General features: G+C 60.2%; 221 protein-coding genes, 1 tRNA gene and 2 pseudogenes (2 of these 224 running past the window's edge). 130 read left to right on the plus strand and 94 right to left on the minus strand.

Annotated elements, in window-relative coordinates; genetic code table 11:
* Window positions 1–932, plus strand: the 3' portion of a protein-coding gene (gene ychF, locus KQ933_RS13590; protein ID WP_216755369.1) for a redox-regulated ATPase YchF. 172 nt of this gene lie to the left of the window's left edge; 932 of the gene's 1,104 nt are visible here — the last part of the coding sequence; the start codon falls outside the window, past its left edge; its stop codon occupies window positions 930–932.
* A gap of 118 nt (window positions 933–1,050) precedes the next feature.
* Here the strand turns inward: ychF and KQ933_RS13595 are convergent, their stop codons facing one another.
* Window positions 1,051–2,121 carry a hypothetical protein gene (locus KQ933_RS13595; RefSeq protein ID WP_216755370.1) on the minus strand — a complete coding sequence of 357 codons (1,071 nt, stop codon included), beginning with the start codon at window positions 2,119–2,121 and terminating at the stop codon, window positions 1,051–1,053.
* Window positions 2,122–2,201: 80 nt separating this feature from the next.
* On the opposite strand from KQ933_RS13595, the gene KQ933_RS13600 reads away from it, so the two are divergent.
* Both KQ933_RS13600 and KQ933_RS13605 read left to right on the plus strand, forming a co-directional pair.
* On the plus strand, window positions 2,202–2,672 hold the full coding sequence (locus tag KQ933_RS13600; protein ID WP_216755371.1) for a MaoC family dehydratase: 471 nt from the start codon (window positions 2,202–2,204) through the stop codon (window positions 2,670–2,672).
* On the plus strand, window positions 2,669–3,136 hold the full coding sequence (locus tag KQ933_RS13605; RefSeq protein ID WP_216755372.1) for a MaoC family dehydratase: 468 nt from the start codon (window positions 2,669–2,671) through the stop codon (window positions 3,134–3,136). Before KQ933_RS13600 ends, KQ933_RS13605 begins: the two co-directional genes overlap by 4 nt.
* 9 nt (window positions 3,137–3,145) lie before the next feature.
* Here the strand turns inward: KQ933_RS13605 and KQ933_RS13610 are convergent, their stop codons facing one another.
* The 4 genes from KQ933_RS13610 to petA form a co-directional block, all read right to left on the minus strand.
* Complete coding sequence (locus KQ933_RS13610; protein WP_216755373.1) at window positions 3,146–3,688, minus strand: adenine phosphoribosyltransferase; 543 nt, start codon at window positions 3,686–3,688, stop codon at window positions 3,146–3,148.
* 115 nt (window positions 3,689–3,803) lie between these two features.
* On the minus strand, window positions 3,804–4,676 hold the full coding sequence (locus tag KQ933_RS13615; RefSeq protein WP_216755374.1) for a cytochrome c1: 873 nt from the start codon (window positions 4,674–4,676) through the stop codon (window positions 3,804–3,806).
* Window positions 4,677–4,701: 25 nt separating this feature from the next.
* Entirely contained in the window at window positions 4,702–5,970 is a 1,269-nt protein-coding gene (locus KQ933_RS13620) for a cytochrome b N-terminal domain-containing protein (protein WP_216755375.1), read from the minus strand.
* A gap of 14 nt (window positions 5,971–5,984) precedes the next feature.
* Window positions 5,985–6,560 carry a ubiquinol-cytochrome c reductase iron-sulfur subunit gene (petA, locus tag KQ933_RS13625; RefSeq protein ID WP_216755376.1) on the minus strand — a complete coding sequence of 192 codons (576 nt, stop codon included), beginning with the start codon at window positions 6,558–6,560 and terminating at the stop codon, window positions 5,985–5,987.
* 287 nt (window positions 6,561–6,847) lie between these two features.
* On the opposite strand from petA, the gene KQ933_RS13630 reads away from it, so the two are divergent.
* Window positions 6,848–7,777, plus strand: coding sequence for an endonuclease/exonuclease/phosphatase family protein (locus KQ933_RS13630; protein ID WP_216755377.1), 930 nt, complete (start codon window positions 6,848–6,850; stop codon window positions 7,775–7,777).
* On the opposite strand, the gene KQ933_RS13635 is transcribed toward KQ933_RS13630, so the two are convergent.
* Entirely contained in the window at window positions 7,748–9,646 is a 1,899-nt protein-coding gene (locus KQ933_RS13635) for an ABC transporter ATP-binding protein (protein ID WP_216758910.1), read from the minus strand. The two genes, KQ933_RS13630 and KQ933_RS13635, sit on opposite strands and share 30 nt — an antisense overlap.
* A gap of 160 nt (window positions 9,647–9,806) precedes the next feature.
* On the opposite strand from KQ933_RS13635, the gene KQ933_RS13640 reads away from it, so the two are divergent.
* On the plus strand, window positions 9,807–10,058 hold the full coding sequence (locus KQ933_RS13640) for a CopG family ribbon-helix-helix protein (protein WP_183731616.1): 252 nt from the start codon (window positions 9,807–9,809) through the stop codon (window positions 10,056–10,058).
* Window positions 10,059–10,127: 69 nt separating this feature from the next.
* Here the strand turns inward: KQ933_RS13640 and KQ933_RS13645 are convergent, their stop codons facing one another.
* Window positions 10,128–11,984, minus strand: coding sequence for an ABC transporter ATP-binding protein (locus KQ933_RS13645; RefSeq protein WP_216755378.1), 1,857 nt, complete (start codon window positions 11,982–11,984; stop codon window positions 10,128–10,130).
* A 384-nt stretch (window positions 11,985–12,368) separates the two neighbouring features.
* Between KQ933_RS13645 and KQ933_RS13650 the strand changes: the two genes are divergently transcribed.
* The gene (locus tag KQ933_RS13650; protein ID WP_216755379.1) at window positions 12,369–12,830 is read left to right on the plus strand and encodes a tRNA (cytidine(34)-2'-O)-methyltransferase; all 462 of its coding nucleotides are present in this window, start codon (window positions 12,369–12,371) and stop codon (window positions 12,828–12,830) included.
* A 190-nt stretch (window positions 12,831–13,020) separates the two neighbouring features.
* The gene (locus KQ933_RS13655; RefSeq protein WP_216755380.1) at window positions 13,021–14,667 is read left to right on the plus strand and encodes a Na/Pi cotransporter family protein; all 1,647 of its coding nucleotides are present in this window, start codon (window positions 13,021–13,023) and stop codon (window positions 14,665–14,667) included.
* Between the two features lie 2 nt (window positions 14,668–14,669).
* Here the strand turns inward: KQ933_RS13655 and KQ933_RS13660 are convergent, their stop codons facing one another.
* On the minus strand, window positions 14,670–14,930 hold the full coding sequence (locus KQ933_RS13660; RefSeq protein WP_216755381.1) for a hypothetical protein: 261 nt from the start codon (window positions 14,928–14,930) through the stop codon (window positions 14,670–14,672).
* Window positions 14,931–15,074: 144 nt separating this feature from the next.
* Between KQ933_RS13660 and hemF the strand changes: the two genes are divergently transcribed.
* The 3 genes from hemF (at window position 15,075) to KQ933_RS13675 (ending at window position 16,695) form a co-directional block, all read left to right on the plus strand.
* Window positions 15,075–15,986 carry an oxygen-dependent coproporphyrinogen oxidase gene (gene hemF, locus KQ933_RS13665; protein ID WP_216755382.1) on the plus strand — a complete coding sequence of 304 codons (912 nt, stop codon included), beginning with the start codon at window positions 15,075–15,077 and terminating at the stop codon, window positions 15,984–15,986.
* A 122-nt stretch (window positions 15,987–16,108) separates the two neighbouring features.
* Window positions 16,109–16,384 carry a hypothetical protein gene (locus KQ933_RS13670; protein WP_216755383.1) on the plus strand — a complete coding sequence of 92 codons (276 nt, stop codon included), beginning with the start codon at window positions 16,109–16,111 and terminating at the stop codon, window positions 16,382–16,384.
* Window positions 16,385–16,509: 125 nt separating this feature from the next.
* Window positions 16,510–16,695 (plus strand): DUF1059 domain-containing protein, encoded by a 186-nt coding sequence (locus KQ933_RS13675; protein ID WP_216755384.1) that lies wholly within the window; start codon window positions 16,510–16,512, stop codon window positions 16,693–16,695.
* A gap of 2 nt (window positions 16,696–16,697) precedes the next feature.
* Here the strand turns inward: KQ933_RS13675 and KQ933_RS13680 are convergent, their stop codons facing one another.
* From KQ933_RS13680 to KQ933_RS13690, 3 genes are read right to left on the minus strand one after another with little or no spacing between them, the layout of a single operon-like run.
* Entirely contained in the window at window positions 16,698–17,954 is a 1,257-nt protein-coding gene (locus KQ933_RS13680) for a CCA tRNA nucleotidyltransferase (RefSeq protein WP_216755385.1), read from the minus strand.
* Window positions 17,951–18,601, minus strand: a complete 651-nt coding sequence (locus KQ933_RS13685; RefSeq protein ID WP_216755386.1) for a CoA pyrophosphatase — start codon at window positions 18,599–18,601, stop codon at window positions 17,951–17,953. The genes KQ933_RS13680 and KQ933_RS13685 overlap by 4 nt, the downstream gene beginning before the upstream one ends.
* On the minus strand, window positions 18,598–19,233 hold the full coding sequence (locus KQ933_RS13690; protein WP_216755387.1) for a DUF1285 domain-containing protein: 636 nt from the start codon (window positions 19,231–19,233) through the stop codon (window positions 18,598–18,600). Before KQ933_RS13690 ends, KQ933_RS13685 begins: the two co-directional genes overlap by 4 nt.
* Before the next feature lie 159 nt (window positions 19,234–19,392).
* Here KQ933_RS13690 and KQ933_RS13695 point away from each other — a divergent pair, with 159 nt between their 5' ends.
* From KQ933_RS13695 to KQ933_RS13715, 5 genes are read left to right on the plus strand one after another with little or no spacing between them, the layout of a single operon-like run.
* Entirely contained in the window at window positions 19,393–20,403 is a 1,011-nt protein-coding gene (locus KQ933_RS13695; RefSeq protein WP_216755388.1) for a MoxR family ATPase, read from the plus strand.
* Window positions 20,404–20,416: 13 nt separating this feature from the next.
* A complete protein-coding gene (locus KQ933_RS13700; RefSeq protein ID WP_216755389.1) occupies window positions 20,417–21,337 on the plus strand; it encodes a DUF58 domain-containing protein in 921 nt (306 codons plus the stop codon).
* The gene (locus KQ933_RS13705) at window positions 21,334–24,147 is read left to right on the plus strand and encodes a DUF4159 domain-containing protein (protein ID WP_216755390.1); all 2,814 of its coding nucleotides are present in this window, start codon (window positions 21,334–21,336) and stop codon (window positions 24,145–24,147) included. The genes KQ933_RS13700 and KQ933_RS13705 overlap by 4 nt, the downstream gene beginning before the upstream one ends.
* A gap of 1 nt (window position 24,148) precedes the next feature.
* Window positions 24,149–26,221 carry a hypothetical protein gene (locus tag KQ933_RS13710; RefSeq protein ID WP_216755391.1) on the plus strand — a complete coding sequence of 691 codons (2,073 nt, stop codon included), beginning with the start codon at window positions 24,149–24,151 and terminating at the stop codon, window positions 26,219–26,221.
* A gap of 2 nt (window positions 26,222–26,223) precedes the next feature.
* Window positions 26,224–26,640, plus strand: coding sequence for an N-acetyltransferase (locus KQ933_RS13715; protein WP_216755392.1), 417 nt, complete (start codon window positions 26,224–26,226; stop codon window positions 26,638–26,640).
* Between the two features lie 101 nt (window positions 26,641–26,741).
* On the opposite strand, the pseudogene KQ933_RS13720 reads toward KQ933_RS13715, so the two are convergent.
* Window positions 26,742–27,312, minus strand: a pseudogene (locus KQ933_RS13720) (GNAT family N-acetyltransferase).
* A 211-nt stretch (window positions 27,313–27,523) separates the two neighbouring features.
* Here KQ933_RS13720 and KQ933_RS13725 point away from each other — a divergent pair.
* Complete coding sequence (locus tag KQ933_RS13725; RefSeq protein WP_216755394.1) at window positions 27,524–28,513, plus strand: glutathione S-transferase family protein; 990 nt, start codon at window positions 27,524–27,526, stop codon at window positions 28,511–28,513.
* 3 nt (window positions 28,514–28,516) lie between these two features.
* Here the strand turns inward: KQ933_RS13725 and KQ933_RS13730 are convergent, their stop codons facing one another.
* The gene (locus tag KQ933_RS13730; protein ID WP_216755395.1) at window positions 28,517–28,996 is read right to left on the minus strand and encodes an NUDIX domain-containing protein; all 480 of its coding nucleotides are present in this window, start codon (window positions 28,994–28,996) and stop codon (window positions 28,517–28,519) included.
* Window positions 28,997–29,064: 68 nt separating this feature from the next.
* Between KQ933_RS13730 and KQ933_RS13735 the strand changes: the two genes are divergently transcribed.
* The 4 genes from KQ933_RS13735 (at window position 29,065) to KQ933_RS13750 (ending at window position 32,266) form a co-directional block, all read left to right on the plus strand.
* On the plus strand, window positions 29,065–29,973 hold the full coding sequence (locus KQ933_RS13735) for a metallophosphoesterase (RefSeq protein WP_216755396.1): 909 nt from the start codon (window positions 29,065–29,067) through the stop codon (window positions 29,971–29,973).
* A gap of 159 nt (window positions 29,974–30,132) precedes the next feature.
* Window positions 30,133–30,693 carry a hypothetical protein gene (locus tag KQ933_RS13740; RefSeq protein WP_216755397.1) on the plus strand — a complete coding sequence of 187 codons (561 nt, stop codon included), beginning with the start codon at window positions 30,133–30,135 and terminating at the stop codon, window positions 30,691–30,693.
* 218 nt (window positions 30,694–30,911) lie between these two features.
* Window positions 30,912–31,424 carry an RNA polymerase sigma factor gene (locus tag KQ933_RS13745; protein WP_216755398.1) on the plus strand — a complete coding sequence of 171 codons (513 nt, stop codon included), beginning with the start codon at window positions 30,912–30,914 and terminating at the stop codon, window positions 31,422–31,424.
* 5 nt (window positions 31,425–31,429) lie between these two features.
* Window positions 31,430–32,266: an anti-sigma factor gene (locus KQ933_RS13750; protein ID WP_216755399.1), complete on the plus strand. Its 837-nt coding sequence runs from the start codon at window positions 31,430–31,432 to the stop codon at window positions 32,264–32,266.
* A gap of 99 nt (window positions 32,267–32,365) precedes the next feature.
* Here the strand turns inward: KQ933_RS13750 and leuA are convergent, their stop codons facing one another.
* From leuA to KQ933_RS13765, 3 genes are all read right to left on the minus strand, one after another.
* The gene (gene leuA / locus KQ933_RS13755; protein WP_253958239.1) at window positions 32,366–34,099 is read right to left on the minus strand and encodes a 2-isopropylmalate synthase; all 1,734 of its coding nucleotides are present in this window, start codon (window positions 34,097–34,099) and stop codon (window positions 32,366–32,368) included.
* A 326-nt stretch (window positions 34,100–34,425) separates the two neighbouring features.
* Entirely contained in the window at window positions 34,426–35,640 is a 1,215-nt protein-coding gene (locus KQ933_RS13760; RefSeq protein ID WP_216755400.1) for a benzoate/H(+) symporter BenE family transporter, read from the minus strand.
* Between the two features lie 160 nt (window positions 35,641–35,800).
* Entirely contained in the window at window positions 35,801–36,388 is a 588-nt protein-coding gene (locus KQ933_RS13765) for an ATP-dependent Clp protease proteolytic subunit (RefSeq protein WP_216755401.1), read from the minus strand.
* 157 nt (window positions 36,389–36,545) lie between these two features.
* Between KQ933_RS13765 and KQ933_RS13770 the strand changes: the two genes are divergently transcribed.
* Window positions 36,546–37,256, plus strand: coding sequence for a hypothetical protein (locus tag KQ933_RS13770; protein WP_216755402.1), 711 nt, complete (start codon window positions 36,546–36,548; stop codon window positions 37,254–37,256).
* Window positions 37,257–37,371: 115 nt separating this feature from the next.
* Window positions 37,372–38,124, plus strand: a complete 753-nt coding sequence (locus KQ933_RS13775; protein ID WP_216755403.1) for a DUF2076 domain-containing protein — start codon at window positions 37,372–37,374, stop codon at window positions 38,122–38,124.
* A 206-nt stretch (window positions 38,125–38,330) separates the two neighbouring features.
* On the opposite strand, the gene queF is transcribed toward KQ933_RS13775, so the two are convergent.
* Window positions 38,331–38,795, minus strand: a complete 465-nt coding sequence (gene queF, locus KQ933_RS13780; RefSeq protein WP_216755404.1) for a preQ(1) synthase — start codon at window positions 38,793–38,795, stop codon at window positions 38,331–38,333.
* Entirely contained in the window at window positions 38,795–39,709 is a 915-nt protein-coding gene (emfA, locus tag KQ933_RS13785; protein WP_216755405.1) for a CDF family cation efflux transporter EmfA, read from the minus strand. The genes queF and emfA overlap by 1 nt, the downstream gene beginning before the upstream one ends.
* Window positions 39,710–39,961: 252 nt before the next feature.
* Between emfA and KQ933_RS13790 the strand changes: the two genes are divergently transcribed.
* The 4 genes from KQ933_RS13790 to KQ933_RS13805 all read left to right on the plus strand — a co-directional run bounded on the left by KQ933_RS13790 (window position 39,962) and on the right by KQ933_RS13805 (window position 42,025).
* Complete coding sequence (locus tag KQ933_RS13790) at window positions 39,962–40,456, plus strand: MarR family winged helix-turn-helix transcriptional regulator (protein ID WP_216755406.1); 495 nt, start codon at window positions 39,962–39,964, stop codon at window positions 40,454–40,456.
* Window positions 40,453–41,133, plus strand: a complete 681-nt coding sequence (locus KQ933_RS13795) for a GNAT family N-acetyltransferase (RefSeq protein ID WP_216755407.1) — start codon at window positions 40,453–40,455, stop codon at window positions 41,131–41,133. Before KQ933_RS13790 ends, KQ933_RS13795 begins: the two co-directional genes overlap by 4 nt.
* A gap of 105 nt (window positions 41,134–41,238) precedes the next feature.
* Window positions 41,239–41,760 (plus strand): hypothetical protein, encoded by a 522-nt coding sequence (locus KQ933_RS13800; protein WP_216755408.1) that lies wholly within the window; start codon window positions 41,239–41,241, stop codon window positions 41,758–41,760.
* A gap of 100 nt (window positions 41,761–41,860) precedes the next feature.
* The gene (locus KQ933_RS13805; RefSeq protein WP_007824505.1) at window positions 41,861–42,025 is read left to right on the plus strand and encodes a DUF1328 domain-containing protein; all 165 of its coding nucleotides are present in this window, start codon (window positions 41,861–41,863) and stop codon (window positions 42,023–42,025) included.
* Between the two features lie 73 nt (window positions 42,026–42,098).
* Here the strand turns inward: KQ933_RS13805 and KQ933_RS13810 are convergent, their stop codons facing one another.
* Window positions 42,099–44,288, minus strand: a complete 2,190-nt coding sequence (locus tag KQ933_RS13810; protein WP_216755409.1) for an anthranilate synthase — start codon at window positions 44,286–44,288, stop codon at window positions 42,099–42,101.
* A gap of 269 nt (window positions 44,289–44,557) precedes the next feature.
* Complete coding sequence (locus tag KQ933_RS13815; protein ID WP_216755410.1) at window positions 44,558–46,786, minus strand: TonB-dependent hemoglobin/transferrin/lactoferrin family receptor; 2,229 nt, start codon at window positions 46,784–46,786, stop codon at window positions 44,558–44,560.
* Window positions 46,787–47,338: 552 nt separating this feature from the next.
* Between KQ933_RS13815 and KQ933_RS13820 the strand changes: the two genes are divergently transcribed.
* Window positions 47,339–47,986 (plus strand): extensin family protein, encoded by a 648-nt coding sequence (locus KQ933_RS13820; protein ID WP_253958240.1) that lies wholly within the window; start codon window positions 47,339–47,341, stop codon window positions 47,984–47,986.
* A gap of 85 nt (window positions 47,987–48,071) precedes the next feature.
* Here the strand turns inward: KQ933_RS13820 and KQ933_RS13825 are convergent, their stop codons facing one another.
* Window positions 48,072–49,751 (minus strand): formate--tetrahydrofolate ligase, encoded by a 1,680-nt coding sequence (locus KQ933_RS13825; RefSeq protein WP_216755412.1) that lies wholly within the window; start codon window positions 49,749–49,751, stop codon window positions 48,072–48,074.
* 156 nt (window positions 49,752–49,907) lie between these two features.
* On the opposite strand from KQ933_RS13825, the gene KQ933_RS13830 reads away from it, so the two are divergent.
* Window positions 49,908–50,435 (plus strand): TIGR00645 family protein, encoded by a 528-nt coding sequence (locus KQ933_RS13830; protein ID WP_216755413.1) that lies wholly within the window; start codon window positions 49,908–49,910, stop codon window positions 50,433–50,435.
* A 66-nt stretch (window positions 50,436–50,501) separates the two neighbouring features.
* Here the strand turns inward: KQ933_RS13830 and KQ933_RS13835 are convergent, their stop codons facing one another.
* Together KQ933_RS13835 and putA are read right to left on the minus strand one after the other, a co-directional pair.
* Window positions 50,502–52,172, minus strand: coding sequence for a hypothetical protein (locus KQ933_RS13835; RefSeq protein WP_216755414.1), 1,671 nt, complete (start codon window positions 52,170–52,172; stop codon window positions 50,502–50,504).
* Window positions 52,173–52,267: 95 nt separating this feature from the next.
* The gene (gene putA / locus KQ933_RS13840) at window positions 52,268–55,384 is read right to left on the minus strand and encodes a bifunctional proline dehydrogenase/L-glutamate gamma-semialdehyde dehydrogenase PutA (protein ID WP_216755415.1); all 3,117 of its coding nucleotides are present in this window, start codon (window positions 55,382–55,384) and stop codon (window positions 52,268–52,270) included.
* A 112-nt stretch (window positions 55,385–55,496) separates the two neighbouring features.
* Between putA and KQ933_RS13845 the strand changes: the two genes are divergently transcribed.
* The 3 genes from KQ933_RS13845 (at window position 55,497) to KQ933_RS13855 (ending at window position 57,337) form a co-directional block, all read left to right on the plus strand.
* A complete protein-coding gene (locus tag KQ933_RS13845; RefSeq protein ID WP_216755416.1) occupies window positions 55,497–55,958 on the plus strand; it encodes an Lrp/AsnC ligand binding domain-containing protein in 462 nt (153 codons plus the stop codon).
* A 145-nt stretch (window positions 55,959–56,103) separates the two neighbouring features.
* Complete coding sequence (locus KQ933_RS13850; RefSeq protein ID WP_216755417.1) at window positions 56,104–56,829, plus strand: LuxR family transcriptional regulator; 726 nt, start codon at window positions 56,104–56,106, stop codon at window positions 56,827–56,829.
* Between the two features lie 46 nt (window positions 56,830–56,875).
* Complete coding sequence (locus KQ933_RS13855; protein ID WP_216755418.1) at window positions 56,876–57,337, plus strand: PAS domain-containing protein; 462 nt, start codon at window positions 56,876–56,878, stop codon at window positions 57,335–57,337.
* Window positions 57,338–57,364: 27 nt separating this feature from the next.
* On the opposite strand, the gene KQ933_RS13860 is transcribed toward KQ933_RS13855, so the two are convergent.
* From KQ933_RS13860 to KQ933_RS13870, 3 genes are all read right to left on the minus strand, one after another.
* Window positions 57,365–58,486 (minus strand): DUF2333 family protein, encoded by a 1,122-nt coding sequence (locus tag KQ933_RS13860; RefSeq protein ID WP_216755419.1) that lies wholly within the window; start codon window positions 58,484–58,486, stop codon window positions 57,365–57,367.
* A 154-nt stretch (window positions 58,487–58,640) separates the two neighbouring features.
* Window positions 58,641–59,714, minus strand: a complete 1,074-nt coding sequence (locus tag KQ933_RS13865; protein WP_216755420.1) for a hypothetical protein — start codon at window positions 59,712–59,714, stop codon at window positions 58,641–58,643.
* A gap of 73 nt (window positions 59,715–59,787) precedes the next feature.
* Entirely contained in the window at window positions 59,788–60,390 is a 603-nt protein-coding gene (locus KQ933_RS13870; protein ID WP_216755421.1) for a thymidine kinase, read from the minus strand.
* A gap of 236 nt (window positions 60,391–60,626) precedes the next feature.
* On the opposite strand from KQ933_RS13870, the gene KQ933_RS13875 reads away from it, so the two are divergent.
* The 5 genes from KQ933_RS13875 to KQ933_RS13895 all read left to right on the plus strand — a co-directional run bounded on the left by KQ933_RS13875 (window position 60,627) and on the right by KQ933_RS13895 (window position 64,873).
* Entirely contained in the window at window positions 60,627–61,583 is a 957-nt protein-coding gene (locus tag KQ933_RS13875; RefSeq protein WP_216755422.1) for a choline ABC transporter substrate-binding protein, read from the plus strand.
* 78 nt (window positions 61,584–61,661) lie between these two features.
* The gene (gene choW / locus KQ933_RS13880) at window positions 61,662–62,507 is read left to right on the plus strand and encodes a choline ABC transporter permease subunit (protein ID WP_216755423.1); all 846 of its coding nucleotides are present in this window, start codon (window positions 61,662–61,664) and stop codon (window positions 62,505–62,507) included.
* Window positions 62,504–63,550 carry a choline ABC transporter ATP-binding protein gene (gene choV, locus KQ933_RS13885; RefSeq protein ID WP_216755424.1) on the plus strand — a complete coding sequence of 349 codons (1,047 nt, stop codon included), beginning with the start codon at window positions 62,504–62,506 and terminating at the stop codon, window positions 63,548–63,550. Before choW ends, choV begins: the two co-directional genes overlap by 4 nt.
* A gap of 140 nt (window positions 63,551–63,690) precedes the next feature.
* Window positions 63,691–64,440: a HugZ family protein gene (locus KQ933_RS13890; RefSeq protein WP_216755425.1), complete on the plus strand. Its 750-nt coding sequence runs from the start codon at window positions 63,691–63,693 to the stop codon at window positions 64,438–64,440.
* A gap of 115 nt (window positions 64,441–64,555) precedes the next feature.
* Complete coding sequence (locus KQ933_RS13895; RefSeq protein WP_216755426.1) at window positions 64,556–64,873, plus strand: helix-turn-helix transcriptional regulator; 318 nt, start codon at window positions 64,556–64,558, stop codon at window positions 64,871–64,873.
* Window positions 64,874–65,016: 143 nt separating this feature from the next.
* Here KQ933_RS13895 and KQ933_RS13900 read toward each other — a convergent pair whose 3' ends face one another.
* Window positions 65,017–66,990, minus strand: coding sequence for a PhoX family phosphatase (locus KQ933_RS13900; protein WP_216755427.1), 1,974 nt, complete (start codon window positions 66,988–66,990; stop codon window positions 65,017–65,019).
* 248 nt (window positions 66,991–67,238) lie between these two features.
* On the opposite strand from KQ933_RS13900, the gene KQ933_RS13905 reads away from it, so the two are divergent.
* Window positions 67,239–68,567 carry an aspartate aminotransferase family protein gene (locus KQ933_RS13905; protein WP_216755428.1) on the plus strand — a complete coding sequence of 443 codons (1,329 nt, stop codon included), beginning with the start codon at window positions 67,239–67,241 and terminating at the stop codon, window positions 68,565–68,567.
* 139 nt (window positions 68,568–68,706) lie between these two features.
* Complete coding sequence (locus KQ933_RS13910) at window positions 68,707–69,762, plus strand: alpha/beta fold hydrolase (RefSeq protein WP_216755429.1); 1,056 nt, start codon at window positions 68,707–68,709, stop codon at window positions 69,760–69,762.
* Window positions 69,763–69,868: 106 nt separating this feature from the next.
* On the opposite strand, the gene KQ933_RS13915 is transcribed toward KQ933_RS13910, so the two are convergent.
* Window positions 69,869–70,780, minus strand: a complete 912-nt coding sequence (locus KQ933_RS13915; protein WP_216755430.1) for an HD-GYP domain-containing protein — start codon at window positions 70,778–70,780, stop codon at window positions 69,869–69,871.
* Between the two features lie 625 nt (window positions 70,781–71,405).
* Here KQ933_RS13915 and KQ933_RS13920 point away from each other — a divergent pair.
* Together KQ933_RS13920 and ade are read left to right on the plus strand one after the other, a co-directional pair.
* Complete coding sequence (locus KQ933_RS13920; protein WP_216755431.1) at window positions 71,406–72,509, plus strand: branched-chain amino acid ABC transporter substrate-binding protein; 1,104 nt, start codon at window positions 71,406–71,408, stop codon at window positions 72,507–72,509.
* A 116-nt stretch (window positions 72,510–72,625) separates the two neighbouring features.
* Entirely contained in the window at window positions 72,626–74,323 is a 1,698-nt protein-coding gene (gene ade, locus KQ933_RS13925) for an adenine deaminase (RefSeq protein WP_216755432.1), read from the plus strand.
* Here ade and KQ933_RS13930 read toward each other — a convergent pair.
* A complete protein-coding gene (locus KQ933_RS13930; protein ID WP_216755433.1) occupies window positions 74,316–75,965 on the minus strand; it encodes an alpha-glucosidase family protein in 1,650 nt (549 codons plus the stop codon). The two genes, ade and KQ933_RS13930, sit on opposite strands and share 8 nt — an antisense overlap.
* 275 nt (window positions 75,966–76,240) lie before the next feature.
* Here KQ933_RS13930 and KQ933_RS13935 point away from each other — a divergent pair, with 275 nt between their 5' ends.
* The 6 genes from KQ933_RS13935 (at window position 76,241) to KQ933_RS13960 (ending at window position 82,718) form a co-directional block, all read left to right on the plus strand.
* Window positions 76,241–77,821: a peptide ABC transporter substrate-binding protein gene (locus tag KQ933_RS13935; RefSeq protein WP_216755434.1), complete on the plus strand. Its 1,581-nt coding sequence runs from the start codon at window positions 76,241–76,243 to the stop codon at window positions 77,819–77,821.
* A gap of 48 nt (window positions 77,822–77,869) precedes the next feature.
* Complete coding sequence (locus KQ933_RS13940; protein ID WP_216755435.1) at window positions 77,870–78,793, plus strand: ABC transporter permease subunit; 924 nt, start codon at window positions 77,870–77,872, stop codon at window positions 78,791–78,793.
* Entirely contained in the window at window positions 78,790–79,707 is a 918-nt protein-coding gene (locus KQ933_RS13945) for an ABC transporter permease (protein WP_216755436.1), read from the plus strand. Before KQ933_RS13940 ends, KQ933_RS13945 begins: the two co-directional genes overlap by 4 nt.
* A complete protein-coding gene (locus KQ933_RS13950; protein ID WP_216755437.1) occupies window positions 79,708–80,715 on the plus strand; it encodes an ABC transporter ATP-binding protein in 1,008 nt (335 codons plus the stop codon).
* A complete protein-coding gene (locus KQ933_RS13955) occupies window positions 80,708–81,694 on the plus strand; it encodes an ABC transporter ATP-binding protein (protein WP_216755438.1) in 987 nt (328 codons plus the stop codon). Before KQ933_RS13950 ends, KQ933_RS13955 begins: the two co-directional genes overlap by 8 nt.
* A gap of 112 nt (window positions 81,695–81,806) precedes the next feature.
* On the plus strand, window positions 81,807–82,718 hold the full coding sequence (locus tag KQ933_RS13960) for a sugar kinase (RefSeq protein WP_216755439.1): 912 nt from the start codon (window positions 81,807–81,809) through the stop codon (window positions 82,716–82,718).
* A gap of 89 nt (window positions 82,719–82,807) precedes the next feature.
* Here KQ933_RS13960 and gstI read toward each other — a convergent pair whose 3' ends face one another.
* Window positions 82,808–82,999 (minus strand): glutamine synthetase translation inhibitor GstI, encoded by a 192-nt coding sequence (gene gstI / locus KQ933_RS13965; protein ID WP_216755440.1) that lies wholly within the window; start codon window positions 82,997–82,999, stop codon window positions 82,808–82,810.
* A 427-nt stretch (window positions 83,000–83,426) separates the two neighbouring features.
* Between gstI and KQ933_RS13970 the strand changes: the two genes are divergently transcribed.
* On the plus strand, window positions 83,427–84,467 hold the full coding sequence (locus KQ933_RS13970; RefSeq protein ID WP_216755441.1) for a glutamine synthetase beta-grasp domain-containing protein: 1,041 nt from the start codon (window positions 83,427–83,429) through the stop codon (window positions 84,465–84,467).
* A gap of 244 nt (window positions 84,468–84,711) precedes the next feature.
* Window positions 84,712–85,893 carry a glycosyltransferase family 1 protein gene (locus tag KQ933_RS13975; RefSeq protein WP_216755442.1) on the plus strand — a complete coding sequence of 394 codons (1,182 nt, stop codon included), beginning with the start codon at window positions 84,712–84,714 and terminating at the stop codon, window positions 85,891–85,893.
* Between the two features lie 3 nt (window positions 85,894–85,896).
* Here KQ933_RS13975 and KQ933_RS13980 read toward each other — a convergent pair whose 3' ends face one another.
* Entirely contained in the window at window positions 85,897–86,910 is a 1,014-nt protein-coding gene (locus tag KQ933_RS13980; RefSeq protein ID WP_216755443.1) for an alpha/beta hydrolase, read from the minus strand.
* 163 nt (window positions 86,911–87,073) lie between these two features.
* Between KQ933_RS13980 and KQ933_RS13985 the strand changes: the two genes are divergently transcribed.
* Complete coding sequence (locus tag KQ933_RS13985) at window positions 87,074–87,511, plus strand: MarR family winged helix-turn-helix transcriptional regulator (protein WP_216755444.1); 438 nt, start codon at window positions 87,074–87,076, stop codon at window positions 87,509–87,511.
* A 60-nt stretch (window positions 87,512–87,571) separates the two neighbouring features.
* Here KQ933_RS13985 and der read toward each other — a convergent pair whose 3' ends face one another.
* The 3 genes from der to KQ933_RS14000 all read right to left on the minus strand — a co-directional run bounded on the left by der (window position 87,572) and on the right by KQ933_RS14000 (window position 90,394).
* Window positions 87,572–88,996: a ribosome biogenesis GTPase Der gene (der, locus tag KQ933_RS13990; RefSeq protein WP_216755445.1), complete on the minus strand. Its 1,425-nt coding sequence runs from the start codon at window positions 88,994–88,996 to the stop codon at window positions 87,572–87,574.
* 16 nt (window positions 88,997–89,012) lie between these two features.
* Entirely contained in the window at window positions 89,013–89,696 is a 684-nt protein-coding gene (locus KQ933_RS13995) for a tetratricopeptide repeat protein (RefSeq protein ID WP_216755446.1), read from the minus strand.
* A gap of 101 nt (window positions 89,697–89,797) precedes the next feature.
* Window positions 89,798–90,394: an NnrU family protein gene (locus KQ933_RS14000; protein WP_216755447.1), complete on the minus strand. Its 597-nt coding sequence runs from the start codon at window positions 90,392–90,394 to the stop codon at window positions 89,798–89,800.
* A 128-nt stretch (window positions 90,395–90,522) separates the two neighbouring features.
* Between KQ933_RS14000 and KQ933_RS14005 the strand changes: the two genes are divergently transcribed.
* Window positions 90,523–91,512, plus strand: coding sequence for a polysaccharide deacetylase (locus KQ933_RS14005; RefSeq protein WP_216758912.1), 990 nt, complete (start codon window positions 90,523–90,525; stop codon window positions 91,510–91,512).
* A gap of 120 nt (window positions 91,513–91,632) precedes the next feature.
* Window positions 91,633–92,163: a PAS domain-containing protein gene (locus KQ933_RS14010; protein ID WP_216755448.1), complete on the plus strand. Its 531-nt coding sequence runs from the start codon at window positions 91,633–91,635 to the stop codon at window positions 92,161–92,163.
* Window positions 92,164–92,222: 59 nt separating this feature from the next.
* Here the strand turns inward: KQ933_RS14010 and sbmA are convergent, their stop codons facing one another.
* On the minus strand, window positions 92,223–93,488 hold the full coding sequence (sbmA, locus tag KQ933_RS14015; RefSeq protein ID WP_216755449.1) for a peptide antibiotic transporter SbmA: 1,266 nt from the start codon (window positions 93,486–93,488) through the stop codon (window positions 92,223–92,225).
* 123 nt (window positions 93,489–93,611) lie between these two features.
* Complete coding sequence (locus KQ933_RS14020; protein ID WP_216755450.1) at window positions 93,612–94,793, minus strand: YbfB/YjiJ family MFS transporter; 1,182 nt, start codon at window positions 94,791–94,793, stop codon at window positions 93,612–93,614.
* 161 nt (window positions 94,794–94,954) lie between these two features.
* Between KQ933_RS14020 and KQ933_RS14025 the strand changes: the two genes are divergently transcribed.
* Complete coding sequence (locus KQ933_RS14025) at window positions 94,955–95,572, plus strand: PadR family transcriptional regulator (protein WP_216755451.1); 618 nt, start codon at window positions 94,955–94,957, stop codon at window positions 95,570–95,572.
* 39 nt (window positions 95,573–95,611) lie between these two features.
* Here the strand turns inward: KQ933_RS14025 and KQ933_RS14030 are convergent, their stop codons facing one another.
* Entirely contained in the window at window positions 95,612–96,208 is a 597-nt protein-coding gene (locus tag KQ933_RS14030) for a TetR/AcrR family transcriptional regulator (RefSeq protein WP_216755452.1), read from the minus strand.
* A gap of 192 nt (window positions 96,209–96,400) precedes the next feature.
* Here KQ933_RS14030 and KQ933_RS14035 point away from each other — a divergent pair, with 192 nt between their 5' ends.
* Window positions 96,401–96,799, plus strand: a complete 399-nt coding sequence (locus KQ933_RS14035; RefSeq protein ID WP_216755453.1) for a RidA family protein — start codon at window positions 96,401–96,403, stop codon at window positions 96,797–96,799.
* 40 nt (window positions 96,800–96,839) lie between these two features.
* Here KQ933_RS14035 and greA read toward each other — a convergent pair whose 3' ends face one another.
* The 5 genes from greA to KQ933_RS14060 form a co-directional block, all read right to left on the minus strand.
* Window positions 96,840–97,322: a transcription elongation factor GreA gene (gene greA, locus KQ933_RS14040; RefSeq protein ID WP_216755454.1), complete on the minus strand. Its 483-nt coding sequence runs from the start codon at window positions 97,320–97,322 to the stop codon at window positions 96,840–96,842.
* Window positions 97,323–97,353: 31 nt separating this feature from the next.
* Complete coding sequence (gene map / locus KQ933_RS14045; RefSeq protein ID WP_183731838.1) at window positions 97,354–98,103, minus strand: type I methionyl aminopeptidase; 750 nt, start codon at window positions 98,101–98,103, stop codon at window positions 97,354–97,356.
* A 40-nt stretch (window positions 98,104–98,143) separates the two neighbouring features.
* A complete protein-coding gene (locus tag KQ933_RS14050; RefSeq protein ID WP_216755455.1) occupies window positions 98,144–99,205 on the minus strand; it encodes an LLM class flavin-dependent oxidoreductase in 1,062 nt (353 codons plus the stop codon).
* Window positions 99,206–99,402: 197 nt separating this feature from the next.
* On the minus strand, window positions 99,403–100,665 hold the full coding sequence (locus KQ933_RS14055) for an RNA polymerase sigma factor (RefSeq protein WP_216755456.1): 1,263 nt from the start codon (window positions 100,663–100,665) through the stop codon (window positions 99,403–99,405).
* Window positions 100,662–101,036: a YciI family protein gene (locus KQ933_RS14060; protein ID WP_183731850.1), complete on the minus strand. Its 375-nt coding sequence runs from the start codon at window positions 101,034–101,036 to the stop codon at window positions 100,662–100,664. Before KQ933_RS14060 ends, KQ933_RS14055 begins: the two co-directional genes overlap by 4 nt.
* A gap of 204 nt (window positions 101,037–101,240) precedes the next feature.
* Between KQ933_RS14060 and KQ933_RS14065 the strand changes: the two genes are divergently transcribed.
* Entirely contained in the window at window positions 101,241–102,203 is a 963-nt protein-coding gene (locus KQ933_RS14065) for a hypothetical protein (RefSeq protein ID WP_216755457.1), read from the plus strand.
* Window positions 102,204–102,252: 49 nt separating this feature from the next.
* Here KQ933_RS14065 and KQ933_RS14070 read toward each other — a convergent pair whose 3' ends face one another.
* On the minus strand, window positions 102,253–102,894 hold the full coding sequence (locus tag KQ933_RS14070; RefSeq protein WP_216755458.1) for an HD domain-containing protein: 642 nt from the start codon (window positions 102,892–102,894) through the stop codon (window positions 102,253–102,255).
* A 117-nt stretch (window positions 102,895–103,011) separates the two neighbouring features.
* Here KQ933_RS14070 and KQ933_RS14075 point away from each other — a divergent pair, with 117 nt between their 5' ends.
* Window positions 103,012–103,983 (plus strand): GlxA family transcriptional regulator, encoded by a 972-nt coding sequence (locus KQ933_RS14075; protein WP_216755459.1) that lies wholly within the window; start codon window positions 103,012–103,014, stop codon window positions 103,981–103,983.
* Window positions 103,984–103,987: 4 nt separating this feature from the next.
* On the opposite strand, the gene glpK is transcribed toward KQ933_RS14075, so the two are convergent.
* Window positions 103,988–105,481 (minus strand): glycerol kinase GlpK, encoded by a 1,494-nt coding sequence (gene glpK / locus KQ933_RS14080; protein WP_216755460.1) that lies wholly within the window; start codon window positions 105,479–105,481, stop codon window positions 103,988–103,990.
* A gap of 178 nt (window positions 105,482–105,659) precedes the next feature.
* Between glpK and KQ933_RS14085 the strand changes: the two genes are divergently transcribed.
* The 4 genes from KQ933_RS14085 (at window position 105,660) to xdhC (ending at window position 111,183) form a co-directional block, all read left to right on the plus strand.
* Window positions 105,660–106,436 carry a 3-hydroxybutyrate dehydrogenase gene (locus KQ933_RS14085; protein WP_216755461.1) on the plus strand — a complete coding sequence of 259 codons (777 nt, stop codon included), beginning with the start codon at window positions 105,660–105,662 and terminating at the stop codon, window positions 106,434–106,436.
* A gap of 28 nt (window positions 106,437–106,464) precedes the next feature.
* Window positions 106,465–107,931 (plus strand): xanthine dehydrogenase small subunit, encoded by a 1,467-nt coding sequence (xdhA, locus tag KQ933_RS14090; RefSeq protein WP_216755462.1) that lies wholly within the window; start codon window positions 106,465–106,467, stop codon window positions 107,929–107,931.
* A gap of 61 nt (window positions 107,932–107,992) precedes the next feature.
* The gene (gene xdhB, locus KQ933_RS14095) at window positions 107,993–110,329 is read left to right on the plus strand and encodes a xanthine dehydrogenase molybdopterin binding subunit (RefSeq protein ID WP_216755463.1); all 2,337 of its coding nucleotides are present in this window, start codon (window positions 107,993–107,995) and stop codon (window positions 110,327–110,329) included.
* Between the two features lie 2 nt (window positions 110,330–110,331).
* Complete coding sequence (xdhC, locus tag KQ933_RS14100; RefSeq protein ID WP_216755464.1) at window positions 110,332–111,183, plus strand: xanthine dehydrogenase accessory protein XdhC; 852 nt, start codon at window positions 110,332–110,334, stop codon at window positions 111,181–111,183.
* On the opposite strand, the gene KQ933_RS14105 is transcribed toward xdhC, so the two are convergent.
* The gene (locus tag KQ933_RS14105) at window positions 111,159–111,356 is read right to left on the minus strand and encodes a hypothetical protein (RefSeq protein WP_216758913.1); all 198 of its coding nucleotides are present in this window, start codon (window positions 111,354–111,356) and stop codon (window positions 111,159–111,161) included. The genes xdhC and KQ933_RS14105 overlap by 25 nt on opposite strands.
* A 100-nt stretch (window positions 111,357–111,456) precedes the next feature.
* Here KQ933_RS14105 and KQ933_RS14110 point away from each other — a divergent pair, with 100 nt between their 5' ends.
* Entirely contained in the window at window positions 111,457–112,353 is an 897-nt protein-coding gene (locus KQ933_RS14110; protein ID WP_216755465.1) for a LysR substrate-binding domain-containing protein, read from the plus strand.
* 36 nt (window positions 112,354–112,389) lie between these two features.
* Here the strand turns inward: KQ933_RS14110 and KQ933_RS14115 are convergent, their stop codons facing one another.
* The gene (locus KQ933_RS14115; protein ID WP_216755466.1) at window positions 112,390–112,722 is read right to left on the minus strand and encodes a hypothetical protein; all 333 of its coding nucleotides are present in this window, start codon (window positions 112,720–112,722) and stop codon (window positions 112,390–112,392) included.
* Between the two features lie 251 nt (window positions 112,723–112,973).
* Between KQ933_RS14115 and KQ933_RS14120 the strand changes: the two genes are divergently transcribed.
* Together KQ933_RS14120 and KQ933_RS14125 are read left to right on the plus strand one after the other, a co-directional pair.
* Window positions 112,974–114,503, plus strand: a complete 1,530-nt coding sequence (locus KQ933_RS14120; RefSeq protein WP_216755467.1) for a winged helix-turn-helix domain-containing protein — start codon at window positions 112,974–112,976, stop codon at window positions 114,501–114,503.
* A gap of 114 nt (window positions 114,504–114,617) precedes the next feature.
* Window positions 114,618–114,839 carry a hypothetical protein gene (locus tag KQ933_RS14125; RefSeq protein WP_216755468.1) on the plus strand — a complete coding sequence of 74 codons (222 nt, stop codon included), beginning with the start codon at window positions 114,618–114,620 and terminating at the stop codon, window positions 114,837–114,839.
* A gap of 18 nt (window positions 114,840–114,857) precedes the next feature.
* Here KQ933_RS14125 and KQ933_RS14130 read toward each other — a convergent pair whose 3' ends face one another.
* Window positions 114,858–115,052 carry a hypothetical protein gene (locus KQ933_RS14130; protein WP_216755469.1) on the minus strand — a complete coding sequence of 65 codons (195 nt, stop codon included), beginning with the start codon at window positions 115,050–115,052 and terminating at the stop codon, window positions 114,858–114,860.
* Between the two features lie 166 nt (window positions 115,053–115,218).
* Between KQ933_RS14130 and KQ933_RS14135 the strand changes: the two genes are divergently transcribed.
* The 3 genes from KQ933_RS14135 to KQ933_RS14145 all read left to right on the plus strand — a co-directional run bounded on the left by KQ933_RS14135 (window position 115,219) and on the right by KQ933_RS14145 (window position 118,995).
* Window positions 115,219–116,457, plus strand: coding sequence for a urate hydroxylase PuuD (locus tag KQ933_RS14135; protein ID WP_216755470.1), 1,239 nt, complete (start codon window positions 115,219–115,221; stop codon window positions 116,455–116,457).
* The gene (gene guaD, locus KQ933_RS14140) at window positions 116,454–117,776 is read left to right on the plus strand and encodes a guanine deaminase (protein WP_216755471.1); all 1,323 of its coding nucleotides are present in this window, start codon (window positions 116,454–116,456) and stop codon (window positions 117,774–117,776) included. Before KQ933_RS14135 ends, guaD begins: the two co-directional genes overlap by 4 nt.
* A gap of 85 nt (window positions 117,777–117,861) precedes the next feature.
* Window positions 117,862–118,995 carry an alpha-hydroxy acid oxidase gene (locus KQ933_RS14145; protein ID WP_216755472.1) on the plus strand — a complete coding sequence of 378 codons (1,134 nt, stop codon included), beginning with the start codon at window positions 117,862–117,864 and terminating at the stop codon, window positions 118,993–118,995.
* Between the two features lie 2 nt (window positions 118,996–118,997).
* Here KQ933_RS14145 and KQ933_RS14150 read toward each other — a convergent pair whose 3' ends face one another.
* From KQ933_RS14150 to KQ933_RS14190, 9 genes are all read right to left on the minus strand, one after another.
* Window positions 118,998–119,747 (minus strand): metallophosphoesterase, encoded by a 750-nt coding sequence (locus KQ933_RS14150; protein WP_216755473.1) that lies wholly within the window; start codon window positions 119,745–119,747, stop codon window positions 118,998–119,000.
* Window position 119,748: 1 nt separating this feature from the next.
* Window positions 119,749–120,105, minus strand: a complete 357-nt coding sequence (uraH, locus tag KQ933_RS14155) for a hydroxyisourate hydrolase (RefSeq protein ID WP_216755474.1) — start codon at window positions 120,103–120,105, stop codon at window positions 119,749–119,751.
* On the minus strand, window positions 120,102–120,602 hold the full coding sequence (locus KQ933_RS14160) for an ureidoglycolate lyase (RefSeq protein ID WP_216755475.1): 501 nt from the start codon (window positions 120,600–120,602) through the stop codon (window positions 120,102–120,104). Before KQ933_RS14160 ends, uraH begins: the two co-directional genes overlap by 4 nt.
* A gap of 5 nt (window positions 120,603–120,607) precedes the next feature.
* Window positions 120,608–120,904, minus strand: coding sequence for a HepT-like ribonuclease domain-containing protein (locus KQ933_RS14165; protein WP_253958241.1), 297 nt, complete (start codon window positions 120,902–120,904; stop codon window positions 120,608–120,610).
* A 62-nt stretch (window positions 120,905–120,966) separates the two neighbouring features.
* Entirely contained in the window at window positions 120,967–121,260 is a 294-nt protein-coding gene (locus tag KQ933_RS14170) for a nucleotidyltransferase family protein (RefSeq protein ID WP_183731915.1), read from the minus strand.
* Between the two features lie 118 nt (window positions 121,261–121,378).
* A complete protein-coding gene (gene uraD, locus KQ933_RS14175) occupies window positions 121,379–121,876 on the minus strand; it encodes a 2-oxo-4-hydroxy-4-carboxy-5-ureidoimidazoline decarboxylase (protein WP_216755477.1) in 498 nt (165 codons plus the stop codon).
* Complete coding sequence (gene puuE, locus KQ933_RS14180) at window positions 121,876–122,799, minus strand: allantoinase PuuE (protein ID WP_216755478.1); 924 nt, start codon at window positions 122,797–122,799, stop codon at window positions 121,876–121,878. Before puuE ends, uraD begins: the two co-directional genes overlap by 1 nt.
* Window positions 122,800–122,897: 98 nt before the next feature.
* Window positions 122,898–123,605 (minus strand): DUF1045 domain-containing protein, encoded by a 708-nt coding sequence (locus KQ933_RS14185; protein WP_216755479.1) that lies wholly within the window; start codon window positions 123,603–123,605, stop codon window positions 122,898–122,900.
* 115 nt (window positions 123,606–123,720) lie between these two features.
* A complete protein-coding gene (locus KQ933_RS14190; protein WP_216755480.1) occupies window positions 123,721–124,899 on the minus strand; it encodes an FAD-binding oxidoreductase in 1,179 nt (392 codons plus the stop codon).
* Here KQ933_RS14190 and mnmD point away from each other — a divergent pair.
* Entirely contained in the window at window positions 124,898–125,617 is a 720-nt protein-coding gene (gene mnmD / locus KQ933_RS14195) for a tRNA (5-methylaminomethyl-2-thiouridine)(34)-methyltransferase MnmD (RefSeq protein ID WP_216755481.1), read from the plus strand. The two genes, KQ933_RS14190 and mnmD, sit on opposite strands and share 2 nt — an antisense overlap.
* A 99-nt stretch (window positions 125,618–125,716) precedes the next feature.
* Here the strand turns inward: mnmD and KQ933_RS14200 are convergent, their stop codons facing one another.
* The gene (locus KQ933_RS14200) at window positions 125,717–129,130 is read right to left on the minus strand and encodes a response regulator (protein ID WP_216755482.1); all 3,414 of its coding nucleotides are present in this window, start codon (window positions 129,128–129,130) and stop codon (window positions 125,717–125,719) included.
* Between the two features lie 323 nt (window positions 129,131–129,453).
* On the opposite strand from KQ933_RS14200, the gene KQ933_RS14205 reads away from it, so the two are divergent.
* The 9 genes from KQ933_RS14205 to KQ933_RS14245 all read left to right on the plus strand — a co-directional run bounded on the left by KQ933_RS14205 (window position 129,454) and on the right by KQ933_RS14245 (window position 139,739).
* Complete coding sequence (locus tag KQ933_RS14205; protein ID WP_216755483.1) at window positions 129,454–129,780, plus strand: hypothetical protein; 327 nt, start codon at window positions 129,454–129,456, stop codon at window positions 129,778–129,780.
* Window positions 129,781–129,853: 73 nt separating this feature from the next.
* Window positions 129,854–130,972 carry a DNA alkylation repair protein gene (locus KQ933_RS14210; RefSeq protein ID WP_216755484.1) on the plus strand — a complete coding sequence of 373 codons (1,119 nt, stop codon included), beginning with the start codon at window positions 129,854–129,856 and terminating at the stop codon, window positions 130,970–130,972.
* Window positions 130,973–131,087: 115 nt separating this feature from the next.
* A complete protein-coding gene (locus tag KQ933_RS14215; RefSeq protein WP_253958330.1) occupies window positions 131,088–132,914 on the plus strand; it encodes a DEAD/DEAH box helicase in 1,827 nt (608 codons plus the stop codon).
* A gap of 297 nt (window positions 132,915–133,211) precedes the next feature.
* Window positions 133,212–134,621, plus strand: a complete 1,410-nt coding sequence (locus KQ933_RS14220) for a circularly permuted type 2 ATP-grasp protein (protein WP_216755485.1) — start codon at window positions 133,212–133,214, stop codon at window positions 134,619–134,621.
* Complete coding sequence (locus KQ933_RS14225) at window positions 134,621–135,562, plus strand: alpha-E domain-containing protein (protein WP_216755486.1); 942 nt, start codon at window positions 134,621–134,623, stop codon at window positions 135,560–135,562. Before KQ933_RS14220 ends, KQ933_RS14225 begins: the two co-directional genes overlap by 1 nt.
* A gap of 12 nt (window positions 135,563–135,574) precedes the next feature.
* Entirely contained in the window at window positions 135,575–136,399 is an 825-nt protein-coding gene (locus tag KQ933_RS14230; RefSeq protein WP_216755487.1) for a transglutaminase family protein, read from the plus strand.
* A gap of 195 nt (window positions 136,400–136,594) precedes the next feature.
* Window positions 136,595–137,653 carry an HD domain-containing phosphohydrolase gene (locus KQ933_RS14235; RefSeq protein ID WP_216755488.1) on the plus strand — a complete coding sequence of 353 codons (1,059 nt, stop codon included), beginning with the start codon at window positions 136,595–136,597 and terminating at the stop codon, window positions 137,651–137,653.
* Between the two features lie 136 nt (window positions 137,654–137,789).
* Complete coding sequence (locus KQ933_RS14240; RefSeq protein ID WP_216755009.1) at window positions 137,790–138,977, plus strand: IS701 family transposase; 1,188 nt, start codon at window positions 137,790–137,792, stop codon at window positions 138,975–138,977.
* Between the two features lie 285 nt (window positions 138,978–139,262).
* Window positions 139,263–139,739, plus strand: coding sequence for a cupin domain-containing protein (locus KQ933_RS14245; RefSeq protein WP_216755489.1), 477 nt, complete (start codon window positions 139,263–139,265; stop codon window positions 139,737–139,739).
* Window positions 139,740–139,848: 109 nt separating this feature from the next.
* Here KQ933_RS14245 and araD read toward each other — a convergent pair whose 3' ends face one another.
* The 6 genes from araD to chvE all read right to left on the minus strand — a co-directional run bounded on the left by araD (window position 139,849) and on the right by chvE (window position 148,162).
* A complete protein-coding gene (araD, locus tag KQ933_RS14250; protein ID WP_216755490.1) occupies window positions 139,849–141,588 on the minus strand; it encodes an L-arabinonate dehydratase in 1,740 nt (579 codons plus the stop codon).
* Window positions 141,589–141,650: 62 nt separating this feature from the next.
* On the minus strand, window positions 141,651–143,084 hold the full coding sequence (locus KQ933_RS14255) for an aldehyde dehydrogenase family protein (RefSeq protein WP_216755491.1): 1,434 nt from the start codon (window positions 143,082–143,084) through the stop codon (window positions 141,651–141,653).
* Window positions 143,085–143,158: 74 nt separating this feature from the next.
* Window positions 143,159–144,154, minus strand: a complete 996-nt coding sequence (gene araD1 / locus KQ933_RS14260) for an AraD1 family protein (RefSeq protein WP_216755492.1) — start codon at window positions 144,152–144,154, stop codon at window positions 143,159–143,161.
* Window positions 144,155–144,260: 106 nt separating this feature from the next.
* Window positions 144,261–145,469 (minus strand): multiple monosaccharide ABC transporter permease, encoded by a 1,209-nt coding sequence (mmsB, locus tag KQ933_RS14265; RefSeq protein WP_216755493.1) that lies wholly within the window; start codon window positions 145,467–145,469, stop codon window positions 144,261–144,263.
* Window positions 145,466–147,004, minus strand: a complete 1,539-nt coding sequence (mmsA, locus tag KQ933_RS14270) for a multiple monosaccharide ABC transporter ATP-binding protein (protein ID WP_216755494.1) — start codon at window positions 147,002–147,004, stop codon at window positions 145,466–145,468. The genes mmsB and mmsA overlap by 4 nt, the downstream gene beginning before the upstream one ends.
* A 93-nt stretch (window positions 147,005–147,097) precedes the next feature.
* Window positions 147,098–148,162: a multiple monosaccharide ABC transporter substrate-binding protein gene (gene chvE / locus KQ933_RS14275; RefSeq protein ID WP_183731973.1), complete on the minus strand. Its 1,065-nt coding sequence runs from the start codon at window positions 148,160–148,162 to the stop codon at window positions 147,098–147,100.
* Between the two features lie 270 nt (window positions 148,163–148,432).
* On the opposite strand from chvE, the gene KQ933_RS14280 reads away from it, so the two are divergent.
* The 3 genes from KQ933_RS14280 (at window position 148,433) to KQ933_RS14290 (ending at window position 151,120) form a co-directional block, all read left to right on the plus strand.
* Window positions 148,433–149,452 (plus strand): LysR family transcriptional regulator, encoded by a 1,020-nt coding sequence (locus KQ933_RS14280; RefSeq protein WP_216755495.1) that lies wholly within the window; start codon window positions 148,433–148,435, stop codon window positions 149,450–149,452.
* 70 nt (window positions 149,453–149,522) lie between these two features.
* On the plus strand, window positions 149,523–149,972 hold the full coding sequence (locus KQ933_RS14285; RefSeq protein WP_216755496.1) for a hypothetical protein: 450 nt from the start codon (window positions 149,523–149,525) through the stop codon (window positions 149,970–149,972).
* Window positions 149,973–150,235: 263 nt separating this feature from the next.
* Window positions 150,236–151,120, plus strand: a complete 885-nt coding sequence (locus KQ933_RS14290) for a Hint domain-containing protein (protein ID WP_216755497.1) — start codon at window positions 150,236–150,238, stop codon at window positions 151,118–151,120.
* 120 nt (window positions 151,121–151,240) lie between these two features.
* On the opposite strand, the gene KQ933_RS14295 is transcribed toward KQ933_RS14290, so the two are convergent.
* Complete coding sequence (locus tag KQ933_RS14295) at window positions 151,241–151,516, minus strand: hypothetical protein (protein WP_216755498.1); 276 nt, start codon at window positions 151,514–151,516, stop codon at window positions 151,241–151,243.
* A 176-nt stretch (window positions 151,517–151,692) separates the two neighbouring features.
* Here KQ933_RS14295 and iolG point away from each other — a divergent pair, with 176 nt between their 5' ends.
* The gene (iolG, locus tag KQ933_RS14300; RefSeq protein WP_216755499.1) at window positions 151,693–152,685 is read left to right on the plus strand and encodes an inositol 2-dehydrogenase; all 993 of its coding nucleotides are present in this window, start codon (window positions 151,693–151,695) and stop codon (window positions 152,683–152,685) included.
* Window positions 152,686–152,781: 96 nt separating this feature from the next.
* On the opposite strand, the gene KQ933_RS14305 is transcribed toward iolG, so the two are convergent.
* Window positions 152,782–154,005 (minus strand): ROK family transcriptional regulator, encoded by a 1,224-nt coding sequence (locus tag KQ933_RS14305; protein ID WP_216755500.1) that lies wholly within the window; start codon window positions 154,003–154,005, stop codon window positions 152,782–152,784.
* Between the two features lie 227 nt (window positions 154,006–154,232).
* On the opposite strand from KQ933_RS14305, the gene xylF reads away from it, so the two are divergent.
* From xylF to KQ933_RS14330, 5 genes are all read left to right on the plus strand, one after another.
* Window positions 154,233–155,273, plus strand: coding sequence for a D-xylose ABC transporter substrate-binding protein (xylF, locus tag KQ933_RS14310; RefSeq protein WP_216755501.1), 1,041 nt, complete (start codon window positions 154,233–154,235; stop codon window positions 155,271–155,273).
* A 258-nt stretch (window positions 155,274–155,531) separates the two neighbouring features.
* Window positions 155,532–156,842, plus strand: coding sequence for a sugar ABC transporter permease (locus KQ933_RS14315; protein ID WP_216755502.1), 1,311 nt, complete (start codon window positions 155,532–155,534; stop codon window positions 156,840–156,842).
* Window positions 156,843–156,856: 14 nt separating this feature from the next.
* Window positions 156,857–157,639 (plus strand): ATP-binding cassette domain-containing protein, encoded by a 783-nt coding sequence (locus KQ933_RS14320; RefSeq protein ID WP_216755503.1) that lies wholly within the window; start codon window positions 156,857–156,859, stop codon window positions 157,637–157,639.
* Window positions 157,640–157,829: 190 nt separating this feature from the next.
* Window positions 157,830–157,906, plus strand: a tRNA-Arg gene (locus KQ933_RS14325).
* Between the two features lie 464 nt (window positions 157,907–158,370).
* The gene (locus KQ933_RS14330; protein ID WP_216755504.1) at window positions 158,371–158,859 is read left to right on the plus strand and encodes an Rrf2 family transcriptional regulator; all 489 of its coding nucleotides are present in this window, start codon (window positions 158,371–158,373) and stop codon (window positions 158,857–158,859) included.
* Here KQ933_RS14330 and KQ933_RS14335 read toward each other — a convergent pair.
* From KQ933_RS14335 to KQ933_RS14355, 5 genes are all read right to left on the minus strand, one after another.
* Window positions 158,842–159,870 (minus strand): mechanosensitive ion channel family protein, encoded by a 1,029-nt coding sequence (locus tag KQ933_RS14335; RefSeq protein WP_216755505.1) that lies wholly within the window; start codon window positions 159,868–159,870, stop codon window positions 158,842–158,844. The two genes, KQ933_RS14330 and KQ933_RS14335, sit on opposite strands and share 18 nt — an antisense overlap.
* A 75-nt stretch (window positions 159,871–159,945) precedes the next feature.
* The gene (locus KQ933_RS14340) at window positions 159,946–160,362 is read right to left on the minus strand and encodes a cupin domain-containing protein (RefSeq protein ID WP_216755506.1); all 417 of its coding nucleotides are present in this window, start codon (window positions 160,360–160,362) and stop codon (window positions 159,946–159,948) included.
* Between the two features lie 63 nt (window positions 160,363–160,425).
* Entirely contained in the window at window positions 160,426–161,178 is a 753-nt protein-coding gene (locus KQ933_RS14345; protein WP_216755507.1) for an SDR family oxidoreductase, read from the minus strand.
* Between the two features lie 161 nt (window positions 161,179–161,339).
* Window positions 161,340–162,284, minus strand: coding sequence for an MBL fold metallo-hydrolase (locus KQ933_RS14350; protein ID WP_216755508.1), 945 nt, complete (start codon window positions 162,282–162,284; stop codon window positions 161,340–161,342).
* Window positions 162,285–162,340: 56 nt separating this feature from the next.
* A complete protein-coding gene (locus KQ933_RS14355; RefSeq protein WP_183728060.1) occupies window positions 162,341–162,820 on the minus strand; it encodes a carboxymuconolactone decarboxylase family protein in 480 nt (159 codons plus the stop codon).
* A gap of 114 nt (window positions 162,821–162,934) precedes the next feature.
* Here KQ933_RS14355 and KQ933_RS14360 point away from each other — a divergent pair, with 114 nt between their 5' ends.
* Both KQ933_RS14360 and KQ933_RS14365 read left to right on the plus strand, forming a co-directional pair.
* Window positions 162,935–163,876 carry a LysR family transcriptional regulator gene (locus tag KQ933_RS14360; protein ID WP_216755509.1) on the plus strand — a complete coding sequence of 314 codons (942 nt, stop codon included), beginning with the start codon at window positions 162,935–162,937 and terminating at the stop codon, window positions 163,874–163,876.
* Between the two features lie 732 nt (window positions 163,877–164,608).
* The gene (locus KQ933_RS14365; RefSeq protein WP_216755510.1) at window positions 164,609–164,872 is read left to right on the plus strand and encodes a DUF982 domain-containing protein; all 264 of its coding nucleotides are present in this window, start codon (window positions 164,609–164,611) and stop codon (window positions 164,870–164,872) included.
* A gap of 978 nt (window positions 164,873–165,850) precedes the next feature.
* Here the strand turns inward: KQ933_RS14365 and KQ933_RS14370 are convergent.
* Complete coding sequence (locus KQ933_RS14370) at window positions 165,851–166,780, minus strand: LysR family transcriptional regulator (protein ID WP_216755511.1); 930 nt, start codon at window positions 166,778–166,780, stop codon at window positions 165,851–165,853.
* Between the two features lie 118 nt (window positions 166,781–166,898).
* On the opposite strand from KQ933_RS14370, the gene KQ933_RS14375 reads away from it, so the two are divergent.
* Entirely contained in the window at window positions 166,899–167,435 is a 537-nt protein-coding gene (locus tag KQ933_RS14375) for a hypothetical protein (RefSeq protein ID WP_216755512.1), read from the plus strand.
* Between the two features lie 84 nt (window positions 167,436–167,519).
* On the opposite strand, the gene KQ933_RS14380 is transcribed toward KQ933_RS14375, so the two are convergent.
* The gene (locus tag KQ933_RS14380; RefSeq protein WP_216755513.1) at window positions 167,520–168,842 is read right to left on the minus strand and encodes a virulence-associated E family protein; all 1,323 of its coding nucleotides are present in this window, start codon (window positions 168,840–168,842) and stop codon (window positions 167,520–167,522) included.
* Window positions 168,843–169,004: 162 nt separating this feature from the next.
* Window positions 169,005–170,189, minus strand: a pseudogene (locus KQ933_RS14385) (succinylglutamate desuccinylase/aspartoacylase family protein).
* Between the two features lie 328 nt (window positions 170,190–170,517).
* Between KQ933_RS14385 and KQ933_RS14390 the strand changes: the two are divergent.
* A complete protein-coding gene (locus KQ933_RS14390) occupies window positions 170,518–170,670 on the plus strand; it encodes a hypothetical protein (protein ID WP_216755514.1) in 153 nt (50 codons plus the stop codon).
* Between the two features lie 78 nt (window positions 170,671–170,748).
* On the plus strand, window positions 170,749–171,432 hold the full coding sequence (locus KQ933_RS14395) for a hypothetical protein (RefSeq protein ID WP_216755515.1): 684 nt from the start codon (window positions 170,749–170,751) through the stop codon (window positions 171,430–171,432).
* A gap of 104 nt (window positions 171,433–171,536) precedes the next feature.
* Here the strand turns inward: KQ933_RS14395 and KQ933_RS14400 are convergent, their stop codons facing one another.
* Window positions 171,537–171,785: a hypothetical protein gene (locus KQ933_RS14400; RefSeq protein ID WP_216758915.1), complete on the minus strand. Its 249-nt coding sequence runs from the start codon at window positions 171,783–171,785 to the stop codon at window positions 171,537–171,539.
* A 53-nt stretch (window positions 171,786–171,838) separates the two neighbouring features.
* A complete protein-coding gene (locus KQ933_RS14405; RefSeq protein WP_216755516.1) occupies window positions 171,839–172,312 on the minus strand; it encodes an Hsp20 family protein in 474 nt (157 codons plus the stop codon).
* A gap of 241 nt (window positions 172,313–172,553) precedes the next feature.
* Between KQ933_RS14405 and KQ933_RS14410 the strand changes: the two genes are divergently transcribed.
* Together KQ933_RS14410 and KQ933_RS14415 are read left to right on the plus strand one after the other, a co-directional pair.
* Window positions 172,554–172,892: a hypothetical protein gene (locus KQ933_RS14410; protein ID WP_216755517.1), complete on the plus strand. Its 339-nt coding sequence runs from the start codon at window positions 172,554–172,556 to the stop codon at window positions 172,890–172,892.
* Window positions 172,893–172,902: 10 nt separating this feature from the next.
* Window positions 172,903–173,199, plus strand: a complete 297-nt coding sequence (locus KQ933_RS14415) for a hypothetical protein (protein WP_216755518.1) — start codon at window positions 172,903–172,905, stop codon at window positions 173,197–173,199.
* Window positions 173,200–173,361: 162 nt separating this feature from the next.
* On the opposite strand, the gene KQ933_RS14420 is transcribed toward KQ933_RS14415, so the two are convergent.
* A complete protein-coding gene (locus KQ933_RS14420) occupies window positions 173,362–174,117 on the minus strand; it encodes an SDR family NAD(P)-dependent oxidoreductase (protein ID WP_216755519.1) in 756 nt (251 codons plus the stop codon).
* Between the two features lie 225 nt (window positions 174,118–174,342).
* On the opposite strand from KQ933_RS14420, the gene KQ933_RS14425 reads away from it, so the two are divergent.
* The 6 genes from KQ933_RS14425 to KQ933_RS14445 all read left to right on the plus strand — a co-directional run bounded on the left by KQ933_RS14425 (window position 174,343) and on the right by KQ933_RS14445 (window position 178,355).
* A complete protein-coding gene (locus tag KQ933_RS14425; RefSeq protein ID WP_216755520.1) occupies window positions 174,343–174,936 on the plus strand; it encodes a L,D-transpeptidase in 594 nt (197 codons plus the stop codon).
* A gap of 167 nt (window positions 174,937–175,103) precedes the next feature.
* Window positions 175,104–175,226, plus strand: coding sequence for an ABC transporter (locus KQ933_RS33445; protein ID WP_113298940.1), 123 nt, complete (start codon window positions 175,104–175,106; stop codon window positions 175,224–175,226).
* Window positions 175,227–175,382: 156 nt separating this feature from the next.
* On the plus strand, window positions 175,383–175,964 hold the full coding sequence (locus tag KQ933_RS14430; protein WP_216755521.1) for a hypothetical protein: 582 nt from the start codon (window positions 175,383–175,385) through the stop codon (window positions 175,962–175,964).
* Between the two features lie 72 nt (window positions 175,965–176,036).
* Window positions 176,037–176,624 carry a protein-S-isoprenylcysteine O-methyltransferase gene (locus KQ933_RS14435; RefSeq protein ID WP_216755522.1) on the plus strand — a complete coding sequence of 196 codons (588 nt, stop codon included), beginning with the start codon at window positions 176,037–176,039 and terminating at the stop codon, window positions 176,622–176,624.
* 58 nt (window positions 176,625–176,682) lie between these two features.
* On the plus strand, window positions 176,683–177,468 hold the full coding sequence (locus KQ933_RS14440; RefSeq protein ID WP_216755523.1) for a hypothetical protein: 786 nt from the start codon (window positions 176,683–176,685) through the stop codon (window positions 177,466–177,468).
* Window positions 177,468–178,355: an SDR family oxidoreductase gene (locus KQ933_RS14445; protein ID WP_216755524.1), complete on the plus strand. Its 888-nt coding sequence runs from the start codon at window positions 177,468–177,470 to the stop codon at window positions 178,353–178,355. Before KQ933_RS14440 ends, KQ933_RS14445 begins: the two co-directional genes overlap by 1 nt.
* Window positions 178,356–178,418: 63 nt before the next feature.
* Here KQ933_RS14445 and KQ933_RS14450 read toward each other — a convergent pair whose 3' ends face one another.
* Window positions 178,419–178,700 (minus strand): hypothetical protein, encoded by a 282-nt coding sequence (locus tag KQ933_RS14450; RefSeq protein ID WP_216755525.1) that lies wholly within the window; start codon window positions 178,698–178,700, stop codon window positions 178,419–178,421.
* A 177-nt stretch (window positions 178,701–178,877) separates the two neighbouring features.
* Here KQ933_RS14450 and KQ933_RS14455 point away from each other — a divergent pair, with 177 nt between their 5' ends.
* From KQ933_RS14455 to KQ933_RS14480, 6 genes are all read left to right on the plus strand, one after another.
* Window positions 178,878–179,567, plus strand: a complete 690-nt coding sequence (locus tag KQ933_RS14455) for a CerR family C-terminal domain-containing protein (protein WP_216755526.1) — start codon at window positions 178,878–178,880, stop codon at window positions 179,565–179,567.
* A complete protein-coding gene (hlyD, locus tag KQ933_RS14460) occupies window positions 179,564–180,571 on the plus strand; it encodes a secretion protein HlyD (protein WP_216755527.1) in 1,008 nt (335 codons plus the stop codon). The genes KQ933_RS14455 and hlyD overlap by 4 nt, the downstream gene beginning before the upstream one ends.
* Complete coding sequence (locus KQ933_RS14465; RefSeq protein ID WP_216755528.1) at window positions 180,568–182,307, plus strand: ATP-binding cassette domain-containing protein; 1,740 nt, start codon at window positions 180,568–180,570, stop codon at window positions 182,305–182,307. Before hlyD ends, KQ933_RS14465 begins: the two co-directional genes overlap by 4 nt.
* Window positions 182,304–183,428: an ABC transporter permease gene (locus tag KQ933_RS14470; RefSeq protein WP_216755529.1), complete on the plus strand. Its 1,125-nt coding sequence runs from the start codon at window positions 182,304–182,306 to the stop codon at window positions 183,426–183,428. Before KQ933_RS14465 ends, KQ933_RS14470 begins: the two co-directional genes overlap by 4 nt.
* 1 nt (window position 183,429) lies before the next feature.
* Entirely contained in the window at window positions 183,430–184,542 is a 1,113-nt protein-coding gene (locus tag KQ933_RS14475) for an ABC transporter permease (protein ID WP_216755530.1), read from the plus strand.
* Window positions 184,543–184,752: 210 nt separating this feature from the next.
* A complete protein-coding gene (locus tag KQ933_RS14480) occupies window positions 184,753–185,148 on the plus strand; it encodes a DUF1236 domain-containing protein (RefSeq protein ID WP_216755531.1) in 396 nt (131 codons plus the stop codon).
* 192 nt (window positions 185,149–185,340) lie between these two features.
* Here the strand turns inward: KQ933_RS14480 and KQ933_RS14485 are convergent, their stop codons facing one another.
* From KQ933_RS14485 to KQ933_RS14505, 5 genes are all read right to left on the minus strand, one after another.
* Entirely contained in the window at window positions 185,341–186,174 is an 834-nt protein-coding gene (locus KQ933_RS14485; RefSeq protein WP_216755532.1) for an aspartyl/asparaginyl beta-hydroxylase domain-containing protein, read from the minus strand.
* A gap of 310 nt (window positions 186,175–186,484) precedes the next feature.
* Window positions 186,485–187,528: a Gfo/Idh/MocA family protein gene (locus tag KQ933_RS14490; RefSeq protein WP_216755533.1), complete on the minus strand. Its 1,044-nt coding sequence runs from the start codon at window positions 187,526–187,528 to the stop codon at window positions 186,485–186,487.
* A gap of 9 nt (window positions 187,529–187,537) precedes the next feature.
* Window positions 187,538–188,323: a ThuA domain-containing protein gene (locus KQ933_RS14495; RefSeq protein ID WP_216755534.1), complete on the minus strand. Its 786-nt coding sequence runs from the start codon at window positions 188,321–188,323 to the stop codon at window positions 187,538–187,540.
* 183 nt (window positions 188,324–188,506) lie between these two features.
* A complete protein-coding gene (locus KQ933_RS14500; protein ID WP_216755535.1) occupies window positions 188,507–188,848 on the minus strand; it encodes a multidrug efflux SMR transporter in 342 nt (113 codons plus the stop codon).
* Between the two features lie 19 nt (window positions 188,849–188,867).
* On the minus strand, window positions 188,868–189,431 hold the full coding sequence (locus KQ933_RS14505) for a TetR/AcrR family transcriptional regulator (protein WP_216755536.1): 564 nt from the start codon (window positions 189,429–189,431) through the stop codon (window positions 188,868–188,870).
* A gap of 246 nt (window positions 189,432–189,677) precedes the next feature.
* On the opposite strand from KQ933_RS14505, the gene KQ933_RS14510 reads away from it, so the two are divergent.
* Window positions 189,678–190,067 carry a group II truncated hemoglobin gene (locus KQ933_RS14510; RefSeq protein ID WP_216755537.1) on the plus strand — a complete coding sequence of 130 codons (390 nt, stop codon included), beginning with the start codon at window positions 189,678–189,680 and terminating at the stop codon, window positions 190,065–190,067.
* Between the two features lie 2 nt (window positions 190,068–190,069).
* On the plus strand, window positions 190,070–190,441 hold the full coding sequence (locus KQ933_RS14515; RefSeq protein WP_216755538.1) for a DUF423 domain-containing protein: 372 nt from the start codon (window positions 190,070–190,072) through the stop codon (window positions 190,439–190,441).
* Between the two features lie 63 nt (window positions 190,442–190,504).
* On the opposite strand, the gene KQ933_RS14520 is transcribed toward KQ933_RS14515, so the two are convergent.
* From KQ933_RS14520 to KQ933_RS14540, 5 genes are all read right to left on the minus strand, one after another.
* Window positions 190,505–190,819 (minus strand): antibiotic biosynthesis monooxygenase, encoded by a 315-nt coding sequence (locus KQ933_RS14520; RefSeq protein WP_216755539.1) that lies wholly within the window; start codon window positions 190,817–190,819, stop codon window positions 190,505–190,507.
* Between the two features lie 10 nt (window positions 190,820–190,829).
* Window positions 190,830–191,102 (minus strand): hypothetical protein, encoded by a 273-nt coding sequence (locus KQ933_RS14525; RefSeq protein ID WP_216755540.1) that lies wholly within the window; start codon window positions 191,100–191,102, stop codon window positions 190,830–190,832.
* A gap of 13 nt (window positions 191,103–191,115) precedes the next feature.
* Window positions 191,116–191,523, minus strand: coding sequence for a DUF2325 domain-containing protein (locus tag KQ933_RS14530; protein ID WP_216755541.1), 408 nt, complete (start codon window positions 191,521–191,523; stop codon window positions 191,116–191,118).
* Window positions 191,524–191,630: 107 nt separating this feature from the next.
* Window positions 191,631–193,001 carry a cell envelope integrity protein TolA gene (locus tag KQ933_RS14535; protein WP_216755542.1) on the minus strand — a complete coding sequence of 457 codons (1,371 nt, stop codon included), beginning with the start codon at window positions 192,999–193,001 and terminating at the stop codon, window positions 191,631–191,633.
* A 55-nt stretch (window positions 193,002–193,056) separates the two neighbouring features.
* Window positions 193,057–193,485: a hypothetical protein gene (locus KQ933_RS14540; RefSeq protein ID WP_216755543.1), complete on the minus strand. Its 429-nt coding sequence runs from the start codon at window positions 193,483–193,485 to the stop codon at window positions 193,057–193,059.
* Between the two features lie 180 nt (window positions 193,486–193,665).
* Between KQ933_RS14540 and hemP the strand changes: the two genes are divergently transcribed.
* The 7 genes from hemP to KQ933_RS14575 all read left to right on the plus strand — a co-directional run bounded on the left by hemP (window position 193,666) and on the right by KQ933_RS14575 (window position 198,767).
* The gene (hemP, locus tag KQ933_RS14545) at window positions 193,666–193,851 is read left to right on the plus strand and encodes a hemin uptake protein HemP (protein WP_216755544.1); all 186 of its coding nucleotides are present in this window, start codon (window positions 193,666–193,668) and stop codon (window positions 193,849–193,851) included.
* Between the two features lie 20 nt (window positions 193,852–193,871).
* Window positions 193,872–194,921, plus strand: a complete 1,050-nt coding sequence (locus KQ933_RS14550; RefSeq protein ID WP_216755545.1) for a hemin-degrading factor — start codon at window positions 193,872–193,874, stop codon at window positions 194,919–194,921.
* Window positions 194,922–194,932: 11 nt separating this feature from the next.
* A complete protein-coding gene (locus KQ933_RS14555; protein ID WP_216755546.1) occupies window positions 194,933–195,859 on the plus strand; it encodes a hemin ABC transporter substrate-binding protein in 927 nt (308 codons plus the stop codon).
* Window positions 195,860–195,861: 2 nt separating this feature from the next.
* Entirely contained in the window at window positions 195,862–196,971 is a 1,110-nt protein-coding gene (locus KQ933_RS14560) for an iron ABC transporter permease (protein ID WP_216755547.1), read from the plus strand.
* A 10-nt stretch (window positions 196,972–196,981) separates the two neighbouring features.
* Window positions 196,982–197,776 carry a heme ABC transporter ATP-binding protein gene (locus KQ933_RS14565; RefSeq protein WP_216755548.1) on the plus strand — a complete coding sequence of 265 codons (795 nt, stop codon included), beginning with the start codon at window positions 196,982–196,984 and terminating at the stop codon, window positions 197,774–197,776.
* A gap of 134 nt (window positions 197,777–197,910) precedes the next feature.
* Window positions 197,911–198,255, plus strand: coding sequence for a YqjD family protein (locus KQ933_RS14570; RefSeq protein ID WP_216755549.1), 345 nt, complete (start codon window positions 197,911–197,913; stop codon window positions 198,253–198,255).
* A gap of 110 nt (window positions 198,256–198,365) precedes the next feature.
* On the plus strand, window positions 198,366–198,767 hold the full coding sequence (locus KQ933_RS14575) for a hypothetical protein (protein ID WP_216755550.1): 402 nt from the start codon (window positions 198,366–198,368) through the stop codon (window positions 198,765–198,767).
* Window positions 198,768–198,877: 110 nt separating this feature from the next.
* Here the strand turns inward: KQ933_RS14575 and KQ933_RS14580 are convergent, their stop codons facing one another.
* Together KQ933_RS14580 and KQ933_RS14585 are read right to left on the minus strand one after the other, a co-directional pair.
* Entirely contained in the window at window positions 198,878–199,432 is a 555-nt protein-coding gene (locus KQ933_RS14580; RefSeq protein WP_216755551.1) for an RNA polymerase sigma factor, read from the minus strand.
* A 10-nt stretch (window positions 199,433–199,442) separates the two neighbouring features.
* Window positions 199,443–199,649 (minus strand): NepR family anti-sigma factor, encoded by a 207-nt coding sequence (locus KQ933_RS14585; protein WP_216755552.1) that lies wholly within the window; start codon window positions 199,647–199,649, stop codon window positions 199,443–199,445.
* Between the two features lie 275 nt (window positions 199,650–199,924).
* Here KQ933_RS14585 and KQ933_RS14590 point away from each other — a divergent pair, with 275 nt between their 5' ends.
* The 5 genes from KQ933_RS14590 (at window position 199,925) to KQ933_RS14610 (ending at window position 205,699) form a co-directional block, all read left to right on the plus strand.
* Window positions 199,925–200,719, plus strand: coding sequence for a response regulator (locus KQ933_RS14590; protein WP_183732144.1), 795 nt, complete (start codon window positions 199,925–199,927; stop codon window positions 200,717–200,719).
* A 194-nt stretch (window positions 200,720–200,913) separates the two neighbouring features.
* Entirely contained in the window at window positions 200,914–201,909 is a 996-nt protein-coding gene (locus KQ933_RS14595; RefSeq protein WP_216758916.1) for a sensor histidine kinase, read from the plus strand.
* Between the two features lie 471 nt (window positions 201,910–202,380).
* On the plus strand, window positions 202,381–203,742 hold the full coding sequence (locus KQ933_RS14600; protein WP_216755553.1) for an NAD(P)-dependent oxidoreductase: 1,362 nt from the start codon (window positions 202,381–202,383) through the stop codon (window positions 203,740–203,742).
* Window positions 203,743–203,757: 15 nt separating this feature from the next.
* Entirely contained in the window at window positions 203,758–205,071 is a 1,314-nt protein-coding gene (gene preA / locus KQ933_RS14605; protein ID WP_216755554.1) for an NAD-dependent dihydropyrimidine dehydrogenase subunit PreA, read from the plus strand.
* A gap of 97 nt (window positions 205,072–205,168) precedes the next feature.
* Window positions 205,169–205,699 carry a hypothetical protein gene (locus KQ933_RS14610; protein WP_216755555.1) on the plus strand — a complete coding sequence of 177 codons (531 nt, stop codon included), beginning with the start codon at window positions 205,169–205,171 and terminating at the stop codon, window positions 205,697–205,699.
* A gap of 64 nt (window positions 205,700–205,763) precedes the next feature.
* Here KQ933_RS14610 and prfH read toward each other — a convergent pair whose 3' ends face one another.
* From prfH to ftrA, 3 genes are all read right to left on the minus strand, one after another.
* On the minus strand, window positions 205,764–206,378 hold the full coding sequence (prfH, locus tag KQ933_RS14615) for a peptide chain release factor H (RefSeq protein WP_216755556.1): 615 nt from the start codon (window positions 206,376–206,378) through the stop codon (window positions 205,764–205,766).
* A complete protein-coding gene (locus KQ933_RS14620) occupies window positions 206,375–207,589 on the minus strand; it encodes an RNA ligase RtcB family protein (protein ID WP_253958242.1) in 1,215 nt (404 codons plus the stop codon). Before KQ933_RS14620 ends, prfH begins: the two co-directional genes overlap by 4 nt.
* Before the next feature lie 198 nt (window positions 207,590–207,787).
* Window positions 207,788–208,789 carry a transcriptional regulator FtrA gene (gene ftrA / locus KQ933_RS14625; RefSeq protein ID WP_216755557.1) on the minus strand — a complete coding sequence of 334 codons (1,002 nt, stop codon included), beginning with the start codon at window positions 208,787–208,789 and terminating at the stop codon, window positions 207,788–207,790.
* Window positions 208,790–208,859: 70 nt separating this feature from the next.
* Between ftrA and KQ933_RS14630 the strand changes: the two genes are divergently transcribed.
* The 3 genes from KQ933_RS14630 (at window position 208,860) to KQ933_RS14640 (ending at window position 212,595) form a co-directional block, all read left to right on the plus strand.
* Window positions 208,860–209,270 (plus strand): rhodanese-like domain-containing protein, encoded by a 411-nt coding sequence (locus KQ933_RS14630; RefSeq protein ID WP_216755558.1) that lies wholly within the window; start codon window positions 208,860–208,862, stop codon window positions 209,268–209,270.
* 221 nt (window positions 209,271–209,491) lie between these two features.
* Window positions 209,492–210,025: a biliverdin-producing heme oxygenase gene (locus tag KQ933_RS14635; protein WP_216755559.1), complete on the plus strand. Its 534-nt coding sequence runs from the start codon at window positions 209,492–209,494 to the stop codon at window positions 210,023–210,025.
* Window positions 210,025–212,595, plus strand: a complete 2,571-nt coding sequence (locus KQ933_RS14640; RefSeq protein WP_216755560.1) for an HWE histidine kinase domain-containing protein — start codon at window positions 210,025–210,027, stop codon at window positions 212,593–212,595. Before KQ933_RS14635 ends, KQ933_RS14640 begins: the two co-directional genes overlap by 1 nt.
* 3 nt (window positions 212,596–212,598) lie before the next feature.
* Here KQ933_RS14640 and KQ933_RS14645 read toward each other — a convergent pair whose 3' ends face one another.
* On the minus strand, window positions 212,599–213,249 hold the full coding sequence (locus KQ933_RS14645) for a TetR family transcriptional regulator C-terminal domain-containing protein (protein WP_216755561.1): 651 nt from the start codon (window positions 213,247–213,249) through the stop codon (window positions 212,599–212,601).
* 312 nt (window positions 213,250–213,561) lie between these two features.
* On the opposite strand from KQ933_RS14645, the gene KQ933_RS14650 reads away from it, so the two are divergent.
* Genes KQ933_RS14650 through KQ933_RS14665 form a run of 4 tightly spaced genes read left to right on the plus strand, consistent with a single transcriptional unit; the run spans window position 213,562 to window position 217,308 of the window.
* Window positions 213,562–214,815, plus strand: coding sequence for a Zn-dependent hydrolase (locus KQ933_RS14650; RefSeq protein WP_216755562.1), 1,254 nt, complete (start codon window positions 213,562–213,564; stop codon window positions 214,813–214,815).
* Window positions 214,812–215,420: a hypothetical protein gene (locus KQ933_RS14655; RefSeq protein WP_216755563.1), complete on the plus strand. Its 609-nt coding sequence runs from the start codon at window positions 214,812–214,814 to the stop codon at window positions 215,418–215,420. The genes KQ933_RS14650 and KQ933_RS14655 overlap by 4 nt, the downstream gene beginning before the upstream one ends.
* Before the next feature lie 35 nt (window positions 215,421–215,455).
* Window positions 215,456–216,910 (plus strand): dihydropyrimidinase, encoded by a 1,455-nt coding sequence (gene hydA / locus KQ933_RS14660; protein ID WP_216755564.1) that lies wholly within the window; start codon window positions 215,456–215,458, stop codon window positions 216,908–216,910.
* Between the two features lie 5 nt (window positions 216,911–216,915).
* The gene (locus KQ933_RS14665; protein WP_216755565.1) at window positions 216,916–217,308 is read left to right on the plus strand and encodes a hypothetical protein; all 393 of its coding nucleotides are present in this window, start codon (window positions 216,916–216,918) and stop codon (window positions 217,306–217,308) included.
* 2 nt (window positions 217,309–217,310) lie between these two features.
* Here the strand turns inward: KQ933_RS14665 and KQ933_RS14670 are convergent, their stop codons facing one another.
* Window positions 217,311–217,724, minus strand: coding sequence for a cupin domain-containing protein (locus KQ933_RS14670; RefSeq protein ID WP_216755566.1), 414 nt, complete (start codon window positions 217,722–217,724; stop codon window positions 217,311–217,313).
* Between the two features lie 94 nt (window positions 217,725–217,818).
* On the opposite strand from KQ933_RS14670, the gene KQ933_RS14675 reads away from it, so the two are divergent.
* From KQ933_RS14675 to KQ933_RS14700, 6 genes are all read left to right on the plus strand, one after another.
* Complete coding sequence (locus KQ933_RS14675) at window positions 217,819–218,604, plus strand: ABC transporter ATP-binding protein (RefSeq protein ID WP_216755567.1); 786 nt, start codon at window positions 217,819–217,821, stop codon at window positions 218,602–218,604.
* A 225-nt stretch (window positions 218,605–218,829) separates the two neighbouring features.
* Entirely contained in the window at window positions 218,830–219,714 is an 885-nt protein-coding gene (locus KQ933_RS14680; protein ID WP_216755568.1) for an ABC transporter permease, read from the plus strand.
* Window positions 219,711–220,838 (plus strand): ABC transporter permease, encoded by a 1,128-nt coding sequence (locus KQ933_RS14685; RefSeq protein ID WP_216755569.1) that lies wholly within the window; start codon window positions 219,711–219,713, stop codon window positions 220,836–220,838. The genes KQ933_RS14680 and KQ933_RS14685 overlap by 4 nt, the downstream gene beginning before the upstream one ends.
* A 54-nt stretch (window positions 220,839–220,892) precedes the next feature.
* Window positions 220,893–221,864 carry an ABC transporter substrate-binding protein gene (locus tag KQ933_RS14690; protein WP_216755570.1) on the plus strand — a complete coding sequence of 324 codons (972 nt, stop codon included), beginning with the start codon at window positions 220,893–220,895 and terminating at the stop codon, window positions 221,862–221,864.
* 413 nt (window positions 221,865–222,277) lie between these two features.
* On the plus strand, window positions 222,278–223,510 hold the full coding sequence (locus KQ933_RS14695; protein WP_216755571.1) for an efflux RND transporter periplasmic adaptor subunit: 1,233 nt from the start codon (window positions 222,278–222,280) through the stop codon (window positions 223,508–223,510).
* A 12-nt stretch (window positions 223,511–223,522) separates the two neighbouring features.
* A protein-coding gene (locus tag KQ933_RS14700) for an efflux RND transporter permease subunit (RefSeq protein WP_216755572.1) crosses the window boundary here: on the plus strand, window positions 223,523–226,464 show its 5' portion. The gene runs 382 nt beyond the window's last position; 2,942 of the gene's 3,324 nt are visible here — the first part of the coding sequence; it begins with the start codon at window positions 223,523–223,525; its stop codon lies beyond the right edge, outside the window.

The following is a 226,464-nucleotide window of genomic DNA, read 5'->3' on the forward strand; positions in this document are numbered from 1 at the left end:
TCGCGAAGTCGAAGGAAATCATCCCGACCCGCATCAACTTCGTCGATATTGCCGGCCTCGTGCGAGGCGCGTCGAAGGGTGAAGGCCTCGGCAACCAATTCCTCGCCAATATCCGCGAAGTCGATGCCATCGTGCATGTGCTGCGCTGTTTCGAAGACGGCGACATCACCCATGTGGAAGGCCGCATCGATCCGGTTGCCGACGCCGATACGATCGAGACCGAGCTGATGCTCGCCGACCTCGACAGCCTCGAGCGCCGCACGGAGCAGACCCGCAAGCGCGCCACCGGCAAGGACAAGGATTCCATGGCCATGCTGCCGATCATGGAAGCGTCGCTGGCGCTGCTGCAGGATGGCAAGCCCGTCCGCACCCTGCTGTCCAAGCTCGATGCCGAAGAGACGCGCATCCTGAAGAGCCTCAACCTTTTGACGTCGCATCCGGTTCTCTATGTCTGCAACGTCGCGGAAGGCGATGCGGCGACAGGAAACAAATATACGGAGGCCGTTGCCGCCATGGCGAAGGCGCAGGGCGCCGAAACCGTCATCATCTCGGCTGCGATCGAGTCGGAAGTCGCCCAGCTTCCGGACGAAGAAGCCAAGGAATTCCTCTCGGCCCTCGGTCTCGACGAGGCTGGCCTCGATCGCCTGATCCGCGCAGGCTACAAGCTCCTCCACCTCATCACCTATTTCACCGTCGGTCCGAAGGAAACGCGCGCCTGGACGATCGAGCGCGGCACCAAGGCACCGCAGGCCGCCGGCGTGATCCACTCGGACTTCGAGCGGGGCTTCATCCGCGCCAACACCATCGCCTATGACGACTACATCCAGTTCGGCGGCGAAGTAGGTGCCAAGGAAGCAGGCAAAGCGCGCGACGAAGGCAAGGAATACGTCGTCCAGGACGGCGACGTCATTCACTTCCGCTTCAACACCTGATCGACCAAAGCATGTCGCGCAAAGCTGTATAGCGTTTTGCAATAACGACACGCGTAAAACCGAGACCCTGAAGCGTGGGAAGCGAATCCTGGGGATCGCGACACGCTCTAGCTGCCGCTCAGCCGGGCGGCAGCCTCTCGACCATGCCTGAGGGCAAGACGCGCAGCACGATGCGCCGAAGCGGCATCCAGCCCGTACCGATGACGAGCACGATCACGCCGACGGCAACGAGCGTTCCGAAGATGTAAGTATCGACCGTCGCGCTCCCCTGCCTGAATATCCCATAAATCGCTAAGCCCAGCGTCAACAGGCCCGACGTGACGAAAGCACGCCGGTCGATGATCAGCCCGATCAGCATCAGCAGCGCGACGATTATGACGACGACCGGTGTCTTGAACGAATTCGCATCCATGATATCCAGCCAGCCTCCGTCGAGCGGAAGCAATGTCCGGATGCTGTAAAGCAGGGCCGGCGCCGCAACGAGATGAAGCCAGAAGGCGACATCTGATCGTGTCGTCTGGCGGAACCTGTCGCTGAGATCGAAGCCAAGGGCTGCAACGAACAGGCCAAGGGCGCAGGCAAACAGGATAAGAGAGACGAGCGTGGGATGATTGAGGATGAAGGCATCGTCGCCACTTCCCCATTGCAGCAGGCGCAAGACGAGCGCGAGCACAAGGGCGGGACCGGAGAAGATAGAGAGCGCGAGAGCAAGCGGCACACGGTAGCGCAGATAGAAAAGCCCCATGACAACGGGGAATGCGACGATGAAACCGTCAATGCCATCGCCCGTGAGCCATAGATCGGCATTGGACGGATAGATCGACAGCATCGTCCGGAAAGTCCAGGTAAAGACAGCAAGCGTCAGCACGACGGCCGGCAGCGCAAGGCGCTGGCGCTTCACGAGGATTTCCGCCAGAACCAGGATTGCCGGCAGCACCGCATAAAGCGAGGTGAGCCCCCAAAGGCCTGCAAGCGCAATAAGGATGCCGATAGTGATCAGCACGTCGTGGAAACCGCGCACGAAGCGCGGTGTCTCGGTATCCGACCAGGCCGACCCGGAATCTGCCGCCGCACGCTGCTCGACGACGACGCCGCGCGCAGCAAGAAACGATGCCAGCCGCTCGCCGGCTTCGGCGCTGATCAATCCCTCGCGCGCCGCTTCATCGAGTACCGACCTTAGTTCAGCCATGCTGTTTACCCCTACGGAATCATTGAGCCCGCGCGGATGCTATTGTAAGCAATGACGCCTGCCTATGATGGGAGACCCTGATGCCCGCAGAAAAGCTCGCCTATGAGGATTTCCAGCCGGGTCGGCGCTTTCCTCTCGGCCCGAAAGCTGTAACGGCGCCCGAAATCATCGAATTTGCCAGAGAGTTCGACCCGCAACCCATGCATCTGGATGAAGCTGCCGGCCGCGCCAGCATCCTCGGCGGGCTTGCCGCCTCCGATTGGCATATCTCGGCCATGTTCATGCGCATGATGGCAGACAGCTACGTGCTGAATTCCCTATGCGAAGGCGCGCCCGGCGTCGACTTCATGGAGTGGCGCAAGCCGGTTCTGGCAGGCGACATGCTCTCCGGCCATTCGACGGTTCTGGAGGCGCGCCCCATGCGCTCGCGTCCCGGCCTCGGCATCGTTAAATTCCGTCACGAGGTGGAAAACCAGCGCGGCGAAGTGGTCTGCCTGTCAGAGAATTCCGTCATCTTCGGCATGCGAAACAGGCCGGAGGCTGGCGCATGAGAATGTCCGAGCTCTACGCCGTCGGCGAAAAAACCGAGATCGGCGCTTATGTCTTTACCGAGGAAAACATCCTCCGCTTTGCCAGGAAATACGACCCGCAGCGCTTCCATATAGATAAGGAAGCCGCTCGTGACACCATGTTCGGGGCGCTCTGCGCTTCCGGTTGGCATACAGTGGCCGCCTGGATGCGCTGCTTTATGGATTACTGGATGACAGAAATGCGCCGGCTGTCAGAACAGGGCTTGGAACCGCCGAAACTTGGCCCCTCGCCCGGCTTCCAGAAGCTGCAGTGGCTGAAGCCGGTCTTTGTCGACGAGACGATCACCTATTCGGTGGCCTTTGTCTCCAGCCGGCCGCTTACGTTACGGCCGGGCTGGAATCTCAACGCTATCCTCTGCGAAGGCGTCAATCAGGATGGTGTTACAGTGATCCGCTTCGAAAGCAGCGTCCTGGAATTCGAATAGGCTCGGGGGTTAGTGTCCGGCGAACTCGACGAGGGTGTGCACATCAACGCCGAGATCCTTGAGCTTCTTGCGGCCGCCGAGATCCGGCAGGTCGATGACGAAGCAGGCGCCGACGACTTCCGCGCCGATCTGGCGAAGTAGCTGCGTTGCCCCGACAGCCGTCCCGCCCGTGGCAATCAGATCGTCGACGAGGATCACCTTCTCGCCCGGTTGGACGGCATCGCGGTGCATCTCCATCTCGTCCACGCCATATTCCAGGCTGTAGGCGATGCGCACGGTCTCATGCGGCAGCTTGCCCTTCTTGCGGATCGGAACGAAGCCCGAGGACAGCTGATGCGCGACCGCACCGCCGAGGATGAAGCCGCGCGCTTCCATGCCGGCGATCTTGTCGACCTTCAGGCCGGCATAGGGCTGCACGAGTTCATCGACCGCGCGACGAAAGGCACGTGGATTGCCGAGCAACGTAGTGATGTCGCGAAAGATGATGCCGGGCTTGGGGTAATCCGGAATGGAGCGGATGCTTTTCGCAAGCTCCGAAAGCGTATGGTTCATCGAAAATCCGTATCTGCGAGGGCATGAAACGCAGGCACACTATCAATTGCGCCGAACCAAACCAAATAAAAAAGGCGGCCGAGAAGCCGCCTTTTTCCTTGGAACTAAGGATCGCTTAGTGGTCGGCCCTGGAATAGACCGACCGCTTGGTCAGGTAGATCAGCACAGTGAAGATCAGCAGGAAGATCATGACCATGAAGCCGGTACGCTTGCGCTCTTCGAGGTGCGGCTCTGCTGCCCACATCAGGAACGAAGAGACGTCCTTGGAATACTGCTCGACCGTCTGCGGCGAACCATCGTCATAGGTGACCTGGTCGTCGGAAAGCGGCTTCGGCATGGCGAAGACGGCTGCAGCGTGGAAATATGGGTTGTAGTGCGCACCAGCCGGAACCTGGAAACCGGCCGGCGGCTCTTCATAACCGGTCAGCAGCGAGTGGATATAGTCCGCACCGCTTTCCTGATATTGGGTGAAGATATCGAAGACGAACTGCGGGAAACCACGCTCGACTTCGCGTGCCTTGGCGAGCAGCGACATATCCGGAGGAGCCGCACCATTGTTGGCGGCAGCTGCCGCTTCCGCGTTCGGATAAGGCGACGGGAAGTGGTCGGACGGGACTGCCTTGCGGGTAAACATCTCACCGCTGGCGTCCGGGCCATCCTGAACTTCATAATTGGCAGCAAAGGCCTTCACCTGCGCATCCGAATAGCCGAGCTCGCCGAGCGTGCGGAAGGGCACGAGGTTCATCGAGTGGCAGGCAGAACAGACTTCCGTATAGACCTTCAGGCCACGCTGCAGCTGGCCCTTGTCGTAATGGCCGAACGGACCGGCAAAGGTCCAGTCGACTTCCTTCGGTTCCTTCAACGGATAGTGCGGGGTAGCGCTTTCCTCATGGTGAGCGGCCGGAGCCGCTGCTTCCTGAGCAAAAGCCACGCCACCGACACCGGCTGCGACAGCGAGCGAGAGAATGCTTGCAACAAGCTTTTTCATATTTCTATTCCTTCCCGTCGCTCGCTCAGGCCTTGGCCGCAGCAATCTTGTTGCGCTTTTCGAGCACCGCTTCGGTGATCGAATTCGGAATGCGGCGCGGTGTTTCCACCAGACCGAGAACCGGCATCGCGACCAGGAAGAAGGCGAAGTAGAGGAGCGTGCAGATCTGCGAGATCGTCGTGTACAGACCTTCTGCAGGCTGCGAGCCGAGCCAGCCGAGGATGATCGCGTTGATCACGAACAGCCAGTAGAACAGCTTGAACCACGGACGATAGACCGCCGAGCGCACCTTCGAAGTGTCGAGCCAAGGCAGGAAGAACAGCACGATGATCGCGCCGAACATGACGAGGACACCGCCGAGCTTGGAGTCGATCGGACCGATATTGAAGGTGATCGATCGCAGCATGGCGTAGAACGGCAGGAAGTACCATTCCGGAACGATGTGGGCCGGGGTCTTCAGCGGATCGGCCGGAATGTAGTTGTCGGCATGGCCAAGATAGTTCGGCAGGTAGAAAACGAAGTAGGCATAGACGATCAGGAAGATCGAGACGCCGAGCGCATCCTTGAGCGTTGCATAAGGCGTGAAACGAACCGTGTCCGTCTTGGTCTTGACCTCGACGCCCGTCGGGTTCGTCTGGCCGACCACATGCAGCGCCCAGATGTGCAGGATAACGACACCGGCGATCATGAAGGGCAGCAGGTAGTGCAGCGAGAAGAAGCGGTTCAGCGTCGGCTGGTCGACAGCGAAGCCGCCAAGCAGGAACTGCTGGATCCATTCGCCCACCAGCGGGAAGGCCGAGAAAAAGCCGGTGATGACGGTCGCGCCCCAGAAGGACATCTGACCCCAGGGCAGAACGTAGCCCATGAAACCAGTCGCCATCATCAGTAGGTAGATGACGACGCCGAGGATCCAGAGAATTTCGCGCGGCGCCTTGTAGGAGCCGTAGTAGAGACCACGGGCAATATGCAGGTAAACGGCAACAAAGAAGAAGGATGCGCCGTTGGCATGCAGATAGCGCAGCAGCCAGCCGTGGTTGACGTCACGCATGATCTTTTCAACGGAGTTGAAAGCGATCGTCGTGTCGGCGGCATAATGCATAGCGAGCGTGACGCCCGTCAGGATCTGCACGATCAGCATGACGGCGAGCATCGCACCGAATGTGTAGGCATAGTTCAGGTTCCGCGGAACCGGATAGGCAATGAAGCTGTCATAGACCATGCGCGGTAGCGGAAGGCGCGCATCGACCCATTTTTCCAGGCCGGTTGATGGCTCGTAGCTGGAATGGCCACTCATTAATCAGTCTCCCCTCAACCGATCTTGATCTTTGTGTCGGACAAAAATGAAAAGGTCGGAATCGCCAGGTTCTCCGGCGCCGGACCTTTGCGGATGCGGCCGGCCGTGTCGTAGACGGAGCCATGGCAGGGACAGAACCAACCATTGTATTCGCCGGCCTGACCGAGCGGAACGCAGCCGAGATGAGTGCAGGTGCCGACCATGACGATCCAGTTTTCCTTATCCTTGCCGCCCGAGCGGTCAGCGCCCGTTGCCGGCGCGTCGGGGGGAAGGTTTGCATTGCGGGCGATCGGATCCTTGAGATCCGAAAGCTGGACGTCGGCCGCGGCCTTAACTTCTTCCGGCGTGCGGTTGCGAATGAAGATCGGTTTGCCGCGCCACTTGACCGTCAGCGACATGCCGGGCGTAAGGCTCGCGACATCGACTTCGATGGAAGCCAATGCCAACGTCGACGCGTCCGGGCGCATCTGGTCGATGAACGGCCAGGCAACCGCAACGGCGCCGACTGCACCAGCCATGCCAGTGGTGAGATAAAGGAAATCACGGCGAGTGGGCTCTGAGGCCTCGCTTGTCGTTACGTGTTCGCTCACGGCTTAACCATCCTCTGCGCAATTGTCGCGGAATTCCGCCCTGCCCCTCCGGCGGCGGCGAATCTACAAGTACATATTTCGGACATAGATTCCCCACCAATCCGGCGCGTTCTATGCTTGATCGCAAATTATGTCCAGCCTTGGCAAGGGGATGAGGGCACAATGTCGCGGGAAATTTCAGTGAATTTTTTAAGGCAATCACTGGCTTGCAACTTTGCTGCATTGCAACAAACCAGGGGGCGTGTTAGGCGCTGGTGAGTTTGCGATGAGAATTTGGATTTGCGCCGATGAGGCATACTTTTTTCTGCGTATTGAGCGTCCTCATCACCATCGTTCTGGCCCTCGTTTCGCTTCGCTACTTCACCGATTTCTGGCTGCTTTCGCTCGTTTATAGCTTCCAGATTCATCTCAGCATCATCTGCGCCATTGGCGCGGTCGTTGCTCTCTTTTTCAGGCGGCACTGGTACGGCTTCGTGATGCTGGCAGCGGCGACCTTCCTGAATATCCACGGTGTCATCATGCTGCGCGAGTTCGCCGGCAAAATGCCTGCGGAAGATGCGCCCCGCCTTTTCCGGCTGATGTCCTTCAACGTCGAGATCGACAATTGGATCAATAACGAAAAAACTGCCGATGCCGTGCTGGCATCGGGTGCCGATGTCGTCGACCTCATGGAGGCAGTGCCGATCTTCCCTCAGCTGCCGCGGCTGCAGCAGATCTATCCCTATCGCATCGGCTGCGACACGATCGAGGTCTGCGATACGCTGATCCTGTCGAAACGTCCGTTTGCTCACTATGAAATTCATGATCTCGGCAATCTGTGGAAGCGACGGCTCGTGTCGGCAACGATCGATTTCGACGGAACGCCCGTCGATTTCCTGTTCACGCACCTAACCAAGCCCTATTTCGATGATTTTCAGAATGAAGAACTGGTCGATCTGAAAACCGCCGTACAGAGCCACACGGGTCCACTGATCGTTTCCGGAGACTTCAATTCCGCAATCCTCGCTCCGACCATCCAGGAATTCCTGCGCGGAACGGGCCTTACCACCGCTTTCCCTGAACCGACCACATGGCCGGTCGCTGCCGGGCCATTCGGCATCAGCATCGACCATATCTTCGCAAGACCGCCGCTGCTCATCCGCTCGACGAGCCGGCTGGGCGACAGCTTCGGCTCGAACCATTACGGCCTAGTCAGCGATTTCGTTCGCGAATACTGAACGCGCATCATCGTCGCCGGAGGCGAGGAAGCCGCCAGACTGGCGTGCCCAGAGCTCGGCATAGAGCCCGCCCTGCTTCAGAAGCATGTCATGCGTGCCTTCCTCGATGATTTTGCCGCGGTCAACGACGACAAGCCTGTCGAGTGCGGCAATCGTGGAAAGCCGGTGAGCGATCGCAAGCACCGTCTTGCCTTCCATCACGCGGTTGAGGTTCGACTGAATGGCCTCTTCCACTTCCGAATCGAGCGCCGACGTCGCCTCGTCGAGAACGAGGATCGGCGCATCCTTCAGCATCACGCGAGCAATGGCGATGCGCTGGCGCTGGCCGCCCGAAAGCTTGACGCCGCGTTCGCCGACATGCGCGTCGAAACCCTTGCGCCCCTGCTGGTCCCGCAGCACTTCGATGAACTCGAGCGCCTCGGCACGCCTGGCAGCTTCGACAAGCCGTTCCTCACCAGCATCGGGTCGGCCGAATAGAATGTTGTCGCGCACGGATCGATGCAGTAATGACGTATCCTGGCTGACCATACCGATCTGCATGCGCAGCGATTCCTGGGTGACGGCAGCGATATTCTGGCCGTCGATGAGAATACGCCCGCCTTCAAGATCGTAGAGGCGCAGGAGAAGGTTCACGAGCGTCGATTTGCCCGCACCGGAGCGGCCGATGATGCCGACCTTCTCGCCCGGCCGGATTGTTAGCGAGAAATTGTCGATGACCGCGTTTTCCTTGCCATAGTGGAAGGAAACATTCTCGAAACGGACGCTCGGCTGCCGGATGACGAGCTCCTTTGCATCGGGGCGGTTGACCAGATGCAGCGGCTGCGAAATCAGCTCGGCAGCATTCTGGATGGTTCCGAGGTTACGCATGATCCCGTTGAACTGCGTCATCAACCGTCCGAGCAGGAAGTTCAGCCTCAGGACCAGCGTCAGCGAAAAGGCGACCCCGCCCGAACTTATCAGCCCGCGCAGCCATAGATCGATGCTGATGCCGGCCATGGTCACGATCATCAAGCCTGACAGCAGCGCCATCGACGCTCGCACACCGGTGATGAAGCGCGTGAACTTCAGCACTGTTTCCTGATAGGCGTTGAAGCCATCGAGCATGTAGCGGTCGCTCTCTTCGTCGCGTGCGAAGAGCTTCAACGTCTGGATATTGCTGTAGGCATCAACGATGCGGCCATTGAGCAACGAGGCCGCTTCAGCGGTTTCGCGCGAGTGATATCGGATGCGCGGAACGAAGTAGCGGGCAAGCACGCTGAACGCAACCAGCCAGAAAAGGACCACCGCCGCCAGCGAGAAATCGAGCCGCCCGACCAAAACCAGCGTGGTGACGGCATAGATGCCGACGAACCACACGCTTTCCATCAGCGACGTTACGAGATCCCCCGTCGCCTGCCCTGCCGACCAGACCTTGGTAACGATGCGACCGGAAAAATCGCTCTGGAAGAAGGCCAGCGACTGGCGCGACACATGCAGATAGGACTGCCAGCGCGCCAGATTGTAGAAACCCGGCGTAATCACCTGCTGGTCGATAAGCGCGATCAGGAAGGCGACGACGAAGCGAACGATGCCGATCAGCGCCAGCATGCCGAAAAGCTCACTGCCATGGGAACTGAGAAGTGAACCCCAGCCGGTTCCGGGCTTGATCGTGCTGAGGATATCGACGAGCCGCCCGACGAACCAGAAAAGTGCGGCTTCGATTGCCGCCGACATGCCGCCGAGCACCAGCATGGCGATGAACGGCCACCTGGCTTGACCGATATAGAACCAGATGAATCCCAGCGTGTTGCGCGGCGGCTGAATATTATCGCGGGCGCGGAAGGGATCTATCCAGGTTTCGAACAGGCGAAGGATCGGAGTGAGCAGCATCACCGCGATATAGGCCCGTTCAGAATTGCGGCAAAGAGAATAGGGCGGACACAGCCTTATATTTTCGTAATGATCGGTAATATCCGCGTCACCTCCGTTGATACGGGTGGAAGCAGCCACAATCTCATGCCATGATCGCGCCTTACCGGAGACCGCAGATATGGAAACGAAAACGCTCAATGCGCATCTTCCGCTCCCCCTTGCGGAAAAGCTCGACGCCCTGGCGGATGCGCTGGATGTGCCGCGCGACAGCATCGTAACGGAAGCCATAGCAAACTGGATCGAGCGCGAGGAACGTCAGCGGATTTTCACGCTGCAGTCGCTTGCCTCGAACTCGATCATTGTCGTGGAGCATCATCGCGTCATCGACTGGGCCGACAGCCTCTGTGCCGATCGGGTCCGCACACTCTAAGCGGGCGCCGCCTATTTTCAGCTTCAAAAAGGAAAAGCCCTCCCCACTAACACAGGGAGGGCTGTTTTGTTATTGGGCTGCGACTTCAGCCTCTTCCTCGTGATCGGCAAGGAAGCCACCGGACTGGCGGTTCCACAGGTCGGCATAGATGCCGCCATGGCTCACCAGTTCGCCATGCGTGCCGCTTTCGATAATCCGGCCCTTGTCAAGCACGATAAGCCGATCCATCTCGGTCAGCGTCGACAGGCGGTGGGCGATCGCGATGACCGTCTTGCCTTCCATCAGCGCGAAGAGGTTCTCCTGAATCGCCGCTTCCACTTCGGAATCGAGCGCCGAGGTCGCCTCGTCGAGCACCAGGATCGGCGCGTCCTTCAGGAAGACGCGGGCGATCGCGATGCGCTGGCGCTGGCCGCCGGATAGTTTGACGCCGCGCTCGCCGACCTGCGCGTCCAGCCCTTTACGGCCCTGCATATCGACAAGCCCTTCGACGAACTCCCAGGCATTGGCCCGCCTCGCCGCCTCGATCACGTCCTCATCAGTCGCATCCGGGCGCCCATAGGCGATATTGTCGCGGATCGAGCGGTGCAGCAGCGACGTATCCTGGGTCACCACGCCGATCAGCGAGCGCAGGCTGTCCTGCGACACCTCGGAGATATCCTGGCCGTCGATGGTGATGCGTCCCGACTCCAGATCGTAGAAGCGCAACAGCAGGTTCATCAGCGTCGTCTTGCCTGCGCCGGAGCGTCCTACGAGACCGACCTTCTCGCCGGCCCTGATATCGAGCGACAGGTTGTCGATAACGCCCTTGCCCTTGCCGTAATGGAAACCGATGCGTTCATAATGAATCGCACCCTTCTTTGCCGTGAGCTGCGGCGCACCTGGCTTGTCGACGATATCGTGCTGCTTCGCCATCATCTCCATGCCGTCATAGACGGTGCCGATGTTTTCGAAGAGCGCCGAGACTTCCCACATGATCCACTGCGACATGCCGTTGACGCGCATCGCAAGGCCGATGGCGATGGAGATCGCGCCAACCGAGATCGTGCCGTTCAGCCACAGATAGATGGACAGACTGGAGATAACGAAGAGGGAGACGCAGTTGTTCAGATATACGCTCATATGGAAGAGCGTCACCTTGCGCATCTGCCTATGCACCGTATCCAGGAACCCATCCATGCTTTCCCTTGCATAGACTTCTTCCCTGCCCGCATGGGAAAACAGCTTCACAGTGGCGATGTTCGTGTAGCTGTCCACCACGCGGCCTGTCATCAGCGAGCGCGCGTCCGCCTGCTGCGACGCGATCTTGCGAAGCCGCGGCACGAAATAGCTAACGATACCGATGTAGATGCCGAGCCAGGCGAGGACCGGCAGCATCAGCCGCCAGTCGGCAGCGGCGATGATGACGATCATCGACAGGAAATAGGTCACGACATAAACGAAGACGTCGAGGATCTTCATGACCGTTTCGCGCACGGCAAGCGACGTCTGCATCACCTTGGTCGCAACACGTCCGGCAAACTCGTTGGCAAAGAATGTCATGCTGTGGCGCAACAGGAAACGGTGCATCTGCCAGCGCGCGATCATCGGATAATTGCCGAGCATCATCTGGTGCATGATCAGCGAATCGAGGCCGGCAACGAGCGGCAGGCCGATCAGCACCAGAGCACCCATCCAGATGAGCTTGTGACCTTCGTTCTGCAGGAAGGTCGCGCGGTCGGCATTTGTCAGCCAGTCGACGATATCGCCGAGAAACTGGAAAAGCGCCACTTCACCAACCGCGATCAGAGCCGTGAGAAAGGCCATGAGCGCGAGCCATCCCGCCGCCGGCTTCGTATAGTGCCAGCAGAAGGCAAAAAGACCCTTTGGGGGAGCAACCGGCTCCTCGCTCGGAAAGGGATTAAGTCGCCGTTCGAACCAGTCAAACATTAAAATCGCTCCGGACTTCCGCGTTCCGGCCCCGGCTTCGCACCCGCAAGGGCGCATGCAAGCACATATGGGAACCGGAGGCTCAAGGGGCGAGGCCATGAAGGCCGCGCAATTATTCAGATGGGCAATTGGGAAAGAAAAAGCGCCTTACACGCGCCAGATCGCCAAGCGTGGCATCACGGGCGGGAGGCGCATCAGCACAAATATATCCATGTCGGCGCTCCCTGTTGGCGATTGAAGATATGCACCGATAACGCGAAAATGCCTGAATTTCCAGCCCCATCACAGCGGAAAGTGACTAGAGAATAGTCAAAAAGCATTTTGTTGCCTCAAAATCACAGTTCGGATAGGCCAATATCGTATTACCGCAACGGACAACTTCTCATGGCAGACCTCAGACTGGCGCTCTATCAACCCGATATTCCCGGCAATACCGGAACGATCCTGCGGCTTGCCGCCTGCCTGGGCTTTGCGGTCGATATCATCGAGCCCGCCGGATTCGATATTTCCGATCGAAACCTGAAACGTGCCGGCATGGACTATCTGGCCACCGCTGCACTTACCCGACATGTCAATTGGGAACGCTTCGAGGAATGGCGCGCAGTCACCGGCCGCCGCCTGATCCTCGCCACCACGAAGGCATCGCAGCGCTATACAGATTTCGCCTTCCGTCCCGACGATATCTTGATCTTCGGCCGAGAAAGCGCCGGCGCTCCTGATCACGTACATGAACGCACCAACGGGCGCATCCTGATCCCGATGGTGGATGGTCAACGTTCGATCAACCTTGCCGTCTCCGCCGCGATGATCTTTGGCGAAGCGATGCGCCAGACTATCTGGTCCTGAATCAGCAAGCATGCCGATCCTTGGCGGCCTGCATGTCGCAAACAATACTTTGAATCGACGCAAAAGCGCCTATATTAATTAGCCAGGCAATCAATAAATCTGCACAAGCAGTGAGATTCCAATGATTTACTCGACTACGCACAGGTAGAATCGGGCAAGCTTTCTCAAGAAGAAGAAAAAGACCAAGGCCATGGAATCCACTGTTGTCATGATCAATCTGTTCGGCGCGATTGCGCTGCTGCTCTTCGGCTTGGCGCAGGTCAAGGACGGCGTCACGCGCGCTTTCGGAGCACGCTTGAGGACTGGGCTGGCGACTGGCACCGCAACCGGTCCACGATCGATCCTGTCGGGTTTCCTGGCAACGATCGCCCTGCAAAGTTCGACTGCGACGGCGCTGATGACGGCTTCTTTCGTGGAGCGCGATCTCATCAAGCCGCGCATGGCCCAGATCGTGCTGCTTGGCGCCAATGTCGGCACGGCCGTGACCGCCTGGATCGTCGCGACCGGCATCGAATGGCTTTCGCCCCTTCTCATCCTTGCCGGCATCGTGCTCTATCGCGGAGGCTCCAGCGCCCGTCACGGCGGCGGCGCGGCACTGATCGGCATTGGCCTCATGCTCCTCTCGCTGCATCTGCTCGGCAGCGCGACGGAGCCGATGCGCAACTCGCCGGCGCTGGCGGCCTTCATCGGCCTGCTCGGCGACGCCTGGCCCGTTGCGCTCGTATTGTCTGCAGCACTGGCCTTCATATCCTCGTCGAGTCTTGCGGTCGTCGTCCTGATCCTGTCGCTTGCCACAACAGGCATCGTATCGCCGGAACTCATCATCGTTCTCGTCCTCGGCGCCAACCTCGGCGGCGCGATCCCTCCTGTCGTCGCCACACTCTCCGGCCCTGCCTCAGCCAAACGCGTCACACTCGGCAACCTCATCGTGCGGACCATGGGCTGCCTGATTGCGCTGCCGCTTGCCGGTTACGCCGCGCCACTCCTGCAAATGCTGCCTTTCGGCCCCGCCAAGCTGCCGGTCGATGCGCATCTGATTTTCAACATCCTGCTCGCTGGCCTCGCATGGCCTTTCTCGCGGATGCTCTCCACCTTCGCCGCCCGCCTCGTGCCCGATGATGCGCAGCCGGATCAGGGACCAAAATTCCTCGACATGCAGGAATTGTCGACGCCCGTCGTGGCGCTTGCCAGCGCGACCCGCGAGGTGCTCAGCGTCGGCGATCTCATCGAACGCATGCTGCTGCGCGCCTCCGAAGCCTTCGAACGTAACGACATGTCCAAGCTCGCCGAGATCCCGGCGCTCGAAAAACGCGTCGACCTGCTGCAGCAGGAAGTGAAAGTCTACCTGTCCAGACTCGGGCGTGGCGGCCTGAGCGACGAGAACGCCCGCCGCTCGATCGTTATAATCGACTACGCGATCAACCTCGAGCACATGGGCGACATCATCGAGAAAGGCTTGCTGGAGCAGGTCGGCAAGAAGGTTTCGCTCGGCCTGAAATTCTCCGAAGACGGCTACAGGGAATTGCGCAAGCTATTCGATCTGACGATCGACAATCTGCGCGTCGCTCAGACGATCTTCGTTACCCGCGATTTCAACCTCGCCCGACAAATGATGGAAGTGAAGGTCGAGGTGCGCCGGATGGAGAAACAATCGGCCGAGCGGCATCTGAAGCGCTTGCGCGATGGGCGTGACGACAGCCTGCAGACGAGTTCGCTCCATCTCGATATGCTGCGCGACCTGAAGCGCATCAACGCTCACATCGTGTCTGTGGCACATCCGATCCTCGATGAAAGCGGCCTTCTGATCGAAAGCCGCCTGCGTGATGCGGCAGAATAGGTTCAGTCGGCGGAAGGCAGGCGGCGCATGGTGAATTCGATCTGGTCGCCCTCGAGCTGGCGCCAGCTCTCCACTTCGGTCCAGTAGGCGGCCTTGGGATATTCGTCGAACCATTCGCGCGCCTTGGCGCGTGCTTCGATAAGCCCCATCCTGTATGTCTCGCGGACAAAATGATCTTTTTGCCGGGCGGACGCTTCTGCCCGATGCTTTGCGATCCTGCGCTTCAAGCCTTCGAAGGGCGGAGGCCCCGGAATTTTCGCCATGAAACCTACCTCTGTACGGAACGTAGTATCGAAGTTCAGCCTTTGCGAGTCGAATCTTGTAAGCTCTTGCAGGTGCGTCCCGCTGCTGGCAGGCCTCTGCCTCACCTGCTAAACCACTGTTGAGATCAGGAAAGAGCGAATCGCATGGAAAGACCGGAACTGCCGATCGGCCTGCCCGAAGACATCGAGGACAAGAAGACCGCCGCCCGAACATGGTTCGAGGGGCTACGGGACACGATCTGCGCATCCTTCGAAGCGCTGGAGGATGAGCTCGAAGGCCCTCTCTCCGATCAGGAGCCCGGCCGCTTCGTCGCCAAGGACTGGTCGCGTGAAAATGGTGCGGGCGGCGGTGGCCGCATGTCGATGATGGAAGGCCGCGTCTTCGAGAAGGTCGGAGTCCACACCTCCACGGTCTTCGGCGAATTCGCGCCCGACTTCCGCGCCCAGATCCCAGGCGCCAGCGAGGATCCACGCTTCTGGGCGTCGGGCATTTCGCTGATCGCCCATCCCGTCAATCCCAACGTGCCGGCCGTTCACATGAACACCCGCATGGTCGTCACTACCAGCCGATGGTTCGGTGGTGGTGCCGATCTGACGCCGGTGCTCGGACGCCGCCGAACACAGGAAGATGAAGACACACAACTCTTCCACAAGGCCATGGAAATCACCTGCCGCAACCACGCGGTCGCCGATTACGATGCCTACAAGAAATGGTGCGACGACTATTTCTTCCTCAGACATCGCAACGAAGCACGTGGCGTCGGCGGCATCTTCTACGACTGGCTGCATTCCAGCGAGGAGGCCGGCGGCTGGAATGCCGATTTCGCCTTCACGCGGGATGTCGGCCGGGCCTTCTCCATGGTCTATCCCAAGATCGTCCGCTCAAACTTTAACAAGGAGTGGACGGAGGCCGACCGTGACGAACAATTGATTCGCCGTGGCCGCTATGTCGAGTTTAATCTGCTCTACGACCGGGGGACGATCTTCGGCCTGAAAACCGGCGGCAATGTCGAATCCATTCTCTCATCCCTGCCGCCTGTCGTACGCTGGCCATAGGCTGCGAGAAGCGTGCTGATAAAATTGAAATACTATTCCGGTAAAATCCTGTTGAAAGGCCTTCATCAGAGCTGAGTGCGTCCTAAATGAGTCTTGTGCGTTACAATCGGAGGAGGATTGTCATGACGATACAAAGCAGTTTGCCTGCTTCTGCAGGTATTCAGGAAACGTCTCGCGCCATCGACGCGCCCGAGTTTCTAACGCGCATCGCCGAAAACTTGAGAGCAAAAAGCGGCTCGGACCTGCCGCTCTCCTGCTTTGTCGAGCAGGTGAAATTGCAGCTCGCAGGCGGCAAGACTCCGGAAGAGCTTCAAGAGCAGGCAACGGGTGCTGCCAACAGCAACATGCCCGCCCACCTTTCGGACACCTACATGGCCTGGGCAATGCCCCATCCATAAACAGAGCCTTTCGGCCGACATCCAGGTCGGCCGGAGCTTCCTCCACCGGAACCTTCTCCATTGCCGCACATTCCTCAGTCGCGCGAAAGCGCGATGGTTCTGTATTTCAGAGACAGGAGAAGACCATGCGACTTTTCGAATGCGGTACGCTCGTTCCCGGATGCGATTGGCACACAAGGGCCGACAATGATGCTGAAGTCGTTCGCCGCACCGTCGAACATATGAGAACCGCCCACGGCGAAACGATCATTCGCGAAAATATGGTGGACAATATCAAGGCCCGCATCCGCGACGAAGCGAACGCGGCCTGACCTCAACCGGCAATCTCCGAGAGCCGGGCGAGCAATGCCGCCCGGTCTAAAACGAAATTCTCTTCCACCCACTGGTTTTCCAAGGTCGACAGGATTTCACCGACCTTCGGGCCGGCCTGCATACCTGTGGCCATAACATCTGCGCCATTCAGCGGAAACTGCGGCTTCTTCCAGATGCGTGCATGATCCAGAAGCTTCGAAAGCCGCGCCGAACGGCTCATTTCATCAAAACTACCATTCTCTGCTTTGCCGCGGGCAACGCCGAGAGCCAGTTTCAGCCGCACGATGATGCCGTCCACGCCCTTTCTGTAGAGCAGCTTCTCGAAGGCGGCAGCGGAAATCTCATCATTGACTGGAGCGGCTTTTGCCCAGGCTCTGAAATAGGCGGCCTCTGCATTCGAAAATTTCAGGCGTGCGGCCAGTTCCTCCAGCCGCGCCGGATCGGGTGGAATAATGGAGGCAAGCCGAAGCAAGGGATCAGGTGCCCAGCCGAGCGCGCGCTCGGTCGAAACGAGCGCCGGAATAGCATCGATGCCCCATTTTTCCGTTTCCGGCAGGATTTCCGAGAGAACCGCAACCTGCCGCATCCAGAGGAGCGCCCGGCCTGGATCTTCCGCCGACAGGAGCTTTTTGAGCTCCGACCAGACCCGTTCGGGCGACAGCGTTTTCAGCTTCGAACGCGCGGCGGATGACGCCCTCAGCCCTTCCGCATCGGGCCGTCCGGATCCGTACCAGGCGAAGAAACGGAAGAAGCGCAGGATGCGCAGATAATCCTCGGCGATCCGCGTCGCTGCATTGCCGATGAAGCGGATATTGCGCTTCTCGATATCAACGAGCCCGCCGACGAGATCGATCACCTCGCCCGCAGCATTTGCGTAAAGCGCATTGATGGTAAGGTCGCGCCGTTCCGCATCCGACTGCCAGTCTGCACTGAAGGCCACCTTGGCGCGACGGCCATCCGTTTCGACATCGGTACGCAATGTCGTCACTTCGAAGGGGCGGCCATCGATGACGAGCGTCACCGTTCCATGATCAATGCCGGTCGGCACCGCCTTGATGCTTGCTGTAGCGGCCCGCTCCATGACGGCTTCCGGCAGCAGCGTGGTGGCGATATCGATATCGGCGACCGCAAGCCCCATCAGGCTGTTGCGCACCGCGCCACCGACAACACGCCCTTCCCCGCCATCGGCGTTCAGCAGCGCAAAGACACGGCTGAGCGCCGGATCCTGAAACCAGGCGTGGTCGGCGACTGAGGTCATGCATAGAGCCTTTCATAAAGCGTGCGGACGATGCCGGCGGTGATGCCCCAGATCATCCGTGTTTCATAGGGCATGCGGTAGAAATGCCGGTCGATGCCGTCGACCACGCGTTTGTCCCGCGTGTGGTTGGCCGGGTTCATGAGAAAAGAAAGCGGCACCTCGAAAACATCGTCCACTTCGGTGGGGTTAGGCTGCAGCGAAAAACCCCGCTGCACAACGCCAAGGACGGGCGTGATGCGGAAGCCGGTGGACGACAGGTAGTTCGGCAGCCGCCCGACCGTTTCGACGAAACCGCCGCCAAGGCCGATCTCCTCTTCAGTCTCGCGGATCGCCGCCATCTCGGGCGAGACATCGTCGGGATCGATGGAACCACCGGGAAAGGCGATCTGGCCGGAATGCTTGCGAAGTGTCGACGTCCGCTTGGTGAAGATCACCTTCGCCTCATCGCCATCATCGACGACGGGCACCAGCACCGCCGCGTCGCGCAGCTTGAAGGTCTCGACCAGCGCAACGATATCGGGATTGAGCACATGATCGCCATGGTCGCGCCAGGCATGATCGATGGGTGCGCCGATCTGATTGAGCGCACGGCGACGGAACTCGGCAGCCGAAAACGGGGGATAGGTTTTGCTGATCGCTTCGCTCATCGGGAGGCTGCTTCCAGTTCGTCGACAGGCATGATCGGAAAAGTCTCACCGCCGGAGCGGATGACGAACATGTCCCGGCCAGCGACCTCGGCCACCTCGCCGAGCTCGACCAATTCATACATCACAGCGCGTGAAACCAATGCTTCAAGCCGCCCCCGCACATGCAGATAGGGCTTCAGTTCACTGTCTTTCCCGTGCCCTGGCCCATGTTCTGGAAAACGCAGAGGATGATCCTTGCCGGCCTCAATGACGTCGCCAACATTGGTGCGGAAGGTCAGAACCTTCTGTCCGTCCTTCTCGCTCGCGTTCATCTCGACGGCGACAAAGGGCGCATCGACGACCCTGATGCCGACCTTTTCCACAGGAGTTACGAGGTAGGTCTTGCCGTCTTCATCTTTCCTCAAAACGGTGGAAAAGAGCTGGACCAGCGGCTGCCGGCCGATCGGCGTGCCCATGTAGAACCACGTGCCATCCGCCCGGATTTCCATGTCGATATCGCCGCAAAAGGGCGGATTCCATTTCTCGACAGGCGGCAAACCGCGCTTTTTGCCGGATTTCGCCTCGGAGGCGCGCGAAATCAGCGCGGCAAGCCCCGCTGCATCCGCCGTATGCCTCATTTCCTCGGCTGCCATTCTTCCGTCCCGGTTTGCTTTTAACAAAATAAAGTCACGAGATAGTCATTTGAAACAAACTTGTCAGCCCGCAACATCTTCATAACTGTATCGGGTATGAGGCACGCCTATTAAAGTCAGACGATTCGCAGCCGAATGATTCAGCCGTTGGAGACGCCCGTGGGTATGATCAAGACCGAAGCCAGCCTCGATGAACAGGCGATTGTCGCCGCCGCAGAAAGAGCGCTTTCCGATATCGCCGCCATTCGCACGGAAGTTTCCAAGGTCATCTTCGGTCAGGAAAGCGTAGTCGAAAACACGCTTCTCGCCGTTCTCTCCGGTGGTCATGCGCTTCTCGTCGGTGTTCCCGGCCTTGCCAAGACGAGACTCGTGACGACGCTCGGCGAAGTTCTCGGCCTTGCCGCCAACCGCATCCAGTTCACACCCGACCTCATGCCCTCGGATATTCTCGGCTCCGAAGTCATGGATCAGGACGAGAGCGGCCGCCGATCCTTTCGTTTCGTCAAGGGTCCGGTCTTCGCCCAGCTTCTGATGGCCGACGAAATCAACCGCGCCTCCCCGCGAACCCAGTCGGCACTGCTGCAGGCGATGCAGGAATATCATATCACGATTGCCGGCCAGCGTTATGACCTGCCGTCGCCCTTCCACGTTCTGGCGACACAGAACCCGCTGGAACAGGAAGGCACCTATCCGCTTCCCGAAGCCCAGCTCGACCGCTTCCTGCTGCAGGTCGACGTCCACTATCCCGAGCTTGCTGCCGAACGCCAGATCCTGCTGGAAACCACGGGCCTGACCGAAGCCAAGCCCGAACCGGTTATCAATGCCGCGCGTCTCGCGGAAATCCAGACGCTCGTGCGCCAGATGCCGGTCAGCGACACCGTCGTCGACGCAATCCTTTCGCTGGTTCGCTCCGCCCGTCCGGGCCAGGGCAATGCGTCCACCGACAAGCACGTCGCCTGGGGTCCCGGCCCGCGCGCCGGCCAGGCAATGATGCTCTGCGCCCGCGCCCGCGCACTCTACGAAGGTCGCCTGGCGCCCTCGCTCGACGATATCTACGCACTCGCCGAGCCTGTTCTGGAGCACCGCATGGCGCTGACCTTCGCCGCCCGTGCCGAGGGCATGTCGGTGCGCGACGTCATCGCCGGACTGGTCAAGCAGGCAAAGGGATAAGGAAGCACAGCGCGTGGCATCCATCGGACAGATCGTCAACCCGACGTCAGGCAATGATGCCCTTTCCCGCGCAAGGCAGCGGGCTGCCCTCGTGCCGGATTGCCTTGTTGAAGCCAAGCGCATCGCCAACACCGTGATTGCCGGCTGGCATGGCCGCCGCAAACGCGGCATCGGTGAGAATTTCTGGCAGTTCCGCCCCTATAGCGAAGGCGAAAGCCTGTCGCGCATCGACTGGCGCCGCTCCGCCCGTGACGATCACACCTATGTGCGCGACCGCGAATGGGAAGCCGCTCACACGATCTGGCTCTGGGCCGACATGTCGCCCTCGATGATGTACAAGTCGACCTATGGCAGCGTGTCCAAGGAGAGCCGGGCGCTGGTCATCATGCTGGCGCTCGCCGAAATCCTCGCCCGCTCCGGCGAACGCATCGGCTGCCCCGGCGTGATGGAACCGATCTCCGCCCGCAATGCAGCCGAAAGGCTCGCAGCCGCCCTTATGCACACGCCGTTGACCGGCGGCCTGCCCGAAACCGTGATGGTGCGCGGCTGGAGCGATCTCATCCTCATAGGTGATTTCCTCGATGACGCGCCGGCTATCATGGCCCGTCTTGGGCCCCTCGCCCGCCGCGGCCTGCGTGGCCATGTGGTCGAGATCGCCGATCCGGCCGAGGAGATCTTCCCCTATAACGGCCGCACCGAGTTCACCGATCCGGAGACCGGCGAAAGGCTGACATCGGGCCGCGCCGAGAGCCTGCGCGAAGACTATCGCAACGCCTATCTGGCTCGACGCGAAAATCTCGGGCAATCGCTGCGCCACCTCGGCTGGACCTTCGTCAGCCACCGCACCGATCACTTGGCGTCCGAAGCGCTGGTCGCCGTCCATATGTATCTTTCCGGCATGCCGGCAAAGGCAACGCATGGAGGACAGCTTTGAGCGCGCTCCCCTTTGCCTTCGCCTATCCCGCCCTCCTGGGCGCGCTGATTGCCCTTCCCGTCATCTGGTGGCTGCTGCGGCTGACCCCGCCACGCCCGCAGGCGGAAGTCTTCCCGCCGCTGAAAATCCTGGCGACTGTGCTGAAACGCGAGGAAACGCCGGCGCAAAGCCCCTGGTGGCTGACGCTGCTGCGCATGTTGCTCGCAGCCGCCATCATCTTCGCGATCGCCGATCCGGTCTTCAATCCGCGCACGGGCTCGCTCGCGTCCGGTGGTCCGCTCGTACTCTTCGTCGACAACAGCTGGGCTTCGGCAACCGACTGGGAGCGCCGCGTCCAGACAGCTGACGCGCTGATCGGCGATGCCGAGTCTGCGGGCGCTGTCGTCTCCATCGCTTTCACTGCCGACCCGACTAACGACGCGACACCCGGCACGGCCTCGGCCGCCCGCGAAAAACTGCGCGCTGCCGAGCCGAAGCCGCTCGTGCCGGATCGCCAGCGGGCTTTCGAGGCTCTGCGCGCCGCACTGAACGGCACGCATCCCGGCACGCTGGCCTTCCTCACAGACGGTGCGGCAAGCAGCGATAACGACGCCACCGTCCGTCAGCTCTCCGACCTTCAGCCCGCCGAACTGCGCGTGATCGAAGGCGATACGGCTCAGACGGTAGCAATCTCCGGCGCCACCAATACGGCCGACGCGATGACGGTGAAGGTGACACGCCTCAGCTCAGGCGGAGCGGCCTCCGTCGCTCTCAACGCACAGGACGCGCAGGGTCGCGTGATCGCCACCGGCAGGGCCGATTTTGCGCCCGGCCAGACTGCCGTCAATGCCGGCATTTCGGCCCCCTTCGAGATGCGCAACGATTTCGCCCGTGTCAGCATCAACACCGGCGCCACCGCAGGCGCTATGCATCTGCTTGACGACGCCTTCAAGCGTCGCCGGGTCGTGCTTCTCTCAGGCGAAAGCGGCGATGAATTCCAACCGCTGCTGTCGCCGCTCTATTACATCCAGAGAGCGCTGGAGCCATATGCGGATCTGGTGCGGCCGACCGACGCCAATCTTTCGGTCGCCATTCCGAAGCTGCTTGCGAACAATCCCTCCGTCATCATTATGGCCGATATCGGCCGCCTGCCGGAGGATACCTACGCGCCGCTGCAGCGCTGGATATCGAATGGCGGCATGCTGCTGCGCTTTGCCGGCCCGCGCCTTGCTGCGGCACCGGCCGAGGATCCGCTGATCCCGGTCACCCTGCGCCAGGGCGAACGCGCGCTTGGCGGCAGCCTGTCCTGGAGCGAACCGCAGGCACTCGCGGATTTCCCAGGCTTCAGCCCCTTTGCCGGCATCGCACGGCCGACCGACGTGACCGTTAACCGCCAGGTGCTGGCAGAGCCGACGCCCGATCTTGCCGAGCGCACCTGGGCAAGCCTAACCGACGGCACGCCGCTCGTGACCATGAACAAGATGAATGCCGGTCAGATCGTGCTCTTCCATGTGAGTGCCGAGGCAACCTGGTCGAACCTGCCGATCTCGGGTACTTTTGTTGAAATGTTGCGACACCTCATCCAGATCTCACGGTCCGGCGGCGTGACCTCGGAATCGACGGGCAGCGCGCGTGTTGCCGAGACCTTGCCGCCGTTCCGCATGCTGACAGCCAAGGGCACGCTGGTCGCGGAGACCGGCAATGCGCGTCCGCTGATCCCGAATGCCAAAGCCGCACCCATTGCCAATTTCGACAACCCGCCCGGCCTCTACGGCTCCGAGGATGGTTTTGCGGCACTGAACGTGCTGCCCGACGATGCAGATCTGAAACCGCTCGACATGGATGGCGTCAATATCGTGCGCGCCGGCCTCGTCGGCGGGGAAAGCTGGTCGGCCAAGCCTCTGCTCTTCTTCATCGCCTTCCTGCTGCTGCTCGCCGACAGCCTGATCGTGCTCTTCATGAACGGGGCCTTCTCCCGTATGCGTCCCCGCGCTCGCACTGCCGCGACGATCGCCATTGCGCTTGTGGCCGGCCTGATGCTGCGGCCAGACATCATGCATGCCAACGATACCCAGCCGGGCGACGATGTCATCATGCAGCGGCTCGACAATACCCATCTCGCCTATGTCGTCACCGGCGAGCAGGATGTGGACAATATTTCCGACCAGGGGCTGGATGGGCTGACGAAATTCTTGACCTACCGCACCACGCTCGAGCCGGCTCCGCCCGTTGGCATCGACCTGGATAAGGACGAGCTTGCCTTCTACCCGATCATCTACTGGCCGATTTCCGCGACCGCGCCGATGCCATCCAACGCCGCCATCAGCCGTATCGACGCCTACATGCGAAACGGCGGCACCGTGCTTTTCGACACGCGCGACCAGATCGACTCGCTCGAAGGCGGCAGCGACACGACCGCCAACGGCCAGCGCCTGCAGCAGATCCTTGCCAATCTGGATATTCCGCCGCTGGAGCCCGTCCCACACGATCACGTGCTGACCAAGTCCTTCTATCTGCTGTCGAGCTTTCCCGGCCGATACACTGGCAGCCCGCTCTGGATCGAAGCGCGGCAGGGCGGACAGAACAACAGCAACAAGCCGGCCGCTGCCGCAGACGGCGTCTCACCGATCCTGATCACCGCAAATGATTTTGCCGGCGCATGGGCCGTTGATGACAATGACACGCCGCTGCTGCCCACCGTGCCGCCGGATGATACACAGCGCGAATACGCCTTCCGCGCCGGCGTCAACATCATGATGTACATGCTGACCGGCAACTACAAGACAGACCAGGTCCACGTGCCCGACCTGCTTGAACGTCTGGGGCAGTGACATGACGCTCGATTATTCGCCCTTCCTGCCCTGGCCCCTTCTGGCGGTATTGACCGCCATCGTACTGCTGATCGCCGCTTTTGCGATCTGGCGCGGCATTCGCGGCGCTTGGATCCGCACGCTTGCGGCACTTGCCCTGCTTGCAGCACTTGCCAATCCGGTGCTGTTGCAGGAAGACCGCGACCCGCTTTCAACCATCGTGCCCGTCATCGTCGACCGCAGCCAGAGCCAGCAGACGGCCGATCGCGTGACGATGACGGATGATGCGCTTGCGTCGCTGAAGACGCAGCTCGCCCGCTTTCCGCAGATCGAGCCCCGTTTCGTCGACGTGAATGAGGATCGCAACTCCGACATGCCCTCCACGCGCCTCTTCGAGGCGCTGTCGGCTTCGATCGCCGATGTACCGCCCTCGCGCGTCGGCGGTGCGATCATGCTGACGGATGGCGAGGTACATGACGTGCCTGGCGTCAATCAGGCGCTCGGCTTCGACGCGCCGATCCATGGCCTGATTACCGGCAAGCCGAACGAATTTGATCGCCGCATCGAAGTCATCAAGGCACCTCGCTTCGGCATCGTCAACGAGGAGCAGCAGCTTGTGCTACGTGTCTTTGACGATGGCCCGAGCCCCGGCGGCGTGGCAACTGTGACGGTGCGTCTAAATGGCGACGAGATTGCCACACTACAGGCGACGCCCGGCCAGGATACGCCCTTCTCCTTCAGGGTGACGCGCGGCGGCGCGAATGTCCTGGAATTTTCCGTGGCCGGCATCCCCGGCGAAGTGACGGACGCCAATAACCGCGCGGTCCATATCATCGACGGCATCCGTCAGAACTTGCGCGTTCTCCTCGTCTCCGGCGAGCCGCATGCGGGTGAGCGCGCCTGGCGCAATCTCTTGAAATCGGATGCCTCCGTCGACCTCGTGCATTTCACTATTCTGCGACCGCCGGAAAAACAGGACGGCACGCCGATCAACGAGCTGTCGCTGATCGCTTTCCCGACCCGCGAACTCTTTGTCGACAAGATCAAGGATTTCGACCTGATCATCTTCGACCGCTATCAGGATCGCGCCAATGTGCTGCCGATGCTCTATTATGACAATATCGCCCAATATGTGGAGAATGGCGGCGCGTTGCTGATTGCTGCCGGCCCGGAACATGCGAGCCCGGAATCAATTGCCATGACGCCGCTCGCTTCCGTGCTGCCGGCAGAGCCCACCGGACGGATGATCGAACGGGCCTTCTATCCCCGTCTTTCCGAACAGGGCCGCAAGCATCCCGTCACCCGCGGGCTTGATGGTTCTGCCGACGAGCCTCCGCATTGGGGTCGCTGGTTCCGCAGCGTCGATGTCGACAGACCGCAGGGCCAGACCGTCATGGTCGGCGCCGACAATCATCCTCTGCTCGTTCTGAACCGTGCCGGCCAGGGCCGTGTTGCCATGCTGCTCTCCGACCAGGGCTGGCTCTGGGCGCGCGGCTTCGAGGGCGGTGGACCGCATGTTTCTCTCTACCGCCGCATCGCCCACTGGCTGATGAAGGAACCGGCACTGGAGGAAGAGGCACTGACGGCGCGCACCTCCGGCCGCACACTTGAGATCACTCGCCAGACGATCGGCGATGCGCCGGGCGACGCAATCGTGCGCTACCCCTCCGGCAAAACTGAAAACCTGCCGCTGACGCAGACCGAGCCCGGCCTCTACAAGGCCGAAAAGCGCATGGACGAGATCGGCCTCTTCGAAATCCGCAACGGCGATCTGACGACGCTCGCCCATGTCGGCGCCGTCGATGCACCTGAATTCAAGGCAATGATCTCGACGACTGCAGCGCTAAAGCCGATCACCGACAAGAGCCGCGGCCTCGTGACCCGTGTCGTCAACAATGTCGGTGCCATCAATGTCCCGCCGATCTTGCCGGTGCGCGGCCAGGTGCGCGTGACTGACAATGACCGCATGCAGATCCGTATGACCAACGAGACCGTGCTGAAGGGCATCAATACCCTGCCGCTCTTTGCCGGTTTTGCGGGTGTTGGAATTCTGCTTCTGGCCTTCGGCGCCATGTGGTGGCGCGAGGGGCGCTAGCCATGCCGGAATTCGAGCTCACCGCCTGCCCTTCTCCGGAAGAGCTTGCAGTCATCACCGATGGCCTGACGGCCTTCAATACCGAGGATGTCGGCCCGTCCGAACGCCAGCCGCTCGCCGTTCTGATCCGTGACACCGATGGAAAAATCTCGGGCGGCCTGTCCGGTTACACGGCCTGGGACTGGCTCTTCGTGCAGATGCTCTACATTCCCGACACGCTACGCGGCAGCGGCCTGGCCGGCAAGATTCTCGCCAGGGCGGAAGAGGAAGCCGCCGCTCGCGGTTGCCGCGGCGCCTGGATCGATACCTTCAACCCGCATGCGCTCAGCGCCTACCAGCGCCAGGGCTACGAGGTTTTCGGTGAACTACCGGATTTTCCGGAGGGTCGGACGCGGACGTTTCTGAAGAAGTTGCTCTGACGAGAGCAATTCCAGCCAAGTGCACAGCGGTTTTGCGTCCGGAATTGCGTAAAAACAAAGAGATAGAGTGTTTCCGTGTTTCGAAGAAGAACGGAAATGCTCTATCGCCGCCACGCAATCGTGCCCTTCAGCCGCGCATGCGTGTCTTCGGCAATCGGGACGACCAGCACACGGCCCGGATCGACTGGCCCCGGAAAAGTCAGCGCACCGTAGGCGACCTTCTCGAAGCCGAGCGGACCGTAATAGGGCGGATCGCCCACAAGGATGACGGCTTCCGAACCCTTGCGCTTGGCAGCCTCGACCGCGATGCGCACCAATTCCCGGCCGATACCCTTGCTCTTGTGCGAGGGCCGCACAGCGAGCGGCCCCAGAAGATGGCCCTTTACAGTTCCCGCCAGAACCGGCGTCATCCGCACCGAAGCGATCGTCTCGCCGTCATCGGCGCAGACGAAGGAGAGCGACAGGTCATGCGGCCCCTGCTCGCGGATGCGGGCAGCAGCGCGCGTGTGCCGACCGGGGCCGAATGCTTCTTCGTTGATGAGTTCGATAGCGGCGTCGTGAGACGCATCCTCGGTGAGGTAGACGAGATCGTGCTTGTACATGAGCATGGAAACAGAGACCGTATGGACGCAGATATGGGTTCGCGAACACGCCGTAGGCGTTCGGGAGCATCAGCGTCGTCGCAGGCCTCTGAGAATAGACATCAAGCAGAATTCCAGAAATTTGTGAGGAAGGCGGATAGCAGGAAAAATTTCCGGCGTCCATTGCAAAAATTCGGCCTAGAACAAGGCGACTGAGACGCAGTGTTCAATCTTTGCCCGCCTGCAAAAGGCCGCGTGCTGCGATATCTGTACCGTAACAATCAATTTTCGAGGTAAACAACATGGGCATGCTTGTGGACGGCGTCTGGCATGACGTCTGGTACGACACGAAGGAAACGAAGGGCCATTTCAAGCGTCAGCCCTCGCAGTTCCGTAACTGGATCACGGCCGATGGAGAAGCCGGCCCCAGTGGCAAAGGCGGCTTCAAGGCCGAGGCCGGCCGCTATCACCTTTATGTCTCCCTCGCCTGCCCATGGGCGCACCGCACACTGATCTTCCGCAAACTAAAGAAGCTCGAAGACCTGATTTCCGTTTCGGTCGTCGATCCGTTGATGGTGGAAAACGGCTGGGAGTTCAAGGTCGGCAATGGCGCTACCGGCGACCAGCTCTTCGGCTCGAAGGCTCTCTGGGAAGTTTATGTGAAGGCCGATCCGCATTATTCCGGCCGCGTCACCGTGCCGGTGCTCTGGGACATCAAGAATGGGACGGTCGTCAACAACGAGTCGGCTGAAATCATCCGCATGTTCAACAGCGCCTTCAATCACCTGACTGGATCGACGGCGGATTATTATCCGGAAGACCTGCGGGCGGATATCGATGCGTTGAACGACATCGTCTACGACACCGTCAACAACGGCGTCTACAAGGCGGGCTTTGCGACCACGCAGGCCGCCTACGAAGAGAATGTCGTCAAACTCTTCGAAACACTTGATAAGCTCGATGAGCGCCTCGGCAAGGGACGTTATCTTTTCGGCGACCGCCAGACCGAAGCCGACTGGCGCCTCTTCACGACGCTGGTGCGTTTCGACCCGGTTTATGTTGGCCACTTCAAGTGCAACATCCGCCGCATCGAGGACTACCGGAACCTGCGAACCTACCTGCGCGACCTCTATCAGACGCCTGACGTGGCAGACACGGTCAATCTGCGCCACATCAAGGAGCACTATTACCGCAGTCACAAGACGATCAATCCGACCGGCATCGTGCCATCAGGCCCAGCCCTCGATCTCGACCGGCCGCATGGCCGCGACAAGTTCGCAGCCGCAGCCTGAGCCTCACCAGTAATGCGCCGGCTCCGCCTCGCCGCGGAGCTCGGCAAGCCTTCGCAGCGTCGCTTCGGTCGTCTCCTCGGGCAGATCGTCGATCTCGAAGAAGCCGCTCTCGGCAATTTCCCAGTCCGGCGGCCGCGGCGCTGTCTGTTCCACGGTGGCGCGGTAGAAGACCAGATGATCGCGCCGGGTGATGTTGGTGTTGAAATAGACGTGGAAAAGCTGCGGCTTGCCGACAATCCTGAGGTTACCTTCCTCCCGCAATTCCTTGATGAGCGCCTCTTCCGCCGTCTCGTTTCGCTCCAGCCCGCCGCCTGGCATATGCCATCCGCCCGTATAGCCGTGACGAACGAGAAACAGGCGTCCCTGCTCGTCGAAACAGGCTGCACGCACCCCCATCGTCATGCCGCGCGCGACGGAAAAATAGACGTGCAGCAATCGCACCAACACTTTCATGTGAAGGGGCCATGTTTGTTTGTCTGCCATGGGTTCTTTCATACTCTCATCGCGGGGATGTGTTTGAATTGTAAATAAGCTGGTCTATGTGTCGTTGCATGTTCAAGCTCGCGCATATCTCCGACGTCCATCTCGGACCTCTGCCCCGCCTTTCCATTCACGAACTTTTCTCAAAACGTATTACGGGCTTTGTGAACTGGCACCGCAACCGGCGCAAGCATCTTTTCGGCAGCACGCTCGATCTGCTGCTGGACGATATCCGCTCCCACGAGGCCGACCATCTGGCCGTGACCGGCGACCTCGTCAACCTCGCAAGCGGCATCGAGATCAGGAGCGCGGCAGCTTGGCTGCGCGAACTCGGCGATCCCGCCGCAACATCGGTCGTCCCTGGTAACCACGATGCCTATGTTCCGGGCGCCTACGAGAAGTCGATGCGCGCCTGGTATGATTATGTGCGCGGCGACCTTGCCCCGCCGGAATGGGAGGCAGACCGGCACATCTTTCCCTACCTTCGCGTCCGCGACAAGGTCGCAATCGTCGGCTGCTCGACTGCTGTTGCGACTCCGCCATTCGCGGCCTCCGGCTTCTTCGGCGCGCGCCAGGCGCGAGATACGGTCAACATGCTGCGCGCTGCCGGTGAAGCCGGTCTGTTCCGTGTCGTCATGATCCACCATCCGCCGATCCGCGGCGCGACCTCCTTCTACAAGCGCATGATCGGCATCCGCCGTTTCGCGGCCGTCGTTTCCACCGGCGGCGCAGAGCTCGTGCTGCACGGCCATACCCATCTCAACACGCTTTACTGGCTGCGCGGGCAGACAGGCCCGGTGCCTGTCGTCGGCATAGCTTCGGCCTCGCAGGGACCGGGCGGCATCAAGCCCCGCGCCGCCTATAATCTCTTCTCCATTTCCGGCTCCCCGGGCGCCTGGGAGGTGAAGGGCGAGCGCTTCAGCATAAACGATACGGCCGACGGCATGATGCCGGAAAGTGCAGATATTTTCGCACTTTAAAGACGATTGCGGAATCGGCTCCGGCAGCTGTTGAATCAACCTGTGAAGATCGGTCGCCAATGTCGCAACATAGGCAATAAAGGCCGCCGGGGCTCTTGGTATTTTTAAGCGTCGGCGTACAATTCAACAACCGCAGCGCTTCAAAACGGAGTACGCCCGATGACTGCTTCTCTTCATCGCCTGTGCAGACTTTCGCTTGTTTCCGTCTTTGCTATCGGTCTTGCCACATCCGCCTTTGCGGTCGGTGGCGGGAACGATGATACCTCACCGCCGCAGAAGACCCAAACGACCAAGACCTGCACCAAGGGCAAGGTCTGGGATGCCAAGAAGAAGGAATGCGTCGATCCGAAGAAGCAGAGCTTCAACGATGACGAACTCTTCACGTTTGCCCGCGAATTCGCCTATGCCGGCCAGTACGAGAACGCTATCACGGTGCTGAACCTCGCGCAGAACCAGAACGATCCGCGCATCCTGAACTATCTTGGCTACGCCAACCGCAAGGCCGGCCGCATGGAGCTCGGCATGTCCTACTACAGGAAGGCGCTGCAGCAGGACGAGAATTACATCCTCGCCCGCTCCTACATGGGCATGGCGCTTGCCGAACAGGGCGACCTCCAGGGCGCCCGCGTGCAGCTCGTGGAGATCCGTGATCGAGGCGGCGAAAATACCTGGGCCTATCGCGCTCTTCTCCAGAGCCTGAACGGCTACAGGACATATTGAGGCAAGCTCTGCGGGCTATGGTACGAACTCCCTTGGAAAGGGATGGATGAATTCACCCCCGCGCTTGCGAAATACAGGCGACTTGTTTCATAAAGCCGCCTGCATGGCAGGGGTAGATACGACGGCTTCACGCCCGCCGGGCAAGGCCCGTACGCGAAGCCGGCCCGAATGCAAAGCCAGTTGAATGCCGGCCGATGTGAATGCTTCTTGGAAAGACAATGCGCCAACCCGCCACCACCACCGATATCCGGCGTGATCTCGTCGGCCTCCTGCCCCGCCTCCGCCGCTTTGCCATCACGCTCGCGGGAGAGACGGCTGCGGCCGATGAACTGGTCCAGGCGGTCTGTCTGCGCGCAATTTCCAAAGGGCATCAGTGGAACGGCGAAGGCCGGCTGGAAAGCTGGATCTATACGCTGGCCCGCCAGCAATGGGCGGAAGACAGCCGCAAGCGCAAGCCGCGACCGACTGCACGGGGTAATGTGACTGACATCCGCGACGCCATTCGCGATCGCGCAACGCTCGTCGATACCGATGCCCTGCACCGTATGCTGGCGGAGATGCCTGAGGGCGTGGCCAGCATCTTCGTGCTGATCGACGTGGAAGGGCACAGCTATCAGCAGGCAGCCGAAATCATGGGCATCACAATCGGCAGCATTGCGGGTCAGCTTGCGACGGCACGACTCCATTTCGCCGCATTGTCCGGTCATAATCCGCCCGTCCACAGGTACTGACTGATTTGCTCGATTTCAAAAAACAGCCGCTTGAAGCCCAGCTTGCCGCCCTCCTCGACGGCGAAACCACACCGGAACAAAAGCTGGACCTGGAAAACCGGCTCGCAATCGACGAAAACGCCCGCAAGATCTACGACAAGCTACGCCACGGCGTCGATTTCGGCCGCCGTAAACTGGACGACATGCTGAAGGAACCGGTCCCGTTGTCGCTTGTCCGCTCCATCAAAAGCACGCAACCGCCGAAGACGCCGATCGCGCAACGCAATGCCCGCTTTCAGCTCAAGCTCGCGCCCAGCGGTCGCCAGGCGCTTGCCGTAGCTCTCATTCTTTTCGTCGTCGGCGGTAGCATCGGTTATTTCATCGGCAATGCCCCGGATACGGATGACGCCACAAGAGTTGCGGCGCCCCAGATCAATACGAATGACTGGTTGGGCGACGTCACCGCCTTCCAGCGGCTTCTCGTGCGCCAGCCGCGCCACCTCGTCGAAGTGCCGGCCTCGCAGTCCGAGGAAATCTCATCCTGGCTGACGACCGCAATCGGCGTACCGTTCCGTGTGCCGGATCTCTCGGCCGGATCCTGGACCTTCCAGGGCGCACGCGTGATCCTCGGCGACAGCCGCCCCGTCGGCCAGCTCGTCTATTCCAACACCGATGGCGACATCATCTCGATCTGCTTCCGCAAGGATGCACAGCCGCCGGAAACGGAAGACTTCAAGGAAACGATCCGCGACGAGATCGGCCTCGTGACCTGGCACAATGCCGGCACCTCCTATGTGCTGGCCGGCCCCTCCGCCGAAGCCACGCTCGGCCAGCTTGCCATGGAAATCGCTGCCGAAATCTGAATCTGACGAGATACGCAAGCGCAAGGCGAGCTCAATGAGCGGGCCGATTGCATCGTCAGGCCGCGTCACCCCGAGGCAGTCGCGGCCTGATCAGAATGCTCAGGCCTTGCCGGCCTTCACGTCGAGGACGCGGTTAGCCGCGGACACGATTGCTTCGAGCGATGCGGCGACGATATTGGTGTTGATACCTGCGCCGAAGAGCTTGCCGCCCGGATAGGACGTCTCGACATAGGAGATGGCGGCGGCATTCGAGCCGTGCTGCAGCGAATGTTCCGAATAATCCTCGACCGACATCTCGATGCCGAGATAGTGCGATAACGCATTGATGAAGCCATCGATCGGGCCGTTACCACGGCCTTCGATACGCTTGATCTCGCCATTGTCGGTGATCTCGGCCGCGACGATCCGCTGTCCCTTGTGCTCTGTATCGGGATAGGTGTGGTGGTCGACGAACTTCAGACGCCCACCCGGCTGCGTCACGTAGCGCTCGATGAAGCGGTCGTGGATGCGCTTGGAGGGAAGCTCCTTGCCTTCTTCGTCGGTGATGCGCTGGATGTCTTCGCGGAATTCGACCTGCAGGTTGCGCGGCAGGTTGAGCCCGTAATCCTGCTGCAGGATATAAGCGATGCCGCCCTTTCCGGACTGCGAATTGATGCGGATGATCGCCTCGTAGGAGCGGCCGACGTCACGCGGGTCGATCGGCAGATAAGGCACTTCCCAGACAGGATGGTTGGCGACCTGAGCAGCCTTCATGCCCTTGTTGATCGCATCCTGATGCGAGCCGGAAAAGGCCGTGTAGACCAGTTCGCCGACATAGGGATGACGCTCGGCGATCGCCATCTGGTTCGAATATTCGAACACTTCCTTGATGCGCTCGATATCAGAGCAATCGATTTCCGGATCGACGCCCTGCGTGAACATGTTGAGCGCCATGGTGACGACATCGACATTGCCGGTGCGCTCGCCATTGCCGAAGAGCGTGCCTTCGACGCGGTCAGCGCCTGCCAGCAATGCCAGCTCGGCAGCAGCAATGCCGGTGCCGCGGTCATTATGCGGATGCAGCGAGATGATCAGGTTTTCTCTGTTATCGAGATTGCGGCACATCCATTCGATCTGGTCGGCATAGACGTTCGGCGTTGCCATTTCGACGGTCGAGGGCAGATTGATGATGAGCTTGTTGTCAGGCGTCGGCTTCACCACGTCGATGACGGCGTTGCAGATTTCCAACGCCACGTCGAGCTCGGTGCCGGTAAAGCTTTCGGGCGAATATTCGAAACGATAACCACCGCCAGCCTTGGCTGCCATGTCGGTGATCATCCTAGCGGCATCGACGGCAATCTGCTTGATGCCTTGCACATCCTTGGCGAACACCACGCGGCGCTGCAATTCGCTGGTGGAATTATAGAAGTGCACGATCGGCCGGTTTGCGCCTTGAAGCGCGTCGAAGGTGCGCGTGATCAGCTCAGGCCGGCACTGCACCAGCACCTGCAGCGACACATCGTCGGGTACATTGCCCTCTTCGATGCACCAGCGGGCAAAATCGAAATCGGTCTGCGAGGCCGATGGGAAACCGATCTCGATTTCCTTGAAACCCATTTCGAGCAGCAACTGGAACATGCGGGCCTTCCGGTCATGTCCCATCGGATCGACGAGCGCCTGATTGCCGTCGCGCAGGTCGACGGAGCACCAGATCGGCGCCTTGGTGATGGTCTTGGTCGGCCAGGTGCGGTCGGGAATGTTTACCTGCGGATAAGCCCGGTATTTCACGGCGGCGTCGGGCATGCCCTTGGTGGAAGCAGCGCTTGCGGAGGATCGGCTGGTGTTCGTGTCCATTGTCTTGTCTCCTCGTCCCGGCATTTGCCCGCGTCTTAGCCGATCATATCTGGCTTGGCGACTGCAAATGCGGACCTTTGATCGGTCGTTTGGTCAATTTTGAGAGTGAGTCGCGAGGAGCGATGGCCGGGCGGGCTTTCGGCCGCCGGGCGCTCCTCAAAGGACCCGGCAACCGCGCGTAAGGCCGAGGAGAAGAAGCGAGGTCAGGGCGCGCGTATTGTCACGCAATGCCGTGCGGCTGCGTGCAATCGTCTCGGAAATCCGTGCGCTTGTGCTCTTCATGACCGCGCTTATAACCTTCGGCGGAAATTCCGGCAACCCCTCACCTATTTTTTCGTCATCCGCACAATTCGAGACAGCGCAAGCATCAGTCCGCCGGCAACCAGCCCCCAGAAGGCGCCGGAAATGCCGCCGAAGGAAACGCCCGACGCCGTGACGAGGAAAGTGATCGCCGCAGCCTCACGCGTATCCGGCGCCTGAAAGGCCGCCATGGCAGATCCGGAGAAGGCGCCGACAAGTGCGAGACCCGCCACGGCCTCGATCAGGATCGGCGGCGCCAATGCGACAAAGGCCGTCACGGCGCCCGCAAGCAGGCCGAGAATGACGTAACCGATACCCGAAATCAGCGCTGCCCAATAGCGCCGCGAAGGATCGGCATGCGCATCCTGCCCGGCGCACATCGCCGCCGTGATCGCCGCCAGATTGATCGCATGCCCGCCGAAGGGCGCCGCCAGAAGCGAGAAGACGCCAGTGACGGCAAAGAGCGGTCCCGGCTTCGGATCATAGTGATTGACCTTCAGTACGGCGATGCCGGGAATGTTCTGCGACGCCATCGTCACGATGAAGAGCGGCAGGGCAATGGACACGAAGCCCGCAAGATTGAAAACCGGATGGACGATGTCGATGACAGGCACCAGCGACTGTTCGAGTGAAGCCAGCGCGCCCTCCGGAATATCGACACCGAAGGCCAGCACCATCACGAAGGCCACCAGCGCTGCCGGTACCGCCCAAAGGCGCTTGAAGGCGCCGACCACGATCCAGGTCAGAATGATCGGCAATCCAAGCAGTGGATTGAAGGCGATCGCCTTCACCGGGGCAAAGCAGAGACCGAGCAAAACACCCGAGAGCATGGCATTGGCAAGCGGCGCGGGAATGGCGGCGACAGCCCGCCCGAGCGGCTTGAACAGCCCGGCAACGACGATCAGCACACCGCAGAGAATAAAGGCTCCGATAGCCGTATCGAAACCGCCGTCAATCGTGCCGATGCTCGCCAGCAGCGCCGCACCAGGGGTCGACCAGGCAATGCTGACCGGCAGGCGCGTGACGGCACTGAGCATGACGGCGCAAAGTCCCATGGAAATCGACAGCGCCATCAGCCCCGAAGCGGCCTGCGCATCGGTCGCCCCAACCGCCTGCAATCCGTGCAGCACCACAGCAAAGGAGCTGGTAAACCCGACGAACGCCGTCAACAGACCCATGAACAGGCTCTGGACGGAAAAATCTTTGAACATAGCGCGACTCCGGCTGCGAAGATTGCGCATGGAGCAGCATAAGAGAATTGCACGCAAGCCGGATTGCCGCCGGAAATGTTCGCCTGAGCGGCAATCCCCGAGATTACATCTCGCTAACTCGGCGGATATGGAAACGCCCCGCCTGCGGCTGGCAGACGGAGCGTAAGTTCAAAAAGAGATCAGCGAAAGATCAGATTTCGCTCTGCGAGGTCACGACGCGAGCGACGAGACCATAGGCAACGGCGTCCTCGGCCGAGAGCCAGTAATCGCGGTCGATATCCTTGGCGATCTTTTCTTCCGTCTGACCGGTGGCTTTCGAGAAGATCTTGATCAGTCGCTCGTTCATCTTGATGATCTCGCGTGCCTGGATCTCGATGTCCGAAGCCATGCCGCGGGTGCCGCCGGACGGCTGGTGCAGCAGGAAGCGGGTATTCGGCAGGCAGATGCGGCGTTCTTTCGGAGCCGCGGCATAGATGAGCGCACCGGCAGAGGCGACCCAGCCCGTGCCGATCATCCAGACCTTCGGCTTGATGAACTTGATCATGTCATGAATGGAATCGCCGGATTCGACATGACCGCCGGGCGAATTCACGTAGATACGGATGTCTTCGTCATTGGCGGCAGCGAGCGCGACGAGCTGGGTGCAGACCTTCTGCGCCAGTTCCTGCGTAATCGGCCCGTAGATGAAGATCGAACGCGACTTGAAAAGGTTCGCCTCCGTTTCCTTGCCGAGCGGCAGTTCCTTCGTCTTTTCGTCCTGTTCTTCTTCTTCGTTCATTCGAACCTCTCTCACGTCCAATGCGGTTCCTCGCACATAGTGCGACTCAATGCGTAAAACAATGCGGGAAAAAGAGGAAGCAGGAAGCGGTGAAGATATTCTTATGACAAACGGACGATATCATCGCATCCTCTGAAAAGACCGGGAGAAACGCAAAATGACCTCCTCCCTACTGCGCGCAGCCGTACGCAACAACGCATACTGGTGCGACGCCGTCTGCAAGGCGCAGGGCTCGCCCGGCGAGTTCACGTCAACACTCTGGTTCCACCGCCGCGGCACGCCGCCCTTCTATCCCGATGCCATAACGCTGACAGAGACGGACGACGAAACGGCGGAGGCGATCGCCACGCTGGTCAATAGCGAGAAGCGCGACTGGGCGGTCAAGGACAGCTACGCGGCTGTCGATCTCGCACCACTCGGCTTCACGATCCTGTTCGAAGCCGAATGGATCGGTATGCGCACGCCAATCCCGGCACCATCCCCATTCACATGGCAGCGCATGGAAAGCGCCGCCGATCTTGCGCGATGGCAGGCGGAATGGGGCAAGGCGAACGGGCCGATAACGCAGACGATCTTTACCGAGCCACTGCTGCATGATCCTGAAATCACTTTCCTGCTTGGTTTCGAGCACGGCCAACCGGTCGGCGGCGGGATCCTCAATCACCATGCCGGCGTCGTCGGCCATTCCAACCTGTTTGCCGAGGACCGGCACGGTGAAGCCATCCGCCGCGGGCTGATCGCGCAGGCCGCCAGGCTCTATCCGGGAGAACCGCTTGTCGGCTACGAACACGGCGACGACCTGGACGAGGCGCTGCGCACGGGCTTCGAACTTCTGGGGCCTCTACGCATCTGGCTGAAGGAGGCCTGAGCTTACTGAAATGTAAGCCGCCAAGGCTTTGAAATGCCCCAATCGCTTCCTAACTCAGCTTAACGCGGCCCTCCCGCCGAACGCTAAAGCCGCAGAACTTTAAAGGAGACAGGACATGTCACCGGAAGAACGCCAATTGCTGATCGCCCTCTTCGATCGCGTCCGTACCGCAGCCGCCACGCCGCGCGATCCGGAAGCCGAAGCGCTGATATCGGAAGCGACCCGTGTGCAACCCTCTGCCACCTATTATCTGGCACAGGCCGTCATCGTTCAGGAAAAGGGTCTGGAGGCAGCATCCAACCATATCAAGGAGCTCGAAGAGCGTGTCCGGCAGTTCGAAGCCGGCGCCGGTGATCACCGCCAGGCTGAACAGGGTGGTTTCCTGAGCTCCATCTTCGGCAGCACGCAGACACAACAGCCGGCGCCCGCTCCCGGCCCATGGGGTGGCGCGCCGAGAGATAGCTATGAACAGCCGCGCGGCTATGACAACGCCCGCCAGATGCCGCAACAGCCTACCGGTCCCTGGACCCAGCAAGCCAATGCGCCCTCTGCCGGCGGCAGCTTCCTGCGCGGCGCGCTCGGCACGGCAGCCGGTGTCGCCGGCGGCATGCTGCTTGCCAATTCGCTTTCCGGCATCTTCGGCAACCACATGTCGTCGCTTGGCTGGGGCTCGCCTTTTGGCGGCGCCAATCCCTTTGGCAATACCAGCAGCCCTGTCGAGGAAACTGTCATCAACAATTACTACGGCGACAACAGCCAAGCTGACGATAACCGAGCCGACGATAACGACAATATCCAGCAGGCGGATTACGACGACAATGACGACGACTTTTCCGACGATTCCGGCAATGACACGACGGATGTTTGAGATCTGATGCGCTGGATGGGCGGCAGTAAGTTTTAAATTGCCGAACTGTTGCCCGGCACTTCGCTTTAGGCTCAGGGCGTTCGCCGCTGCAATCGATTCAAAGCAATTCCAGAAAAAGTGCCTGGCGGTTTTTCGTCCGGAATTGCGTTGAAGGAAGAACTATCGATTGGTCGGGCTGCGCCAGACCGCGGTTCACCCAACGCGGCTCACCCACGTCCGCGATAGGTCGCAACGCCTTGATCCGGCAGCCATACACCTTCCGGCGGCTTGCCGGTCTGCCAGAAAACGTCGATCGGAATGCCGCCGCGCGGATACCAGTAGGCGCCGATGCGCAGCCACTTCGGGTCGAGCAACTCAACGATGCGCTTGGCGATGTAAATCGAGCAATCCTCGTGGAAAGCGCCGTGATTGCGGAAGGAATGCAGGAAGAGCTTCAGCGATTTCGATTCCACGAGCCATTCGTTCGGAATGTAGTCGATGACGATATGGGCGAAATCCGGCTGACCGGTCATGGGGCAGAGCGACGTGAATTCCGGTGCAGTGAAGCGCACGACATAATCGGTGCCGGCATGGTTGGCAGGCACCTTTTCGAGGACCGCTTCTTCGGGGTTCTTTGCGGTTTCCGTCTGCTGGCCCAGCATCGAAAGGCTGGAAACGTCTGTCTTCGGCATTACGCCTCCTTGATCACTTTGACGCGGATACCGTGAGCTTTTTCGCCCTCCGGCTCCACGTGAATGGCAATTGTCGCGCCCGCATGCGCTGCGCGAATGGCATCTTCAAGGCGGTCGCAAATATCATGGGCTTCGCGAACCGTCATCTTGGCAGGCACAACCAGATGGAAATCGACGAAGGTCACCGAACCGGCGCGCCGCGTCTTCAGATCATGCACCCCGATCGAGCCTGCCGCATGGGTGGCGATCACCTGCTTGATCGCCTCCTCCTCCTGTGGCTCGACCGCCTGGTCCATCAGCCCGCCGATCGACTGAGAAATCACCTTCCAGCCCTGATACAGGATGTTGAGCGCAACCAGAATGGCAAGAACGGGGTCGAAGATCGCATAGCCCGTCGCAAGCGCCAGAAGCAGGCCAACGAGAACGCCAACGGAAGTGACCACATCCGACATGATGTGCTGCCCATCCGCCGTCAAAGCCGCAGAACGGTGCTTTCGCCCGGTACGGATCAAAAGCTGCGCCCAAATGGCATTGATAACCCCGGCGGCGAAGTTGATCGCAAGACCCAGAACCGGAGCTTCGAGCATGCGCGGATCGGCAAGCTGGCCGACAGCTGCCTCGACGATCAGCAGCGCCGCGACGACGATCATCACCCCTTCGGTGACGGCAGAGAGATATTCCGCCTTGTGATGACCAAAGGGATGGTCGTGGTCGGCCGGTTTCTGCGCATAGCGGATGACGAAGAAGGCGATGAAAGCCGCCACCACATTGACGAAGGATTCCAGCCCGTCCGAGAGCAGCGCCACGGAGCCCGTCACCCACCAGGCGACCATCTTGAGTCCCATCACACCGAGCGACACGGGGATGCCCCAGAACGCCAGGTTCCGAACCGTGAGATTGCCCTCGTCGTTCATATCATCCCCCTGCGGATGCGAATGAATTGCAGCATCTAAGCCATTGAAACGCAAAACCGCCCACGCGGGAATCGCGCAGGCGGCCAATGCGGGTGATATGGGCAATCCGGTCCAAAAAGTCAAAGGCCTTGCAGATTAAAACAGGGGTAAGTTCTTCCCGAGTGAATGGCGTTCTCTACGCTGCGTCGCATGATTGACGCCGCCTACATAAGCACTTATATAACTTGTTATTAAATTTGAAGAGGAACCGGTTTGGTTGAAGATATCGTGAAATCGCTGGGCTACCTATGCCTTGGCAGCCGCTTCCGTCGGATCGGCGAGCGCCTGCAGGCCGATACGCAGCAGGTGATCGAAGAACTGGGCGTCTCCATCCAGGCCGCGCAATACCCCTTTCTCGGCGCCATCGACAGGCTCGGACCTCTGACGGTAGGGGAATTGGCGCAGGCCGTGGGTATCACCCAGCCCGGCGCGACGCGCACCGCTTACCAACTCATGGAACTCGGCTTCCTCGATATGCAACAGTCCGCCGAAGACCAGCGGCGAAGGGTCGTTTCACTGACACCGAAAGGACAGGAACTCGTCGACTATTCCAGACAACAGGTCTGGCCGCGCATCGCAGCCGCCGTTGCCGATCTTTGCAGGGATCTCGACGGCCCGCTGCTTGAGCAGCTTGCAGCAATCGAGGATGGGCTTTCCGAAGCATCGCTCATCCGCCGCACCAGCGTCGCGCAGGAGAAAACCCCATGAGCCATATCCTGGATCGACCGATCTGGAACGCGCTTCAGACGACGCATGCCGATCTTGCCGAGGGCGGTAAACACGCGATGCGCTATCCGCCCTCCATCGTTCCCTTCGCGGCCGCAGCCGACGAGACGCACGAAAGTCTTGAAGCGCTCGAGAACCTGCCGGCGGCAGACGAGGTCATGGCGATCGTCGAAGCCGGACCTGTCACTATTCCGGACGGTCTGACGCTCGTCTCAGAAGGAAAGCTCGTGCAGATGATCGCCGAGCGGCCTTACGAGCGTATTTCCGACAGCCGGCTGAAGCCACTGACCATTGATGATGCGGAAGAAATGCTCGCTTTGGCAACGCTGACCAAGCCAGGTCCTTTCACCCTTCGTGCCCAAAGCCTCGGAACCTTCTGGGGTGTGAAGATCGACGGCCGTCTCGTCGCCATGGCCGGCCAGCGCCTGCGTCTCCCCGGATTTGGCGAGCTCAGCGGCCTTTGCACCCATCCCGATTTTCAGGGGCGCGGCCTCGGCACCCTACTCTTCCGCTATGTCGCCGGAGAAATTTCCGCCAGGGGCGACACCGTCTTCCTGCATGCCTATTACACCAACACGTCAGCCATCACGCTCTACAAGGCGCTCGGCTTCACGCTGCGATCGGAAATGAACCTGCACGTCGTCAAGCGCCGCGCATAGGCCGGCTAAAACACCGCAGGCTCACGCTTTTACCATGCGCGCCATGATAGCGACCCAATTGCATGGTGTGGACGGCCTTGCAGTCAATTGGGGACCGCGTGAGACATGCATTGGATCAATCGCTATATCGACCAACCGTTGCTTGACGGTGCGGCCAGTTCCTTGCGGGCCTGGCACCTCCGGACCGGCCTGTCGCCGGAACGGCTGGAGCCGCTCTGGAACATCGCCGTGACAGGCCTGCTGATCTTCGCGGCCAGCCATTTCCTTGCTGGTCCAGCGCTCCTATTGTGCTACGGCGGCCTCATCATGCTCGCGCTCCCGTCGGCCAGTGCGCTGTTTACCGGCCGCACTGCGGGCAGCTACGACGTCGCTGCTTACAAGAGGCTCAGAACCAGGGCTTTCATGAAGCGTGAGGCAGAATGGGCCGTCCGGCTCGCCATACTATTCACTGCTGCCTGCCTTCCCTTCATCACCCGCTCCGGCGATCCGGCCGCGGCCTATTTCATGATCGGCGCCAGTCTCTGGTTCGTGCTGACAGGACCGGCCAGATCCTATCTGGCGGCAGCAGAACCACCCCTGCCACGCGATGGCGACCCGTCCTTCAAGACGGATCTGCAGTTCGGCTGAGCAAACTTAAATCAGTACGCAATTCAATTGTCGCAGCGACAATGGAACGAACCGCTCACGCTTCCGTTATCCTTGCCAGCAGCAGACAAAGGAGATCGCGATGCTGTATTATGCTCTGGTATTTCTCGTCGTAGCCCTGATTGCAGGCGTCCTTGGATTTGGCGGCATCGCCGGTGCGTCCGCTTCGATAGCCCAGGTTCTGTTCTTCATCTTCCTGGTGCTGTTCGTCGTGTCCATCGTCGCCCGGCTCATGCGGCGCGTATAGACGGACAACCCAACGCACATAAAACCCGCCGTTGCCGGCGGGTTTTATTGACTGTAGCTCTTAAAGATTGGCCTCAGGCTGCTTTGGTCTTGGCCCGGCGCGCAAGATGCGCCACCACGTTCTCGATCATTCGCATGCCAGCGTCGCCGCCGAGCGTCATGATCGATTCCGGGTGGAACTGCACGGCAGCGATCGGCTCCTTCGCGTGCTCGATGCCCATAATAGTACCGTCTTCACTCTCAGCGGTGATGATGAACTCCCGCGGCAGCGTCGAAGGATCGGCGAAGATCGAGTGATAACGACCAACCGTAACTTCCTTGCCAAGGCCGGAGAAGACGATACCTGGCTCAAGCACGCGGATGCGCGACGGCTTGCCGTGCATCGGCAGCGCCAAATGGCGAAGCTCGCCGCCATAGGCTTCGGCCAGTGCCTGCAGGCCGAGGCAGACGCCGAAGATCGGCAGGTTGCGTGCCCGCGCCTTCTTGATCGTCGCCTTGCAGTCGAAATCCTTGGGATTGCCGGGACCGGGCGACAGCACGACGAGATCCGGATTCAACCGGTCGAAGATCTCCTCCGGCACCGGTGTACGCACGGTCGAAACCGTGGCGCCCGTCTGGCGGAAGTAATTCGCCAGCGTATGTACGAAGCTGTCTTCATGGTCGATCAGCAGGATGTTGACGCCCTTACCGACAGAGGCAACATCGCGCTGGGTCTTGCCGGAATTGCCCGTCTTGGCATCGCGGATTGCGGAAAGCATGGCAGAGGCCTTCAATTCGGTTTCGGCTTCTTCTTCGTCGGGAATGGAATCGTTCAGCAGCGTCGCACCGGCACGCACTTCGGCAATTCCATCCTTGATGCGCACGGTGCGCAGCGTCAGGCCGGTATTCATGTCGCCATTGAAGCCGACCATCCCGATCGCCCCACCATACCATGCGCGCGGACTCTTCTCATGGGATTCGATGAAACGCATCGCCCAGAGCTTCGGCGCACCAGTGACGGTGACAGCCCAGGCGTGGCTGAGGAAACCGTCGAACGCGTCCATATCGTCGCGTAGACGACCTTCAATGTGGTCGACCGTATGAATGAGGCGCGAATACATCTCGATCTGCCGGCGGCCGATCACCTTGACGGAACCCGGCTCGCAGACGCGGCTTTTGTCGTTGCGGTCGACATCCGAGCACATGGTCAGCTCGGACTCATCCTTCTTCGAGTTCAAGAGCTTCAGGATCTGCTCGCTGTCAGCGATCGGATCGTCGCCACGCTTGATCGTGCCCGAGATCGGGCAGGTCTCGATGCGGCGGCCGGAAACACGCACGAACATTTCCGGCGAAGCGCCGACCAGATATTCCTGATTGCCGAGATTGATGAAGAAGGAATAGGGCGACGGATTGATCGCCTTCAGCCGCTTGGAAATATCGGATGGCTTACTTTCGCAGCGCTCCATGAACTTCTGGCCCGGCACGACTTCGAAGAGATCGCCCTTGCGGAAGCTCTCCTTCGCCTTGACGACGAGTTCGGCATATTCGCCCGGCCGGTGATCGCTCTTCGGCGGGATGACATCGGTGCGCACGAAAGGCTCTGCCGCAATATCCTCGGCCTTGCCCTCGGTCGTCTTGCCGTCCTTGGCGAAATCGTAGCGGTCGATCCAGGCCTTGGCAGCATAGTTGTCGACGACGAGGATTTCGTCCGGCAGGTAGAGAACCATGTCGCGCTGGTCGGAAGGCCGCTCCAGCTTGAGGTTGATCGCATCGAACTGGAAGGCGAGATCGTAACCGAAGGCGCCATAAAAGCCGAGGCTGGCATCGGCCTGCGAATGGAAGAGATCGGTGATGGCACGAAGCACCGTAAACACCGTCGGCATCTTCGAGCGCTCTTCTTCGGTAAAGACTCGGTCCGGCATCTTGACCGTCAGGTCGAGCCTGCGCGCGGTCGATGCGCCGAGTTCGAGTTCGCTGACGGTCTTCAGCCGTTCGATGATAAATTCGAGGATGACCTCGCCGCGCTCGTTATAGGCTTCGATCCAGACATTGCGGCCGAAGGAGGAAACGCCGAGCGGCGGATCGACGACAGCCGTATCCCAACGCGTATAACGGCCTGGATATTCGTAATTCGACGAGAAGACGGCGCCGCGCCGCTCGTCGAGCTTGTCGACATAGGACGAGACCGCGTCGGCATAGGGAATTGCCCGCCTTTGCCGGGTGACGGTGATGCCGCCCTTGGTCTCATAGATTTCCGCACCATCATCCCGCAGGATCGTTACCATAGTTCCACTCCATTATCGGACCCGGACGAAAGGCGGCCTCTGAAACAAAAAAGCCGCCTCGAAGTTTCGGGCGGCTCGTTCGTCGTCTTTGGACACGATTGGTCGAGGCCGCCTCAGCGAGCCCACCACCAAACTGCAATGTTCAAGGACTTCTTCATGGGCGAAATTGTTAGCCTGAGATGGAGCCAAGCGCAAGAGGCCATTCACGCACCAAAAAAAGGGCGGCCCGAAAGCCGCCCCTACCCCAGCCTGATAGGGCTGATTCTTGCTTAGAACGTCTTGGTGACCGAGATCTTGAAGGTACGACCCGGTTCCGAATACCACTCCTTCGGCTGCGAAGAACTTGAACTCAGGTTGACGTCGCGAACGGCGAGAGCGTTGTAATATTCCTGATCGAAGATGTTGTAGACGCCGCCCTGGATGCGCAGTCCCTTGACCTGTTCAGGCGTCCACCATGCCGTCAGGTCGACGATGCCGTAACCCGGCGCGTCGAACGAGGTCGTCGCGTTGTCGTTGCCGGTCATCTGCGACGAGAGAGTCGAAGACAAGTCGAAGCCGTACTCATCATTGCTCCAGCCACCGCCAATGATGGCCTTGAACGGTGCCACAGAGCGCAGCCGCTCCTGCGTATCGTCATTGCGGCCGTATGTATAAGCAAGCGACGTGTGAAGGTTGATACCATTGTCGAACGTCTTGATCAGGTTCGCTTCGAGCCCGGAAATGGAAGCCGAAGATACGTTCGTGTAGTTGAAGGTCGTGAAGCCGGTGGCATCGACCGTCGTAACCGTTTCGATGAAGTTCTGATAACGGGTGTGGAAAGCTGCAACGCGACCCTGGAAACCGCCGGTATCGAAATTCGCACCGATCTCAACTCCACGGCCAATTTCCGGATCGAGATCCGGATTACCCAGCTGGGCATAGCGACCTGTCGGATTGTAGAAGCGGCTATAGAGCTCATCGACGGTCGGAGCGCGGAAGCCAACGGCCAACTGCGCATAGAGCTGAACGTCAGGTGTCAGGTCGTAGGTCGCAAGCAGCTTGGGTGACATGCCGGCTTCGGTGCGATCGCGCAGATCACCGAAACGGGTAACGCCAGTGTTGGTGGCAAAACCGCCACCGGTCGACGGATTGTAATTGAACCAGTCGAAGCGGAAGCCCGGAGTCAGCGCAAAGCCGGTATTACCGATCTCGATCTTGTCTTCGAACGTCAGCGCGAGATTTTGGCTGTCGACATCGGGCACTTCTGCCTGGTTGTTCAGCGACGGGCACGTCGTCGGAGTCGGGCAAAGCGCCCAGCTAAACTGCGTCCACTTCGACACACCGACGTCAAGGCCGACGCGAACGGAGTGGTTGAGACCGGAATATTCGAAGTCTTTGGTTGCCGTACCGCTGAAGCCCCAGGTTTCGTTTTCAATCTCGTTGTTACGGCCATAGGCGACATTGGCTGCCGTGCGACCGCCGCTGCCGGCTTCTTTCTTCAAATCCAGCCAATAGAGGGTGGCGCGTGCACTGCTGAAGAACGCGTCTGAAGATTGTGCCTCATAATCATAATCGAGCGAGACCCGATCGCGGTCGCGCAAGTCACGGCCATCGAAATTGTCGATCATATATGTGCGACCTGTGCCCTGCTGCTCGCGAAGATCGGTCTTCAGATCGCGGCGGAAACGTTCGGCTGTCAGACCGATACGATGACCGCCTTCGAGATCCTGGCGCAGCTTGAAAAGCAGGTTGTGCTGGTCGAAATCGGCCGGATCGGCTTCAGTGCGCAAACGGCCATAGCTGTCGTTATCGCCCTTGTTGTCGCGCTCATGGCCCTTTCGATAGGCCCCTTGGAAGAGGATCGACGTGTTACCGACTTTCTTGGCAGCGGCAGCGGATCCAGAAATGCTGCGGTCTTCACTATCGTAGGTCGACTTGACGATCGCGCCCCAGTCGCGATCCTCGGGGATCAGGTCTTCAGGCTCGAGCGTATTGAGGACGAAAGCGCCGCCGAGCATGCCCGAACCGCCTTTGCTCGAATCCGCACCGCGCACGATATCGAGAGAGGAGAGCGAATCGAAATCAAACGTGTCGCCGCCGCCATTGGCGTTGCTGGTCGCAAAGGCGCCCTGACGCGAGCTATTGGAAACATAGGGGATCGGGATTCCGTCGATGGTCGTCAGAATGCGCGAGCCGGAAAGGCCCCGCAGATTGAAGCCGGCGTCGGCACGCGAATAGTTCACGGTTGCATCGACACTGCGCCCGATATCGTCGTAATTCGTGACCTGCTTCTGTTCCAGTTCCTTCTTGTCTATCTGGGTGGCAAGCGGCGTGTCGGCAACACTGCCGGGGGCCGCACGATTCCCCTTGACGACGATCTTCTGGAGAACGGTTGCGCCGTCGGCATTCGTGGCCGGCGTCGCTGACGGCGCACTCTGAGCGAGAGCCTGTGAAACGGGAAAAACAAGTGCGGCTGCTGTGCAGACCATTAGAACCGAGCGCCAATGCCGGACGATCATAACCTACCCTCAAGTGGAAATTACCGGGCTGGCTGTCGTGGCGTGTCAGACGCTCGAGGGGCTGGCTAGGCTTGCGGACGACTGCGGAGATTTCCGCCTTCTTTTTGCCGCATAAAAAACATGAGTTTTATTGTCAATATATACGGGTAATTTATGTTGAATTATATGATCAAGTTTTAACGATCTTCCCAGACGTTGCGCAATTGCAACGAAATCGCCGCTCTTGCGTTTCCTCTCCGCTCGATCAACGACGGGAAACGACGTGTGAGAGAATTTCGGAAGATGGCGGTCCTTCTTGCCGCACTCGCCCTGCTCCCCGGCGCAAGACTGCCACGAACCGGCCCGGTACCACAGGCAAGACCTGAAGCCGCGACTGAAGCGCCTGCTGCCCCTCAGCCAGAAAAGAAACCGGAAACCGAGGAGGCTCCCAAGCCTCAGGCGGAGGATCAGCCCGAGCAGATGCCCGAGACAATGCCGGCGGCTTCCGAGGTTCCGATGCCGCAGCCTAAACCCGGAGCCCCCCCTCCCGCATCCCCAAACGGAAAGGATGAGTTGCCCCCTGCTCCGCCGGAAGATCGGAAGCCAATAGAACCCGGTGAGCAGACACTGGAGGAACAGCACCTGACCATCGAGCCCGAGAACGATGCGGACCATGCCGAATGCACAAGAGAATTGCAGAGCCTCGGCGTTGTCTTCCGGGAAACACCTCGCATCGACGATGGCAACGGATGCGGCATCGACAAACCGATCATTGTCTCTCAGGCCCTGCCCGGCATCACATTGAAACCCGAAGCAACGTTACGCTGCCCGACGGCACTGGCGCTCGCACGATGGATGAAGGGAAGCGTCATTCCCGCAGCCTCCGTCGCCCTGCCGGAGAGCGGCGAAATCACCACCATCAATCAGGCCTCCGCCTATATCTGCCGCCTGCGCAACGGCGCTGAGGCCGGGAAGATTTCTGAACATGCCCGCGGCAATGCCATCGATATAGCGAGCTTCAGCTTCGGGAAGGGCGAGGATGTCGCCATCCGCTCACGTCGCGAGGATTCGACCCTGACAGGCGCATTCCAGCGCACGGTGAGCGCGGCAGGCTGCCTCTATTTCACGACAGTACTCGATCCCGAGAGCGACGTTGCCCACGAGACCCACCTCCATCTCGACGTGATCAAGAGAAAGGGCGGCTATCGCTACTGCCACTGAAATTCAACAAGGAAGTAAAAGGCTTGGCCGAAAAAGCGCAAGCCGATTACGAAAGCCTTGAATCGGATTGTGAAATGGCTGCCGATCAAAACAGCCCTTCAATATACCCCTGGTCATTGAGGAAAATCCGTTCCGCCGACGGCGATTTCGGCAGGCCGGGCATTGTCATGATCTCCCCGGTGATGACGACGACGAAGCCCGCACCTGCCGACAAGCGCACTTCGCGCACCGGCACGATATGCCCCTCCGGCGCGCCGCGCAGGTTCGGATCGGTAGAGAACGAATATTGCGTCTTCGCCATGCAGACCGGCAGCTTGCCGTAGCCCTGCTCTTCCCAGGCCGCGAGCTGATCGCGCACAGCCTTGTCGGCGGTCACTTCGCCGGCATGATAGATCTTCGAAGCGACGATCTCGATCTTTTCGAATAGGGGCAGGTCGTCGCCATAGAGTGGCTCGAACCTCGCCTGTCCGGATTCGGCAAGCTCCACCACCTTGTACGCGAGCTCTTCGACGCCGGCCGAACCCTCCGCCCAGTGACGGCAAAGGATAGCTTCCGCGCCGTGGCGCGCGACAAATTCCTTCACGGCAGCGATTTCCGTGTCCGTATCCGAAATGAAATGGTTGATCGCAACCACTACAGGCACACCGAACCGTCGCACATTGGCGATATGGCGGCCAAGATTGGCGCAACCGCGCACCAGCGCCGCCACATTCTCGGTGCCGAGATCATCCTTCTTCACGCCGCCATTCATCTTCAGCGCGCGGACCGTCGCGACGATCACGGCAGCGCTCGGCTTCAACCCCGCCTTGCGGCACTTGATATCAAAGAATTTCTCGGCCCCGAGATCGGCCCCGAAACCCGCTTCCGTCACGACATAGTCGCCGAGTTTCAGCGCGGTCTTCGTCGCGATCACCGAATTACAGCCATGAGCGATATTGGCAAAAGGCCCGCCATGCACGAAGGCCGGATTGTTTTCCAGCGTCTGCACGAGATTCGGCTGCATGGCATCCTTCAGGAGCACGGCCATCGCCCCGTCCGCCCTGAGATCGCGGGCGTAGACCGGCGTCTTGTCGAAGCGGTAGCCGATGATGATGGCGCCGAGCCGGCGCTCCAGATCCTTGAGATCGCTCGCCAAACACAGGATCGCCATGACTTCGGACGCGACGGTGATATCGAAGCCATTCTGTCGCGGGAAACCGTTGGAGACACCGCCGAGCGAGGACACCATGCTGCGCAGCGCCCGGTCGTTCATGTCCATCACCCGTCGCCATGTGACGCGGCGCAGGTCGATATTCTCTTCGTTGCCCCAGTAGATGTGATTGTCGATCATCGCCGCGAGCAGATTATGCGCCGAGGTGATCGCGTGGAAATCGCCCGTGAAATGCAGGTTGATATCTTCCATCGGCACGACCTGCGCATAACCGCCGCCGGCCGCCCCACCCTTCACGCCGAAGCAGGGGCCAAGCGAAGCCTCGCGTATACAGACGATCGCCTTCTTGCCGATACGGTTCAGCCCGTCGCCGAGACCGACCGTGGTCGTCGTCTTGCCCTCGCCCGCCGGCGTTGGATTGATAGCGGTAACGAGGATCAGTTTGCCGTCCTTCTTGCCTTCTTGTGCGGCAATGAACTCGGCGCTGACCTTGGCCTTGTCGTGACCATAGGGAACGAGCTGCTCTTGCGGGATGCCGAGCTTGGCACCGATCTCGAAGATCGGTTTCTTCGTTGCCGCACGCGCGATTTCGATATCGGATTTAATGGCAGCCATGGATCAGGTTCCCGTTCTCTCAGCGCGCGACGGACTCGGCGTTTATTTCAATCGGATAGCGAAATATGCTCAACCTGTGAATAGCGCAGCGCTTTGCGATCCGCCTATTCCATTGTTTATTAGGGACCAACGATTCTGGGTTTTACGAGGTAGACAATGAAATCACTCGAGCTTCTCGTCGAGCGCATCATTCTTTCCAGCCGCTGGCTGCTGGTGGTCTTCTATATCGGCCTCGTACTGGCGCTCGCCGTCTATGCTGTCTCCTTCGCCTTCAAATTCCTCAAGGTCGCGGGCAGCGTCTTTGAGCTTGGCGAGGCGGAGATGATCCTCGCGATGCTTGGGCTCATCGATGCAGCTCTGGTCGCAAGCCTGATCGTCATGGTGATGATCTCGGGATACGAGAACTTTGTCAGCCGCTTCGACGAAGCCGAAAAGGAAGGCGAAGTCTCCTTCCTCGGCAAGCTCGATTCCGGCAGCCTGAAGATCAAGGTCGCCTCCTCGATCGTCGCCATCTCCTCTATCCACCTGCTGCAGGTCTTCCTCAACGTCAATCAATATGAGGATGGTAAGATCATGTGGCTCACTTTCATGCACCTCGCCTTCGTCGTCTCGGCACTCATGCTCGGCTTTCTCGAGAAGCTGATGAGTGTCACATCGAAGAATGACTTGAAGGATAAAGGGTAAAGCGGCAAGTGCCGGTGCTCAGCGGAAGCGCCGTGTTGTTACGGCCTCTGTTTTCGGCTCTCGACTTCAATTTACCGATGCCGGGACGATCACCGCCTCGGACTTTCTGGGGCACCGGACGCTTTCCTTCGCATTCGGTCCGCAGAAGTGAAGGCCAGGCTCTTCATCGTAGGGAATTACACCATCGATAATGTCGAGCTTGAGCGCCTGAGGCGGATATATATCGCCTCTCCCGAAAGACGGCGTTATCATCATCGTGTCGAATGTCTCGGGACTGACGCCCATCTCGCTAAAATAGGCAATGAATTTTCCGCGCTCCGTCTCCGTAAGCTTGCTCGCCGGCTGGCTCAGGCCAAGAGCGGAAGTCCTTCCCACGAGCCGCGACGTTCCGCCCATGAATGCAAGGGTGCAGCTCGAAAAACAGTACGCGCCGCCGGCGAAGACCTCTCCCTCGGTCGGCCCGCTTTTGGCCATGCTCGCGGTGCAGCGCGGATCCTGCATCGGACAATTCGGCAAGCGCGTTCTACCGATTGACGTATCGAGTCCCGCTGCGCGGATCATACGCCCCATCGCGAAAGCGGCATCCTCGTCGCCGCCATAGGACTGAAAGACGACCGGCAGCTTTCTATCGCCGAGCGTCTTCAACATCGCTTCCAGCTGAGCCGGTGTATCCGGCATGATGTCACCATCCGCCGAAATCCACTGCGTGCACTCTTCCTGGCAATTGCCGTTGTACATCAGGAGAAAGTCCATAGGATGGGTTTTAGGTGCAGGGTAGCTCGGGTATACGGTCGCGCGCTTCACGGGTGCTTCAGCGACAGCCGCCTTGGGCGTCGGATGGCGATAGCATACGGCATCGGCCACTGCGTCCTGTGCGCAGAGCGGCATGCCGGGCCATTCGTTGTAAGCCAGCATATCCGTGATCAGACCTGTCCGAAGTGCTTCGGTGGGCGCTACCATCATCATGCTGTCGGGCGTGGCCCTCATCATCAGGTCAACGATGTCACCGCTGACCCCCATCTCTTTCAGATATGCCTTGAGAGTCGCCGTAGCTTTTTTGCCTAGCTTGGTGGAACTGCTCTGCCCGGTAACCTTGCGACCAACCTCCTTACGGGAGACTTCCTGCCTCTTCCCGTTCACCATCTTATATTCAATGCGATAGGACACCCGCATCTTGTTGTAGATGGTCGTGATCTGATGAACGCCGATATATGCCCATTGCGACGAAGCCCGCGTCGCACCACCTGCCAAAGCCAGCGGGCACGCAGAGACGCAATATGCTCCATACGAATATGTAGATCCTGCTGAAGCGCCATTCCGGGCGATGGCAGCAGCGCAACGTAGATCCTCTGGCGGGCAGCCCTCCAGCCGTGTACCACCGACCGCGGTTTCCAGCCCAGCCTTACGAATCATTCGTCCCATAGCATAGGCAGCGTTCACATCCCCACCTTCCGAACGGAACACGACCGGCAATTTCCGATTCCCGATCTTCTTGAGAATTTTCCTCATTTGGGCAGGTGTATCGGAAGTAATGCGCCCCTCGGCCGAAATCCATTCCGGGCAGGGTTGATTGCAAACAGCACGGCGCACGACGATGAAGCTCATGGCCGGATGTTCTGACTGTTTTTGTTCGGCAGCCTGGGAGATAGCATCTCCTATCGGCAAGTTGAAAAGAAACAAAACAAACAATAACTGGACGGGAAAGTACTTGTTAAAAAAAGAAATTGCAAAGCGCACGTTTAGATCGCCTCAGTTGCATCTGATTATACGCTTAGCAACTGAATTGAACGGCAGCAAGCGGGATTGCGAGAGCTTGCTGCCGTCCTATTATTTTACTCGCCCATAGCAATCAGGCTGGCATTGCCGCCCGCGGCGGCCGTGTTCACCGAGATCACCTGTTCCAGCGCAAATCGCTGCAGATAGGCCGGACCGCCGGCCTTGAAGCCAGTACCCGAGAGCCCCGAGCCGCCGAAGGGTTGAGTGCCGACCACGGCACCGATCATGTTGCGGTTCACATAGACATTGCCGGTATCGAGCGCATCGGTGACTGTGCGGATCGTGGCTTCTATACGGCTGTGGACGCCGAGCGTCAGGCCGTAGCCGGAGGCCTGAATGTCCTGCAGCACCTTGGGCAACTCTTTCGCCTTCCATTTGACGATGTGCAGGACGGGTCCGAAAACTTCCTTGGTCAGCGCTGTGGATTTGTCGAGCTCGATAATATGCGGCGCGAAGAAGCTGCCTCCATCAGGCGCCTTGCCGGCATAACGCACCTTCTGCGTCTTCTGCATGTCGGCAATATGGGCTTCCAGCATCGCCTTCTGTTTTCCATCGATGATCGGGCCGACATCGGTGGTTTCCAATGCCGGATCGCCGAGTTGCAGCTCCCGTGCTGCCCCTTCGATCATCTGCGTCATGTGCTCGGCCACGTCCTCCTGGAGGAAGAGCAGACGAAGTGCGGAGCAGCGCTGGCCGGCCGAACGGAAGGCCGAGAGGACCACGTCGTCTGCCACCTGCTCGCCGAGTGCGGTTGCATCGACCACCATGGCGTTGAGGCCACCGGTTTCGGCAATCAGCGGTACGATCGGCCCGTCCTTGGCGGCGAGCGCCCGGTTGATCGCCCATGCCGTCTTCGTTGAACCGGTGAAGGCGACGCCCGAAAGTGCGGCATGCGCCGTGATCGCAGCACCGACATCAGGACCGCCGGGAACGAAAAGCAATACATCTTCCGGCACACCGGCCTTGTGGAACAGTTTGACAGCCTCATAGGCGATCAGCGGCGTCTGCGGTGCAGGCTTTGCCAGCACCGCATTGCCGGAAACGAGGGCTGCCGAAACCTCCCCGAGGAAGATCGCCAGCGGGAAATTCCAGGGCGAGATGCAGGCAAAGACGCCCCGCCCGCGCCAGAGGTAGCGATTGTCCTCGCCGGTTGGCCCCGGCATCTTGGTCACGGTGCCAAAAAGCCGGCGTGCCTCGCCGGCATAATAGCGGCAGAAATCCACGGCCTCCCGAACCTCTGCAACGCCGTCATCGAGCGTCTTGCCGGCTTCCGCAGCCAGCAGCACAAGCAGCCTGTCGCGGTTTTCCTCCATGAGATCGGCCATGCGCTCCAGCGCCGTTGCGCGCTCTTCGACGGAGCGACGCGACCACGTCTTGTAGCCCTTGGCGGCAACGGCAAAAGCCTTGTCGATGTCGACTGCACTGGCGTTGCGGACAGAGCCGACGGTCCTCGAATGGTCGGATGGCGAAATGACGGGCACATCCGCTCCGCTTGCAGCCACGCCGGGGATGAGCGGCGTAGCGGAAATGGCGGGAATACCCTTGCGGATACCGCCCATCAGCTTTTCAAGCGTCGCACGATGGCCGAATTCCAGCCCGGCGCTGTTCTTGCGCTTGCCGTAGAGCTGCAGCGGCATTGGGATCTTGCTGTTTCGCGCACTCGCACCGACATCGAATTGCAGCTTATCTGCCGGACGCTCCAACAGTGCCTTGATAGGTACGTTCTTGTCGCCGGCCATGGCGACGAAGGAGGAGTTGGCGCCATTTTCCAGAAGGCGGCGGACGAGATAGGCGAGCAGATCGCGATAACCTCCGACCGGCGCATAGATGCGGCAAGCGATGCGGTCGTTGGAGTTCATCAGGTGATTGTAAAGGCTCTCGCCCATGCCATGCAGGCGCTGGAATTCGAAGCCGGAACGATCATTGCCGGCAAGCTCCAGGATCGTGGAGACCGTCAGCGCATTGTGGGTGGCGAATTGCGGGAAGATACGCGCCCGCTTGGCAAGCATGTGCTGCGCGCAGGCGAGATAGGAAAGATCAGTCGCCTGCTTGCGCGTCCAGACCGGATAGTCGTCGAGCCCACGCTCCTGCGCCCGCTTGACCTCGGTATCCCAGTATGCGCCCTTGACGAGGCGCACCATCATGCGACGGCCGAGCGTCTCGCACAGTCCGTCGATATAGTCGATCACGGCGACCGCGCGTTTCTGATAGGCCTGGATCGCAAGGCCGAAACCATCCCAGCCGGCAAGCGACGGATCGGAAAAGACCGCAGCGATCACGTCGAGTGAAAGCTCCAGCCGATCGGCTTCCTCAGCGTCGATGGTAAAATTGAGCTGACACGCCCTAGCCATCTGCGCGAGCTTCAGGAGATCGGGCACGAGTTCCTTCATTACGCGGTCGCGGTGGGTGGCGAGATAACGCGGATGCAGCGCCGAAAGCTTGACGGAAATGCCCATGCAATCGGGCAGATCCTTGCCCTTGGCATTCTTTGCCATCCAGCCGCCGATCGCCTCGATCGCCGTGGCATAGGACTGCCAGTATCGTCTGGCGTCCTCAGCCGTACGCGCGCCCTCGCCTAACATATCGAAGGAGTGGCGATAGCCCCTCTCTTCGCTCTTGGCGGCGCGGTTCAACGCGTCCTTGATCGTCTCGCCGAGCACGAAATGATTGCCGAGGAAACGCATGGCCTGCTTGGTGGCATTGCGCACGGTCGGCAGGCCCATGCGCTTGACGAGGCCACGCACCACGCCTTCGGGCGTTTCGCCGGGGCGGATGATGCGGGCGGAAAGGCCGAGCGCCCAGGCCGATGCGGAGACGAACCAGCTATCGGCCTTTCCTTCATGCTCGCTCCAGCCGCCTTCTTTCAGCTTATCCTCGATCAGCTTGTCCTGCGTCAGTGCATCGGGCACGCGCAGCAGTGCTTCGGCAAGCACCATCAACGCCAGGCCTTCCTTGGTGGAAAGCCCGTACTCCCGCAGAAAATCTTCCACGCCGCCGATCGATCCGGAATTGTCTCGGATCGCCTCGATCATGCCGCCGGCACGCTTGTCGATTGCGGCATCCTGGGAGGCCGAAAAGCGCAGGCCTTCGGCAAAACCATGCAGCAGACGATCGTCGTCACCGGCAAATGGAGCGTTGAACGGCGCAAACGGCGTGGAAATCTGGGTTGGCATGAAGGGTTCTCCGTGATTTTAGCAACATAGCTGTTCATTCGTGGTGTTTTTCACTAAACTCACGCCAACCAACATCATCTTCGCCTACCGACCGCCCGAAAGGCCGCGAAAAATGAAAGAACTCGACCGTCTCGACCGCAAGATTCTCCGCGCACTGCAGAAGGAGGGTCGGCTTTCCAACATAGAGCTCGCCGAACGCGTCAGCCTGTCACCAACGGCGACGGCCGAACGCGTCAAACGGCTGACGCGGGAGGGCTACATCACTGGCTATATGGCGGTCCTTTCGCCGGAAAAGCTCGGCCGCAATCTCCTCGTCTTCGTGCAGGTAAAGCTCGACCGTACTACGCCTGACGTCTTTGATGCCTTTGCTGCGGCGGTAAAACGCAGCGATGACGTCATGGAATGTCATATGGTCGCCGGAGGCTTCGATTATCTTGTGAAGGCGCGCATGGCGGGGATGGAGGCCTATCGCCAGTTCCTCTCGGAGGTGATTCTGTCCCTTCCCGGCGTACGCGAAACACACACTTATGCGGTTATGGAGGAGGTAAAAGGCACCGCCCTTTTACCCGTGTAGCTCAAAAATCAACTTGAACGTGTTTTTTCACTGATTAATTTTTCACAAAATGAATTAATCAGCATGTGCTAAGTCAATTGGCACTAGCATGCGTGCGGATTTATGTATTTGATAGCGGTAACATGAAGACTTGCGGGGGCGTATAATGTCTTACATGACTACCTCTGAAAGGCAGTCATTGCTGTCGAGCGAACTGGCGGTGGCGCGCACGCGTGGCCTGTTCGCACAGGCACTCGGAAGAGTGGCCGCCGCTTTCGGTTTTGAGCACGTCACTCTGCTGAACGCGCCCTCGGCGGAAGATCTGCTGCTGAAGCCGCTGATCATCGAGAGTTCGTTGCCGGTTTCCTACATCAGAGATTTTGATCGCGGACATATGCTGCGTGCCTGTCCGTTTGCCGCCCGCATGAGGGAATCAGCCGTACCGCAAGTCTGGCACCTCAGCGATCCCGGCCATGCACAATCCTTTCCCGCCGACATCAGGAATTTGATGCTCCAGCGCGGCATGATGGCGGGTATCGCGATGCCGATCAACTCAGCCGATGGACAGCGCCTCGTCTTCTGGTTCGGCGGCGAACGCGCATCCCTCGGCCAAAGCGAGATCAACGAACTTGTGATGATCGTTCTCCACGCGCTGGACACCTACAACGCCGTCAAGCGCAATGAGGAAAGCGCTCATAGTGCGCTTTCGGCTCGTGAACTGGAGGTCGTACGCTGGACCGCACAAGGCAAGACCTCGATAGAGATCGGCCAGATCCTGGCACTCTCGGATCACACGGTAAATGCTTATATGACCAACGCAATTAAAAAACTCGATTGCGTCAACCGCACCCAGTTGGTAGCAAAAGCCATCCGATTGAAGCTGATCAACTGAGGAATCAGAAGAGAATCAGCGCGTCATCCCGAATTGGGGGGAAACCGTGCCTCTTCGTTTCGAACAGCCAGCCGTCGAGCATCGGCTGCAATCCCGTGCCCATATCGGAATCACCGATGCCGAAGCGCTGACGATGTTCGCCGCCTATCGCCTCTTTGGCTTCTGGCGGATGAACCTCGAGACGGGGCATTTCTTCGCCAGCGAAGACGTACACCAGATCTTCGATCTTCCCTACAGCGAAGGTCCGGTCAACCTGACCGAACTCATGTCGCGCATCCATGAGGAAGACCGGTTGCTGATCGCCGAAACCTTCGAGCAGGCGAGCCTCCACCGGGTCGGCTTCCACTATGTCTATCGGGTCGACAACCGACTCGGCGGCTACAAGATGGTACGCTCCGTCGGCAAGTTCCGCGACGACGCCAGCGGCGGCGGTATTGTCGGTATCACCTATGAATTCGTCGAGAAGCTGCGCATCGTCGGCTTCGAGGATGGCGGCGCTCCGCTTTAACCGTCGGGAAATAGCATTCTGGGCAGTCTAGCGGTCGAGCACCGCACGGATTTCAACCAGGTTCGAGCGCACTCTCAATATATAGAAGCCCATCGTGGCGAGATGGCTCGGCATGATCCAGCCGTCCTCCCGCCCGTTGGAAATGATCGCCGGCTGGATACGAAGTGCTGCCTGGAATTGCCGTGTCGTGCCAGCCCAGATTGCCCCAAGGTTTCGCTCCGACACAACCTGGGAGAAGTCCGCCTGCGCCGCCGAAAGAATCGCGTAATAAGCGTAGAGTTGTCCATAGGCGAACCAGAAGCGATCGTCGGCACGCGTATCGAACCAACCGCGATTGTGGTTTTCCGAGCGCTCGGCCAGCATGTCGGAGGTGCTGCCGAGATCGTTGGCGATACGATCGATGAACTGAATGAGGTTGTCGGCGCGGCCATCGAAGACCGCATTGCAGCCAGCCAGATCGGTATTGAACTTGCGCAGGCTATTGATCGCCGCACGATAATAGGCCGGTGTCGGCGTCTTAGGCCCGAAGGGGCTGAGGCCGAAATACCAGCTATATTCATCGAACTGCAGATTGCCGCGAGCGTTCTGCAGGTCATTGTTGATGCCGGACGTGCCGCGCACGCGGCCCAGCGTATCGACAAGCTCGACGGAGGTGCGGCGGACGGCCTGGTTGATACCGCGCTGGAAGGATGCCTTGTTGTCGAGGAAGGGCGTGTGATCCCAGTCTATGCCGAAGAAGCCCATCTTGTAGAGCACCATCGAGGATATCCAGGCATTCTGGTTGACGTTGAAATCCGTCAGATCGGCCGCGACATCGACGATTGCCGAGCGCTGGCAGGTCTTGGCAGCAGCCCCGTCAGCCGCCGGAATTTCCTGCCCAGCCGGCACCTTGCGTTCCGAAAGACGATACTTATTGACGAAGTCAGTATTGAAATTCGACCAGACCTGCGTCTGCCAGACGAAGTTGCCGTAGAGAACGACAAGAAGCACAAGGAAGGCGAGGATCGGCAGCCGGATCACCCAGGTCCGCCGCGCATACCATCCGTGCGCGGCCAGGAACGGCCAGAAGGCCCAGGCGGCAAAAAGGCGAACCCAGCGGCTGATCGTCTGGCCGATCAGTCTGAAAAAACCGGCAATCCGGTCAAGCATCGTCGTCTCCTGTCAGGCGGCGAAAACGGGGATATCCTTTTCATCCACATATGCGCTTGATCGCCCAAGTACAACAAGAGCCAAGGATATTTCGTCCCGAAGGATGCGCGGGCCAGACACGACAGGACGTGATACGCTTCCCCTCACCGCCCTGTCAGGAGCGCAACGAACGGAAGAATCCAAGTCCGAACATAGGGGATTTACGCACCACATCGATCAGCGGCGCATCGGACCGTTCCTCCGCATAGACGGGGAATTTGCGGGCGAATTCCTGGTCGGCGCGGCTTTTTCGCTGGACCAGATCCTGAGGTACCAGCATGCCCTTCTCGAAAAGCGCGATGGTTTCAGCGATGTCAGGAAAAAGCTCCGGTTTGATCCTCACCTTCATGCCGGGCCGGTCGGTATCGACCTGCGCCTGATAGATGATGAGCCGCTCCTCGGTATCGACCGAAAGCTTGCGGATGAGCACGTTGCAGCCGGCAATACGGCTGTTCAGCCTGTCAACGAAAGCCTGGAACATGCCGATGAAACGCTCGCGCCGCTGGCTCTCATCGCGCATCGCATGTTCCTCGACGGAAATGCGATCAGCCTCCGCTATCAGCGCCTGGCGCTCTGCCTCCATTTGCGCCCAATGCGCCTTATTGCCATAGACGCCTATGCGGCCCTGCGTGTTCAATGCCTTGGCATTGAGCTCCTTCATGCGCATCCGCGCAATATCGATCTCGTCGACCAGCCGCCGCCGATGCTCGACAATGTCGATAAGGCTCAGTTCGGCGCTCTTGTGACGCCCGATAAGGTATCGCCTCTGGCCTTTGAGCAGCGTCGCCAGAAGATCTGATTTCGTCAGCAGATCGAGCAGCTGTTCCACGACCGGCGCCTCGCGTACCCGCGCGCTGTGCATGCGCCACATGCGCTGGCGGGAAAACCATCCGGCTATCTTTTCGCGCCGCGTCAGCCCGCGAAAACTGTCAAGATCGGCCGAAACCTTTGATGTCAGCCGGTCGAGAGAGAAGACGAGTTCTGCAAGCAGCACATCGAGCGTGGCGCTGTCGTTGAAAAAGGCCTGGAAGCGCGCATTCTGTTCGAGGAAAATCTCGTCGGACGAGCGCCTCTCGCCGCCATCGAAGCCGGCGATGCAGGCGGCACAATAATCCGCCTCGCCGGCCATCGCCTCGGCAAGGCCGCGGGCGGCATCATACTGGCTATCAAAAGGCGGGCTTTTGCGCACCGGGCACTCCCAGAGAATCTCCGTCTTCCAGACTATTCGCTCGCCGCGTCAAAGAAAACAGGCGTCGATCCGTTCAAACCGGCTCGGCAATCCATTCACCGTTCATCGCATCGTCCCAATGGCGGCGACACAGCGAAACATACTTCTCGTTTCCGCCGACATCGATCTGCGCGCCCTCATGCAGCACCTTGCCCTCGGCATCGAGCCGCACGACCATGGTCGCCTTGCGCCCGCAATGGCAGATGGTGCGCACCTCGCGCATCTCGTCGGCAATCGCCAGCAGTTCCTGCGAGGCCGGAAAGAGTTTGCCCTGAAAATCCGTCCTCAGGCCGTAGACCATGACGGGAATGCCGAGCCTGTCGACCACGCGGGCAAGCTGCCAAACGTGCTCGCGCGTCATGAAATGCGCCTCATCGAGGAAAACGCAGGAGATCGGCTGCCCTCCGCCGCTAAGCGTCTGAACCAGAGCATAGAGATCGCTGTCGTTTTCGAAGGGGATGGCCTCTGCTTCCAACCCAATGCGCGAACCGATGACGCCACGCCCGACCCGGTCGTCGAAGGCCGCAATCAAGAGAACCGTGCGCATTCCGCGCTCCTGATAATTGTAGGAGGCCTGCAGCAGCATCGTCGACTTGCCGGCGTTCATCGTCGAGTAGTTGAAATAGAGTTTTGCCATCGGATTCTCCTTGTCTGGCTTCTTGGAAGGTGGAGAACACAAAGAAAAGCCCCGACAAATTGATAATCACAGGAAATCCTGGCATCGAAATCGCCAAAAACCTGGAAGTTCAGGCATTCTCAAAAAACGCCGGGGCGTCGCAATCACAGTGGCCGGAACGCCGCAAACGCGCCGAGATCGCTTGTAAAACTGGTCTATTGATGGTTGGCTTGGGAACGTAAGACTGGGAGTCTAAAATGAAAACAACAAGCGCATTCAAACTCGTTACCGTAACCGCAGTCGCCGCCCTCTCCGTGGCGACCGCCGCCTTCTCCGCAGACCCTGAAAGCTGCTCCACCGTCCGTCTTTCGGACATCGGCTGGACGGACGTCACGTCGACCACGGCGACCGCCTCTCTGCTCCTCAAGAAGCTCGGCTATGAAACCGACATCAAGGTTCTCTCCTTGCCGGTCACCTATACCTCGATGAAGAACAAGGACATCGACGTCTTCCTCGGCAACTGGATGCAGTCCCAGAAGGCGGATATCCAGCCCTATCTCGACGACAAGTCGGTCGAGTCCTACGGGCCGAACCTCGTCGGCGCCAAGTACACGCTGGCGACCAATGCCAAGGGTGCGGAACTCGGCATCAAGGACTTCAAGGATATCGCTGCTCACAAGGGTGATCTCGATGGCAAGATCTACGGCATCGAGCCCGGCAATGACGGCAACCGCCACGTCATCGACATGATCGACAAGAACACCTTCGGCATGAAGGAGATGGAACTTGTCGAATCCTCCGAGCAGGGCATGCTGGCGCAGGTCGCCCGCGCCGAGAAGGATGGCAAGCCCATCGTCTTCCTCGGCTGGGAACCGCATCCGATGAATACCAACTTCAAGATGACCTATCTGTCGGGTGGAGATGATACTTTCGGACCGAATTTTGGCGGCGCCGAAGTCTATACCAACGTGCGTGCCGGCTATCTCAGCGAGTGCCCGAACGTCGGGACATTGATCAAGAATCTCAAGTTCTCCCTGAAAATGGAGAACGAGATCATGAACAAGATCCTCAATGACGGCGAAGATCCGGAAAAGGCAGCGGGCGAATGGCTGAAGGCCAATCCGTCCACGGTTGAACCCTGGCTCGCCGGCGTCAAGGCCCGCGATGGCAGCGGCGACGGCCTCGCAGCCGTCAAGTCCGGCCTCGGCCTCTGATGAAATGACCGGGGCGGATTTGCCGCCCCGTTTTCGTTTTCATCCCGATCTTCGTTCTCAAAAAGACAGGCGCGCCTCGTGAATTGGATCACTGACGCTAAAATTCCCATTGGCCCCTGGGCCAAATCCTTTGTCGATTGGCTGACATCGAACGGCGACTGGTTTTTCAACCAACTCTCCGCCCTGTTGTCGTACGTCATTAATGCCTTGCTTTTCGTGCTGCAGACGCCCAATCCGCTGGTTGCCGTCCTTGCCATCAGCCTCCTCGCCTGGTGGCTGCGCCGGTCGATAGCAGTTGCGGTCTTCACCTGTCTTGGGCTGCTGCTCATCATGAACCAGGGCTACTGGAAGGAGACGACGGAAACACTGGCGCTCGTGCTCGCCGCGACCTTCGTCAGCATGGTGGCCGGCATTCCGCTCGGCATTGCGGCTGCCCGCCGCGCCTGGATCTATGCCGCCATGCGGCCCGTCCTGGACCTCATGCAGACCATTCCAACCTTCGTTTATCTCATTCCAGCACTTATCCTTTTCGGCCTCGGCATGGTGCCTGGCCTGATCGCAACCGTCATCTTCGCGATTCCCGCTCCCATCCGCCTCACTCGTCTCGGCATCATCTCGACGCCCCCCTCCCTCGTCGAGGCCGCCGTCGCTTTCGGCGCGACGCCGGTGCAGGTTCTTCGCAAGGTCGAGCTGCCCTTTGCAACGCCGCAGATCATGGCCGGTCTAACACAGACCATCATGCTCTCCCTCTCGATGGTCGTCATCGCCGCCCTCGTTGGCGCTCCCGGTCTCGGCGTGCCGGTCGTGCGTGCCTTGAACACCGTCAACATCGCCAAGGGTTTTGAGGCCGGCTTCTGCATCGTCATCCTGGCAATCATTCTGGACCGCATGTTCCGCACAGCAGGCGAAGGAGACGTCGCATGACTGCGGTTAGTTTCAACGACGTTAGCATCATCTTCGGCGACCGGCCGGAAACAGGGCTCGCCATGGTCGACCAGGGTCGCTCACGCGACGAGATCGGCGCCGAGACCGGCCTCGTTCTCGGCGTCGCCAATGCCTCGCTGACGATAGAGGAAGGCGAAATCCTCGTGCTGATGGGCCTCTCGGGTTCCGGCAAGTCGACGCTCCTGCGGGCCGTCAACGGACTTGCGCCCGTCGTGCGCGGCGACGTCGCCGTCTCCACGGCAACGGGGCCGGTAAACCCCTACAAATGCAATGCCAAGGCGCTGCGCGACCTGCGCACGCATACGGTCTCCATGGTGTTCCAGCAGTTCGCCCTGCTGCCCTGGCGCACCGTTGCCGAGAATGTCGGTTTCGGCCTCGAACTCTCGGGCGTGCGGGAAGCCGAGCGCAAGAGCCGGGTCGGCGAACAACTCGAACTCGTCAACCTGACGAAATGGGCGGACCGCAAGGTCAACGAACTCTCCGGCGGCATGCAGCAGCGCGTCGGCCTTGCCCGCGCATTTGCCACCGGTGCTCCGATCCTGCTGATGGACGAGCCGTTCTCCGCGCTCGATCCACTGATCCGCACACGACTGCAGGACGAGCTGCTGGAATTCCAGCGGCGACTGAAGAAGACCATCCTCTTCGTCAGCCACGATCTCGATGAGGCCTTCCGCATCGGCAATCGCATCGCCATCATGGAGGGTGGGCGGATCATCCAATGCGGAACGCCGCAGGAAATCGTCAAGAATCCGGCCGATCAGTATGTTGCCGACTTCGTGCAGAACATGAACCCAATCAACATGCTGATGGCCTCTGACGTCATGCAGCCCGGGCTGGGCGATGCGGCAATCGGCATGTCGGTCAGCGCCACTGCGCGCCCCACGACGCCGCTTGTCGATATCCTCGACGCCCTCTCCCGACAGCCCGGCAGTATCGGCGTAGTCGACAACGGCCAGATCGTCGGCACGATCTCGGCGCAGGATGTCGTCACCGGCCTCACGCGGCACAAGCGGAAGGAATAAAGCATGTCGCGCAAAAGTGTGCAGCGGTTTTGCGATAGCGACATGCATCAACCAAAGAACTAAAGCGAGGCAAGCGAATCCTAGAGATCGCGACGCGCTTTAGACTTGATCCTTTCACTCCGCTTTGCAACATGGCGGATATGACAGAACCATCCTCCAAGCTCCGCGAAACCGACGATGAGGCCCGCAAACTCGCACGCACCCTGCTGCGCTCCGCCCGCTATGCGGCCCTCGCCGTTCTCGATCCTGAAACCGGCTTTCCCTTCGCAAGCCGGGTTCTTCTCGGCACTGACATAGACGGCGTGCCCATCATTCTCGTTTCCGCGCTCTCTACTCACACGAAGGCGCTCGCCGCCGATGCCAGAGCCTCGCTCCTGACCGGCGAGCCTGGCAAGGGCGATCCGCTCGCCCATGCCCGCCTGACGACCCAATGCCGTGCGGAACAGGTGGAGCGGGATACGCCCCTCCACGCGCGCATCCGCACCCGTTTTCTCAATCGTCACGCCAAGGCGAAACTCTATATCGATTTCCCGGATTTCCGTTTCTTTCGCCTCATCCCGCAATCGGCCAGCCTTAATGGCGGATTCGGCCGTGCTTACATTTTAGACGGCAGCGATCTCGTGATTCACTCGGAGGCAAATGATGACATCGCCGAAAAAGCTGACGCTGCAGTGCAAGATTTAGTAGCGCGCCATCCGACTCTGATGACAGCGCTGGCATCTAGGCTAAAGGCGCCCGAAGCAGGTCCCTGGCACATATGTGGGGTGGATTCCGCGGGTTTTGATATGATTTCAGGTGACTTATTGTTGCGTTGCGAGTTCGACATACCCGCGGAGGATTTGGATCACATTTGTTCAAACATATCTAAAATAGCATACCTGATACCTTAAATTTAGGTATATACAATCTTCAAGCCCAATTGCTAGTTTTTGACGTCAGTCAAAGAACCGTCTGACGGCCTGTGCCTGTACGGATGATGTACGTTTCGCATTAGGAAGAAAAAATATGGAAACCTCTGATTTGGCCGATCACACCAATGTGGCGGCAGCTTTATTATCGGCCATGGCCAACCCCAAGCGTTTGCTGATCCTCACCAGCCTGGTAAAGGGAGAAGTGCCTGTCGGCGTTCTCGCGACCCAGGTCGGCCTGAGCCAGTCGGCCCTCTCCCAGCATCTGTCGAAATTGCGCGCTCAGAAGCTGGTCAAGACCCGTCGCGATGCACAGACGATCTATTATTCCAGCAACTCCGAGCCGGTCATGAAAATCCTTGCAACACTCGAGGATATCTACGCGACACAGAACCGGAGTAGGTCTGCAGCCTGATGTTAGCGCTGACATGATGTCAGTCTGAGCAGTATCGGAGGAGATGTTTCCTCCGATACTGCTCACGCTATTTCAGCTCGTGAAGCGTTGGAGACCGGCAATTCGCGAGAATTGCCGGTCTCTTTTGGTTGCGAAAAGCGGGCTTAGCTGCCCACCACTTCATTGTTGCCGCGGGTCAGCACGACGAGCGACGGACGAGCCGGTACGCCCGGCTTGAAGTCCGGCCAACTGGTGCCGGCATCTTCCATCGAGGTCGCATCTTCGTTGTCGGCCATGCGCAATTCGCCCGGATGCTGGACCGAGAGGAAGACGCTGGAGCCGTCGGACGTGAAGGTCGGCGAGCAGGTCTCCGAACCGACAGGGGCGATATAGATGAGCTTCGGCAGGGCGCGGCCCGGACCTTCCGTATCCATCACATAGACGGAATCGGCGATGCCTTCCGGTGGCGGACCGTCGGTGGTCACCCAGAGGCGGCCTGCCGGATCGACGGCAAGGTTGTCGGGATCGGTGAACCAGCCAGCCGAGGTGGTCGCCGGGTGAAACATTGCCTGGTCTTCCAGCTTAGCCGGATCGCCGCAAAGAATGAAAACGTCCCATTTGAAGCTTTCGGCCGCATAATCCGGCTTGTCCGGGCCGCCGGGCGTCACCAGTTCCAGCAGATGCCCATGCGGGTTCGGCCCGCGCGGATTGGCGACGTTGACCTGTTCCTTCTCGTCGTCACCCTGCCCCTTCGGCAGGCGGTCTTCGTTCTCGGTCATGGCAACATAGAGCTTGCCGGTGCCGAGATGCGGGATGAAGCCTTCCGGCCCATCCATCGGCGTAGCACCTACGAGGTCCGCGGCAGCGCGCGTGGCGAGAACCACGTCTGCCTGCGTCTTGAAGCCGGCTTCCGCCGTCAGCGGGCCTTCGCCGGCGACCAGCGGGATCCAGCGCATCGTGCCGTCGCTTTCGAACTTGGCGACCGACAGCGTACCGTGGTCGAGCAGGTCCTTGTTGGCGGCGCGATCATTGGGGTTCCACGGATCGCGGGTGACGAAGCGGTAGATATATTCGAAATCGTCATCATCGCCCATGAACACCACGACGCGTCCGTCAGGGGCGACGCAACATTGCGCGCCTTCATGCGTCATGCGGCCGAGCGACGTGCGCTTGACCGGCTTTGCCGAGGGATCGAACGGATCGATTTCGACGACCCAGTCGAAGCGCATCCATTCATTCGGCTCCTCCTCGAACTTGAAGCGCGGCTCGACGCGGCTGACGGAATAGATGTCGTTCTCATCCTCGTCCCAGCCCTGTCGCTCGACCAGTTTCTGGTTCGCCAGCTTGGTATAGTCGCCGGCAAAAACGTCCATTGCGCCTTCTTCGCCCGAGAGCATCGTGCCCCAAGGCGTGATACCGCCATTGCAGTTCGAGATCGTGCCGAAGACCATCGTGCCGGTCGGGTCAGCCTTGGTCTTGAGGCGATCGTCGCCGGCGGCCGGGCCGGAAATGCCGATTTCCGTGCTCATGTGGATGCGGCGGTTATATTTGCCGTCCTTGACGACCTGCCACCGGTTGCCGTCCTTGCGCACTTCGAAAACCGAGACGCCGACAGCGGCCATCACCGCCCGGATCTGGTCCTCGGTCATCTTCTCACGATAATTGTCCGCCGTCAGTCCCGGGAACATCAGGAAGGGCGTGGCATATTCATGGCTGACGACCATCAGGCCATGATCGGAGCTCTTCTCGCCCCAGGGCAGCGGCAGGAACTGCGTGAAATCGTTGTTGTAGCCGAACTGGCGCTCGGCGGTCTTGCCGTCGAGCTTGGCGACATCGAATTCCGGGCTGTCGTTGAAGAGTGCGTCACCCCAGCGAATGAGGATCTGGCGCTCGTAACCATCAGGCCAGTGGTCGGCAGCGTCACGCACACGCTTCAGTTCGGGGAAAGTAAGCGTCGACTCGGCGGCTTCAGCCTTCCTTGCTTCGAGCGCCGGCGCAAAAGCGGCTGCACCCATGGCTGCGATGAAGCCCTTCAGAACGGTACGGCGACGAACGCCTTCTTCGAGAATGGTGCCGTAGCTCGGCGCAAATGCACGCCGCGGATTGGGACGCGGTCTGGTCTTCTGGCGGTCCGTCATGACTACCTCCGGTAAAATGGTTGAATTTCAAGGAAATGAATGGAATGCCCTCGGCCATTGTGGCCATCGATTTTTGTAGCGATGCCGGGCGAAGGATTGATGACGCCCGACGTGTCCGGGAACATCAGAAGGCGACGCTTCTCTGGCTTGACGCCTTGCCGGGCGCTGATAATTTGACCGGGCAGTAAAAATATAATCGGCGCCAAGCTTAAAACGGGAACGGCCTCCCCAACGGCCAGGAGAACAGCATGTCCAATCGCCTGAATGCAACGCCAAACGACCTTCGCGCCTTTTGGATGCCCTTTACCGCGAACCGTCAGTTCAAGAAGGAACCGCGCCTCTTCGTGGGTGCGAAGGATATGTATTACCAAACCCATGACGGCCGTCAGGTTCTGGACGGTACGGCTGGCCTCTGGTGCGTGAATGCCGGACACTGCCGCCCGAAGATCACCGAAGCGATCCGCGAGCAGGCGGGCGAACTCGACTACGCCCCGGCCTTTCAGCTCGGCCATCCCAAGGCTTTCGAACTCGCGAACCGCCTGGTCGACATCGCACCCGAGGGCATGAACCATGTCCTCTATACCAATTCCGGTTCTGAATCGGTCGAAACGGCGCTCAAGGTGGCGCTCGCCTATCACCGCGTGAAGGGCAATGGCTCACGCTTCCGCCTGATCGGCCGCGAGCGTGGCTATCACGGCGTCAATTTCGGCGGCATCTCCGTCGGCGGCATCGTCACCAACCGCAAGATGTTCGGCACGCTGCTGACCGGCGTCGACCACATGCCCCACACTCATCTGCCCGGCAAGAACAACTTTACCCGCGGCGAACCCGAGCATGGCGGCGATATCGCCACCGAACTCGAGCGCATCGTCACCCTGCATGACGCGTCCACCGTCGCCGCCGTCATCGTCGAGCCGGTCGCCGGCTCCACCGGCGTTCTCATTCCGCCGAAGGGCTATCTGCAGAAGCTGCGTGAAATCTGCACCAAGCACGGCATCCTGCTGATCTTCGATGAAGTCATCACCGGATTCGGCCGCCTCGGCGCACCCTTCGCCGCTCAGTATTACGACGTGAAGCCCGACATCATCACCACCGCCAAGGGTCTGACCAACGGCGTCATCCCGATGGGCGCCGTCTTCGTGACCTCGGAAATCCATGATGCCTTCATGAACGGCCCCGAGCACATGATCGAGTTCTTCCACGGTTATACTTATTCCGGGAACCCGATCGCTTCGGCCGCAGCACTTGCGACGCTCGACACCTACAAGGAAGAAGGCCTGCTGACCCGCGCAGCCGAGCTTTCCGACTACTGGGCCGACGCGCTGCACTCGCTCAAGGATTGCCCCAACGTCATCGACATCAGAAATACGGGCCTCATCGGCGCCATCGAGCTCGACCCGATCGCCGGCGAGCCGACCAAACGCGCCTTCACGGCCTTCCTCAAGGCTTACGAAGGCGGCCTGCTGATCCGCACGACGGGCGACATCATCGCGCTCTCCCCGCCGCTGATCATCGAGAAGAAGCACATCGACGAACTCTTCGGCAAGCTGCGCACGATCCTGCAGAACAATATCTGAACTCGATCATCCTGATTGAATTTAAGGGCGAGGCTCAGGCCTCGCCCTTTCTTTTGATGTCGGCGACCTCGATCGTGTTATCGGTCTCCGGTGTGAGGGATTTCCTGCAGACAGGGCAAATCAACCCAATGGAGATCCTATGCAAAGACTTGCCATCCTTCTCTCCTTCGCCCTGCTGCTGGCACCCGCGGCACATGCCGGAACCGGCTTTCGCAAAATCACCCTGCCCGGCAAAAACGCCGATCGCCCTATCCATGTCAGCATCTGGTATCCAACGGCATCGAACGTTACCCCGGTCCTTCTCGGCGAAACGCCAGCCTTTATCGGCCAGCCCGTCATTAGGGATGCCGCACCCATGACCGGCCCGCATCCACTGGTCGTTCTCTCCCACGGCTACGGTGGCAGCTGGCGCAACCTCGCCTGGCTCGCCGCCGACCTCGTGAATGCGGGCTATGTGGTCGCCGCCCCCGATCATCCAGGAACGACCACATTCGACATGCGAAAGCCTGACGCCATCGCACTCTGGAAGCGCCCCGGCGACCTCAGCCGCACGATCGATGCTCTGCTCGACAATCCTGATCTGACGGGCGGCGTGGCGTCCGATCGGATTGCCGCCATCGGCCATTCGCTCGGCGGCTGGACAGTCGTCGAACTGGCGGGCGGCCGCTTCGATGCAGCCAGGGTGACGAGGAACTGCATGGCTGAATTCAGCCCGATCTGCACAATATTTGAGGCGCTCGGCATCGGGCGCGATGCCTCCTCCAGTGCGGCGCTGGCAGCCGATCTCAGCGACCCGAGAATCCGTGCCGTCGTGACGCTCGACCTCGGACCCGGTCGTGGGCTGACACCAGAGAGCCTGGCGGCAATCCATGTTCCCGTCATGGTGCTGGGTGCTGCTGACGACGTCGATGGAGACACGGCAACCAAGGCGGACATAGCCGCCACGAACAAGGATTCCAGCTACCTTGCCCGCTATCTGCCCCCAACGACGACCACCTACACTCTTATCCCCGGATCGCTGCATTTCAGCTTCATGCAACCCTGCAAGCCCGGCGCAGCAGAACTGATCGAGAAGGAAGCGCCAGGGGAGAGCATCGTCTGCCGGGATGGCGTCGGCGCAGATCGCGGAACGATTCACCGGCAGGTTTCCAACATGATCACGGATTTCCTGGGAAAGGCGCTCGCCGATCAATAGAGTAGCTTCCTTGTCCTGCGCGCTTTCGGGGTGCCACGGATCACGAAGAAACTCGGCCTGCGGCGGATCAGATCCCCGCAGGCCTTGTGTGACGAGACAGATACGCTCAGGAAACGGAGGCGATCGACAGGCAGAGGGCGAATTTTTTGACGAGCCGGCGATCGAAATGCCCTTCATTGGCCAGCATCCAGCTCAGCGCCTCCTTCGCGCTCCACGCAGCCTTGTAGGGGCGCGCCGAAGTAACGGCGTCATAGACATCGCAAATCGCGGCGAGACGTGCGTGAAGGCTGATCTCGCCGTGGGAGAGCTTGCGCGGATAACCCTTGCCGTCAATGCGCTCGTGATGGTTCAGGCAGACGTCGAGGACGATTTCCGGCATGCCCTCCTGGCGCGACAGGATCGCATGCCCTTTCGCCGGATGATCTCGGATCAATTGGATCTCGTCCTCATTCAGGCGTCCTTCCTTGTTGAGCACTTCAAGAGGAATTTCGAGCTTACCGACATCATGCAATAGCCCGGCCGTGCCGAGCGTCTGCACCAGTTCCTCGTTCAGTCCGAGATGACGGCTGAAAAGGATCATCAAGGCACTGACCGAAAGGGAATGCAGAAAGGTTACTTCGTCCTTGGATTTCAGCCGGGTAACGCTGATGAAGACGGCCGGGTGGTCATCCATTGATTTGGAAACGGAGGAAATTACCGGCTCGACCTGATCGACGCCGATCGCATCTCCGCCCTGCAGCCGACCGAAGACATTTTCCAGCACCTCGACCGATTTCTGAATGGTCTCGCGCACTGCCCTGACGTCGATCTCGATCTTATGTGAGGTGTTCCTGACATCGAGGCCCTTGGTCGTGTTGATCACGACGCCCGTATCCGCGCACTCGTTAAGCTTCAGCGTATCACTCTCACGTCGCAGTAAGAACCGTCGCCGAGATAGAAGAGGATCTTGCCAGATGCCCTCGACCATCTCGATGAACATTCCGGTTCGTACCTGCCTGGCTTCAATACGCTTGAGCATCCAGATATCTGTTCCCGTTATATGCCTGCATCGATAAATCGGATACTTTTTCGCACCGCAATAAATACTAGGGAATGATAGTTATATTGGGATTCTTAGAATCAATTGTTAACTCGCTAAAACAGTAAAACCAAAACAGCGGTCAGCGGCGTCATTACCAGATATCTGCTTATCCGCAGCCGTAGATATGCTCTGTCGGGCACAGCTTCGCCTCGACTTTCTGCAAAGGTTGCAAGTCATTTACGGCTAAAAGCATGCGGTCGGAAAAATCTCGGCCGGACACTTGCAGATTGAGACTGCCCTGACACCGTCGTGGCAAGCCGAGGAATGGTCGCGACAACGCAGACCGAAAATTGCGGGAAATGGACTGAAAAATCAAAAAAATCGCACGCAATCTTTCCAGATTTGGCGAAAATGATCCCGATCTTGTTATCAACTTGCGGAATCTTCCCGAAATTTCTAGAAATCTTGCCATGCGCTGGGCGAGCCAAATATGGCCGCGAGGCTCATTGATCGCGCAGCTTTTCCTCGTCTTTGGCACGCTCCCAAAGGGAGCGCTGACAAGAAACGGCCTGCGCGGCAAGCAACCGGTGGTCGAAGACGACCCTACCCAAGGAGACAGAACATGACCCTGAAGACTCTGACGGCGACGCTCGTCGCCTCGCTGGCATTTGCACCGCTCGCGCATGCGGATATCACCATCGGCCTCATCGCGCCGCTGACCGGTCCGGTGGCAGCCTATGGCGACCAGGTGAAGAACGGCGCGCAGACCGCCGTCGACGAAATCAACAAGAACGGCGGCATTCTTGGCGAGAAGGTCATTCTCGAACTCGCTGACGACGCTGGCGAGCCGAAGCAGGGCGTTTCCGCTGCAAACAAGGTTGTCGGTGAAGGCATCCGCTTCGTCGTAGGCCCGGTCACCTCGGGCGTTGCCATCCCGGTTTCCGACGTTCTGGCCGAAAACGGCGTGCTGATGGTCACTCCGACTGCAACAGCACCTGACCTGACCAAGCGTGGCCTGACCAACGTTCTGCGCACCTGCGGCCGCGACGACCAGCAGGCCGAAGTCGCCGCCAAATACGTTCTCGAACACTTCAAGGACAAGCGCATCGCCATCATCAACGACAAGGGCGCTTACGGTAAAGGTCTCGCAGACGCCTTCAAGGCAACGCTGAACGCCGGCGGCATCACCGAAGTCATCAACGACTCCATTACGCCTGGCGACAAGGACTTCTCCGCTCTGACCACCCGCATCAAAGCCGAGAAAGTCGATCTCGTCTATTTCGGTGGCTACCACCCGGAAGGCGGTCTGCTCGCCCGCCAGCTCCATGACCTCGCCGTCAACGCGCAGATCATCGGCGGCGACGGTCTCTCCAACACCGAGTTCTGGACGATCGGCACGGATGCCGCAGGCGGCACGCTGTTCACCAATGCTTCGGACGCCACCAAGAGCCCGGACTCCAAGACCGCTGCCGATGCGCTCGCCGCCAAGAACATTCCGGCCGAAGCCTTCACGCTGAACGCCTATGCTGCCGTTGAAGTCCTGAAGGCTGGCATCGAAAAAGCCGGCAGCGCCGAGGACGCGGAAGCCGTTGCGGCTGCCCTGAAGAGCGGCGACCAGATCCCGACCGTCATCGGCAAGCTCACCTATGGCGAAACCGGCGACCTCTCCTCGCAGAGCTTCTCGCTCTACAAGTGGGAAGGCGGCAAGATCGTTGCTGCCGAGTAATCGAGCGAATGGAACATGCGACCGGGCGCCAATGGCGCCCGGTTTTGTTTGCGGGCATCGAATCCGCGAACAGATGCGCTATAACTCGCGGAATCGATTGCATTGCGAGGACAGATATGATCGCCAAGCTCGAACGTCTCATCGATCAGGGTGTGGGTCGCATACCGGCCGATATCGTCCTGAAAGGCGGACACTTCTTCGACCTCGTGACGGGTGAACTTGTCCAGTCGGACATCGCCATTGGCGGCAACCGTATCGTCGGCATCTGCGGCAGCTATAGCGGCGAGACCGAGATCGACATCTCCGGCAGGATCGTCGTTCCCGGCTTCATCGATACGCATCTGCACATCGAATCCTCCCTCGTCACGCCGCATGAATTCGACCGCTGCGTCCTGCCCTATGGTGTAACGACTGCCATCTGCGATCCCCATGAAATCGCCAACGTACTGGGCAAGGAAGGCATCGAGTTCTTCCTAGCTTCGGCACTGGAAACGATCATGGATATCCGCGTCCAGCTTTCCTCCTGCGTACCGGCCACACATCTGGAAACATCGGGTGCCGATCTGCCGGTCGAAAGCCTCCTGCCCTATCGCGACCATCCCAAAGTCATCGGCCTTGCCGAGTTCATGAATTTTCCCGGCGTGATCCACAAGGATCCCATCTGCATGGCAAAGCTCGACGCCTTTCAGGGCGGCCATATCGACGGACATGCGCCGCTTCTCCTAGGCAATGATCTCAACGGCTATCTCTCCACCGGCATCCGCACCGAACACGAATGCACGAGTGCGACTGAGGCGCTGGAGAAAATCCGCAAGGGCGTGCATATCCTCGTGCGCGAGGGCTCCGTCTCGAAAGACCTGCATGCCCTGATGCCGATCATCACGGAACGCCTATCCCCCTACCTCGCGCTCTGTACCGATGACCGCAATCCGCTCGATATCGCCGAGCAAGGCCATCTCGATTACATGATCCGTACGGCGATTGCCGAAGGTGTCGAACCGTTGGCGATCTACCGCGCCGCCTCGATCTCCGCCGCCCGCGCCTTCGGTTTGCGCGACCGCGGCCTCGTCGCCCCCGGCTGGCGTGCCGATCTCGTTGTTGTCGATAGTCTGGAAAATTGCCGGGCGGACATGGTTTTTTCCGCCGGCCGTCAAGTCACCGATGCGCTCTTTTCCACCCGCAAGCCGGTTGAGCCCGTCGGTCTCGACAGCGTCAAGGCGCGGCCGGTCAACGCGGCCCATTTCGGCGTACCGGTTGCCGAGGGCGAAACATCCGTCATCGGCGTCATGCCGGGCAAGATCATCACCGAGCATCGTCGCTATCGCCTGCCAGCCAAAGGCAATCAGACCACCGTCGATCTCGGCAACGATATCATCAAGGTCGCCGTCATCGAGCGTCACGGCAAGAACGGCAATCACGCCAATGGCTTCGTGCAGGGTTTCGGATTGAAGAAGGGCGCGATTGCTTCAACGGTCGGCCATGACAGCCACAATATCTGCGTCGTCGGCGTCAGCGAGGACGACATGGCGCTCGCCGCCAACCGTCTCGGCGAGATCAAGGGCGGCTTCGTGGTCGTCGAAGACGGCAAGGTTACCGGCGAAATCGCGCTGCCTGTCGCCGGCCTGATGAGCCTGGAACCCTATGAGACCGTACGCGACACGCTGCATCATCTGCGCAAGGCCGCCTACGCCCTTGGCACGACGCTGGAAGAACCCTTCCTGCAGGTCGCCTTCCTGCCCCTGCCGGTGATCCCGCATCTGAAGATCTCGGACAAGGGGATGGTGGACGTCGATCGCTTCGCGCTGATCAGCTGATACGAGCGCAGAAGGCGTCAAGCGCCTCGAGCTGCACTGTCTTGGCACCGGCGGCGGCTCTAAACCCGGGCATGGGCAATGGAGTGCCCAGCACCATGCCGGCAGGAAGTTGAAACTCCGCAGGCTCACGCGTCAGGTTGAAGACGAAGAGCAGTTTCTCGTCTCCCTTCTCGCGCACGAAGGCGAGCAGATCCTGATTGCTGCCCACGAATTTCATGCTGCCGTCGATCAGTACCGGATAGGTCTTCCGGAATTCCAGCGTACGCCGGTAATGGTGAAGCACGGAACTGTCATCGTTTTCCTGAGTGTCTACGGAAAGCGCCGCCTGTTCATAGGGCACCGGCAGCCAGCTCTTCTCGGCGCTGGTGAAGCCAGCATGCGCCTTGCCGGCTTCCCATGGCATAGGCGTGCGGCATCCGTCGCGGCCCTTGAAGGCGGGCCAGAAGCGGATGCCATAGGGGTCGCGCAGGTCCTCGAAGGCGAGTTCCGCCTCCGGCAGCCCCAGCTCCTCGCCCTGATAGAGGCAGATCGAACCGCGAAGTACTGCCAGCACAGAAATCGCCAGCTTGGCGATGACCGGACGCTCCTCTTCCGTCAGTGCGAAACGGCTGACGTGACGGTTGACGTCGTGATTGGAGAACGCCCAGCAAACCCAGCCATCCCTAACCATACGCTGGAAAGTCTCAACGCAGCCTCGGATATGGGCTGCGGTGAATTCAGGGCCGAGCAGATCGAAAGTGTAGCACATATGCAGCTTATCGCCGCCGGTCGTATAGGCGGCAACGGTCTTCAACGAGCGTGCCCCGTCGCCGACTTCACCGACCGTGGTGCGTCCCTCATATTGATTGAGAAGGGCCCGGAAGCGCTTGAGGAATTCGAGGTTTTCCGGCTGCGTCTTGTCGTAGAGGTGGTTTTGCATGCCATAGGGATTGCTGTCGGGCGCATCGAGACCGGCTTGGTCCGGATCCGGAACATGCGGCGGATTGTCTCGGAGCAGCTTGTCGCAGAAATAATAGTTCACCGTGTCGAGGCGAAAGCCGTCGACGCCGCGGTCGAGCCAGAACTTCACCGTCTTCAGCAGCGCATCTTGAACCGGCTTGCTGTGGAAATTCAGGTCCGGCTGTGAGGTCAGGAAGTTGTGCTGGTAATATTGCCGGCGCACGCCATCCCATTCCCAGCCCGGCCCGCCGAAGATCGACAGCCAGTTGTTTGGCGCCGTCCCATCGGGCTTCGGATCAGCCCAGACATACCAGTCGGCCTTGTCGTTCGTGCGGCTGGAACGGCTTTCCACGAACCATGGATGCCGGTCGGACGTATGGGAAATCACCTGATCGATGATGACCTTTATGCCGAGCCTGTGGGCTTCCGCCATCATCGCGTCGAAATCATCGAGCGTGCCGAAAATCGGATCGACATCGCAATAGTCGGAGACGTCATAGCCCATGTCGGCCATGGGCGACTTGAAGAAAGGCGAGAGCCAGATCGCATCGACGCCGAGGCTTGCGATATGGGAGAGGCGCCGGGTTATCCCCTTGAGATCGCCAAGCCCGTCGCCATCAGTATCCTGAAACGAGCGCGGATAGACCTGATAGATCACCGCGCCGCGCCACCAATTCGCATTCCCGCCTGTCTGCAACGCCATGAACCGCCGTCTCCTGCTTCATTTCGCAAGCAACACTAGTGAGGGCGAGGCAAAAAACAACAGCTTAGTGGCGCGGTGAAGCGCGGAAGAAGGGGGGTCGCGATCGGACAAAAGGGAGACGCTTATAAGCTTGTCCACACCCGAATGCTACCCACCGGTTTAGGGGTTGCAACGCCAAACCTTTGCGTTAAGGTGCCGTTGACCTGCACGTAACAGGTCAAATCGGGAACAAATGACTAAAGAAAAGGCGAAAAGCCTAGAAAGGTGGACCCAGTATGTCCTTTTTCACGAAAAAATTTCTCGCGTCTGCAATGGTTGGCTCCTTGCTCGCATTTTCGGCCCATGCGGCCACGCTGAATATCCATAATGGTGGCGACCCCACCTCGCTGGATCCGCAAAAACTCTCCGGCGACTGGGAAAACCGTATTGCCGGCGACATTTTCGAAGGCCTTGTCACCGAAGACGCCAAGGACAACCCGGTTCCCGGCCAGGCCGAAAGCTGGACCATTTCCCCCGATGGCAAGGTCTACACCTTCAAGCTGCGTGACGGCATCAAGTGGTCCGATGGCCAGCCGGTAACGGCCGGCGACTTCGTCTTCGCCTTCCAGCGCCTCGTCGACCCGAAGAATGCTGCCGACTACGCCTATCTGCAGTTCACCATCAAGAACGCGGAAAAGATCAACAAGGGCGAGATCACCGATCTGAACGAGCTCGGAGTCAAGGCGATCGACGACAAGACGCTCGAGATCACCCTTGAAAACCCGACCCCCTATTTCATCAACGCCCTGATGCACTATACGGCCTATCCGCTGCCGAAGCATGTCGTCGAGGCCAAGGGTCAGGACTGGGTCAAGATCGGCAACATCGTCACCAACGGTCCGTACAAGCCGGTCGAGTGGGTCCCCGGTTCACACGTCACCACCGTCAAGAACGACCAGTATTACGGCGTCAAGGATCTGAAGATCGATGGCGCGAAGTTCTTCGTGCTCGAAGACCAGGAAGCTGCTCTAAAGCGCTACCGCGCCGGCGAATTCGACATCATGACCGACTTCCCGACCGATCAGTATGAATGGATGAAGAAGAACCTGCCGGGTCAGGCGCACGTCTCTCCGTTTCTTGCCAGCTACTACTATGTAGTAAATGCCCAGAAGCCGCCCTTCAACGACAAGCGCGTGCGCCAAGCTCTTTCGATGGCGGTTAACCGCGAAGTGATCGGTCCGCAAATCCTCGGCACGCAGGAACCGGCGGCTTATTCTTGGGTTCCGCCAGGCACAGCAAACTATGGCGAACCGGCCTACGTTTCCTGGAAGGATCTTCCTTACAAAGACAAGGTCGAAGAAGCCAAGAAGCTGTTGAAGGAAGCTGGCTTCGGTCCGGACCATCCGCTAAAGGCACAGCTCCGTTATAACACCAACGATAACCACAAACGCGTTGCGGTTGCTATCGCCTCTATGTGGAAGCCACTCGGCGTCGAAATTGAACTCTATAACGCCGAAACCAAAGTGCATTACGACGAAATGCAGCGCGGTCAGGTAGAAATCGGTCGAGCCGGCTGGATCGCCGACTACAACGATCCAGATAACTTCCTAAACCTGCTTACAACAGGCGTATCGATGAATTACGGTCGCTGGAGCAATCCCGATTATGACAAGTTGATCAAAGAAGGAAACGCCGAAAGGGACATCGGCAAGCGCGCTGAAATATTCAAGAAGGCCGAACAATTGGCTCTCGACGATAGCGCCGCCATTCCGCTCTACTACTACGTTTCGAAGAATGTCGTTTCGCCCAAGGTCGAAGGCTTCGTCGACAATATTCAGGACATCCACCGCACGCGCTGGCTGTCCATCAAGGAATAAGGATGAAAGGCTCTTCCCGGACACTCCGGGAAGAGCCGCTCCACGCCCATGATCAAATATGCATTCCGTCGATTGCTGTCGACGATCCCTGTCCTGTGGATCGCCGTCACAGCCTGCTTTTTCGTTTTGCGCCTCGCCCCCGGCGGCCCCTTCGATGGCGAAAGGCCATTGCCGCCGGTGATCTTGAAAAACCTCGCGATCCACTACAATCTGGATAAGCCGCTCGTTCAGCAATACCTGATCTATGTCGGCGACCTGCTGAAAGGCGACCTCGGCCCCTCCTTCGCGAGCGAAGACTTCACCGTCGCCCAGCAGATCATGATCGGTCTGCCCTACACCTTCACCATCGGGACTGCTGCCTTCCTGATCGCCATCATCGTCGGCGTGGCTGTCGGCTGTCTTGGGGCGCTCTATCAGAACAAGGCACCGGACTATATTCTGAGTGCTCTCATTCTGGTGGGCGTCGTGCTGCCGAACTTCCTGATCGCGCCGATCATGCAGCTCGTCTTCGGCATCCATCTCGCGTGGTTCCCGGTCGGCGGCTGGGGTGATGGATCGATCAAGTATCTCGTCCTGCCGATCGTCGTTCTGGCGCTGCCGCATGCCGGCCGCATCTCGCGCATCACCCGCGGCTCGATGATCGAAGTGATGAACCAGAACTTCATCCGCACCGCCAAGGCCAAGGGCATCGGCCCGCGTCTGACGGTCATGCGTCATGCGCTCAAACCCGCCATGATGCCCGTCGTTTCCTACCTGGGTCCGGCGGCAAGTTACCTTCTCACCGGCTCGCTCGTTGTCGAAAGCATCTTCGGATTGCCCGGCATCGGCCGCTATTTCGTCAACGCAGCGCTGAACCGCGATTATGGTATGGTTCTCGGTACGGTCATCTTCTACATGGTGCTGATCGTGTTCCTGAACCTTCTGGTCGATATCGCCTATGCCTGGCTGGACCCGAAAGTGAGAAACAGATGATCCTAAATCCTGCAAAAAGAGAGCTGCTCGCAGCCGAGTTGCTGGAAGCGGAAGGCCTGTCTCCGGAAGGCCGCTCGCTGACTAAGGATGCGTTGCGCCGCCTCTCGCGCAACAAGGCGGCCGTCATATCGATCGGCATACTCGTGTTGCTGATCCTTGCCGCCTTCCTCGGCCCGAACTTCATCCCCTTCAACTATGAAGACCCGGACTGGGCCGCCTTCCGCGCGCCGCCATCCTTCGAAAACGGCCACTATTTCGGCACAGACCCGAACGGCCGCGACCTGCTCGCCCGCGTGCTCTACGGCACGCGCATCTCGCTGGCCGTCGCGTTGACGGCAACCCTGGTCTCCGTCGTCATCGGCGTGCTCTACGGTGCGGTCTCCGGTTATATTGGCGGCAGACTGGACTCCATCATGATGCGCTTCGTCGACATCATGTACGCACTCCCCTACATTCTCTTCGTTATCCTGCTGATGGTCATCTTCGGCCGCAACGTCTACCTGCTCTTTGCAGCGATCGGCGCGCTCGAATGGCTGACCATGGCCCGTATCGTGCGTGGTCAGACCCTGTCGCTCAAGCATCGCGAATTCGTGGAAGCGGCCCGCGCCTCGGGTCAGAAGCCTTTCAAGATCATTACCAAGCACATCATCCCGAACCTCGTCGGCCCCGTCGTCATTTTCGCGGCGCTGACCGTACCGGAGATCATCGCGACCGAGAGCTTCCTTTCCTATCTCGGCTTCGGCGTTCAGGAGCCGCTGACTTCGCTCGGCACCCTGATTGCCGAAGGCACCGATGCCATGGAAAGCATGCCCTGGCTGCTGGTCTTCCCGGCAAGCTTCCTTGTGGCCCTGCTCCTCAGCCTGCTGTTCATCGGCGACGGGCTGCGCGATGCGTTCGACCCGAAGGATCGATAGATGATCTCAGAAAAACAAAAAGATACCCTTCTCGAACTCAAGGATTACTCGATCACCTTCGAGACCCCCGAGGGCCAGGTGAAGGCGGTCTCCAACATGAACCTGACGGTTCGCCGCGGCGAACGTATCGCCATCGTCGGTGAATCCGGTTCAGGCAAGAGCCAGACGTTCCTTGGCATCATGGGACTGCTCGCCAAGAACGGCAGAACGACCGGCCAGGCATTGCTGGAAGGCCAGGACGTGCTGTCGCTGAAGCCACGCGAACTCGACCGTGTCCGCGGCAAGGACATGGCCATGGTCTTCCAGGACCCGATGACGGCACTCAATCCGTCTCTCCGCATCTCCCGGCAACTGACGGAACAGCTTGAGATCCACCGCGGCTTTACCGCCAGGGCGGCATCTGCCGAAGCGCTCGATATGCTGAAGCGTGTCGGCATTCCTGATCCCACGCGTCGTTTCAACCTCTATCCGCACGAGCTTTCCGGCGGCATGCGCCAGCGCATCGTCATCGCCATGGCGCTGCTCACCAAGCCGAAACTGCTGATCGCCGACGAGCCGACGACCGCGCTCGATGTGACCATCCAGGCGCAGATCCTCGATCTCTTCAATGATCTGACGGCGGAAATGAACACGGCGCTTCTGATGATCACCCACGACCTCGGTGTCGTGGCTGGTCTCGCAGACAGGGTTGCCGTCATGTATGCCGGCCGCATCGTCGAGGAAGCTCCGGTCGACGAACTCTTCGAAAACCCGGCGCATCCCTATACAGCAGCGCTGCACGCTTCGATCCCGCGCCCGGATCAGGATGTCGACGATCTCGTCGTCATCCCCGGCCGCCCGCCGAACCTGCAGCATCTGCCCAAGGGCTGCAATTTCTCGCCACGCTGTTCGCAGGTCCAGGACGATTGCATCGACCGCCCGCCGCAGCTTCAACAGCAGGGAGCAAGCCATTGCGCAGCCTGCTTCCATCCCTTCCCCCGCCGCGAGGAGTTGCTGATCCATGGCTGAGCGCTCGCTTCTGAGGGTCGAGAACCTGACGACCCAGTTCGAGATCCCCTCAAAATCCTTCTTCAAACCGCCGCTGATGCTGACGGCCGTCAACAATGTCAGCTTCGATCTCGCCGAAGGCCGCACGCTTGGCATCGTCGGCGAATCCGGCTGCGGCAAGTCGACGCTCGGCCGCTCCATCCTGCGTCTTCTGAAGTCGCAGAAGGGGCGCATCCTCTGGCAGGGCCGTAATCTGCTCGATCTCTCCGACGAGGAAATGCGCGCCGCCCGCCGCGACATGCAGATCATCTTCCAGGATCCGATCGCCTCGCTCGATCCGCGCATGACGGTCGGTGACATTATTGCCGAACCGCTCACCGTCTTCGAGCCAAAGCTCTCGAAAGCCCAGCGCCTCGAACGCGTACGCGAGATCATGGCGGCCGTCGGTCTCGTGCCTGAAATGATCAATCGCTATCCGCACGAATTTTCGGGCGGTCAGGCGCAACGTATCGGCATTGCCCGTGCTGTCGTCACGCGGCCGAAGCTCATCATCTGCGACGAGCCGGTCTCGGCGCTCGACGTGTCGATCCAGGGCCAGGTCATCACACTGCTTCGCAAGCTGCGCAAGGAGTTCGGCTTGACGTTGATCTTCATCAGCCACGACCTCTCGGTCGTGCGCCTGATCTCGGATGACGTGCTGGTGCTCTATCTCGGCAAGGTGGTCGAAGCCGGCGATTGCGCCACCGTCTTCGAACATCCGGCGCATCCCTATACGCAGGCGCTCTTCTCGGCGGCGCCGATCCCGGATCCAAAGCTCGCGCGTCTGCGCAGCCGCATCCGCCTGCAGGGCGATCCACCTTCGCCGCTGAATCCGCCACAGGGCTGCGTCTTCTCGCCGCGCTGCTGGAAGGCAACGGATGTCTGTCGCACCGAAATGCCGCCGACGGAGCTCGTCCGCCCAGGGCAGACGGCGGCCTGCTATCATATGGACAGGCCCTGACCTGCCATCTCCATCGCCCCGCAACTGGGGCGATGGACTTTCCATGCTCATTGACTTGTCTCATCTCCCCTCTTCGCGTATCCGCAAGAACAGAAAAATCTGGGAGGACGGCTTGAGCGGACGGTTTTTGTCGATTGGCGAATGCATGGTGGAGCTCTCGCAGGCAGGTGAAGGCCTGCTGCGGAAAGGCTTTGCCGGCGATACTTTCAACACCGCATGGTACGCCCGCGCCTGCCTGCCGCCCGCCTGGTCGGTCGATTATTTCACCGCCCTCGGCGATGATCCGATGTCTGACGAAATGGTCGCCTTCATGGGCAAAGCCGGCATCGGCACGGACCTCATCTGCCGCATCAAGGGCAAGACGCCTGGCCTCTACATGATCAATCTGAAGAACGGCGAACGCTCCTTCAGCTACTGGCGCGATAGCTCTGCCGCCCGTAGCCTGGCCGCCGATCCCGACCGCCTGCGTGAGGCGGTGGAAAGTGCCGATGTCATCTATTTCTCCGGCATCACGCTCGCCATCCTTTCCCATGACGACACCGAGACGCTGCTTGCGGAAATCCGCCGTGCCAAGGCGGTCGGCAAGTTTGTCGTCTTCGACCCGAATATCCGCCCTCGCCTCTGGTCGAGCTACGATGTGATGCACACGACGATCAGCGAAGGCGGACGCGCCTCCTCGCTTGTCATGCCGAGCTTCGACGACGAGGTTGCCCATTTCGGCGATGCCTCCATCGAAGCCACCATTGAGCGCTATCGCGGGCTCGGCGCCTTGCATGTCGTCGTCAAGAACGGCGCGGAAGGCGCAACGCTGAGCTTCGCCAATGAGCAGATGCATGTGCCAGCGGAAAAGGTAAAAAAAGTCGTCGATACCACCAGCGCCGGCGACAGCTTCAACGGTGCATTTCTGGCTCATTATCTGGAAAACCGGGATGCCCCGGCAGCCGCCCGCTTCGGGGCTAAAATCGCCGCCCGCGTCGTCAGCGAACATGGTGCACTCGTGCCGAAGGAAAAGCTCGACCTCTGATATCGAGATTGAAGCCTGCGCATGTCCTTTGTCGGGCGGCCACGCGCAGGCCCGTCCCCCTCAGCGGTCATTAGCGCCTGATTGCGGGATCAGGAATTGGTTTTCTTGTCGTCCGTGCGCACGGCCTCGTCGTGATACCAGCAGCTATCGAGCGCGGCGTCGCACACACCAGCCGCCTCCCGCTCCATCATGCGCAGGCGCTCGAAGCGGTTCGGGCCTTGAGCAGCCTTGAGTGGGAACTGGTAGATCGTCGCGGATTCGCGATGGAAACCGATTGCCATGAGATAGCCTTTCTTCAGCTCGGCCTATCAACATTCACGGTCGAAACAATAGCACAATGCACATAGTTTATGCAAATAGCATAAAATATAGGCAAAGTTACAATTGCAGCCGATCGATGCAGCATTTCCTGATTAAGCTTGCGCTGATTTGTTTAAAACTTCATCCATTAGCCTCAACGCCGGAATTTTGATCTGGTTCCGACCCCGAAAGTGGCCGCCTCAAAGCGGAATGGGGCCAACCGGACTCGCCCTTTCTTCTGCCGCATCCAGGCTGAAAACTGCTTCCGTATTGTGATTCGTAAATTTTTTATGTCTGAAAGACGATCTGGCACGCTACGTGCTTCACAAGAGACATCCCTGGCGGAAGAGCGCACCCTTGCGTCTACTGCCTCAGGATTTGCTCAAGTTCGCAGCAGAGAGAGTCGCGATGACAAAGTATAAGCTCGAGTATATTTGGCTCGATGGGTACACCCCGGTACCGAACCTGCGTGGCAAGACGCAGATCAAGGAATTCGATAATTTCCCGACGCTCGAACAGCTCCCGCTCTGGGGCTTCGACGGTTCGTCGACGATGCAGGCCGAAGGCCGCAGCTCGGATTGCGTGCTGAAGCCGGTTGCCGTCTATCCCGATCCGGCTCGCACCAACGGCGTGCTCGTCATGTGCGAAGTCATGATGCCGGATGGCGTCACCCCGCACGCAAGCAACGCTCGCGCAACCATTCTCGATGACGAAGACGCTTGGTTCGGCTTCGAACAGGAATATTTCTTCTTCGAGAACGGCCGTCCGCTCGGCTTCCCGGAGAGCGGCTACCCGGCTCCGCAGGGTCCGTACTATACCGGCGTCGGCTATTCGAACGTCGGTTCGGTTGCTCGCGAAATCGTCGAAGAGCACCTCGACCTCTGCCTCGCTGCCGGCATCAACCACGAAGGCATCAATGCCGAAGTGGCCAAGGGCCAGTGGGAATTCCAGATTTTCGGCAAGGGCTCCAAGAAGGCGGCCGACCAGATCTGGATGGCGCGCTACCTGTTGCAGCGCCTGACCGAGAAGTACGGCATCGACATCGAGTATCATTGCAAGCCGCTCGGCGACACCGACTGGAACGGCTCGGGCATGCACTGCAACTTCTCGACCAAGTACATGCGCGAAGTTGGTGGCAAGGCCTATTTCGAAGCACTGATGGCTCAGTTCGAAAAGAACCTGATGGACCACATCAATGTCTACGGTCCTGACAACGACAAGCGCCTGACCGGCAAGCACGAGACGGCTCCGTGGAACAAGTTCTCCTACGGCGTTGCTGACCGTGGCGCCTCGATCCGCGTTCCGCACTCGTTCATCAAGAATGATTACAAGGGCTATCTGGAAGATCGTCGCCCGAACTCCCAGGGCGACCCCTACCAGATCGCATCGCAGGTTCTGAAGACGATCTCGGAAGTTCCGACCTCCGGCTCTGCTTCGGCCGCAGCCTAAGCTTTTACCGCGGCGCCGGCCTCCCCGCTGGCGCCGTTCCTTTTCAAGGCTCATCTGCCTGCCGGCTTTTCAACCGACATATTTACTGTCGCAATAGCCGCAAAGTCCTGTAAACACTCGCACAGGGCTGTAATATTTCCATCATGCACTTCCGCCAAGATAAGAGAGCGGGAATCGCCATTCCGGAACCCCGCCCAGGGATTATGCGTTGCTACAACCATGCGACGCTGATGGAAATGGAAGCATGCTGCAACGTCCGTCAAGTTCATATAGCGGCGAAAGCTGGGCTAGTGCTGCGGCCGCTGGGGTTGTGCCCGAGCGGCTGGTGATCGTGACTGACGCCTGGCACCCGCAGGTCAATGGCGTTGTCCGCTCGATCGAGAACACCAATCGGGAACTCGCCAAGATGGGCGTCGAAGTCTCGATGGTGACGCCGGAGCGCTTCGCAAGCATCCCCTGCCCCACCTATCCCGAGATTCGCCTGTCGATCGCCTGGTATGGCCGTGTTGCCCGCGAGATCGAAAAGCACAATCCTTCCTACGTCCACATCGCGACGGAAGGCCCTCTGGGACTGACGGCGCGCCGCTGGTGCCTCCGCAAGCGCATGCCGTTCTCCACGAGCTACCACACCCGTTTCCCCGAATATGTTTCAGCCCGCCTGCCAATCCCCCAGAGCTGGCTCTATGCTTTCATACGGTGGTTCCACAACGGCGGCGCAGGCTGCATGGTCGCAACGCCCAGCCTCGCCCGGGAACTCGCTGCAAAGGGCGTGAAGAACCTCATGCCGTGGAGCCGCGGCATCGATGCGACGCAATTCCACCCGATGCCGTTGGAAGAGAAACCCTTCGGCCTTCCCCGTCCGATTTTCATGACGGTCGGCCGCGTGGCGCTGGAAAAGAACCTGCCGGCTTTCCTCGATCTCGACCTGCCCGGCTCGAAGGTGGTGGTCGGCGACGGCCCGGCGCGCGCGGATTTGGAGCAGCGCTATCCGGATGTGCACTTCACCGGCATCAAGCTCGGTGAGGATCTGGCAAAGGCCTATGCGCAGGCCGATGTCTTCGTCTTCCCGTCGCTGACGGATACGTTCGGCAATACCATTCTGGAAGCGCTTGCGTCGGGCGTTCCAGTCGCGGCCTATCCCGTCACCGGCCCGCTGGATATCATCGGCGAGGAAAGCCTCGTCGGTGCGCTGGACGAGGATCTGCAGATGGCCTGCCTTGCTGCGCTTTCCGCCTCGCGGGAGAAGGCGCGCGAGCTCGCCATGCAATATTCCTGGGAAGCGGCGACGCTGCAGTTCATCAACAATATCCGCGCCGCCAACGGCGTCATCACGCCGAAATGGAAGAAGGCTTGGCAGTATGCCACCAAATCCCTTCCAAGAAGAAAGCCCGGCGAAAACGCCGGGCCTCTTCCGCCCACTGATTGATGCTTACTTGTGAAGGGCGGCCTGCAGCGTGTCGTTGGCGACGGAGATCGCGCCGCGCACAGCCGGCGTTTCGGCAATCGCGTTCAGAAGTACGAAATCGTGGATCGTGCCGTTGAAGCGGATCGACGTCACCTTCACGCCCGCCTGGGTAAGCTTGCGGCCATAGGCTTCGCCTTCGTCGCGCAAGACGTCGTTTTCATCGGTGATGATCAGTGCCGGCGGCAGGCCGTTCAGCTGCTCGAGCGAAGCCTGCAGCGGCGAAGCGGTCGGCTCCTTGCGCTTGGCTTCGTCAGGCAGATAGGCGTTCCAGAACCACTTCATGGCTTCCTTGGTCAGCCAAGGGCCATTGGCGAACTGATTGTAGGAGCCAGTGTCGAAATTGGCATCGGTCACGGGGTAGAACAGCACCTGCTGGTCGATATCGGGACCGCCGCGTTCCTTGGCAAGCAGCGTCACGACGGCTGCCATGTTACCGCCGACACTGTCGCCGGCAACAGCAAGGCGGCTGGCATCGATATGGAATTCCTTGGCGTGATCGGCGATATATTTCGTTGCGGCATAGGCCTGTTCGATAGCAATCGGATAACGCGCTTCCGGCGAACGATCGTAATCGACGAAGACGACAGCAGCCTTGGCGCCGTTGGCGATCTCGCGCACGAGCCGGTCATGCGTATCGGTATCACCCAGCACCCAGCCGCCGCCATGGAAATACATGACGACAGGCAGCGTGCCCTTGGCACCCTCGGGGCGAACGACGCGCAGCTTGACGCTGCCGGTCGGGCCGACCTTGATGACCTTGTCCTCTTCCCGGGCTGCCAGCTTCTTCACGTCACCCTTCTGGGCGCCGGCGAGGATGTTGCGGGCCTCATCAGGCGAGAAGGTATAGATCGGCTTGGAGCCTGCCAGGCTATCGATGAATTTCTGTGTTGTCGGTTCCAGCACCGGATCGGCAAACGCTCCGATGGCGGACGCTGCCAGAATTGCTGCTGCGGAAACTGCGGTCTTGATGCCAGACATTGTCGTATCCTCTTGGGGTTCGTTGCGTTCATCCGGAACACGCTTTTTATATCGCACGCTACTTATTATCGTGCGATATATATTTTGGCATAGCTGCCATGCACTAAAATCGTATACGATTATTTATCGCACGATATAATGTCCACCAGTTTTGGAGATTGAGATGTCGGACCAGCTGAAACTCGATACGTTCATCTGTTTTGCCGTCTATACGGCAAGCCACGCCTTCAACCGCGTCTATAAGCCGCTGCTCGACGAGCTCGGTCTCACCTACCCGCAATATCTGGCCATGGTCTGTCTCTGGGAAGAAGACGGCCAGACCGTCGGTGGCCTCGGCGAAAAGCTCTTCCTGGAATCGAGCACGCTGACCCCGCTCCTGAAACGTCTGGAAACGGCAGGCTATATCCGTCGCGAACGCAGCAGAGAGGACGAGCGCGTCGTCGTGCTGCGCCTGACGGAGGAAGGCAAGCGGCTGAAGGAAAAGGCCGAGACCGTGCCGGGCTGCATCATCGACGCCAGCGGCCGCAGTGGAGATGAGCTTGCACGGCTGCAGGCAGAGATCGTCGCGCTGCGCGAAGCACTGAACAAGAGCGCATCCTGACGCCAGGCGCGCCCGGCGGCAGGCTCATTCCGGCCTGCGCGGCAACGCTGGAAAACCGCGCTAAGTCCGCTTCTTCTTCCCCTCATAGGGATTGTCCGGCGACCGGTAGTGGATCCGGATCGGTACGCTCGGCATGTCGAAATCAGCGCGCAGCCCGTTGATCAGGTAGCGCGTATAGGATTCCGGCAGGGCGTCCGAGCGGGTGCAGGACACCATGAAGGCCGGCGGGCGAGCCTTTACCTGCGTCATGTACTTGAGCTTGATGCGACGCCCGGAAACGGCCGGTGGCGGGTGCTGCACCTGCTGCTGCTCCAGCCAGCGATTGAGCTTGGCGGTCGAGATGCGCTTGTTCCAGACGCGATCGGTATCGATGATCGACTGCATCAGCTTGTCGAGCCCCCAGCCGGTCTGGCCGGAGATCGGCACGGCACGAATGCCGCGCGCCTGCGGCAGTAACCGGTCGGTCTTCTCGCGCAGGTCAGCGAGCACGGCCTGGCGATCCTCGATCATGTCCCACTTGTTGAATGCGAGAACCGCCGCGCGGCCTTCGCGCAACACGAGGTCGACGATATGGAGATCCTGCTTCTCGAAGGGGATCGTCGCATCGAAGACGATAACGACGGTTTCGGCAAAGCGGATGGCGCGCAGCGCATCGGCGACGGAAAGCTTTTCCAGCTTCTCGATCACCTTGGCCTTGCGGCGCATGCCGGCCGTATCGAACATCTTGATCGTGCGGCCCCGCCAGTCCCATTCCACGGAGATGGAATCGCGCGTTATGCCGGCTTCCGGCCCCGTCAGCAGCCGGTCCTCGCCGAGGAACCGATTGATGAGCGTCGACTTGCCGGCGTTCGGACGACCGACGATCGCAACACGCAGCGGCTTGGTGTCGTCATAGGCGGGCTCTTCGTCGTCTTCACCCTCGTCGCCTGATGGTTGCGGCAGGTCGACATCGGTGACGGCAACGTCTTCTTTCGACGGATAAGCGACATCCTCGCCGAGCGCAGCAACGATGGCGTCGCGCAGATCGAGCATGCCCTGCCCATGTTCGGCCGAAATCGGCACGGGTTCGCCAAGCCCCAGCGAGTAGGCATCGTAGAAACCGCTGTCGGAACCGCGCGCCTCGGACTTGTTGGCAACGAGCACGACCGGCTTTCCGCGACGGCGCAGCATCTCGCCGAGCGCCGTATCGACCGGCGTCAGCCCGGTTTTAGCATCGACGACGAAGAGCGATAGATCGGCCTCGTCGATTGCCGTTTCCGTCTGCTGCCGCATACGGCCCTGCAGGCTCTCATCCGTCATCTCTTCGAGGCCTGCCGTATCGACAATTGTAAAACGCAGGTCAATAAGCCGCGCTTCGCCCGGGCGGCGGTCGCGGGTCACGCCGGGCGTGTCATCGACAAGCGCAAGCTTCTTCCCAACCAGCCGGTTGAAAAGCGTCGACTTGCCGACATTCGGGCGACCGACGATGGCGACCGTAAAACTCATTCTTTTCCCTTAAGCCTTAACCCTGCGCGGCGGGCGCCTTGCCGGATGCGGTGATGAGATCAAGCATCATATGAGCGCGATTGGCAACATTGCGTGGGCTGTCGACATCGTCGACGATTGACTGGAACCACTGGCGCGCCTGGGCCATGTTGCCGGCCTTGTAGGCGGCAAGACCAAGCGCCTCGCGCGCCGAATGGCGGAAGGCATTCCCCGGTACGGCCATTTCTTCGACGGCGGCAGAAACCTGTTCATAGGTGCCGTTCTCGATCAGCAGCCAGCCGGCGCGCATCTTGGCAGCATCCTGCACGGCGGCCGGGACGGATTTGTCCTTGGCGATGGCCTCGAAGGACGCGATCGCTCCGGCATTGTCGCCCTTCTGCGACTGGACGGTCGCTGCACGCATGCGCGCCAGAACCGGATAGGCGCCGTGGCCTTCCTTTTCCAGCTTGTCGAGTGCGGCGAGCGCCTCGTCCGTCTTGTTCTCGTCGGCAAGCTTCATCGCCGCCAGGAATTGGTCGCCGGCGCCGGAGGAACGGGTATTGTCCCAATATTCGTAGGCGACCTTGCCGATGGTTCCGAGCACGATGAGAACGGCAATGGCAATGACATAGCGGCCAAACCGGCGCACTGCGCCCTTCATCTGGTCGGAACGCAGTTCCTCGTTGACTTCACGAATGAAGCTGTCGTCGTTGAATGCCATTCTTGTCTCCGGCCGCGGATACCCATACACAGTGCAAAACGCACATTGTCGGGCCTTCTACTCCATTTTGCGGCCGTTGTAAGGGGGATATCGCAGAATCGTCACGAAGCAAGCATCGGTAGCGGGGCAACACCGATCAGCCATTCGTGAACACGCCCGATCATCAGCGCCCAGACGATCGCGCCGATGATGACGGCGTAGAGGTCATACTTGGCCGACACGAAGGTGGGCAACGTGATCTCTCCGCGCTGCTGGCGCCGCTTCAGCGAGATGCGAAGCACCACGCCCCAGATCAGGAAGGCTGTAAAAAGCAGCACCGAATAGGCTTCGCCGTTCGACAATAGATGGGCGAGCGCCCAGATCTTCACCGACAGCACGATCGGATGTTTCGTCTTCGTCTTGATATAGCCGCCTGGCAGGAAACCGGCGACCAGACAGATCACCGCGATCAGCATCAGCGTGACGGTAAGGTGGGCCATACCAACAGGCGGATTATAAAGGAGGCCGATCGGCTCGCTGCGCGCCACGCCGAAGGCGTAGATCACGAAGATCAGCGTCAGGATGCTCGCAACCGAATGGATAGCCATCCAGGCAGGCTTGCCGATCCCATCGATCATCGCCTGCCGGAAGCCCGGCACGGCGACGCGGATCAGATGAACGCCGAGGAAGAGAATGAGGCTGAGGACGAGCAGAGCCATGATGATCTGGTTTTCCTGTTTAATGGTCAGCCATGAATTACCGGCAGACGGTGAAAAATGCCAGCGAGACCGCAGCTTCGCCGCATTTCTGTAACAGGAAAACCGCAATGCAAATTGTCGCGGTGCCCATGTTTCGTTCTATTTTTTCTGCTTCCCTCGCCCTGTCTCTGATTTTTCCTGCCGTTGCGGAGGCCGCCGACAAGCCGAAGCAGCTGGTTATCATCTCCTTCGACGGCGCTCACGACAACGCACTCTGGCAGAAGAGCCGCGAAATGGCGGCAAAGAACGGCGCGCACTTCACCTACTTCCTCTCCTGTACCTTCCTGATGAATGAGGCAGCGAAGAAGGCCTACCAAGCCCCTCATCAGAAACGCGGAAAATCCAATGTCGGTTTTGCGCAGAGCGACGATGAGATCCGCGAGCGCCTCGGCAATATCTGGCACGCCCACCTAGAGGGGCACGACATTTCCAGCCATGCCTGCGGCCATTTCGACGGAAGGCAATGGAGCGAGGCGGACTGGTCGGCCGAATACGCGACGTTCAAGACGACGCTGAAGAACGCCTGGAAGGGCGTCGGCTTGGACGAACCGGCCGGCTGGCAGGATCTGGTCGACCACGGCATCAAGGGTTTTCGCGCACCCTACCTGTCGACCGGCGGCGGTGCGGACATGATCGCAGCCGAGAAGAAAGCAGGCTTCACCTATGACGCAAGCCTCGTCACCAAGGGGCCGGCCATGCCGGTCGAGGAACACGGGGTCATCCGCTTCGGTCTCCCGCTCATTCCGGAAGGCCCGGCCGAAAAGCCTGTTATCGGTATGGATTACAATCTCTTCGTCCGGCACTCCAAGGGCGAAGAGGATTCCGCCGACAGCGCTGCTTTCGAGGAGCGCGCCTATGCCGCCTTCAAGGAGGCCTTCGACAGGCAATATGCCGGCAGCCGCATTCCCCTGCAGCTCGGCTTCCACTTCGTGGAGATGAACGGCGGCGCCTATTGGCGTGCGCTCGACAGGCTGGTCGGCGACGTCTGCCACAGGGCCGATGTCGCCTGCGTCAGCTATTCCGAAGCGATCCCCATGATCGAGGCACGTGGCCAGTTGCAGCAGACATCCGGGTTGTAAGGCACCCTTACCTACTTAAAATGTTGGATATCAAAAACCACCTGCACCAATTGATTGCATCCGACCTGCGCTTTGATAAGCATTACATCATGAATGCGCACAAGCACAGGTGGTGGTGTCATGACGGCTATTGTGTACTTCGAGTGTCTGACCGACAAAGACGAGTTTCCCACTTGTGAAACCGGCTTTTTCATCTGGGACATCGTCACCAACCTTCTTTACGGCGACGGAGCGGTCGCCGAGATGTTCGAACTTGATCCCTCGGAAACGGCAAACGGCCTGCCGCTCGAAGCCTATATCTCCCGCATCCATCCGGAGGATCAGCCGGCCGCCGCCAGGATCATCCATGACACGATCCTGACACAGGAGCCGGAACACCAAAGCTACCGCACCCGCTGCGCCAACGGCGCCTTCCATCAGGTCATGGTCTTCGGACGCTGCTTCCGCGACAAGAACGGCATTCCGTCCCTTTATGGCGGCATCATCTTTCCCCTTCCGGAGGAAGCACCGGCGGCCACGCCGCTGCTCGACCATTGCCTCGCCGCCTATGACATCGCCCTCAGGGAGGGCAACGTGGCTGTTGCGGATCATATTCTGGAGGCATTGATGGATTTGGATTGGAAAAATACGGGGTGCAACCGCCCGAATTGACGATCTGCCGGACTCTCAAACCGAAAGGGCCACCGTTTCGGTAGCCCTTTCTGTTTTTGTCAGCCGTCGACGTGAACGACGCCAGCCTCACGCTCTAGATAACGCTGATCGATATCCGGCAGCGGCTCATCGTCAATTGCCGCTTCGAAGGCCTTGAGACGCTTGTGAATGGACAGCAGTTCGATGATCGTCGACCAGGAGTTGACGAGAAATTGGAAGGAATTGCTCACCTGGCCGAAGGCGGTCGAGATCTGTTGGAAGATGCCGAAGGTGATGGCACCGGCGACGAGAGTCGGCGTCATAAAAAAATAGACGAAAAGATTGTCGGCCTGCAGATAAAACGAGCGGGCAATATCGAAATACATATAGTGAAAGTAAAGCGTGAAATAATTCGCTCTTACCCTTGAGAACAGTTCTCGGACGGTCGGCGGTTGCGCTCGGTCGGCATGATCCTCACCATAGACCAGTTCCTTGCGGTAGGCAGCCTCCACGCGTTGGTTCTTAAAATTTAGCCCAGGCAATTTGATACCCGCGACAGCAAGCAGGACGGTGCCGAAGGCCGACCAGAAGATAGCCAGCCAGAAAAGAGAGTTCGGCACTTCACCGAGCACCGGCAGCGCCGTGACGTAATGCGATAGCTCCAGCATGATCGGCAGGAAGACGACCAGCGTCATTACTGAATTGATCAGGTTGATGCCGAGGCCTTCCAGGGTGCTGGAAAAGCGCATCGTATCCTCCTGCACACGCTGCGATGCGCCTTCGATATGGCGGAGCTTTTCCCAATTGGCCATGTAGAAATTGTTCATCGCAGTTCGCCAGCGGAAGATGTAGTGCCTGGTGAAGAAATCGGTCAGGATCGATACGAACATCGCGAGGAAAGCGATCTGCGCAAAAATCAGAAATAGATCGTAAAAGTTCTCGACGGTAATACCCGGCTTCTTCGCCAGCGCATTCTGCAGCAGATCACCAAAAGGCCGGCGCCAGTTGTTGATGACGACCGTGATCTGCACGCCAAAATAGGTAACGAAGATGATCAGCGCCGATCCCCAGACGGACCACAGCTTCCACGGATGATGCAGCGCCTTTAGATGCCAGAAGCCGCAAAAGATGAGTGCGGCTAAAAGGAAGTAGCCGTAAAACCAGAGATTTTCCGGCAGCAGAAAGAACGAGAGATCAATCGGCTGCTGCTCTTCGGGAACCGGCGTAAAACCAAGCGAAGCACCGAGACCGGCAGCGAAGAAATACCAGCCAAAAATTGCAGCCAGCGTCCAGACTGCGAGCGAAGTAAAGAACGCCTTTGGCTGGGGGAAGAAGGAATGAAACACGGGGGGTTTTGCTTTCCTGAACTGGAGTCACGGAAGAGTGGCGAACCACTGATTGCCCGGAAATTAAGGCAGTTCGAAGAAAGCGGCAATGGGTCCAGCCCATTGTTACGCACTTGTAATCACTTAAGGGATTTTCTTCATCACCGGCATGACCAGAGCTGCGCAGAAAACCAGCACGATTGCGGCGATGACGGTCGGCAGCACGAAATTCCCGGTTCCCTCTGCGATCCAGCCGGCAACGACAGGACCAATGATCTGACCGATACCGAAGGCGGCCGTCATCAGCGCCAGGATGCGGCGCGGGCTCTCGGGTGACAGCCGGCGACCGATCTGCAATCCATAGGCGGTGATGGCAAGGAACGTTGCGCCGAACAGCGCACCGCCGATCAACGGTGCCACCGAATGCGGCAGTGCCACGGTTGCGAGCACGCCAACAGCCTCGATGATAAGCGCCGCCACATAGACGCCGCCGATCCCGAGGACGCGCACGAAGGGCTTCCAGATGAACAGCGCTACCGTCGCCGTCAGTCCCGCAATGAACCAGCAGAGGAATTCAACGATCGGCCCCGAGGCGCTCATTCGGGCGATGGCGACGAGAAAGGTTGCGGTGATGACGTAGCCGAAACCGAAAAGCCCGTAGGACAGCGTCAGCAGGACCATCGGCCGGCTCCAGATGAGATCAGGCTCCTTCGCCTTGCCCGTATGTACCGGCGCCTTCGGCAGCAATGCCCAGACGATGACGAGGCTGACCAGGCAGAAGAGTGAGCCGCCGATCCAGTCCGCGCGCCAGCCGCCGGCCGCATCGTCAAAGACATAACCCAGCGCAAGCACCATGACGGAGGAAATCGCGATCCCCGCCCCCGGCCCGCCGAAATGCGTCGCCTGAACGTGATCATTGTCTGCAGCGGCCCCGTGGCTCAGCACGATTGCCGAACTGAAGACCAGCGTGAAGGCGCTTGCAACGCCAGCGAGGAAGCGGATGACCGCAAAGAGCATCACCGAGTCCGTCGCCGCCATGGCGGCAAGCAGGATTGCGGTCGCCAGCAGCGAAAGAAGCGCCACCAGCCGCTCGCGCCCCGCCGCCCAGCCATAGGCAGCAAGGACCGCACCGACGAGGTAGCCGACAAAATTGGCGGAAGCGATGAAACCCGCGTCGGCAGCCGATAGCGGCACGCCGACCATCATTCCCGGCAGGATCGGGGTGAAGGAAAAACGCCCGAAGCCCATCGCCGCCGCCATGGCGAGGGCGCCTGCAAGCGCTGTGGTGGGGAGATTGACCGGGCGGTCGTCATTGGGAGCCAACATGGCCCCGTTTATCGCGCTGCAGCATGGCCGTCACAAGTGACTAATTCTGATGAGTTCTTCAATTTCACGAACAGATTTTTGGCATTGCCTCTTGAATGATATATCTTAAGATATACATTTACGACATAGTGAGCGATACATCGGAACCGAAGGAGCAAATCATGAGAGGTTTTCGCGGTGGATTCGTCGGTGAGGCGATGCGCATGGGAATGGGCCGCAGGTTTTCTGCCGGCGAGTTGCAGACGATCCTGCTGGCGCTTCTGGAAGAGCGTCCAAGCCACGGTTATGAACTGATCAAGACGCTGGAGGAGCGCTCCGGCGGCTTCTATGTGCCGAGCCCGGGCGTCATCTATCCGGCCCTCACCTATCTGGAAGAGACCGGACTGGCGGAAGTGGAAAACGAAGGGACGAAGAAGCTCTACAAAATCACGGAGGCCGGCCGCCGGAAGGTGGAAGAAAACCGCGACATGATCGACCAGACGCTTGCCAAGCTGGAACGCATTGCCGAAGGCATGGCCTTCGTTAACCGCATGTTCGATCCCGACCAACCCCAGGGCGGCGGGGGCCGCGGTGGCCACGGCCATCGGCGTCGTGACCACGAGGACGATGAATTCGGCCGCGACCACAGCAACGTCCATGCCGCACGCCAGCTGCTGCGCTCCGCCCTGCGCATGCGCCATCCCTGGTCAACAAGCGAGGCTGCCAGGATTTCCGGGATTCTGGAGCGTGCAGCCATGGAGATCCTGCAGGGCGGCAAGACCGACCCGCATCAGGACTAACGTCGCTTAAGCGAATGGCGACCGAAGTCGCCGCCCCAGTCAGTCCTCGACCTTCAGGAGACCGCTTGCCAGGGATCGGAATGCTTCGACGACATTCGCCAAAACGGCATGAGGATCAGCCGCTGCGGCGATCCAGAGTGCCGCGCTGAGCGACGCTCCGTTGAGCAGGCGGGCCGCAGCCTCCGCATCGACGGATCTGACAGTCCCTTCGTCGATCAGCGCCTGCATGGTCTGGGTCGTCGTGCGAAGGCAGGCATTCTGGCTCGGCCATTGCGAGGGATCACCCAGCACGGCCGGTCCGTCAAGCAACATGATACGCTGGATTTCCGGCTCCAGAGCCATTTCGATATAGGCGGTATATTCCGCCAGAAGGCCGAGCCAGGTCGTCTCGGCCCGGTCCCGCTCGATGCGTAACCGCTCGCCCATCTCCGCGTCGATCTGGTCGATCACGGCCTGTAGCAGGCCCTTCTTGTCGCCAAAATTATGATAGAGCGCGCCACGCGTCAGACCGACATCGGCGGTCAGATCATCCATGGAGGCCGCCGCATAGCCCCTGACTGCGAAGGCTTTCCGGGCGGCCTGAATGAGCTTTGCCCGCGTCTGCTCCATCATCTGTGTCCGGGTTCTTGCGGTCATCACGATCTCCAAAATTCACATACGCGCCGTATGCGTATTGACATACACGGCGTATCTCCTGATATATTCACATACGGAGCGTATATCAATTGCAGCTCCGCATGACGGGCAAGCCCCGTATCCACGAATGCTTTCCCTCTCGCGACGAACGCGTGTTCGGCGATGGGTCCCTTTTGTCTACAGGAGAAAACAATGACCAAGCGTGACGCGATCTTCCCAGCCGGCCGGCAGGCGCTCTATGAAATCAACCGCTATTCCGCGGCAATCCGCTCCGGAGACCTGCTCTTCGTCTCCGGCCAGGTCGGCAGCCGTGAGGACGGCTCGCCCGAGCCCGATTTCGCAAGGCAGGTGCAGCTTGCCTTCGACAATCTGAAAGCCGTGCTGGCGGCTGCCGGCGCCACATTCGACGACGTCGTCGATGTCACGAGCTTCCATACCGATCCCGAAGCACAGTGGCAGATCATCTCGGATATCAGAATGAAGGAAATCGGCGAGGCGCCCTATCCGAACTGGACGGCTATCGGTGTAAACTGGCTAGCCGGCTTCGATTTCGAGATCAAGGTCATCGCCCGCCTGCCGCAGGCGGCCTGAAGCAAAACACGAGCGCCGCGCGCAAGGCGCATGCGGCGCTCTATGAAATTCTGATCACCTCAAGTTCCTGGTCGCCGACAGTGACGACATCTCCAACGGCCTTGCCCACGAGGAGCCGAGCGACCGGCGCAACATAGGAAATCGACCCGGCTTTCGGATCGGCCTCGTCCTCTCCGACGATGCGATAGGTCTGTACCCGCCCGTCATCACGGCTGAAGGTGACCGTGCTTCCGAAGGCCACCACGTCGGTCGTTCTCGGGTCGGCAACCAGTTGCGCCGTGCGGACGCGTTCGACGATATAACGCAAGTCGCGCAGAGGATTGGCCTGCTGCCGCCGCCGTTCGTTGACGTCTTCGATCCTGCTCGCAGCCTCATAGGCCTGGCGCGCGTCCTGCGCCTGCAGTTCAAGTGCCTTCAGCCCGGCCTCCGTCACGAGGTTGGGATGCGGCGAAATCGGCCGGTCGGGCAGCAGCGTTTCCGCTGCGGTTTCGGCACTCTCTTCCTTGGTAAAGGCAACAGCCATCTCGACCTCCAACAGCGAGGGGAAATACCCCTCAAGCCGCCAACGTCAGAATAATCGGCCCGTTGCGGGTTGCAACGACTGTGTGCTCGTACTGCACCGTCGGGGCTTGGGGATCGGCATAGAGCGTCCAGGCGTCATCGCCGCCTTCTGCCCATGTTGCCCCGAGCGACAGGAACGGCTCGACGGTAAAAACGAGGCCTTCCGTCATCATGCGCCGCTCGGACGGATCGGGCCAGGTGGAAAGCTCGGCCGGCTCCTCATGCAGCGAGCGGCCGACGCCGTGGCTGGCGAGATTGGCAACGAGCGTATAGCGGTTCTTCTGGGCAAAGGCGCCGACGGCATTGCCGATCTTCGCCAGCGGCTCGCCGGCCTTGATCTGGTTGAGGCCGACCCACAGCGCCCGCCGGCCGTCCCGGCACAGCTTCTCGATCTTCGACTTCACCGGCGGCACGGCGAAAGAGGCGCCGGTATCGGCAAAGAAACCGTCCTTTTCGGCCGAAACGTCGATATTGACAAGGTCTCCCGGCCGGATGACACGCGGACCGGGAATGCCGTGGGCAATTTCCTCGTTGACGCTGATGCAGGTCGCGCCTGGAAACTGGTAGCAGAATTCAGGTGCCGAGCGCGCGCCGGCATCTTCCAGAACCTTGCGGCCGATCTGGTCGAGTTCGAGCGTCGTCATGCCCGGCTCCATCGCCGCCGCCATTACCTGTATGGCGTTGGCACAGATGCGGCCGATATCCTTGAGCTTGGTAAGTTCCTCGTCGTTCTCGATAACCATAGACCCGTTCCGGTTTCACCCGAGAGCGACAGGCTCTTCGTCAAGCGGTGGATTTCGCGTCTTCGGAAGTCCCAGTCAATGCCTTTCTGACGATCGGCGCCACTTTTGTACCGTAAAGTTCGATTCCGCGCATGATCTGGTCGTGCGGCATCTGGCCGATCGCCATCTGCAGCAGGAAGCGGTCGTTGCGGAAAACCTTGTGGGCGGCAATGATCTTCTCGGCAACCAGTTCCGGATCGCCGAGGAAGAGATTTCCGGTCGGGCCGCGCGACATGTCGAAATGTGCCCGGCTCGTCGGTCCCCAGCCGCGCTCGCGGCCGATGCGGTTCATTACTTCGGCCTGCGGACCGTAGAACTGGTCGGCCGCGGCCTCCGTCGTATCGGCAATGAAACCGTGAACGTTGATGCTGGTCTTCAGCTTCGTCGCATCCTGCCCCGCCCGGCGGGCCGCTTCCCGATAGAGATCGAACAGCGGCGCAAAGCGCGGATATTCCCCACCGATGATCGCAAGCGCCACTGGCAAGCCAAGAGCACCGGCGCGCGCCGCCGACTGCGGCGTACCGCCCACCGCAATCCACAGCGGCAGCTGATCCTGCAGCGGCCGCGGATAAACGCCGCGGCCGTGGATCGGCGCGCGCAGCGCGCCCTTCCAGTCGACCACTTCGTTGTCGCGCAGAGCCAGAAGAAGATCGAGTTTTTCCTCGAACAGCTGGTCGTAATCTTCGAGATTGTAGCCAAAGAGCGGGAAGGATTCGATGAAGGAGCCGCGCCCCGCCATGATCTCGGCACGGCCGTTGGAAATCAGGTCGAGCGTCGCAAACTGCTGGAACACCCGCACCGGATCGTCCGAAGAGAGAACCGTGACGGCGCTGGTGAGACGAATAGTCTTGGTCTTCGTCGCGGCGGCAGCAAGTGCGACCACCGGCGCGGAGGCCACATAATCGGGTCGATGATGTTCGCCGAGCCCAAAGACATCGAGCCCGACCTGATCGGCAAGCTCGATCTCCTCGATCAGATGCTTGATCCGCTCGGCCGCTTCCACTCCCTTGCTGCGGGAAGCGTTCGGATTCACGTCTGCAAATGTATAAAGGCCCAGTTCCATGATCGGCACCCTGTTAAACTTAAGCCCGGAGATAAGGATGCGGCGAGTGAAGAGCAAACAGAAATTCTGGAACGATATCTTCGAGAAAATCGATAGTCTGAGCACCCCCGGCAGTGCCGCGCTTCGACAAGAATGCCCATGATCGGCATAGGCTGATAGTCGTCCATCGCGCGCTCAATTGCATTGCGCAATATACCCTACGGTTTTGCGGCTGGTTGCGCCGCATCTTCCTGCATCTTGTCGATCTGCCGGCGGATATGGGCAGCTTCCGCCGCCGAATGGGCAAGCGCAATGGCGCGGTCGAAGGCGAGGCGCGCCGGCGCGATGCGCCCGAGCTGCTTCAGCAGATTGCCGCGCAGACCATGGTAGTAGAAATAGCCGTCGAGCTTCTCATCGAGCTGCTCGATAAGATTGAGCGCCTCCTGCGGGCCATTCAGCTTTGAGACCACGACGGCTCGGTTGAGCGTCACCACGGGCGAGGGCTGGACACGTTCCAGCGCGCGGTAGAGGAGATCGATTTCCACCCAGTCGGTATCCTCAGCCCGCTTGGCACGCGAATGGACGGCAGCAATTGCCGCCTGCAGCTGGTAGGGACCGGGCCTGCGGTGACGCAGCGCCTTGTCGAGCAGCGCCAGCGCCTCGTTGATGAAGGGCTGGTTCCAGAGCGAGCGGTCCTGATCCTCGAGCAGCACGATCTCCCCTTCGGGGCTGAAGCGCGCCTGACGGCGGGAAATCTGTAGGAGCATCAGGGACAGCAGCCCCATCAGCTCCGGCTCGGCGGGGAAGATATGCAGCATCAGCCGCGCCAGCCGGATCGCCTCGTCGCTGAAGGCTGCCGCCTCCTGCTCCGGATCGGCCTGGCTGTAGCCCTCGTTGAAGATCAGATAGATCATCGTGCTGACGATCGTCAGACGCTCGGCCCTCTCCTGTGGGCTCGGCGTTTCAAAGGGCACGCCGGCCTTCGCCACCCGCGCCTTGGCGCGCGTGATGCGTTGTTCCATGGCGGTTTCGGATACGAGGAAGGCACGGGCGATCTGCGAGACCGACAGGCCGGAGACGATGCGCAGAGCCAGCGCGATCTGCTGCGTGGCAGGCAGGTCCGGATGGCAGCAGATGAAGAGCAGCCGCAGGATGTCGTCGCGATAGTGGGAATCGTCCAGCCGATCGGCAATATCGCTTTCGGCATCCTCCCTATCCGAAATCTGATCCTCGTCCGGCAGCGCCTGGATCTTCACGCGCTTGCGCACCGCATCGATGCCGCTGTTGCGGCCGACGAAGATCAGCCAGGCCGTCGGATCGCGTGGCGGCCCCTTTTCCGGCCATGTCCGGATAGCCCGCAGGCACGCCTCCTGAAACGCCTCTTCCGCAGTATCGAGATTGCGGAAATAGCGCAGAAGCGCGCCGAGCGCCTTCGGCCGGGCCGAGGCAAGCGCGAGGTCGATCCAGGCAATGTCTGTCATGATGCGATCTCTCCCGGCCTGAACGTGTAGAACGGCCGTATTTCGTAAGAGGTGGAACCCGGATTGACCGCCGAAAGCTGTTTCGAGAAGGCGATCGCCTCATCCAGCGTTTCGAAATCAACCGTATAGAAGCCGAGAAGCGCCTCTTTCGTTTCCGCAAACGGACCATCGACAACGAAGGCCTCGTCCCTGCCCTTGCGCACGGTCGCTGCGGTCGTCGTCGGCATCAGCCGGCCGGTCGGGCCGAGCTTGCCGGCAGCGGCAAGCGGCTCGATCACGGCATGGAGATTTCCCATGACGGCAGCCTCTTCCTCCTCGGTCCAGGCAAAAACGGTTTCCTCATTGGCGTAGCAAAGGATTGCGTAGAGCATCGGTAACTCCTCTTTCCGAATGACGAAGGAGTAACCGTTTGGCCGACAGGCCGCATCAAAAAATTACGATTGGGAAAATCAGTGAATCTGATCGAAGCGCTGCGGTTAGCCTATGACGGGGCTCCGAAATCCACGCCATCGAGTTGCCTAATTTGGCCCTGAGAGCTGTCGGCGCTTTCCATCACTTTTCCATTCGAGACCCCCGTGAACAAATCTCAGAAACTTCTCGCGGCGCTTACCACCCTTGTATTGTCGACACAGGCTGTCCATGCCGCTTCCAACCCGGAAAACTTTCTCTATATGGGTTCCGGCGACCTCGCAGCCGCAAAGGCGAAACTCGCCCGGCCGGATATCGGCGGCGTGCAGGTTGTCTATAACTGGAAGAGCCTGGAAACGGCGAAGGGCCAGTATGATTTTTCGGCGATCGAGCAGGACCTGGCCATCGCCAGAAGTCTGAACAAGAAGATGTTCATCCAGGTGCAGGACCGCTTCTTCAATCCGAAGGCGCGCAACATCCCCGACTATATGCTGACCGAACCGGAATATGATGGCGGCCTGACCCCGCAATTCGATAATCCCGGAGAAAACAAGCCAGTCGGTTCCGGCTGGGTCGCTCAGCAATGGAACCCGGCGGTTCGCACCCGCTACCAGGCGCTGTTAAAGGCGCTCGCCGAAAAGTTCGACGGCCAGGTCTACGGCATCAACTTGCCGGAAACCTCCATCGACCTCGATCCCAAGCATGAACCAAACGGTTTCTCCTGCGACGCCTATTTCTCCGCCGAGATGGAAAACCTTGCCTTCGCCCGCAAGGCCTTCGAAAAGTCGCTGGTCGTGCAATATGTGAACTTCTGGCCCTGCGAATGGGAGAACGACCACAACTATATGGGCCGCCTCTTCGATTTCGCCGAAAAGAACAATGTCGGCCTCGGCGGCCCCGATATCGTGCCGAACCGCAAGGCGCAGATGAAGAACTCTTATCCCTTCTTCAACAAGTACAAGGGCAAGCTCAGCTATGTCGGCCTCGCAGTGCAGGAGCCGACGCTGACCTACAGGAACCCCGCGACCAAGAAGCCCTTCACCAAGGAAGAGTTCACCGCCTTCGCAAAGGACTATCTCGGCGCCGACGTGATCTTCTGGAGCATGGCAACGCCTTGGCTGAAGAAATGACAAGAACAGTCAGGCGGCCGCCAAGCCGCCTGCCACAGCTCCCCCTGACTTAGCCGCCCCAGGCCGAATTGCGGATCACGCTGCAGAAATTACCTCTGTGGAAATGTGGCTCCTTGTCGGCGATCACATCCGCCTTCACATTGCCGAAGGTCGTTTGCGGCTTGTGCTTGATGCCGTCATAGAAGGTCTGGATGATATCCTCCTTGAAATTCGGCGTGCGCGGATGCGCGTGCACCACCGCCTCACGGTCGACATCGCCGAAGCCGTGATAGTCGATGCCGAGAACATCCATTTCCACGCCTGCCGTCACCAAGGCCACGACCGGGTGCATATGCTGCGGAATGCCGGGCGTCGTATGCAGCGCGATAGCCCTCCAGACGGTGTCGATATCGACCTGCGAGATACCGTAACTTTTCAAGAAATCACGAGCAGCATTGGCGCCGTCGACCTCGAAACGCTCGTGCTCCGAACTATGCTGGTGCGTCAGCCCCATGTCATGGAACATGGCGCCTGCATAAAGCAGTTCCGGGTCAAAATTCAGCCCGCGGCGTTTGCCCAAGAGCGCACCGAAATAATAGACCCGGCTGGAATGATGAAAGAGCAGCGGCGATTCCGTGTCCCTGACAAGTTCGGTAATGTCGCGTGCCAGCTTGCTGTCGGGAATGCTGATGCCGCCGATCGTCAATGTCATCGTCTTTCTCCTTGATGGTGGATGTCAAGGAGCGTAAAAGCGGACGAGAATGTCAGCAATCGACGCTATCCGGCATTTTCTGCCAAAAACATTCCGCTGCGGACATGAGGCCGTCAGATGAAGCCCCGGACCATCGCCATCCTTGCCGTTCCCGGCGTCCAGCTTCTGGATGTTTCCGGCCCCCTCGATGTTTTTGCCGAAGCTAACCTGCAGAGCGACAGGCAAGTTTATCGCCCCGTCGTCATCGCCACCACGCACGGCCATATCCGCAGTTCTTCCGGCATCCGCCTGGTCGCCGATTATACGATCGAGGACGAGACCGGTCCGCTCGATACGCTGCTTGTCGCCGGCTGTCCCAATTCGGCTGAGATCGAGCATGATGCAAAGCTGTTGGCATGGCTCGGCAAGGCTGCACCCGGCGCCCGCCGTTACGGCTCGGTCTGCAGCGGCGCATTCCTGCTCGCGTCCGCCGGCCTGCTAGACGGCCGCCGGGTAACCACGCACTGGGCCGTCGCAGAGAGGTTGAGACAGGCCTATCCCACCGTGACGGTCGAGGAGAACGCGATCCATGTGGCCGACGGGGAGTTGAGAACCGCTGCCGGCGTTACAGCGGGACTGGATCTTGCCCTCTCCCTTGTCGAAGAGGATCTCGGCCGTGACGTGGCGATGCGTGTCGCAGCCCAGCTCGTCATGTTCTTCAAGCGCCCTGGTGGCCAGATGCAGTTCAGCCGCAAGGGCGAAGCCGTCCCCGCCGGACGCTCGGCGCTACAGGAAGTGCAGCGCTGGATAGCAGCCAATCCCGCTGCCGACCATAGCGTCGCCGAACTCGCCCGCCGGATGGAACTCAGCCCCCGGCATTTCGCCCGTCTATTTCGCGATGAAGTCGGCATGACGCCGGCAGCCTGGGTCGAATCTACCCGCATTGCCGCCGCCCGCCGGCTGCTCGAAAGCGGCCATGCGCCGAAACAGGTGGCCAGCGAATGCGGCTTTGCCGATGACGACACCTTGCGCCGCGCCTTCACTCGCCATCTCGGCGTGACACCTGCGGAATACCGCAAGCAATACGCGCACATGAGCCTGGTGAGCTGAGCGATCAGAGTTCGCTCAGCGTCCGCTTTACCGCGTTCTTCCATCCCTTGAGCTTCGCGGCGCGCGTCTTGTCGTCCATGGCGGGTTCGAAGCGCCGGTCCCGCTTCCAGGTGGCCGAGAACGTCTGCCGATCCGGCCAGACGCCGGCCCTGCTACCGGCAAGCCATGCCGCTCCGAGCGCCGTCGTCTCCAGAATGACGGGCCGATCGACCGGTGCTTCCAGCAGGTCGGCGAGCCGCTGCATCGTCCAGTCGGAGGCAACCATGCCACCGTCGACGCGCAGCACCGTATTGTCGGTGCCGTGCTTCCAGTCCTTCTGCATGGCCTCCAGCAGGTCGCGCGTCTGGTAGCAGACAGCTTCCAGCGCCGCGCGGGAAAGCTCTGCCGGTCCGCTGTTGCGCGTCAGGCCGTAGATCGCACCGCGCGCCTTGGCATCCCAATGCGGCGCGCCAAGGCCGGTAAAGGCCGGCACGAGATAGACTTCCTGCGTCGGATCGGATTTTTCCGCCAGATCACTCGTATCGGATGCCCTGTCGATGATGCCAAGGCCATCGCGCAACCACTGAACAGCCGCCCCGGCAATGAAGATCGAGCCCTCCAGTGCATAGGTCGTTTCACCGTTAAGGCGATAGGCAATCGTCGTCAGCAGCCGGTTTTTCGAACGCACCATGTCGCTGCCGGTATTCAGCAGCGCGAAGCAGCCTGTCCCATAGGTCGATTTCAGCATGCCCGGCTCGAAGCAGGCCTGGCCGATCGTCGCCGCCTGCTGGTCGCCGGCAACACCGAGGATCGGGATCGCTGCGCCGAAAAGCTCCGGATCGACGGTGCCGAAATCATCGGCGCAATCCTTCACTTCAGGCAGCATGGCGGCCGGTACGCGCAGGATGTCGAGCAGATCCGCATCCCATTCATTGGTGGCGATATTGAACATCAGCGTCCGCGAGGCATTGGTCGCGTCTGTGACAAAACTCTTGCCGCCCGTCAGCCGCCAGATGAGGAAGGTATCGATCGTGCCGAAGCAGAGATCGCCACGCGCCGCCCTTGCGCGCGCGCCCTTCACATTGGCGAGCATCCAGGAGAGCTTCGTTCCCGAGAAATAGGGATCGAGAATGAGACCCGTCTTTTTCGTGAAGGTGCGCTCCAGATCCTGCCGCTTGAGATTGTCGCAATAGCTTGCCGTGCGCCGGTCCTGCCAGACGATGGCGTTCTGAATCGGCTTGCCGCTTTCGCGCTCCCAGACGACGACGGTCTCGCGCTGGTTGGTGATGCCGAGTGCGGCAATATCCTTGGCCGTCACCTTGGCTTCGCGTAGTGCCATATGGATGGTGGAAACGACCGAATCCCAGATTTCCTCGGGATCGTGCTCCACCCAGCCGGATCGCGGATAGATCTGCGTGAATTCCTTCTGGCCCATGCCGGCGATCTTCATGTCGCCGTCGAAGACGATCGCCCGCGTCGAAGTCGTTCCCTGATCGACCGCCAGAACATATCCACCCATGCGATTCCTCCCGCTGCATGCTGTTGTCGTGGCAAATCAATAGGGCAGGTCCGCCTGGCTTGGAAGGGCGTAAGTGGCGGCGCCCCTCAGCCACTTCCCGATTGCCAGCCCGCCGCCTTTGGGCATAACCTCGCTTCAACGTTGCAATGCAGCATCTCATAGTCAGGAAGGAAGAAGCATGAGCAGATCAGTCGTCGTCACCGGGTCCACCAGCGGCATCGGGCTTGCGATTGCCACTGCCTTTGCCGCCAGGGGCGACAACGTCGTCATCAACGGCTTCGGAAAAGAAGATGAAATCAATGATATAGTCGGGCGCCTTGAATCATCGTCGAAAGCGAAGGCACTCTATCACCCGGCTGACATGACGAAGCCATCAGAGATTGCCGATCTGATCGAAACTGCGGCTAAGACCTTCGGGACGGTCGATGTCCTCGTCAACAATGCCGGCATCCAGCATGTCGAAAAGATCGAAGATTTCCCGATCGAGAAGTGGGACCAGATCATCGCCATCAATCTGTCCAGCTCTTTCCATACGATGCGTGCTGCGATCCCGCTGATGAAAGCGAAAAAACATGGCCGCATCATCAACATCGCTTCGGCACATGCCTTGGTCGCGTCGCCCTTCAAATCTGCCTATGTAGCGGCAAAACATGGTATGTTAGGCTTAACGAAGACGGCAGCGCTCGAGCTTGCCGAATTCGGCGTGACGGTAAACGCCATTTGCCCCGGCTACGTGCTGACCCCGCTGGTCGAAAAGCAGATCCCGGATACCGCCAAGGCGCGCGGCATGACCGAGGAACAGGTCAAGACCGAAGTCATCCTCAAGGCGCAGCCGACGCATGAATTCGTCAAGGCCGAGGAGATCAGCGCGCTCGCCATCTACCTCGCAAGCGAGGAAGCCCGACAGGTAACCGGTACGCATATCTCGATTGACGGGGGCTGGACGGCGGCATAACCATTTTGGAAAAACAACCGGGAACATCATGAACGACAGCATCCGCTTCATCCTCAATGGCGAGGACGTTTCCTTGGAGAACGTCCGGCCGACCGAGACTCTTCTTGATTTTCTCCGGCTGAGGCGGCGACTGACGGGCACGAAGGAAGGCTGCGCCGAGGGTGATTGCGGCGCCTGTACCGTGCTGGTCGGCCGGTTGATCGACGGCAAGCTTTTCTATGAATCCGTCAATGCCTGCATCCGCTTCATCGGCTCCCTTCAGGGCACCCATGTCGTGACGATCGAGCACCTGGCGGCTAGAGACGGCACGCTGCATCCGGTGCAGCAGGCCATGGTCGATTGCCACGGTTCGCAATGCGGCTTCTGCACACCCGGTTTCGTCATGTCCCTCTACGGCCTCTGGCTCTCCAACGAGAAGCCCGACCGTGCCGAGATCGAACAGGCGCTCCAGGGCAATCTCTGTCGCTGCACCGGCTACGAGCCCATCGTCAAGGCAGCCGAACAGGTGAGCCTGCAGCGCCCGAGCACGCTCTTCGATCCCTTGGAAAAGACCCGCGCCGAAATCATCGCCCGCCTCTGGGCCATGCAGGCATCGGAAACGCTGACGGTCACGTCGGAAGAAGGCCGGCTGATCGTGCCGCGCTCCCTGGAGGCACTGGCGAAGATCCTGGCCGCAGAACCCGCAGCAACGATCGTTGCCGGCTCGACCGATGTCGGCCTCTGGGTCACAAAGCAGATGCAGCAACTGAACCCCGTTGTCTTCATCAATCACCTGACGGAGCTTCAGTCGATCACCGCAGGCGAGACCGGCATCACCATCGGCGCCGGCGTCACCTATACCCGCGCCTTGGAGACCATTGCCCGGAAAATTCCGACCGTTGCCCGCCTCATCACCCGCATCGGCGGCGAACAGGTCCGCAATATGGGCACAATCGGCGGCAATATCGCCAACGGTTCGCCGATCGGCGACAGCCCGCCGCCGCTGATCGCACTCGGCGCACAACTGACGTTGCGCTCGACCGCGGGCACGCGCACGCTTCCGCTCGAAGATTACTTCATCGCCTATGGAAGGCAGGACCGCAGGCGCGACGAATTCGTCGAAAGCCTGTTCGTGCCTTATCCGACCGCCGACGCGAAATTTGCCGTCTACAAGATCAGCAAACGCCGCGACGAGGATATCACCGCCGTCCTCGGTGCTTTCCATCTGGTGCTGGATGAGACAGAACACGTTACCGACATCCGTATCGCTTTCGGCGGCATGGCCGCAACGCCGAAGCGCGCCCGCAGCGTCGAGGCAGAACTGATCGGCAAGATCTGGAATGAAGCGACCGTCGAGGCCGCCCGCCCCGCCTTCGATGCCGATTTCCAGCCGCTGACGGACTGGCGCGCAACTGCTGAATACCGCAAGTTGACGGCCAAGAACCTGCTGACGCGGTTTTACCTCGAAACGGTCGGTGCGCCCGCCGAACTGAAGCGGTTCGAGGAGGTGGCATGATGAAGATGATATATGTCGGCACAAGCGGCGGCACCATATCTCCTCGCGAAGGAGCCATCTGATGGACAAGTCCGCCTTCGAGGAACGCAAGCTCATCAACGGCCAGATGCATGTCTCGCTGCGCCATGATTCAGCGCATAAGCATGTCACCGGAAGTGCCGATTATATCGACGATATTCCTGAACCGTCCGATCTGCTGCACGGCGCGCTTGGCCTGTCCGACCGCGCCCATGCCGAGATTGTCTCGATGGATCTATCCGAGGTCCAGACCTATCCCGGCGTCGTCTGGGTCTTCACCGGCAAGGACATTCCCGGCATCAACGACGTCAGCTCCAACGGCAGTCATGACGAACCGCTGCTCGCCGAAACTCTGGTTCAATTCCACGGCCAGCCGATCTTCGCAGTGATCGCGCAAACCCGCGAGATTGCGCGGCGCGCCGCCCGCAAGGCAAAGATCGAATATCGCGACCTGCCGCACTGGAGCGATATCGATGGGGCTATTGAAAATGGCAGCCCGCTCGTCATCACGCCGATGACGCTGAAGCGCGGCGAGCCGGAAACGGAAATGGCCAACGCCCCGCGCCGGCTGACGGGCCGCATGCGCATCGGCGGCCAGGAGCATTTCTATCTCGAAAGCCATATCGCCATGGCGATCCCAGGCGAGGATGATGAGGTTGCTGTCTGGTCGTCCACACAGCACCCGAGCGAAATCCAGCATATCGTCGGACAAGTGCTGCACATCCCCTCGAACGCCGTGACCGTGAACGTGCGCCGCATGGGCGGCGGCTTCGGCGGCAAGGAAACGCAAGGCAACCAGTTCGCGGCCCTTGCGGCAATCGCCGCCAAGAAACTGAAGCGCGCCATCAAGTTCCGTCCGGATCGCGACGAGGATATGAGCGCCACCGGCAAGCGCCACGACTTCCGTGTCGATTACGAACTCGGCTTCGATGAGGAAGGCCGCATCCACGCCGTCGACGCCACCTATTCGGCCCGCTGCGGCTTCTCCTCCGACCTGTCAGGCCCGGTCACCGACCGCGCCCTCTTCCACGCCGATTCCAGCTATTTCTACCCGCATGTGCATCTGACCTCGCAGCCGCTGAAGACGCATACCGTCTCCAACACCGCCTTTCGCGGTTTCGGCGGGCCGCAGGGCATGCTCGGTGCCGAGCGCTTCATCGAGGAGATCGCCTATGTCGTCGGCAAGGATCCGCTCGATATCCGCAAGCTGAATTTCTACGGCCAGACGGGTTCGGGGCGCACGACCACGCCCTATCATCAGGAGGTCGAGGACAATATCATCGCCCGCGTGGTCGAGGAGTTGGAGGACAGCGCCGATTACCGCGCCCGCCGCAACGCCATCGTCGCCTTCAACCGCGACAGCCGCTATATCCGCAAGGGCATCGCCCTGACGCCGGTCAAATTCGGCATCTCCTTCACCATGACCGCCTTCAACCAGGCCGGCGCGCTCGTCCATATCTATCAGGACGGCTCGATCCACCTGAACCATGGCGGCACCGAAATGGGCCAGGGCCTCTACACCAAGGTGGCGCAGGTTCTTGCCGACAGTTTCCAGGTCGATATCGACAGGGTGAAGATCACGGCGACGACGACTGGCAAGGTGCCGAATACCTCGGCCACCGCCGCTTCTTCCGGTTCGGACCTGAACGGCATGGCCGCCTTCGATGCAGCCCGTCAGCTCAAGGAACGACTTGTCGCCTTTGCCGCGGAGAAATGGGGCGTTCCGGCCTCGGAAGTGATCTTCCTGCCTAACCGTGTGCGGGTCGGAGACATCGAAGTCCCCTTCCCCGATTTCATCAAGCAGGCCTATTTCGCCCGGGTGCAGCTCTCAGCCGCCGGCTTCTACAAGACGCCGAAAATCCATTGGGACCGCAAGGCCGGCCGCGGCACGCCTTTCTACTATTTCGCCTATGGCGCCGCCTGCACCGAAGTGTCGATCGACACGCTGACCGGCGAATATCTCATCGACCGCACCGATATCCTGCATGATGTCGGCCGCTCGTTGAACCCGGCGATCGATATCGGCCAGGTCGAAGGCGCCTTCGTTCAGGGCATGGGCTGGCTGACGACGGAAGAACTCTGGTGGGATGACAAGGGCCGCCTGCGCACGCATGCGCCTTCCACCTACAAGATCCCGCTCGCCTCCGACCGGCCGAAGATCTTCAACGTGCGCCTGGCAGAATGGTCCGAAAATACCGAAGCGACGATCGGCCGCTCGAAAGCCGTCGGCGAGCCACCCTTCATGCTGGCGATCTCAGTGCTGGAGGCTCTTTCCATGGCTGTCGCGAGCGTCGCGAATTATCGCGTCTGCCCGCGTCTCGATGCGCCCGCAACGCCTGAACGCGTGCTGATGGCGGTCGAGAGGATGAAGAGGGTGTAACGATGACGCGGCGCGAAATCCTTTCCGGTTTTCTGCCCGGCAGCGACTTCCGCGCCTTCCTGGCCCTCCAGCCTGAAACGATCCTCGTCGAAGTATCCGGCACGCAAGGTTCGACGCCGCGCGAGGCCGGCACCTTCATGCTGGTCTCGGCAAGGAGCGTCTGGGGCACGATCGGCGGCGGCCAGTTCGAATTCATCGCCATCGGCAATGCCCGCGAGATGCTTGCCGGCACCGGCGGCACGGAGATGATGGATATTCCGCTCGGACCGGAAATCGGCCAGTGCTGCGGCGGCCGCACGCAACTGCGCTTCCGGCCTGTGACGGATACGGTCAGGGATGAACTGGAGAAGAAACAGGAAGAAGAAACAGAACGTCTGCCCGAGGTCTATGTCTTCGGTGCCGGCCATGTCGGCCGTGCCTTAGCCGCATCCCTTGCTCCACTGCCGCTCTCGGTCACCGTCATCGAAACCCGTCGGGATGAGCTTGCCAATCTTCCCGCTTCGACGAAAAGCCGGTTGGTGCCGATGCCCGAAGCCTTGGTGAAAGACATGCCCGCTGGCGCGGCGCTCGTCATCCTCACCCACGATCATGCACTGGATTTCCTGATTGCTCGCGAGGCGCTTGCCCGCACCGATTTTGCCTATGTCGGCATGATCGGTTCTGCGACCAAGCGCGCCACCTTTGCAAGCTGGCTTTCCCACGAGGCAGGCGGCGAGCGCTCCTGGCTCGATCGCCTCACTTTGCCGATCGGCGGATCGGCGGTGAAGGACAAACGCCCCGAAGTGATCGCCGCCGTGACAGCAGCCGAAATCCTGACCGCACTTTCCGCCTATCGCAACCGATCGTCCTCGTAACGCGGATCGCGTCCATCCAGGAAACCGAGATCGCGCTTGATGCGATCGGGTGTGACGTCCATGTCCAGCTGCGGCATCCGGCTGCCGATCCCCCGGGCCAGCCGGCGGATGAGGACAGTGATCAATGCCTCTTTTGCGAGGGAACGGCGTTCTTCGATAGCTTGGCAATCCATGACATCACCTTGATGGTTTGATGAGATGATTGCAGTTTGCCGGGAAAAATGCTGCAATTCCAATCGAACAACCGTCTGCATCCATAAAGAGAATTTATCCATGAAACTGTCGAAGCAGTTCCCGCTGAACGCGCTGCGCGTCTTCGAAGCCGTGGCCCGGCTCGGTAGTTTCACCAAGGCAGGCGACGAACTCGGCATGACGCAAACCGCCGTCAGCTATCAGATCAAGCTCCTGGAGGAGAATATCGGCGAGCCGCTCTTCCTGCGCCGTCCGCGTCAGATCGAGCTGACGGAAGCGGGCGAACATCTGGCACCCAAGGTCTCCGAAGCATTCAACATCCTGATCGAAGCCATGGCTTCGATGCGCAAGGCAACCGAGGAAACGCTGACGATTCATTCGACTGCGACCTTCGCCCAGCAATGGCTTTCGCGCTACATCGGCGCGTTCCAGCTGCAGTTTCCCGATATCGCCGTCAGGCTCGTCACCTCGGGCAACATCGTCGACTTTCAGAAAGAGGCGGCCGATGTCGCGATCCGCTGGGGTCGCGGCGATTGGCCGGGCCTCATCAGCCATTGCATCATGAAGCTTGATTTCGCCCCCATGCTGAGCCCGAAGCTCGCGGCCGAAATCGGTGGCGTTCACGAGCCCACAGATCTTCTGAAACTGCCCCTGATCAGCGCCGGCGATCCGTGGTGGGCGCAATGGTTTGCTGCCGCCGGCGTCAAGGATGCCGATCTCTCGCGCTATCCGAAAAGCGAATTCGGCACGCAGATCCTCGATGCCAGCATCGCCATGGCTGGAGGCGGTGTTGCCATGCTCAACCCAGGTCATTTCCAGGAAGACGTTGCCACCGGAAGGCTCTATCAGCCCTTCGAACTGACCGGCAACGACGGGCGCGACTATTGGCTGGCCTATCCCGAAAATAGGCGCAACGTTCCGAAAATCAGAAACTTCCGGAAATGGCTGCTGGAAAAATTCAATGTCGAGCAGGATTGAACTCGTCGCGCGAACGCGACAGATCTTAAATCTCGCTCAATAGCCCATCTCGGGCGCATAGAAACATCGCGGCGTATCCTCGTTCGGGAACAGGCAGAGATGGTAATCGCTGTCGCCCGAATGCATCGCCTTGGTCATCGGCAGCAGAAAGACATGGTAGCGCGTCACAAGTCGGTGATCGCCAGGCTTCAGCGTCAAACGATAACCATCCGGCGTGATGGCAACGGCCTTGGACGGGATCATCTGGCAATCGCCGGTTTCGGCATTTCCATTGCAACAATAGGGGTCGTAACTCCACCCAGTACCGGCGTCGTGGGCTGTCGCGAACGACGCATATGCAATCATCACGCATGTCAGAATGCTGCGCATGGGCATCTTCTCCGTCGATGAATGCGCCGCCGGTCTTTAGCGGTTTTCCACCTCATCCCGGCGGCTGCGTTTAAAAACTGTAACCCAAATTTCACATTTCAAGGAATCGGCTGTTCCACATTGGAGCATCAGCAGTGGATAAAATGCCGCAGAAATCGGCGATTTTTTAAGGCATACGAATGACACGCCCGCTCCACAGCGCAGCGCACAACCAGATTGCCACCTCAAATTGCGCGGATATAAATAATCTGATGGAAGAGCAGCGATATGCTTTCGGCCGTTTCACGCTCGACCCCGGCAGCGGCATGCTGCGACGGGACGGCCAGCCAGTTGCGCTCGGCCAGCGTGCGATTTCACTGCTCAAGGCACTGCTCGACGGCGACGGACGCCCGGTCGGAAAGGACGCGTTGATCGAAGCGGGCTGGCCGGGACTGATGGTCGAGGAAGGCAATCTTTCGGTACAGATCGCGCATCTGCGCAAGGCGCTCGGACAGCGGCCGGACGGGCAGGAATGGATCGTCACGCTGCCGCGCCTCGGCTATCGCCTTTTCAAGAGCCAGGCGCCGCTCGCCGATATCGGGGACGACGTGTTCCCTTCGCTCGCGGTGCTGCCCTTCGAAAATCTCAGTGGTGATCCTGAACAACAATATTTTGCCGATGGCATTGTCGATGACATCATAACGGCGCTCAGCCGCTTCAAATCCTTTGCCGTCATTGCCCGCAATACCAGCTTCGTCTACCGCGGCGCCGGCGACATCCGAAAGATCGCCGGCGAACTCGGCGTCAAATATGTGCTCGAAGGCAGCCTGCGCAAATCCGGCAACAAGCTGCGCATCTATGCCCGGTTGGTGGATGCCGCAGCCAATGTCCAGCTTTGGGCGCAAAGCTTCGACGGCGACCTCGAAGACGTCTTCGAGTTCCAGGACCGCATTACCGAATCCGTCGCCGTCGGGATCGAGCCGCATGTCCAGCGAGCCGAGTTGGAACGTGCGCGCCGGGAACGGCCCGGCAGCATCTCCGTCTACGACATCTGTCTGCAGGTCCTGCCGAAGATCTTGGCCGAAACCTCCGCTCAGAACGCGGAAGCCCATGCGCTGCTAACCGAAGCACTTGAGCGCGAGCCGGACAACGCCCGCATCCTGGGGCTAGCCTCTTATACGCTCGAACACCGCAGGACGAGGGGTTGGCCGCCCTTTGGCCCGGATGACGCAGAAAAATGTGTCGCGCTCGCGCGCCGGGGCATCGAACTGGCGAGAGGCGACGCCACGATCATGGCCACCTGCGGCATGTCGCTCATTCAGGTCGGGCGTGAATATGATTGGGGCCTGGCGATCATGCAGGCCGCAGTCGACCTCAATCCGAACAGCCTTAACGTGGTCTTGAGGGCCGGAATTGCTCACCTTCATTGCGGCAATCTAGATCAGGCGCAGGAATATCTCATGCGCGCCCACCGCCTGAGCCCGCTTGATCCCTACGCCCACATCACCTTCAGTGGCCTCGCCGACATCGAGATGATCCGCGGCAATTACGAGCAATCGCTTCTCTGGGCGTCACGCTCTTTGGCGCTGAACCCGAATTTCGATCCGACGGTCTGGATTCTGATCACCGACAACATGCTTCTCGGACGGAAAGAAGAGGCAAAACGCTTCCTGCAGCATCTCCTGCGCATCGCGCCCGACAGCACGCTGGCAAGCATCGCGAGCGGACAGGCAACCAAAGTTCCCGAGCGCCTGGCCCTTGTCATCAACGGCCTGCGCGAGGCAGGCCTGCCGGAAGCTTAGGAATGTTTCGGCATTCTTTGGATCTTTTAGGCTGCTGCTAAAGGACCCGACGCAAGCAAGCGGGCCAATCTCCTTCCATCGCGCGCAAACAGCGCGCAGTGTGGGAGGTCCCCGATGTTATCGCCCTTGATGATCCTGTCGCTCGACCAAGGCAAGCTCACCCCTGCCCCACGGTCTGTCGGTCTATTCGATACCCGCCTGCTGGAGGACATTGCCGACTGTATCGTTGAGCCAGAAGTGCCAAGCTCAGCCGGTCCGCAGACCGCCGGACTAATGGCCTTCATCCGCAAAAGCTTGCGGTTCTGGCCGCGGACCCTTCCCGCTCAGCACAGCTGAACCGGCTGAAGCCGTAAACTAGTGCTTCTTCTGCTGCTGTTCGGCAGCCGCAACGCGGTTCAGCATCGCCACCATCTTTTTCTTGATCGAGCCGTAGGTGCCGAGTTCGAAATCGCAGCTGAAGCAGGTGATGATGTCGCTGTCGATCGGCTGCGGGCGCGGAAACTTCATGCGCGTGTTGCGGCACTTCGGGCAAGGGACTTCGATCTGCATGTTTCAGCGGCTCCTAATAGCGTCTCTGGCGATGCCTTAGCATATATGCCAAACCCAGCAAGCTCTTCCTGCAATGTCCACTGCGGGAAGAAACCCCACGATCCCCCTTTCTTCTCGTCAGAATTTCTCGCAATCTCACGAGTCGGAGGAAGAACAGGGGAACTGAATGTATGAATATGCCATAGCTTGGGAATGGCTGGCCTTTGCGGCGCGCTGGTTCCATGTCGTCACGGCGATTGCCTGGATTGGATCGTCCTTCTATTTCATTGCGCTCGACCTTGGTCTGGTGAAGCGCCCGCATCTGCCCGCCGGCGTCCATGGCGAGGAATGGCAGGTGCATGGTGGCGGCTTCTACCACATACAGAAATACCTGGTGGCTCCGGCCGAGATGCCGGAACACCTGACCTGGTTCAAATATGAGAGCTATTTCACCTGGCTCTCCGGCTTCCTGATGCTCTGCATCGTCTATTATGGTGGGGCCGATCTCTTCCTCATCGACCGCCATGTGCTCGATATTTCCAAGCCCGTCGCGATCCTGATCTCACTCGCGTCGCTCGGCTTCGGCTGGATCGTATACGACCTGCTCTGCAAGTCGCCGCTCGGCAAGAACACCTGGGGTCTGATGGCGGTGCTCTATGTCGTGCTGGTCTTCATGGCCTGGGGCTATACGCAGGTCTTCACCGGCCGCGCAGCCTTCCTGCATCTCGGCGCCTTCACCGCCACGATCATGTCGGCCAACGTCTTCATGATCATCATTCCCAACCAGAAGATCGTCGTCGCCGACCTGATCGCCGGCCGCACGCCGGATGCCAAATACGGCTACATGGCCAAGCAGCGTTCGCTGCATAACAACTACCTGACGCTGCCCGTCATCTTCTTCATGCTGTCGAACCACTATCCCCTGGCCTTCGGCACCGCCTTCAACTGGGTGATCGCAGCCCTCGTCTTTCTAATGGGTGTCACGATTCGCCACTGGTTCAACACCACGCACGCCCGCAAGGGCCGGCCCACCTGGACCTGGATCGTCACAGTCGTGCTCTTCATCCTCATCATGTGGCTGTCGACCGTGCCCAAGCTGCTGACCGGCGAGGATCAGACCGTATCCGTCGCTCCAGCCTTCCAGCAATTTGCCGGCGATCCGCATTTTCCTGCGGTAAAGCAGTTGATCGGCACGCGCTGTTCCATGTGTCATGCGGCAGAACCGGTCTATGAAGGTATCGCCCGGCCGCCGAAGGGCGTAGTTTTGGAAAATGACGCAGAAATCGCCGCCCATGCGCGCGAAATCTATATACAGGCCGGCCGAAGCCATGCAATGCCGCCGGGCAACGTGACCGATATCACGCCCGACGAGCGCAGGCTGCTCGTCGCCTGGTTCGAAAGCGCAGTCGAAGGCAAACAAGAATGACCACAACACTTCTGCGCGGGCGCCTGCTCTCCTTCCGCCGCGCTCCGCTCAGCCTCGCCGATGGTGAGAGCTATTTTTACGAGACAGATGGTGGTCTGCTGATCGAAAATGGCATCATCGCCGCAATCGGCGCCTATGCTGACGTCAAGGCCAAGGCGCCTGTTGAGGTCGTCGAAATCGATCACCGTCCGCATCTGATCATGCCTGGTCTCATCGACATGCACCTGCATTTCCCGCAGATGCAGGTGATCGCCTCCTATGCCGCAAATCTGCTGGAATGGCTGAACACCTACACATTCCCGGAGGAATGCCGCTTCGTCGAAAGCGCCCATGCCGAGAGGATCGCCACGCATTTCTACGACGAGTTGATCCGCCACGGCACCACGACGGCCGTCGCCTATTGCTCTGTTCACAAGACTTCGGCCGACGCCTATTTCGCGGAAGCCATGCGCCGCAACATGCGCATGGTCGGCGGCAAGGTGATGATGGACCGCAACGCGCCGCAGGGCCTGCTCGATACACCTGAGATGGGCTACGACGAAACCCGGCAGGTGATTGCCGACTGGCACGGCAAGGGCCGCAACCACGTCGCCATCACGCCACGCTTTGCCATTACCTCGACACCGGCGCAGATGGAGGCGACGGCAGCGCTCGCCCGTGAATTTCCCGATCTTCACATCCAGACGCACCTCTCGGAAAACCACGACGAAATCAAATTCACCTGCGCGCTCTATCCTGATGCGACCGACTACACCGATATCTACGCCCGCTATGGCCTGCTTGGACCGAAGAGCCTCTTCGGCCACGCCATCCATCTTTCGGATCGTGAAGCAGATGCCATGAGCGAAAGCAGTGCAGTCGCCGTCCATTGCCCGACCTCGAACCTCTTCCTCGGCTCCGGCCTCTTCCCTCTGAAGGAGCTTGCCCGCCGGCACAAGCCGGTCCGTATCGGCGTTGCCACCGATATCGGCGGCGGTTCGAGCTATTCCATGCTGAAGACCATGGACGAGGCCTACAAGATCCAGCAGCTCCTGGGCGAACGCCTCAATCCGCTCGACAGCTATTATTACATGACGCTCGGCAATGCCGAGGCGCTGTCGCTGGCCGACAGGATCGGCACGCTGGAACCGGGTACGGACGCCGATATCGTCGTTCTCAACGCCGCCGCAACGCCAGCCATGGCCTTGAAAATGGAAGTGGTAAAGACATTGCCGGAGGAGCTTTTCCTGCTGCAGACCATGGGCGACGACCGCTCGGTGACCGAGACCTACGTGGCCGGCGTGGCGGTGAAGGGCCAGCTTTCCAAAACTGCCGGCTAAGGCAAAAACTGCCCTGGAATCAAATAGCAAAGCGCCGAAAAAGCGTGGTACATGAGCGAACTGTTCAGATCTGAAGGTTCGCTTCATGGCCAGACCGCTTACCATTGTCGATCTCAAGAAAATGGCTCAGCGTCGTGTGCCGAAGATGTTCTTCGATTATGCGGATTCCGGTGCCTGGACGGAATCGACCTATGCCGCGAACGAAGCCGATTTTCGCGACATCAAGCTGCGCCAGCGCGTGCTGGTCGACATGACCGACCGCACGCTCGAGACGACGATGATTGGCCAGACGGTGTCGATGCCGGTGGCGCTTGCCCCCACCGGTATGACCGGCATGCAGCACGCCGATGGAGAAATGCTCGCAGCCCGCGCGGCGGAAGAATTCGGCGTGCCCTTCACGCTCTCGACCATGAGCATCTGCTCGATCGAGGATGTCGCTTCGGTCACGACCAAACCCTTCTGGTTCCAGCTCTACGTCATGCGGGACCGGGATTTCGTTCTCAATCTCATAAACCGCGCCAAAGCAGCTGGATGCTCCGCTCTGGTGCTGACTGCCGATCTGCAGATTCTCGGCCAACGCCATAAGGATTTGCGCAACGGCCTGTCCGCTCCGCCGAAATTCACGCCGAAACATATCTGGCAGATGGCGAGGCGCCCCTTCTGGTGCATGGACATGATGAAGACGAAGCGTCGCAGCTTCGGCAATATTCTGGGCCACGCCAAGGGCGTTACCGACCTCTCGTCGATCTCGACATTCACGCACGAGCAGTTCGACCCGCAGCTTTCCTGGAAGGACGTGGCCTGGGTCAAGGAACAGTGGGGAGGCCCGTTGATCATCAAAGGTATCCTTGACGTCGAGGATGCAAAGCAGGCCATCGATACCGGGGCCGACGCAATTATCGTCTCCAACCACGGTGGCCGTCAGCTCGACGGCGCCCCCTCCTCGATCCGCATGCTGCCTGATATCGTCGACGCCGTCGCCGACCGCATCGAGGTGCATCTGGATGGCGGTATCCGCTCCGGCCAGGATGTGCTGAAAGCCGTGGCACTCGGCGCCCGCGGCACCTATATCGGCCGCCCCTTCCTCTACGGCCTCGGCGCCATGGGCAAGGAGGGCGTCACGCTGGCGCTCGAAATCATCCGCAAGGAGATGGACGTCACTATGGCGCTCTGCGGCAAACGCGATATCAAGGATGTGGACTCCTCGATTATTGCCTGATGTCAGTAAGATTGCGGCATCCGGCCAGTCGCGAGCGCGGATGCCCATTCCGGGCGGCCATTGGCTTCTGCCAAGACCGACATGGCCATGTTGTCGTATCGGAGATTGCGGAATTGCGCCGTCCATCCGCTGGCCGATTTTTCCAACACCGCATAACTCGCCATTGCGTGGCCGGTTTCGACCTTGTGCGGATAGGGTTTGTCATCGTCATAGGCGGGACCGCCGACACTGCCGGGATTGACGATAAGACGGCCGCCGGAAAGTGCTGCCATACGGGGAATATGCGTGTGGCCACACAGGATCAACGGGCTTTCGATACCTTCCGCCAGCGCTTCGATCTCCGCCTGCGGCCTGAGCACCACGCTGCCGTCGGCAACGGCCATATCCAGCCAGTAGAGGTTATCGTCATGAGGCGTTGCATGGCAGAGATAGATCTCATCCCGGTAGACCAGGTCGACCGGTAGCGACCGCAGCCAATCGAAATGAGCTGCACCAAGCTGCGCATAGGCGGCGGCATCCGAGATATGCATCTCCTCCGGCGGTCCTTCGATCAGATAGCGGTCGTGATTGCCGCGCACGGTCGGAATGGAGAGCGATAGCAGACGATCCGCCACCTTGCCCGCCTCCAGCGGACCGCTGAAACAATCGCCGAGATTGACGATATCTGTAATCCCTTGGGCAGCGATGTCAGCCAACACGGCGTCCAGTGCCGGATAGTTGCCATGGATATCGGCAATAGCGGCAAAACGCATGTCAGCTCCCGCGATAGGTGGAATAGCCATAGGGCGAGATCAGCAGCGGCACATGATAATGCGCCGAGACATCGGCAATGCCGAAGCGGATCGGCACGAGGTCGAGGAAAGCCGGATGCGGCAGAGGCGTCCCGTTTGCCCTGAGGTAATCTCCGGCGTGAAAAAGCAGTTCGTAGGTACCGGCGCGAAAGCTCTCGCCGATCAGGATCGGCCCGCCATCGACACGGCCATCGGCATTGGTCTCTACGGTCTTGATATGGTGGCGAAGCTCACCCTCGATGTGAAAGAGATCGATCCGCAACCCCTGTGCCGGCTTGCCGAGTGCAGTATCGAGAACATGGGTGGTCAGTCCGGTCATAGGCCTAGCTCTTTGATGATGAAGGGCTCGTCGAAGAAGAATTCTTCCAGATTGTTGCCTGGACCGTCACGGTCGACAACGAGAAAATCGCTCGGCTCTCCAAGCGCCATCAGCGGATGATGCCAGACATTGCGCCGGTAATTCACGCCCTGGTCGCCGCGGGCGAGGAAGACCCGCGGACGGCCGGGACGGCCATCTTCATCTTCCGAAACGACGACGAGGAAAGGGCGGCCCGAGATCGGCGAGAAGCTCTGACTGCCGAAAGGATGCCGCTCCATCATGCCGAGCTCATAGGGAAAACCGCGTGGCTGGCCGCGAAAGAGATTGATGATGACGCGAGCGCCCTCGCCCACGGCTTCGGGTGCAGCAAGCGCGTGGAAGCGCTCGGTATTGCCGCCGTTGATATAACGCATGGTTGCGGGATCGGCTTCGATGACCTCACCGAAAGGTACAAAGGCGGATTTGGTAAGGGGGTGGATTTCCAGATATTGGGACATTGGACCTATTCGCCTTGGGCACGCCAGTTGCGGACAAGATCAAGCCGGTCAAGCAGATCAGGCACATCGTCTTTGGCTGTGGCCCAGACCTTCTCCAAATCAATGTCGAAATAGCCATGCGCGATGCGGTTGCGCATGCCGCGCATCGCGCCCCAAGGAAATTCGGGGTATTCGACGGCGAATTCGGGATGGATCTTCATCAATTGAGCAGCCGTCTCCGACGCCATCAAGAGACTCATCCCGACAGCGCGCTGCAAGACGATATCCTCGAGAAACCGCTGCTTGCTGACATCAGCGATCATTGCGTGGGCCTCGGCCGCGGCTGATCGCATCCGCTCGAGAAGATACGGGATACGACTCTCGCTCATATGGGCTTGGCCTCGGAAAGAACCCGGGTGCGAATCGATTCGGGAAAATCGCCGGGGGTCAGAAGGTGGATCGACGTGCCAAGCATCATCTGCTCCAAAGCATCCTGCAAACCGCCAAGCGTCAGCAATGTGCTGCCGGGCAGCGCGTCCACCAGAATATCCAGATCGCTATCCGGCCGATCCTCGCCACGGGCGACGGAGCCGAAGACACGCGGGTTTGCTGCATTGAAGCGTTTGGTCGCTTCCCGGATCGCCTGCCTGTTCTTTTCCAACACTTCCGACGGTCTCATCGTCGTATCACTCCTGATGCCGCAAATATAAGTGACGCGCTTGAAAGAGGAAAGAACTCACGCCTTCACCTGGCACCAGTGGCAAAGGCTGGCAGACTGGCATCAGCCGTATCGGTCATCAGGTCCCCGGAAGCATGGATGTCAGGCGCAGCAGCGCAATCTTTTCGACCTCAGCTGCAGCAGTCACGAATTCCTCGTCGCTGGTATTGTCGATCCGCTTTTCGAAAGCGGCAAGGATATCGTCCTTGTTCAGCCCCTTCACGGCGATGATGAAGGGAAAGCCGAATTTCTGCGTATAGGCGAAGTTGAGTTCGGTGAAACGCGCGTGCTCCTCAGGGCTCAACCGATCGAGTCCGGCACCTGCCTGCTCCTTTTTGCTGTCTTCAGTCAGCTCACCCGATATCGCCAGCCGCCCGGCAAGATCGGGATGAGCGCGCAGGACGCCAAGGCGCTCCTCCTTGCTCGCCGCGCGAAAAATAGCGACGAGTTCCGTGTGCACACGATCCACGGTCAGCTTGTCGCCGACCAAGCCGTCGTCATAGGCCCGTTCTGCAATGAAGGGCGAATGCTCGAAGACACCGCCGAAGCGGGACACAAACTCACTGCGCGAAATCATCAGATCGTTTCCGGCTTATGGTTCGCATGCCAGTGCTTCGCAATCTCGATCCGGCGCGGGATCCAGACCTTGTCGTGCTTCAGCACATATTCCATGAAGCGCTTGAGCGCCGCCGCACGTCCAGGCCGGCCGACGAGCCGGCAATGCAGGCCGACGGACATCATCTTCGGGCTGCCTTCCTTGCCCTCTTCATAAAGCGTGTCGAACGCATCCTTGAGGTAGGTGAAGAACTGGTCGCCGGAATTGAAGCCCTGCGGTGTCGCAAAGCGCATGTCGTTGGTTTCGAGCGTATAGGGAATGATGAGGAAGGGATTTTCGTCGATGCCCTTCACCCAATAGGGAAGATCGTCGGCATAAGAATCGGAGGAATAAAGGAAACCGCCCTCCTCCTGAACCAGCCGCAGCGTATTGTCCGACGGCTTGCCCTGATACATCCCGTAAGGCCGCTCGCCCGTCAGTTCGGTGTGCAGCCGCACCGCTTCCATAATGTGCTTGCGCTCCAAATCTTCCGGAAAATCCTTGTATTCCAGCCAGCGATAGCCGTGGCTGGCAATCTCCCAGCCGGCTTCCTTCATGGCGGCGACGGCTTCCGGGTTGCGGGCCATGGCAAGCGTCACGCCGTAGACGGTCGCCTGCACCTTGAGGTCGGTGAAAAGACGCCAGAGCCGCCAGAAGCCGGCACGGGAGCCGTATTCATAGATCGACTCCATGTTGAGATTGCGCTGGTTCGGCCAGGGCTGCGCGCCGACGATTTCCGACAACAGGTTTTCCGAAGCCGGATCGCCGTCGAGGATGGAGCTCTCGCCACCCTCTTCGTAATTGATGACGAACTGCACGGCGACGCGCGCCTCGCCGGGCCACTTCGGATCGGGCGTCTTGCGCCCGTAACCGATGAGATTGCGCGCATAGGTCTCGGATACCATCAAATCACCTTTTGAAAAGTCGGGTGAAACGGTAGCATCCGTGAGCGGAATGTCGAGGCGTAAAAGTGCTTAACTGGCCTTTTGCCCGAGGCGGCGCCTCAGGCGATCTTGCGGGCGCTCACCTTGCCCATCGGATGCAGCGAGTGCACCCGGAACGGACCGCCGGCACCTTCCTCGATCATCAACGCGACATTCGAGACCGTCACCGGATCGACAAGCACCGGATCGAAGATCGATCGCAACGCCTGCTCGATGCGCGGCATGTCGACGGCGTTGACTGGACCCGTGACCGGCATATGGAAGCGGAATTCGTCCATCACATAAGGGTTGCCCCAGCGATGCAGGTTCGCGAATTGTGCAGCCGAAAGTCCGTCCGGATCGCTGCGCTCGATATCCGCCTCGGAGAGCGGCGCACGGAAACGGTCGAACTCCTGAACGATCGCCGAAGCCAAGTAGTGAACCTGGTCGCAGGGCCGGATCGGTGACAGGCTGTAGAAGGTCCCGAGGCGCGCAACTTCCAGACGCGGAATCTGGAAGGGCGAAAGCGTCCCACAGAATCGCATGAGGTCGCGCAAGAGTTGCGATTCGGAAACCTCGGATGAGAGGTGGAAAGGGGCCTTCAACACGCCATGGAACCCGTAGCGCCGCGGCACCGCCGTATGAAAGGCGATCTCATGGATACCGAGGCCGCGGATTGCCGGCGGCTCGACCATATCGCCTGAAAATACGTTGCGGCCAAGCCAATTGGCCGCCACATGCGAGAGCGGATCGCTCGCTGATGGCGTGAAGCAAATGGCATAGCGCATGCGATTTCCTCCATCGGATGAAATGAGCGCGGATCACTCCCAGCGCTCGCGATGCGCAAGCAGATAGGTGATTTACATGACAGAATAACGAAGCGGAGCGGCTTCTAATTCACGTTTAACGTGAAGAGACTGCGATGTGGTTTGAAATTGCAAAGCTTTCCGGCAATAAAAAATCCGCGGGTGTATCGCTTGCAATGCATATTGCCGCCTCCGCCAACCGGTGCGCCAGTCCGAAGCTGACCTTGAAACCACCGGTCAGGGCAATGAGGTTGCGATTCGCAGGATGCGCGCCGACCATCGGATCGCGGTCGATCGCCTTTGGGCGCAAGCCGGCCCAGCGCTCGATGACAGGCGCAGCGCGCAGCGCGGGAACCATGTCGCGGGCGGCTTCGATCAGCGCGTCAAGCTGCTCGTCCGTGGAAAAGGGATCGGCGAAGCTGTTTTCGCTGGTGCTGCCGACTGCCACATGCCCACCCTCATGCGCGACGACATAAAGCCCGTCCCGAAAGATGGTCGGCAAAGCAGGATCGATATCGGCAGCAAGCAGCGCCGCCTGCCCTTTCACAGCTTGCCCGAGTGGTTTCTTCAGCCCCGGCGTCAGGTTCTCCAGGAGGGGAAAGGAGCGATAGCCCGCAGCAAGGATGCAGCGCCCGAAGGCGACGGCTCCGCCCTCGATCGAGGCCATTCCGCGTGCCGGATCGACCCCTGTAATTTCCGTATTCTCCAGCACCCTCACATGGCGTGCCTTGCGCAGAAAGGCCGCCAAGGCGGCGGTGAGCAAACGAGGAGCAACGCGAGCGGCAAGCGTGTCATGCACGAAACCACTTTCGCCGGCCGCCGGATCGATCCAGCCGTTACCCGGCGGCCGGTCCAGCACATGCCAGTGGAAACGCCGTTCCCCCGCCTTCCAATGGATCTCCGCATCCGCGGAATGGCCAAGTGCGATCTTGCGCAGATGCGGTTTCGTCAGGGGAATGAGCCGGCCGGAACGCCCGTAGCCGGCCGAAAGCCCCGTCGCCGCCTCGATGGCCGCAATCTCCGCTTCCAGGGAGATAAGCGCATCGAACTGAAACTGCTTCTTTGCAGACCAGCGGTCCGGCATATGCGGCATCAAAGCGCCGAGCAGTCCACCGCTTGCCCCGCTGCCGAGATAGCCGGCATCGACAAGCAGCGTTTCTATGCCGCGACGCTCGGCATGAACGGCCGCCCACAGTCCCATAATGCCGCCACCGACAATGAGGAGGTCGATCGATGATTGACCCGAGGCCGGGACGGGACTATCGGCTTTTTCCATGACAGACATCAATCCCGATCAGATCGGCGCGGGCAAGCCGCAGCCCCTCGAATGGCGCGACGGCGATATGCCCTATTCGACCGCCTTTGGCGACCATTTTTATTGCCAGACCGACGGGCGGCTGGAATGCGGCCACGTCTTCCTCGCCGGAAACGGCCTGCCCGAACGATGGAATGGCCGCTCGACCTTCCTCATCGGCGAACTCGGCTTCGGCACCGGGCTGAATTTTTCAGAGACCTGGCGACAATGGAAGCTCTACCGCCAGCCGGGCCAGCATCTGCATTTCATGTCGTTCGAGCTCTATCCGATGCGCCGGGAGGAAATCGACCGTGCGCTGGCTCACTGGCCTGAAATCGATGCCGAACGACAGGCTCTGGCCGCCGCGTGGCCGGACACGCCCGAGGGTATCGTCTCTCTCGATTTGGGCAGTCAGACCAGGCTCAGTGTTGTCTGCGGCCGCGCAGTCGATGGCGTCGCTGCAGCGGCTCACGGATTCGATGCCTGGTATCTCGACGGCTTCGCGCCATCGCGCAACAGCGATATGTGGTCGGAAGAACTGATGCGCCTCGTCTGCGAAAAGACTGCATCACGCGGAAGCTTCGCGACCTATGCCGCAGCGGGCTTCGTGCGCCGCAATCTCGCGGGCGCCGGCTTCGTTGTCGAGCGGCGCAAAGGCTTTGCCGGCAAGCGGGAAATGCTCTGCGGCGTCAAGCCTTAGAGCAATCCCAGCAAAAGTGCATAGCGATTTTGCGTCCGGAATTGCGTAAAAACAAAGAGATAGAGCATTTCCCGTGATTCGAAGAAGAACGGAAATGCTTTAGTATCCGGAGCGGCCCGGCTGCAATTCACCGCGGCCAAGCCACTGACGGATCTTGTCCTCCAGAAGTTCCGGGCTGATCGGCTTGGACATGTAGTCGTCCATGCCCGCATCGAGGCAGAGTTCCCGGTCGCTTTCCAGCGCGTGCGCCGTCACGCCGATAACAGGCACGCGATACCCCTGGCCCTGTTCCTTCTGGCGGATCAGTTTCGTCGCCTGATGGCCGTTCATGACGGGCATGGAAACGTCCATCATGATGAGGCGCGGCGTATGCCGTTCCCAGGCTTCCACAGCCTCCTCCCCGTTGTTGACGACGAGGAAGGAAAGCCCGGTTCCCTGCAGGATCTGCGTGAAGACGATCTGGTTGACTTCGTTGTCTTCGGCCACGAGGACATCGACGAATTCGGCCGCCCGCTTCTTCGGAGCAGGTGTCGGCGCCAGCAGTGGTACCGCCTCCGCTTCCTTCTGCAGCCGCATGATCTCGGTCTCGGAAGCCTGTTTGACGCGGCTTGCCCGCACCACCTCGACGACCGTATTGCGCATCACATTGGCGCGGGCCGGCTTCATCAGATGCGCATGGCCGTTCAGCGCCGCGAACTCCTTCTCCGTGCCGGAAATATCCATCGAGGTCAGGAAGATGATCGGCAGGTCTACGAAGCGGCTGTCGGCGCGCAGACGGCGCGCGACCTCGGCGCCGTTCATGTCAGGCATATGATAATCGAGCACGACGGCATCGACCTTGATGCCGAGATCGGCAGCAGCCTCCAGAATGGCAAAGCCGGTGGCGCCACCTTCCGCGGCAACGCCATCGAAGCCCCAGAGGCTCAGCTGTTCGGTCAGGATACGGCGATTGACCTCGTTGTCGTCGATGACGAGGATACGCGCACCCTGCACATTGATCGGCAGCGGTTTCTGCTCGATGCGGGCGGCGGCAACCGCGAAAGGCAGTTTGACGGTGAAGACCGAGCCCTTGCCCCATTCGCTTTCGACATTGATATAGCCGCCGAAAAGATCGACGAGGCCGGCCGTGATTGCGAGGCCCAGGCCCGTGCCTTCATGCCGCCGGGTCGATGACGAATCGACCTGTGAGAACTTGTCGAAGACCGTTTCCACCCTCTCGGTCGGAATGCCGATGCCGGTGTCCTCGATGCGCAGGTTGATCATGACCTCGCCGCCTGCAGACGGCTCGAAACTGATATCCACGAAGACGTGCCCGCGCTCGGTGAATTTCACCGCGTTGCCGACGAGATTGGTCACGATCTGGCGGAAGCGCCCCGCATCGCCGATGACAGCCGCTGGCAGATCAGGGGCGGCTCGAACCAACAGTTCGATATTTTTCTCCGCCGCAGGCGAAGACAGCAGCGTCGCGACATCCTCGACAGCCTCCACCAGATCAAAAGCAGATTTGCGCAGTTTCATCTGGCCGGCATCGATCTTCGAGAAATCGAGGATGTCGTTGATGATCGTCAAGAGCGCATTGCCCGACTTGACGATGATGTCGACGAAGGTCTTCTGGCGGGTATCGAGATTGGTCTTGGCGAGCAGTTCCGCCATGCCGAGCACCCCGTTCATCGGCGTGCGGATCTCATGGCTCATATTGGCGAGGAATTCGGACTTGGCGCGGTCGGCGGCCTCGGCACGCGACAGAAGCTGCGTCAGCTCCTCCTCACGCTGCTTGAGTTCGGTCACGTCGGTAAACAGCGCCACCCAGTGCTGCCGCTCGCTGATAGTGGCTTCCATGTTCACCCAGCGCTCGCCGCCGACGTGGAAAACGGTGGAGATCGGCTGGCGCGCAGCGATATTGGCACGCCACTCCTCCAGCGTTTCGACCGCCTTGTCGTGGAAATCGCCGCGATTGGCGCAGAACTGGAAGAGATCGATCCAGCCCCGGCCAACGTCCGTCAGCTCGGCCGGAATGCGCAGCACGTCGGCAAGCCCGTCATTGGAAAGCTTGATCACGCCGTCCTGGACGATCGCAAGTCCCTGCGACATGGCATGTGTCGCATCGCGCATCATCTCGCCGAGACTTTCAAGCGCTGCGCGCGCCTCATGGATTTCCTGCTCGCGCGCACGTACGGCGGAAATATCGGAATAGGTCAGCAGGATACGGTTGCTGGAAATGCGCCTGGAATCGAAGATGACCGATTTTCCGGCAGCCCAGTCGAGCTCGATCGGCTCCGGATTGATTGCCTCGAAAAGCCCCTTGCGAAATGCGTAGATCTCTTCCGGCGTTTGCGTCTCACCGTAGCGGCCGAGCTCGTAATTGCGCTTGATGACATCGATGAACGGCCGCCCATCGAAGCGATCGTCGAGCGGCAGTTCCCAGATGCTGTAGAACTCGTCGTTAACGTAGAGAATGGTGTGATCATTATCGAGGATCAGCACGCCGACCGGCAGCGAACGCAGAATGCTCTCGATTTCCTGATGCAGCAGTTCTTCCTGCTCACGCGCCTCGATCAATTCCTTTTCGCGCGCTTTCAGCGGCGTGATGTCGGAGAAGGAACCGACGACATAACGCTTGCCGTCAGGCGTCACGACCCGGTTGACACGGGAGATCACCTGGAAGATTTCCCCGTCGGTATTCGGCAGGGTGCTCTCGATCTCGGTCAGCACGCCGTTTTCCAGCGCCTGCAGGTTTTCCTGGTAGATCGCCTCGCCTGCCTCCTGCCCGAAGATATCGTGCTCAGTCAGACCAAGCGCCTTGGAACGGGCATAGCCGGTGAAGGTCTCGTAATACTGGTTGGCATAGACCAGCCGGTGATCTTCGTCGCGCACGAAGGCAGCAACCGGAAGATCCTCCATGATGGTGCGCAGTAGGTCGCGCTCGCGCACGCTTTCATGCCATGCCGTCTCGCCGGCCGGCGCAGACTTGCTGCCGTCTGGCGCAGACCTGCTGCCATCTGGCGCATACCTGCTGCCCCCGCGATAGGCGGCGTTGACGATCAGCGGGCGGCCGTCTTCGGCGAAGATGCCGATCGGATGATCGAGATTTTCCAGCGCCTTGCGGATACGGCCGAGGTCGGCGGCGATCGTATCCGCAACGTCGGGAATCGCACGGCGCGTTTCGCGCGCATCGAAGATGCCAAGCACATAGGCTCGGTCCTGCGAGGGCGAAAAGCTCTCGATCAGCACCCGTTCATGGCTGAGTCCCGCGGCATCGAAGGCGATGGCGCTCTCTTCCGTGCCAAAAACCAGCGCACGGCGTTCGCGGTCCTCACGTTCTTCTTCTTCCGGCCGGTCGAAGAGTTCACGGCTGCGCCGGCCGATGAAATCGGAGATCTCGCGGCCGAAGAAGCGGGCATAGGCCTCGTTGACGGCAACATAGCGGAGTTCGCTGTTTTTGACATAGGCCGGGGTATCCAGATCAGCGATCCGGCGGCAGGCCAGCTCCAAGAGTTCCCCGGTAGAAATCAAAAAATCTTCACTCCCGCAATGAATGAAATATCTCTTAGAACAACTCTAACACCAAGGCCTTTAACAAGCTGTTAACCATAAAATTCCGCAGGCAAAAATTCCAAGCCGGCTCATGAAGTTGGTGGATGACGGTGACAACAAAGGCTTGCACGGGGCTGACATAGTCAGAAGGTCATGGGGAAAATGCCGCCAGCCCAATTCAGGAGCGGCAAGTATGGAGAAAATTTAATCCCGGCACGGCTTGCGCGACCATGAACGCGCCGCGATCGGAGCGGATTCTGGCAATGGCTTCAATGACAAGCCTACCACGAAAGGAATTCGACATGTCCGTTCTTCATAAGACAGTGGCGGCGGGCCTGATTGCACTGACATTCGCCGGTGCCTCACTGGCAACGGCCGATACCGCAAACGCCCGGCCGCACGATGCCTTCTGGGGCGGTGTTGCCGGCGGCGTCATCGGCGGCGTTGTAGGTGGAGCGATTGCCTCGCGTCCCGCTTACCCTGGACCCTACGCCTATTATCCACGGCCTTATGCCTATTATCCGGCCTATCCCGCATACCCTGCCTATTACGGTCCGCGCTTCTGCCATCCCGAATGGCGCTATGACCGTTGGGGCGAGCCCTATCGCATCGAGGTCTGCAGGCGCTGAAGGTCTTACCGGCGCCGCTTGACCTCCCGCCGGCGCCGGGCCATGCATCGCGTGACCCGAGGGAGGATATGCGATGCCCGAACCACTCAAGAACCTTCTGCATCCGGCGCTCGTGCACGCCATGGCGGAGATCATCGCCGCCGGCGCCCCTTCCTTCGACAGCGACCGGTTCACGGCACTCGCAACCGGCGGCATAGAATCGCTGGAGCTCATGGAGCGCGCAGCACTGATCCGCGACGCGCTTCTTGCGACCCTGCCCGAGGATTTCCCGCAGGCCGCGACAATCCTTCACGCGAGCCTGCCGGCCGCCGGCAAGGTTGGGCTGACCGGCTGGATGCTGCTGCCCGTCAACCAGTTCGTCGCCTCACGTGGCGTCGGCGATTTCGATATCGCACTCAATCTTCTGAAAGCGCTGACGCCGCATTTCACCGCAGAGTTCGGTATCCGCCAGTTCATCCATCAGGATCAACAGCGCGCGCTGGCAACGATCACCCGCTGGGTCGACGATCCCAACCATCATGTGCGGCGGCTGGCGAGCGAAGGCACCCGCCCCCGCCTGCCTTGGGCGATGCGCCTGCCGCAGCTCGTCAGGGATCCATCTCCCATCCTGCCGATCCTCACGGCCCTGATGGACGATCCCGAAGACTATGTCCGCCGCTCCGTCGCAAACAGCCTGAACGACATCGCCAAGGATCATCCCGATCTCGTCGCAACCTTCATTGCCAAACATATCGAAGAGGCTTCCGCCGAACGCCGTTGGCTTCTCAAACACGCCTCCCGGACGCTGCTGAAGAAGGGCCACGCCCAGGCGCTCGCCAATTTCGGCTTCGGCGCAGCATCGGCTCTGGAATGCGAACTGCGATTGCCCAAGCCATCAGTGCTTTTCGGCGAAGGTCTGGATTTCGAAATCCGCCTGCGCAATGCCGGCAAGGCCTCTCAATCCCTGATGATTGACTATGCCATCCATCACGTGAAGGCTGACGGCTCCCTCTCCCCAAAGGTCTTCAAATGGAAAACCGTGACGCTTGCAGCCGGTGAAGAACATGTCGTCCAGCGTCGCCACGCAATGCGGCCGATCACGACACGGCGCTACTATCCCGGCGAACATCGCATCGTCATTCTCATCAACGGTACCGAGGCGGCCTCGGGAAATTTCCTCCTTTCCATGCCCTCAGAGGTCATTGTCGGCTGATCCCCTTGACTTTCAGTGGGAAATAGACCACATGGCACTCAGCTTTCACCTTCCGGCCGCCGCGTGAGCGTGCCACTGCAACAGATGCTGAAGAAGGATAGAGCGCATTCCGATGATGCCGCGACCCAAGTGCGGCAAGACGCGCTGGAAAGCTTTTTCCAACTTACAAGTTCCCATTTCACGCGGGGTTCTTGACGCCAGATTGACACCGGACCGCATTCGGCGATCCGGCGTTTTCGTTTGGCGCGCCCTAAAAGGTTATGACTTGACCAATTTTGAATCGCTCGGTGTCTCCAAGCCGGTCGTCGCCACCCTGTTCCAGCTCGGCATCGAAACGCCGACCCCTATCCAGGAACAGGCCATCCCGCTTCTCATCCAGGGCCGTGACTTGATCGGCCTTGCCCAGACCGGCACCGGCAAGACGGCCGCCTTCGGCCTTCCGCTCATCGAGCGCCTGCTCAAGGAAGAGAAGCGTCCCGACAACCGCTCGGTCCGCACGCTGATCCTAGCGCCGACCCGCGAACTGGTGAACCAGATCGCCGACAGTCTCAGGAAGTTCATCCGCAAATCGCCGCTGCGCATCAACGTCGTCGTCGGCGGCGTCTCCATCAACAAGCAGCAGCTTCAGCTCGAGCGCGGCTCCGACATCCTCGTCGCCACCCCCGGCCGCCTGCTCGATCTCTGCAGCCGCAACGCCATTACGCTGACGGCCGTGCGCTACCTCGTGCTCGACGAAGCCGACCAGATGCTCGACCTCGGCTTCGTGCATGACCTGCGCAAGATCGCCAAGATGGTGCCGAAGCGCCGCCAGACCATGCTTTTCTCGGCCACCATGCCGAAGGCGATTGCCGATCTCGCCGGCGATTATCTCACCGATCCGGTTACGGTCCAAGTGACGCCTCCGGGCAAGGCTGCCGACAAGGTCGAGCAATATGTGCACTTCGTTCCCGGCAAGAACGACAAGACGGTTCTCTTGAAGAAGTCGCTGACCGAAAACCCTGATGGCCGCGCCATCGTCTTCCTGCGCACCAAGCACGGCGCTGAAAAGCTCGCCAAGCATCTGGAGCAGGTCGGCTATTCGGTCGCCTCCATCCATGGCAACAAGAGCCAGGGCCAGCGCGAACGCGCGCTAAAGGGCTTCCGCGACGGCGCCATCAAGACGCTGATCGCAACCGACGTCGCCGCCCGCGGCATCGATATCCCTGCCGTCAGCCACGTCTTCAACTACGACCTGCCGGAAGTGGCTGAGGCCTACGTCCACCGCATCGGCCGCACGGCCCGTGCTGGCCGCGATGGGATCGCAATTGCCTTCTGCGCACCCGACGAAGCTCGCCTGCTGCGCGACATCGAAAAGCTGATGGGCATCGACATTGCCGTTGCCAGCGGCGAACCGCCGGCTGACATGCGTGCCGCTCCCCGTGCCAACAATCGCGGCCGCGGCCAGAACCAGCAGCGCGGCCAGGGTGGCCGTGGTGAAGGTGGCGAGCGTCGCGAAGGTGGCCGTCGTGAAGGCGGACGCAGCGAAACCCGCAATAACGGCGGCCGTCCCACCGGCCATGGTGACCGCCGTCCGCGTAACGATGGCGACGTTACTGAAGTGCGCGCCGGCGAAGAGCGCCGCGCCCGCCCTCAGCACAAGAACAACCGCAATCAGGATTTCCGCGGACAGCGTCGCAACGAGCAGGCACCTGCTGTCGGCCCGGACAATGATCTGGTTTCGACCTCGGATTTCCGCCCCGCACGCAAGCCGCAGCAGCAGCGTTCGGCTCAGCCGGGTGAGGCTGCCGGCCATCATCGCGGCAACAAGCCACATGCCCATGGCCGCCCGGCACGCAACCACGGCGACCACCAGCCGAATGGCGAACAGCGCCGTGACGGCAATGGCGGCATGCGCCGCAAGGGCGGCCGCAATGGCGGCGGCCAACGCAGCGAACGCGCTTGAGCTTGAGGTATCACGAGGGGCTGGAGCGATCCGGCCCTTTCTTTTTGACCACTCTCTCTGATCGGCACGGACAGAGCTTGATCCGTCAGCCGGGCAGGAAATAATCACCTGCTCATCTTTTGTGCGCCATGCCAGGATCGACATGAATCCGCGTCGCGCCAACTCCTGATAAATGCCCAGTTTTTCACCTGTTTTTGCATTGCAGAAGATTTTATGAATCTTCCATGCGAACTGTGCATGGTTCTTGCATTGCCTTTTGTGTTGTATTCAAATGAACAAAAAAGGGGAGCCACACCTTTGGCATTTGATGAAATGATCACCGGAGACGAAAGTCCCCGAGCGCCATATGAAAAATACTTTGAGTGGTACAACAGCCAAGACCGGGCGCACCTGATTTCAAAGTCCCGCGATGCCGAAAACATCTTCCGGAAAACCGGCATCACTTTTGCGGTTTACGGCCACGCCGACAGTTCCGAAAAGCTCATCCCCTTCGACATCATCCCGCGCATCATCTCCGCCCGCGAATGGCGCAAGCTCGCTCAGGGCATCGAGCAGCGGGTGATCGCGCTCAACGCCTTCCTCGACGACATCTATCACAAGCAGGAAATCATCCGCGCCGGCCGCATCCCGCGCGAGCTGATCGAGAAGAACGTTGCATTCCTGCCCGAGATGATCGGCTTCCGTCCGCCGGGCGGTGTCTACACTCATATCGTCGGCACGGATATCGTGCGCACCGGCGAGGACCAGTTCTACGTGCTGGAGGATAATGCCCGCACGCCCTCGGGCGTCAGCTACATGCTGGAAAACCGGGAAACCATGATGCAGATGTTCCCGGAGCTCTTCCACGAGAACAAGGTGCAGCGCGTCGAGGACTATCCCTATCTCCTGCGCCAGAGCCTGGCATCGCTCGCTCCTCCCGGCTGCAAGGGCAAGCCGCGTGTCGCGGTCCTGACGCCCGGTATCTATAATTCCGCCTATTACGAACATTCCTTCCTCGCCGACATGATGGGTGTCGAACTGGTCGAAGGCTCGGATCTGCGCGTCATCGACGGCAAGGTGAAGATGCGCACGACGCGCGGCTACGAGGCGATCGACGTACTCTACCGCCGCGTCGACGACGATTTCCTCGACCCCCTCACCTTCCGTCCGGAATCCGCCCTCGGCATTCCCGGCATCATGGATGTCTACCGCTCCGGCAACATCACCATCGCCAATGCACCCGGTACCGGCATTTCCGACGACAAGGCGATCTATTCCTACATGCCCGAAATCGTCGAATTCTATACCGGCCGCAAGCCGATCCTAGAAAACGTGCCGACCTGGCGCTGTTCGGAAGCCGGCAGCCTGAAATATGTGCTGGAGCACCTGGAAGAACTCGTCGTCAAGGAAGTGCACGGCTCGGGCGGTTACGGCATGCTTGTCGGCCCGACCGCTTCCAAGAAGGAACGCGCCGATTTCGCCGAGAAGCTGAAGGCAAAGCCCAGCAACTACATTGCCCAGCCAACGCTGTCGCTCTCCACCGTGCCGATCCTCGTGAACAAGGGTATCGCACCCCGCCATGTCGACCTGCGCCCCTATGTGCTGGTTTCCGACAAGGTGCAGATCATTCCGGGCGGGCTTACCCGCGTGGCGCTGAAGCAGGGCTCGCTGGTCGTCAATTCCAGCCAGGGCGGCGGCACCAAAGACACCTGGGTATTGGAGGACTGATGCTCGGAAGAACTGCAAACGGGCTCTACTGGATGTTCCGGTACATCGAGCGCGCTGAGAATATCGCACGCCTCGTGGATGCCGGCCTGCGCATGTCGCTGACACGCAGTGATGCCGGTGATGACAATTGGGACGGCGTTCTGCAGAGCGCCGGCGTGCGCGAACTCTATGATGAGAGCCATTCGAAGCTGACCGGACCCGACGTGATCGACTACATGCTGCGCGACCGCCAGAACGCGTCGAGCGTCATGTCCTGCATCGATTTCGGCCGCAACAATGCCCGCATGGTGCGCACGGCACTGACACGCGAGACCTGGGAAGCGACCAACGAATGCTGGATCGATCTCAAGGAACTGCTGTCGAAAAAACTGAAGGCGGCGGAGCTTCCTGAAGTCATCGACGTCATCAAGCATCGGGCGGGCCTGATCCGCGGCGCGTTTCATGGTTCGATGCTGCGCAACGAACTCTATAATTTCGCCCGCATCGGCACCTTCATCGAGCGTGCCGATAATACCAGCCGTATCCTCGACGTGAAATATTACGTGCTGCTGCCGTCGATCTCGCAGGTCGGCTCTTCGGTCGACAACGTTCAGTGGGAGTCGATCCTGCGCTCGGTCTCCGCCCATCGTTCCTATAGCTGGGCCTATGACGGCGAATACCGCGCCATGAACATCGCCGACTTCCTCATCCTGAACGGCCAGATGCCGCGTTCGCTCGCCTATTGCTACGAGAAGATCGTCAGCAACCTCGGCTACATCGCCAAGGACTATGGCGAGCGGCTCGCCGCGCACGAAACGGCGGATGCTATCCGTGCCACGCTGCAGACCCTGAAGATCAAGGATGTCATGGATCAGGGCCTGCATGAATTCCTCGAGGATTTCGTCGCGCGCAACAACAAGCTCGGCAACGAGATCTCTGATGGCTACCGGTTCTATGCTTAAGCGGGTCAGATCATGAGACTGAAAATCAGCCACCTCACCGAATACCGCTACGACGAGCCGGCGCAGTTTTCCCTGCAGCGCCTGCGCTTGACGCCGCCGACCATGGTCGGCCAGACCGTGATCAACTGGTCGCTGCATGTCGAAGGCGCCAAGCCCGAGGTCGAATATGACGACCAGTTCGGCAATCATGTGAACCTCGTCTCGCTGGAAGGCGAACAGCAGGTGACCCGCATCGTTGCCGAAGGCGAGATCGAAACCGAGGATCGCAGCGGCGTGATCGGTCCCCATACCGGCTTCTGCCCGCTCTGGCTCTTCCTGCGCGAGACGCCGCTGACCAAAAGCGGCAAGCTGGTGAAGGAACTGATCAAAGGCGTGACCGGTGAAACCGAGCTTGCCCGCATGCATGCACTGATGGCGGCGATCCACGAGGCGGTGGAATACCGGCCCGGCACCAGCGGCACCGAAACCACTGCCGAACAGGCGCTGGAGAAGAAGACCGGCGTCTGCCAGGACCACGCCCATATCTTCGTTACCGCCGCTCGCGCACTGGATATGCCGGCGCGCTACGTCTCCGGCTATCTGATGATGGAAGAAAAGGTCGAGCAGGCCGCCACCCATGCCTGGGCAGAGACGCATATTCCAGGTCTCGGCTGGGTCGGCTTCGATCCCGCCAATAAGATCTGCCCGGATGACCGCTATGTCCGCACAGCCTCCGGTCTTTGTTATAAGGATGCAGCTCCGGTATCGGGCATGCGCATCGGCACACCTGGTGAGAAGCTGTCGGTCACGGTGAAGGTCGAGGACGGCAGCCAGATGCAGAGCCAAAGCCAGAGCTGACAAAACAGACTGATTTGCTTTGACCGTCCCGCCTGTTGAAACACGCAAAAATTGCCGTTGCAACCAATTCGCTACTTTGAACTAACCCGATGTTAAACCGGCTGGCGGAAGCTGTGTGCTCGTGGCTCGCAATTTCGTGGGCACCGGCACAGTGCGCGCCGGCCTGTTTAATTCAGCGTTTTCAGTAGGTCGTTTATGTCTCTTCTTATTATCGACGACAGCAAATCCAGCCTGCTTGCTCTCGAAACCGCCGTCCGTCGCTTCGCCAGCTGCCATATCGAGAGCTTCACCAATCCGCTGGAGGCCCTGGAGCGGACGAAGTCAGTTGAATTCGACGTCGTACTGGTCGACTACATGATGCCCGAGATCAACGGCATCGACGTTGTCCGCTGCCTGCGCGGCCAGCGCGGCTACGAGACGGTCCCTGTCGTGATGGTCACCTCCCAGACGGAGCGCTCCGTGCGCCTGGACGCCCTGGAGGCAGGCGCTACCGACTTCTTGGCGAAGCCCTTCGACCCGCTGGAGCTCGAGGCTCGAATTCTCAATCTCCTGACATTGCGCAACGCCCAGCTTGCGCTCGCCGACCGCGCCCGCTCGCTGGATAAGGCTTTTCGTCGCGCCAGCGAAGAGGCCGATATCCGCGAACAGGAGATCATCTGGTGCCTGGCGCAGGCGATGGCCTCGCGCGACGGCAATACCGGTGATCACATCGAGCGCGTTGCGAATATCGCCGAGCTGATCGCCGAAGGCCTCGGCATGGACCGCATCCAGCGCCGCAACATCTATCTCGCCGCACCGCTGCACGATATCGGCAAGATCGGCATTCCCGACGCCATCCTGCAGAAGCCCGGCAAGCTGGAGCCCGATGAGATCGAGAAGATGCGCGAGCATGTGCCGATCGGCGTCGCAATCCTGCGCAACAGCTCAGCTGAGCTTTCACGTGTCGCCACCGCCATCATTGGCGGCCATCACGAAAAATGGGATGGCACCGGCTATCCGCAGGGCCTTGCCGGCGATGAGATCCCGATCGAGGCACGTATCGTCGCCGTCGCCGACGTCTTCGACGCGCTGTGCTCCGAGCGCCCCTACAAGCAGGCTTGGCCGATGGAAAAGGCTTACCGCGAAATCATCGCCTGCAGCGGCACGCATTTCGACCCGGCCTGCGTGGCGGCCTTCCGTCGCAATTGGCCGGCAATCCGCATGCTCTTCGATCAGACCGGGGCGGAAGACGTTCGGCTTCGCTCCAGGGGTTGATACCCGGTTGGGTTAGTATTTTTCTCCCATAATACAACTTAGCATCATCATCTGACTGCCGTATTGTGCTAGTACTACAGTTGCGGTTTACCGGAAGTCATGATTCACTTCCCGCATTTGGCGGGAGGGAAGTTCAATGTCGGTTGCGGGTTGGTCCGGGTCGGTTCTGGCGTGGCATCGTGAGCTCGATGCCTTGAAGGTGCGGTTGGGCTCGGTCTTTGGTCGCCGAGAATTGCGCGCATCGTGCGGTGCCTTTCTGGATGGGTTGTTGTCGGGAGTAGAGCGCAAGACTGGCTGGCTGATGGCGGAACAGGCAGGACTGGAGCGCCCTTATCGGATGCAATCGCTGCTGGGGCGCAGCCATTGGGATGCTGACGCATTGCGCGATACGGTTCGCGCTTATGCAATAGAGTCTCTCGGTGACGCGGACGGCGTTCTTGTGGTCGATGAGACCGGCTTCCTGAAGAAAGGCGCCCATTCAGTCGGTGTCGCACGACAATATTCCGGCACGGCCGGCCGGATCGAGAACTGTCAGATCGGTGTTTTCCTTGCCTATGCAAGCCGCTACGGTCAGACCCTGATCGATCGGCAACTTTATCTACCGAAGGAGTGGGCCGAGGATGAAGCCCGCCGTGCTTCGGCTCACGTCCCCCAGTCCCAAGCCTTCGCGACCAAACCGGCCATTGCAGCCAAGCTCATTGCCGATGCGCTGGATGCCGGCGTGCCTTGTGCCTGGGTATTGGCGGATGCGCTTTATGGTTCGGATTCCAAGCTGCGCCGGATGCTGGAAAGCCGTGGCCAGCCTTATGTTCTGGCAGTGCGCTCCAATCAATGCCTGCGCTTTGTGCGTGAGCAAGGGATCGAGCAGACCGATCCCGAAACGATGGCTGATGAGTTGAAACCGGAGGTTTGGCAGAGCCATGCAGCAGGCGAAGGTGCCAAGGGTCTTCGGCTTTATGATTGGGCCCGTATTCCTCTCAGCTCTCGCCCGGATCCACAATGGGAGCGCTGGCTTCTGATCCGGCGCAGCCGACGCGAACCCGATGCGCGCGCCTATTACTTTGTCTTTGCGCCCGCCGGTACCGAATTGAGCGAATTGGCGGGCGCTGCCGGGCTGCGTTGGACCGTGGAAGAATGCTTCCAGCGTGCGAAGGACGATCTCGGCCTGGATCATTGCGAAGCGCGATCCTGGCATGCTTGGAAGCGGCACATGACGCTCGTCATGGCAGCCGCTGCATTCCTCGCCAAACTCGGCGCCGATCTACGCCGCACCGCTGCTGGCAAACCGAACGAAACGAGTCCAAACCCGCCAATCGCCGCCTGACCAACACCATGGCCTTCGTGCCCAGCGTCGCAGAGATCCGCTATCTGATCAAACGCCTCCTGCTACAGCCCCCGATTAGAGTTCGCCTCATCTTGGCATGGTCACTCTGGCGACGCAGGCATCAAGCATCCGCAATGCTTTCTCACTACAAAGCAAGGCATCAAACGCAACTGTAGTACTAGAATTGCGCTGCAGGCCTGACAACTCTGGAGCGCTCTGTGTTCATTCGGACGCACAAAGGACGGTCTGGCACTTTGGATCGACGCTTTTGTGGGGGGACGTGCTATGTCATCAATCCAGACCGATACCTATTATTTGTTTGGCGTTCTCTTGCGCTTCATCGCCCGCAATCACGACACCGGCGGCACCTTCAGCCTCATCGAGGCAACCACTGCGCCGGGCGCCGGCGCTCCCCCCAACAAACATCCCGCAGACGATGAATCCTTCTATGTGCTCGAAGGGAAATACGAGTTTCTGATCCAGGGCGAAAAACGTGTCGCGACGCCAGGTACCTTCGTCAAGGTGCCCAGGGGTACCGTTCACGCCTTCACGAATATCGATGACAAGCCGTCGCGCATGCTGATCATCAACACACCCGGCTTCGTGCATGATGCATTCTTCTCTCAGGCCGGCGAGCCGATGCCGCCTGGCACGCGTGAACTGCCGCCGCCGAGCAATGAGCCGCCCGACATCCAGCGCGTGATCGATGCCGGCCGGCGCAATGGCGTCGAATTCCTGCTGCCGAAGGGCATGAGCCACTAAAAGCATGTCGCGCAAAACTGTACCGCGGTTTTGCGTCCAAAATTGCGTAAGAAAAAGAAAAGGCGGGCCAAGCCCGCCTCTCCCATATCCGTATTCCTAGAGCCTTAAACTAGTGGCTGTCCTTGCCGACAGCACTTCCGCGACATCCCTTGAGGAAGTCGAGGTCGGCGCCGGTATCGGCCCCTTCGACATGCTGCTGATGCAGGAAGGCATAGCCCGATGTCGGCAGGTCATGGTTCGGCTGCCATTCGGCCAAGCGCTTTGCCAGTTCCTCTTCGGAAATGTCGAGATGCAGGCGGCGGTTCGGCACATCGAGCTCGATCATGTCACCGTTCCTGACGACCGCGAGCGGGCCGCCGACAGCCGCTTCCGGCGAGGTGTGCAGCACGACGGTGCCATAGGCCGTACCGGACATGCGGGCATCGGAGATGCGCACCATGTCGGTAATGCCCTTCTTGAGCACTTTCGGCGGCAGACCCATGTTGCCGACCTCGGCCATGCCCGGATAGCCCTTCGGGCCGCAGTTCTTCATGACCATGACGCAGTTCTCGTCGATGTCGAGGCTGTCGTCGTTGATCTTCGCCTTGTAGTCGTCGATGTCCTCGAACACGACCGCACGGCCCTTATGGACCATCAGATGCGGCGAAGCGGCAGAAGGCTTCAACACTGCGCCCTTCGGCGCAAGATTGCCGCGCACCACGACGATGCCGCCCGAGGACGTCAGCGCCTTTTCAGCCGGCAGGATGACGTCCTCGTTCCAGTTGACAACGTCCTTGACTTCGTCCCAGACGGTTTCCCCGGATACGGTCAGCGCATCCTTGTGCAGCAGGCCGGCTTCGCCGAGGCGCTTCAGCACGACCGGCAGGCCACCGGCATAGAAGAACTCTTCCATCAGGTACTTGCCCGACGGCATCAGGTTGACGATCGTCGGAACATCGCGGCCGCAACGGTCCCAGTCGTCAAGCGTCAGGTCGACGCCGACGCGGCCGGCAATCGCCAGCAGGTGGATGACGGCATTGGTCGATCCGCCGATCGCCGCATTGGTGCGGATGGCGTTTTCGAAGGCCTGCTTCGTCAGGATCTCGGAGGGCTTCAGGTCGTCCTTGACCATCTGCACGATGCGACGGCCGGTGAGCTGCGCCATGACCTTGCGGCGGGAATCGACGCCCGGGATCGCGGCATTGCCTGATAGCGCCATTCCGAGTGCTTCGGCCATGGACGCCATGGTGGAGGCCGTGCCCATCGTGTTGCAGGTGCCGGACGAACGGCTCATCGACGCCTCGGCCTCGAGGAATTCGGCCTGCGTCATCTCGCCGGCCTTCACCATTTCCGAGAACTTCCACAGATGCGTGCCGGAACCGACGCGCTCACCACGGAAATAACCATTCAGCATCGGGCCGCCGGTGACGACGATCGACGGCAGGTCGGTGGAGGCGGCACCCATCAGCAGCGACGGCGTGGTCTTGTCGCAGCCGACGAGCAGCACGCAGCCATCCATCGGCTGGCCGCGGATCGCTTCTTCCACCGCGAGCGCCGCCAGGTTGCGGTACATCATCGCGGTCGGACGGAAGGTGTTTTCGGAGGCCGAGAAGACCGGCACTTCGAGCGGGAAACCACCGGCTTCCCAGACACCCGCCTTCACCTTTTCGGCGAGCTCGCGCAGATGACCGTTGCACGGCGTCATGTCCGACCAGGTGTTGAGGATACCGATGACAGGGCGGCCGTCGAACAGGTCGTGCGGATATCCCTGGTTCTTGAGCCAGCCGCGATGGTAGATCACGTCGCGGCTCGTGCCGCCATACCATTCCTGCGACCTCAGCTTACGCGGCCATTCTGCTTTCTTCTTCATAGTCTCTGTCCTTCAGGATATCCCCTGACCGCCTCGTACGATCAAGGTTATCGCGCTTGGTCTCAAGCCAGCGTATAGGCGGTCTTGACGGTTGTATAGAATTCGGCGGCGTACTTGCCCTGCTCGCGCGGGCCGTAGGACGAGCCCTTGCGGCCGCCGAAGGGAACGTGGAAATCGACGCCGGCGGTCGGCAGGTTCACCATCACCATGCCGGCCTCGGAGTTGCGCTTGAAATGCGTCGCATGCTTGAGGCTGGTCGTGGCGATGCCCGCAGACAGGCCGAATGGCGTGTCGTTGGCAGTCGCCAGCGCCTCGTCGTAATCCTTGACACGGATGACGGAAACGACAGGTCCGAAGATCTCTTCGCGGGAAATGCGCATCTGGTTCGTGGCTTCGGTAAAGAGTGTCGGCTGCAGGTAGAAGCCGGGCGTGTCGCGCGAAATGAGTTCGCCGCCAAAGGCAAGCTTGGCGCCCTCTTCCTTGCCGATCTTGATATAGTCGGTATCGGTCTGCAGCTGGCGGGCATCGACGACCGGGCCGATATGGGTGCCGGGTTTCATGGCATGGTCGACGACGATGGTCTTCAGCTTCTCGGTCAACGCGGCAACGAACTTGTCGTGAATGCCTTCGGTGACGATCAGGCGCGACGAGGCCGTGCAGCGCTGGCCGGTGGAGAAGAAGCCGGAATTGGCGGCCGCCTCGACAGCGACGGTGAGATCAGCGTCATCGAGTACAACCATCGGGTTCTTGCCGCCCATTTCCAGCTGGAACTTGCGGTTATGCTCGATGGAAGAGGTGGCGACGCGCCTGCCGGTACCGGTCGAACCGGTAAACGTGATGCCGGCAATTTCGGGGCTGTCGAGCATCGCCTGGCCGACGACCGAGCCCTTGCCCATGACGAGGTTCAAAACGCCCTTCGGCAGGCCGGCACGGTGCAGGATGTCGGCGATCGCCCAGGAACAGCCAGGCACCAGATCGGCCGGCTTGAAGACGACGGTGTTGCCGTAGCAGAGCGCCGGGGCGATCTTCCAGGCGGGAATGGCGATCGGGAAGTTCCAGGGCGTGATGATGCCGATGACGCCAAGCGGTTCGCGGGTGATCTCGACGCCGATATTCGGGCGCACCGAGGGAACGACTTCGCCGGCAAGGCGCAGCGCTTCGCCAGCGAAGAATTCGAAGATCTGCGATGCGCGGATCGTTTCGCCGATCGCTTCGGGCAGTGTCTTTCCCTCTTCGCGGGCGAGCAGCGCACCAAGCTCATCCTTGCGGGCCATGATCTCGTCGCCGGCCTTTTTCAGGATGACGTGGCGTTCCCAGATGCCGGAGCGCGACCAGGCCGGGAAAGCCGCCTTGGCAGCCGATATCGCCGCCTTGGCATCCTCGGCGCTCGCCTGAGCGTAGAGGCCGACCACTTCGTTCGTGTCGGACGGATTGATGTTCTCGGCGGCATTTGTGCCGGTCCATTCGCCGGCAATGAGATTCTGATGGACGGTCATGGCCTTGGAGCCTCCTCTATGACAAATGACCGACGGCTTTCGTGGCGGCCGGCCCCTTGAGATGACAGTTGAAATCAGAGCTGCTTGACGACGATCTCTTCTTCGGCCGCAACCTTCAGCGGATTGCGCAGCGGCAGGCCGAATTCGGCCACCTCGATTTCAAAGACATCGCCCTCTTCCGCCTTTATGCCATCGGCAAAAGAAAGCGTCGCCGTGCCGAACATATGGACGTGCACATCACCCGGCACGCGGAAGAGGCCATATTTGAAATGGTGATATTCCAGATTGGCGAAAGTGTGCGACATGTTCGCTTCGCCCGACAGGAACGGCTTCTCGAAGATCACCTGGTTGCCGCGCTTGATGCGCGAGGTGCCGCGGATATCCTCGGGCGCCACACCAATCCGGATCTCCGGACCAAAGCTTGCCGGGCGCAGCTTGGAATGGGCGAGGAAGAGATAGTTGATCCGCTCGGTGACGTGGTCTGAAAACTCGTTCGACAGCGCAAAGCCGATACGGAACGGCGTGCCGTCCTTGGCGATGACGTAGATGCCGGCCATTTCAGGCTCTTCGCCGCCATCAAGCGCAAAAGAAGGCGAAACGAGCGGAGCGCCCGGAGCAGCAGCACCATAGCCGTTGCCCTTGTAAAACCACTCGGGCTGAACGCCCTTCTGGCCGGCGGCCGGCTTGCCGCCTTCGAGGCCCATCCTGAACATCTTCATCGAGTCGGTCAGCGTTTCCTCGGCCGCCTCTGATGTCTTCTTGTGCATTGAATCGCGTGTCGCAGCCGATCCCAGATGCGTGAGGCCCGTGCCGGTCAGATGCAGGTGTGCCGCATCCGGATGCGTGATCGGCGGCAGAAAGCGGCCTTCGGCGTAAGCCCTTTCAAGATCGACGGCATCGCCTAATCCGTGAGCCTCGATAACGGAAACGAGGGACTTGCCGCTGTCTGCGGCTTCCAGCGCCAGAGCATAGACGCTCTCAGCGTCCTTGACGGCCTTGGCGGCGGCACCCGGTTCGCGCACGGCGACGATGATCTCTCCGTTTGCGCCCTTGATCTGCGAAATAAGCACGGTCCTAATCCTTTCGTTTGGCGATGGCAAAGCTCCGCCGCTCCGGCTCCATCCGGAGCCGGAATTCAGTTTTCATATGACTGCGATGCGGGGGCTGAGCCTGAGCTCAGCCCTTGTTCTTGTTATAGACGTCGAAGAACACGGCAGCGAGAAGCACCGCACCCTTGACCATCTGCTGGAAGTCGATGCCGAGGCCGACGATCGACATGCCGTTGTTCATGACGCCCATGATGAATGCGCCGATAACTGCACCGGTGATCTTGCCGACGCCGCCCGAAGCCGACGCGCCGCCAATGAAGCAGGCCGCAATGACGTCAAGCTCGAAACCGACACCCGCCTTCGGCGTTGCCGAGTTCAGGCGCAGCGCAACGATCATGCCGGCGAGACCCGCAAGCACACCCATGTTGACAAAGGTGAAGAAGCTCAGGCGTTCGGTGTTGATACCGGAAAGCTTGGTCGCCTTTTCGTTGCCACCCATGGCGTAGATGCGGCGGCCGATCGTCGTGCGGCGGGTGACGAAGCTGTAGGCAGCGATCAGCACCAGCATGACGATGAGAACGTTCGGCAGGCCCTTGTAGGTCGACAGCAACCAGCCGAGCCAGAGGATGGCGAACGAGATGAGGAGGTTCTGGCCGATGAAGAAGCCCATCGGCTCGACATCGATGCCGTGGCTTTCGTTCACCTTGCGGCGGCGCCAGGCAAGGTAGAAGAGGATGACCGGCAGGATGACCGTCAGGACCAGCGAGGTGAGCTGGGTCGGAACGCCGAAGATGTCGACCATGTCGCCCGGCAGGAAGCCGGTGCTGATGACCTGGAATTCCTTCGGGAACGGGCCGATATTCTTGCCGCCGAGAACGGTGAGCGTCAGGCCGCGGAAAACCAGCATGCCGGCAAGCGTCACGATGAAGGAGGGAATGCGGTGATAGGCGATGAAATAGCCCTGTGCCGCGCCGATGAAACCGCCGATGATCAGGCAGAGCAGACCCGCCAGCCAGAAATTCATGCCCCAGGAAACGGTGAAGATGGCCGCCAGCGCGCCGACGAAGGCAACGATGGAGCCGACCGACAGGTCGATATGCCCAGCAACGATCACCAGCAGCATGCCGAGCGCCATGATGATGATGAAGGAGTTCTGCAGCACGAGGTTCGTCAGATTGACCGGCTTGAACAGGATGCCGCCAGTATAGAACTGGAAGAATGCCATGATTGCGACGAGCGCGATCAGCATGCCATATTCGCGGATGTTGCCGCGGATATAGTCGGCAATCGAAACGACGTTGCTTTCCTCTGATGTTGTCGGGTTGACAGGAGTCATTGTTTCTTCTCCCCTGAGCGCATGATAGCGCGCATGATGGTTTCCTGGCTTGCTTCTCCTTTCGGCAGTTCGGCGACGATGCGTCCTTCGTTCATCACGTAGATGCGGTCGCATGTGCCAAGCAGTTCCGGCATTTCTGACGAGATCATCAGAACGCCCTTTCCATCGGCGGCAAGCTGGTTGATGATAGTGTAGATTTCGTATTTTGCGCCAACGTCGATACCACGTGTGGGCTCGTCCAGGATCAAAACATCGGGATCGGAGAACAGCCACTTCGACAGCACGACCTTTTGCTGGTTGCCGCCCGAAAGATTGACCGTTTCCTGGAAGATGCCCGATGACCGGATGCGCAGCTTCGAGCGGTAATCCGTCGCGACTTTCATCTCCTTGATGTCGTCGATGACGGTGTTCTTCGAAATGCCGAGCAGATTGGCGAGCGTGGTGTTGTGCAGGATGTTGTCGTTCAGCACGAGGCCGAGATGTTTGCGGTCTTCCGTCACATAGGCGAGACCGGCGTCGATCGCCTTGCGGACCGTCGACGTATCGACCTTCTTGCCGTCGACGAAAACCTCGCCGCTGACCTTATGGCCGTAAGACTTGCCGAAAACGCTCATCGCGAACTCGGTACGACCGGCACCCATCAGTCCGGCAATGCCTACGACCTCGCCCTTGCGGACATTCACGTTGATGTCGTGCAGGACCTGGCGGTCGCGGTGCTGCTGATGGAAGGCGTTCCAGTTCCTGACTTCGAAGATCGTCTCGCCGACCGGCACGGAGCGCGGCGGGTAACGGTCGGCGAGGTCGCGGCCCACCATGTTCTTGATGATGATGTCTTCGCTGATCTCGTCCTTATGACAGTCGAGCGTCTTGACGGTCATGCCGTCGCGCAGGACGGTGATCTGGTCGGCGACCTTGCGGATCTCGTTCAGCTTGTGGGAAATGATGATCGAGGTGATGCCCTGTCTGCGGAATTCCATCAGCAGGTTGAGGAGCGCGTCTGAATCGCTTTCGTTCAGCGATGCCGTCGGCTCGTCGAGGATGAGCAGCTTGACGCTCTTCGACAGAGCCTTGGCGATCTCGACGAGCTGCTGCTTGCCGACGCCGATGTCGGTCACGAGCGTGTTCGGAGATTCGCGCAGGCCCACCTTGGCCAGAAGCTGCTTGGTGCGATTGTATGTCTCTTCCCAGCTGATGACGCCGTTCTTGGCGTTTTCATTGCCGAGGAAAATGTTTTCGCCGATCGACAGGAGCGGTACGAGCGCCAGTTCCTGATGGATGATGACGATGCCGATTTCTTCCGAATCCTTCAGGACCTTGAAATTGCGCACATCGCCTTCATAGACGATGTCGCCTTCATAACTTCCTGCCGGATAGACGCCGGAGAGCACTTTCATCAGGGTCGACTTGCCGGCCCCGTTTTCGCCCACCAATGCGTGGATCTCACCCTGGCGAACCCTGAGGTTCACATTCTCGAGCGCCTTCACGCCCGGGAACGTCTTGGTGATGTTCCGCATTTCGAGGATTGTATTTTCCATGACTAAAAACCCAACGCCGCGACCGAAACTGGCCCGGCGATCATAGAATCGAAGACCGGAACCCGCAATCACGCGGGTCCCGGCCATTCATAATTACTTCAGCTGGTCTTCGGTGTAGTAACCGCCGTCGACGAGGATCTGCTTGTAGTTGGTCTTGTCGACGGCAACAGGCTTCAGCAGGTAGGACGGAACGACCTTGACGCCGTTGTCGTAGGTCTTCGTGTCGTTGACTTCAGGCTCCTTGCCGGACATGACGGCGTCAACCATCTGAACGGTGACCTTTGCGAGGTCGCGCGTGTCCTTGAAGATCGTCGAGTACTGTTCGCCGGCGATGATCGACTTGACAGACGGAACTTCGGCGTCCTGGCCGGAGACGACCGGCAACGGCTGGTCAGCCGTACCGTAGCCGACGCCCTTCAGCGACGAGATAATGCCGATCGACAGACCGTCATACGGAGACAGGACAGCGTCAACCTTGGCGTCGGTGTAGTTGGCCGAGAGCAGGTTGTCCATGCGGGCCTGGGCCGTTGCCGCGTCCCAACGCAGCGTGCCGACCTTGTCCATGCCGGTCTGGCCGGACTTCACGACGAGCTTGCCGCTGTCGATGTAGGGCTGCAGGACAGACATTGCGCCGTCGTAGAAGAAGAAGGCGTTGTTATCATCCGGCGAGCCGCCGAAGAGTTCGATGTTGAACGGACCCTTGCCGTCCTTGAGGCCGAGCTTGTCGACGATCGTGCCAGCCTGGAGAACGCCAACCTGGAAGTTGTCGAAGGTGGCGTAGTAGTCGACATTGGCAGAGTCGCGGATCAGGCGGTCATAGGCGATGACCTTGATGCCAGCGTCATGAGCCTTCTGGAGAACGTCCGAAAGGGTCGTGCCGTCGATCGAAGCGATGACGAGAACCTTGGCGCCCTTCGTGACCATGTTTTCGATCTGCGAAAGCTGGTTCGGAATGTCGTCGTCTGCATACTGCAGGTCGGTCTGGTAACCGGCGGCCTGGAGCTGCTTGACGATGTTGTTGCCGTCGTCGATCCAGCGAGCCGAGGACTTCGTCGGCATTGCGATGCCAACCAGACCCTTGTCCTGCGCCAATGCCGGCATAACGAACGATGCGACGCCGAAGGCAGCCGCAGCCATCAATGAGATAATGGATTTCATTTCTCTCTCCCTTGTTAAAGATTAGCGGACGAAAAATCGCCCGCCCCGAAACTGTGGCAGGTTCCGTATTGGATAGTTACTTCAGATGGTGAGAAACGAAGTAGGTCTCCTCCACGATCTCACACGTGTTGAGTGCCAACCAGCACACGGCGGCAAACTGGTATGGATTCCTATAACTGTCAAATAGAATAACTGGTAATATGCATAACAATTTTGGTATATCGTTAAAAAGTATTACTTTTGATGGAATGCCGTGGGGAGGCCGCAACCATGACGATTATCTCTGAGCCGTTTTCGTTGGAACATGTCGATATCAACAGCGACAATTTTGGCGATGATGGCCATTTGCGGGCGGGACTTAAGCTGAATCACCTGCGTATGATTGTCGCAATCGAAGATAGCGGGCAGATTTCGGCCGCCGCCGAGGTGCTGAACATCTCCCAGCCCGCAGCATCGCGAATGCTGTCCGATCTGGAATCGATCGTGAAGGCCCCGCTCTATGAGCGGGTAGCCCGCGGCGTGGTGCTCACCACCTTCGGACAGGCCCTCGCCAGACGTGCGCGCAAGATCCTCCTGGAGCTTCGGGAGGCGAGCCGCGAGATCGGCGAGTTGAAGAGCGGCAAGGGCGGCTCGGTCTTCATCGGCGCCGTCACCGCACCCGCCATGAGCCTCGTCGTCCCCGCCATCAACACGGTACGCAAGACCTTTCCGGGCATCGAGGTCAACATCCAGGTCGAGACCAGCAACGTGCTGGCGCGCGAGCTTCTTGCCGCCCGTCACGACTTCATCATCAGCCGCATCCCCGATGACCTCAACCCACGTCTCTTCGAAGTGCGCGAGATCGGCATCGAGAGGGCCTGCCTGATCGTGCGCAGCGACCATCCCCTACTGAAGAAGAGTAAACCGAGCAGCCTCACGGAGATCAGGGATTACGACTGGGTGTTCCAGCCGCCCGGCACGCTGCTGCGCCGCACGATCGAGGACATCTTCCTGTCGCGCGCCGTTCAACTTCCGGAAAACGTCGTCAACACGTCCTCGCTGCTTTTGACCTGCGCAATGATCTGCGCGACGGATGCGATCGCGCCCGTTGCCATCGACGTTGCCCAGTTTCTCGCCTCGCAGAGCTCGAACGCATCTGACGTCCGCATCCTGCCGATCGATTTCGAGATCAACGTCAAGCCCTACAGCATGATCACCGTACGTGAGCGCGCGCTGCCGCCGAGCGCCCGTCTGCTCTACGATCTCATTCTGGAAGAAAGCATCCGGCAGGCCGAGGGCGGCCTCGGATAAAGTCCCACGCGCAAATCCAGCCCGGCGCCAAGTTGGCCCCGTCTAATGCGCCGCTTTAAAGGGAAGGCGCATGCTGTTCGGACAATCGATATTCCAATCCGTTCTCGAACGGTTGAAAAAGGAAGACGGCGGCGAAGCGGAAGAGCCGGCCGCCCGTCGTGTTTCCGGCTTCACCACCGGCCTCGCTTTCGATGTGATGGAAGGTGTGTCGGCGGCCTCCCAGCGTGTCGGCGAAGCCTATTTCGACAATCTCGGTCCGGAGCCCGCGATCAAGGCGCCTCCTCCGCCCGAACCCGTCATGCCTGCGCATCTGGCCCGCATTGCACCGGAAGAGATTGCCGCTGAACTTGCGATCTCGTCTGCCGATACGCAGCAGACACTGAACGAGAAGCGGCGCGCCTTCGCCAAGGTCAATCATCCCGACGGCGTGGCGCAACCTTTCCGCAACAATGCCAACAGACGCATGACAATCGCCAACCTGCTGATCGACGAGGCGATGCGCCGACTGTCGCGCGCCTGAAGCTTTTCCGCCTAGTTTGCAGGCTGTTTACGCGCTTTCCTCTGACGAATCAACCGGCGCTGATCGTATCGCGATTGAATATTTCGCGCTTGAGTAGCAGATAAATCTCCAGCTTTTTGGTGCCGGCAACAGCATATTTCGGCATGCCAGGATACAGTGCCTACTCACTTTTTAGTAGGCCTCAACGCTATTTAGCGAAATTGAATGAAATACAACCTCTTGTAACATAGGCCGGTGCAAATGTTTTCAGAGGACACCCACCAATGTCATCCACAGAAGACCCGAAGCTGCCCCGCAGTACTGCGCGCAGACATTTTCTAGGTGTTGCCTATGCCGTCGGTGCCAGGCTTGCCGGCGCGGCTGCCGTGGCCACCACGATTTCCGCATCCCCGGCGAATGCGTTGGGGCGGCTTTGGGGCCGGGGCGGCTCCGGCGGGCATGGCGGTTCCGGTGGTCACGGGGGCTCCGGTGGGGGCGGCAGCTCCGGTGGGGGCGGTGGTTCCGGCGTCGGCGCAAATTGTTTCCTGCGCGGAACGGCAATCCTCACGGATTGCGGTGAAAAGCCTGTCGAGGATCTGCGCGTCGGCGACCGCGTTGCCCTTCTTGATGGCAATGCCCGTGCGATCAAATGGGTCGGCCGCCAGGCCTTCAGGAAGAGCGGCGCGCGCTGGCCTGAAAGCGTCGTGCCGATCCGTGTATCCCGCCATGCATTGGGCAGCCGCACGCCGCATTCCGATCTCTACCTGTCGCCAGGGCATGCGCTGTTTCTGAACGGTGCTCTGATCCGCGTGAAGGACCTCGTGAACGGCACGACCATTGCACCGGTCGTTCCGGCCGACGACGCCTCGGTCGAATACTATGCCGTGCTGCTCGATACGCATGAAGTCATCCTTGCCGAAGGGGCAGCGGCCGAGAGCTTCCGCGTCGTGAAGAACAACCATGAAGACTTCCCCAATTTTGCGGAATACAGGCGCCTCCATGACGAGGACCCCGCCGACATGACATCCTGTGCGCCGATGTTGAGCGGCGGCTGGCAGCATCTGAAAGCGCTTCTCCTGCTCGGCGTTTCGCCGCTGGTGCCGATGCGCGATCCGTTCGGGGATGCCTGCGAAAAAATCGACGCGCAAGCCAAGGAACTGTCGCTCTGACAGGACGGACATGCGCCGAAGATCGGCTTACGGCACGCCAAAGCGTGCATCGGTTTTGAGATAGATAATGTGAACAACAATCTGAAGCGTGGCGCGCATCCAAAGGATCGCGACACGCTTTTATGATTCGCCCTTCTTCTCGTCTTCTATCGCCGGCTTGTCCCCGTCCCCGTCATCGTCATCGGGCGTGACGGCTGCGGCAGGTTCCGGCGGCTTGGGATCAAAGGCCCAGATCAGCATATAGAAGGAATAGGCGCCGGCACCGCCGGCAAGCATGCCCCAGAAGGGGTCGCCGCCGATGAATTCGAAGATCGCCCATCCGAAACAGACCACCACGATGAGGACACGAACCCAAAGGTGTCGATAGGTCGGGTGGTTGGGGTCGATCAGCTGCATCTTTGTCTCATTGTTGTCATAGCGCCGTCTCACCCTGGTGATGACGTCACTTGTCTTTAGGATGGATTTCACAAATGTGAAAGGCCCGCGGGCTTGACGCGGCAAGCGGAAAATGGAATGAAAATTCCAAACTTATATCAATTCGGTTTATTTGTTCCGACTATAGGGAGGCAGTAATGACAGTAAGATTTGGTCTTCTCGGCGCCGGCCGCATCGGCAAGGTCCATGCGAAAGCCGTCAGCGGCGATGCCAATGCAAAGCTCGTGGCCGTCGCCGACGCCTTCCCGCAGGCTGCCGAAGCGATCGCCTCCGCCTATGGCTGCGACGTGCGTAGCATCGAAGCCATCGAAGCCGCCAAGGATATTGACGCCGTCGTCATCTGCACACCGACCGATACGCATGCCGACCTGATCGAGCGCTTTGCCCGCGCCGGCAAGGCGATCTTCTGCGAAAAGCCCATCGATCTCGACGTTGCGCGCGTAAAAGCCTGCATCAAGGTCGTGGAAGAAACCGGCGCCAAGCTGATGGTCGGCTTCAACCGCCGCTTCGACCCGCATTTCATGGCTGTGCGCAAGGTCATCGACGACGGCAAGATCGGCGATGTCGAGATGGTGACGATCACCTCGCGCGACCCCGGCGCCCCGCCGGTCGATTACATCAAGCGCTCGGGCGGCATCTTCCGCGACATGACGATCCACGATTTCGACATGGCCCGCTTCCTGCTCGGCGAAGAGCCGGTCTCGGTCGTCGCGACCGCCGCCGTGCTCGTCGACAAGGCGATCGGTGAAGCCGGCGATTATGACAGCGTCTCGGTGATCCTGCAGACCGCGTCGGGCAAGCAGGCCATCATCTCCAACTCGCGCCGCGCCACCTATGGCTACGACCAGCGCATCGAGGCGCATGGCTCCAAGGGCGTCGTCTCGGCCGAAAACCAGCGCCCGGTCTCGATCGAAGTCGCAAACGCCGACGGTTACACCCGCCCGCCGCTGCACGATTTCTTCATGACCCGCTACACCGAGGCCTATGCCAACGAGATCGCCAGCTTCATCGCCGCGATAGAAAAGGGCTCGAAAATCTCTCCGTCCGGTGCCGATGGCCTGGCAGCGCTGGCACTCGCCGATGCCGCCGTCCAGTCCGTCAAGGAAGGCAAGCTCGTCAAGATCGGCTGACCGCCCTCTCCCGACGGTCGCCACAATGAGATGGCCGGGTGAGGAACCCGGCCATTTCTCGTTTCTGCGGAGTGAGGTTGCATCAGCCTTCCCGCTTCAATTGATTCCCTGGACACCGGCCACGACGATATCCTCATCGATGACGGCCAGAGCCCGGTTCAGGTGTCCTTCAAAGACGAGAATCTGTTCGTCTGCGACGACCCGGAGCTCCGGCATGCCCTCCATGCGCACCACATGGGACTGGCCGAGCCCCTCCTCGATCCCCTGCCGCAGCAGATCGTAATAGCGCGTGCCGACCCCGGTAATGGCAATCGGCATGCGCTCCGTCAGGCTCAGCATGCGTGACAATCCGTTGCCGAGTGCCAACCCCGCCTGCCGGAAGGCGAAGCCGGCGATACGGTGGCCCTGGCGGGCGCGTGCAGCGATCTTGTCGAGCTCGGCCAGCGGCACGAACTTTGCCGGGATCGTATCGAGCGGCACTTCGAAGGCGGTGCGCAGGATGGCGTAGAAGCCGGCATAGGCCTCGATGCAGCCGCGCGTGCCGCAGCGGCAAAGCCCGCCATTGGCCAGATGCAGCATATGCCCGAAATTGGGCGCAGAGACGTCACGCCCGCCATGGCTCGTCCGCCTGACGATTCCGAGCCCGATGCTGTGCCCGAGCGAAAGGGCAGCGAGCGAGCGAAAATCCGCGCCTTTGACATTCTCCTCGCGGGCACCGAGGGCGGCAGCCACCAGCAGCGTCTCGTTGTCGAGGATGATTTTTGCCGGCCAGTCCGACCTGAGGGCCGATTCGAAATCGATCTGCTCGCTGCCGAAGATCGGCGACCAGACGAGGACCGGATCGGAGGAATTGACGAGCCCCTTGCTGCTGATCGAGATGAGCAGCACTTTCTCCCGCTCGATGCGCGAGCGCGACAGGACGCGCTCGAGCCCTTCCCGCACGCCGGTTACGAAGCGGGCGGCCCCATCAGGATCATGCGACCTCTCCTCGCTGAAGCGATCGATCAGCTTGCCCGAATAATCGACGAGGGAATATTGCACGGCATCCGAGGAGATGATGACGACGATGAGATAGCCGCAGTCGCGCCGCTGGCGCAGAAGCACGCGCGGACGCCCGCGTCCGCTGGCCGCCTGCTGCTCGGATTTCTCGATGATCTGCGCTCTTTCCAGATCGGCGGTGATCGCAGAAACGGTCGCGGAGGACAGCCGCGTGAAATCGGATATTTCAGTGTGAGCAAGCGGCCCGTGGCGGCGAAGAGTGGCGAGCACGAGCACGCTGTTTCTCTGCCGTACGAGCTCCGTGCTCGACTTGGTCAGCATCTATCGCCGCCTCTTCCCCGTTCGTTCCGCCCCTCATTGCCACAGCATCTCCGGCCGCTTTCGTCAAAGGAAATTAAGCCGGTAGTGCGGTGTTGACAGTTGAAAAAATCTCTGACACTAAATTTCTCGACTGTCGAGAAAATAATCCAAACCTTTCTGGGCAGGCTTTCGCGGTGGCCGGAGGAGGCTGAGGCCGGGCCGGCTGCAATTCACTCGGGAGGACGAATATGAAGTCTATTTACAAGCTGATGGCCGGGGCGGCCATCCTCGTTTCCATGCATACGGCGGCCATGGCTGCCGACCTCGTCGTTGGCGTTTCCTGGTCGAACTTCCAGGAAGAGCGTTGGAAGACCGACGAAGCCGCCATCAAGAAGGCACTGGAAGCCAAGGGCGCAAAGTACATTTCCGCTGATGCCCAGTCTTCGGCTGCAAAGCAGCTCACCGACGTCGAGTCGCTGATCTCGCAGGGCGCAAACGCTCTCATCATTCTCGCCCAGGACTCCGACGCCATCGGCCCGGCCGTCGAAAAGGCCGCCAGCGAAGGCATCCCGGTCGTTGGTTACGACCGCCTGATCGAAAACCCGGCTGCCTTCTACATCACCTTCGACAACAAGGAAGTCGGTCGCCTGCAGGCGCAGGAAGTCTTCAAGGCAAAGCCGGAAGGCAACTACGTCTTCATCAAGGGCTCGTCTTCCGACCCGAACGCCGACTTCCTGTTCGCAGGCCAGATGGAAGTCCTCAAGCCTGCCATCGACGCCGGCAAGATCAAGAATGTCGGCGAAGCCTATACCGATGGCTGGCTGCCGCAGAACGCCCAGCGCAACATGGAGCAGTTCCTGACCGCCAACAACAACAAGGTTGACGCTGTCGTTGCTTCGAACGACGGCACCGCCGGTGGCGCCGTCGCCGCTCTCGATGCGCAGGGCATGGCCGGTTCCGTTCCGGTTTCCGGTCAGGACGCCGACAAGGCTGCTCTCAACCGCATCGCTTTGGGCACGCAGACGGTTTCCGTCTGGAAGGACAGCCGTGAACTCGGCAAGCGCGCCGCTGAAATCGCTCTCGATCTCGCCGGCGGCACGACCATGGACAAGGTCGCAGGCGTTCAGACCTTCGAAGGCGGCCCGAAGAAGGTGAAGATGCAGTCCATCTTCCTGACCCCGCTCGCCATCACCAAGGACAACCTGAACGTCGTCATCGACGCTGGCTGGATCTCCAAGGCCGAAGCCTGCCAGGGCGTCAAGGCAGGCACCGTCAAGGCTTGCAACTAACCCTCGCCGGCTGATTTGAAAATACCGGCGCCGCAGCGGCCCTCCGCTGCGGCGCCGGATGCGGATGAAGCCCGCTCAGTGGCGCTTCTCCGTTCTCGCGCGCATCGCGGATGCTTTGATTCCCTGCCAGAATGGTGCCGTTGTGATCGGCTATTTTCGGAAGCGTCCCGGTGGTCACATCAAGAACAGGGCGATCGTCGGCCGGCATTCCATCCGGAAGCGGCCCGCGCCCAAACAAATGGGGGAAACGGCAAACCCATGGCAGACATCACCCAATCGACATCCTCAGGCCCGCGCACGGCAGTTGAAGGCCCCTTCACGCGCTTCCTCAGGGCGACGGAAATAGATACCCGGCTTCTCGGCATGATCGCCGCGCTGCTGGTCATCTGGATCGGCTTCCACTTCTATACCGGCGGCCTGTTCCTCACGCCCCGAAACCTCTGGAACCTCTCGGTCCAGACGACGGAAATCGCGGTGCTGGCGACCGGCATGGTGCTGGTCATCGTCACCCGCAACATCGACCTGTCGATCGGCTCGATCCTTGGCTTCGTCGCCATGATCATGGGCGTGGTCCAAGCGAAGTTCCTGCCGCAATATCTGGGCTTCGACAATTCCTTCACCTGGGTGATCACGCTGATATCAGGCCTCCTCGTCGGCTCGGCCATCGGCCTGCTCCAGGGTGTCATCATCGCCTTCATGGGTGTGCCCTCCTTCATCGTCACGCTGGGCGGCTTCCTCGCCTGGCGCGGCCTTGCCTGGTATGTCACGAGCGGCCAGACCGTCGCGCCGCTGGACACCACCTTCCGCATCATGGGCGGCGGCGCCGAAGGCGCAATCGGTGCCACCTGGAGCTGGATCATCGGCGCGGTCGCCTGCGTGCTGATCGTCGTCTCGATCATCGGCTCGCGCCATCAGCGCCGGCGCTTCAACTTCCCGCGCCGTCCGCTCTGGGCCGAATATGTCCTCGGCGTTCTCGGCTGTGCCCTGGTGCTCGGCGCCATCTGGGTGTCGACGATCTATTACTGGCCGCCGGCAATCGCCAAGCGCTATGCCGAAGCCAACAACATCACCGTGCCGGAAACCGGCCTGATGATCCCCTACGGCATCGCCGTACCCGTGCTGATCGCCGTCCTCGTCGGCATCGTCATGACCTTCATCGCCACCCGCCTGCGCTTCGGCCGCTATGTCTTCGCGATCGGCGGCAACCCGGAAGCGGCCGAACTCGCCGGCATCAAGACCCGCTGGGTCACGGTGCGCATCTTCGCGCTGATGGGCTTCCTCGCAGCCGTCGCCGCCGCGATCTCTACGGCGCGCCTCAACGCCGCCGCCAACTCGCAGGGCACGACCTACGAGCTCTACACGATCGCAGCAGCCGTCATCGGCGGCACGTCTCTGGCAGGCGGCACCGGCACGATTGCCGGCGCCATGCTCGGCGCGCTCGTCATGCAGTCGCTGCAGTCGGGCATGGGTCTCGCCAATGTCGACACACCCATCCAGAACGTCGTCGTCGGCGCGGTGCTCGTCATTGCCGTCTGGCTCGACACTGTCTATCGCTCCCGTGCGAAGTAAGAGGAGTACGAACCATGGCTGAACAACGCACTCCCCTCGTCGAGCTGAAGAATATCTCGATCTCCTTCGGCGGCATTCACGCGGTCGACAATGCCTCGGTCGATCTCTATCCCGGCGAGGTCGTGGCCCTTCTCGGCCATAACGGCGCCGGCAAGTCGACGCTGATCAAGATCCTCTCCGGCGCCTACAAGCGTGATTCGGGCGAGATCCTGATCAATGGCGAACCGGCCGATATCCGCAATCCGCGCGATGCCAAGAAGTTCGGCATCGAGACGATCTACCAGACGCTCGCCGTCGCCGACAATGTCGACGCCGCCGCCAACCTCTATCTCGGCCGCGAGCTGAAGACCCGCTGGGGCACGCTCGACGACGTCGCGATGGAACATTCCGCCCGCGAGGTGATGGGCCGCCTCAACCCCAACTTCAAGCGCTTCAAGGAGCCGGTCAAGGCGCTATCCGGCGGCCAGCGCCAGTCCGTGGCGATCGCCCGTGCCATCCTGTTCAACGCCCGCATCCTCATCATGGACGAGCCGACGGCAGCCCTTGGTCCCCAGGAAACGGCGCAGGTCGGAGAACTCATCAAGCAGCTGAAAAAGGAAGGCATCGGCATCTTCTTGATCAGCCACGACATCCACGACGTCTTCGACCTCGCGGACCGCGTCTCGGTCATGAAAAACGGCCAGGTCGTCGGCCACGCCCGCACCGAGGATGTCACCAAGGACGAAGTCCTCGGCATGATCATCCTCGGCAAGGTGCCGCCCAAGGCCATCCCCGGCCCCGGCGCCATGCAGATGTGATCGATCGATAGCTCGACAAACAAACTCCGCCGCCCGAAGGGGCCGGCGGAGTTTTCATTTCGGCAACAGCGCCCGGCCAATCTCACCTTAAAAGCCAAGCCACAGAAATTCCGTAAACTTCGCGATTGAAGCAGAGCCAAAGCTAGGCTAAGAACCACGACATCGGACGACGAGTCACATCGTCAGGCATGCACCCGTAGCTCAGCTGGATAGAGTGTTGGATTCCGATTCCAAAGGTCACAGGTTCGAATCCTGTCGGGTGCGCCATTTTTAGATGTCCGACCCGGACACATAGGTTACGGTTTCCTGAGACATAGGTAACACCTTTGCGCCGGGTCCGTCACTGTCAGTGCCCAGCTTGTTGACGCCGAGATTGCCGCGTGAGTGTGCAGGCTGCCTGCCACCACGCTTTGAATCGTACCATGCTGCCCTGATTGCGAATTCGGCTTTGCCATCCAGCGGTACATCGGGTTGCGTCGCGCTCATTTTGCCTCATCGAACCCTGCAGACGCCTCGCTCGATCGCTCTCCGGACCGCCGAACTCCTTGCGCAAGCGGCAGTGAGCGGACTGCGTAACACCGCAACGATCGGCGGTCTGCGGATCCAATAGGGCCTTGGTCGCTGAGATGTCCTGAGCCGGAGGGCTCCACCTCCCATGTTTACATGCGACAAATTTAGGGATATTTTATATCCATAATATCTGCTGATTTTATCCACGCCGGAACGCATCAATGATTTTAAAGAGCCAAGTCGAGTGGGTGCTTCATTGCTGCGCCATTCTCGCTGGCCTGCCCGATGGGCGCTATCTGTCGACCAAGGCGCTGGCAGAATTGCACGGGCTTCCGAAGGAATACCTATCCAAGGCACTGCAGAGCCTGTCTCAGGCAGGGCTCGTTCATTCGACCCTCGGCCCATCCGGTGGCTATCGCCTCGCAAGACCGCCGGCGGAATTGACCTTTCTCGATATCGCGGAGGCGGTGGAAGGCAAAGCGCGGACCTTTGTCTGCGCCAACATCCGCGCCAACAACCCCTGCCGCCCGAAGGGCTATTGCGACAGCAGCCCCTGCGCCGTGGCTCGCATCATGTGGGAAGCCGACGAAGCCTGGCGCCAGAAACTGCGCGGCGTCACGCTGGCGGATCTTGGAGAAATACTGTCGCAAGAAACGCCTCCAGCCATCTGGAAGGATACCTTCGAGTGGGTTCTAAAGCGCGCTGGATGAGCGCGCTCCAGTACTCGGAGCGAAAGACCCGCCGCGGGTTGTTGCCGGCACATGCACGAGGCTTTCGGCAGGCACAGCCAGCGAAAGACCGCTTGCCCCGCATTGATCATGGATGAGATCGATGATCTCGTTCCTGGCTGACATTCCTATGGCGAGACTGGGGACGCGGAACTGCAACTCCAGTTCGATCGCAATCGCGTCGATGGTCTTCAGGGCGACGGCCGGTGGCGGATCCTTGACAATACGGCTACTAGCCTGAAGCACGGACCGCATGGCTTCCTCGACAAAGCTTGGCCTTTGCCCAGCGGCAAAGCGCACGGTTAACACGATCTGATGCGTCTCGTCGGGGCGGCTGAGGCTGGTCAGGCCTTGCCTCGCCAGCATACTGTTTGGCAGCACGACAATGTTGTTGGCGCCGGTCAGCAGGTTGGTGGAGCGCCAGTTAGTCTCGGTGACACGACCCGCGGTGCCGTCGTTCAATTGGACCCAATCGCCAATGGCATAGGCCTTGCCGAGCGTCAGTGCGATGCCGGAAAAGACGTCGCCGAGCGTGTTCTGTAAAGCCAGACCCAGGATGACGGCAACGATGCCGGAGGTCGTCACCAATGTAGCGATCGGCATACCGAAAACGAAGCCCGTGACCGACAGCGCCATGCCGACATAGACGACGGCTACAGCCATATCCATGATGAGGTGGGCTTCCCGCGGCTTACGATTGAGTCGGACATAGAGATGGAGGAAGCCGATGATCGTCCAAGCGAGATGGGTCCACCAGAGAATTCTGGCCGATTTGGAGAGCAGCGCGACAAAACCCTCCGTGTAGACGTCGTCGGGCTGATGCGGAGCGATGCCCCCCATGTAGAGCACGAGGCTCATGCCGGTGAAGAACAGGATCTGGGCGATCAGGCGTCCTGTCGGACGGTTCCTGCCCTGTGAGTGCCATACGACGATACCGGCAATCCCCAGGATGTTGATCAGAAGGAACGGCAAGAAGTGGTCATCGCCAAACATGGTTAGGAATCACCGATAACGGTTGATCGCATCGAAGAACGGCCGTGCACCGGATCGGGCGCCCGGCCTGTTCATCTATTTTTTGATCGGAAACGTCAGTTCCTGCTGGGCAGTATCGACCACGAAGACCGCGAGCAGCTTCGCGGGCTCGGTCTTACTTGCATTCTCACTGACGCCGTGGCGATCGCCCGGCAGTTCCGAAAAGCTCTCGCCGGCCTTGTAGACCTTCACAGGGCCATCGTTGACCTGACTGCGTATCGCTCCTTCGAGGACTGTCGCGTAGATGAAGGCGGACGATGGGTGTGTGTGGCCCTCGGAGAAGCCGCCCGGACCATATTCGACCAAAACACCTTTCATGCTTTTGCCGGGAACGTTCGGCAACTCGTGCTCGTAGACAAGAGTGACCTTGGCATCTTTTTCGCCGGCATCATTGGCAGCGGCCGTCGCGGACAAGAGAGCAGTCATGGCAAGGGCGAGAATTGGCTTGATCATCTCGAAATTCCTTTTCTTGAGAGTGGGACGGCGCGGAGCATGTGGCGGCGCACCGATATCCGATCATCTGCGGGCAGAGGTTGCGAACCATTGCTCGAAGGTGATGTGGCCGAGGCGCGGATTGTTGTCGGAAACGAGTGAGCCATCCTCCAGCCGGGCGCCGAAATATCGCGCCTCCGTATCCGCCTCGACTTCGCGCCCATCACCCATAGCCTTCAGATAACGGGCAACGAGTTCGTTGAGCCTGACACGTTCCGGACCGGAGATCTCGATGACGCCGTTGATCGGCGCCGCAGTCGCAGCGGCGGCCACGTTGTCGGCGACATCGTCAGAGGCGATCGGCTGCACATAGGCCGGCGATAGACGCACGGTGTTTCCGATCGTGCCGGACTGGGCGATACCGCCGAGGAATTCCATGAACTGCGTCGAGTGGACGATTGTATAGGGAATACCGGCCCCCCGAATGATCTTTTCCTGGGCGACCTTGGCACGCATGTAGCCGCTCTCGGGCAGCCGATCGACGCCGATGATGGAAAGGGCGATATGATGTTTCACGTTGGCGGCCTTTTCCGCCGCCATCAGATTACGACCCGATATCTCGAAAAAATCGAGCACGGCTTTGTCCTCGAAGGAGGGTGAGTTTGCGAGGTCGATGACGACGGAGGCACCAGCAAGCGTCTCGGCGAGACCCTCGCCGGTGATCGTGTTGACGCCGGTGTTCGGGGCGGCGGCAATGACTTCATGGCCTTGCCTGCGAAGGCGCTCGGCCGTCTTTGAACCGATAAGGCCGGTTCCACCGATGATGACAATTTTCATGAATTTCTCCATTTGCGGCTGCTTCGCGCACCGCGTTGTTCATTCGTTGCTGAATGGTTGGTCGAGTGTCTGGCCGGCCCTACTGGCGCCGGGGATCCAATCGGCTGAGCCTGCGCGTGGCCCCGAAGGCTGTGACCGGCTCGCCTCTGGCAATCAGGCGGTTAGTAGTCCCAGAAGACCGGCACCCAACGGAAGTGGTCGCCGTCGGCTGCCACGTGGCCAACCGAGGGGAACGGCATATGAGTGGCCACCAGAAGTTCGCCGGTCTCCGCCAGCTCCCGCAAAAGACGAACGCGGACGAGGGCAGCCTCTTCCGGGTCGTGCTCGAAGCCGTTGAACCAGTCGGGGTGATCGAAGCCGACCGCGAACACCGCATCGCCGGCGAACATCAACCGGTCTTTGCCTGATGCCACGCGGACCACGCTGTGCCCGGGGGTGTGACCGCCGGTTCGGGAGACGACCACCCCCGGCGCCACCTCGTACTGTTCATCGAACAATTGCAGCTGACTCTCGTATACTTTTCTGAACTGCTTGGCGGCCGCTCGAAGCGCGTCCGGGAAGCCGGGCGGCATGGACACGTGAGAGAAATCGGGCGCCTCCCAGAATTTGACCTCGGCCGCCGCCACATGGATCCGCAGGTCTGGACGCAACCGCTCCTTCACTCCGTCGACGAGCAGCCCGCCAACGTGGTCCATATGCATGTGGGTGAGGACCACGTCAGTTACGGATCCAAGATCGATGCCGGCCGCCTCCAGTCGCTTGATCAATTGCCCGGCCCGCGGCAAGTTCAACTCCGGGTCCAATCCCAGGCCGGCGTCGATGAGAATGGTCTGCTCGCCGCTGCGCACCACGACCACGTTCAACGCCCAGTCGAAAGCGTCCGGCGGCAGGAACATGCCGTTCAGCCACGCCGCGCGCTCAGTCGGGTCGGCATTGTGCCCCAACATCTTGGTTGGGAGCGGTAGCACGCCATCGCTGATCACCAGCACATCGATCTCGCCCACCCGCACCGCATAGCGCGAGGGAACCAACTCTTCGGAGCGTGACCCGCCGGGGGCCAGGGTGTTGTTTAGGTTCATATCTGTCTCCTGTTTCAAAAGATGCATTCATTCGCGTCCGCCTTTGCGGCGTGCGTCGTCCGATGGTCCATCAGGGGGAAGAGCTAGTTAAGACCGGCCTTGTCGAGGCCGTAGAGCTTGTCGGCCGAGCCAGGCACGGTCTTGAAGGCGATGCTGGCGCGGTTCCAGGCGTTGATGACCATGATCGAAAAGGTCAGGTCTGAAATTTCCTTCTCGGAAAACTGGCCGCGCACACGCTCGTAGAGCTCATCCGGAATGCCGCCTTCCGGCAGCTTCGTCACAGCTTCGGTCCAGGCGAGGGCCGCGCGTTCACGTGGGATGAAAAGGTTCGATTCACGCCAGATGGCAACGTGATAGAGCCTGAGTTCGGTCTCGCCATGGATCTTGGCTTCCTTGACATGCATGTCCAGGCAGAAGGCGCAGCCGTTCATCTGCGATGCGCGGATTTGCACGAGATCTTCGATCTTCTGCTCAATGGCGCTGTCCTTCAGGGCCATGCTGAGGTCCGAAAGCTTCTTCAGGAGCTCCGGCGATTTCTGGGCGTAGTTCAGACGCAGGGTCATGGTCTCTCTCCAATTAAGGATATTTGACATCCTTAAGGATAAATAATATCTGTAATGCATCGGGCGTAAAGACCTTTCGACCCAAGTGTTATGTCGAGAACGAAGGGGACGGTTATGGACATCGTTTGCGCGTTACGAACATTCCTGCGGGTTGCCGAGGCGGGCTCGTTTTCAGCGGCCGCAATCGATCTCAAGCTGACGCAGCCCGCGGTTTCCCGGCAGGTTTCGGCGCTGGAGGCCCAGCTCGACACACGTCTTCTGCATCGCTCGACCACGGCATTGGCACTCACGTCCGAAGGCGAACGGATGATCCCGATGGCGCTCAGGGTTATCGAAGCGGTTGAAGCACTCGGCGAGTCTGCCGGTCCGGAGGGAACCGCATCTGGCAGGGTACGCCTCTCCCTGCCGGCACCGTTGGGGCTTTACATGAGCGACCGGTTCGCAACTCTTCTCGACCGCCACCCGGAACTTTTCGTTGAACTGTTGTTTCGCGAAGAGCCATCCGATCTGATTGGAGAAGGCATCGACCTCGAAGTGCGCCTCGGCGCTGTTGCCGATTCCAGCCTGATATGCCGCAGGATCGGCTGGACGACGGCCTTTCTCGTCGCATCTCCAAGCTATCTGGAAAAACGAAGTATGCCGAGAATCCTCGAGGATCTGAGCCGCCATGACTGTATCTGCTATAGCCGCGGCGGCAGCGGTCGTTCCTGGCAGTTTTCCAACGGGGCCGATGAAGTCGCGGTGCGGATCGCGCCGCGTCTCGTCTTGGATAATGCCGTTGCCGTGCACCGCGCCGTGCTTGCCGGAGCCGGCATCGCGATCCTCACCCACATTCTGGCGGCACCCGATATCGGCGCCGGGCGATTGATCAATCTGGTGCCCGACTTCCTGCCGGCACGCCTGCCGATCAACCTGGTCTACTCCTCGCGGCGCAACATGCCGCTTCGTGTAAGAACCATCATCGAATATCTCGTTGCGGCGATGCGGGAAGATCCGTTTATGGCTTCATCATCCGCTTCGGGACCAGATGAATCCTGCCTTGCGGGGAAAGCATAAGACGCTGACGATCCGGCGGATCAACGGTGCATCAGGCTGCGCTGTGATGTTACGTTATTCTGATACCCAGTTCAGTCATCTGTACAATAAGGAGGGCCCCGGAGAGCTATGGAGGAGATACCTAAATGCAAAGCCCCCCTTCGCTGCAGCCAAGGCTGGGATTGCTGAACTGTCCTTCTCCTGACCAGCCCAGGCCTGACGAGCCATGCAGAACCTGTCGCGCCCAAGGTCAGCTCCAGACGGGTCACCGCCCGTTGCCGGCCTTACTTTCGTGAGAATGCCGCTCAGGCCACTTTACTATGCCGGAGCTCAATACCGGCAGGACAACGCGTTGGTCGGCCTGAAGCCTTGGCTGCACGCCGGGTTCCTCGAATGCCCGGGCTGATACTGGAAATCGGCGCTATTCGAGCTTCGGTGCGTTGTGCACGATGAAGCCAGGATTTCCAATCCGATAACCAGGCCAGCGATCATAAGTGTCCGAACTCCGCTCATCACGGTCACCCTGCAGCAATGGCTCGAAACATAGAATTCATGGCGTACTCTGCAGTGTCAACGGAGAGCGAGGAGCCGGACGATCACAAACCGAACGGAAGACGACTGGCGCGGAGCGATTGATGCAGGCGGACCGCACAGCCGACTTTAGTGGGGGTTAGGGCTCAATCAGTCCCCCACCTCCCCTGGCACACCCCTTGCATCGTTAACATCAAGCCATCCCATCTGGAGTATTGTGTCATGGAATGGGACACCCCAATCGAATTCGATCCTGTGATCCTGATGTTTCACGATCCGGATAGGCTCCTGTCCGTCCGCACGGCGATTGGAGCGGCCAATGCGCTCATGAAGGATTTCCCCTCAGATGACGGGGAGGAATTTCTTGCGGCGATCAAGGTCTGTCTTGATGTCGTGCAGGGCACCGCTGAACCCTGGGAATTGAGAGCGGCGATCATTCGCGCTGCTGCCGAGGCCGGGATTACTGCCATCGCCGTGCTTCACTGAGCAGTCTGTTCCTGGCCGAACAGGCAGGCTCGGCCAGTGCGAGGAGCCGGCCTTTGCTGCCCTCTGCGCCTGAGATCGTCGGAAAGTTGTATGCTATCACCATTTCTACGCAAACTGGCGTCACGTTCTTTTCACGCGACAGTCATAGCTCGTCGTGATTTTTTCTATCGCCTGATGCGTGTCGGTGGACCCGAGCAGGGGGGCTCGCCTTTGTATAGAGTAGCCGCGAGCCCCGAACCAACCGAGCGCTAAACCGCCCCTTGCCGGCCTTGCTTTCAAGGGAATGCGGCGATCTCCACTTGTGTAATCACCGTATTTGCCGGCGTAATGCGGTTCATGCAATCAATTCAGCATCTTAGCGGAAAATTACCGAACTACGAGATTACGGCGCATGTCCACTTCTCATGAAGATTTGAAACGGCGATCGGGTCATTCTGCCCCGAAGGGCGGCGCTTCACTCGCAGAGCGCTTTAGAAACTCGCGTCCCGTCTTCGCCGGCCGTGCTCAAACTCGATGCGGCCACCGCCCCATCTCGCCCAGGGCTGAGCGTCTTTCGCGGCGACGGCGGCGTGACGGCCGAACTTTGTAAGAGGTCGTATTTTCCTGTAAACTTTGTAAGCGCGTTTCATGAAAAGAATCAAATGCTTAATCATCGCGCTTACAGACTTACGAAATTACAGCCTGTTTCCACTCTCACGAGAATGCCCCTGCAAGACAATTTCTCTCACCTGAGTTTGCCATTCTCTCCGTAAATCTGTAAGCGGGGCAATAAATATCTGAAAGCATTACGGAAATTCGCTTACAAAGTTCATGTAAGCAGTCGTAAGCGCAGTAAGCAATTCTGCAGGTCGGCCTGCAAGGACACCCACACGCTCCAGCTGAATGCTCCATTCCCGCCCTCACGGGCTGGGCTCGAACCCGATGCGTCCATCCATGACCGCCCTCTCTCCACGGCATCGGCACAGGTTCCATTGACCCCTACGGCCCAGCAACCTGCTCCCAGCGCGCCGGGGTTCCGATATGGGTCTTCAATGCCTCCGAGAAGGCCCTGATCTTCGCGGAGGGAACCTGGAGCGCCCGCAGGAGGTAAATGCCGGAGGGATGGTCGTTCCAGGGCTCGCCATCGATGGGCAGCCGCACGAGATCGCCTGACTGCACCGCCGTTCCCGAAACCCAGCTCGGCAGCAAGGCGATGCCGATCCCGGATATGGCTGCGCCGTTCAGTGCCTCGAAGTCGTCGGATCGAAACGCGACCCGCTCGCATGCCGCTCCCGCCGGTCTGCCAAAGATATCCGCCCAGCCAAGCAGATCGTTGCCGTGCAGCTTGTCGAGCAGGCGATGGTGGCGCAGCTCTTCAACGCTCGCCGGCGCCCGGTTGCCGTCGAGATAGGCCGGACTTGCCACCAAGATGCGGTTGAGCGGGGCAAGTTTCGTCGCGATCAGCGAACTGTCCTGCAGCGTCCCCATCCTGATGACGAGGTCGAGCCGCTCCGCGACCGGATCGGCAAGCCGTTCGGTGAGATCCAGTTCGACATGCAGGTCGGGATGCGCACGCGCGAGCGACGCCAGGACCGGGATGACATAGCGTTTACCGAAAGTCGGGAAACACGCGATGCGCAGCGTGCCGCTCACCGCATCGTCAAAGGAGGCCACCTCGGCATGTGTGTCGGCGAGGTCATCGAGCAGACGCCGGGCGCGATCAAAGAGGCGATGGCCGGCATCCGTCACGGCCAGTGCCCGTGTCGAGCGCACCAGCAGCGTGACGCCAAGGTCCCGTTCCAGCGCATCGATCTGCCGAACGATGGCCGAAGGGGTGACTGCACGGCGCCGGGAGGCGGCCGAGAAGCTGCCCGCGCGCACCACGTCGACATAAACGGCAAGATGTTCGGCGAATCGCGGATCCTTCATCTTTGCCTACCGCGCAAAATGGTTTCGAGCATTCAGATCGTTATCATCTGCCGGCATCGGGGCACATTCCTTCTCGTCAACGGGCGTTTCCCGCTCACTCAACAGAAGGAACAATACCATGGTCAAGGTCCTCGATACGATTCTCTCCCAGTCCGCCTATTCCGCGAAAATCGACGTTCCGATCGAGAAGATCGATATTGCGGACTGGCTCTTCAATCTGCCCGAAGCTGAATATCTGCGTTGCTGCCCGCCGGATCATATCGCCGCCGGCGTCACCTGGACCGATGACGGGCGCCGCATGTCGATCAATGTCGAGCAGATCGGTTCCGGCCTCGTCGTCCAGCACTATGTCGCCGAGGTCGCCGAGGCCGCCTATTGCCGAATGAATTCGATCTCGGATGTCTTCACCGCAAACGGCCGCACAAAGGTCAATGTCGTCTGGGAGCTGATCGCCGAGAAAATCGACGACGCCAGCACCCGTTACACCAACCGCGTCACCGCCCATCCAACGGATGCCTTCATGACGTTCATTGAAGAACACACCATCAAATTCGAGGACGCCGCAGCGGCGCGACAGGCAGCGGGTGCAGACCACAACAGCCGCGAGACGCCGCTTTTCGCAGCAAGCATCGCCCGCCGGGCACTGGCGAGGTAAGCGGCGGCAGTAGCAACTCTCCAGGTCGGTCCGCACGGAAAAACCGGCAAAGGCCCGGCGTCTCAGAACAATGCACCCACGCCCTTAGAAGCTCCGTTTCCGCCCTCGCGCGCCGGCCTCGAACTCGATGCGTCCATCCACCCATCTCCCCCAGGGCCTGCCGCTCACGTCGCCGCGAACATAGACGCGCACAGCCTCGCGCCCGCGACTGGATACCGTCGACTGAGGTTCGAACCCCAGCCCGGCAAGCGCCCTCTGCAGGTTGCCGCGCCAGCCGGTGGGAAGGCGGCTGGCATCCTCGCTTCCGCCGGTCAAGAGCTTGCGTATATCCGCGCACGGCACCATCATGTCGCCGTCAGGGATCAGGTCGCGGATGATCTCGTAGGTGGGGCCGAAATCCATCACGGCCTGGTGCAGGGCTTCGAGGTCGGCCTCCAATGCCGGGTCGTCGAGCCATAGCGGCTCGCGCTCGTAGATCGTCATGACTTCGGCCCAGACCTGCGCGCGATCGGCCCGGATTGCCGCCATATCGATCGCCTTGGGCCTGACCGGCCACCAGCGGCGGTTGCCCGCCGTGTCCGTCAGGAATTCGTCGGCATTCGTCGTGGCGTAGAAGGCGAACTGGCGCGGCACGTTGTCGACCCTCTGCTGATACGCCCCGCGCGCGGTATCGACGCGAACCGTGATGAACTTCCTGATCGTCTCGATCTCCCGGGTCGACCGGCCGGCAAGCTCCGCGAGCTCGACGACCCAACGCCCCCTGGTGTTCTCGATCACTTCGCGCGCGCTTTCGCCCACCGTCACGCCGTCGGTCACCCATTCCTCGACCGAAACGAGCGCCCGGCCGAACGACGATTTTCCGAGCCCCTGCCTGCCCTGCAGGGTCAGCACGTGGTCGAACTGGCACCCGGGCTCAAAGACGCGTCTGGCAAGCGCCGAGAGCCATTTGCGCGCGAAGGCGCGATTCAGAGCCGTGTCCTCGGCGCCGAGATAACAGGTCAGGAACGTGTCGACCCGCCGCATTCCGTCCCATGCCGGCAGCGACGACAGCCAGTCTTTCACGGGGTGATAGGGATGCCGGCCGGCGACCTTGTCGATAACGGGATTGATGTTGAAAACCTTCGGCGTCAGGCCGAAGCCTTCCAGCCATTCCACCGCTTCGGCAAGGTCGTTGTTTCCGAGGGAGCGAGGCTTCCAGTCGCCCTTCCGCAAATCCCACGGCGGCCGGCGCAGCAACATCGTCCGGCCGCTGAATTCATCGAGGGCAAGCATTCCGCATGCGTCGGGGTGGCGCTCCAGCATCACGGTCCAGTTGAGTGTGAGGCCCGGAAGGGGATTGCCCTTGTCACTCGTCTTGAACATGGCGAGCCAGTCGCACGGCGGCGCGTGTGCGGTCACAGGTGGCATAAGATTTTCCGCGTGGGATGGGGTGGTGTCCCCAGACCTATTCGGAAACGGTTGAGGTGTTGACATGATCGCCGATGCACTGTGGCGCAGTTTCTGCGACCTTGCGCGGGAAACTGATCTTCTCCTGCGCGACGATTCCAGACGATATCCAGAAACGGCCGATTACTCGGGATAGGCCTCAGCGCCCTCCAGTGCTGCCTTGTGGAAGAGGATGAAAACCAGGGGGTTGCCGGGCTCGGACATTGCGTCGCTGCGCTGGCCCGTTATCTCTCCGGCCACGCCGCTCGTATATTCCGCGACCACTTCGCCGAAGCTGTTGCGCTGGACGGCTACCTTCTGTCCGGGTTAGACCTTGTCGTTGAGCTTGACCAGGTGCTCGACGATCCCGCCCTGGGTAGCCAGGATCGGGAAGGCGCTGTTGCCGGTAAAGACAGTCACGTCCTTGCCTGTCCGGCCCATCGGCCCGGCCACGATGCCGTGATGCTTCAGCACGTTCATCGTGCCTTCCACGAACAGCGAGATCATCTCGAGGTCCAGAACGCGGGCAGCGCCGATCTCCGGCGTGAAGGAGGGGATGCCCACGTCCATGAACGCGTTGTGCAGGACACCGGGATAGACATGGTTGTCGAAAATCTGGCCGACGGGATAGAGCTCCACCATGGCTTTGACCTCGGGCACATCCATGCCGCCGATGTTGAATGCGGTGACTTCGAACCCGGTTGTTCCAGTGTGAAAGTCGATCGCGAAGTCGGCGTTCGGCCGCAGCAGCCGGTTGAACAGCAGCCCGGCATGTCGGCTGGGCGCGGTAAGACCGTTCTCGTTGCCCGGCCATTCCCTGTTCATGTCGATCAGATCGAGGCCCCTGCCCTGATTGGGCCACCTGCGCTGCATGCTTTCGATGGCCAGGCGCGCCACGTCGGTGACCGCCATGACCGTGCCCGACATCTGCGCCGGATCGAGCTGGTTCATCACGGTCTGGACCGTGTGAATGTTGCTCATTTCATCGCCATGCACACCGCTGGTCAGGATGCCGCGCTTGCCCGGCCTTGCCCCCTTGGCGACCGTCACCGATACGTACCAGTATTGCCCTGTCGGCATCTGCGCACCCTGAAAATACAGGAAGTGCTTCTGCCCGGGCTCCAGGTCGTCGACGTCGAGCGCGCTCACGACCTTTTTCCCCTCGATAATATCGCCGGTATAGACCGTTCCCGATGCTGGAGCGGAAGCAGTGTCCTCGGCATCAGCGGCATCAGCGCTGACGGCGAGCGCAGCCGACGCGCCGACCGTTGCCAGTGATGCGATCATGAAATCACGGCGATCGATGCCGTTCTTCGATTTGTCCGACATGATGGAGCCCCTCTGTGATTTGAAAAGTTCAGTTAGAACAATGGCATGTGCATCGATCGCGAAATTCCGCACGACATCAACCCAGGGTATGCTGCTGAAAATTAGGGCACGCTGCCGAGTTCGCAAGTCCAGGCGGATCGGAGCGGTCAGATGGCCACCGCAGAGGCCCATCGGGCCGAGAGTGAACCGGCTTATTCCAAGCCCCCGATATCGTTGAGGCAATTGCGTCAAATAGGTACTCGCCACAGTTGCCGATCCCGATGGTTTGGGGAATATTCGTGCTCTGGCCCTGATGGCCTGCGCCGTGACGGATAAGGGGGACAATGTCATGCCTGTAAAATATCTTTTGGCCGCGGTAACGGTCGCGCTTCTGGCCCTTTCAGGGTGCGCAACCACCGGCACCGGCGGCGACAACACGACCTACGCAACTCCGCTGGGCATTGGTCCCGTTCGCGGGAGCGGCGTTATCGGCGACTATTAGTAGCTGCTGATGTCCATTGAGAGCAGTCACCGCGACAAGGCGAGGCGCTGTTCGGAAGCGGAGCCTGGGATTGCTTTCATGATAGATGACGTAAGCGCGGCGCGCCGCCAGAACATTGCCGGCCTGCGCCGGTTTCTCGATCTTGAGCAGCAGCGCGACTGGATGCGGGGCGAGACGATCCTGCGCGACGCCGAGGAGCGTTCCGAATCCCTGGAATTGCGTCTCAAATACGTCGCCAGGTTCGAAAAGCTGCTGCGCCGGCCGCAGGCGCAACAGGTTCTAGACATTCTCAGGCGCTACGGGAGAGACTGCATCCCGATCCCGCGCCGGACGGAGCGGCACTACTGGTCGGTTTCCTGCCTGCCGTCGACACCCGGCAAGGCGCTCGTTCGCGTCAATGCGAGCTGGATGGAGCTCTTCTCGCTCTATGCTGATGGTGAGGATACCAGCGCCCTGTTCCTGGTGCATCTTTCCGATTTCACCACCGACCGCTCGCTCGATCAGGGCCAGGTCGACGAGGATTTCCTCGAGCGCTGTGTCATGCGGCCGGAAGACGTCAGCTATGTCTTCCCCAGAGGCGAGGACATTTTCGGCGTCAAGGTGCGCAGCTTCGCCTCGATCGGCAAATTTCTGGCGACGCCCCGCGCGCTGCAGGCGATCCGGGCATTCAACCTGACACATATGAACCGCGGCCGGAACGCCTATCAGGCGAGCCACTGCTACAGGCTGGCGGATCACATGCTGGGTGACCGCGAAGGTTGAGCAACGGATCGGAATTGGCGGCGGTGGCCGACACCATACCGATCTCGTTCAGAACCTGGGCAAGCCGGCCTTCGATATCGCTCTGCGCGCCTGGCCCACGCCCGTCACGCGACTGCGTTTGCGCTCAGCTGGCGATCGAAGAGCCCCCGTGCGCCTTCGACCATGATCCGCAGATGCTCGGGATCGCGCACGCCTTGCCGATAAAGCTCCACCAAGATTGCGGCAATCCGCCCGGCCTCTTCCGAGGCCTTGTCGACGCCTGCCTCTTTTACAATGATATCGAAAACAGGCTGACACACCGAAAGATCGTGCGCGTCGAACGGCTGCGGTTTTCGAACATCGATCGTTTTCATGTCGTTCAAAAGCCGGCGCCGTCAGATGGCGCCGGCTCCTCCCTCCCCTCCGGTTAAGCGACGTTCTTCTCGCCTTCGATCATCTGCATCGGCGCCTCGGAACCCTCGGCGGTGCCGATCGCGATCTTGCGCGGTTTCATCGCTTCAGGGATTTCGCGCTTCAGCTCGATCGTCAGAAGGCCGTTCGTCAGCGAAGCGTTCTCGACCCGAACGTGGTCGGCAAGCTCGAAGCGCCGCTCGAAAGAGCGCCCGGCAATGCCGCGATGCAGATAGTCGCCCTGCTTCTCCTCGTTCTTCTCGCCTTTCACGACCAGCACGTTGCGTTCCTGCGTGACATCAAGATCGCCATAGGCAAATCCTGCCACCGCCATCTGGATGCGATAGTCGTTCTCGCCGGACTTGACGATATCGTAGGGCGGCCATGTGTCGATGGCCTGCAGCCGCTGCGGATTGTTCAGAAGGTTGAACACACGGTCGAAGCCGATGCTCGAGCGGTAGAAGGGTGCGAAGTCGAATTCGTTTCTCATGACCAAATCCTCCGTAAAGCGAGTTGGAAAGGAGACGCGTCGGAAACTGCGTCCCCGGCTTCCGGCCCCTTTGGGCTGCCGGCGAATATCGATTTGGTTTGGCTTTTTTTGCCTTTCAAGAGGCTTCGAAAATTTTTTTGAACGTTCGGCAGCGGCCCACTTGAACGCTGAAAAAACCGAAACAATCTCTTATCCGCCTGGAGATTTTCTTCACCTGTCGAAAGTTTTTGGGAGATCGAACATGACTATCGAAGGCAAGACATCGGTCAACTCGGCCAAGACCCTCGATGCCATTTCGGCATCACATATCCTGCGCCCCCATCAGCACTTTTCCCATCCGGACGAAGTCCTCGCTTCGGACAGGATGACGACCGAAGAGAAGCGCGCGATCCTCGCATCGTGGGCGTCCGACCTTCACGCGGTCGAATCCTGTCCCGAGCTTCGCCACCCTCCCGGTGTCCCCTGCTCCATGCGCTGCCGGGACATTCTCGCTGCCCTGAAATCCCTGGATAGGGGCCGGCAGGATTTCACCATGAGAAGGCAGGAGCCAGTCCGCAAGCCAACCGGCACCTTCGGCTAAGGAGAGCGGAATGCGACAGAGAGCGTCCCAGTCTCCGCCCCCTCCGGAAGGCAACCCGATCACCGACAGGCTTGTTCTCGCATCGAGATATCAGGACTGTCTGCGCCGGCTTGCGCGCGCCGCTGACCGGCTGCATCACGCCGATCTCGGTGAGAAGCTGATGGAGATCGCCAGATGCATGGACCGAATGAGTTACGACATCGCGGTCCACGACGCGGGTGTCGAAATCCTCAGACGTGCGGCGCGCCTCATCGGCATCGTGGAAGCATTGGTCGACCGCAAGGCGAAGGCGTCGATCCTGCACTGAGCGCGTGCTCAATGTGACTGAATGAGCGCTTCCGCCGATTCCGTCTAAGCCGGAAGCGCTCAAAAGCGTATCGCGATCTTTCAGATTCGCCTGATACGCTTTAAGCTCTTGTTTTAGCATGTCGTTATCGCAAAACCGCTGCACACTTTTGCGCGACATGCTCTAATGCGCGGTATAGGCCCCATCCACCAGGTAATGGGCGCCAGTAATGAAGCTGGCCTGTTCCGACAGCAGGAAACTGACCAGATTTGCCACTTCATCCGGTGTCCCGCGCCTGCCCATTGGCTGGAGCGCCGCCATGCGGCGCGTGCTCGCCGTTGCGAGATGCTCCGACAGGAGAGGTGTGTCGATCCAGCCGGGGCCGACTGCGTTGACCCGGATGCCGTATCGCGCATATTCCATCGCCGCCACTTTCGTCAGTCCGACGACCCCGTGCTTGGCGGCGGTATAGGCCGCCGCGGTCGGCAGGCCGACGGTGCCGAGCGTCGAGGACATGTTGACGATTGCCCCCCGGCCCCGCTTCAGCATCGCGCCGATCTCGTATTTCACACAATAGAAGACGCTGTTCAGGTTGACGTTCATCACTCTGTGCCAGTCTTCGAGCCGACAATCCGCAACCGGCGCGCGCACCCCATCGATCCCGGCATTGTTGACGGCGAGATCAAGGCTGCCGCATGTCTCGACGGTGAAGTCGACAAGGCTCTGCACGGCTGAGGGCTCGCTCACATCGACGACAAACGGGCGCGCACGTCCCCCCTCCGCCCGAATTGCGTCGGCACTTTCATGCGCGGCTTCGGCATTGATATCGGCAACAATGACCTCGGCCCCTTCGACAGCGAGCTGCCGGGAAACAGCGGCCCCGATTCCCGAACCTGCCCCCGTCACAACTGCGACTTTTCCCTCCAGGCAAAGTTTCATCGTTTCCATCCATTTAAATATGCTAATGTTCAGACCAAACGCATGATTCATGCAAGGGGTTTCATGAGTGAGGGACACGCTATTTCAAGTTGCGCACCTTGTCCGCCCAACACGCACATAATCCGCAAAATTCGAACATCCCGGTTCATCGGCACGCTGCCGATCGGGCATCGTCAGGACTGAGGGGAGCGAAACGACTTGGGAGAACGACTTGGGCAGATGGAAATGAACGGACGAGCCGTTAAACGCCGGGGCTTCGTTTTGGGCAGCCTGGCTCTGATGCTTTCGGGATGCAGCACCACAACGGATGGCCCGCCGCTCGGCTATCGCGTATTCGGCAGCGACCCGGATGTCGATCCCCGCTATCGGCGGCAGGAGGTCGCCTATTCGGGAAATGAGCCGCCCGGAACCGTCGTCGTCGATACCCGGGCGCGCTATCTTTATTTCGTCGAGGCCGATGGCCTTGCCACGCGCTATGGTGTCGCGGTCGGGGAAGAAGGACTGAGCTTCAAGGGAGAGGCGACGATCGGCCGGAAGGCCGAGTGGCCATCCTGGAAGCCCACCGACGACATGATCGCGCGCAAGCCGCATCTCGCCCAGTATGCCGAAGGCGTGCCGGGCGGACCGGACAATCCGCTGGGTGCAGCCGCCCTTTATCTCTACCAGGGCGGACAGGATACGCTGTTCAGGCTGCACGGAACCAATGCTCCCTGGTCGATAGGCAATGCCGTTTCGAACGGCTGCATTCGCCTGACCAATGCAAACATCGTCGATCTCTACGCACGCACACGTGTCGGAACGCGGGTGGTGGTCATATGACGGCATTTACCATTCGAAATTGCTGGATTGGCCACAACAGTAAGTATCTGCTAATGTAGATTCGTTGCACGTTGCATCACTCCCGCACTGTCCAAGGTGCTGATTATCGTCAAACTTTGAGGCATAGCCTGTCCTGGGCGATGCCAAGATGAGGAGAGGACTTGTTGATGAGCAGAATTTTATTCGTCATCCTCGCAGTACTTGCGGTGGCCAATCTGAGTGCCTGCGGGTCGATTGGCAAAGGCAAGGGGAAAGCTCCGCCGCCTGCGGCAACAGCCGTCTACAAATAAGTTCGCACGACTCTCAGGAAGGGCTCTTTCAGCCCTTCCCTTTTCTTGACATCCGAAACCGCTCAGGATTGGCCCCGCCGGCAATTCAGGGCGAAAGAATGGCATATCTGCCGGGTCGAATCCGCCTCGGGCAGAGCTTGCATATGGAGCGTGGTGATGGCGCTTGGAAGAGGCCGCCTGTGGCTGGTCGTTGCTTTGGCAATTGTGGCATCGTCGTGCCAGACGGAAGATAAAAGCCCCCTGCCGCACTATACGTCGGATAGCCGCGACCTGACGAAATCAGCGACGAACCAGAGCAGATCAGGTCGGAATTTCATCGAGTTCCGCTCGCGTTATGCGCTCACCTACGGCCATACCTACGTCGTCTTCGGGCGCGCGGACAAAAACGGCAAGATGATCAATCCGGAAGTGGCAGGTCTTGCCCCGGCTTCGCCCGATCCGGGGGCTTATGTCCTTGGCCATTTCGTTCCGGTTCCCGCCTCGACCGGCGCAACGGACGGCGACCTGGAGGAGCAATACCGCTCTGCAAGCTGGCGCGTGATGCTGACCGATGCCGAATATAACGATACGGTTGCCTATATACGCAAGCTGCAGGCGCGAAGCCGTCTCTGGGAGGCGACGGTCTACAATTGCAACGCCTTCGTGGCGGACATAGCAAAACACATGGGCTACAAGACACCCGGCATCTGGATGAGACCGCAGCAATTCGTTACAAATCTGCGGGAGATGAATACCTGAAGCAGGGCATAGTCCCAACCGTTGACGATCGCGGAAGCCGGATCGTGGAAAGGTTCTGGTGCCGACTTGAACGTGTCAGTCAATACCATTGGCGAGATCGTCTGGGTCCTCGGAATTATTGCCTGGTACATCATTCGATACCCGTTCGAGCGTCGCGGCAGGCGCGTGCCTGTCGTCAGCAGCCGGCGCAGCGTCTCGGAAAGAGTGGCACTGGCCGCCGCACTCGCCGGGTTGGCGATCGTGCCGGCATTTTACGTCGCGACGGGTATTCCCAGGGCAGCCGACCATTCTTTGCCTCTGTGGGCGGTCGTGATCGGGGCGGCGCTCTTCTGCCTGGCAATGTGGGTCTTTCGAAGAACGCATAAGCAGCTCGGACGAAACTGGTCCATCACGCTCGAAATCCGCCAGAAGCACGAATTGATCTGCGCCGGGCCTTACGCGCATGTCCGCCACCCTATGTACACCTCGTTCCTCCTGATGGGGCTTGCCCAGGCTTTTCTGCTGCCGAATTGGGTGGCAGGCCTGGCGGGGATCGCTGGTTTCGCCGTGCTGTTCTTTCTGCGCGTCGATAAGGAAGAGCGTATGATGCTGGATGTCTTCGGCCCCCAATACCGCGCCTATATGGACAAGACCAAGCGCATCATCCCCTATCTCTATTAGGGCGCTACGCTCTGACACTTTGCATCTCCGGGGGAGTAAGATGAGAGGGGGGAGTAAGATGAAAGGACGGGCAATCAGGCTTTCCGCAGCAAGGCGGCTGGTTGGAGATCTCATGAGATTTTCGATCGGCATACCGCGCGTGACCGTTCAGCGGCAGATGAACATCCGCCCCCTTCTCGACGCCAGGCGAACGTCCAATCCCCGCCCCTCCTGGACCGCGCTTTTCCTGAAAGGATACGCCCTCCTGTCGAAGGAGATCCCCGATCTCCGGCGCGCCTATATCAAATTTCCACGCCATCAGCTGTACGAATATCCGGCAAGCGTAGCCTCCATTGCCCACGAGCGTGAATATGAAGGCGAGCGGATCGTTCTCCTGAGCACGATCAAGACTCCCGAAGACCGCTCCATCTTGGAGCTGGAAACGCAGATCCGCGAGGCGAGGTCACGCCCCGTCCTGGAGATCAAGGAATTTCGCCGCTCGCTGAAGCTTGCGCGCGCACCGGCCCTGCTCAGGTGGTCGCTCATGTGGCTCGGGCTCAATATAGGGCGAAAACGGGCGCGCTATTTCGGCACCTTCCAGTTGTCGGTCTATTCGGGCCTCGGCGCGGAATCCCTTAACCCGCTCAGTCCCGTGACGACGCTCATGAATTACGGCCCGATCAATGAGAACGGATCGGTTACTGTCCGCATCCACTATGACCACAGGGTTATGGATGGAGCCAGCATCGCCCGGGCATTGGAGCGGTTCGAGAGGATCTTGAACGGCGCGGTCGTCGACGAGATACGAGGGCTCGGCCAGGACGGAATGTCCGCCCGCACGTCGATCGCGGGAGCCTCTCTCTAATGGCGGAGCAATTCGACGAGGGGCGTGCAGCGGTCTTGGGTCCGGAATTGAGTGAAAACAGGGAAACAGGGCTTCGCCCTGTTGTCGTCGTCCTCGGCGCCTCCCGCGGCATCGGGCGGGCAATTGCCAGTGTTGCCGCGCGGGAAGGCAATATCGTCGTGCTCGTCGCCCGCTCGTCCGAGGGGTTGGCGGCCGCCGCCGCCGATGTGAAGCAGGCCGGCGGAGAAGCCTTCACGATCGAGCTCGACCTCACAGCATCGGACGCCTCGGCACGCCTGGAATCCTTTCTGGAAGCCAACGGTCTGATTTGCGATGTCCTCGTCAACAGCGCCGGATACGGATTACGCGGCGCGGCAACTTCGCTGCCAGCGGACGATCAGCTCGGAATCATCGATCTCAATATTCGGGCGCTCGCCGACATGACCCTTCGCTTCCTGCCAGGAATGGTTGCCCGCCGGCGTGGCGGCGTGCTCAATCTCGGATCCGTCGCAGGTTTTACGCCCGGGCCTTACATGGCGTTCTACTATGCCAGCAAGAGTTTCGTACGCTCCTTTTCGGCGTCCCTTCATGAGGAGGTTCGCCGCTTCGGCGTCACCGTGACATGCGTGGCGCCCGGGCCGGTATCGACCGACTTTCTTGAAAAATCCGGCGCGGATCGCGCCGCTCTCTTCAAGGTATTGCCCAAGCTGAAGGCCGATTATGTCGCCGAGCAGGCCTGGCGCGGCTTCAAGTCCGGGCGCAGCCTCGTCGTTCCCGGCTTCTCCGCCAAGCTGACCGCCTTTATCGCGAGGGTTCTACCATCGGCGGCCGCGCGCCGGCTGATCGGCCTGGTCCAGCGCCGAAGCAAAGATCCGAGCCCGCATGGATCGGGGACGGGCATCAAGTAAGCCAGTCGCACCGGCAGGGCCGCGCCACGGGCGTCACGACAAGATCGGCAGCGCCAACCTGCATCATTGCCGCTCTTCCAGGCGCACGAAAACCTGCTTCGAACTCTCCTTATTGTCCCCTTGCGATGCACCGCCTTCGGTCCGAAGCCACCAGTCGATCGTCAGGTGCGGCGGCGTCAACTGCCCGTTGTGAGGCGCCGGCTTCAGGACTTCGTTACGCAGACGGCCGCCCTTTTGCGCCCCGCCATCATCGGCACTGGATATGGTCACGGAAAGAGCAAGAGCAGCGCCGGTGACGAGCGCGCTCCAGGCATGTCGTCTGATGCTGACGTGCTGGTTTCCCATCAGCCCATTCAGCCATAATATTAGCTTTTGCGGAAGTACGAAAACGACAAATGCGCGGCAGTAACCCTAAATATAACGGCGGCTCGCGCCCGCAACTCTCATACACATCGGGGTGGGCCTGACAGGTCAAGCATTCATTCGATTGACTGAAATAGCGATAGGCGCTATACATGAGCCATGACTGATGAACAAACGCAACCAAACCGCGCCGAAATCACCCGCGAAAAGCTGTTGTCAGCAGCCCTCGATGTCTTCGGCCGCCACGGCTTCGATGGCACATCGACGCGCCAGCTGAGCGAGGCTGCCGGCGTCAACCTGCAGGCCATTCCCTATTATTTCGGCGGCAAGGAAGGGCTCTATGTCGCAACCGCCGAATATCTGGTGACGCGCATCGAGCGCCATATCGGCGGCCTGCGGCAGCGCATTGGTACCCATCTCATGGAACTCGCGGCCGCCGGACAGGAGCTCGGCGAAGAGCAGGCACGGCTCTTCCTGACGGATATGGCCACGACCATGGTCGGCCTTTTGGTCAGCAAGGAATCCGAGCCCTGGGCGCGCTTCATCATCCGCGAGCAGATGGAGCCGACGGAGGCTTTCACCCGCATCTATCAGGGCATTATGCGCCCGATGATCGAGATGGCACGCCGGCTGATTGGCACCATCCTGCGCGAAGACCCGGCCTCCGAACATGTGCGGCTGCGCACCCTCGCCTTCGTTGGCAACATCATGGTTTTCCGTCTCGCCCACGCCGCCGTTCTCGCCCAGATGGAGTGGCAGTCGGTCGGCCCTGAACAACTCCAGACCCTGCGGAATCTCGTTGCAGAACTTGTCGGGCAACTGCGTCAGGCGGAAGGAAATACCCGATGAGACGGATACTCCCCCTTGCCATCATTATTCTGATTGCCGCCGGTGCCGTTGCCTGGTGGTACGGATTGCCCCAGAAGCTCGGCCGGCTGCCGCAAAAGAGCAAGGAATTCGCGCTCTACGGCAATGTCGATATCCGCCAGGTCTCTCTCGGCTTCCGCGTCAATGGCCGGATTGCCTCGCTTGCCGTCGATGAGGGCGACATGATCAAAAGCGGCGAGATGCTCGGCAAACTCGATGCCGCGCCTTTCCAGGCGGCCACCGCCTCTGCCGAGGCCAATGTCGCGGCTCTGCAGGCGACGCTCGACAAGCTGAAAGCCGGCCCGCGCCCGACGGAAATCGCCCAGGCCCAGGCGGCCTATGATGAAAGCCTTGCCGCGCTGCTCAATGCCAACATTGCCTATGACCGCGCCCGCCAGCTCCGTCCCCAGGGCACGATATCAGAGGCGAATCTCGACGAGGCGACTGCCAATCGCTCGATGGCTGTGGCGCGTTCGGATTCCGCCAATGAAGCGCTGAAACTACTGCAGGAGGGCAGCCGCGTGGAAGACATTGCCAATGCCGAGGCGCAATTGAAGGCCGCGCAATCCTCGTTGGCCGCCGCCCGCATCTCGCTTGCCGATGCCGAACTGCTCGCGCCAAATGACGGCGTCATCCTTTCCCGAGTGCGGGAACCCGGCGCCATCGTCTCGCCGGCCGATACCGTCTTCGTGCTCTCGCTGACAGAGCCGGTCTGGGTGCGCAGCTACGTCTCCGAAGGCGATCTCGGCCGCCTGCATCCCGGCATGAAGGTTCAGGTGACCTCCGATACGCAACCCGACAAGCCCTATGACGGCACGATCGGCTTCATTTCGCCTGTGGCCGAATTCACGCCGAAATCGGTCGAGACACCCGAGCTTCGCACCGATCTTGTCTATCGCCTGCGCATCGTCATCGACAAGCCCGGCCCGGATCTGCGCCAGGGCATGCCGGTCACCGTGCGCTTTCCCGCGCTGGCCGCGCGATGAGCCCTTCCCCGCAAACGGATGAGGAACTGGTCCGGCTGACCGATGTCACCAAACGCTTCGGCGATGGCCCGCCTGCACTGGATGCCGTCTCCGGCGAGGTCAGGGGCGGCGCGATCACCGGTCTCGTCGGCCCCGATGGCGCCGGCAAGACGACGCTGATCCGGCTGATGACCGGCCTCATGCTGCCGGATAGCGGCACGGTCGAGGTGCTGGGCTTCGATACACAGAAGAACCCGGCCGCCATCCAGGCCTCGATCGGCTACATGCCGCAGCGCTTCGGCCTCTATGAGGATCTCTCGGTTCAGGAGAACCTCGATCTCTATGCCGATCTGCGCGGCCTGCCGAAGCGCGAGCGCGCGAGCGCCTTCGACGAGCTTCTGACCTTCACCGACCTGAAGCGCTTCACCACACGCCTTGCCGGCAAGCTTTCAGGCGGCATGAAACAGAAGCTCGGCCTTGCCTGCGCGCTTCTGAAGAAGCCGCGCCTGCTGCTGCTCGACGAACCTGGTGTCGGCGTCGATCCGATCTCGCGGCGAGATCTCTGGAAAATGGTCGAGAACCTGACGCAGGAAGGCATCGGCGTCCTCTGGTCGACCGCCTATCTGGATGAGGCCGAGGCCTGCGATCATGTTCTGCTGCTCAATCAGGGCAAGCTGCTCTTTTCCGGCAAGCCGCATGACCTGACCGGCCGGGTGGAAGACCGCGTCTTCAAGATCTCGGGTGTCACGGGCCGCCGGCGGCAGGTGCTGGCCGAGCTGCTGCAGACGAAAGGCGTCGTCGACGGCGTCATCCAGGGCGATGCCATCCGCCTCGTCACCGGCAAGGATGAGATGCCTGATATCAGCGGCAACGGCGGTCAGGCAAAACTGACGCCCACCCCTCCCCGTTTCGAAGACGCCTTCATCGACATGCTGGGCGGCGGCCCCGGCGGCCGCTCGAAACTGGCGGAGGCGCAGGGGTCGCCGAGCGAAACGGGCGACCGTCCCGTCATTGAGGCGCGCGGCCTGACCAAGCGTTTCGGGGATTTCACCGCCGCCGACAAGATCACCTTCGATATCAGCCGCGGCGAGATCTTCGGCCTGCTCGGCCCGAACGGCGCCGGCAAGTCCACCACCTTCAAGATGCTCTGCGGCCTCTTGAAGCCGACGGAAGGCGAAGGCCGCGTTGCCGGCTTCGATCTGCGCAAGGATGCCGCAGAGGCGCGCAACCAGCTCGGCTACATGGCGCAGAAATTCTCGCTCTACGGCGATCTCACCGTCATGCAGAACCTCGAATTCTTCGCCGGCGTCTATGGCCTCTCCGGCAGTCGGCGCCGCGAACGCATAGAGCTGATGACCGAGATCTTCGATTTCGGCCGCCGCGCGCGCCATTCCGCCAAAGACCTGCCGCTCGGCCTGAAACAGCGCCTGGCGCTCGCCTGCGCCGTCATGCACGAACCGCGCGCGCTTTTCCTCGACGAGCCCACTTCGGGCGTCGACCCGATCACGCGGCGCGAATTCTGGACCCATATCAATGCGCTCGTCGAAAAGGGCGTCACGGTGCTGGTGACGACGCATTTCATGGACGAGGCCGAATATTGCGACCGCATCTCGCTGATCTATCACGGCCGTTCGATCGCCCTCGGCTCGCCCGACGAATTGAAGGCACGTGTCGCGACGAAGGAACAGCCGGACCCGACGATGGAAGATGCCTTCATCGCGCTGGTTCAGGACTCCGAAACGGAGGAAGCCGCATGAGCACCTCCTCCAGAGCCCGTCGCTTTGCCGCCCTCGTGCGCAAGGAAAGCTATCAGGCGATCCGCGACCCCAGCACCATTCTGATCGCCTTCGTGCTGCCACTGATCCTGCTCTTCCTCTTTGGCTATGGCGTATCGCTGGATACGACGCGCACCCGCATCGGCCTGGTGCTGGAGCAGGCAACGCCGCTGACGCAGGATCTCTCCGCAAGCTTCCAGGCCTCGCGCTATTTCTCCGTCACGGTCGGGCGCGACCGGCGCCTGTTCGAGAATGATCTGGTGCTCGGCAATGTCCGCGGCATCGTCGTCATTCCGGCCGATTTCGCGACCGATTATGCCGCCGGCAACCGCCCGCAAATTCAGGTTCTCGTCGATGGTTCGGACCCCAACACCGCCAATTTCGTGCAGAACTATGCGCAAGGTGCGGTCGCCAACTGGGAGCGGCAGCGGCAATCCGAAACGGTAGCGGCGGGTCCCCCAATCTCCATCGAGCAGCGCTTCTGGTTCAATCCGGAGCTGACGAGCCGCAACTTCCTCGTCCCCGGCTCCATCGCCATCGTCATGACCCTGGTCGGCACGCTGCTGACCTCGCTTGTCGTCGCCCGCGAATGGGAACGCGGCACGATGGAAGCGATGATGGCAACGCCGGTGACGGCGGCCGAACTGCTGGCCGGCAAGATCCTCCCCTATTTCCTGCTCGGCCTCGCCTCTATGACGCTCTGCGTGCTGTTGGCGGTCTTCCTCTTTGATGTGCCCTTCCGCGGCTCGGTCGCAGCCCTCTACGCGCTGTCGGCCGCCTTCCTGATCCCGGCGCTCGGCCAAGGCCTGCTGATATCGACGGCGACGAAGAACCAGTTCCTCGCCTCGCAGATCGCCTTGACCAGCGGCTTCCTGCCGGCCTTCCTGCTCTCGGGCTTTCTCTTCGAGATCAATTCCATGCCTCAGATCATCCAGTGGATCACCATCATCGTGCCCGCCCGCTACCTCATCCCCAGCCTGCAGACGGTGTTTCTGGCCGGCGATATCTGGCCGATGTTTGGGCACGCAATCGCCGTCATGCTTGTCATCGGCGGCATCATGTTCCTGCTCGCCGCCCGCAGCACCAAAAAGAGGATCGGCTGAGATGTGGTGGACCCGGCTTAGCGCGCTCATGACAAAGGAACTGCTGGCCGTCCTGCGCGACCCCAAGGGCCGCTTCGTGCTCATCGTGCCGCCCGTCATGCAGCTTCTCGTCTTTTCCTATGCGGCGACGCTGGAGGTGCGCAATGTCGATGTCATGGTGTTGAACCGCGACAGCGGCCATTGGGGACAGGAGCTGATCGAGCGCATCCAGGGCTCGCCGACCTTCCGGCGCATTGAGATTGCCGGGAACCAGACCGACATCCGCGAGGCGATCGACGGCCAGACCGCCATTGCGGCCATCGAGATCGGCCCCGATTTCTCCCGCAACATCGAGGCCGGAGCATCGGCCGATCTGCAGATCATCCTCGACGGCCGCCGCTCCAATGCCTCGCAGATCGTTTCCGGCTATCTCACCCAGATCGGCATGACGCTTTCAGCCGAAACGCCGGCAGGCCGGCGCGCCATGGCGAAGACGGTCGCGACCGTGCCGCGCAACTGGTTCAACGCCAACCTCACCTATCAATGGTTCATGGTGCCGAACCTGATTGCCAGCATAGCCCTCGTGATCGGCCTCATCGTCACCGCCCTTTCCATCGCCCGCGAAAGGGAACTCGGCACCTTCGACCAGCTGATGGTCTCGCCGCTGCGCGTCCACGAGATCCTGATCGGCAAGCTCATTCCGCCTATGCTGATCGGCCTTTTCCATATGACGATTTATGTGCTGGCGGCGATCTTCGTCTTCGGCGTGCCGTTGCGCGGCTCGCTCGTCCTGCTTTACGGCGGCTCGATCTTCTATCTGGGTTCGGTCGCCGGCGTCGGCCTCTTCATATCGGCACTCTCAATGACACAGCAGCAGGCGATCCTCGGCGCCTTCCTGTTCATGGTACCCGCCATGCTGCTTTCGGGTTTTGCGACGCCGATCGAAAACATGCCGGACTGGCTGCAGCCAGTCACGATCATCAATCCGCTGCGCTATTTCCTCATCATCGTCAAAGGTGTCTTTCTGAAGAATATCCCCGCCGCCGAGGTGTTGAACCAGACGATTCCGCTGGCGCTGATTGCCTGCGCGACGCTTGGTGCCGCCGCCTGGCTGTTCCGCCGCAGGCTGGAATAGCGCGCCTCACGCTATGTAAACCGACCTCCCAAACCGTGACTCCGAAGCAGTTCTCTGGCCGGAACAACGACACGATGGGCTCGTTACCCAATTGCAAACCCAACCAATTCCCGCAGCGCTTTCGCGTCAGGAATTGTCTGAAAACAAGCGGATAGCATTTTCGTCTTTCCTTGAAAAACGCAAATGCTCTTGAGCTAAAGGAGAAGCAAAATGTACAAGATCATTCTTGTATCGAGTGCGCTTGCGCTCTCGTCCCTCGCCACGAATGCGATGGCCGATGGAGCCGTGACGGGCGCTGCCGGCGGCGCAATCACCGGCGCTATTGTCGGCGGCCCCGTGGGCGCTGCAATCGGCGGCGTGGCAGGCGGTGTAGCCGGTGCTGTGGTCGATCCGCCGCCGCGCGAGGTCGTCACCTACGTCCAGCAGCAGCCGGCCCCGCCGTCAGCAGTGGTGGTGCAGCAGCCGATCGTGATCGGCAAGCCCCTGCCCGCAGACGTCCAGGTGATCCCGGTGCCGGATAATCCGCGTTATGCCTATACCGTCATCAACGACCGTCATGTGATCGTCGAGCCGCAGACCCACCGTGTGGTTCAGGTGATCGAGTAGTGGCAGTTGGCCCCGCTTTTGCGGGGCCTTTCACTTGTTGACACGGGTACAAACCCCAATTTTCTTCATGTCAGGGCTTCCCGAGGATCTGAGCCGTAGCCTCTGTCATCAACGTGCAAAGATCCTCGGCACAGGGCCTGACATGACAGAGAGCGAGCAGCCGGGCCTCGCCTCCCCATGATTCCGTTCGGCTTACCCCCTGTTCCTGAGCGCTTCCGCCTGAGCGTAGAACTTCTTTTCCCACTCCTTGTGATTATCGAGCCCTTCGCGGATGAACGGCGTGAAAATCGCAAGATTGAGCAGGGTCCAGTTGATCAGCCGTGCCGGGAATTTCAGCGGCTTCACGAAATCGATGAACAGCACGACACGCGTTTTGTCCGTGTGGTTCCAGGCTTCATGCTCATAGGCATCGTCGAAGATCAGCGCCTTGCCTTCCTGCCAATGGCAGATCTGGTCCTTGACGCGGATGGCGAGTTTATCGGCCGGCTCAGGCACGATCATGCCGAGATGCAGGCGCAGCACGCCATTATAGGGGCCGCGATGCGCCGGCAGATGTTTGCCGGGCTCGAAGATCGAAAACATCGCCGTCTTCAGCCCTGGGATCTTCTGCACCGCCTTCCAGGTTTCCGGGCAGGCCCTGATATTCTGCTCCGACTTCACGCCAAAGCCGAGGAGGAAGAAGGTCTTCCAGCGATTATCCTTGGAAATTGTCGCGACGTCGGTGGAGATTTCCTGAAAGCTCGGCAGCTCGCTCTGGCGCACCAGCACACGGTCGAGCTCGGCGCGGATCTCAGGCCAGGCCGTTTCGACCTCCTTCGCCCACGGGAAGACTGAATTGTCATAAACAGGCGGATTGCCAAGCTTCGCATATTTGAAATTCAGGCCTTCCGCCCAGGCGACGATGCCCATGAAGAACCGCGTTATCGCGCTCGGCCGATCCATGGGGGCGATCCCGGCAGTGGCGAAATCTTGTGCCTCGGGGGCGTTTTTTTCGGGAAGGGGTGTATTGGCGATAATGTCAGTCATGTGTTTTCCGTTGCAGACTAGAGCAATTCCAGCAAAAGTGCACAGCGGTTTTTGCATCTGGAATTGCGTCAAAACGAAGAAAAGAGCACTTCCCTATTTTGAACAAAACCGGAAATGCTTTGGGAATGACATGGCCTTCCGCAGGAGCCGCCGATACGACGGTTGCAGCGTTGACCATCGAGTAAATATGGCTAGTGCTTGGCGTGGCTCAAGTACACTTAAGTACAGGTTTTAGCGATCAATTGCCGCATGTCACCGCCGCGCTCGGAGGGCGGCGGTGACAAACTCTCGGAGATGTCCTGGAGAAATATCAGACTTTCAGTTCGCGGCGTTCGCGCTCGGTGACCATGGCAAGGTCGAGCACCTTCTGCAGGTTTGCCGCATGACGGAAGTTCGGGTCGAGCTGCACCCCCGTTGCCACGGCCTCGGCAAAGCGCTGATAGTTGGTTGGAACCGGTGGCACGTCGACCGGCTTCCACGTCGCAGTTTCGACATCCTCGCCAAGGCAGCCGTGCAGCTCGGAGCCGCTTGGGCGATGGACGACTTCGAGGCTGCCTTTCTCGCCATAGATGCGCAGCTTCAGCTCGTTCAGATGTCCTGTCGCCCAGCGGCTGGCATGGATGACACCGAGCGCGCCATTGGCGAAATCGACCGACATGGTGAAGCTGTCATTGGCGTCGAGCATATATTCGCCGATCTGGCCGCCCGGCGCCTTGTTGAAGGTCTTCAAGCGCGCAAAGACGTGGTCGATATCGGTCGCAGCGCCATAGGCGGCGAAATCGAGGATATGGATGCCGACATCGCCAAGCACGCCGTTCGAACCGTGACCGGTGGAAAGCCGCCACAGCCAGGTCGATTCCGTGCGCCAGTCGCCCCAGGCGCGCGAAACGAGCCAGCTCTGAAGATAGGAGGCCTCCACATGCTTGATCGTGCCGAGCTCGCCCGAGAGCACCATCTCGCGGGCGCGCTGCAGGGGAGCGACGTTGCGATAGGTGAGGTTCACCATGTTGATGACGCCGGCCTTTTCAGCCGCTTCCGTCATCTCCAGCGCCCTTGGATAATTTTCCGCCAGCGGTTTCTCACAAAGCACATGCTTGCCGGCCGCGATCAGCGCCATCGTGGTCGGGTGGTGAATCCGGTCGGGCGTGATATTGGTCGCCGCATCGAATTCGCCCCAGGCGATCGCCTCCTCCAGCGTCAGAAACCGCTTCTCGATATTGAACTTATCGGCAAAGGCGGCCAGGCGTTCGGAATCCGTGTCGACGGCGCCGACGACGGTAACGCCGTCCATATTCATGAAGTGGGCGAGCTGGTTTTTCGCCATCACGCCCGTACCAAGAACGAGTAGTCGCATGGATGCTCCTCAGCGGTAACCGGCTTCGCCGGCCTGGTGCAGTCTTGGGCCGCGTTCGACGATCGGCTCCAGTGCTTTTTCTACCGGGACATTTGGAGCATCGGTGATGCTCTTCAATGCACCCTCGGGGTTATAGGCCCACTTCACGCCGTTGATCAGCACCTTCTGCACATTCGCATCGTGATAGGTCGGGTAGGTTTCGTGGCCGGGGCGGAAATAGAAGATGTTGCCGGCACCACGCCGCCAGGTCAGGCCCGAACGGAAGACTTCGCCGCCCTGGAACCAGGAGATGAACACCGTTTCCAGTGGCTCCGGCACAGAGAACTGCTCGCCGTACATTTCCTCGTTTTCAAGCTCGAAATGCTCGCCGATGCCGGCAGCAATCGGATGGCGCTGATTGATCGTCCACAGGCGCTCGCGCTCACCGGCCTCGCGCCATTTGAGCGCACAGGGCGTGCCCATCAGACGCTTGAAGATCTTCGAGAAATGACCGGAATGCAGCACCAGCAGGCCCATGCCTTCCCACACCCGCTTGGCGACACGCTCGACGACGACGTCGGAAACCGCGCCATGATCCTTGTGACCCCACCAGGTCAGAACGTCAGTCTCGGCAAGCCGGGCTTCGCTCAACCCATGCTCGGGCTCCTGCAGCGTGGCGGTCGTCGCCGAAATCGCCGGATCGGTGTTCAGTGCCTTGGCGATCGTCGTGTGCATGCCCTCGGGATAGATGCCCCGAACGATCTCATTGGTTGTCTCATGGATGTTCTCTCCCCATACGACGGTGCGAATGGCCATGGCGGTGCTCCTCTGGAACCTTTGGATTTTGGGCAATCAGGAAGGCGGGATTCAAAGCGCTTTGGAAGGATGGCCAGCCAAAGCAGTCCCTCCTCCACGTCAGAGGAAGACATAGACCTTTGTCGGTATTTTGACAAAGAGGATTTTTCCAGGCTTCGCGACCCGAGAAAACCCCTTTTCACATCAATGGGAAATGGACTTGGAGAACAGGTTGACGACGATCACGCCCGAGATGATCAGACCGAGGCCGATGATGGCGGGCGTATCCAGCCGCTGCTTGAAAAAGATAAGCCCGACGGAGGAAATCAGCACGATTCCCAAAGCGCTCCAAATCGCATAGGCGATGCCGACCGGAATATGCTTCAGCGTCAGCGACAGGCAGTAGAAGGCGGCCCCATAGCAGGCGACAACAAGTGCCGTCGGCCCGAGGCGGGTGAACTGCTGGGAAAGCTGAAGCGCTGTCGTGCCGATCACTTCAAGCACAATGGCTGCAACGAGCAGCCCATAGATGGCAGCCGGGTTCATCGCGGTATTCCTTCATAATCTACTTGTGGGTCAGCTCGACGAGGCGGGCGATCAGCTCTCGCCTCAGAGCATCGCTGATATCATGGCTTTCCAACGTATCTGCGAACCACAGACCGTCGGCGGCAAAACGCACGATCAGTGTGTCGAGCGTGGAGTCGGTGCCGATATATTCTTCGGCCCTTTCCGCCACCCATTGGCGCCATCGCAGGCGCAGCCGGGGTTCGGCGAGAAGCGCGATCGTCACCTGCGTCCAGCTTCTGGAATCGTCGGGACGATCCTTCAGCCCGGACACCGCCTGGAGATAGGCGCGCGAGAACCGGCCCTGCGGCAGCGGATCGGCGCGCATCAGCTCGTCTATATCCGCGTCGAACGTCTCCAGCAGGCTCTCGAACAGGGCGTCCAGCAGCGCATTCTTCGTCGGAAAGTGATGCAGCAGCCCGCCCTTGCTGACGCCTGACGCAGCCGAGACCGCATCGAGCGTCACGGCGCTCATGCCGCTCTCACCAGCAAGACGCGCGGCGACCTCCAGCAACTGCTGGCGCACGAGCACGGGTTGTTTCTTGCGATGATGAGCGTTTGACATGGATTATAAAGATACCGTCCGGACGGTTTTGTCAAGAATAATCTGCTGGAGATCCTGCCCTGCAAGGGATTATGCGCGAAATGACGCGGTGTTTTGATGACAGTTGTGATCCTTTTTGATCGGGTGCATCTAGAGGACAGGACCGAAAACTGCGAAGCGGTTTTCGGATAATCCGACGCTTGAACAAGACCCGGAGCGGCGGAGGGGACGCCGCCGCTCCGGAGTGGGGTATAAAGGGATGGTTTCGTGACGGAAAATGTCACCACACTATACGAGGCGATCGGCGGCGAGCCGGCCGTCCGGGCGCTGACGCATCGTTTCTACGAGCTGATGGACACGCTGCCGGAGGCCAAAAACGTGCGCGCCGTGCACCCGCCAAGTCTCGAAGGCAGCGAAGAGAAATTCTACGAATACATGACCGGTTATCTGGGCGGCCCGCCGCTCTATACCGACAAGCGCGGCCATCCCCGCCTGCGCAGCCGCCATTTCGTTGCCGAGATCGGCCCCGTCGAACGCGACGAATGGTTGCTCTGCTTCCGCCAGGCAATGGATGAAACCGTCGCCAGCCACGCGCTACGCGACCTCATCTGGGCGCCGGTGGAACGGCTCGCCCATCATATGCAGAACAAGGAATAGTCATGAACCTGAACGCGCGTGTGGAACCGGCACTCTTCCTCTTCGCCGGCCTGTTCGGCCTCGCAGGCGTGGCACTCGCCGCCCTCGCCGCTCATGGCGGCGGCGAGGCCCATCTCGCCGCCTCGGCATCCGCCATGTGCCTCGCGCACGCCCCAGCCCTTCTGGCACTGGCGCTGGGTGCCGGCAAAATCAAAACCGCCTGGTTGGCCGGTTTGCTGATGATCTTGGGAACTTTGCTCTTCGCCGGCGATCTCATCACCCTGCGCTTCACCGGCTCCGGCCTCTTTCCCTACGCCGCGCCCACGGGCGGCTGGGCGATGATGCTGGGCTGGCTGGCGGTTTCGGTGAGTGCATTTTGGCGGATTCGGACGTAATCCCTTCTCCCCGCTTGGGGAGAAGGGGGAGCAGCGGTAACCGCATCCGTAAGGGGGCGGCCCTTAGATGCCCTCGACTACATTAAACCCTTCAAAAACCGGCGGACCTTTATACATCTCCCTGCGCTCCCCCGCATTGCGATGCGCAGCCCGGAAATTCTCCGACTTCGTCCAGTTCAGAAAATCCTCTTCGCTGCGCCAGAGCGTGTGCGAGGAAAACAGCGTATAGCCCTCCTCCACATTGGCCTTGCCACGCAGCAGACGGAATTCGACGAACCCGGGAACCTCCGAAAGGCTGGAATCGCGATTGCGCCAGACAGTCTCGAAATCGCCTTCGGCACCGGCGGCCACCTTGAAGCGGTTCATCGCGATATACATCAAAAACTCCTCACGCCTTTTTCTTGCTCGCCCGCTCCGCATAACGCGGAAAGGCGACGATATTATTGCCATCAACAGCGTCCGTGCCAATGGGTTTTGCAGCCGCTTCACCGGGCATGCGCGCTTCCCAGGCGGGAAACAGCACGACATTCGGATAGCTGCGCTGGCGCGCGGCATTCTCCAAGAAAACTTCATACAGCTCCGGCACGAGGCCCTCACCGCCGTGAGCGGCGAGCTTGTGCAGGCCGATCATCGTGAACCCGTCAGGGCGCCCGTCATTCATCGGAAAAGTCCGTTCATCGGGAATTGTCTCGTTCGTTCATCGTGTTCAGCGCACGTTCCAGGCTGGACTTGCTGCCGTTGCGCAACGGGATGAAAGCCTTGCCGAACTTCTTGCAGCCGGTCTTCACGCGCAGGCAGGCATCGTGGCTGATACAGTCGATGGGGCAGAACACGCAGTCGACCGAAGGAAGCACCGTATCGATGCGCGAAACGGCTTCGCGAAGCCCGCCATCGTGATGGATGAGTTCTGCGCCGAAATTGCTGGCGATCTGGCGCAGATGCGCCACCTGGCAATCACGGCCGCCGACATAGAGGAAACTGCGGCCATCCAGCTTGGAGCGTCCGGAGGAGGACTCTTTCGTCTCCTGATCGGTCTGAACACGGATCTCCCGGTTCGCCCCCTTCTTCGCCTTTCGAGCCATTTACCACCCGTTCGCTCGTTGATCGTCACACGATTCCTGCGTGTGCGAACGGACATTATTAAACTTGATTTTTAGAGTAAAGTATAAAGTTGATTATTTTTATCATATTAACGAGGGGTGACCTGGACCGGAAAGGTGTACGAGCGCGAGGAGCCGGCCATTTCATCCGGCAGAGCCGGAAGGTTACAAGACGCCACCCTACCGAGAGCGGCGTTATCGACCTCGGGGCGGCCCGATCCCCGGACAACGCCCGACGCCGTGATATCGCCGCTGCGGCTGATCGTGATGCGGACCGTCAAGGTGGCAGGATCTTTACGATACCGTGACTCCATCCGGTCGACGCAACGGAACAGGCGCGCGACAAGTTTACCTTTGTAGTTGGCTTCCGCCGCCCCACCAGATCCGTTCCTTCCACCCGAGGTGCGCGAATTATTATCAGAAGTCGCGTCGGCCTGCCCGTCGGCGACGCCTCTGCGCGACTCCTGTTTGGCATCCCCTTCGGAACCCTGCGCCTTCTTTGGCGGCTGTTTTCTTTCCACCAGCTTCTTTTCCTCCGGCTTTTCGGGCTTCGGTTTTGGCTTAGGAGTGACAATCTCTGCCGGGGGCTCAGACTCAGGAGAAATTGCAGTCGTCTCGACGGGCTTTATCTCTTCCGGCTCGGGTTGCATCGCCGTCGTCGCAGGCGGTTCGGCAGACATTGTTGGTACCGGCACCACAGCCGTATCTGATGCTACAGGCATCTCCGCCGACCGCTCCGGCACCACCGCCGACATTGGCTGTGCTACCGAAGTTTCCGCAGGAGTTTCCGATACGAGAACCTCTGGTTCGGCAGTTGTCACCGCCTCAGCTGACTGACGCGCAACCTCCTGCATGGGCTGAACAGTCTCGAGCGGCTCAGCATCAGTCGGCTGGACAGTTTCCGGCTGAACAGCCTCCGGCTGTATGTCCGCTGTCTCCACCGGACTGACCGTATCGGGTTCAACAGCTTCTGGAACAATTTCTTCCTGTATGGTTACGTCGGTCTCGCCGGCTGCACTCTGATCAGCGTCCGAACTACCAAGCATGACGACGCTGATTGCCTCGCCCGCCTCCATCAACGTTTCATCCGAAGGCTTGGGGATTATCATAAGAAGCGTGACGGCCAATGCAGCATGAAAAAAGAACGAACCGACGCACGTCAGCGCTACCCGCCGCCGCACTGGCGCCTTTTCTTCTTCCTGCTTCTCCACTGCCGCATCCATCGGCAATGGCGTGACTGGAGCAGCCGGCGCTGCTTCCGGATGATCGGGAAAAGATGAGATCTGCGCAAAACGCGCATAATGAATGACCTGCTCGCCGGCCGGCTGGCGCTGCGCATTGCGCAGATCGGACAGCTCATGGCCGGGATGCATCCCCGGATTGTTGTCGTTCAGGCTCTCGTCAGCGCCCTCCTCCTCGATGAGCACGTGTCTCGATCTGGACTTCGCTGAAATTGCCATTTTGCGCCTCGGACAGCCTGGAATACGCGCGCCGGGCTTCATCCCGGCCTTGGTCTTAGCCTTCGAAAGGAACTGATATTTGCGAGCGGGTCACCAGACCCTTCATGCATTCGCCGGCAGCCGGCCCATCACAGACCGGCGTATCGTTGATGAGGATGCGCGTAACCGTCTCGCACTTGACACCAGGCATATCGAACTGGCGCACGCGCTTCTTGCCCTGCGGCAGATCGCGGAAATCGAGCACGGTGATGCGGTCGACGGCATTCTTGTCGTTGAAGAAGGCGAGTTCGAAGGAGACCTTGTTGATCGGCGCCTGGAGATTGTTCTCGGCAACGAAGGTCATCATGCAGCCCTTCTGCGAGGGCGCCAGTGCATTGAGCTCGACATCAAGCTTGGCGGCGACGACATCCTGCGCATAGGCCTGTGCCGCGCCCGAAACCGAAAACAGCACACCGGCCGCAAGCGCAGCAAACCGACCCATCATTATCGTCTCTCCATAACTCAAATTGACCACCGTCAGGCGGCTTCAAACAGCAGCTTCAAAAACTTGACTGCTTTTGTCTTCAATTATTGCGTCTTTAAAAAACTATGAGTATGAGAGTCAAGATAATTGTCACCGGAACCGGGGTCTTGACCCCCGCAATCACGGAATAAGCCAACCGAAATGATGGTTGAAAAGCCAGATACCTTTAAGCTCGCACCACTGCGGAACGCACCTACGGTGCCCGAGATCCGCGTTCTCGAAAGCGGCGATCTTTTTGCCGGCACCAACGAGATCATGATTCGGCACGATGGCGTGATCTATCGCCTGAAGATCACGCGTCAGGGCAAACTCATTCTCAACAAGTAGCTTGATAAGCAGGGTAGAACATGACCGAGCAGACCAGACCGGCACCATCCGAAATCCGCGCATTCCGCGCTGAAAATCCGAAGATGCGCGAGCGCGATATTGCCACGCAGCTCAAGATTTCCGAGGCGGCCCTCGTTGCCGCCGAAGTCGGCATCAGTGCTGTGCGCATAGATGCGAGCGCCACAAAACTCCTGGAGCGCGTCGCCGATCTCGGCGAAGTCATGGCCCTGTCGCGCAACGAAAGCGCCGTACACGAGAAGATCGGTGTCTACGAAAACATCAAGGTCGGTGAGCACAACGCCATCGTACTCGGCGAGAACATCGATCTGCGCGTCTTCCCGAGCCGCTGGGTCCACGCCTTTGCCGTCACCAAGAAGGATGGCGACACCGAACGCCTCAGCCTCCAGTATTTCGACAAGACGGGCAACGCCGTCCACAAGATCCACCTGCGCCCGGCATCGAACGTCGAAGCCTATCACCGCATCGTCGCCGACCTGAAGCTCGAGGACCAGGGCCAAGAACTCGTCGAGGCAGAAGCGTCTTCCGCTTCTGACGAGGACGGCAATGTCAGCCGCGAAGAGCTGCGCGACAACTGGAGCAAAATGACCGACACGCATGAATTCTTCGGCATGCTGAAGCGCCTGAAGATCGGCCGCCAGGCCGCCGTGCGCACCGTCGGCGACGATTATGCCTGGAAGCTCGACAACACGGCGACAGCTGACATGATGCATGCCTCCGTCAAATCAGGCCTGCCGATCATGTGCTTCGTTGCCAATAACGGCATCGTCCAGATCCATGCCGGCCCGATCTTCAACGTGCAGCCGATGGGTCCGTGGATCAACATCCTCGACGAGACCTTCCACCTGCATCTGCGCCAGGACCACATTGCCGAGACCTGGGCCGTGCGCAAGCCGACCAAGGACGGCCATGTCACCTCGCTCGAAGCCTATGACGCAAACGGCGACATGATCATCCAGTTCTTCGGCAAGCGGAAGGAAGGCTCCCACGAGAATGCCGAATGGCGTGACATCATGGAAAACCTGCCGCGGGCAACAAGCGTCGCCGCATAAGGATCAGAGCGATGAAGATGCGTAAAAACCTGCGCCGGATCCGCCTCTGGGAACTGGCCTTGACGGCGGCTGTCATGGCCTTGCCGCTAATCCCGGCACCCGCTGGCGAGAGCTATGCATTCGTGCGCGCCGCGCATGCTGAGGAGAAGAAGCTCGACACCTCGCGGCTGGTTTCGGTCGGCGGCGACGTCACCGAGGTCATCTACGCGCTCGGCGAGGAAAGCAGGCTGATCGCCCGCGATACGACGAGCACTTATCCCGAATCCGCCCTGAAGCTGCCCGACGTCGGCTACATGCGCGCGCTTTCGCCGGAAGGCATTCTCGCCATGAACCCGACGGCGATCATCGCCGTCGAGGGCTCAGGCCCGCAGGAAGCGCTGAACGTCCTGAAGAATGCCAGCGTCCCCTTCGAGACCGTGCCGAACGCCTATACGCGCGACGGCATCATCGCCAAGATCGATCGCGTCGGCACGCTGCTGAACGTTCAGGATAAGGCTAGGGCGCTTGAAGAAAAGGTCGGCGCCGATCTCGACGCCGCGATCACTGACGCCGGAAAGCGCCCCGAGGCCGAGCGCAAGCGCGTTCTCTTCGTCCTCAGCGCCCAGAACGGCCGCATCATGGCTTCGGGCACCGGCACTGCTGCCGACGGCATCATCAAGCTTGCCGGCGCCATCAATGCGGTCGGCGAATTCCCCGGCTACAAGCCGCTCACCGATGAGGCGATCATCAGCGCCAAGCCCGACGTCATCCTGATGATCAACCGCGGCGATGGTGCCGGCACCAGGAACGAAGATCTGCTTGCCCAGCCATCGATCGCGCTGACGCCGGCCGGCGAAAAGAAGGCGATCATCCGCATGGACGGCATGCATTTGCTGGGCTTCGGCCCACGCACGGCGAGCGCCGTTCGCGAACTCAACGCGGCGATCTACGGGGGCTGACGATGGCCGTTCCGGAAGCCATGATAGAAAACAGGCGATCTTTCTTTGTGGCGTTCCGCAGAGGCAGGCAGACGGGCGACAGAACCAACCTCGCCCTGCTGGGCATCGCCTTCCTCGTCGTGGCTTCCGTCTTCGCCCTGCTCTTTTCCATCACGACGGGGGCGTCGGACGCTTCCGTTCTCGATGTCATGAGAAACATGGCAGGCTCCGAAACGGCACTCAACGCCCGTGACCGGATCATCATCTTCGATATCCGCCTGCCCCGCGCCATCCTCGGCTTCCTGATCGGCGGATCGCTCGCCGTCTCCGGCGCAGTCATGCAGGGCCTGTTCCGCAACCCGCTGGCCGATCCCGGTCTTGTCGGCGTCTCCTCCGGCGCGGGTCTTGGCGCGGTCGTCATGATCGTGCTCGGCGGCACGATCGCCGCTCCCCTCTACCTTGCACTTGGCATCTATGCCCTGCCGCTTGCAGCCTTCGGCGGCGGTCTCGCCACCACCCTGCTGCTCTACCAGGTCGCCACCACCAACGGCCAGACCTCCGTCGCCACCATGCTGCTTGCCGGCATCGCGCTTGGCGCCCTGACCGGGGCGCTGACGGGCGTACTGATCTACATGGCCAACGACCAGCAGCTGCGCGACCTCACCTTCTGGGGCATGGGCTCGCTTGCCGGCGCCACCTGGATCAAGATATCAGCAGCCGGCCCGATCATCCTCCTGTCCTTTGCCACGCTGCCCTTCATGGCCCGCGGATTGAACGCGATCACGCTCGGTGAAGCCGCCGCCTTCCACATGGGCGTACCCGTCCAGCGGCTGAAGAATATCGCGATCGTAGCGGTTGCCGCCGCCACCGGCGCTTCCGTCGCCGTCAGCGGCGGTATCGGCTTCGTCGGCATCGTCGTGCCGCATATATTGCGCATGGTGATCGGCCCGGACCATCGTTTCCTGCTGCCGGCCTCGGCTCTGCTCGGCGGTTCGCTGCTGATCTTCGCCGACGTGCTTGCCCGCACCATTGTCGCCCCCGCCGAGCTGCCGATCGGCATCATCACGGCGGCCGTCGGCGGCCCCTTCTTCCTCTGGATCCTGTTGCGGCAGCGCTCGCGCCTGGCCCTTTGAGCGTGTGTCGATGATCGAAGTTTCCGGCGTCAGCGTGCGCCTTTCCGGCAAGACCATCGTGCACGACGTCGCCTTCACCGCGAAGGCCGGCGAACTGACCGCCATTGCAGGCCCTAACGGCTCCGGCAAGACGACGACGATGAAGGCCGTTTCCGGCGAACTCGCCTATGACGGCTCCGTACGACTGAACGGCGAAGAGGTACGCGCGCTCAAACCCTGGCAGCTCGCCTCCGTCAGAGGGGTCCTGCCGCAAGCGAGCGCCATCTCCTTTCCCTTCACGGTGCGCGAGATCGTCCGCATGGGCCTGACCTCCGGCCTCAACCTGCACGCCGATCAGGCCGATGAGACAGCCGCAAAGGCGCTTGCATCAGTCGATCTCGGCGGCTTCGAGGCACGCTTCTATCAGGAACTCTCGGGCGGCGAGCAGCAGCGCGTGCAGCTTGCCCGCGTGCTCTGCCAGATCGCCGAGCCGGTCGTGGACGGCAAGCCCTGCTGGCTGCTGCTCGACGAACCGGTCTCCAGCCTCGATATCAGCCACCAGCTGACGATCATGACGCTCGCGCTCAATTTCTGCGAACGTGGTGGCGGGGTCATCGCCGTCATGCACGATCTCAACCTGACGGCCCTCTTCGCCGACAGGATCGTGCTGATGAAATCCGGCCGGCTGGCAGCCGCGGGCAATGTGCGTGAGGTGCTGACGGACGAAACCATCCAGTCCGTCTTCGGCTGCCCGCTGCGCGTCAACAAGGTGCCTGTCGACGGCACGCCCTTCGTGCTTGCGCACAGCGCGCTTCCCGCCGGCTGAGGAACCTTTCCGATCCAAATGCGTTGTCCGCAATGATTTGGGTCAAAGCCGGGCGCTCTCTTCCGTGCCATCGATGGTGCTGACCCCGTGAGAAACCGGGCGGCAGTTTTTTGCGCCCAGCTATGGAGACAGTCATGGCCTATTCCTTCTTCCAGTCCAGCCGCAGTCGCCGCAACGGCGCTCTCCACAATCTCGAAACCAGCATCGAGGACCAGATCGAAGCCCTGCGCGACGAACTCGCCGAACTGACCCATGTTCTCGGCAAGACCTCCCGCCATCGAGGTGAAACGCTGCGCTCACAGGCATCCGCAGGCTACGAGGACATTCTCGGCCGCAGCGAGGATCTGCTGAACGATTTACAGCAACGCTACCTGCGTAGCGCCGGCGAAGTGCGCAATACGGTCCGCCGTCACCCGCTGGCAACGGTGGGCGCCGCCGCCGCCTTCGGCCTGCTCGTGGCCATGCTCGCCCGCCGCTAGAGTATTCCCGCTCTTTATAGAAAAACGGAAATACTCTATCTGTTTGTTTTAACGCAATTCCGGACGCAAAACCGCTGCGCACTTTTGCTGGAATTGCTTTAGGAGGCTCGATGCTCTTCCCAATCCTGAGCCTGCTCGTAGGCACGAGCGTCCACCGCACGGTGGAACGCACCAAGCGCAACGGCATCTTCGTCGCCGTTGCGTTGCTTTTTCTGCTGACCGCCTATGCGCTTGCCGTCACCGCCGGAGCCATCTGGCTGGCCGGCATCTACGGCGCTATCGGCGCAGCCCTCTTTCTGGCGGCCTGCGCGCTGCTGATCGCGATCGTCGTCTTCGTGATCATGGCGATAATCAATGCCCGGGAAGCCCGCCGCGCCCGCGAACGCCGCGCCGCGTTGGAATCTTTGGCAACCGTCGGCCTTGGCATCGTTCGCGCCCAGCCGCTGTTGACCGCCGGCATCGTGGCCGCTCTTGTCGCCGCCAATCTGGTGGGTTCGAAGCGGAACGATTAAATCCGCCGCCTCTCTTTATCCCTCGAGGAAGGCAGCCACTTGCCTCGCTCCATTAAAAAGCCGGCGCCCGATAGGGCTGCCGGCCATCCTTCCTCCCAGGAACACTTTGATCAGAAGGCGAAGGCCTTCGACGTCAACGGCGCCGACGTGGCATCCGGACCGAAATCCGCCTCGCCCGAAATCTGCAGCAGCTCCTGCAGACGCTGGCGCGCGCGGTTCACGCGGCTCTTGATGGTACCGACGGCGCAGCCGCAGATTTCCGCTGCTTCCTCATAAGAGAAGCCCGAAGCGCCGACGAGAACGATCGCCTCGCGCTGATCCGGCGGCAGCTGGTCCAGCGCCTTCTTGAAGTCCTGCAGGTCGAGCGCGCCATATTGGGACGGGTGGGTCGCCATGGATTCGGTAAACAAACCGTCGCTGTCCTGCACCTCGCGGCCGCTCTTGCGCATCTGGCTGTAAAGCTCGTTGCGCAGGATCGTGAAGAGCCAGGCCTTCATGTTCGTGCCCATCTCGAAATGGTCCTGCTTGGCCCAGGCCTTCATGATGGTATCCTGGACCAGGTCGTCGGCGCGGTCGTGCCGGCCGATCAGGGATATTGCAAAAGCGCGAAGGCTCGGCAGGGCCGCCAGGAGTTCGCGCTTGAAGCTCGGTTGCGCTTTTTCCATGCGGGTATTCCTATTCGGCCATCTTTGCGGAAGCCATCATTTCGGCCCGGTCGAGCTTTTCGAGCAGGTCGAGGAAGCGATCGGGAATAGCTTCCTCCTGGGCGGCAGCATAGAGTGACCGCAACCTGACGCCGATCTGGTTGTTCGGATCCAATATGTCGCTCGCCCGCACTTCCTGCTGGCGCTCATCCACTGCTTCTGTCTTTTGTGTCGTCATCAACTGATCACTTCTTGCCTGTTTCTCGGGATGAAAGGCAAAGTCTGCTGTGAAAATCAAATGGGACGAACACCCGACCGATCAAGCCGGTTCTTTCAAACCTTTGATGCGACAGATCCATCCCCTTCACACGGGTCAAAATGTAACGCCCTTCATTTGTCGGCTAGGATAATGCGACGCTGCAAAAATAGTTCCTCATTTTCCGGAACTTTTTTATGAAGATCGCGTTGTCAGGTCATTGAGACCATTTACTGGCCTGTAGACGGGAGTTTTTAATGACACTTTCCACTCGAATTGCGCCGCACCTTCCTTATCTGCGTCGCTATTCCCGCGCACTTACCGGCACTCAAACCTCTGGCGACGCCTATGTCGCTGCCGTCCTGGAAGCGATCATCGCCGATCTCTCCATTTTCCCGGATACCGTGAATGACCGCGTCGCACTCTACAAACTGTTCACGCAACTGTTTGGTTCCACTGCAGTCGAGATTCCCGAACCCTCCTCTCCTTATGCCTGGGAACAGCGCGCGACGCTGAACCTTTCCAAGGTTTCGCCGCTCGCCCGGCAGGCGTTCCTGCTCGCTTCAGTCGAGAATTTCCGCGTCTCCGAGATCGCGGACATTTTAGAAATCAGCGACGAGGAAACTATGCAGCTGCTCGACAAGGCCTCACATGAAATCTCGCGGCAGGTCGCGACCGATATCATGATCATCGAGGACGAGCCCCTGATCGCCATGGATATCGAGCAGATGGTCGAAAGCCTCGGCCACCGCGTCACCGGCATCGCCCGCACCCACACGGAAGCGGTCGCGCTCTACAACAGGACGAAGCCGAACATGGTGCTGGCCGATATCCAGCTTGCCGACGGCAGTTCGGGTATCGACGCCGTCAACGATATCCTGAAGACATCGAGCGTTCCGGTAATCTTCATCACCGCCTTCCCTGAGAGACTGCTGACCGGGGAGCGGCCGGAGCCTACCTTCCTCGTGACCAAGCCTTTCAACCCCGACATGGTCAAGGCCCTGATCAGCCAGGCGCTTTTCTTCAACGAAACGACCCGCGTGGCAGCCTGAAGCATGAATTTGGGCCGCGCCGGAACCATTTCCGGCAACGATGCGTTCCGGCTCTGCCGGAGCGTTTCGGTAGCTTTAACGGTTTTTGCAGCGCTTGCTTTTAAAATGATCGGCAGGTTTGTCGGGAGGGCTGACATCCTCCCATGTGTTCGAAGGGACTGAAGAAAGGCGGCCGCGTGAATACGACTGGACCATTGTCCGGAACGCCTTTCACTACCGAAGGCAAGACGGCCGTAATGGAGCGCGCGCTTGCCAGCGCCGGTATCTCGATCTTGTATCAGGAGACAGGCCTCGGCATCCTCTATGCCGAAAATCTTCTCCCTTATTTCCAGAAGCGTTTTGTCGTCGGCGGCGATGACGGTTCGCTGTTTGGCGAAACACACGGCAAATCCCTTGCCGCGATGAAGCAGAGGGTGCTTGAGACCGGCGCCTCCAGCACTGCCGAGGTCGATGTTGCGATCGACGGCGAAGTCAGGACATTCGAACTGAAAGTTCAACGCACCGGCGCGCGCGGCAATTACGGCCTGCTCTCCGTAATTTCCGAAGTCACGGAAAGCCGCCACCGCGAAAAAGTGCTGAAATCTCTTCTGCGCGAGCTTTCCCACCGCTCCAAGAACCTGCTTGCCATCATCCAGGGTATTGCCACCCAGACGGCCCGCAACACTCTTTCGCTCGACGCTTTCCTGATGAAGTTCCGGGGACGCCTCCAGTCGCTTTCCAACTCTCAGGATCTGATCACCGACTCCAGCTGGCGCGGAGCCTTCCTGTTCGAACTCGCCGAAAAGCAGTTCGCCCCCTATTGGCCGGAAACTGCAGGCTCCATGCCGATTTATGGCGTCAACGCCCATCTGACGCCGAACGCCGCCGTGCATCTCGGCCTGGCGTTGCATGAGCTCATCGTCAACTCTGCCTCTTATGGCGCGATTGCCGGTGGTGCGACGTCAATCACTCTGAACTGCCGGGAAGCCGACATCTCCGGCCGCAAGGCGATCGAGTTGGCATGGGTAGAGACACTCCCTAACAGCGCCGATGTGCACGAATTCAGCGAAAACAGCTTCGGCCGCACGGTGCTGGAGCGTGTCGTGCCCTCCTCCGTCAACGGCAAGGCCGAACTGACGCTCGCCCCCGGCCGCATTGAATACCACCTGACAGTTCCGGAAACGGAATTCGAAATCCTGAAGCGCACCTGAGACGTTTTATTTCCCACGCAATTGCGGACGCAGAACCGCCGCAGAGTTTTGCGGGAATTGAATTGCTAAGGCCCAGACGGAAAAACAGCCGGTGCGAGGGCGGCGCACTGGCTGTTTCCACTCACCGGGAGGGGACCGTGAGTTCGTCCGAATGATGGGTTGGGGGCGCGCATGTTGGGTCGATGCGGTCATCATCCGGATATCGCATTAACTACGCTCGTTAACTTTGGTTCCGATGGTTCGCAAAAAAATTGGACTTTTGTCATTTTTGTCCGCAAGCCGAAATCCGAGTGTCGCTCCGGTCCATTCAATTGAAAGGCAAAGATTGCCCAAAGAATTATCACATCTAATAAAATCAATTGATTAGAATGCAGGAACGAAAGAAAATTGCCAAACTTTTACCGTTTGATAAATTTTTGAACCTGAGTTACGATTCCCTCACTGGTCGTTACCAATAAAGAGGGAACTTCAATGGAACGTCTGGAAACTGGGATTCGTGCCGGCCGGCTTTCCCCTGCCGAGTACGAGGCTAATTTTTCCGATCTTCATCCGCGCCTCGACAACCACGAAGCGCTGGTCGCCGCCGACCGCTGCTATTTCTGTTATGATGCGCCGTGCATGACGGCCTGTCCCACCTCGATCGACATTCCGCTTTTCATCCGCCAGATTTCGACCGGCAATCCCTTGGGTTCGGCGAAGACGATCTTCGACCAGAATATCCTCGGCGGCATGTGCGCCCGCGTCTGTCCCACCGAAGAGCTCTGCGAGCAGGCTTGTGTGCGCAACACGGCCGAAGAACGCCCCGTCGAAATCGGCCGCCTGCAGCGCTATGCGACCGATGCGGCAATGGCCGCCGACAAGCAGTTCTACCGGCGCGCCGAACCGACCGGCAAGAAGATCGCCGTCGTCGGCGCCGGTCCCGCCGGTCTCGCAGCCGCCCATCGGCTTGCCGTCAAGGGCAATGAGGTCGTGATCTACGACGCCAGGCCGAAGTCGGGCGGACTCAACGAATATGGCATCGCCACCTACAAGACGGTCGACGACTTCGCGCAGAAGGAGGTCGATTACGTCCTTTCGATCGGCGGCATTGAGGTGAAGCACCACCAGCAGCTCGGCCGCGATTTCTCCCTCTCCGACCTGCAGAGCCAGTATGACGCCGTCTTCCTCGGCCTCGGTCTCGCCGGCGTCAACGCGTTGCGCGTCGACAACGAAAATCTGCCCGGTGTCGATGACGCCGTCGATTTCATCGCCGCGCTGCGTCAGGCCGGCAGCAAGGGCGATATCGCCATTGGCCGCCGCGTCGTCGTCTTGGGCGGCGGCATGACGGCAATCGACGCTGCCGTGCAGGCAAAACTGCTCGGCGCAGAGGAAGTAACCATCTGCTACCGCCGTGGCAAGGAGCACATGAACGCTTCGGAATTCGAGCAGGATCTCGCCACTTCCAAAGGCGTGATCATCCGTCATTGGCTGGCGCCGAAATCCATCCTTTCCCAGGACGGCAAGGTCGCCGCGATCGAGATGGAATATACCAGCCTCGTCGACGGTCGCCTCACCGGCACAGGCGAGACCGGCGTCATCACCGCCGATCATATCCTGAAAGCCATCGGCCAGACCTTCGAAGCCTCGAGCCTCGGCGCGCTGCGCATGGAATCTGGCCGTATCGCCGTCGATGCCGAAGGCCGCACATCGATTGAAGGTGTGTGGGCCGGCGGCGACTGCGTCTTCGGTGGCGAAGACCTCACGGTATCCGCCGTCGCCCATGGCCGCGATGCGGCTGAATCCATTCACCGCACCCTCGCTGCCGCAGCCGCTCCGGCTGTCGCCGTCGCCTGAAGGGGAGAATGAACAATGGCTGATCTCCGCAATAATTTCATCGGCATCAAGTCTCCGAACCCCTTCTGGCTCGCCTCTGCGCCGCCGACCGACAAGGCCTACAATGTCGAGCGCGCCTTCAAGGCCGGCTGGGGCGGCGTCGTCTGGAAGACGCTCGGCGAAGAAGGCCCGCCGGTCGTCAACGTCAACGGCCCGCGTTACGGCGCGATCTGGGGTGCCGACCGCCGCCTGCTCGGCCTCAACAATATCGAGCTCATCACCGACCGCGACCTGCAGACCAACCTGCGCGAAATGAAGCAGGTGAAGATGAACTGGCCGGATCGCGCCCTCATCGCATCGATCATGGTTCCCTGCGAGGAACAGGCCTGGAAATCCATCCTGCCGCTGGTGGAAGAGACCGGCGCCGACGGTATCGAACTGAACTTCGGCTGTCCGCACGGCATGTCCGAGCGCGGCATGGGCTCGGCCGTCGGCCAGGTGCCGGAATACATCGAAATGGTCGTGCGCTGGTGCAAACAGTACACGCGCATGCCGGTCATCACCAAGCTGACGCCCAACATCACCGACATCCGCCGCCCGGCCCGCGCCGCTAAGGCCGGCGGCACGGACGCCGTCTCGCTGATCAATACGATCAACTCGATCGTGTCCGTCGATCTCGACAACTTTGCCCCCAACCCGACCGTCGGCGGCAAGGGCAGCCACGGCGGCTATTGCGGCCCGGCCGTCAAGCCGATCGCGCTCAACATGGTCGCCGAGATCGCCCGCGACCCGGAAACCGACGGCCTGCCGATATCAGGCATCGGCGGCATCACCACCTGGCGCGATGCCGCGGAATTTCTGGTGCTCGGCGCTGGCAACGTGCAGGTCTGCACGGCGGCCATGACCTATGGCTTCAAGATCGTCCAGGAAATGATCACGGGCCTCTCGGACTGGATGGATGAAAAGGGCCACAAGACCCTCGACGACATCACCGGCCGCGCCGTGCAGAACGTCACCGACTGGCAGTACCTCAACCTCAACTACATCGCCAAGGCGAAGATCGACCAGGACGCCTGCATCAAATGCGGCCGCTGCTACATCGCCTGCGAGGACACCTCGCACCAGGCGATCACCAACTTCGTCGATGGCGTTCGCCATTTCGAGGTGATGGACGAGGAATGCGTCGGCTGCAATCTCTGCGTCAGCGTCTGCCCGGTCGAGAACTGCATCACCATGGAGCAGCTTCCGGCCGGCGCTCTCGACAAGCGCACCGGCAAGGTGGTCGACCCGAACTACGCCAACTGGACCACGCACCCGAACAACCCGATGGCCCGTCAGGCTGCGGAGTAAGAATATAAAAACGTTACTGAATGATCCCCCGGCGACGGGGGATTTTCTTTGTATTTGGAACGGGTACGGTTTCGACCAATATCAGCAAGGTATCAGCATGGCCGACCAAGCAAAGATCAGACAGCATCTCGACGCTTGTCGTTTTCTATCTCTGGAGTCTTTCGGACCACATCAGGTAGGAGATTCACAATTCGATTTGATCCTTGAGGTGGCCGAACTAAAAAGTCAGGCTCCACAGGCAGGCAACCAAACATGGGATACTGAAACACTGGCAAGCCTCGACATACAGACGTCTGAGGATGTCCTTCGTCTCCTCGAAAACGCCAACCGTCTGGTTGTCAGCCCGGATTCAGCTATCTTTACGATCCGCTTTGAGGATTACGCTTCATTTCAGATCATGAACGAAACGATGACGCTACCGGAAACCGACGAAGATTTCTCTAAAAAGCTCCGCAGCTACGAAAAGTCTCGCTTTCTCGACTATATGGCGACAGCGACATGCGCATCGGATTGGCTCTCTGAGCCTCTAAGGCATTTCCGCGTCATCTGCGTCAACCACATCATTGATGTCGCCTGCATTGAGGCCCCCATTATCTCAACGAAACCAGCTCGCAATTTCGACGCATGAATGTCAGAGACGACAGAAGTCGACACCCACGGAGAGCGTGCTGACTTCTGCCCAAGACTGAACGTCAAAGCTTGAAGGCTTTGACCTCGTTGCCACGCTCGATCGTGCGGTTGGCAACGAAGCGTCCGGCTTTGGCCGCCTCCTGCTTTTCCGCCTCGATATCCTGCAGCATTGCCTGCAGGCGCTGGATTGCGAGCGCCTTGTTGCGATGCTGCGAGCGCTCGTCCCGTGCCGTCACGACAAGGCCGCTCGGACGATGCAGGACACGAACCGCGCTGTCGGTCGTGTTCTGATGCTGCCCGCCCGGCCCGCCAGCCCGCAACGTCTCGAAATGCAAGTCGGCCGGATTGATCGCCACCTCGTGGCCTTCCGGGACGAGATCGATACGACGAACGGCGACATACCAGTTCTGGCGTTTGTGGCCGGGCCGTACCGGGCTCTTGAAAGTGAACCGGACAGTACCGCAATAGCCAGCTGCAATCTGCTCCGCCGCACTTCCATCGATGCTGAAGATCGCCGATTTCGCGCCATGCTGATCCGGCATCGGCCCGAGGCTGGTATCGACGCTGCATCCTTGCTGGACAGCCTCCCGCTCCAGGATACGCAGGAGCGCAGAGACTGCGATGCGGCATTCTACCGGGCCGTTGCCCGACGTGATGAGGAGATCAATAGCGCTCATGGCCACGCGCCTCCTTCCCGACGATGCTCGGGCTTTCTTCGCCGCTGCTCAACCTCGGCCTCGTCAACCGCCTTTTTGAAGGTCACGAGCGGCCGGAGGCTGGCGACGACTTCGACCAGATTTGCACGTTCCAGATCGGCCACGACCTGGCCGGCATCCTTGTAGGCCGAAGCAGCCTCCTCGATGACCAGCGCGCGGTCGTCGCAAATGGCAACACCGCCCCATGCATTGCGCAGCAACCGTTCCCGCTCGGAGCGGCTGCGACCGACACGCCCATGCATGCTGGCGCGGTCGTATTTGCGGCCCGCCCCATGGGACATGCCGCCGAGCGAGCGGATGACCGCGTCCGTAGCGCGAACCACATAGCTGAGGCTTGCTCGGGATCCTGCAATTGGCGCGAGCTCACCGGGGGTGACGGCAGCAGCACCCTTATAGTGCACAAAACCGCGACCGGAGGACCGGACGAAATTGTGCGGCACATCGGCGACGAGGCTGAGATCGGCACGCAAGACAGCCGCTGCCTTTTCCGCGATCAGCCGGCGATTCAACGAAGCCCAGGATACGCACTGATCATGGCTTGCAAGCCATGCGACAGCCGCTTCCGAGCCAGGTGAAAGACCGGTCGTCAGATCAGGATGAGCTGCAACGGTCTCCGAGAAGACGGCAGCGCCAAGAGCCCGCGAGCCGGAATGGACAAGCAGGTAAAGACCCTGGCCATCGAAACCGGCAGCATCACCGCCGTCGACAAGTGTCTCCACGGCCTGCAGTTCGCAGAAGTGATTGCCACCCCCGATCGTGCCCAGTGCATCCGGAAAGAGAGAAACTGGCAGACCGGCCTCCTCGAGCAATGCCGAGGGATTGCCGATCTCCTGAGATTCTAGCTCACGAAGCCGTTCCGCCGCCTTGTCGATCTTCAATTTGCGCAGCGGCAGATCGAGAGAGAAGAGCGACATGCCGCAGCCGATATCGTTGCCGACAAGCAGCGGAAGCAGCCGGTCCGACGCCAGCGCGACACCTGTTGCTCCATATTTGCCGGGATGCAGATCTGGAAAGGCGGCAATTTCCGAAACGCCCGCAAGACGGGACATTTCGGCAAGTTGATCCAAGGCAGCACCCTCGATCCAGGTGCTGCCGGAAAAGAAATGGTTGATGACTGCAGGCGATGTCGCCTGCACTATCGGGGAGCTTTCGCTCCCAATGGAATTGCCCATGATGATGAACTCTGGATATGAGTGGTCGTTCATCGCGCAACGGCGATGGTCAACCGGCATTTGCCAGCCGAATGGCTGAGTTAAGCCGAAACCCTCTCGGGGCGTGCTGAGATTTTTGTCATCGTGCGCTCCCTTTCCAGAAACAATTGATACCGCCCGTATAGGCGAAGTGAAAAGCAAATGCAAGTCGAGGGCGTATTAATTACCGAACGACTTGCGGTAGGCGCTCGGGCTCGTCCCGAGCCGACGGCGGAAATGGTGGCGCATGGTCGCGAGCGTGCCGAAACCGCTGGCGATGGCGATATCATCAAGTGAGACGGCAAGCTCCTTCTCGAGCAGATCGCGTGCGTGCCGCAACCGCTCCTTCAGCAGCCACTCCCCGACACTGTCGCCCGTCGCTGCCTCGAAGCGGCGCTGGAAGGTGCGCATGCTCATGCCGGCCCTGCCGGCAAGCAGGCTGATCGGCTGCTCCTCGGAAAGCCGCTCGCGCATCCATTCGATCAATGGCCCGAGACGAATGCCTTCCCTTTCCTCCGGCACGGGAGCCGCAATGAACTGTGCCTGCCCGCCCTCACGGTGCGGCGGAACGACGAGACGCCGCGCGACGCTGTTGGCGGCGTCCGGGCCGAAATCGCCGCGCACGACATGCAGGCAGAGATCGATGCCGGCGGCACTGCCCGCCGCCGTCAGGATAGTTCCTTCGTCCATATAGAGCACATGGGCATCTAGGGCGATGTCGGGGTAACGCTCGGCAATCGAGGCGACATAACGCCAATGCGTCGTTGCGCGCCGCCCGGCGAGCAGGCCCGCCGCGGCAAGGACGGCGACACCCGAGCAGAGTGACATCACCCGCGCGCCGCACTCGTGGGCGGTCCGGAGCGATGCGATCAGAGGCTCCGGCACCGGTGCATCGATCGATCGCCAGCCCGGCGCGATGATCAGGTCCGCCTCGTCGAGCAATTCAAGCCCTCTGTCGACCGCAACCGTCAGCCCGCCGGCAGCCCGCAGCGGGCCGGGCTCGACGCCGGCGACCGAGAAACGATACCAGCTCTCGCCCATTTCCGGCCGCGACAGGCCGAAGACCTCATAGGCAATGCCGAATTCGAAAGTGCAGAGCCCGTCATAGGCAAGCACCACGACATGCGGCCCCCGTGTCTTGTGAACATCCGATTCTGGCATGATCTTTACGCTATCAGTCACGATGGCCAATATTGCTCATCACTATCATCGGCAATGATCGGCTGCAACCAAGTCAAGAAAGGACAAGATCATGCCGAGCCCGGTTTCCGAAATTCCCGCCGCCGCACCCGAAGCTGCCGCCGAACACTTCGCCCGCAAACTCGCCTTCGAGACCGACTGTTCGGATGTGAACGCCGCCTTCGCTTCGGGCAAGGTCGATTTTGTGCTGCTCGACGTCCGCTCGCCGGCACTCTTCGCCCTCTCGCATGTTCCAGGCGCCCTCAACCTGCCGCACGGCAAGATGACCGGGCATCGCATGTCACAATGGCCTGCGGATACACTGTTTGTTGTCTATTGCGCCGGGCCGCATTGCAACGGCGCGGACAAGGCTGCACTTCGCCTGTCGCGTCTCGGCCTGTCCGTCAAGCTGATGATCGGCGGCCTGACCGGATGGGCAGACGAAGGTTTTGCTTTCGAGGGCGAGGCAGGCGCTGCCGCCTGATCAAGGATCCTCTCACCGGCAGTGCCCTTCGGGACCGCATTATATGCGGCCTCACACTGCCGGCCACGCAAACAGATCCCGAAGAATCGGATTGCCATTCTCAGCGAAATCCATGTTTTTCTATGATTTTCTCTGGAAATACGCCAAAGCTGCCGTATATCGCTAGTTTGGTCAGTCCTATCCGGGCGGCATCCTATGCGACAACTTGGAACACGGTCAGCATGTCACTTCGCAGTGCCCTACGCGCACAAACAGCAGATTGCCATGCCAAGGTGGACGCCCACTTCGGTAACTTCAGCCTTTCCGATATCCGCGATTACAAAGCTTTCTTGCGCGCCCATGCCCGTGCCGTTCCTTCGATTGAATCGGCTCTGGAACGGACCAGCATCATCAGGCTGCTGCCGGACTGGCCAGAGCGCCGGCGAACATCTCTTCTCCTTGCCGATATAGCCGCGCTGAACGAGCTGCCTCCTCAGCCCCTTCTACAGCCCGAGTTTCACGATGACGCATCCCTCTGGGGCGCGCTCTATGTACTGGAAGGATCGAAGCTTGGCGGGGCCATGCTCGCAAAGGCCGTGCCCGACCACCTGCCGAGCAGCTATCTCAGTCCCCAGGGTCCGAAGGGCGCCATGCGCGTATTTATGAAACGTCTGGATGCAAGTGGCGTTGACGATATCGCAGGCGCAGTTGCGGCTGCACGCGATGTCTTCGCTCTCTTTCTGAAGGCTGCACAGCTCGAACTGGAAGCGGCTTGATGAGCCAGACCACAGCTCCCGTCGATCTGACCAATTGCGATCGCGAGCCGATCCATCAGCTCGGTTCCGTCCAGCCCTTCGGTTTTCTGCTTGCGGCATCCTCGGACTGGATCGTCACCCGTGCCTCCGCAAATCTTTCGGAATTCCTGGCCATAACCCATGCCGAAGCGGTTGGCCGGCCTGTCTCGTCGATTCTTACGCCCGAAGCACTCCACAGCCTTCGCGACAGACTTGCCACCCTGCGCGGACCCGACATCGTCGAACGTATTTTCAGCATTGCGCTGACTTCGGCTAACCGGCGCTTTGACGTCGCAATCCATGTGAGCCACGGCCAGGTCATCATCGAGGGCGAACCTTGCAACGAAGGCAAGGCCGACGCGCCGTCGCTCTCTATGCGCAGCATGATGTCCCGCCTCGACCATACCGAAACGCTGGAGGCCTTCTTCCGCGAAGGCGCCCGCCAAGCCCGCGCCTTGACTGGTTTCGACCGCGTGATGGTCTATCGCTTCGACGATAGCGGCTCCGGCGAGGTCGTGGCAGAAGCTGCCCGGCCGGGTATCGGCTCGTTCCTCGGCCTGCATTATCCCGCGTCCGATATTCCGGTGCAGGCGCGCGCGCTCTATCTGCGCAATCTCTTCCGCATCATTGCGGATATCCATTCGACACCGGTGCCGATCCTGCCCGAACTCGACGAGCATGGCCGCCCGCTTGATCTCTCCATGTCCGTGCTGCGGTCGGTTTCTCCCATTCACATCGAATATCTGAAGAATATGGGCGTCGGCGCCTCGCTCTCCATTTCAATCGTCGCCGATGGCAGGCTATGGGGCCTATTTGCCTGCCACCACTACAGCGCCCGCCTACCTTCGGCCGAAAGCCGCTCCACGGCCGAGCTCTTCGGCCAGATGTTCGCCTCCCGCCTCGAAAGCCGCGAACGACGCCTGGCGCTCGACTACGAGACCAAGGCACGCCGCATCGCCGACCGGCTTCTCACCTCCGTTGCCGACAATGCAAGCCTGCTCGACGATCCGACGTGGCTGATCGACGCGCTGGCGGATGCCATTCCCGCTGATGGTATCGGTGTGTGGATCAACGGGCGGCTGGCGATTGCCGGCCTCGGGCCGAATGAAAAAAGCTTTGCCATCCTTGTCCGCCACCTCAATCGCAATGCCGCCGGCCGGGTCTACGCGGTGGATCGCCTTGGCGAAACCTATCCCGATATCGAAACCGATGGTGCCGTAGCCGGCATGCTCGCCATTCCGATCTCCCGCTCGCCACGCGATTACGTCGTGCTCTTCCGCCAGGAGATTGTGCGTACCGTCCGCTGGGCCGGAGATCCGCACAAGCCCGTGGAATATGGCCCGAACGGCCCGCGCCTCACCCCTCGCAAGAGTTTCGAAGCATGGTCCGAGCTGGTGCGCGGCCGCTCCCTGCCCTTCACCGAAGCAGAGCGCCGCGTGGCGGAAACCATCCGTGTTACGCTGATCGAAGTCGTACTGCGCCTGACCGATGAAGCAAGCATGGCGCGCCAGCTTGCCAATGAACGGCAGGAATTGCTGATCGCCGAGTTGAACCATCGCGTCCGTAATATCCTCGGCCTGATCGGCGGCCTGATCCGCCAATCACAATCGACCTCCATCAGCCTGCCGGATTATGTCCGCCAGCTTGAGGGCCGCGTCCAGTCGCTCTCCAGAGCGCATGACCAGATCACTCGCGACCACTGGGCGCCCGCCTCGCTTCGTCAGTTGCTGCTTGCGGAAGCCGCCGCCTATCTCGGGAAAAATGCCCAGCGTATACGCATGACCGGCGACGACGTGCTGCTCGAGCCGCAGGCCTTTTCCACCACCGCCCTCGTCTTCCATGAACTGGTGACCAACAGCGCCAAATATGGAAGCCTTTCCGGATCCGGCTTTATCGACCTCAGCTGGAGCACGGACGAGGAAGGCAATCTCCACCTGAACTGGCGCGAAAAGGATGGCCCGCCCGTGGTCGAACCGACGCGCCACGGTTTCGGCTCGACAATCATCCGCCGTTCAATCCCCTACGATCTCGGCGGCAGGGCCGAACTTCGCTACATCAGCGATGGCCTGGAGGCCGATTTTTTCATCCCCGCAAAACACGTCAATGCGGTGAGCGCCGCAGGCGAACGTCCCGCACCGGCCCCGGTGGAAATTGCCGAGCGCAGCAAGGCGGCGGCCAATGACGAGCTTCTCTGCGGGCTCAATGTGCTATTGGTCGAAAACAACCTCATCATCGCCATGGACGGCGAAGACATTCTGCGCCGTCTGGGCGCGGAGGTCGAGACCGCGCCAAGCGTCGCCGACGCGATTGAACTCCTGGCCGGCCAGTCCTTCGATCTGGCGCTTCTCGATGTCAATCTCGGCGATGAGACCAGCTTCGCCATTGCCGACCGTCTAGCCGCCAGTAACGTGCCTTTCGTTTTCGCGACAGGCTACGGTGAGGGGATCGCGCAGGCGCACAGCCATTCGGATGCGCCAGTTCTGCAAAAGCCCTATACGATCGAGGGAGTGACGGACATTCTGGTTCGCATGCCTCTCCCAAAGAGATCCTGATCGTCAGGTGCCGGAACGATCCGGCCTCAACCCGCCAATGAAAAGCTGCTCCAGGAAACGCGCCGCATCCTCGAAACGCCCGTCGCCCGAATGCTCTTCGCCGAGCACAGCGCGAACCTGCACGTCGAAATCGGCATAGTGCTGCGTCGTCGACCAGATCGAGAAGATGAGGTGATAGGGATCGCAATAGGCGATCTTGCCGCTCTTGATCCAGGTGCGGATGACGGCCGCCTTTTCATCGACCAGCTCTTTCAGCGGTCCCTTAAGCATATCGAGGACGTGCGGCGCGCCCTGCAGCATCTCGTTGGCAAAAAGCCGGCTCTCGCGGGGGAAATCGCGCGCCATCTCGAGCTTGCGGCGGATATAGCTGCGGATCTCCGATTCCGGATTGCCTTCCGCATCGAAGGCCCTCAGCGGCTCCAGCCAGTTGAAAAGCACCCGGTCGATCAGCGCGCGGTGCATGGCTTCCTTGGTGCGGAAATAATAGAGGAGATTCGGCTTCGACATGCCGGCCACCTCGGCGATCTGGTCGATGGTCGAGCCGCGGAAGCCGCTGACCGAAAACACATCGAGCGCCGCCTCCAGGATCTGCTCTTCCTTCTCCTCCTGGATGCGTGTCCGCCGAAGTGTCTTCGCCGCTCTCGGTATGGCCATCCGCTCTTTTCCCCTTGAAATTCAACTCCTTCGCTCAAGATTGAAAGAACGGCCCCTCCCGCCGCTTTAATGGGCACTTGCCGGTATGTTTGCCCTTATATTTCTATGTATTTTTCGTGATTTTCGTCTTGAGCGCAGCGATGGAAGTTGTAATGTTTACCAATCGGTCAAATTATCCGCCAGATAAAAAACAAAGGCAACTGGCGATTTTCCAGCGCTGACAGAACAACAAGCAGCAGCGGGATTTGACCACGGGAACATGGCGGGCATGCACCTTGCATGACTGCCGCAAAACAGGTGAGGACTTTCAATATGGTGGCAGCGCCAGGCGAAAACATGCGCATCAACGGGGACCGTCTCTGGGACAGTCTCATGGACATGGCAAAGATCGGCCCGGGAATAGCCGGCGGCAACAACCGCCAGACGCTGACGGATTCGGATGCCGAGGGCCGCAGCCTTTTCAAAAAATGGTGCGAAGACGCAGGCCTGACCCTCGGCGTCGACAAGATGGGCACGATGTTTGCGACCCGCCCCGGCACCGACCCCGATGCGCTTCCCGTCTATGTCGGCTCGCATCTGGATACCCAGCCGACCGGCGGCAAGTATGATGGCGTGCTCGGCGTGCTCGGCGCTCTCGAAGTCGTCAGGACAATGAACGACCTCGGTATCAGGACCAAGCACCCCATCGTCGTCACCAATTGGACCAATGAGGAAGGCGCCCGCTTTGCGCCCGCCATGCTGGCATCAGGCGTCTTTGCCGGCGTTCATAGCCTGGATTTCGCCTATAATCGCAAGGATCCCGAAGGCAATCTCTTCGGTGACGAGTTGAAGCGCATCGGCTGGGTTGGCGATGAGGAAGTCGGCGCCCGCAAGATGCACGCCTATTTCGAATATCACATCGAGCAAGGCCCGATTCTCGAAGCCATGAACAAGCAGATCGGCGTCGTCACCCACTGTCAGGGCCTATGGTGGCTGGAATTCACGCTGACCGGCAAGGAGGCCCATACCGGTTCGACGCCGATGAACATGCGCGTCAATGCCGGCCTTGCCATGTCGCGAATCCTCGAAATGGTCCAGGGTGTCGCCATGGGCGAACAGCCGGGCGCCGTCGGCGGCGTCGGCCAGGTCTTCTTCTCGCCGAATTCCCGCAACGTGCTGCCGGGCAAGGTGGTCTTCACAGTCGACATCCGCTCGCCCGACAAGGCCAAGCTCGACCGCATGCGGGCAAAGATCGAGGCCGAAGCGCCGAAGATCTGCGATGCGCTCGGTGTCGGCTGTTCCATCGAAGCGATCGGCCATTTCGAACCCGTCACCTTCGACGAAAAGCTCGTCACCTCCGTCCGCTCCGCCGCAGACCGCCTCGGCTACTCCCACATGGACATTATCTCCGGCGCCGGACACGATGCCTGCTGGGCCGCCAAGGTCGCGCCTGCCACCATGGTCATGTGCCCGTGCGTGGGTGGTCTCTCGCATAACGAGGCCGAGGAGATTTCCAAGGAATGGGCAACAGCTGGCGCTGACGTGCTGTTCCATGCGGTCGTCGAGACGGCGGAGATTGTGGTGTGATGGCATCGGACTTACCAACGACTTATCTCGATTATCCTGATGCCTCTAAGTTATACTTTCAGCAAAATGCCGACGATCTTGCATGGGCGAGTGCCAATGAGACGCCGGTGAACGAAGGTCCGTGGGGCGACGTCCCCAGTGTGCAGATCTTCTACGTTGGCATCAACACGGCAGGCGAGCGGATCAGGCTTCCGCAAATATCGAGCTTTTGGCGCTATAAACCTTCTGGTGTTCAACTGGCCTATTCAGATGACCACGCCCGAGATGCGCCGCACCAGACCTATTATCTTTCTGGGCCTGGGCCTAGCGTGGTTCGAATCGAACTCGGCCCTTCCATGCCCGGCATACTGATCGAACGTCCCAGGGGTAACCAACCCGTACAGTCAACCGGACTGATCGATGGCAAGGATTTCTACTTTCACGAAAGCGATGGTTTTTGGTCCTTGTCAGTCGGCGGCACAGATGTCGTTGACCAGCCCGACTGGTATTATGAGGAAGAGCACGACGCGCCCGACGAACTGAGTGAGGAAGCAGTCTACAGCCTCATCGCCAAGGGTGCAGCGCTCCTGCGAAGTGGCACGCCCACGATGACAGTTAAGCAGTAACAGGAACAAGACCGCACGGAAAAGGAACAGCAGCCATGACTACAGTCATCAAGAACGGCACCATCGTCACGGCCGACCTCACCTACAAGGCGGACGTGAAGATCGACGGTGGCAAGATCGTCGAGATCGGCCCGAACCTTTCCGGCAACGAAGTACTGGATGCCACAGGCTGTTACATTATGCCCGGCGGCATCGATCCGCACACCCATCTCGAAATGCCTTTCATGGGCACCTATTCCTCCGACGATTTCGAGAGCGGCACGCGTGCGGCGCTTGCCGGCGGAACGACCATGGTCGTCGATTTCGCCCTTCCCTCTCCCGGCCAGTCGCTGCTTGAAGCGCTGACCATGTGGGACAACAAGTCCACGCGTGCCAACTGCGACTATTCCTTCCACATGGCGATCACCTGGTGGGGCGAGCAGGTCTTCAACGAGATGAAGACGATCGTTCAGGACAAGGGCATCAACACCTTCAAGCATTTCATGGCCTACAAGGGCGCGCTGATGGTGAACGACGACGAGATGTTCGCCTCCTTCCAGCGCTGCGCCGAGCTTGGCGCCCTGCCGCTCGTCCATGCCGAAAACGGCGATGTCGTCGCCTCCCTGTCGGCCAAGCTGCTCTCGGAAGGCAACAACGGCCCGGAGGCGCACGCCTATTCGCGCCCGGCCGAAGTCGAGGGCGAGGCCACCAACCGCGCCATCATGATCGCCGACATGGCCGGCTGCCCTGTCTATATCGTCCACACCTCATGCGAACAGGCCCATGAAGCGATCCGCCGTGCCCGCCAGAAGGGCATCCGCGCCTATGGCGAGCCGCTGATCCAGCACCTGACGCTCGATGAAACCGAATATTTCGACAAGGACTGGGACCATGCCGCCCGACGCGTCATGTCCCCTCCCTTCCGCAACAAGCAGCATCAGGACTCGCTTTGGGCCGGCCTCGCCTCCGGTTCGCTGCAGGTGGTGGCGACCGATCACTGCGCCTTCACCACGGCGCAAAAGCGCTTCGGCGTCGGCGATTTCACCAAGATCCCGAACGGCACCGGCGGCCTCGAAGACCGCATGCCGATGCTCTGGACCTATGGCGTCAATACAGGTCGACTGACGATGAACGAATTCGTCGCCGTCACCTCGACCAACATCGCCAAGATCCTCAACATCTATCCGAAGAAGGGCGCGATCCTTGTCGGCGCTGACGCCGATCTCGTCGTCTGGGATCCGAAGCGCTCCAAGACCATTTCGTCGAAGACCCAGCAGTCGGCGATCGATTACAACGTCTTCGAAGGCAAGCAAGTCACCGGCCTGCCGCGCTACACGCTGACGCGCGGCGTCGTGGCCATCGAGGAAGATACGATCAAGACCCGCGAGGGCCATGGCGAGTTCATCAGGCGCGAGCCGGTCACCGCCGTCAGCAAGGCGCTGTCGACCTGGAAGGAGATCACCGCTCCGCGCAAAGTCGAACGCACGGGCATCCCGGCAAGCGGGGTGTGATATAAATGCGCGGCCATCTGCTTCTGATCATCGTCACTCTGGCCGCGCTCTCCAATGCGGCCCTCTATAATGTGGCTCAGGCCGACACGCTGCCCATCAAGGGCAGCTACGGCAACAAGGATGGCTGCGCCTACGCCAAGAGCGGCGAAAGCACGGGCTCGGACAACTTCTTCCTGCTGACGTCAGAGAGCATCACGACGGCCGTCTCCTATTGCGAAATCAAGAAGGTCCTGAAGAGCGAAGGCAAGAACTTCACCGCAACGATCTCCTGCCATGCAGAAGGCGAAGAGAGCGGCGCCGACGACACAGCCCGGATCACCTCAGGACCGAAGGGCTATACGATCGGCCTCGCCTCGGATGCCGCAATCAAGTGGGGGCCGCTGCCGCTATGCAAATAGCCTCACGCCGGCACCAGCGCATCGAGCTCGGGCAGCAGGACGACACTTTCCTGCTCGTTCGGATCCGTGCGGGCAATGATCGCCGTGCAGGGTGTGCTGCTGAGGTTCGCCGGAAGATGCGGCACCCCGGCCGGAATGTAGAAAAGTTCGCCCGCGCGCAGGATCACATGGTTCTCCAGCTTGTCGCCGTACCAAGTATGCGCCTCGCCGGAGAGCATGTAGATTGCCGTTTCATGCGCCTCGTGCAGATGCGCCTTGGCGCGCACGCCGGGCGGGATCGTCAAAAGATGCATGCAGATGCCCGTCGCGCCGACCGTCTCGGCCGCGATGCCCTGAAAATAGCTCAGCCCCTGCTTGCCGTCATAGGTGTGGTCGGGACGAACAATGTGGCAGGTGGGCTTTGATTTCACGTCCATCCTTTTCCTCCAAGGACTGTGCTGCCGGAAAGACCGGCGACCATAATATCACGGAAAACTGCGCCCGCGCGGCGAAAACAAGACTGGTTTATTGATGCAAGCACCCTCCGTCGTATCCGCCAAGGATCTCTGTCTCACCTACCAGACGAATGACGGGCCGGTGCATGCGCTGAGCGATGTCAGTCTCGACATCCGCAAGGGAGAATTTGTCTCCTTCATCGGTCCCTCCGGCTGCGGCAAGACCACTTTCCTGCGCGTCATCGCTGATCTCGAGCACAAGACATCAGGCGATATCGCCATCAATGGCATGACGCCGGATGAAGCCCGCAAGGCCCGTGCCTATGGCTACGTCTTCCAGGCACCGGCCCTTTATCCCTGGCGCACGATCGAAAAGAACATCGCCCTGCCGCTGGAGATCATGGGTTATCCGAAGCCCGAGCAGAAGAAACGCATCGCGGAAGCACTCGACCTCGTCGAGCTCACGGGCTTCGACAAGAAGTTCCCCTGGCAGCTCTCCGGCGGCATGCAGCAGCGCGCCTCGATCGCCCGCGCCCTTGCCTTCGATGCCGACCTGCTCCTGATGGACGAACCCTTCGGCGCGCTTGACGAAATCGTCCGCGATCACCTCAACGCCGCCCTTCTGAAACTCTGGGCACGCACCAACAAGACGATCTGCTTCGTCACCCATTCCATTCCGGAAGCCGTCTACCTCTCCACCAAGATCGTCGTCATGTCGCCACGCCCAGGCCGTGTGACGGATGTGATCGACTCGACATTGCCGAACGAGCGCCCGCTCGACATTCGCGAGACACCGGAATTCCTGGAAATCGCCCACCGCGTTCGCGAGGGGCTGAGGGCGGGGCATAGTTATGAGCAGTAGGGCCTTGCGTTCGGTAGTTACCCCCCTCTGTCCTGCCGGACATCTCCCCCACAAGGGGGGAGATCGACAAGCCGCACGACCTTCGCACATTGCTGATCTCGTGCAATTTGCGACGCTGATTGCTTGGGGAAACCGGCGCCCCCAGCCAATCTCCCCCCTTGTGGGGGAGATGTCCGGCAGGACAGAGGGGGGTAGCCGCACACTCCTCACTTGGAGGAGCGCCGCATGAAACCCGACACCCTCAAGGACAAGATCGTCCCTGTCCTCACCATTCTACTGGTCCTGGTCGCCATCTGGTATGTCGCCGCGGTCATCCTGAACACGCCCTTCCAGCGTGACATGGATACCCGCAACAACATCACCTCGACGACGATAGAATTTATCGGCAGCACCCTCTCCCAGCCAAAGCCCGTCCTGCCGGCGCCGCATCAGGTGGCGCAGAACGTCTTCGAGAACACGTTTCTCAGAAAGCTCTCCAGCAATCGCAGCCTCGTCTACCACGCGGGCGTCACCCTCTCCTCAACCGTTCTCGGCTTTGCGTTCGGCACGTTGCTTGGCGTCGTCATTGCCGTCGGCATCATCCATATCAAGGCGCTTGACCGCAGCCTGATGCCCTGGATCATAGCCTCGCAGACCGTGCCAATCCTGGCGGTCGCACCCATGATCATCGTCGTTCTCGGTTCGATCAACATCACAGGCCTGATCCCGAAGGCCCTGATATCAACCTATCTCTCCTTCTTCCCGGTCGCTGTCGGCATGGTGAAAGGGTTACGTTCGCCGGAAGTCATGCATCTCGACCTGATGCGCACCTACAACGCCACGGCTGCACAAACCTTCTGGAAGCTGCGCGTGCCCGCTTCCATTCCCTTCCTCTTCACCTCTATGAAGGTGGCGATCGCCGCAAGCCTCGTCGGCACCATCGTCGGCGAGCTGCCGACCGGTGCCGTTGCCGGCATCGGCTCTAAACTGCTTGCCGGCTCCTATTACAGCCAGACGATCGATATCTGGGCCGCCCTTGTCGCCGGCTCCGTGCTGGCGGCCATTCTCGTCGCCATTGTCGGCCTCGCAGGCAAGATCGTCGATCGCGCGATGGGCGGGAGGCCGGCATGAGGCAGGTAACGATTTCCTGGCAGGGCCTAATCGCTCTCCTCTGCGCCTTCGGTGCGATGGCCTTGCTGCCGCTCTTTGCGGCGGGCGCAACCCATCCTCCATCTGCAGGCACTGTCGGGCTGACCTCCCTGCTTGCGATCGCTGCAGCGCTTGTGTCCTTTGCGCCTCTCCCAGTAACGCTCGTCGCAGCAGTCCTTTTTGTCGGCGCTCACGGGGGCGCATGGCTGCTGCTCGGCACGCTCACGGGCAATGAAGGTTTCGCCGCCCCCGCTTTCTTTCTGCTGCTCGCTGCCTGCTGGCTGCTCGCATGGCGTTGCGTGACGAAACTTTCCGAGATCCCGCCGACAGAACCGGCCAGCCAATGGCTGCTGCGCCTGCTCATTCCAGCGATCTTCGGAGCCTGGATCCTCATCATTTGGGAGGCGATCACACGTGGCGCCGGCATCCCGTTCGTCATCCTGCCGCCGCCAAGCGCGATCTGGGCGCGCATATCCGGCTCCCTGCCGATCCTCGGCGAAGATGTCAGGCAGACGATCTTTAAAGCGGTTCTGATCGGATACGCCATCGGTTGCCTTAGCGGCTTCGTGGTCGCCATCCTTGCTGACCGCGTCGCCTTCCTGCGCCGCGGCCTGCTGCCGATCGGCAATATGGTCTCTGCCCTGCCGATCATCGGGGTGGCGCCCATCATGGTCATGTGGTTCGGTTTCGACTGGCAGTCGAAGGCAGCGGTCGTCATCATCATGACCTTCTTCCCGATGCTGGTGAACACGGTCGCCGGCCTTGCCGCCTCCGGCAATATGGAGCGCGACCTGATGCGCACCTACGCATCGAACTACTGGCAGACGCTCGTAAAGCTCCGGCTTCCCGCCGCCATGCCCTTCATTTTCAATGCACTGAAGATCAACTCGACGCTGGCGCTGATTGGTGCCATCGTTGCGGAATTCTTCGGAACGCCGATCGTCGGCATGGGCTTCCGCATCTCCACCGAGATGGGCCGCATGAATGTCGACATGGTCTGGGCCGAGATCGCCGTCGCGGCGCTCGCTGGCTCCGTCTTCTATGGTGTCGTCGCCCTTGCCGAGAGGGCGGTGACGTTCTGGCATCCGTCTATCCGTGGTGGTTAGACGCGCCCCGGCTCCGCATAGGGGTCGGGGCATAACTTCAGAGGGAAAAAGAAAATGAAAAAGTTGATGGTTGCGATGATGGCGAGCGCGATGTCGCTTGCCGCAGCACACGCGATGGCCGCCGACAAGGTGACGCTGCAGCTAAAATGGGTCACCCAGTCGCAGTTCGCCGGTTATTACGTTGCCAAGGACAAGGGCTACTACGAAGAAGAAGGCCTCGATGTCGATATCAAGCCGGGCGGCCCGGATATTGCGCCTGAGCAGGTGATTGCCGGCGGCGGCGCCGATGTGATCGTCGACTGGATGGGCGGCGCGCTGGTTGCCCGCGAAAAGGGCGTTCCGCTCGTCAACATCGCCCAGCCCTACCAGAAGTCCGGCATGGAAATGATCTGCCGCAAGGATGGCCCGGTCAAAACCGAAGCCGACTTCAAGGGCCACACGCTCGGCGTCTGGTTCTTCGGCAACGAATACCCCTTCTTCGCCTGGATGAACAAGCTCGGCCTCAAGACCGACGGAGGCCCTGACGGCGTGACCGTGCTGAAGCAGAGCTTCGATGTGCAGCCGCTGCTGCAGAAACAGGCCGATTGCATCTCCGTCATGACCTATAACGAATACTGGCAGGCGATCGATGCCGGCCTGAAGCCGGAAGACCTTGTTGTCTTCAACTATACCGCCATGGGCAACGACCTCCTGGAAGACGGCCTCTATGCAATGGAAGACAAGCTGAAGGATCCGGCCTTCAAGGAAAAGATGGTCAAGTTCGTCCGCGCTTCCATGAAGGGCTGGAAATATGCCATGGAAAATCCCGACGATGCAGCCGGGATCGTCGTCGACGCCGGCGGCCAGGACGAAAACCACCAGAAGCGGATGATGGGCGAAGTTGCCAAGCTGATCGGTGACGGCACCGGCAAGCTCGACACCACGCTCTATGACCGCACGGCCAAGGCCCTGCTCGACCAGAAGATCATCAACAAGGAACCGGCGGGCGCCTGGACTCACGACATCACCGACGCTGCCGCCAAGTAACAGAAATATCGATGCCCAAATGCAACGCGCGCGGGAAATTCTCCCGCGCGTTTCTATTTTTTGCACTCAATGAAAAAAAATCGCCTTGCAACTGTCGCATTTATCAGGCGTCAAACGTCAAAGCATATGAGAGCCGATCAATCATCGTCATGTTCACATAACCCTTAGGTGATTGATGGGCATCGCAATAGTGATTAATGGTATCTCATGGGGAATTATTTTCTGCCGGGCTTGCGCGTGGAGCAAATCGATACCACGTACTAGCCGGATTTGGCGGATTGGGACCATAAGTTCCGACCGATGGGATGCGGGTAAATACCTCTGAGATTTGGAAGACGGCATTCGCCCGACCGCGAGCCTGTTTGAGAACGCGCGAGTTCGGCCGATCCCGTCGAGAGATTGGACGACGACGCATGGCACTCAAGCCGCACGCATTACGACGCGCCTCCACTTCCCCTGCCGCCGCTTTTGCGGTCTCGGCTCTTCTTGCGGCCGCTTTTGCGGCCTCGGCTGTATTTGCCGAGGAACCCCAGGTCACGCATGCGCAGACCCAGGCTTCCCAGAACCTGCCGGCAATCGTCGTCACCACGGCGCTGAACCGCACCCTCGTCGACCGTGTCATCGGCACGGGAACCGTCAAGCCCGTCGAGGAAGTCTATATCCAGCCGCAGGTTGAAGGCCTCTCCATTCGCACCCTGAAGGCCGATGTCGGCGACAAGGTTCAGGCCGAAAGCACGCTGGCGACGCTGAACGATGACGCTCTGGTGCTGACCAAGAGCCAGATGATGGCGACGAAAGCCAAGGGCGAGGCAAGCCTCGCCCAGCTGCGCGCCCAGCTCATCGAAGCACAAGCCAATGCCGAACAGGCAAGGCAGCAGCAGGCCCGCGCCCAGGAAATGGGTAAGAAGGGCACGGTTTCGACCGCACAGGTCGAACAGGCCGATGCGACCGCCGCTGCCGCCAACGCGCGCGTCGCTTCCGCCGAGCAGGCGATCGAAGTCGCCGAAGCCGATCTCAAGGTCTTTGACAGCCAGATTGCCGATGCGGATCTGAAGCTCGCCCGAACCGACGTGAAGACGCCGGTCGCTGGCACGATCTCGGCGAAGAACGCCAAGGTCGGCGCCATTGCCGCCGGCAACGGCGATCCGCTATTCACGCTTATCCGCGACGGCGATATCGAGCTTGTCGCCGAAGTCGCCGAAAGCGACATTGTCAGGATCACGGCCGGCCAGAAGGCGACGATCTCGCTTTCCGGCAGCCGCGAGAAGCTTTCCGGCGCAGTGCGCCTGGTGTCGCCGACCGTCGATCCGGTCACCCGCCTCGGTCTCGTCCATATCTCCATCGACGACGACAGCAAGGCGCGTTCCGGCATGTATGGCAGCGCCGAGATCATCGTCCGCGAGACCGAGGGCGTATCGCTTCCGCTGACGGCGGTGCTCACCGGCAGCGAAGGCTCCTCTGCCCGCAGGGTCGAGAATGGCGTGGTGAAATTCGCTAAGATCGAAACCGGCATCCAGGACGGGGCCTATGTCGAAATCACAAGTGGATTGAAGACCGGCGACGAAGTCGTGGCCAAGGCGGGCGCCTATGTCCGCGACGGCGACCACATCACTCCGGTGCGCGAACAGCCTTCGGCTTCCAACTAAAGAGACCATCCGATGAATTTTTCAGCCTGGTCCATTCGAAATCCGGTCGCGCCGCTCCTGGCCTTCTGCCTGTTGATATTCATCGGCATGCAGTCCTTCAACAAGCTGCCGATCACGCGCTTCCCGAACATCGACGTGCCGCTCGTTTCAATTAGCGTGACGCAGAGCGGCGCTTCGCCGGCCGAACTCGAAATGCAGGTGACGAAGGAGATCGAAGACGCGATCGCCTCCATCACCGGTATCGACGAAATCCAGTCGACAGTAACCGACGGCAGCTCGCAGACCAACGTCATGTTCCGGATGGAAGTGCCGACGGAACAGGCCGTTCAGGACGTCAAGGACGCGATCGACCGCATCCGCAGCGATCTGCCGGCAACCGCCGAGACACCGATCGTCACCAAGGTCGACGTCGAAGGCCAGGCGATCCAGACTTTCGCGGTTTCCTCACCGGATATGTCGCTGGAAGAACTCTCCTGGTTCGTCGACGATACGATCAAGCGTGCGCTGCAGGGCCAGGCCGGCATCGGCCGCGTCGACCGTTACGGCGGCGCCGAGCGTGAAGTCCGCATCGAGCTCACCCCCGACAAGCTCAATGCTCACGGCATTACCGCCGCAAGCGTAAACCAGCAGCTGCGTGGCACCAACGTCGATCTAGGCTCCGGCCGCGGCCAGGTGGCGGGCAGCGAGCAGGCGATCCGCGTTCTTGGTGACGCCCGCAACGTCGCCGAGCTCGCCGACACGACGATTGCGCTCCCGAGCGGCCGTTTCGTCAAACTGTCCGATCTCGGCGTTATCAAGGACACCTACGAGGAGCCGAAATCCTTCTCGCGCTTTAACGATACGCCGGTCGTCACCTTCGGCGTCTTCCGCTCGAAGGGGGCCAGCGAAGTCAGCGTCGCCGAAACCGTAGCGCAGAGCCTCGACAAGGTGCGGAGCGAAAACCCGAATGTGAAGATCGAGATGATCGACGATTCGGTCTATTTCACCTACGGCAACTACGAAGCCGCCATTCATACGCTGCTCGAAGGCGCGCTGCTCGCCGTCGTCGTCGTCCTGCTGTTCCTCCGCAACTGGCGGGCAACCCTGATTTCCGCCATCGCCCTTCCGCTCTCCGCGATCCCGACCTTCTGGGTTATGGACATGATGGGCTTCTCGTTGAACCTCGTCAGCTTCCTCGCCTTGACACTCGCGACGGGTATTCTTGTCGACGACGCCATCGTGGAAATCGAAAACATCGCTCGCCACATCAAGATGGGCAAGACGCCCTATCGAGCGGCGATCGAGGCGGCAGACGAAATCGGTCTTGCCGTCATTGCCACGACCTTCACGATCATCGCCGTCTTCGTGCCCGTTTCCTTCATGCCGGGCATTCCAGGCCAATATTTCATTCAGTTCGGCCTGACCGTCGCCTTCTCCGTCTTCTTCTCGCTGATGGTCGCGCGCCTCATCACCCCGATGATGGCCGCTTATCTGATGCGTGCCGAAGACGCGATGGAAGACCATCACGACAATGATGGCTTGCTGATGAAGGGCTATACGCGTCTTGTCAGCGGCACGACCCGCAAGTGGTATTGGCGTTATACGACTCTGATCGTAGCCTTTCTCTTGACGGTTGGGTCAGTCATCTCGCTGTTCATGTTCGTGCCCGGCAGCTTCCTGCCGCCGGAAGACGCCTCACGCATCGTTCTCTCGGTCGAACTGCCGCCGAACGCGCGGCTCGACGACACCGAGAAGACGACCAATGCGATCTACGACAGGGTCAAGGATATCAACGGCGTCGAAAGCGTCTTCGTTCTCGGCGGCGCATCGCCGAAGGGCGAGCTCGAACTGCGCCGCGCGACCATCACGCTCGCACTCGACAAGCTCGACCAGTCGCTGGTCAAGAAGGTGGTCAACGACGTGATCGGCCATATTCCGGTCATCGGCCCGAAACTGCCGAAGGTGGAAGTCCATGGCCGTGAGCGCCCGCAATGGAATATCGAGAAGGAAGTCTTCGCCAAACTGCGCGACATTCCCGACGTTCATATCCTGAAGCTCAACGACCGCGGCGAACGCGACCTTTCCTTCAACTTCCTCTCCAAGAACGAGCAGGACCTGAACGATGCGGTCGGCATTCTGGAATCCAAGCTCCGCGCCGATCCGCTGCTTGCCAATGTCAGCGCCGACGGCGCCCTGCCCCGTCCGGAATTGCAGGTTCGTCCGCGCAAGGACGAGGCTGCCCGCCTCGGCATCACGCCGCAGCAGATCTCCGAGACGATCCGCGTCGCCACCATCGGCGATGTCGATGCGGCTCTTGCCAAGATCTCGCTCGACGATCGCCAGATCCCGATCCGGGTCCAGGCCTCGCTCGACATGCGCCGCGATCTCTCGGCCATTAGGGCGTTGAAGATCCAGACCGCCAGCGGCGGCACCGTTCCGCTCGCAACCGTGGCCGATATCGACTATTCGGAAGGCGTAAGCTCGATCAAGCGCAACAATCGCTATCGCGTGGTCTCGATCGGCTCCGATCTGCCTCAGGGTGTCGCGCTCGACACGGCCTCGGCCCGTTTCCGCCAGATCGTCAACGAGGCCAAGATCCCAGCCACGGTGCATCTCGCCGAAAGCGGCGATACCAAGGTGCAGACGGAGATGCAGCAGAGCTTCGTCAACGCCATGCTGATGGGCCTTCTCCTGGTGCTGACGGTGCTGATCCTGCTCTTCAAGGACGTGATCCAGCCCTTCACCATCCTGTTCTCGCTGCCGCTCGCCATCGGCGGCGTCGCGGCAGGCCTGATCGTCACCAGCAATCCGCTGTCCATGCCGGTCATGATCGGCATCCTGATGCTGATGGGTATCGTCACCAAGAATGCCATCCTGCTCGTGGATTTCGCGATCGAGATGCGCCACCAGGGCATGGCTCGTGTCGAGGCCATGGTCGAAGCCGGCCGCAAGCGCGCCCGCCCGATCATCATGAC

It is taken from the genome of Rhizobium sp. WYJ-E13, from assembly GCF_018987265.1.
Taxonomy (GTDB): domain Bacteria; phylum Pseudomonadota; class Alphaproteobacteria; order Rhizobiales; family Rhizobiaceae; genus Rhizobium.

Excerpts from the sequence above, each read along its gene's own strand:
- KQ933_RS14010 (WP_216755448.1), top strand. The coding sequence starts at position 91,633 with ATGACGGCTATTGTGTACTTCGAGTGTCTGACCGACAAAGACGAGTTT.
- KQ933_RS14515 (WP_216755538.1), top strand. The coding sequence starts at position 190,070 with ATGAACCTGAACGCGCGTGTGGAACCGGCACTCTTCCTCTTCGCCGGC.
- KQ933_RS13675 (WP_216755384.1), top strand. The coding sequence starts at position 16,510 with ATGCGACTTTTCGAATGCGGTACGCTCGTTCCCGGATGCGATTGGCAC.
- KQ933_RS13685 (WP_216755386.1), bottom strand. The coding sequence starts at position 18,601 with ATGAGCGAAGCGATCAGCAAAACCTATCCCCCGTTTTCGGCTGCCGAG.
- KQ933_RS13610 (WP_216755373.1), bottom strand. The coding sequence starts at position 3,688 with ATGAACCATACGCTTTCGGAGCTTGCGAAAAGCATCCGCTCCATTCCG.
- KQ933_RS14215 (WP_253958330.1), top strand. The coding sequence starts at position 131,088 with ATGCCGCGACCCAAGTGCGGCAAGACGCGCTGGAAAGCTTTTTCCAAC.
- KQ933_RS14380 (WP_216755513.1), bottom strand. The coding sequence starts at position 168,842 with ATGCCACCTGTGACCGCACACGCGCCGCCGTGCGACTGGCTCGCCATG.
- KQ933_RS13620 (WP_216755375.1), bottom strand. The coding sequence starts at position 5,970 with ATGAGTGGCCATTCCAGCTACGAGCCATCAACCGGCCTGGAAAAATGG.
- KQ933_RS13890 (WP_216755425.1), top strand. The coding sequence starts at position 63,691 with ATGACAGAACCATCCTCCAAGCTCCGCGAAACCGACGATGAGGCCCGC.
- KQ933_RS14020 (WP_216755450.1), bottom strand. The coding sequence starts at position 94,793 with ATGTTGGCTCCCAATGACGACCGCCCGGTCAATCTCCCCACCACAGCG.
- KQ933_RS13910 (WP_216755429.1), top strand. The coding sequence starts at position 68,707 with ATGCAAAGACTTGCCATCCTTCTCTCCTTCGCCCTGCTGCTGGCACCC.
- KQ933_RS14535 (WP_216755542.1), bottom strand. The coding sequence starts at position 193,001 with ATGGCAATTTCAGCGAAGTCCAGATCGAGACACGTGCTCATCGAGGAG.
- KQ933_RS14145 (WP_216755472.1), top strand. The coding sequence starts at position 117,862 with ATGGCCAGACCGCTTACCATTGTCGATCTCAAGAAAATGGCTCAGCGT.
- KQ933_RS13770 (WP_216755402.1), top strand. The coding sequence starts at position 36,546 with ATGACCTCCTCCCTACTGCGCGCAGCCGTACGCAACAACGCATACTGG.
- KQ933_RS14120 (WP_216755467.1), top strand. The coding sequence starts at position 112,974 with ATGGAAGAGCAGCGATATGCTTTCGGCCGTTTCACGCTCGACCCCGGC.
- KQ933_RS14355 (WP_183728060.1), bottom strand. The coding sequence starts at position 162,820 with ATGACCCTGCGTCTGAACTACGCCCAGAAATCGCCGGAGCTCCTGAAG.
- KQ933_RS13635 (WP_216758910.1), bottom strand. The coding sequence starts at position 9,646 with ATGCTGCTCACTCCGATCCTTCGCCTGTTCGAAACCTGGATAGATCCC.
- KQ933_RS13810 (WP_216755409.1), bottom strand. The coding sequence starts at position 44,288 with ATGGTAACGATCCTGCGGGATGATGGTGCGGAAATCTATGAGACCAAG.
- KQ933_RS14695 (WP_216755571.1), top strand. The coding sequence starts at position 222,278 with ATGGCACTCAAGCCGCACGCATTACGACGCGCCTCCACTTCCCCTGCC.
- puuE (WP_216755478.1), bottom strand. The coding sequence starts at position 122,799 with ATGGTATCCGAGACCTATGCGCGCAATCTCATCGGTTACGGGCGCAAG.
- KQ933_RS14085 (WP_216755461.1), top strand. The coding sequence starts at position 105,660 with ATGAGCAGATCAGTCGTCGTCACCGGGTCCACCAGCGGCATCGGGCTT.
- KQ933_RS14030 (WP_216755452.1), bottom strand. The coding sequence starts at position 96,208 with ATGACCGCAAGAACCCGGACACAGATGATGGAGCAGACGCGGGCAAAG.
- KQ933_RS14235 (WP_216755488.1), top strand. The coding sequence starts at position 136,595 with ATGTCTCTTCTTATTATCGACGACAGCAAATCCAGCCTGCTTGCTCTC.
- KQ933_RS14430 (WP_216755521.1), top strand. The coding sequence starts at position 175,383 with ATGGCGCTTGGAAGAGGCCGCCTGTGGCTGGTCGTTGCTTTGGCAATT.
- KQ933_RS14635 (WP_216755559.1), top strand. The coding sequence starts at position 209,492 with ATGTCACTTCGCAGTGCCCTACGCGCACAAACAGCAGATTGCCATGCC.
- KQ933_RS14580 (WP_216755551.1), bottom strand. The coding sequence starts at position 199,432 with ATGGAAAAAGCGCAACCGAGCTTCAAGCGCGAACTCCTGGCGGCCCTG.
- KQ933_RS13660 (WP_216755381.1), bottom strand. The coding sequence starts at position 14,930 with ATGGCGAAAATTCCGGGGCCTCCGCCCTTCGAAGGCTTGAAGCGCAGG.
- KQ933_RS14390 (WP_216755514.1), top strand. The coding sequence starts at position 170,518 with ATGCCTGTAAAATATCTTTTGGCCGCGGTAACGGTCGCGCTTCTGGCC.
- KQ933_RS14360 (WP_216755509.1), top strand. The coding sequence starts at position 162,935 with ATGGACATCGTTTGCGCGTTACGAACATTCCTGCGGGTTGCCGAGGCG.
- KQ933_RS13875 (WP_216755422.1), top strand. The coding sequence starts at position 60,627 with ATGAAAACAACAAGCGCATTCAAACTCGTTACCGTAACCGCAGTCGCC.
- KQ933_RS13640 (WP_183731616.1), top strand. The coding sequence starts at position 9,807 with ATGGAAACGAAAACGCTCAATGCGCATCTTCCGCTCCCCCTTGCGGAA.
- KQ933_RS14480 (WP_216755531.1), top strand. The coding sequence starts at position 184,753 with ATGTACAAGATCATTCTTGTATCGAGTGCGCTTGCGCTCTCGTCCCTC.
- KQ933_RS14450 (WP_216755525.1), bottom strand. The coding sequence starts at position 178,700 with ATGGGAAACCAGCACGTCAGCATCAGACGACATGCCTGGAGCGCGCTC.
- KQ933_RS14525 (WP_216755540.1), bottom strand. The coding sequence starts at position 191,102 with ATGAATGACGGGCGCCCTGACGGGTTCACGATGATCGGCCTGCACAAG.
- KQ933_RS13950 (WP_216755437.1), top strand. The coding sequence starts at position 79,708 with ATGATCTCAGAAAAACAAAAAGATACCCTTCTCGAACTCAAGGATTAC.
- KQ933_RS14420 (WP_216755519.1), bottom strand. The coding sequence starts at position 174,117 with ATGAAACTTTGCCTGGAGGGAAAAGTCGCAGTTGTGACGGGGGCAGGT.
- KQ933_RS13860 (WP_216755419.1), bottom strand. The coding sequence starts at position 58,486 with ATGCTTGACCGGATTGCCGGTTTTTTCAGACTGATCGGCCAGACGATC.
- KQ933_RS14650 (WP_216755562.1), top strand. The coding sequence starts at position 213,562 with ATGGTGGCAGCGCCAGGCGAAAACATGCGCATCAACGGGGACCGTCTC.
- araD (WP_216755490.1), bottom strand. The coding sequence starts at position 141,588 with ATGAAGAAGAAAGCAGAATGGCCGCGTAAGCTGAGGTCGCAGGAATGG.
- KQ933_RS13930 (WP_216755433.1), bottom strand. The coding sequence starts at position 75,965 with ATGGCGTTGCAGACAGGCGGGAATGCGAATTGGTGGCGCGGCGCGGTG.
- KQ933_RS13775 (WP_216755403.1), top strand. The coding sequence starts at position 37,372 with ATGTCACCGGAAGAACGCCAATTGCTGATCGCCCTCTTCGATCGCGTC.
- KQ933_RS13740 (WP_216755397.1), top strand. The coding sequence starts at position 30,133 with ATGACTGCTTCTCTTCATCGCCTGTGCAGACTTTCGCTTGTTTCCGTC.
- KQ933_RS14290 (WP_216755497.1), top strand. The coding sequence starts at position 150,236 with ATGTCATCCACAGAAGACCCGAAGCTGCCCCGCAGTACTGCGCGCAGA.
- KQ933_RS13715 (WP_216755392.1), top strand. The coding sequence starts at position 26,224 with ATGCCGGAATTCGAGCTCACCGCCTGCCCTTCTCCGGAAGAGCTTGCA.
- KQ933_RS13955 (WP_216755438.1), top strand. The coding sequence starts at position 80,708 with ATGGCTGAGCGCTCGCTTCTGAGGGTCGAGAACCTGACGACCCAGTTC.
- xdhC (WP_216755464.1), top strand. The coding sequence starts at position 110,332 with ATGACGCGGCGCGAAATCCTTTCCGGTTTTCTGCCCGGCAGCGACTTC.
- KQ933_RS14530 (WP_216755541.1), bottom strand. The coding sequence starts at position 191,523 with ATGGCTCGAAAGGCGAAGAAGGGGGCGAACCGGGAGATCCGTGTTCAG.
- KQ933_RS14575 (WP_216755550.1), top strand. The coding sequence starts at position 198,366 with ATGCTCTTCCCAATCCTGAGCCTGCTCGTAGGCACGAGCGTCCACCGC.
- KQ933_RS13650 (WP_216755379.1), top strand. The coding sequence starts at position 12,369 with ATGGCAGACCTCAGACTGGCGCTCTATCAACCCGATATTCCCGGCAAT.
- KQ933_RS14600 (WP_216755553.1), top strand. The coding sequence starts at position 202,381 with ATGGAACGTCTGGAAACTGGGATTCGTGCCGGCCGGCTTTCCCCTGCC.
- xylF (WP_216755501.1), top strand. The coding sequence starts at position 154,233 with ATGAAGTCTATTTACAAGCTGATGGCCGGGGCGGCCATCCTCGTTTCC.
- KQ933_RS13735 (WP_216755396.1), top strand. The coding sequence starts at position 29,065 with ATGTTCAAGCTCGCGCATATCTCCGACGTCCATCTCGGACCTCTGCCC.
- KQ933_RS14025 (WP_216755451.1), top strand. The coding sequence starts at position 94,955 with ATGAGAGGTTTTCGCGGTGGATTCGTCGGTGAGGCGATGCGCATGGGA.
- emfA (WP_216755405.1), bottom strand. The coding sequence starts at position 39,709 with ATGAACGACGAGGGCAATCTCACGGTTCGGAACCTGGCGTTCTGGGGC.
- KQ933_RS13830 (WP_216755413.1), top strand. The coding sequence starts at position 49,908 with ATGAAATCACTCGAGCTTCTCGTCGAGCGCATCATTCTTTCCAGCCGC.
- KQ933_RS14465 (WP_216755528.1), top strand. The coding sequence starts at position 180,568 with ATGAGCCCTTCCCCGCAAACGGATGAGGAACTGGTCCGGCTGACCGAT.
- guaD (WP_216755471.1), top strand. The coding sequence starts at position 116,454 with ATGACCACAACACTTCTGCGCGGGCGCCTGCTCTCCTTCCGCCGCGCT.
- KQ933_RS14375 (WP_216755512.1), top strand. The coding sequence starts at position 166,899 with ATGGTCAAGGTCCTCGATACGATTCTCTCCCAGTCCGCCTATTCCGCG.
- KQ933_RS14415 (WP_216755518.1), top strand. The coding sequence starts at position 172,903 with ATGCGACAGAGAGCGTCCCAGTCTCCGCCCCCTCCGGAAGGCAACCCG.
- KQ933_RS13605 (WP_216755372.1), top strand. The coding sequence starts at position 2,669 with ATGAGAATGTCCGAGCTCTACGCCGTCGGCGAAAAAACCGAGATCGGC.
- hemP (WP_216755544.1), top strand. The coding sequence starts at position 193,666 with ATGATGGTTGAAAAGCCAGATACCTTTAAGCTCGCACCACTGCGGAAC.
- KQ933_RS14320 (WP_216755503.1), top strand. The coding sequence starts at position 156,857 with ATGGCTGAACAACGCACTCCCCTCGTCGAGCTGAAGAATATCTCGATC.
- KQ933_RS14295 (WP_216755498.1), bottom strand. The coding sequence starts at position 151,516 with ATGCAGCTGATCGACCCCAACCACCCGACCTATCGACACCTTTGGGTT.
- KQ933_RS14520 (WP_216755539.1), bottom strand. The coding sequence starts at position 190,819 with ATGTATATCGCGATGAACCGCTTCAAGGTGGCCGCCGGTGCCGAAGGC.
- KQ933_RS14245 (WP_216755489.1), top strand. The coding sequence starts at position 139,263 with ATGTCATCAATCCAGACCGATACCTATTATTTGTTTGGCGTTCTCTTG.
- KQ933_RS13655 (WP_216755380.1), top strand. The coding sequence starts at position 13,021 with ATGGAATCCACTGTTGTCATGATCAATCTGTTCGGCGCGATTGCGCTG.
- KQ933_RS13825 (WP_216755412.1), bottom strand. The coding sequence starts at position 49,751 with ATGGCTGCCATTAAATCCGATATCGAAATCGCGCGTGCGGCAACGAAG.
- KQ933_RS14440 (WP_216755523.1), top strand. The coding sequence starts at position 176,683 with ATGAAAGGACGGGCAATCAGGCTTTCCGCAGCAAGGCGGCTGGTTGGA.
- KQ933_RS13905 (WP_216755428.1), top strand. The coding sequence starts at position 67,239 with ATGTCCAATCGCCTGAATGCAACGCCAAACGACCTTCGCGCCTTTTGG.
- KQ933_RS14105 (WP_216758913.1), bottom strand. The coding sequence starts at position 111,356 with ATGGATTGCCAAGCTATCGAAGAACGCCGTTCCCTCGCAAAAGAGGCA.
- KQ933_RS14070 (WP_216755458.1), bottom strand. The coding sequence starts at position 102,894 with ATGACATTGACGATCGGCGGCATCAGCATTCCCGACAGCAAGCTGGCA.
- KQ933_RS14335 (WP_216755505.1), bottom strand. The coding sequence starts at position 159,870 with ATGTTTGGCGATGACCACTTCTTGCCGTTCCTTCTGATCAACATCCTG.
- KQ933_RS14055 (WP_216755456.1), bottom strand. The coding sequence starts at position 100,665 with ATGACAGACATTGCCTGGATCGACCTCGCGCTTGCCTCGGCCCGGCCG.
- KQ933_RS14475 (WP_216755530.1), top strand. The coding sequence starts at position 183,430 with ATGTGGTGGACCCGGCTTAGCGCGCTCATGACAAAGGAACTGCTGGCC.
- ade (WP_216755432.1), top strand. The coding sequence starts at position 72,626 with ATGATCGCCAAGCTCGAACGTCTCATCGATCAGGGTGTGGGTCGCATA.
- KQ933_RS14060 (WP_183731850.1), bottom strand. The coding sequence starts at position 101,036 with ATGCTCTACGCAATCCTTTGCTACGCCAATGAGGAAACCGTTTTTGCC.
- KQ933_RS14555 (WP_216755546.1), top strand. The coding sequence starts at position 194,933 with ATGAAGATGCGTAAAAACCTGCGCCGGATCCGCCTCTGGGAACTGGCC.
- KQ933_RS14240 (WP_216755009.1), top strand. The coding sequence starts at position 137,790 with ATGTCGGTTGCGGGTTGGTCCGGGTCGGTTCTGGCGTGGCATCGTGAG.
- KQ933_RS14370 (WP_216755511.1), bottom strand. The coding sequence starts at position 166,780 with ATGAAGGATCCGCGATTCGCCGAACATCTTGCCGTTTATGTCGACGTG.
- KQ933_RS14160 (WP_216755475.1), bottom strand. The coding sequence starts at position 120,602 with ATGTCCCAATATCTGGAAATCCACCCCCTTACCAAATCCGCCTTTGTA.
- KQ933_RS14050 (WP_216755455.1), bottom strand. The coding sequence starts at position 99,205 with ATGGAACTGGGCCTTTATACATTTGCAGACGTGAATCCGAACGCTTCC.
- KQ933_RS13765 (WP_216755401.1), bottom strand. The coding sequence starts at position 36,388 with ATGAACGAAGAAGAAGAACAGGACGAAAAGACGAAGGAACTGCCGCTC.
- KQ933_RS14560 (WP_216755547.1), top strand. The coding sequence starts at position 195,862 with ATGGCCGTTCCGGAAGCCATGATAGAAAACAGGCGATCTTTCTTTGTG.
- mmsA (WP_216755494.1), bottom strand. The coding sequence starts at position 147,004 with ATGGAAAATACAATCCTCGAAATGCGGAACATCACCAAGACGTTCCCG.
- KQ933_RS33445 (WP_113298940.1), top strand. The coding sequence starts at position 175,104 with ATGAGCAGAATTTTATTCGTCATCCTCGCAGTACTTGCGGTGGCCAAT.
- leuA (WP_253958239.1), bottom strand. The coding sequence starts at position 34,099 with ATGGACACGAACACCAGCCGATCCTCCGCAAGCGCTGCTTCCACCAAG.
- KQ933_RS14405 (WP_216755516.1), bottom strand. The coding sequence starts at position 172,312 with ATGAGAAACGAATTCGACTTCGCACCCTTCTACCGCTCGAGCATCGGC.
- KQ933_RS13600 (WP_216755371.1), top strand. The coding sequence starts at position 2,202 with ATGCCCGCAGAAAAGCTCGCCTATGAGGATTTCCAGCCGGGTCGGCGC.
- KQ933_RS13710 (WP_216755391.1), top strand. The coding sequence starts at position 24,149 with ATGACGCTCGATTATTCGCCCTTCCTGCCCTGGCCCCTTCTGGCGGTA.
- KQ933_RS13630 (WP_216755377.1), top strand. The coding sequence starts at position 6,848 with ATGAGGCATACTTTTTTCTGCGTATTGAGCGTCCTCATCACCATCGTT.
- KQ933_RS14585 (WP_216755552.1), bottom strand. The coding sequence starts at position 199,649 with ATGACGACACAAAAGACAGAAGCAGTGGATGAGCGCCAGCAGGAAGTG.
- KQ933_RS14365 (WP_216755510.1), top strand. The coding sequence starts at position 164,609 with ATGGAATGGGACACCCCAATCGAATTCGATCCTGTGATCCTGATGTTT.
- KQ933_RS14305 (WP_216755500.1), bottom strand. The coding sequence starts at position 154,005 with ATGCTGACCAAGTCGAGCACGGAGCTCGTACGGCAGAGAAACAGCGTG.
- KQ933_RS14455 (WP_216755526.1), top strand. The coding sequence starts at position 178,878 with ATGACTGATGAACAAACGCAACCAAACCGCGCCGAAATCACCCGCGAA.
- KQ933_RS13730 (WP_216755395.1), bottom strand. The coding sequence starts at position 28,996 with ATGGCAGACAAACAAACATGGCCCCTTCACATGAAAGTGTTGGTGCGA.
- KQ933_RS14340 (WP_216755506.1), bottom strand. The coding sequence starts at position 160,362 with ATGATCAAGCCAATTCTCGCCCTTGCCATGACTGCTCTCTTGTCCGCG.
- KQ933_RS14280 (WP_216755495.1), top strand. The coding sequence starts at position 148,433 with ATGACGATTATCTCTGAGCCGTTTTCGTTGGAACATGTCGATATCAAC.
- KQ933_RS14125 (WP_216755468.1), top strand. The coding sequence starts at position 114,618 with ATGTTATCGCCCTTGATGATCCTGTCGCTCGACCAAGGCAAGCTCACC.
- KQ933_RS13800 (WP_216755408.1), top strand. The coding sequence starts at position 41,239 with ATGCATTGGATCAATCGCTATATCGACCAACCGTTGCTTGACGGTGCG.
- KQ933_RS14395 (WP_216755515.1), top strand. The coding sequence starts at position 170,749 with ATGATAGATGACGTAAGCGCGGCGCGCCGCCAGAACATTGCCGGCCTG.
- KQ933_RS14570 (WP_216755549.1), top strand. The coding sequence starts at position 197,911 with ATGGCCTATTCCTTCTTCCAGTCCAGCCGCAGTCGCCGCAACGGCGCT.
- KQ933_RS14130 (WP_216755469.1), bottom strand. The coding sequence starts at position 115,052 with ATGCAGATCGAAGTCCCTTGCCCGAAGTGCCGCAACACGCGCATGAAG.
- putA (WP_216755415.1), bottom strand. The coding sequence starts at position 55,384 with ATGCCAACCCAGATTTCCACGCCGTTTGCGCCGTTCAACGCTCCATTT.
- KQ933_RS13945 (WP_216755436.1), top strand. The coding sequence starts at position 78,790 with ATGATCCTAAATCCTGCAAAAAGAGAGCTGCTCGCAGCCGAGTTGCTG.
- KQ933_RS14675 (WP_216755567.1), top strand. The coding sequence starts at position 217,819 with ATGCAAGCACCCTCCGTCGTATCCGCCAAGGATCTCTGTCTCACCTAC.
- KQ933_RS14210 (WP_216755484.1), top strand. The coding sequence starts at position 129,854 with ATGCCCGAACCACTCAAGAACCTTCTGCATCCGGCGCTCGTGCACGCC.
- preA (WP_216755554.1), top strand. The coding sequence starts at position 203,758 with ATGGCTGATCTCCGCAATAATTTCATCGGCATCAAGTCTCCGAACCCC.
- prfH (WP_216755556.1), bottom strand. The coding sequence starts at position 206,378 with ATGAGCGCTATTGATCTCCTCATCACGTCGGGCAACGGCCCGGTAGAA.
- KQ933_RS14540 (WP_216755543.1), bottom strand. The coding sequence starts at position 193,485 with ATGATGGGTCGGTTTGCTGCGCTTGCGGCCGGTGTGCTGTTTTCGGTT.
- KQ933_RS14115 (WP_216755466.1), bottom strand. The coding sequence starts at position 112,722 with ATGCGCAGCATTCTGACATGCGTGATGATTGCATATGCGTCGTTCGCG.
- KQ933_RS14205 (WP_216755483.1), top strand. The coding sequence starts at position 129,454 with ATGTCCGTTCTTCATAAGACAGTGGCGGCGGGCCTGATTGCACTGACA.
- KQ933_RS14315 (WP_216755502.1), top strand. The coding sequence starts at position 155,532 with ATGGCAGACATCACCCAATCGACATCCTCAGGCCCGCGCACGGCAGTT.
- chvE (WP_183731973.1), bottom strand. The coding sequence starts at position 148,162 with ATGAAATCCATTATCTCATTGATGGCTGCGGCTGCCTTCGGCGTCGCA.
- KQ933_RS13725 (WP_216755394.1), top strand. The coding sequence starts at position 27,524 with ATGGGCATGCTTGTGGACGGCGTCTGGCATGACGTCTGGTACGACACG.
- KQ933_RS14620 (WP_253958242.1), bottom strand. The coding sequence starts at position 207,589 with ATGGGCAATTCCATTGGGAGCGAAAGCTCCCCGATAGTGCAGGCGACA.
- der (WP_216755445.1), bottom strand. The coding sequence starts at position 88,996 with ATGAGTTTTACGGTCGCCATCGTCGGTCGCCCGAATGTCGGCAAGTCG.
- KQ933_RS14285 (WP_216755496.1), top strand. The coding sequence starts at position 149,523 with ATGCTGTTCGGACAATCGATATTCCAATCCGTTCTCGAACGGTTGAAA.
- KQ933_RS13985 (WP_216755444.1), top strand. The coding sequence starts at position 87,074 with ATGTCGGACCAGCTGAAACTCGATACGTTCATCTGTTTTGCCGTCTAT.
- KQ933_RS14400 (WP_216758915.1), bottom strand. The coding sequence starts at position 171,785 with ATGAAAACGATCGATGTTCGAAAACCGCAGCCGTTCGACGCGCACGAT.
- KQ933_RS13645 (WP_216755378.1), bottom strand. The coding sequence starts at position 11,984 with ATGTTTGACTGGTTCGAACGGCGACTTAATCCCTTTCCGAGCGAGGAG.
- KQ933_RS13920 (WP_216755431.1), top strand. The coding sequence starts at position 71,406 with ATGACCCTGAAGACTCTGACGGCGACGCTCGTCGCCTCGCTGGCATTT.
- KQ933_RS14000 (WP_216755447.1), bottom strand. The coding sequence starts at position 90,394 with ATGGCTCTGCTCGTCCTCAGCCTCATTCTCTTCCTCGGCGTTCATCTG.
- uraD (WP_216755477.1), bottom strand. The coding sequence starts at position 121,876 with ATGATTTCGCGCAGTGAGTTTGTGTCCCGCTTCGGCGGTGTCTTCGAG.
- hydA (WP_216755564.1), top strand. The coding sequence starts at position 215,456 with ATGACTACAGTCATCAAGAACGGCACCATCGTCACGGCCGACCTCACC.
- KQ933_RS13935 (WP_216755434.1), top strand. The coding sequence starts at position 76,241 with ATGTCCTTTTTCACGAAAAAATTTCTCGCGTCTGCAATGGTTGGCTCC.
- KQ933_RS14590 (WP_183732144.1), top strand. The coding sequence starts at position 199,925 with ATGACACTTTCCACTCGAATTGCGCCGCACCTTCCTTATCTGCGTCGC.
- KQ933_RS14485 (WP_216755532.1), bottom strand. The coding sequence starts at position 186,174 with ATGACTGACATTATCGCCAATACACCCCTTCCCGAAAAAAACGCCCCC.
- KQ933_RS13615 (WP_216755374.1), bottom strand. The coding sequence starts at position 4,676 with ATGAAAAAGCTTGTTGCAAGCATTCTCTCGCTCGCTGTCGCAGCCGGT.
- KQ933_RS14495 (WP_216755534.1), bottom strand. The coding sequence starts at position 188,323 with ATGGCCATTCGCACCGTCGTATGGGGAGAGAACATCCATGAGACAACC.
- KQ933_RS14410 (WP_216755517.1), top strand. The coding sequence starts at position 172,554 with ATGACTATCGAAGGCAAGACATCGGTCAACTCGGCCAAGACCCTCGAT.
- KQ933_RS14470 (WP_216755529.1), top strand. The coding sequence starts at position 182,304 with ATGAGCACCTCCTCCAGAGCCCGTCGCTTTGCCGCCCTCGTGCGCAAG.
- choV (WP_216755424.1), top strand. The coding sequence starts at position 62,504 with ATGACTGCGGTTAGTTTCAACGACGTTAGCATCATCTTCGGCGACCGG.
- KQ933_RS13760 (WP_216755400.1), bottom strand. The coding sequence starts at position 35,640 with ATGCGCAATCTTCGCAGCCGGAGTCGCGCTATGTTCAAAGATTTTTCC.
- KQ933_RS13900 (WP_216755427.1), bottom strand. The coding sequence starts at position 66,990 with ATGACGGACCGCCAGAAGACCAGACCGCGTCCCAATCCGCGGCGTGCA.
- KQ933_RS13595 (WP_216755370.1), bottom strand. The coding sequence starts at position 2,121 with ATGGCTGAACTAAGGTCGGTACTCGATGAAGCGGCGCGCGAGGGATTG.
- KQ933_RS13895 (WP_216755426.1), top strand. The coding sequence starts at position 64,556 with ATGGAAACCTCTGATTTGGCCGATCACACCAATGTGGCGGCAGCTTTA.
- KQ933_RS14685 (WP_216755569.1), top strand. The coding sequence starts at position 219,711 with ATGAGGCAGGTAACGATTTCCTGGCAGGGCCTAATCGCTCTCCTCTGC.
- KQ933_RS13680 (WP_216755385.1), bottom strand. The coding sequence starts at position 17,954 with ATGACCTCAGTCGCCGACCACGCCTGGTTTCAGGATCCGGCGCTCAGC.
- KQ933_RS14075 (WP_216755459.1), top strand. The coding sequence starts at position 103,012 with ATGAAGCCCCGGACCATCGCCATCCTTGCCGTTCCCGGCGTCCAGCTT.
- KQ933_RS14680 (WP_216755568.1), top strand. The coding sequence starts at position 218,830 with ATGAAACCCGACACCCTCAAGGACAAGATCGTCCCTGTCCTCACCATT.
- KQ933_RS14505 (WP_216755536.1), bottom strand. The coding sequence starts at position 189,431 with ATGTCAAACGCTCATCATCGCAAGAAACAACCCGTGCTCGTGCGCCAG.
- map (WP_183731838.1), bottom strand. The coding sequence starts at position 98,103 with ATGGTTATCGAGAACGACGAGGAACTTACCAAGCTCAAGGATATCGGC.
- KQ933_RS14165 (WP_253958241.1), bottom strand. The coding sequence starts at position 120,904 with ATGATCGCTGATGTCAGCAAGCAGCGGTTTCTCGAGGATATCGTCTTG.
- KQ933_RS14550 (WP_216755545.1), top strand. The coding sequence starts at position 193,872 with ATGACCGAGCAGACCAGACCGGCACCATCCGAAATCCGCGCATTCCGC.
- KQ933_RS13690 (WP_216755387.1), bottom strand. The coding sequence starts at position 19,233 with ATGGCAGCCGAGGAAATGAGGCATACGGCGGATGCAGCGGGGCTTGCC.
- KQ933_RS13805 (WP_007824505.1), top strand. The coding sequence starts at position 41,861 with ATGCTGTATTATGCTCTGGTATTTCTCGTCGTAGCCCTGATTGCAGGC.
- iolG (WP_216755499.1), top strand. The coding sequence starts at position 151,693 with ATGACAGTAAGATTTGGTCTTCTCGGCGCCGGCCGCATCGGCAAGGTC.
- greA (WP_216755454.1), bottom strand. The coding sequence starts at position 97,322 with ATGGCTGTTGCCTTTACCAAGGAAGAGAGTGCCGAAACCGCAGCGGAA.
- KQ933_RS14330 (WP_216755504.1), top strand. The coding sequence starts at position 158,371 with ATGATTTTAAAGAGCCAAGTCGAGTGGGTGCTTCATTGCTGCGCCATT.
- KQ933_RS14225 (WP_216755486.1), top strand. The coding sequence starts at position 134,621 with ATGCTCGGAAGAACTGCAAACGGGCTCTACTGGATGTTCCGGTACATC.
- KQ933_RS13745 (WP_216755398.1), top strand. The coding sequence starts at position 30,912 with ATGCGCCAACCCGCCACCACCACCGATATCCGGCGTGATCTCGTCGGC.
- hemF (WP_216755382.1), top strand. The coding sequence starts at position 15,075 with ATGGAAAGACCGGAACTGCCGATCGGCCTGCCCGAAGACATCGAGGAC.
- KQ933_RS14350 (WP_216755508.1), bottom strand. The coding sequence starts at position 162,284 with ATGCATCTTTTGAAACAGGAGACAGATATGAACCTAAACAACACCCTG.
- KQ933_RS13915 (WP_216755430.1), bottom strand. The coding sequence starts at position 70,780 with ATGCTCAAGCGTATTGAAGCCAGGCAGGTACGAACCGGAATGTTCATC.
- KQ933_RS14640 (WP_216755560.1), top strand. The coding sequence starts at position 210,025 with ATGAGCCAGACCACAGCTCCCGTCGATCTGACCAATTGCGATCGCGAG.
- KQ933_RS13815 (WP_216755410.1), bottom strand. The coding sequence starts at position 46,786 with ATGATCGTCCGGCATTGGCGCTCGGTTCTAATGGTCTGCACAGCAGCC.
- KQ933_RS14670 (WP_216755566.1), bottom strand. The coding sequence starts at position 217,724 with ATGGACGTGAAATCAAAGCCCACCTGCCACATTGTTCGTCCCGACCAC.
- queF (WP_216755404.1), bottom strand. The coding sequence starts at position 38,795 with ATGCCGAAGACAGACGTTTCCAGCCTTTCGATGCTGGGCCAGCAGACG.
- KQ933_RS14490 (WP_216755533.1), bottom strand. The coding sequence starts at position 187,528 with ATGCGACTACTCGTTCTTGGTACGGGCGTGATGGCGAAAAACCAGCTC.
- KQ933_RS14610 (WP_216755555.1), top strand. The coding sequence starts at position 205,169 with ATGGCCGACCAAGCAAAGATCAGACAGCATCTCGACGCTTGTCGTTTT.
- KQ933_RS13850 (WP_216755417.1), top strand. The coding sequence starts at position 56,104 with ATGTCTTACATGACTACCTCTGAAAGGCAGTCATTGCTGTCGAGCGAA.
- KQ933_RS14035 (WP_216755453.1), top strand. The coding sequence starts at position 96,401 with ATGACCAAGCGTGACGCGATCTTCCCAGCCGGCCGGCAGGCGCTCTAT.
- KQ933_RS13845 (WP_216755416.1), top strand. The coding sequence starts at position 55,497 with ATGAAAGAACTCGACCGTCTCGACCGCAAGATTCTCCGCGCACTGCAG.
- uraH (WP_216755474.1), bottom strand. The coding sequence starts at position 120,105 with ATGACCGGACTGACCACCCATGTTCTCGATACTGCACTCGGCAAGCCG.
- KQ933_RS14230 (WP_216755487.1), top strand. The coding sequence starts at position 135,575 with ATGAGACTGAAAATCAGCCACCTCACCGAATACCGCTACGACGAGCCG.
- hlyD (WP_216755527.1), top strand. The coding sequence starts at position 179,564 with ATGAGACGGATACTCCCCCTTGCCATCATTATTCTGATTGCCGCCGGT.
- KQ933_RS14150 (WP_216755473.1), bottom strand. The coding sequence starts at position 119,747 with ATGCGTTTTGCCGCTATTGCCGATATCCATGGCAACTATCCGGCACTG.
- KQ933_RS13870 (WP_216755421.1), bottom strand. The coding sequence starts at position 60,390 with ATGGCAAAACTCTATTTCAACTACTCGACGATGAACGCCGGCAAGTCG.
- KQ933_RS14170 (WP_183731915.1), bottom strand. The coding sequence starts at position 121,260 with ATGAGACCGTCGGAAGTGTTGGAAAAGAACAGGCAGGCGATCCGGGAA.
- KQ933_RS14190 (WP_216755480.1), bottom strand. The coding sequence starts at position 124,899 with ATGGAAAAAGCCGATAGTCCCGTCCCGGCCTCGGGTCAATCATCGATC.
- KQ933_RS14500 (WP_216755535.1), bottom strand. The coding sequence starts at position 188,848 with ATGAACCCGGCTGCCATCTATGGGCTGCTCGTTGCAGCCATTGTGCTT.
- KQ933_RS13940 (WP_216755435.1), top strand. The coding sequence starts at position 77,870 with ATGATCAAATATGCATTCCGTCGATTGCTGTCGACGATCCCTGTCCTG.
- KQ933_RS14005 (WP_216758912.1), top strand. The coding sequence starts at position 90,523 with ATGTTTCGTTCTATTTTTTCTGCTTCCCTCGCCCTGTCTCTGATTTTT.
- KQ933_RS13795 (WP_216755407.1), top strand. The coding sequence starts at position 40,453 with ATGAGCCATATCCTGGATCGACCGATCTGGAACGCGCTTCAGACGACG.
- gstI (WP_216755440.1), bottom strand. The coding sequence starts at position 82,999 with ATGGCAATCGGTTTCCATCGCGAATCCGCGACGATCTACCAGTTCCCA.
- KQ933_RS13995 (WP_216755446.1), bottom strand. The coding sequence starts at position 89,696 with ATGGCATTCAACGACGACAGCTTCATTCGTGAAGTCAACGAGGAACTG.
- KQ933_RS14110 (WP_216755465.1), top strand. The coding sequence starts at position 111,457 with ATGAAACTGTCGAAGCAGTTCCCGCTGAACGCGCTGCGCGTCTTCGAA.
- KQ933_RS14255 (WP_216755491.1), bottom strand. The coding sequence starts at position 143,084 with ATGACCGTCCATCAGAATCTCATTGCCGGCGAATGGACCGGCACAAAT.
- mmsB (WP_216755493.1), bottom strand. The coding sequence starts at position 145,469 with ATGACTCCTGTCAACCCGACAACATCAGAGGAAAGCAACGTCGTTTCG.
- KQ933_RS13670 (WP_216755383.1), top strand. The coding sequence starts at position 16,109 with ATGACGATACAAAGCAGTTTGCCTGCTTCTGCAGGTATTCAGGAAACG.
- KQ933_RS14185 (WP_216755479.1), bottom strand. The coding sequence starts at position 123,605 with ATGCGCTATGCCATTTGCTTCACGCCATCAGCGAGCGATCCGCTCTCG.
- KQ933_RS14425 (WP_216755520.1), top strand. The coding sequence starts at position 174,343 with ATGAACGGACGAGCCGTTAAACGCCGGGGCTTCGTTTTGGGCAGCCTG.
- KQ933_RS14445 (WP_216755524.1), top strand. The coding sequence starts at position 177,468 with ATGGCGGAGCAATTCGACGAGGGGCGTGCAGCGGTCTTGGGTCCGGAA.
- KQ933_RS14565 (WP_216755548.1), top strand. The coding sequence starts at position 196,982 with ATGATCGAAGTTTCCGGCGTCAGCGTGCGCCTTTCCGGCAAGACCATC.
- mnmD (WP_216755481.1), top strand. The coding sequence starts at position 124,898 with ATGACAGACATCAATCCCGATCAGATCGGCGCGGGCAAGCCGCAGCCC.
- KQ933_RS13980 (WP_216755443.1), bottom strand. The coding sequence starts at position 86,910 with ATGTCTGGCATCAAGACCGCAGTTTCCGCAGCAGCAATTCTGGCAGCG.
- KQ933_RS14630 (WP_216755558.1), top strand. The coding sequence starts at position 208,860 with ATGCCGAGCCCGGTTTCCGAAATTCCCGCCGCCGCACCCGAAGCTGCC.
- KQ933_RS14135 (WP_216755470.1), top strand. The coding sequence starts at position 115,219 with ATGTATGAATATGCCATAGCTTGGGAATGGCTGGCCTTTGCGGCGCGC.
- xdhA (WP_216755462.1), top strand. The coding sequence starts at position 106,465 with ATGAACGACAGCATCCGCTTCATCCTCAATGGCGAGGACGTTTCCTTG.
- KQ933_RS14665 (WP_216755565.1), top strand. The coding sequence starts at position 216,916 with ATGCGCGGCCATCTGCTTCTGATCATCGTCACTCTGGCCGCGCTCTCC.
- KQ933_RS14690 (WP_216755570.1), top strand. The coding sequence starts at position 220,893 with ATGAAAAAGTTGATGGTTGCGATGATGGCGAGCGCGATGTCGCTTGCC.
- KQ933_RS13975 (WP_216755442.1), top strand. The coding sequence starts at position 84,712 with ATGCTGCAACGTCCGTCAAGTTCATATAGCGGCGAAAGCTGGGCTAGT.
- xdhB (WP_216755463.1), top strand. The coding sequence starts at position 107,993 with ATGGACAAGTCCGCCTTCGAGGAACGCAAGCTCATCAACGGCCAGATG.
- KQ933_RS14645 (WP_216755561.1), bottom strand. The coding sequence starts at position 213,249 with ATGGCCATACCGAGAGCGGCGAAGACACTTCGGCGGACACGCATCCAG.
- KQ933_RS14345 (WP_216755507.1), bottom strand. The coding sequence starts at position 161,178 with ATGAAAATTGTCATCATCGGTGGAACCGGCCTTATCGGTTCAAAGACG.
- glpK (WP_216755460.1), bottom strand. The coding sequence starts at position 105,481 with ATGGGTGGATATGTTCTGGCGGTCGATCAGGGAACGACTTCGACGCGG.
- KQ933_RS13970 (WP_216755441.1), top strand. The coding sequence starts at position 83,427 with ATGACAAAGTATAAGCTCGAGTATATTTGGCTCGATGGGTACACCCCG.